We start from the raw sequence: 230,686 nt of genomic DNA on the forward strand, positions 1-230,686 counted from the left end.
GTTCACCGCTTGATAAAACAGGCCGCGTTCGACGGTGTTGTCGTTGTATTGCAAGAAGGCTTCCACCAGATCCTTGGCCTGATCAAACTTCTGCAAGGCGAGATAAATCAGCAGCCTCAGTTCCAGGATCGTCAACTTGCCCCAAGGCGTGTTGTCGTCGAACTCGATGCCGATCAACGTAGTGATGTCGGTGTAATCATCCAGCTCGCTGCTTTCCAGCCCCTGGGCCAGCGATCGCAGGCCGACTTTGCTCAGGCTGTGCAGATTCAGGATGTCGGCGCGGAACTGCAGCGCCTTGTTGGTGTTATCCCAGATCAAATCTTCGACCGGATAAATTTCCGAGTAATCCGGCACCAGAATGCGACAGGCCTTGGCGCCGATATGCTCATAGACCGCCATGTACACTTCTTTGCCCATGTCTTCGAGAATGCCAAACAGGGTCGCGGCCTCTTCGACATTGGAGTTTTCGCCTTGACCGGAGAAATCCCACTCAACGAATTCGAAGTCCGGCTTGGCACTGAAGAAGCGCCACGAGACCACACCGCTCGAGTCGATAAAGTGCTCGACGAAGTTATTCGGTTCAGTCACCGCCTGCCCTTCGAAGGTCGGCTGCGGCAAATCATTCAGGCCTTCGAAACTGCGACCCTGCAGCAGTTCCGTCAGGCTGCGTTCCAGCGCCACTTCCAGGCTTGGGTGCGCGCCGAACGAGGCAAATACGCCACCGGTACGCGGGTTCATCAAGGTGACGCACATCACCGGGAACTCCCCGCCCAGCGACGCATCCTTGACCAGCACCGGGAAGCCCTGCTCTTCCAGGGCCTGGATACCGGCCAGAATGCCCGGGTATTTCGCCAGCACTTCCTGCGGCACATCCGGCAGGGCCATTTCGCCTTCGAGGATTTCGCGCTTTACCGCGCGCTCGAAGATCTCCGACAGGCACTGCACCTGCGCTTCGGCCAGCGTGTTGCCGGCGCTCATGCCATTGCTCAGGAACAGGTTTTCGATCAGGTTGGACGGGAAGTACACCACCTCATTGTCCGACTGGCGCACAAACGGTAGCGAACAAATGCCGCGCTGGGTGTTGCCGGAGTTGGTGTCGTACAGATGAGAGCCACGCAACTCGCCATCCCGGTCGTAAACCTTCAGGCAGTATTCGTCGAGGATTTCAGTCGGCAGCTCGTCCTTCGGGCCCGGCTTGAACCAGCGCTCGTCCGGGTAATGCACAAACGCCGCATTGGCGATGTCCTCCCCCCAGAACTGATCGTTATAGAAGAAGTTGCAGTTGAGCCGCTCGATAAACTCGCCCAGCGCCGAAGCCAGCGCGCCTTCCTTGGTCGCGCCTTTCCCATTGGTAAAACACATCGGCGAGTGCGCATCGCGGATGTGCAGCGACCACACATGGGGAACGATGTTGCGCCACGAAGCGATTTCAATCTTCATGCCCAGGTCGGCCAGGATGCCCGACATGTTGGCGATGGTTTGCTCCAGCGGCAGGTCCTTGCCCGCAATGTAGGTGCCCGCTTCGGAAGTCGAATGCGGCATCAGCAGCGCCTGGGCATCGGCGTCGAGGTTTTCGACCTCTTCAATCACGAACTCAGGCCCGGTTTGCACCACCTTCTTTACCGTGCAACGGTCAATGGAGCGCAAGATCCCCTGGCGGTCCTTGGCGGAGATGTCCGCCGGTAATTCGACCTGAATCTTGAAAATCTGGTTGTAGCGGTTTTCCGGGTCAACGATGTTGTTCTGCGACAGGCGGATATTTTCGGTGGGGATATTGCGAGTCTCGCAATACAACTTCACGAAGTACGCCGCACACAACGCCGACGAAGCCAGGAAATAATCGAACGGCCCCGGCGCCGAGCCATCACCCTTGTAGCGAATGGGTTGATCGGCGATCACCGTGAAGTCGTCGAACTTGGCCTCAAGTCGAAGGTTGTCGAGAAAGTTGACCTTGATTTCCATGTGCGATTACCAGAATAACGAGCTAAACGATTTGGCCGCCATTATCCGGTTTTTCAGCGCTGACCGTTAACTTTCCACTATTTATCGATCAACGAGACACCACGCTCCTCCAGCAAGCGCACAAACATCGTGAGGCTCTGCGACACCGTCCCCCTGCGCCACACCAACCAGGTACGCAGATAGCGGAACGACTCCGACAACGGCCAGACGCTGACCGTCGTACACCCCGGCATGCTTTCGAGCATGCTGCGTGGCATCAGCGCCAGGCCGGCCCCGGCGCTGACGCAGGCCAGCATGCCGTGATAGGACTCCATTTCGAATATCTTCCCGGGCACCGCCGCGCCATTGGCAAACCAGCTTTCGAAATGATGGCGATAGGAGCAGTTGGAGCGGAAGGCATAGATGTTTTCGCCATTCACATCCTTGGCCCGATGAATCGGCTCATGATTGAGCGGTGCGATCAGGACCATCTCCTCCTCGAATGCCGGTACGCCTTCCAGCGCCGGATGCAACACCGGCCCATCGACAAATGCCGCGGCCAGCCGTCCCGACAGCACCCCGTCGATCATGGTCCCGGAGGGACCGGTGGACAGGTCCAGTTCGACCTTCGCGTGTTTCTGGTTATAGGCCGCCAATAGCTCTGGAATTCGTACCGCAGCAGTACTTTCCAGCGAACCCAGGGCGAAAGCGCCTTGCGGTTCTTCTCCCGCTACGGTGGCCCGCGCCTCCTGAACCAGGTCGAGAATACGTCGAGCGTAATCCAGGAAGCTCCAACCGGCCGGCGACAAGCGCAGGCGACTCTTCTCGCGGATAAACAGATCCACACCCAAGTCCTGCTCAAGCTGCTTGATTCGGGTGGTGAGATTCGATGGCACCCGGTGGATATGCTGGGCGGCCACGCTGATGCTGCCGTGCTCGGCGACAGCCTTGAAAATTTCGAGCTGGACCAGATCCAAGTCATTCTCCAAACGTGAACGTTATGCTCAGTATTATTCAGTTTCCATAAAACATATACCCCCATAACCTGAGCACATTCCTACCTAGCAGGACGGTGCCATGACCCACGTATCCAGCCTTACCCATGCCATTTCGATCAACCCGACCACGGGCGAGCAGATCGGCCAGTACCCTTTCGAATCCGATTCGGCATTACAGGCCGCGTTGGCGCGGGCCACTACCGGGTTTCGCACCTGGCGCGGCAAACCGGTAGAACAACGCGCGCAGCTGTTGATCAACCTCGGCCAGGCCTTGCGCAACAATGCAGAGGCCATGGCCAGCATGATCACCCTGGAAATGGGTAAGCCGATTGCTCAGGCCCGTGGCGAAATTGAAAAATGCGCGCAGCTCTGCGAGTGGTACGCCGAACAGGGTCCGGCCATGCTCAGCGCAGAACCGACCCAGGTTGAAGGCGGCAAGGCACGCATTGAATATCGCCCGCTCGGCCCGATTCTCGCCGTGATGCCGTGGAACTTCCCCATCTGGCAAGTGCTGCGCGGCGCGGTCCCTACCCTGCTCGCCGGCAACACCTACGTGCTCAAGCACGCGCCCAACGTCATGGGCAGCACCTACCTGCTGCTGGAAGCCTTCAAGCAGGCGGATTTTCCTGAAGGTGTCTTCGAGGTCATCAACGTCACCGCGGACGGTGTATCCAAGGCGATCGCCGATCCACGCATCGCGGCGGTCACCCTCACCGGCAGCGTGCGCGCGGGCATGGCCATCGGTGCCCAGGCCGGCGCCGCGCTGAAGAAATGCGTATTGGAACTGGGCGGCTCCGACCCGTTTATCGTGCTCGACGACGCGGACCTTGATGAGGCGGTCAAAGCCGCCGTGATCGGACGCTATCAAAACACCGGACAAGTCTGCGCCGCTGCCAAACGCCTGATTGTCGAGCAAGGCATTGCAGAGGAATTTACCCGCAAGTTCGTCGAGGCCACCCAACGATTGGTCGTCGGTGATCCACTCGCCACCACCACTTACATCGGCCCGATGGCGCGCTTCGATTTGCGCGACGAACTGGACCAACAGGTGCGCGACACCCTGGAAGAAGGCGCGACCTTGCTGCTGGGTGGAAAGAAGGCCGAAGGCACCGGCAACTACTACGAACCCACTGTACTGGGCGACGTGACCGATCAGATGACATCCTTCCGGCAGGAATTGTTTGGTCCTGTGGCTTCAATCATCACGGCCCGAGACGCCGCCCATGCGCTGGCTCTGGCCAATGACAGCGAGTTCGGCCTCACCGCCACTATTTACACGCGCAATGGCGAACTCGCCCGGCAGATGGCTGGCGAACTTGAAACCGGCGGCGTGTTCATCAACGGCTATAGCGCCAGCGATCCGCGTGTCAGTTTTGGTGGCGTGAAGAAGAGTGGCTTTGGCCGGGAGCTCTCGCACTTCGGAGTGCGCGAATTCTGTAATGCACAGACGGTTTGGCTGGATCGGCGTCAAGGGCAATGCAGTGCTTCGAGCTGGCAGCGCCTTGATCTGGCTCAGCCTGGGGCGCAGCGCAAGCATTCAGCCTGACATCGCGATCCTCAGCGCCACTGCTGCTTCAAGCAGCTTGTTCGCCTGGGTCGAGACAGCTGCAGCCATTTCTTCATCCCCGGCTTCTCTGAGCGTTGCAGCCAGATCGAGCAGCTTCCCCACCTCGGCCTCGATAGTGCGGACGGATTCGCCTATTTGGTACTTAAGTGAATGAGCCATCGCGATCAAACCTCGGACCAGATTAAAGACAAATCCCAACTGGGTGAATGCTCAAGTCATTCAGTGACGCTTCACCGATCGCCATTCGATTGCCCTAAAACCATTGTGGAGTACTGAGCAGAGAGTATCGAAAGTTTTGATGTCGTGTCGTACTCCAGTAGCAGTTGGCCCAACGGTTACGCCACGGCATTTCGTATTCAGATGTCACACTTTCGTCACACCTATCTAGCACAATACGGTCAGCCAAAGGGATTTGGCCCATCTACAGAAAGCCCGGCCCAGCGCCGGGCTTTTTACTTTCTGGCCCATGCCCCCCAAGCCGAACACTAATTCACAGCGCAGGGGGGTCAATTCAACCCGCTCTGATGTTGCCCGGCGAATTGTCTCCGGAACCAGTCCGAGAGCATCGCCTTCTCGGAGTAGAGCCTGTCACTTCTGTTCGCACGCCCCGGACGCTGGAGGTAGAACTGATCCATGACCCTGGCGTCGGCCTGGTTCACGATCTGGCCATTTAGCTTGAGTACGTAATGTAGATCGATGCTCGGCCAGGTAATGTCGCGCATGAAGCGCACCTCATAGGCATTTATCCTCCAGGGTTCGTAACGACCGGCCAGGTCGATGTTGCGTATTTCAATTTGCAGCTGCTGGTCGGCTGGCAGGTACCGCTCGCCAAGCTTCTGGATGTAGCTGCGCAGCTCTTTCATGACATAAGGATCGGCACCACGCTCATAGCCCGGACTGTCCAGACTGGCATCGCTGAATTTTTCGGGGTTATTGAAGACGACTTCGACCGAGGGCGCTGCGGTGGCAAGTGGCACCATGAACAGCGCCAGCAGTGCGAGCGAGGTGCAAACGGATATTGAGCGCATGGCATCACCTCCGGGTGCAACGCTTTTCAATGCATGCTGCACCCTGTTCAGTTTACGCCTGAAGTGCATGCCCGCTGCGTGTGTTTCCAGCTCCTAATGGTCGATGCGCCTGTCATAGGCCGTGCGCAGGCGATCCTGGCGCGCGCGACCTGACTCAACGGCAACACGCTCCATGACCTTGGAATGAGCTGAAGATTTCACCCGGAACGCGCCTACACTGAAGGCACAGCGATTGAGAGGACATGGAGCTCCACGCATGCGCCCTAGCGCCCTTGTGATACTCCTTATCAGCTATGCCGTGCTGATGGTGGTTTTTTTCAAGCTAAATGCTCGAAACAACCGACGCCGCAGAGAAGGTCTTTACGAAGCCTTTGAAACTGCAATGCGACAGCATGGGATCAGGACTTTCGAGATCATCAAGGAAAGTATTTATATCGGTAACAACTTTCGGCCATCAGAGCTGCACCGGATATTGTTGGACGATACAGGGCACTACTTTCTTTACATGCATGCCAGTAACGCGCAGCCAACTTTAATGCCACTGACCGAAGAGCGAGCGTTACAAGCTGCACAGGGGGAGATGGGAATCCAGGCATAGACCATTGCAACCGCCGCCACCATGGACAATGAAGGAGGGGGATTGCCCCGCCCTACTCAGCCGACTCAAGTAGAAGGGAGGGTGGTTAACACAACTCGCACCAGAACAGGACCATGCTCGTAGCCAAGCCGCTGGTAACGATCCCGATTCCAAACACGACGCCGAGAAGCAGAGTTTTTGCCCACATGGCTCGAATCTCCGGATACCGCATTCAATGAATGCTTCAGTATCAGCACCCGAGCAAAATCCAAGCCATCTGGCATGGGCAAAGCCGGGCCCAGCGATTGCACTGAAACGGTCTATTCGGGTGGTAAAAAATTCCCCATCACGGGGTTCGCTCACCCTATATTTGGGGCTGAACCACCCACATCCGATGACTCCCTTCATGCCCTCACAGCAAGTCCTTGCGACATCAAAACCTGGGATGCTACATAACTTCGCTAACAAGGCTTGAGCTACGAAACAGCCTATTGGCACCGAATTGACCTCCATCGGGCCAATAACGACTTTGGATCAAATCCGATCTGACACATTGCGGACAGTTGCCTGCCTTTCCAAAATCTGCCTTCTGTTAACCCTGGTTTCGCGATGTGAAAAAGGTCGTCACTGCCGCGAGTACCAGCAAGATAGAGCTTGCAAGAAATGTCATGCGATAACCGCTCCCGTCGAACAGCAGGCCGCCGAGGGTAGAGCCCAGCGCAATGGATAGCTGAATGACTGCCACCATCAGGCCGCCACCCGCTTCAGCATCCCCGGGCAACGCCTTGGCCAACCACGACCACCACCCCACAGGTGCCGCTGTCGCGGCCAGGCCCCACAGCCCCAGCAATACAAAAGCTGCCACGACTCCGCCGCCAAGGACAATCAAGGAAAGTGCAATGGCGGCCATCAACAGTGGAATGCAGACCAGGACGCGGTACATGCCGACTTTCAGGAAAGTGCCGATCAGAATGGTTCCGACGACACCCGCCACACCGATGACCAGCAGGATCATCGACAACATGGAGACATCTACACCGGTGACGGTCTCCAGGAACGGGCGCAGATAGGTGAACAATACAAACTGCCCCATAAAGAAAGTGCCCACACTCAACATGCCGAAACTGATCAATGGGCTCTTGAACAAACGAAAGACATTGCTCGCGCCCGCTTTGCGCGGCGCCGCCGTCATGGCTGGCAGGCTGATCCACTGCCAGATCAACGCGATGATCGCTACCGGAACAAGGCAGAAAAAAGCCCCCCGCCAACCCATGACACTCCCCAGATAACTTCCCAGTGGTGCGGCCACTACGGTTGCCAAAGCATTGCCGCCGTTGAAGATTGCCAGAGCCTTGGGCACGCTATGAGACGGTACCAAGCGCATGGCCATTGCCGCCGACATCGACCAGAATCCGCCGATCACCACGCCGATCAGCGCACGCCCCATCATGTACACCGTATAGTTTGGCGCCAGACCGACCACCAACCCCGACACACACATAATCCCGGTCAGTAGCAGCAACAGCGTCTTGCGGTCCATTGAGCCAGCAAGCCTGGAAATCGAAAGGCTTGTCAGCACCGCGAAGGCGCCGGAGATGGCGATCCCATACCCGGCCAGTCCTTCACTGATTTGCAGATCCAATGCAATCGGCGTGAGCAAACTGACAGGCATGAACTCCGAGGCTATGAGCGCGAATACGCACAGTGTCATCGCAAAGATGCCACTCCAGTAAGCCTGCAGTTCCCCAGCCCCCGGCGTGCCGAGGGCATCACCAGCCGGGGAGTCGAATACTTGAGTCGTCATTAAAAAACCTCTCATCAAATGGTGGTTGGTTGAAACACAGGTCTTTTAGCCAACCACCGTCAGATGCCGGGTAAAAAAGGCGGTGAGTCTTGTCCAGGGAATCAAGTTCACGCGGTCGTACAGATCGACATGCCCCGCGCCGGGAACCCAGGCCAGTTCCTTAGGTTCGGCGGCACGATGGTAGGCCTCCTCGCTGAACTCTCTGGAGTGCGCCTGATCGCCAGCGATGAACAGCAGCGGTCGCGGGGAAATCGTCTCGATATCGTTGAATGGATAGAAATTCACGAACCGGACTTCGCTGGTCAAGGCGCGGTTTTGGGTCAGCTCCAACGTTCTGCCATGAGGGATATGGATACCGCGTGGCGTACGGTAGAAGTCCCAGAATTCACGTGTGACCGGGTCTGCATCTTTACCAAGCTGCACTGGCAAATAGTTGAGGAAATGCATTTGCCCGGTAGAGAACTCGCCGTAGCGTTGCTCGGCGGCTTTGACGAGCATGGCCTGGCGTTGCTCGGCAGTCACTGAGGTGCCCCAGACCATGACGGGTGACAGCACCCATGTCGTACATGCTGACAGTGGCCACGGCTTTCAAACGAGAATCCATCTTGGCCGCACTGATGGCAAAGCCACCGCTGCCACAGATACCCAGTACGCCGATACGCTTGCGATCAATGAAATCCCGCGTACCCAGGTAGTCAACTGCAGCGCTGAACGCGTCGGCATACATTTCGGGGGCGACCTGGTTTCGAGGCTGGCCCTCACTCTCACCCCAGAAAGGCAAGTCAATCGCGAGCGCGACGAAGCCTTGTTCCGCCAGCTTTTGTGCATAGAGCATGGAGCTTTGCTCTTTGACTGCTCCCATGGGATGACCGACGATAATTGCAGGCGCTTTAGCGTTTGCAACCAGATTCTTGGGCGTTACAAGATTGCCCACAATTTGAAGATTGTATGAGTTCTTGAAGGTCACCTTTTGCACGGTGACCTTGTCGCTTTTGTAAAAGTTGTCGGCACCTTCCGGCGGGCTGCCTGCACTTTTTGAGTCAACTGCGAAGGCAGGGCCGACTGCGCCCGAAAGGACGCCTAGAGCCGCAATGCTGACGCCGGTGGCCTTTACGAATTCGCGCCGATCAAGCCCTCGAGGGGGCAAGGCTTCTGTAGCTTCAAGGAGGGTTACAGGTGTCTCGCTCATCATCAGCACTCCGTTCCAGATAGGTGACAGAGCTTGACGGAATCGAGATATCTTGATTAGTAAGGATAATCTTCATGTGGTTTTGAGAAAAATTCAGCAATGGCCAATACCAAAGTCAACGATCTCCAGGCTTTTCTGGCGGTGGCACGCGACCAAAGCTTTACGAAGGCCGCCGCCAAACTGGGCATTACGCCTTCTGCGCTGAGTCATACGATCCGGGCACTTGAACAAAGACTGGGGATACGGCTGCTGGCCCGCACGACGCGCAATGTGTCGCCTACAGAGGCGGGAGAAAGGCTGATGCGTTCGATCGCCCCGCTTTTTGACCAGATCACCGCCGAGCTTGAAGCGCTGGGCGAGCTGCGGGACAAGCCCAGTGGCACGATTCGTATTTCCTGTACTGACGATCAGATTGAATTGTGCATTCGGCCGATGCTTGCAAGCTTCCTGAAGAGCTACCCGGATATCACACTGGAGTTCTACGTCGACTATGGGTTCACCAACGTGGTCGAGGAGCGATTTGATGCGGGTATTCGCCTGGGCGAATCGATCAGCAAGGACATGATCGCCGTTCGCATAGGGCCGGATTGGCGGTTGGCTGTGGTGGGTTCTCCAGAATACTTCGAACGCAACCCGGCACCCACAACCCCCCATGAGTTGACCGGGCATGACTGCGTGAATATCCGACATAGACCATCAGGTGTGATCTACGCATGGGAATTTGAAAGAAATGGCCAGGCTTTTACAGTCAAGGCAGATGGACAACTTGTGTTCAACAGCATCATGCATGTTCTCAATGCCGCCGTTGATGGCGTTGGCCTGGCCTATGTACCAGAGGAATTGGTAGCACCGTATCTGGCCGACGGCCGACTCAAAGAAGTCTTGGCCGACTGGTGCCCTGAGTTTCAGGGCTACCATTTGTATTACCCCAACAGACGCCAGGCGTCTCCCGCTTTTTCTGCATTTGTGGAGGCGCTGAAATATAGAAGCTGAGCGCTCTGCATTCGACGCGCTGCTATCTGTCGCGAAGGGCTGCAGCCACCTGTGGACTCAACCGGTCGATGAAACAAGCCGGCGATTCAGATTTCAGATACACACGGGGACAATACTCGGTTTGATCTAGGCTTGATTGAGATCACCCGGGAGAAAAACACCATGTCCCTCTCTCTCAGAAATCCATTGGCCTTTGCTTTGGCGGTGTTCTTTTGCGCAGCCGCGCGCGGTGAAGGAACAGCAGACGCCTATCACCCACCGGCAATACTTCCCCTGGAATCCGAGACGGCGCCAAGACTCATTGCCGAGCCGCCGCTGGCCGAGCCCCTTGCCCGCGGAGTCGTCATTATCCAGTACCGCACAGAGCACGCGAGGATCATGCCGGTATTTGGTAAAGCGGCAGCTGATGTATCACCCCGTCTCGGGCACCTTCACGTGACCGTCGACGACTGGAAAGGTACATGGGCGCACACCAGTGAAGACCCGATTATCCTGGTCGGACTGCCCCCCGGCACTCACCAGGTTCTTCTTGAAGTGGCCGACCCGACTCACAAAATCCTTACCAGTACGACAGTGCGTTTCATCGTTCCGGAAAAGAAACCAGCTGACGCCCCTCATTAGTCGCCACTTCGCTTCGGTTGTCTGCTTGCCGCAATCCAAGAAGTTTGCCCCCAATATTGGCTGTCCCCCAGTCAATAGCGGGGGTTTGCTTCATGACCTACGCTCAGATACGGCAGTAAACCGGCTGGAGTCTCGAGGTGTTCAATCGCTGATCAAGACATCCAGGGCAAAGATGATTTGGTCAGGAGCGACAAAGGATGAAACCGGAATATTCATGCATAAAATGGATCGCCATCGCTGCCACTTCGGTGGCGCTTGTATCAGGCTGTGCCAGCAAGAACGATCCCGTGGCCCAGGCCGAAAAAGCCGATGCAGCCAAAGGCATCGCCGCGCCCAGCCTCACGGAAACGAAGGCCATCGCCGAGGAAGCCTTCATCTACGGACTGCCGATCGTAATGAACTATGCGGTGATGTATGAGTACGCCGTGGACAAAAGCGGCCCGCAGTTCAAGGCCCCCTTCAACCAGATCAAGAACGAACCCCGTGTCTTCACTTACCAGGATACGGCCATCGTCACGCCCAACAGCGATACCCCCTATTCGTTCCTCTGGCTGGATCTGCGCGCCGAGCCCATGGTGCTCACGGTACCTGCAGTGGAAAAGAATCGTTATTACTCGGTGCAACTGATCGACGGCAACACCTACAACTACGGCTACATCGGCAGCCGCACCACGGGGAACGGCCCAGGTAACTACATGGTAGTCGGGCCTGACTGGAAGGGCTCCATGCCACCCGGCATCAGCAAAGTCTTCTATTCGACAACGCCCTTCACGGTGGCAGGCTACCGAACCCAGCTGTTCAATCCCAAGGACATGCCGAATGTGGTCAAGGTGCAGTCCGGATACAAAGCCCAACCGCTATCGGCGTTTTTGAAACAACCGGCGGCGCCTGCATCGCCAGTTATCAATTTCCCTCCAACCACCACTGCGGGGATCAAGGAGCACTTCTTCGAATACCTTGATGCCGCGCTCCAGTACGTACCGCCAACACCGGAAGACCGGGAAATTCGGGCCCGAATCGCGAAAATCGGCATTGGACCAGGCAAGAGTTTCAAGCTCCAGGACCTCTCGCTCGAACACAAGGCCGCTGTCCTGCTGGGTATGAAGGAAGGTGACGAGAAGGTGGACAGGTGGTTGTCCGGCGGACTCAAGAACGTCAATGGCTGGGGCATCGGCTCGTACTTTGGCGACCGCCATTTCTACAATGGCGACTGGTTGAAGCGCGCCGCCGCGGCCAAAGGCGGAATTTACGGCAACGATGCCGTGGAAGCCACTTACCCCATCACCCGCACAACCGCAACCGGCGAGCCACTGGATGGCAGCAAGCATAACTACACACTCACCTTCCCGGCGGGACAACTGCCTCCCGTGAACGCCTTCTGGTCGGTGACGATGTACGACGGCAAAACACAGCTCCTTATCAAGAACCCGATCGACCGCTATCTACTGAACTCGCCCATGCTGCCCGGCATGAAGAAGAATGCCGACGGGTCACTGACCCTCTACATCCAACAGAAGTCGCCCGGCAAGGCACAGGAGGGCAACTGGCTGCCCGCACCCGACGGCCCGATTTATTTGGTGATGCGCCTCTATTGGCCCAAGGAGACGCCGCCTTCAGTCCTGCCGGCTGGTGAAGGAACCTGGAAGCCAGCAGGCATCGTGGTATCGAAATAGAACACGCGCCAGCTCGCGCAGATCCCCCGGCATTTGTCGGGGGGTTCACCGTTCCAATACAAGCCTGTCTTCGCTGACAGGCAACTGGTGTGGCGCATTTATCCTGCCTTCCAATCTGCTCACAAACGCCAGGGCTTCGGCATAGCTGCGAAACTTGACGCACCACGCGTTCATCCAGACATTCCAGTCTTGCGGTGTCCTCGCTTTTTCGATTTTTATCAGCATCCTGGCATCCCTCCTTTTTGCGGTTTAACTCAGTCTCGAACCTGGAAAAACCGAAATGCGGCGTGTGAACTTTCGTCTGCGTGTCCCGGTTGAAGGCGGGGGGAAAACAGTACGCAAGGTGAGGAGGAGCAGATTCTGCAGATGCGGATTTGCCGGCATTTGAAGCTTGCGTCAAAGCGAACTGCAGGACCTGCCTTTGCTTACCTTCCTCGAGGCGCATTTAAAACGGCTGAAGGGGGGATTAGAAAATCAATAATCATCAAAAATGTATCTATAGGAGCCTTGGTGGGACTTGCAGGGACAAGCTGGGGGGGATGGTGGTTAGCCTGGATGTTGACGCATCCGATCAGGCTGTTTTTTTCGCTTGGGTGTTGAGATTTTGTTGGTGTGGGCCTGACAGGCTGCCGACTCAACACTCGGCTAGGAGGACTGACAGCCGCAGATCCGCACCATCACGCAAGCGCTTATCGGAAAACAGAGCGTGGCGTTTGATCGTATCGAGCTGGATGAGTGGGCGGAGACCTACAGTACGGTCAGAGCAAGGGTCGGGTTCTTCCGTACAACGGCGATGCGTTGCACCGGATGAATGATTCGGCCTGGAAGAAAGCGCGGGTGAGAGCGGCGAATTTCTGGCGGGAGGAAAACCTTCGCCCCGCTCACCAATGAAAAAGCCCAACTGGTTAGAGTTGGGCTTTTCATTGAAAAATATGGTCGGGACGGAGTGATTCGAACACTCGACCCCTAGCACCCCATCTTCTTTTTCATACTTCTTGGAAGCTTCCAAAATTTTACTCTGGATTTTTCTAAGCTAGTATTTACTTGAGCTCCAGCGATGTTCTGCGCTACGAGAGTCCAGTAACGTCCACCAAGAGCCGACGTTTTTGTGGGGGTAAAAGTAGGGGGAGTCCGTTACATGGCCAAAATTACCATCAAAGAACTCGAGTCGCTGACCGCCAACGATGCCGGCCGCATCCTCCGGGAGGATGGCAATCTGGCCGGTCGAATCTCAGTCCGTAAGGACGGTGTGTCGGTCAGCTTTTTCTATCGGTATCGGTGGGGCGACCAGAACAAAGAGTACGCCTGCGGGTCCTGGCCGCGCAAATCCCTGACAGACATCCGCAAGGCGCGCAACCAGGCCCGGGGGCTCATCGATGAGCAGATCAATCCCAACGAGCAAAAGAAAACCGCCAAGGCACAGGCATACGCCGCGGCTAACGTAGAGGCCGAACAAGTAAAAACGGCGAAGGTGAAAACGCTGACCGTCCAGGATCTGGCCAAGGCGTGGCTGTTGGATGGCGTGGCGCGCAAAGATGGCAATGCTGAATTGCAGCGCCGTTTTAACAAGGACCTTTTTCCGGCACTCGGCAAGACCGCGGTGAGCAGCGTCTCCGAACACGATGTTCGGGCGCTGATCCGCACCGTGGTCAACCGCGGCGCTCACCGGCAAGCCATCAGTTTCTTCGCCGACCTCACTCAGATGTTCAGCTGGGCCAGAAAGCGTCAGCCCTGGCGGGCCTTATTGATCGAGGGCGATCCGACTGAGCTGGTCGACATCTCCCCATTGATCCCTGCCAACTACGAAGCGGAAAGAAGCCGCATCCTTTCCCCGGCTGAGCTGTTGGAACTGCACACCCGCTTCCAGCAAATGACCGCCGATTACAACGCCCTGCCCGCTGGGCAAAAATACGACGGCATACGGCCGTTAAAGAAGGAAACCCAACTCGCGCTCTGGATCAGTCTGGGTACCCTGTGTCGGATAGGCGAGTTGCTGCAGGCCGAATGGAAAAATGTCGATCTGGACCAGCAGACCTGGTTCCTCCCCAGTGAAAACGTCAAGGGCACACGGGGCAAGAAGCAGGACCACCATGTCTTCCTCTCCCCCTTTGCCCTGCATTTCTTTCAGGAACTGAAGACCCTAACGGGACATTCCCAATGGTGCTTCCCGAACAAGCTGGATGATGGGCATGTGGACGTAAAAGTGGTGAGTAAACAGGTCGGCGATCGCCAGGCGCGGTTCAAAAACCGCAAGGCCCTGTCAAGACGGCGTCATGACGATACGCTGGTCCTTGCCAAAGGCCAGAACGGTGACTGGACACCGCATGACCTGCGCCGTACGGGCGCGACCATGATGCAGGCCTTGGGGGTCAGCCTGGACGTCATCGATCGCTGCCAAAACCATGTGCTGGCCGGTTCTCGGGTGAGACGCCACTACCTCCATCACGACTATGCCGAAGAGAAAAAACGTGCCTGGAATCTGCTGGGCGATCGACTCGGTGCCGTTTTGTCCTCAGCCTACGAGCACACACCGACCGAGTCGATGCTGTCTTTTCCTGCGTATACCGCGACTGGCTCTTTACCGCCTTCTTAAGTCGGCGTTTTTAGTGTTGAGTCCTCATAGTTGCGCAAACATCGCCGAGCACGGCCTTCAGCATTTCGGCTTCATGACCGGCAGAAATCGGCCCAGAGTGTGTAAAAACGCTTCGCCAAAATTGAAGTGGGCGCATCTACGGTAAATCTGAAATAACGGCAGGTGAGCAGACACAGATTTTGCGTAGAAACGCGAATTTCAGTCTGGTTTCGGATGCGTGCTGCGCTGAAAAACGTTTTTACACACTCTGGGCCAGAAGCCGTCATCAACTCAGTCGCACTGTTCATCTTCCCTCGATGAAGAAAACCTCAAGCGCACCGGCTAATTCGACCGGGGCCTTCTTCAGCCATGTGATGGCCACTGTCAATGCCTGAGCCAGTTGAGGGCAATGCAGTCAAACCCCTTTGCTCTCTTTGAGTAAGCCTCGTACTCATGCGACACCTCCAACCCCAGGCTCGCAATATTGCTCGATGATTTCGAATAATCGATGACACGCTGTAGCGAGGTGAGGTTCAGGTGCCGTAGCAACCCCGAGCAACAGGCCAGGGGAATGCCCGGACGGAGTCGCGAACCACTCTGACAAAGGCGAAGGCGCCAGGCCAAAAGCCATCGCGTCCCGAACGATTTGCACGTCGGGTGCACCTTCGGGGAGTTTGAGAAGTACGGCCAAGCCTGCCTTGACCCACTGCGCATCGCGCATTCGTAACTGCTCGCATAGCCCGTCACGCTGGGCGCAATACAGTCGCTTGAGCCGACGAACACGGCGAATGTAGTGGCCATCACGCATAAATTGCGCCGTGGCCAGTTGTATGACGGGGGAAGGCGCGGGGGCAAGCGTCGCAGCCACCTCGGAGAACGCAGTTACCAGGTCGGTTGGAGCTACTACAAATCCAAGTCGCAGTCCCGGGCTTATCGTCTTGCTGAAAGAACCGATGTGGATAACCCGGTTGCTCCTGTCTAAAGACGCCAGCGCCGGGGCCGCCCGGCCCTACAGCTGCAGCTCGCTGAGGTAGTCATCTTCGATGATCCAGGCGTCGTTGGAGACTGCCCATTCGAGCAGTAGAAGCCGTCGCCTCAATGGCCAGCGATACCCGAGCACCAAATCAAAGGGTTGAGATTCGCCTCGTCCTCGAACAAGAAGAAGTTGCGTACGCATTACTTTTACTTTAGATATTCATTCATATCAGCAACAAGCTCCTCGATTGCCCCAGTGAAGTCGTCTGCGGTGATCGGAGTCTTGTTATTGTCCAAAGTCTTGCCGAGCACCTTGCGTGCGACTCTGAACATTGGCTCATTCGCGGCATTGACCAGTAAAGCCTCGACATAAAGCTCTGAATTCTGATTCCGCTGCCCGGTAGCGACATTGACACCACCAATAGCCGCGGCTACCGGAATCACCTCGTACCACCTCATCTCCTCGTTAGATGCACTGACGCCTGTGATCGCGGTGTGCAGCACCAAAAGCCTTGAGGCGAATGGAATGGGGTCCTGCGATCCAATTACTCGATATCGTTTGGACAGCACTTCATATACACGGGTATCAGCTGTTCTCCGCAACCGTTCAAAGGTTTGCATGTCGACGCGGTCGGTAGCCTTCGGCGCGGGGTACAGGATGAGGGGGTCAAAAATTACCGTGTCGTAATTTTTAGATCTGAACGCTGGCGACACCCATCGCAGGGTGGGAGCGCCACTCGGCGAAAGGGTCGATTTAAGTACGTCGTATCGATCCAGATAACCTGAATACTGTCCTTTATCAGTCGTCCTTGAGACACAACCGGATAGCAGGAGACAACTGAGAGCAATAACCATCGACAAATTAGTTGAACACGCCATATACGGTCTTCCTTATTGGGCAGCGTAGCCATCGAACTGTACGTGAGTGCTGTGCGCGAATCGACAAGGGAGCGTCATCTTTTGATTCGTTATCAGTCGGCGTGCTCGCTGCCGAACCCGCTTGGGTGGAACGACAAAACGACGATTTTTGACCCTGCCGAATAACGAGAGCCGGTGGCCGCCTGTAACTGTCCGCCGTCACGTACAAAATCATCTATGGAAGCGGCTATCAGGGTGGAGCAGAGTCTCTATGGACCATTTGAAAAAAAGCGCATCCGTGCTAAAAACAATGTATTCAACATTATATATTTTTGGATGCAATTAATGCGCACGACTCGCCTATTCGATGATTCGGCCCAAGGACTGAGGGGGCGTCGCAGCACAGCCGAGAGATGTCAGGCGATGGCTCATGGGCGCTCTGCTCTTTTGCTCGCCATGTGTTAGACGTCACCAACGTGGCCAATGTGCCCATTTCAGGAATGATAGCGAGCTTATATGCCCTCCAAAAAATCATCTTTAAGAATGAGCGGGCCTGGAGAAATTAGTACAAGCCCATTGCGTAGGTTCCCGGAAGTAGTTGACGCGATAGGGGGTTCCTCGCGAAGCGTTTTCAAAGACGCTGGTATCAGCCTTGAGCAATTTGCAAATGAAGACAACCACCTCGCCTACATTGACGTTGCACGTCTGTTCAACACGGCATTCAAACACACTCAGTGCCCCCATATTGGCCTGCTGATCGGTGAGCGCTTTTCGCTGGATAATTTGGGGCCGGTCGGTCAGCTTATGCGTCTCGCGACTACGCCAGGCGACGCATTGATCGATCTGGTCGGGCATGCCAATCTCTATGATCGTGGTGCGACCCCACTCCTTCTTCCCTTGGCGGGTCAACACAGTTTGTTGGGATATGTCATTTATCGCCACGACCTGCCCAATCAATCATTACTAGTTGACACTGCCGTCATGGTTGGCCTGCAAATGTTGCGGACATTGTTAGGCGCTAACTGGACACCCGTTCGTGTGCAGTTTTCATATCGCAAGCCATCCGATATCAACCCGTACGTCAGAAAATTTCGCTGTAACATTCAGTTCAATGCAAGCATCTCCGGGCTTGTAATAAACAATCAGCAACTCCGGAAAATTCAACGTACGGCGAATCCACGCTTACACCATCTGCTTAAACTGGCTATTTCGACCGCCACTTCACCTTTGACGATTTCAGAACAAATAAAGAGCCAGACATACGCTCTATTATTGAAAGGCCAGGCAAACTCCAAGCACATCGCCGGTCAATTCTCATTAAATGAAAGAACGCTGCGACGCCGGCTGGATGCGGAAGGTTCTCACCTTAAAGAACTGATCACCGACTCCAGAAGCAACTTCGCGCAACAGCTCTTGAAAAATACGGATTTGCCGATATCTACAATCTCTCAGACCCTTCAGTACCAGGATCCAAACGCCTTCTCCCGCGCATTCAAAACATGGACAAATACGTCACCACAGCATTGGAGAAATGGGCTGGGGTAGCCTCCGTTGGGAGTTGATTCAACAACTTCCATACCCCCCGCTATACCGCGCGCACTGTCCGAAAATGCAAGGTGCCTTTCTGATGATTGCCGTAAAGTGAAGGCCGCAACAGGCGGGTTGCAAAGCTGATCTGCGGTTTTTTGGGCTGTTCATGAGGCTCTGGCGATTAGTTGCGCCTGCGGTTGGAGTTCCGCGCAGACACTCAAGAAAGCCGCACGAGTAAAAAACGATGCCCTGGCCTTGGGGCGATCCAAGCGATATCGCAGGAGTGAACTGATTGAGAGGGATTTCATGCCATTAAATAAAAGTATGTTGTCGATTACTGTTCTTGGTGTTCTGACACTCTTTACCAGTGGCCGCAGTGTTGCCGGTGGCCTTATGTTGTACGAAATCGCCACCGACAACGTCGGACTGGCCAATGCTGGTGCAGCGGCCCGGGCACAGGGTCCTTCGACCATAGCCAGCAACCCCGCCGGCTTGAGCTATCTCAGCGGAACACAGATCTCAGCTGGCGCTCAGGTTCTTTTTGGTGACTTATCGTTCGATCGGGACAGTGCAACCAATTCGCCGGGCACTGGCAGCGGTAACGTGCTCAATCCCATACCGGGCGGCAGTTTCTTCATCAGCCATCAACTGGATGATCGGTGGTCCGTCGGCTTCGGCTCCTATGGCGATTTCGGCCTCGCTGAAAACTACGACAACGACTGGTCAGGCCGTTATTTCGTGCAAAACGCGAGCATTGCGGGACTGTCACTGGTACCCAGTGTCGCCTATCGCTTCAACGATCAATGGTCCGTCGGCGTCGGACTCAAAGCCATGTACGGGATGCTGAAGAGCGAAGCCGCCATCGATCAGGCGCCGCTCGGACTGACACAACGGGGTGACGGCCAATACAAATACCGGGACAGCACCTGGGGTTACGGCGCCAACGCAGGCGTGATTTATGCCCCAAAGCCCGGTACCCGGATTGGCCTGGCTTACACCAGTCAGGTTGACCTCGACTTCGAGGATCGCCTGGATGTGAAGAGCAGTGCTCCGTTGGTGAGTCGCCTCAACAGCCTCAACACCAAAATCGACCTGAAAGTACCGCAAACGGCGACCCTCAGCCTGTACCAGCAACTGGATACGCAATGGGCCGTTCTGGCCTCGGTCAATTGGCAGGACTGGTCGAAATTCGGTGACATCGGCATTGACGTAGACACGTCCAGAACCGGTTCCCGGGCCGCTTCAATCGATGCGCATTACAAAGACACGTATCAATTGGCGCTTGGCGCTCAATACCAGATGAACCAGGACTGGGTCTGGGATTTCGGTGTCGCCTATGACACGTCCGCCGTGTCCGACGGTAATCGTACGCTCACCGTGCCCATGGGCGCCGCCTGGCGCTTCGCCACAGGCTTTACTTATTCACTGAACAAAGAGACAGACGTGAATTTCAGTTGGGTCACGGTATGGATGGGGGACATGTCCGTCGATCAGCAGAAAACGTTGTCAGGTAATCGTGTCTCAGGCGAGTTCGACAACGCCTGGATTCAAGCCCTGACTGGCAACATGACTTGGCGCTACTGAGAAAAATCCAGGAGCGTTTCAGGTGTCATGCCTAGTATCTAACCGTGGGCATGAACGCTCACGACACCGGCTTGTACAAAACTAACGAGGTGAAAATGAACAGGAAGTCTCACAGTGGCTGGACATTGGCTGCGGCGGTCGTCGTAGGTTCAACGCTTTTCACCGGGTGCACGAGCAAGCTCGATCCGATCACACAGGCCGACAAGGCCGATGTGGCCAAGGGCGTTCCCGCGCCGAGCCTGGAGCAAACCAAGGCGATCGCCGAGGAAGGCTTTATCTACGGCTTGCCGCTGGTCATGAACTACGCCGTAATGAACGAATTCGCGGTGGACTCCAAGTCCAGCCAGTTCAAGGCCCCCTTCAACCAACTGCACCACGATCATAAGGTCGCGACCCCCGCTGACACGGCCATCATTACCCCCAACAGCGACACGCCGTACTCCTTTCTCTGGACCGACCTGCGCGCCGAGCCGTTGGTGATCACCGTGCCGGCCGTCTCCAAAAAACGCTACTACTCGGTGCAACTGATCGACGGCAACACCTATAACTACGGCTACATCGGCAGTCGGGCCACGGCTAGCGCACCCGGGAGCTATTTGATTGCAGGCCCCGACTGGAAGGGTGCGACACCTCCAGGCATCGACAAGGTGTTCAGCTCCACAACCCCTTTCGCACTGACGCTGATCCGCACCCAGCTGTTCAATCCGGCCGACATGCCGAATGTCGAGAAGGTGCAGGCGGGTTACAAGGTTCAGCCGCTGTCCGCTTTCCTCCATCAACCCGCGCCGCCCGCTGCGCCGAAGATCGCTTTCGTGCCAGCCACCACGGAGGGCATCAAGGCCAACTTTTTCGAGTACCTGTCGGCGGCGCTGCAGTATGTGCCGCCATCGGCTGAGGACAAGGCGATCCGTGCGAAGCTGGCCAGCATCGGCGTAGGCCCCGGTCGCAGCTTCGAATTCAAGGACCTCTCGCTCGAGCACAAGGCCGTGGTCCTGCTCGGGATGAAGGCCGGAGACGAACAGGTCGACAAGTTCCTCTCGACCGGCATGAAGAATATCAACGGCTGGAGCGTCGGCGCGTTCTTCGGCGACCAGGCGTTCTACAAAGGCGACTGGCTGATGCGGGCTGGCGCCGCGAAGGCGGGTCTGTACGGCAATGACGCCGCCGAGGCGATGTACCCCATTACGCGTACCGATGGCAATGGCCAGACGTTGAATACCGGCAAGCACAACTACACGCTGACCTTCCCTGCCGGAAAACTGCCTCCCGTCAATGCCTTCTGGTCGGTGACCATGTACGACGGCAAGAGCCAGTTGCTGATCAAGAATCCGATCAACCGCTACCTGATCAATTCGCCGATGCTGTCGGCCATGAAAAAGAACGTGGACGGTTCACTGACGCTGTATATCCAGAAGGATTCGCCGGGCAAAACCAAGGAGTCCAACTGGTTGCCCGCGCCTGACGACACGGCCTATCTAGTGATGCGCCTCTATTGGCCGAAGGCCACGCCGCCTTCAATTCTTCCCGCTGGCGCAGGCAGCTGGCAGCCGCCGGCAGTGGTGGCATCGAAGTAACGCGACGCTTGCGACTGCTTGCAGTTGGCAAGCAGTCGTTTGATTGCTCAGGCAGAGATCCAGCGGGCCTTATAGCCGAAAGGGCTGAGGCCACAGGGTCCGGCCTTGAATAAAAGACATTCAGGAACACATCCCTCAAGGAGTACCGCTATATGAACTTCTCGCACAAATGGATAACGGGTGCCGCACTGAGCAGCTTGTTATTGACCGGCTGCGTATCGAAAGTCACTGAAGTCGAGCAATACTCGGGCTACCTGTCCAACTACAACAACTTGCAGGAAGTCAAAACGGCAAGCGGCGGCACAACAATGCGTTGGGTCAGTCCGTCGTGGAACCCGAATGCCTATGACACCGTGGTGTTCAACAAGCTGGAGCTCTATCCCGCGCCCAAGCCCGATGAGCGGGTCAACCAGCAAACGCTGACCGACATCCAGAACTACATGACCAGTAAGGTCAAAGGCACCCTGGGTCAGAAATACCGTGTGGTTTCCAATACCAGCGCCGCGCCGGCAGGTTCCAAAACCCTGCTGATGCGTGCGGCGATCACCGGGGTGAATGCCGAAAACGAAGGGATGAAATGGTACGAAGTGGTGCCGATCGCCGCCGTGGTCGGAGCAACACAGGCCGCCACCGGCCACCGTGATCAGGACAGCACTTTGTTCATCGAGGCCGAGATTATCGATGCGGGAACCAACCAGACGGTCGCCAGGGTAGTACGCAAGGTATTTGGTACAACGCTGGAAAACGAAAGTCAGAAGATAACCGCCCAGGACTTCAAAGCGGCGATCGACAAGTTGAATGTCGATCTCTGGGCGTTCATTCGCAGTTAAACCTTGATTGAACTGCCAACAGACGTTGGCTCAATACACTACCAATAACGAGGCGCACCGCAATGAAAGTAATCCTGTCCTGGCTGTCAGTCACGTTGATGACGGTGCTGATAAGTGCCTGTTCCGCCGTCGGGTCAACCGATGGCGGCGCTGGTGAAATCGAGATTCGCTCAGGGAAGATCGAGCAGATATCGCTGACGCAGATGCAGACCAACCACGACAGTGGTGTCGGCGCCGTACTCGGTGGCCTTGGCGGTCTGGCGCTTGGCAGCTTGATCGGGGGTGGCACCGGGCGTGACGTCGCCATGGTTGCCGGCGCGCTCGCCGGTGCTGCTGGCGGTAACTACGCCGAGAAGAAAAAGTATGACCAACCGGTCGAGGCGCAACAGATCATCGTGCGGGTCAGCAGTGGCGTGCTCGTATCGGTGACCCAACCGATCAATCCGTCCCTGGCTAAGGGCTCGAAGGTGTATATCCAAGGCTCAGGCAATGATGCCCGCGTTGTGCCGCAAGGCAGTTAAGGCTGACTGTAAACGGAATTCGACATGACCAAGTACATTGAACGACTCTTGCTATCACCTTTGTTTTTAGGTATTTCCGTTTCCAGCCAGGCTGACGATCAGGCGGAACTGGCTAAGCAGTCATTAAATCCAGTCGCGGCACTGTACAGCTTGCCCATTCAATACAACTGGAATCAGAAAATGGGTCCCTCCGGTAATGGAATCCAGAGCGTAACCAATATCCAGCCGGTATTACCCTTCACACTTAATGAAGATTGGAATCTGATTTCTCGCACGATCCTCCCGATCATTGATCAGCACGGGTTGGCACCGAGGGGTATCGCCGATAAAAGCGGAGTGGGCGACACCTCGCAAAGCTTCTTTTTCTCGCCCAAAAAGCCCACCGAGGACGGCTGGATCTGGGGCGCAGGCCCCGCGTTGTTGTTACCGACCGGCAGTGATGAGCTTCTGAGTAGCGAACAATGGGGAATTGGACCGACAGCGGTGGCATTGAAGCAAGCCAACGGTTGGACGACCGGTATTCTGGCGAACCATATCTGGTCACTGGACAACGACCCGGCCGATGACAAGGAGAAGGTCAACCAGACGTATCTACAACCCTTCCTGGTTTATACGACAACGTCGTACACCAGTTTTGGAATTAATACCGAATCCACTTACGACTGGGAAGCCAGGGAGTGGAATGTGCCGATCAACTTGTTCGTGACGCAATTGTTCAAAGTCGGCAAGCAGCCCATGAGCCTTCAGGTGGGACCGCGATACTGGGCGGACAGTCCTGAAGAGGGTGCACACGGCTGGGGCTTTCGAGTGGCGTACACCCTCCTTTTTCCTAAGTGAAACTAGAATATCACCGGACCTGCAGTTAACTGGCCGACTCACTCATCCAATACGAAAAATGGAGTTTCAAGTTCATGATAACCACACTCCCGAGAACATTTGGCTGTGCGCTGGCATTGCTCGCGTCCTTTGGACTTACGCACGCCCAAGCAGCGGACATCACTGCCGCCGAAACGAAAGCCATCGCCGAGGAAGGCTACATCTACGGTCTGCCCATCGTGATGAATTATGCGACCATGTACGAGTATGCCGTGGACAAAAGTTCCAGCCAGTACAAGGCGCCGTTCAACCACATTTACAACATGCACAAAGTCTTTAGCTACAAGGACACGGCCATCGTCTCGCCGAACAGCGACACACCGTATTCCTTGATGTTCATGGACCTGCGTAGCGAGCCGATCGTGCTCTCGGTACCGACGGTGGAGAAATCGCGGTACTACTCGGTGCAGCTCATCGATAACAGCACCAACAACTTCGGTTACATCGGCAGCCGTACCACTGGCAACGAAGCCGGCGATTACATGCTGGTCGGCCCAGACTGGAAGGGCGTGACCCCGCAAGGCATCAAGAAGGTGTTTCGTTCTAGCACACAACTGCCCTTCGTGATCTTTCGCACCCAGCTCTACAACCCGGCGGACATCCCAAACGTCGAGAAGATCCAGTCCGGTTATGCGGCGCGGCCGTTATCGGCTTATCTCAAGCAGCCTGCGCCGCCTGCCGCGCCGGCGATCGACTTGCCGAAGATCGACAAGGACCTGGTGAAGACCGATTTCTTCAAATATGTGGGCGTTGTGATGCAGCTTGCCCCTGCTACACCGGAAGAAACGGCGATCCGCGCGAAGCTGGCCCGCCTGGGCATTGGCGCCGGCAAGGACTTCAACTTCCAGGATCTGTCCGCCGAGCAAAAGGCCGCAGTGGTTGAGGGCATGCAGGCTGGGCATGCGAAGGTCCAGGACGCGGTCAATCATCTCGGCACGCAGGTCAATGGCTGGAACATCGTGAGTTCCGGCGGTGATGCGGCGTTCTACAAGGATGATTGGCTAAAGCGTGCCGCCATCGCGCAAGCGGGTATCTACGCCAACGACGCCGAAGAGGCCACGTATCCGATGGCCAAGGTCCTGTCCGATGGTACGCCGCTTGACGGCAGCAAGCACAACTACACCATCACCTTTCCTGCCGGACAGCTTCCGCCGGTCAATGCCTTCTGGTCGGTGACCATGTACGACGGCAAGTCGCAACTGCTGATTAAAAACCCGATCAATCGCTACCTCATCAACTCGCCGATGCTACCCGACATGAAGAAGAACGCAGACGGCTCGCTGACGCTCTACGTCCAGAAGGACTCGCCCGGCGCGGACAAGGAAAGCAACTGGCTGCCCGCACCGAATGATCTGATCTACATGGTGATGCGCCTGTATTGGCCGAAGACGGAAAACCCTTCCGTCCTGCCGCCTGGCAAAGGCACGTGGAGTCCACCCGCGATCGTTAAAATCAATTGAGCATCTGACGACCGGTTGCAGCGGACGGCCCAGGCGTGGCGCCGCTGAACCGGGGCGTCAGGGTTTCGCAGAGACCCTGACGTACGCTTTGATTAGCCAAAGGCCGGCGGTGGCCGCAAACCGTAGATGTTGTTGTTTTGGCGTTATTTGCACGGCACTGCGCATGCCGCGATTCGCCATTGGATGGATCCCCCTCCTCAAGAGGGGGGCGGTGTGAGCACGGTCTGTTCACGATGCTCTTGACGCACCGTGTATATCCTTTCACCGTCCAACAGAGAACAACAAGCATGTTTTATGAAAACATCGACACCTCCTCCATCAACGACGAGGACCTGCCGTGGGTTCCGTTCGCACCTTACAGCGATGAAATTTTCATCAAATACATCAAATGCGACCCGGTTCGCGGGGAAACCATCACCCTGCTCAAGGCCCCGGCCGGGTCTTCTCTGCCCAAGCACCATCACTCCGGCACGGTCATCGTTTACACCATCAAGGGTGGCTGGAAATACCTGGAGCACGACTGGATCTCAAAACCGGGCGGCGTGGTGTTCGAAACCGCAGGTTCCAGCCATACGCCGATCGTGCTGAGTAAATATGGCGATGAACTGATCACCTTGAATATCACCCAGGGCGACCTGCTGTATTACGACGATAACAACAACGTCGTGGCCATCGAGAATTGGAAATCCAGCGTGGATCGTTACCTGGCGTTCTGCCAAGCCAATGATATCGAGCCCAAAGACATCACCAGCTTTGCGGTCTGACCCGCGCTCCAATCTCTCGGCCGTCCGGTGTTCGACCGGGCGGCTGCGCCGTTGCAATGAATAAAAAACGGAGACACCCATGTCCCAGAAGCTGCAACCCGCCGGACGTTTCACCCTGAAACTCTGCGCACTGTTGGCCAGCTCGGTCGCATCCGCACAAGACTCGCTGCCCTTCCCGCCGACGCCTTCGGCCAGTGACGCCAAACCGACGCTGCAAGAATCGAAACACCAGAAACGTCAGCAGCAATCTCATCTTCCTGCCGAGGCCCCCAATATTCTGGTGATCATGCTCGATGACGCCGGCTTCGCGCAGTCAGATACCGTCGGCGGCGCAGTCCATACGCCGACCCTGAGTCGAGTCGCCGACAGCGGTGTGCGCTACAACGCTTTTCATACCGCGGCCATCAGCTCCGCAACTCGCGCCGCATTGCTAACCGGACGCAACCATCACCGGGTTGGCAACGGCGTCATCGCAGAGCTGGCCACCGATTGGGAAGGCTACACCGGCAAGATCCCCAAAAGCTCGGCGACCATGGCCGAGGTGCTCAAGCAATATGGCTACAGCACCGCCGCGTTCGGCAAATGGCATAACACCCCCCCTCTGGACACCACGGCGGCCGGTCCTTTCGATACATGGCCGACGGCCTACGGTTTTGAATATTTCTACGGTTTCCTGGCCGGCGAAACCTCCCAGTACGAACCGCGTCTGTACCGCAACACAACGCCAATCGAACCGGCGCGAGATCCGAAATATCACCTCAGCGAAGATCTCGCCAATCAGGCCGTAAACTGGCTGCAAGACCATCAGACCTACGCGCCGGCAAAACCATTTTTCATGTATTGGACACCGGGTGCCGTGCATGGCCCGCACCAAGTGAATGCGCAATGGGCCGATAAATACAAAGGCAAGTTCGACGGTGGTTGGGACGCCTATCGTGAGCAGACGTTTGCTCGCCAGAAAGCGCTGGGCTTTATCCCGCATGACGCCGTCCTCACGCCGCGCCCGGCGGAACTCCCAGCCTGGGACAGCTTGTCTTCCGAACAGAAACAGTATCAGGCACGGTTGATGGAGGTGTATGCCGGCTTCCTGGAACATGCCGACACGCAGGCCGGCAAGATCCTCGACGAACTGGAGCGTGAAGGTAAGCGCGACAACACGCTGATCTTTTATGTCTTCAGCGACAACGGCGCTTCTTCCGAGGGGATGGAAGGCACGATTAATGAGTTGCTGGCCCAAAACGGGATTCCAGTTCCCAAAGAGCAGCAGTTGAAAGTCCTCGACGAGATGTATGGCGGCTTGTCCGCGCTCGGCGGTCCTAAACTTGAAAGCATGTACAACGCCGCGTGGGCCTGGGCAGGTTCAGGGCCATTCGTAGGCACTAAACTGGTCGCCGGCTACTTCGGCGGGACGCGCACGCCGCTGGCCGTTTCCTGGCCGAAACAGATCAAGGCCGACGCCAGAGTTCGCGCACAATTCCACCATGTCAACGACATTGCCCCGACGGTCTACGACGTGCTGTCGATCACGCCACCCATAGAGGTCAACGGTATCGCTCAGGACCCAATGGATGGCGTCAGCCTGCGCTACACCTTCAACGACGCTCAGGTGAAGTCGAAAAAACCGGCGCAATACTTCGAAGTCTTCGGCAGTCGCGGCGTCTACAAGGATGGCTGGATGGCCTCGGTTTTTGGCCCGCGCAAACCCTGGGTGCAAGGCTTCGCGCAGTTCATGGGCTGGAATCCGGTGAACGATCAATGGTCGCTCTACAACCTGCAAGACGACTACTCCCAGGCCAAGGATGTCGCCGCGAGCAACCCGCAAAAGCTTGCAGAGCTGAAGGCCGAGTTTGACGTGCAGGCCAAGGCTAACCATGTCTATCCGATTGGCGCCGGTCTCTACCCCTTCCTCGATCCGACTGCACGAATCTCCAGCAGCCAACGCGAATGGCATTTCAGTGATCGTGTCCAGCGCTTTCCGGAGTTTGCGGCCCCGAACCTGCGCAATCAGAACAGCAAAGTTGTCGTCGACGCCGACGTTCCGGCTAACGCCACCGGCGTGTTGTATGCCTTGGGCGGTATCGGTGGCGGGGTCAGCCTGTACATGGATGACGGTTTCCTGAACTACGAGTACAACGCGCTGGCTATCTCTCGAGTCAAACTGCGTTCGGCCGAACGAGTACCCGCAGGCAAAGTCAGTATCGAAGTGCTGACGACCCTGTCGTCAGCCAAGCCCGGAGCGCCGGCCAATCTGAGCCTGCGACTTGACGGACAGGAAGCCGCCAAAGGGGTGACACCGTTCACTCCGGCACTGACGTTCACCGCCAGCGAAACCTTCGACGTCGCTCAAGACCTCGGTTCCCCCGTCACCCTGGACTATTTCGAGCGTGCGCCCTTCGCATTCAATGGCAAGGTCAAGGATGTACACGTGACGTATTTGCCTTGACCCTCAATGCCGCCCGGATAACCGGGCGGCAGTCTGACGACTCCCGGACCCTGCCCCCATGCCTACCCACGAAACCCCGCCCCAGGGCTTGCATCTGATGGCCAAACCCGTCGGGCCGATCTGCAACCTCGATTGCAGTTACTGTTTCTATCTCGAAAAAGAACAGCTTTACCCTCCTCGGCAACGCTTCAGCATGACCGACGAGGTGCTGCGTCTGTATGTGCAGCGCTACATCGAGGCCCAGCCCACGCCTGAGGTCGAATTTACCTGGCAAGGCGGCGAACCGACGTTACTGGGGTTGGATTTTTTTCAACGCGCGGTCCTGTATCAACGCCAGTTCGCAGGGAACAAAGTCATTCGCAACACGCTGCAGACCAATGGCACGTTACTCAATGACGACTGGTGCGCGTTCCTCGCCCGTGAACGCTTCATAGTGGGGATCAGTCTCGATGGCCCGCGATACGTTCACGACCTCTATCGCCCCGACAAGCGCGGACGCTCCAGTTTCGATGACGTGATGCATGGTCTCGAACTGCTCAAGCAGCATGGCGTCGACTTCAATGTGTTGGTTACCGTGGCGCGCGATGTCGCCAGATTCCCCTTGGAAATCTATCGATTCCTCAAGTCTGAGGGCGTTCGTCATATTCAGTTCAACCCCGTGGTGGAACGTGTGCCAAGCGCCTCACAGGTCAGTCTGGGTCTACATTTCGCTATCCCGCCGGAATTGCGCCTGCACGTGGTGCCGGAGCCCGCGATGGTGACGGAACAAACGGTTGCCCCTGAGGCCTATGGCGATTTTCTCATCACGATTTTCGACGAGTGGGTGCGCCAGGATGTCGGGGAGATTCATGTCATGAACTTCGAATGGGCACTGGCCTCATGGTGCCAGCTGCCGGCCTCGGTGTGCCTGTTCAGCCCGCGCTGCGGCAAAGCGGCGATCGTGGAGCACGACGGCAACGTCTACTCCTGCGATCACTACATGTATCCCGAGTATTTGCTGGGCAACTTGAAGACCGATGATCCTGCCGTTCTACTCGCCTCTGCTGCGCAACAAGCCTTTGGCGCCGCCAAGGAAGAGACACTGCCGACGTATTGCCAGCAGTGCGATTACCGCTTCGCCTGCCATGGCGAATGCCCGAAAAACCGCTTCATGAACGCGCCCAACGGCGAGCCGGGTCTGAATTACCTGTGTCCGAGCTACAAGAAATACTTTCGTCACCTGACGCCCTACATGAACGCCATGGCCCAACTGATCAGCCACAGCCAACCCGTGGCGTTGATCATGCAGGCCTTCGCCGGCCCGCTGATCGTGCCCCTGGATAAATAGCCTTTCAGGTCTGAAATCTGAAGTCGCGAAACTGTTCGCGAAGCTTCATCTTTTGCAATTTGCCGGTGGCGGTATGCGGCAGCGCTTCGACGAAGGCCACATCGTCCGGCAGCCACCATTTCGCCACGCGGCTTTGCAGCACCGTCAGCAGATCGTCTTTGCTCGCGGTTCTACCAGGTTTGAGCACCACCACCAACAACGGCCGTTCCTGCCATTTGGGATGAGCGATGCCAATCACCGCCGCTTCGGCGACGGCCGGATGACTGACGGCAGCATTTTCCAGATCAATCGAAGAAATCCACTCGCCACCCGACTTGATAACGTCCTTGGCGCGGTCGGTGATCTGCATGTAGCCGTCAGTGTCGATCGTTGCGATGTCACCGGTATCGAGCCAGCCCTCGCTATCAAGAATCTGCCCTCCCTCGCCGCCGTAATACTGGCTGGCGATCCACGGTCCCTTGACCAGTAGAAGACCGCTTGCCTTGCCGTCTCGCGGTAATTCAGCGCCTTGCTCATCGACAATCTTCATCGACACCCCAAACAACGCCCGCCCTTGTTTGGCCTGCAAGTCGAGCACTGCTTCCAGCGGAGCATCACGGTGTTTGGGCAGCGGATTGCAGATGGTGCCCAGCGGGGACATCTCGGTCATCCCCCAGGCATGCAAAACACGCGCATTGAAACGGGTTTCAAACGTATCGACCTGGATACGCGGCGCGGCGGCTCCGCCGATCACCACCCGGTTCAGGCACAGCTCTGTCGCCGGTTGCAAAGCCTGTGTCTCGACATGCTGTTGCAACATCATCCACACCGTCGGCACACCCAGCGCCAGGGTCACCTGTTCATCCCGCATCAGCGTGTAGAGGCTCTCACCATCAAGTGCGGCGCCCGGCAACACCAATTTGGCACCACACATTGCGGCGGCATACGGCATACCCCAGGCATTGACGTGGAACATCGGCACGACCAACAACGCTGAATCCGCTGCCGATAGACCGAAGCCATCGGAGGTACACAGTGCCAGCGAATGCAGGATCGAAGAACGGTGCGAATACAGCACACCCTTGGGATTGCCAGTGGTGCCCGAGGTGTAGCACATGGACGACGCCGTTCGCTCATCGAACTCAGGCCAGATGAAGTCATTGCTGTGCCCGGCGATCAGGTCTTCGTAGCACATCAAGCCAGGCACATCGATTGCCGGCATTTGCTCCCGCTCACACAGAGCGATAAACGCTTTGACTGACTTCAGGCGCGGCGCGATCTGCTCGACCAGCTCAGCGAACGACAGGTCGAAAAGCAGGTACTGATCCTCGGCGTGGTTGGCGATGAATTCGATCTGCTCGGGGAACAGCCGCGGGTTGATCGTATGCAGTACCGCGCCCATGCCCGACACACCGAAATACAATTCCATGTGCCGGTAACCGTTCCAGGCCAGGGTGCCGATTCGCTCGCCAGGTTGTACACCCAACGCAACCAGCGCATTGGCCACTTGTTTAGCGCGTTCGCCGATGTCGGCGTAAGTACAGTGATGCACCGATCCATCTGCCATGCGTGAGGCAATTTCGGTGTGCGGATGCGCCTTCAGCGCATGTTCCAGAACGGAAGAAATCAACAGTGGTTGATCTTGCATCAAGCCCAGCATGGTTTTGTGTTCCTTTTATTCTTGTTTGATGTCGATGTTTCAGAAATGGCAGAGACTCACAGGTAGCCGTTTCAAGGGGCACGACGGAGCAAGAAATGCGACAGCGCCGGGATCAGCACCAAGGCGCCGACCATGTTCCAGATGAACATGAAGGTGAGCAGGATGCCCATGTCGGCCTGGAACTTGATCGGCGACCAAGCCCAGGTGATGACGCCCGCCGCCAGGGTGATGCCGACCAGCGCCACCACTTTGCCGGTGAACGCAACGGAGTTTTTGTAGGCTTCGGTCAACGACAGACCGGCACGCTGCTGAGCCAACTGAACACTGAGCAGGTACAGCGCGTAATCGACACCGATGCCGACACCCAAGGCAATCACCGGCAAGGTCGCGACCTTCACGCCCATGCCCAGCCAGACCATCAACGCCTCGCAGAGAATCGACGTCAGCATCAACGGCACGACCGCCACCACCACCGCTCGCCAGCTGCGGAAGGTGATGAAGCACAGCACAATCACCGCGCCATACACGTAGAACAACATGGTGCGATTGGCGTCGCGCACGACAATATTGGTCGCCGCTTCGATCCCGGCGCTACCGGCGGCGAGCATGAACTGCCGATCGTCATTGCTGTGTTCACGGGCGAACTGATCGGCCACTTTCACCACGTGATCGAGGGTTTCGGCCTTGTGGTCGGAGAGATAAGCGATCACCGGCATCATCGAACAGTCACTGTCGAACAGTTCCGGGTTGTTCACCGAGGCCTGCTGCGCGCCGTAGTTGAGCACGTTCTGGTTGCGCGCGACGGTCAGCATTTTCGGGTTGCCTTCATAGGAACCGGCCGTGATCTGGCGCACAGCGTTGACCAGCGACACGGTAGTCTGCACGCCCGGTTGCTGTTGCAGCAGCCAGCCGAGACGATCGGCTTCCACCAGGGTTTCGTACTTCAGGCAACCTTCGCTGGCGGTTTTGACCATGACCGCAAACTGGTCGCTGGACAGCGAATAGTTGGCAGTGATGTAGGCGTTGTCGCGGTTGTAACGTGAGTCGGCGCGCAGCTCGGGTGCACCCGGATCGAGATCACCAATCTTCAACTGCGTACTGACCATGAAGCCACCTGCCGCCAGCAACCCGGCCACCACCACCGCCACCGTCGCCCAGCGACGCTCGGTAAAGCGGTCAAGCAGGCTCCACAAATTACCCAGCCCTTTTCCATTCACCTCCTGCCTTTCCTGACGCAGGCTGCGCGCCGCCGCCTTGGGACTGACACCCCAATAAGACAGCAGCACTGGCAGCAGCACCAGGTTGGTGAAGATCAGCACCGCCACGCCAATGCTGGCGGTGACGGCCAGGTCCTGGATTACCGGAATGTCGATCAGCATCAGTACCGCAAAACCCACGGCATCGGCCAGCAATGCGGTCAGTCCGGCCAGGAACAGACGGCGGAAGGTGTAACGCGCGGCGACCAACTGATGGGTACCGCGTCCGACGTCCTGCATGATCCCGTTCATTTTCTGCGCACCGTGGGATACCCCGATGGCGAATACCAGAAACGGCACCAGAATCGAAAACGGGTCGAGTGCATAACCGAACAAGGTGATCAGGCCCAGTTGCCACACCACCGCAACCACCGAGCAAAGAATCACCAGCGCGGTGCTGCGCACGCAACGGGTAAAGCCAAAGATGATGGCAGTAGCGATCAGCGCTGCAGCGCCGAAGTACATCATGATCAGCATCAGGCCATCGATCAGATCGCCCACCAGTTTGGCGAAACCGATCACGCGAATCTTGATCGGGCCTTTGCCCTCTTCACCGGCAACGTGTACCGCGTTGCTGCCGGCAAACTCAAACTTGTTGCGTAGCTGCTCTTCAAGCATCCGCGAAAAATGGTGATAGTCGATGGCGGCGCCCGTGACCGGATCCTTCTCCAGCAGCGGCACCACAATCATGCTCGATTTGAAATTATTGCCGACAAGACTGCCGATGATGCCGGAACGGGCGATGTTCAAGCGCAGTTGCTCGACCCCACTGGCCGAGCCGTCGTAGGAGTCCGGCATGACCGGGCCACCACGGAAGCCCTCCTCCGTCACCTCGGTCCAGCGTACGGCAGGCGTCCACAATGACTTTATCCAGGCCCGGTCCACGCCCGGGGTCAGGAACAAGGTGTCATTAACCTGCTTGAGCACCTCCAGGTATTTCGGGTCGTAGATATCACCGTCGGTGTTTTCCACCACCACCCGAACCGTATTGCCCAGCCCGCGCAACGCCTGACGATTCTCAAGGTAATTTTTGATGTACGGCTGACTCTGCGGAATCATCTTTTCGAAGCTGGCATTGAGCGTCAGCCCAGTGGCCGCGAAATAGCTCAGCAATACCGTGACGATCAGGCAGGTCAGCACCACCAGCAGGCGGTTGTTGAAAATCAGGCGTTCAAGGACATTGCCGGAGCGTGCATCGAAGCCCTTCAGCTCTCGGATCACCGGCATCGTATCGAGGTTGTAGTTACCCATGAAGTGGCTCGTCTCTTTTTATTATGTGGGATGTGGGCTCATTCGAAGGGCAACTGGCGCAAGCCCCGTGCGCCCGCGACCACCACGACGTCTGATGCGATGGCCTGCGCCGCAGCGGCGGGCCCCAGGCGGTCTTGTGGCTTTAGCGTGAAACTGGCGCCGTCGTCGGTGCTGACAAGCACATGCCCGGCCTGGCTGACCAGGATGATTCGGCCGTCGGCGGTGATCGTGCTCGCGGTGATGCTTGAGGACAGCCCCAGTTCAACCTTGTCCCAGTTCACGCCATGATCGACGCTGCGATAAACATTGCCCCGCAGGCCATAAACGAGCACCGAGCCCGGCTTGCCGGTGATGCCGAAATAGCTGCCGCTGTAGGGCGTCGGGATGTTGATGAAGCGTTGCGTTGCCGGGTCCAGTTTCAATACCAGGCCTTGCTCGCCGACAATGAACAGGTCATCGCCGATTGCTCGTATCCCGTAGAAATTCAGTGCGCCCGGATTGTCGGTGCGATCCATCAACGGAACCCAGTTCCGGCCGCCGTCTTCAGTGCGGAAAATCAGATTGAACGCGCCGACGATATAGCCGGTTTTATCATTGGCGAACCAAACGTCCAGAAAAGGTTTGTCAGCCCCTTCATCGACCATTCGTTGAGCCTCAGCCAATAACGCATCATCGGGCTGTTGCCCTTCTTGCCTCTGAAAATGTTCGAGCATGATCTGCCCCACCTGACGGCCATCGAGCTGACGCGTCCAGGTTTCACCCCTGTTGTCGCTGTGCAACACAATGCCGTCGTGCCCGACCGCCCACCCCTGCGTCGGGCTCGGAAAATGCACGGCCACCAGATCGGAACTCACCGGCACTTCTGCCTGGTGCCAGCGGACGCCGTTGTCATCGGAATAAAAAATATGGCCGCGTTGGCCCACGGCGACCAGGCGCTGACCTGCACGGGTCAACCCGGTGAACACCCCGCCAATCGCCTTGTCACTCTGAATCGCGGGGCTCGACAGTACGTCGACAAAGTCAGCGGCGACGACGGATCTGGTGAATGGGGCAGCCAACGCCAAAATTAGCGCAGTGAGCGCAATCCATCTGAATGTATTCATAAGGTCTACTCGGCAAAAAAAGCCGCCGAACAGTGCGGTACACACTGTCGGCGACAAAAAACACCTGCGTTATGGCTCAGCGAATACCCGTGCCGGCCAATGACTCAGGTGCCCACTGCGCTTTCGAAAGCGGGTCGATGTACTTGACGCCGCCGTACGGCCCGTAGATGCCGGTGATGTTGTAGCTGCCAGAGACCAGGTCATAAATCATGTGGTTATCGGAATTCGGCGCCTGCACGTCGTAGCTGTATGCCATGTGTGCAAAGGACCCGCGGTACAGCTTGCCGCTGGCGTCATATTCATCCGAAGCCAGGGCGATCCAGCTGTCTTCGTCGAGGTAGAAGGTGCGCTTGCTGTAGATGTGGCGTTTGCCCGGTTTCAGCGTGGCTTCGACCACCCACACGCGGTGCAACTCCCAGCGCATCAGGTCCGGATTGACGTGATGCGGCGTGGTGATATCCGCAGCGACCTTGTGATAGTTCAACTTGTACGTGTTGTAAGGAACGATCATTTCCTTCTTGCCGACGAGTTTGAAGTCGTAACGGTCCATTGCGCCGTTGAATACCCAGGCATCGTCATAGGTCGAAGCACCGGCCGAGCCAGGGTTTGGCGTGTCGTAGGCGATATCCGGTGCGAGTTTCACGCGGCGCTGACCCGGCAGGTATTGCCAGCCACGACGCTCCATTTTCAGAGGGTTGACGGCATCCTGCACCAGGATGGCTTCGCCTGCGCGACGGGCCGGGGCCTGGTAGTAGAGTTTGGTCTTGAAGAACAGATCCGTCTCTTTCGCCGGTTCCATACGCTTGGGATCGTACAGCGGGTATTCCAGATAGGCATTACCGGATGTGGCCAGAATTGCCCTCCCGGAACTGTCGACGTTCCAGGAGTCATATTTCAAATTGGTGGCGTAACCCTGATAACGCAGCAAGTGGTTCCACATGGCCTCATAGCCATCTTTCGGGATCGGGAACGGAACGCCCGGCAACGCGTTTTCCAGTGCTACCCCGCCTTCGAGTGTTTTGGTGCCGACGGCGTTTTTTGCGGTGTTATCCAGCAACCGTTGAGGCAGCGCAACGCTGCGATGAGTCGGAAACACATCGACCCGGAACGTCGGGTAACGCTTGAGCAGTTCTTGCGTGGTTGCGGTCAGTTTGTCGGTGTATTGACTGACGTTTTTGCCATCGACGACAACGCGTGGCTTGTCGGCCTCATAAGGGTCTGGACGGAACGAACTACCCGGTTGAAAACTGGCCGGCGCCGTGGTGAGACCGCCGGTGTAGGGCGGAATGGTGTTGTCGGCATTGCCGGTCTTTTCAGCGCCGACGCCTGTCAGGCTGTTGCCGAGTCTGGCTGCTTCATCGGGGGACACGGCTGCGTGTCCCGCACCCGCGATGGCAACGGTCAAGGCAGTGAACAAAAGCGTATTGACGAACTTCATGGGGTGACTCCTGCTATCAAGCAAAGACTTCGATCAAATGGTCGTTTTGAAGGTAAAAGTGACCATGCCCCGATCCTTGAGCTGAGGCTGAGTACCGCCGAAAGCAGTGGTCTGCCCCGGTACGCAGTTGTATTGGCCGTTGGCCCCTGGTGCGGCACCCTCGCCCTGTGCACCTGCACCACCGGCTGAGCCGCAGGTGTCGAACGGACCAAAGTTGTCCACGTACTTCAGGTCAAACCGGTACTGGTTGTGCACGTCCATGCCAACGCCCACCGAGTAACTGCCGGAGTCCTTGTTACCCCCGAGCTGAACCGACGAGTTACCCGCAAGGCCGACGCTGTAGTTGGCCGGCAGGTACATATCGATGCCGGGAAACACCTGATACCAGGTCGGGTTGAAGTTGACGCCCAGGACGTAGTTGTCCTTGGTGACCTTGTCGACACCGCGATACCAGTCTTCGCCTTTGAACAGCTGCTCGTTCTCGGTGACGTCCAGCCAGCGGCTGTAGGCGAGTTCAACCAGCAAGGTCGAACTGTCCCAGACCGGTGTCGCACCGAACGTGGTCAAGCCGTTGAGCACCGCGTGCACGGTGTTGCCTCGGGCCACGCCGTTATCACCATCAAAGCTGCTGATGAAGCCAGGCAAACCGGCAGCACCGGCTACCGGATTGACCGTTGCCGGCACGCTGGCCAGCGGCATGTTGTGACGATAGTTCAGGTCGAGACCGACGCTGACACCTTCGATGCTTTTCGACAGGCTGATGCCGTAGATATCGATGTCGTCGACATAGAACTGGTTGTAGCTGCCGGCATTGCCGGAGATCAGTTGCGCAGGGCCGACCGCCGTTGGCTGCAACACCAGGTTGGGCAGAATGTCGGAGGTTTTGCGGTAGTAGAAACCCAGCGTACCCTGCAGCCATTCCGGGCTCCACTTGGCCATCAGACCAAAGTCACCCTGGTTGTCCGGAGTAAACGTATGCCCGTTGGACAGCCGTAAAAACTGGTTGGCACCCAGTGGGCCAGGTGTGCCGAACAGCGGGTTTCGGCCGCCGATCAACGACAGGTTGTGCCCGCCATTTTGAATGCCGTCGTTGAACCCCAGATAAGTACCCGACTCCGGCAACCGCGCGGCGTCCCAGTCCAGGAAGTACTGCGCGGCGAGGGTCAGTTCCGGGTTGACCGTGAGGCTGGTGGACAACTGATTACGCGGAATGAACAGTTCTTTGGCTTCTGTTCCCGGGACCGCCAGCGACTTGGAAATATCCAGGCCGGACTGGCCATAACTGTTGCCATGGGCAAAGGCGAGGATGCTTTCGCCCCAGTAAACGGTGTGCTTGCCGAGCTTGCCGCTGAGCAGCGATTCATCGCCGACTTCAGTGCTGCCAAACACGAAGGCATCAAGGATTTCCGAAGAAGGACCGTTGTAATAGCGATCGGCGTAACCGCTTTGATGACGAGAGTCCGGCTTACCGTTGTTGAGCTGATTGGTCGAGGCGTTATCGCTGCCAATATCGTCGTAGGCGTGGTCGTACCAAGTGTTGGCGCTGACACGGAAACCGACTTTTTCTTTGTAAACCACGTCCAGTTCGGTCAGCACATCCAGTCGTTGAGAAACGGGACTGCCGGAGGAGAAGTTGCGAGCCCCGTCATTGTTGTTCCACGAATTGGCCAACTTGCTGTTGGGGGCTTCCACGCGCTGGGCGTAGTTGAACTTCAGCGTGTTGTCGAAGCGAACCGCAAAGTCTTCATTCCCCGTGTTGATCTCCACAGCCCCTACGGGCGCGATGCCCAGGCCGGTGAGAATGGCGGAGGCCAACAACCCTCTGCGAAGGTTTGCATGGCAGATCTTATTATTTTTGTTCATCTAGCTTGCCACCTGCTCTATGGTTTACGAAAAGTCATGGGTTGAATCACGGCGTAATGAGCCTCCTCTCAGGTGCGCTGCAAAAGGGTGACCGACACCGCCCTGCCCAGGGCGTTGCTATGTTGTAAAGCCGTGCGGGCACCAGCAATTTGCCTGCCGTCGGCCACGCCGCGCAGTTGCCAGACCAACTCGACCAGTTGCGCCAACCCGGTGGCACCCGGGGCGTGACCACGTCCCAGCAAGCCACCCGATGGGCACACCGCATTCATCTGTCCTTTCAGGCGATGTCCTTGCTGCACGAATCGATCGATCTCGTCCTCCCGGCAAAAGCCCAGCGCGGCGCTATTGACCATGAAGTCGCCGACGCTTTGGTCGTGCAGTTCAACCACGTCGATGTCTTCCGCACCGAGGCCCGCCTGCTGATAGGCCAACTGCGTGACTCGTCGGGTAGTCGCCTGTCCGAGAACATCCAGCACGCAACCCGATTCCTGCTCTGAAGCGCTGTCACTTCCCCTGACACTGGCCAGCACGGTGACGTCCGCCCGAGCGCCGAAGCGCAGGGCGAAGGCCGGGGTACAGAGCAGGATGGCCGCAGCACCGCAGGCGGGCGGGCACAGATAAGGCGGGAGCCAGGCGTTGCGATCCGGCAAGCGGTTCAACACGGCGTAGGGATTGCGCCCGGCCTGGGCCCGTGCCCGCTCAAGCACTTGATCGAAGCTGCTTTGAGCAATGCCCATGCGTGTCAATAACCAGCTGGTTTGGGCCGCAAACAGCAGCGCCGGTTGTTGTCGACGCTCGATAAAGCCGATGGGGTTCTCATCCTGCCTGACCGTTGCCGACTCATCGTGGACGAGATCTTTCAAACCGAAAAACTCACGATTGGAAATGCGTGCCGGCATGCACTCGACACCCACCAACAGGACACATTCAGCCTGGCCGCACAGCAGGCTATTGCGGGCCAGATGGAAAGCACTACTGGCCGATGCACAGCCATCGCCGAGGCTGAAAATCGGCACGCCCGAGTAGCCAATCTGCGACAACATCTGCTCGGCGATACCGACTTCACCGTGTACGCAGGAAGTAAACACTTGGTCGACCAGGTCAAAGTCGATCCGTGCGTCGGTCAGCGCCGCACGAATGGCTTGCCCCGCCAATGCCGCATGACTGTCAGAGCCACCCAGCGGTAGAAACGGCACCATTGCTGCACCGGCGATCAGCACTTTTACAGACATAAACCTGCTCCCACTCGCCAATACGTTGGCGCTTTTGTGGGGTCAGACTATTGCGAAGTCGAAAAGCGTACCCCCCCATTGACTGGGGGGGCGATTGGAAATCGGATATGAGGGGGAGTTGAAGGATGATCCGAACGGATCATCTCGGGTGGTGGCTTGGCATTAGCCCCCAGTCTCGAGAATTCCCAGCATGTATGCACGCGCGACTACATGCTGTCTGGTGCCGGCCTGGAATTTTCCAAACAGGTTTTTCAAGTGCCACTTCACGGTTTCCTCGCCGACATTCAGCGCCAAAGCGATTTGCTTGTTGGACAGGTTGCGAGCCAATAGCTGCAACACCTCGCGTTCCTTGGGCGTCAAGAGACGACTTGGGGACACGCTCGATGGGGTGGATTCCGGTCGCGGAACAGGTGCGGGCGTGGAGGTCGTCGCAAGCAATGGGACCGTTTCACCCTGGAGCATCCGCTCCCATTTGATCAGGTCCGGATGGGTGTCCTGCACCACGCGTAACATACCGTTTTCTTGCGCGAGGCTGACAGCCTCCAGCAAATGGTCAGTGCCGCCCTGTCCGGTCGCCCTGAGCGCCAGTGCCCTGAGCAGCTTGATCTGTACGATGTCTCGCCCACGACGCAGGTATTCGGCTGTTTCACTGACCTTGTCCAGCACCGCCAGCATCGCCTCCCAATCACGTTGGGCCAGTAAGGCATAAGCGTTGGCTACCCCGGCCAGCAAGTCCAGCTCCGGACCCAGCAACCCTGCTCGCTCATGGGTAATAACTGGCGTGAAACAGTCCAGCCGTCGCCATAATGCCTGGCAGGTATCACTGCGTCCCTGCAAGGCATGCAGGCGTATTTGTTCTCCCAGGGAGGCAATGCAGAATCGTGGAATATTTCGCTCTTCTCCAAGGGCGAATAACGCCTCGAGCAGATCCTGCCCGCGATGCCCCTGCCCCTGGATTGAAGCCAGTCGAGCAGCGGCGAGAAAACCCTGCACAATGGCATCGGGGGACGCCAATCGCTCAACGATATCCAGCCTGTTCGCCAGTACCGTAGCGGACTCCTGAATTTCCCCCTGTTCCAGCAACACCGTCGCCAGAGCGCTCGCTAACATGACCGCCACCGGACTGCGCCGACCGATGTCCCGTTCGGCATGCAACAGGCTGTCGTGCAACGCAGTGCGCGCCGACACCATTCGACCTTCGTATAAATAAGCAAGACCGACCACCCACTCGCCGTATCCGCGTATGGCATCAAGGCCAGGACTACCCGCGTAAATCGCTGCTCGCTGAAAGATTCTCCGGGCTTTCTCCGGTTGTCCCTGCAACAGCGTCAGCCGGGCGATCTGGGTCGCGACAATGGCTTGCACCTTGATTGAGAATGAAGGCAATCGATCGACCCAAGGAGTGATGAGTTCATGCGATTGATCCGGATGGTCCGCAAAGTAGGCGGCGGCGGCGGCGATGGCGGCCGCTTCACAACGTGTCGCCTCGTCGGCGGACGGATGCTGTTCAATAGCCGCAATCAATCGCGCCGCTTCTGCCTGACGCTCTCCCATTGCCAATGTCCAGGCCGCCGCCAGGCAGATGCGCGGATGCGACAACACGTCAGCGGGGCCAAGCTCCTCGACCCACTCCAGCACCCGGCTGAACTGCCCTTGCAACATGACTTCGTACAGGCATTCACCGATCAAAGCATAGGCCGGTTGGGGCATGCCGGCCAACAGATATTGCCGGGCGGCCTGCTCCAGGAATCCGTGTTGTTCCAGCCACACGGCGCCGCGCCGGTGATAACCCTGACGTTCCTCCAACGGCAAGTCGGCAAAACGGCCGAGCAGAAATTCCCGCGCCAATGGATGGATGCGCACCCAGTCACTGTCGATACTTTCAACAAAAATCGGAGTCGAGGCACACAACTCCTGCAGCAATTCACCCGAGCGAGCGTTGCCCGTCAGCGCCTCGCATAACAAGGGCTGGACCATTTCCAACAAGGCAATGCCGGTCAGAAAGCGAACCTGCTCCTCCCGAAGATGTGCGAGCAAACTGTCGACGAAATAACGCTCGATATCACCCAGACAAGTCGACAGCTCTTCGACTGCCGCACTTCGATTCGAGCTCTTCTCCAACGCCGAAATCGCTAATTGCAGGCCGAGCGGCCAGCCTTCGGTTATCTCGTGCAGCCGCACGCAGAGGTCGGCATCAACCCTTGTGCCGAAACGGTCATTGAGGATGGCGATCGCCTCTTCCACATTCAGTCGTAAAGCCGCAGTCATGATCGTCGTGAAAAGCCCTCTTGCCGCGAGGTCCGTCACTTGCAGATTCAACCGTGTGCGAGAGGCCATGATGATGCGCAAATTGGCTGGCGCGTTGTGCAACAGGTACGTCAGGGAGTAACGGATCGTCAGCTCGGGCAGGGTATCCACTTCATCCAGAATCAATACGGTTTCGCTACCCAGATCGGCCACTTCCGCCAACCATTGCGTCAGCCCTTCCTGTTCGTCTCGCCCCAGTCCCGCAATAGGCTCAAATACGCGGGCAAACGACGGCCGACCGCTGCCAACGGCCATGGCAACTCCCAGCCCCTGGACAAAACGCGCACCATCATCCTGTGCATCCAGCGTCATCCAGGCCACCACGGCGCCGTGAGACAAACATTCACGGCGCCATTGGGTCAGCAGAAAGGTTTTGCCGAAGCCTGCCGGCGCTTGAACGGCGATCACCACCTTGTCTGTCAGTTCCTGGGTATGAATACCCAGGCGGCTTCGCATCCGTGCTGATTTCTGACTACGCGGCGGCGTCGTTTTGAGGATCAGTTGGGGCTCTATGCAGTCCATTGTTTCAGACCTGAGTGGTTGAGAGACGCTTACCCAAGGAGCGTCTGAAGGTCCCTGGATACAGTTCCAAACGGTCGAACACTACCATGGAATAGCCCGAGGGCTTGAACCCCGGTGCAATCCAACGCAAGCCGCTTGCGTACTTTCGGTGCAGTGACCCGCTCGCAACGCAAAAGAATCCGCTACCTTCCAGCCAGGGCTCTGTATTCAGCCGGTGTACTGGCGTGCGCAGCCTTGAACGCTGCAGTCAGGTGGCTCTGAGAGCTGAAACCACACTCCAGTGCCACATGCAAAATAGGTAGATCGGTCTGCATGAGCAGATCACGCGCATGTTCCAGTCGTACATTCATTACATAGCGATGGGGCGGCATACCCATGGCGCGCTGAAACAGCCGTCGAAAATGAGCCGGGCTGACACCCGCCTGGCCAGCCAGCGTGCTGATCGACAGTTCCTGCCCCAGATGCTCGCGAATGTAGACCAGTACGGTATGCAGGCGCGCCAGATGAATATGCGGCGGATAAATACCTCGGCTCACGTCAACTCGCAGCGCACGATACACCTGCTCAAGCATGACCATGGCCAATCTTGCCATGAACCCCTGATCAGCCCCTTTCCCAAGGCTTAGCTCATCCATCAATTGCCGGGCCGCTGCACTCACCAAACCATCACTGACGGGCAATGGCGCCTGCGCGCCAGCACATAGCTCACGCAATTGTCGAAACACGCCATCCGTGCGCTCGGGCAGATAAAAAACCGCGAAATCAATGCTGCCGGAATAGTGCCATTGAGTGGCACAACCGGCAGGCAGCAGCATTGACAAGCGGGGCATCGAGGTTGAGCGCAACTCGCCCCCTGCCCCCTCATCCGCCCGCGAGCCACCGAACTGGGTCAGCAGGGCCATGAAGTCAACGGGCGGAACGGATAGATCCGTCGTATGCAGGAAGTAGCGCTCCGCATACAAGGGGATTTCCCTGCACACCAAGCCGCCCAGCAAGGGCAATCCCAGTGTTTCATGGACCTGTTGCTGCGGATTCATGGGCATCTCGGGATGAGCATATTTTGACAAATATGACCGCTTTTCAGGTGAGTTGTCGATCTCGGGAAGAACAATAATCGGCCAAATATTCCGCGACTCGCCTTAATGCGAGGCAGGCACAACCGCTCGCCCGCATGACTGATATCAGCCAGGAGAACAGCATGAGCAAGAAGACCGTCACTGTATTCGGCGCCACCGGGACCGCCGGCGTCGCTTGCGTCAATGAGTTCATTCGCCAGGGCCTGGTCAATATCAATGTGCTGGCGCGCCGCTCCGGCCAGGTGGAACGCTCATCGTCGGGCATCAGCAAGAGCGAGGCGCAAAAACAGCTGCAGTACGACGAATGGGCACGCCAGGGCGTGACCATCAAAGAGGTCGACGTCACCATTGCCGAAGCGCTGGTCCCGGCGCTGCGCGGCACCGACTACCTGGTGTCCTGCGTCCCCCTCTACGCTACCGAATCGCAGATGCCGCTGATCTTTGCCGCCAAGGAAGCCGGAGTCGAACGCTTCGTGCCATCCGAGTTCGGCGCGATCTATGAATTCGAACAGTTCTGGCAGACCGACACCACGCACCGCTTGATGGCCCGGCAGAAGGCGTTCATCCGACGCATGATCGAACTGGCCGGCATGGACTACACCATCATTCCGGCCGGTGCCTGGATCGAGTACTACATGCTCGAGCCGGTGATGGTGATGGGCGATCCCGACGCCAGGCTGGCCTGGTCGACCGGCGCGGATGTCGGCCGCATCATCCCGCATGTGCTGGCCCACCCGGCCTCGCGCAATGCGATCTGTCCAGTCGCGGCCACGGTCTGGTGTTCGTGGAACGAGCTGCTGGCTGCGCGCGAACAGGCCGTGGGTCGCCCGATCGAGCGTAACGAGTTGACGCCCGAGCAGTGGCGCGCTGCCTACTCGGCTTCCCGTCCCGGTGCCATCCAGACCCTGCTGGCGATCGGCGTCGCCATGGTCGATACCCCAGCGGGCATGTCGCTGTGCGGCCACTGGAACAAGACCTTCCTCCCCGAGTTCAAGGGGACGCCGCTGCAAGAGCTGTTTGTCGACACCGTAGAGCCTTTCGTCGAGGCCACGCGCGCCACGCTGATCACCGCCGGCGAACTGCCGGCCGACGCCTGACGTGTCTCGACGCCTAGAGTGCAGGCCATAAGAAAAACCGAGTGATATGACGAGGCCCATCATGAAACTAAGTAACCGGATCAACCTGCCTGACATTTCAATAACCGGCTTTGAAACACCCCTGAACGAGGTCGAGCGCGGCATCCAGGACAGCGTGCATCGCTTTGCCAAGGATTTCATGCGCCCCCTGGGTCAGGAACTCGACAAGATGACCGCAGAGCAGGTGGTCGCCCCCGGCTCGCCGTACTACAGCGTGTTCAGCGAAGCCGCCAAGCTGGGCCTGGATTCCGATCTGCTGGCCGAACTGCCACCGGAAACGGCTGTACGCGTCGAGTCTATGATCGGCGAGGAAATGGGCTGGGGCGATGCCGGTCTGGCGGTTTCCCTGGGCGTCAGCACCTTCCCGAACGAGATGGCCAAAGCCGTAGGGAACCAGGAGTTGATCGATCTGAGTGCCGGGAAAATCGGCTGCTGGATGATTACCCATCCGGACAAGGGCACTGATGTCAGCGCCTTCGACTTGCAGCGAGACTGGGTGCCGGGGCAGTTGGGCAACAAGGGTAATCTCTTCGCCAAGGTCGGCGAGCACGAGATCGTCATTAACGGCCAGTGCTCGGCCTGGGTGTCCAACGGCGCGGTGGCCCAGGTGGCTCTGGCCTACATGACCGCCGACTATGGCAACGGCTTCTACGATGCCAATGGCTTGCCCTATGGCATATCCGTAATCGTGCCCCTGGACTTGCCCGGTGTCAGCAGGGGCAAGCCGCTGGAGAAGATCGGTCAGCGCGCCCTGCCGCAGGGCGAGGTGTATTTCGACAACGTGCGGATTCCCAAGCGCTTCGCCGTGGCCCTGCAGGACGAGTACTACGGCAACGTCGTTTCGACCTGGTCGTTCGCTGGCACCCACATGGCGCAATGGTTCACTGGCGTGGCACGTTCCGCCTTCGAACTGGCCCTGGCCTACTGTCATGAACGCAAGCAGGGTGGCCAACTGCTGATCAACCACCAGCTTACCCGCTACCGCATCGGCGACATGATGCGTCGTGTCGAGCTTTGCCGGGCTGTCGCCCGCCGCTCCCTGGCCTATGCGCGCCTATCCCCGCAGGGGCACCCCTGTGCCACGGCTTCCAGCAAGGTCACCGTGACCGAAGAGGCCATGCGTGTAGTCAGCGATGCCTTGCAGCTGTTTGGTGGCAACGGCCTGACCCGCGAGTACCCCATGGAGAAGTTGTTCCGCGATGCCCGCGCCGCGCTGATCGAGGACGGCGAAAACATGATGCTCACCACCCGCCTTGGGTTCCTTGTCCAGGAGCTCTACGAAGACGGCTGGCCCCAGTACTGATCCAAGACCCGACTAACAATAAACTTTGGAGACAATAGAAATGGCTAAGTATCCCGTAGTTGTCTATGGCGCCAGTGGCTACACCGGCATGCTGACCATGGACTGGCTGATCGACCAGAACATCCCCTTCACCGCTGTGGCGCGCAATGCCAAGCGCGCGCAGGAAATGATGGCGCAACGTGTGGTACGCCTGGAGTCCGCGACCTATGAAATCATCGAGGCCGAGCACAACGTCGAATCGCTGAGCGCCGCCTTCAAGGGGGCCAAAGTGGTCTGCAACACCGTTGGCCCCTTCGTCAATTTCGGTCTGACCACCGTCGAGGCCGCGCTCAAGGCTGGCTGCCACCACATAGATACCACCGGCGAGCAAAGCTACGTCCGTCAGGTTCGCGAGCAATTTGGCGAGCTCTATCGTCAGGCTGGCCTGCTGGTTTCGCCATCGCTGTCCTACATGTTCAGCTTCTCCGAGATCGCCGCCGAACTGGCGCTGGAAACCCCCGGGATCGACGTGCTGGAAACCGCCGCCCTGTGCCGCGGCCCGCGTGATGTCGCCGGGGTCAGCCTGGGCTCGGCGGCCTCGATTTTCGAATTGTTCCACCGGGAGCAGTTCTACCTGTGGGAAAACAAGCTGGTGCAACACCCCGCCACCGCTTCGTTCAACATTGTCGACCCCAACTTCATGCAGCCGGTTTTCTGCCTGCCTTGGGGGGGAACCTCGCTGCCGATTTACTTCGAGCATGATCCGCGCGTGCGCGCCTGCACCTCCGCGGTCGGTTTCTACGACAACAATGTGATGCCGATGGTGCATGGCCTGAGCCAGAAGTGGGAAGCGGAATACAAGCACCTGTCCAAGGAGCAGCAGGACGCGGTGGTGAAGAGCCTGGTAGAGGCCACCACGCCGAGCATGCCGCCCCGCGAACGCACCACCTTGCAACGCAGCGTCGACATCGCTATCGGCCGCGGTCACCTGGCCGCCGTGCGCGCTACCGTGCATGGCGTCACACCCTATATTTCCACCGGTGCCCTACAGGCCGCTGCGGCGATCAGGCTGCTCGACGACGACACCAACAAGGTCGGCTTCGCTTCTGGCTCCAAGGCTTTTGGACACCGCTATCTGCTCGGCTTCCTGGAAGAACGCGGCCTGGCCCGTGCCACCGTTACCAAACTCTGATTACCGGCACAGGAACCACTTATGGCCATCATCGACTTTTACGATCGCGGCTGGGGCATCAACCCTGCCGGGGTCGCCTACATCCAGGGCGAGCGCTCTTACACCTTCAACGAAATCGGCGAGCTCTCGTGTCGCATCGCCAACAAGCTGCTCGCACTGGGCTTGCCGAAGGAAACCAAGGGTGCCGTCTGGTCAGGTAACGACGTCACCGCCTGGGCCTGCACACTGGGTCTATGGCGCGCCAACATGACCTGGATTCCAGTCAATGCGCGCAACTCGAGCGAAGAGAATCACTACATCCTCGACGCATTCGACTGCGAGGTGATGTTCTACCAGAACGATTTCGCGCAAATCATCGCCGAGCTACGGTCCAGGCTGCCTAAGATCAAACACTGGATCTGTATCGATGCCGATGCTGTCGATGCACCTTCGTTGGAACTATGGAGTGCCGGCCAGCCGGCGAGCCGTCCCGAAGTCGCTTATGACATGGACGACGTGGTGGCGGTCTCACCCACTGGTGGCACTACGGGCACGCCAAAGGGCGTGATGAACACCCACCGCAGCGTGCAGACGTTCATCGCCCACTTCATGCTGACCTGTGCTTATCGCAATGGTGAAAAGCCGGTGAATATGGCCGCCGCACCGATGACCCACACTGCCGGCCTGTTGTCCGTACCCTGCACGGCGCAAGGTGGCACTGTAGTGGTCATTACCAAACCCGATCCGGCATTGATGTTGAACGCCATTGCACAGCGCAGGGTCAGCGAGCTCTTTCTGCCGCCAACGGTGATCTACAGGCTGTTGGAAATTCCCGGTATCGAGAAGCTGGACTTCTCCTCGGTGAAGTACCTGATGTACGGCGCGGCTCCCATGTCGGTAGACAAGCTGAAGAAAGCTATCGAGATTTTCGGCCCGGTCATGACCGGCGGCTATGGTCAGACCGAAGCACCGGCCAGCATCGCCAACTTTCGTCCTGACGAGCATCTGGTGGGTGACCAATTCGCCGACGACGAACGCCTGTCCTCGGTCGGCCGCCCTAACCCGCTGGTCCGCGTCGAAGTGATGAGCGACACCCACCAGATCCTGCCGCGCGGTGAAACCGGTGAAATATGCGTGCGCGGCGACCTGATCATGAAGGGTTACTACAAGCAGCCGGAGAAGACCGCCGAGACCATCGTCGACGGTTGGCTGCATACCGGCGACATCGGCCATATCGATGCCGAAGGCTATCTGCACCTCACCGATCGCAAAAAGGACATGATCATTTCCGGCGGCTTCAACGTCTATCCCAGCCAGGTCGAGCAAGTGCTGTGGGGACATCCGGCCGTTCAGGACTGCGCCGTGATTGGCGTGCCCGATGAGAAATGGGGTGAGGCCGTCAAGGCCGTGGTCGAGCTCAACCCAGGCCAGGAAACCACCGAGCAGGAGCTTATCGAGCTGTGCAAGGCCAGGCTGGGCAGCGTGATGGCACCGAAGTCGGTCGACTTCACTACCAGCCTGCCACGTAGTCCGGTGGGCAAGGTGCTGAAGAAAGATCTGCGCCAGCCTTATTGGGAAAAATCAGCTCGGAAGATCTGACGGGAAAAATCGAGGTCGATCTCAACCTCGGTCTGCACGTGGCCGAGATACGCCTGCCTGAACCTGGTAACGACTAGCAACTTCAGTAAGCCGCTGCCCAGGCGCACCCAACGTCAACCACGCCGTGGGGTGCGAACTGGACACTGACCCACTGAATATAAGGAATTTTCAATGAGCAATATCTATATCGCCGGCATCGCCATGACCGTCTTCGGTCGCCACATCGAACGCAGTCTCGACGACTTGGCACGTGAGGCTTTCCAGGGCGCATTGAAGGACGCCCACTGCACTGCCGCCGATCTCGATATCGCGTTTTATGCCGGCATGACCAATGGCCCATTGCAAGGTCAGCTCTCGATCCCAGGTCAGGTCGTGTTCAGCAAGATCGGTATTGAAGGCATTCCTATCTATAACATCGAGAACGCCTGCGCTTCGGGTAGCTCAGCCTTCAATTTGGCCGTGCAAAGCCTCAAGGCCGGTACAGCCAGTATCGCGCTGGCGTTGGGTGCGGAAAAGATGAACATCCCGGATAAACTGAAGGCCCTCTCGCTGTTCGAGGCTGGTTGGGACGTGTCTCGCGCCGAAGAGAATTATCAGACGCTGGTAAAAATGGGCGAAGGTGTAGTGCCGCCCGCCGGGTCGGAATCGGACAAGCCTTACAGTAAGTTCATGGCCATCTATGCCGCATTGTGCCGCCAGCATATGAAAACCTACGGCACCACGCAGCGGCAGATCGCAGCGGTGTCGGCAAAAAACCACACTCACTCGGTCCATAACCCCTACTCGCAATTTCGCAAAGCCTTCGGTATCGACGAAATCCTTGCCGCCCCTCCGATCACCTACCCGCTCACCCTGCCAATGTGCGCGCCGCTGTCGGACGGCGCAGCAGCAGCCATCCTGTGCACCGAGGAAGGACTCACACGCATCGGTGCCGACAAGAGCCGCTGCATCAAGGTAGCGGCCAGTGTGATCCGTAGCTTTAGCCATCGACGGCTCGATCAGCCTGAACTGAACGTCGGTCACCTGGCAGCTAACCAGGCCTATGAACAGGCGGGCCTGGGGCCGCAAGACATGCATGTCGCCGAAGTCCATGACGCCTCGGCGATGGGCGAAATCATTCAGGTCGAAAACCTGGGCCTGGTCCCGTTCGGTCAGGGCGGACCTGCGGCTGAACGTGGCGAATTCACGCTGGGCGGGCGCATCCCGGTCAATACCTCAGGTGGCCTGGAATCGAAAGGCCATCCACTCGGCGCTACCGGGATCGGACAACTCTACGAACTTGTGACGCAACTGCGCGGAGAGGCTGGCGCACGCCAGGTATATGGCGCACGCCATGCAATCCAGGAGAACGGCGGCGGTTTGCAGGGTATTGAGGAGGCAGCCGTCGCGATCCACATTCTCAGCAAATAGTTCTTGTCAGAAAAATTTGTAGTGGCCAAACCAATCAAAACAAGAAGGATAAAAAACATGTTCCAAAACAAAGTAGTCGTCATCACCGGCGCAGGATCAGGCATTGGTCGAGAGTTGGCTATCCAGATGGTGGAAGCTGGCGCGCACGTCGCGCTGTCGGACATCAACCAGGTTGGTCTCGACAAAACCATGAAGCTATTGCCTGACGCCAGCAAAGCGAAAGGTTATCTCCTGGACGTATCGTCCTGGGACGCCTTCCAGGCCCATGCCGACGAGGTAAAGCGAGATTTTGGCACGGCGCACTTCGTCATCAATAACGCAGGTGCCGCAGTCATCGGGACAGTTGCCAACACCTCCATCGATGAGTACGAGTGGCAACTCGGTATCAACCTGTGGGGCGTGCTGTACGGCACCAAAGCGTTCCTGCCGATGATGCAGGCCCAGCGGGAAGGCTGCATCGTCAACATTTCCAGCGTATTTGGCCTGGTAGGTTTCCCGATGCAAAGCGCTTACAACATGTCGAAGTTCGCCGTACGTGGTCTGACCGAAGCACTATGGTCGGAACTTGAGGGCAGCGGCGTGCGCGCCGTGTGTGTGCACCCTGGCGGAATCAAAACCAATATTGAAAAGGCCGGACGACGCTGTAAAGCCGCCGGTAGTACAGAAGAAAGGTTCAAAGCGCTTGCCGACAAGATGCTACTGACGCCAGCGGCAGATTGTGCCGGCGACATCATCAAGGGGCTGCGCAAAGGTACCAAACGCATCATCACAGGGAACAAGTCGAGCACCTTGTTCTGGATAAGCAGGCTGTTCCCCAATAGCTATCCGGCATTACTCAAGATACTTGGCTGAGACCTAAAAGTTACAAGATGTCTCTGCATGGTGCGAGGCGTCAACACCTCTCAGGAATAACTCCATGACCGACAGTTATACACGCAAGCTGTTTATTTCTGCCGCCTGCTTCAACGTATTCGCAGGTCTTCCATTACTCGTAGCCCTACAACCCGTAGCTGCACTGTTGGGGCTGCAAATTACCCCTACCTCAACCCTCTTCATTCAACTCACTACGTGCCTGGTTATCATATTCGGCTGGGCCTATTGGATGATCGCTCGCGATCCGCTGCAGTATCGACCCTATATCCTGCTCGGGATAATCCTGAAAGTACTGTTTGTTGTGGTGGTTTATGGTCACTGGCTGGCGGGCAGCATCCCCTGGCCATTGCCAGTAGCGGCATCGGGTGACATCGTCTATGTATTACTGTTCTGGCGTTATTACTTATGCGTCCGGCCATCATGCCTTGCGTAACTAAACCGGTTACCACTGATGCGGCAGTAACTGATCGATTTCACTCGCCCGCTGCGTTGGTAGGTGTGTGAGAACATCCTTCAGAGGCATACGGATCATGACCATTCAGCCGCGCAGACTGGATCATATTTATGATCAGGGCCGCGCGTTTACCGCTGCAAAACGAAGCTGCGAAGAGCCAGTTTTATGTCCAAGAACCCAAGGGCGGATCTGGTTCTTGGCCCAATTGTTGTCAATTGGGCCGGCCCCGCCATTGAGGTAGTGTGACAGCGCTGCCCACCGTTTCAGGCTGTAATTGAGCGCCTTATTGATGGCCGCGCCTCCGGGCGTCAGATGACGCTGAGCGATCATCCATGCATGCAGCATATCCATCGCCGGTACGGCTAAATAGCGTAAATTTTCTCCAGCCTTGTTCATGAGACGACTGCCAGATAAGGCATCAATTCACGCGAACGCAGTGAGGATTCCACTGAAAGCCAGTCGTTTTGTAGGGGTAAAAACGCCGTAAAATAAAAAGGGGTCGCGAGATAAAATCTCGCAACCCCTTGAATTATATGGTCGGGACGGAGTGGTTCGAACACTCGACCCCTAGCACCCCATCTCCTTTTTCATACTTCTTGAAAGCTTCCAAAATTTTACTCTGGATTTTTCCAAGCTAGTATTTACTTGAGCTCCAGCGGTGTTCTGCGCTACGAGAGTCCAGTAACGTCCATCAAGAGCCGACGTTTTTGTGGGGGTAAAAGTAGGGGGAGTCCGTTTCATGGCCAAAATCACCATCAAAGAACTCGAGTCGCTGACCGCTGAAGATGCCGGCCGCATCCTCCGGGAGGACGGCAATCTCGCCGGTCGGATCTCAGTCCGTAAGGACGGCGTGTCAGTCAGCTTTTTCTATCGGTATCGCTGGGGCGACCAGAACAAAGAGTACGCCTGCGGAACCTGGCCGCGCAAATCCCTGACGGACATCCGCAAGGCGCGTAATCAGGCCAGGGCGCTCATTGATGAGCAGATCAATCCCAACGAGCAAAAGAAAACCGCCAAGGCACAGGCATACGCCGCGGCTAACGTAGAGGCCGAACAAGTAAAAACGGCGAAGGTGAAAACGCTGACCGTCCAGGATCTGGCCAAGGCGTGGCTGTTGGATGGCGTGGCGCGCAAAGATGGCAATGCTGAATTGCAGCGCCGTTTTAACAAGGACCTTTTTCCGGCACTCGGCAAGACCGCGGTGAGCAGCGTCTCCGAACACGATGTTCGGGCGCTGATCCGGGCCGTGATCAACCGCGGCGCTCACCGGCAAGCCATCAGTTTCTTCGCCGACCTCACTCAGATGTTCAGCTGGGCCAGAAAGCGGCAGCCCTGGCGGGCCTTACTGCTCGAGGGCGACCCGACGGAACTGGTCGACATCTCCCCTCTGATCCCCGCCGACTACGAGGCCGAAAGAAGCCGCATCCTTTCCCCGGCGGAGCTGTTGGAATTGCACACCCGCTTCCAGCAAATGACCGCCGATTACGACGCCCTCCCCGCCGGGCAAAAGTACGAGGGCATTCGTCCATTAAAGAAGGAGACTCAACTCGCGCTCTGGATCAGCCTGGGCACCTTGTGCCGGATCGGCGAGTTGCTGCAGACCGAATGGAAGAGTGTCGATCTGGACCAACACACCTGGTATATCCCGAGCGAAAACGTCAAAGGCACTCGCGGCAAGAAGCAGGACCATCATGTCTTCCTCTCCCCCCTTCGCGCTGCATTTCTTTCAGGAACTCAAGACCCTGACGGGACATTCCCAATGGTGCTTTCCGAACAAGCAGGATGATGGGCATGTGGATGTGAAAGTGGTGAGCAAACAGGTGGGTGATCGCCAGGCCCGGTTCAAAAACCGTAAGGCCCTGTCAAGACGGCGTCACGACGACACGCTGGTGCTTGCCGACGGCCAGAACGGTGACTGGACGCCGCATGACCTGCGCCGTACGGGCGCGACCATGATGCAGGCCTTGGGGGTCAGCCTGGACGTCATTGATCGCTGCCAAAATCATGTGTTGGCTGGCTCCCGAGTGAGGCGCCACTACCTGCATCACGACTATGCCGAAGAGAAGAAACGCGCCTGGAACCTGTTGGGCGATCGACTCAGTGCCGTGCTGTCCTCAACCTATGAGCACACGCCAAACGAGTCGATGTTATCTTTTCCAGTGTACGCGGAGACAGAGACGTGGACACCCTCATAGGGCTGTTGCACCCAGAGCTCTCCGGAATTTAACATCCGCGACACCCCGTGTTGTGACCTTAAATTCGCGATGAGCAAAGGTGACAGACTGCATGTAAACATTCGTGAGCTTCACCGTTGCGGAACTGTTCGAAAAAGTATGGCAAACGCCCATGATCAAATTGGCCCACGACATTGGTGTTTCCGATGTCGCCGTCACCAAAGCTTGCCGCAAAGCCGGCATCCCTCTCCCTGGCCGTGGCCACTGGGCCAAATCGGAAAAGTAGCGACAACGCAAACCCAAGCCTCCTCAGGTCGAAGGCATGGTCCGATTCCAGGTTCTCGAGCGTGACATCCCGCCCGGCAAGACTGGCACTGATTCGAACTCACCAATAGCCCAGCGAACGATTGAAGCCCCCTCTCAATTGACTGATCCCCACGCACTAGTGAGCCAATGGCTAATGAAGAGAAGCCGATTAACGGCCAGTGAATTGCGGCGCCCGCTTGTCGATAAAGGATTGCACCCCCTCGGCTGCATCAGCGCTTTGCGCGCACGCCAGTAACGCGGCAGCTTCGAGGTCCAGGTGGGTGACAACGTCATGCGCTGTCGCGCCATCGCACAGGCGTTTGATCCGCCCCAATGCTTTGCTGGCACCGCCGGCGAGGCGTTGTGCCAGACGCTCGGCCGCCGCCGACAATTCGTCCGGTGGGTGCAGTTCATCGAACAGCCCCAAGGCCTGGCACGCCTGTGCGGGCACACTCTCGTTGAGCATCAGGATTCGCTTGGCTGCGGCCGCGCTCGCCCGCCTGCTCAAGTAATAGGATGCGCCAAGGTCCGGGGTCAGGCCGATGGCCGAATAGCCGCCACGCAGCTTGGCCCTGTCACTGGCAAGGACAAAATCGGCACAACAGGCAAAGGCGATTCCGGCGCCACCCAGATTTCCGTGCACCACGCTGATCAAGGGTGCCGAGAGGTTTACCAGGCGATTCATGGCTGGGTTGAGCATGCCCAGTATGGCGCCGATGTGCTCGACAAGCCGGCCACGGTTCTCGACGAATTCGGCAATGTCGCCGCCGGTGCAGAACAACGGCCCGCGCGCATCTAGCACGACCACTCGCGGTTGCGCCAAAGCGATCTGCTCGACCGCGTGTTGCCACGCCTCGCTGAGCGCGAGGTTGACCGCATTACCCTGCTCGGGACGATTGAGTGTAAGGCGGCCAATGCCGCCCTCGACACGATAGAGAACCAACGACTCAGGGTGCATCTTGCGAACTCCAATATGATGTTATGAGTAAAGTGCGGACGCGTTTCAATCCACGCGCTGGTATGCCGGCAAGCTGGCGTGCTAATGCGAACGGGTGATGATTTCTTTCATGATCCCGCTGGTACCAGCGTAAATGCGTTGCACTTGAGCGTCGGCATAACAGCTGGCCGACACCCGTTGGTCGATGTCGCGGAACCAGGCCAACTCACTGCCACCATAAAAGCCCCTGCCCTCGCCGGCTAATACCGACGAACACTCGCGACAGTTCTTCGTGCAAGCCGGCGTTGATGGCGTTCATCACCTCGAGGCGACTCAAGCGCAATTTCAGCACACCGCGATTTAGGTCGAAAATGTGTGTCTGGCCAGACGAAGTCGGCCATATCGAAAAGGCTACGGCAACGGTGAGAACAGCTCCCCCACTCCCGGGGAGTGGTTGTTGAGGGGGCACAGCGACAGGTATTCATGAGGTCTGGCATACGCAGCATGGCGCCCCGCTTGCGTTGATGCCAATTCCCAGCGCACACCCCACTCCCTTCCCACTCCCCAGGGGCGGGTCCGCCCCTGGCACGCGATACGTATCTTGGCCACGTGAGCCGGCCCTGCCGCCTTTGCCCCGCCCACCCCTTGCGCGAGGCAATAACCACCCCGTATGGAGAAGACGATGTCGCAGAAAGTGTATGTAGCCGGCGTAGGCATGATCCCGTTCCTGAAACCAGGCGCCAGCGGTACCTATATCGAGATGGGCGCTCAAGCTACGCGTCTGGCCCTGAAAGATGCCGGTCTGGACTACAAGTTGGTGCAGCAGGCGTATGTCGGTTACGTCTATGGCGATTCTACTTCTGGCCAATCGGCCCTCTATGAAGTCGGCCTGAGCGGTATTCCAGTGGTCAACGTCAATAACAACTGCTCGACCGGTTCCAGCGCCCTGTACCTGGCGCGCCAGGCGGTGGAAAGTGGCGCTGTCGAGTGCGCGCTGGCCTTGGGCTTCGAGCAAATGCAGCCAGGCGCCCTGAAAAATCACTGGGATGACCGTCCCGCTGCAATGAGCAAGTCATCTGAAGTCGTTGCCAAGCTGGCCGCCGATGCCGAAGGCGTTCCCATGGCTCTGCAGATGTTTGGCGGCGCTGGCCGTGAGCACATGCAGAAATACGGCACCCAAATGAGCACCTTTGCCACGATCCGCGCCAAGGCCAGCCGTCACGCCTCCAACAACCCGCTGGCGCTGTTCCGCAAGATCGTCACCACCGAAGACGTGATGAACGACCAGGTGGTCTGGCCAGGCGTAATGACGCGCCTGATGGCCTGCCCACCGACCTGCGGCGCCGCCGCAGCGATCATCTGCAGCGAAGCCTTTGCGAAAAAGCATGGCTTGCGTACCGACGTGGTGATCCTCGCCCAGTCGATGACCACCGACACACCGATCGCCTACGATCCACCGTCGATGATTCAGTTGGTCGGCCGCGACATGGCCGAGCGCGCGTCTCGCGAAGTCTACGAGAAAGCCGGCATCGGCCCACAGGACATCCGCGTCGCCGAAATGCACGACTGCTTCGCTCACAACGAACTGCTGACTTATGAAGCCTTGGGTTTCTGCCCAATCGGCGGTGCCGAGCGCTTCGTCCTCGATGGCGACAACACCTACGGCGGCCAAGTGGTCACCAACCCGTCGGGCGGCCTGCTCTCCAAGGGCCACCCGCTGGGCGCCACGGGCCTGGCCCAGTGTTATGAGCTGACCCACCAGCTTCGCGGCAGCGCCGAGGCACGCCAGGTCGAAGGCGTCAGCCATGCCCTGCAACACAACCTTGGTCTGGGCGGCGCCTGCGTCGTGACCTTATACGGCCGCGGTTGAACCAAGTTGCCTGTGCGCCGGCCCGGGTTCACAGGCCATATCCAGGAGTTAACTGAAATGGCAGACAAGAGTCTGATTGGTCGTTCCCTCGGCGTCACTCACGCCGATGTCGAAAAGGGCCGCCTGCGTTTCTTCGCCAAGGCCTCCGGCGAAACCGACCCAGTCTACACCGATGAAGCGGCGGCAAAGGCTGCCGGCTACAAATCGCTACCAGTGCCACCGACGTTCCTCATGTGCCTGCAAGGCGAAGGACGCGATCTGACCGAACAACTAAATGTTTATGGCTTCGATCTGGGCCGCGTTCTGCACGCCGAGCAAGAGTTCGTTTACCACAAGCCAGCGGTTGCCGGCGACGTGTTGACCTTCGACACGCGCATCGCCGATGTCTACGACAAAAAAGGTGGTGCCCTGCAGTTTGTGGTCAATGAAACCCGCGTGACCAATCAAGACGGCGAACATGTAGCCGACATCCGCAGCACCCTGGTACAGCGTTGAGGAGCATTCGATGAACATTTCTCAGTACAACGATATCCAGATCGGCGATCAAGTGCCGCTGCTGACATTGCCCGCAGTCAACCGCACCACCCTGGCCCTCTACTGCGGCGCCTCGGGGGACCACAACCCGATCCACGTGGACATCGACTTCGCCCGCAAGGCACGCATGCCCGATGTGTTCGCCCACGGCATGCTGTCGGCCGCCTATCTGGGCCGGCTGCTGACCAACTGGGTGCCACAGCAACAGATACGTTCATTTTCCATGCGCTTCACCGGCATTACCCAGCTTGGCCACATCCCGACCTGCACCGGCACCGTTGCCGAGAAGTTCGAAGCCGACGGTGAAAAGCGCGTGCGCATTGAAATCAAGTGCAGCAACCAGTACGGCGAAGAAAAGCTCGCAGGTGTTGCCGTGGTGGCCCTGGCCTGAAGCGTACGTGAACACACACATTCAAATAAGAAACGAGAACACAGTAATGAAAAAGCTTGAAGGTAAAGTGGCCCTGGTGACCGGTTCCGGTCGTGGTATCGGCCGTAGCGTCGCCCTGCAACTGGCCGGCTATGGCGCCAAGGTCGTGGTCAACGACCTGGACGCGAGCCCGGCCGAAGACGTGGTTGCCGAAATCCGCGCCGCCGGTGGCGACGCCGTGGCTTGCGTGGGCAGCGTCACCGCCGCCGACTTCGCAGACCGCTTCGTCAAAACCGCCGTGGACAGCTTTGGTGGCATCGACATCATCATCAACAACGCCGGTTACACCTGGGACAACGTGATCCAGAAAATGACCGACGAGCAGTGGTACGCGATCATCGATTGCCACCTGACCGCACCGTTCCGCATTCTGCGTGCCGCACAATCGGTGATCAGCGCCCAGGCCAAGAAGGAAGCCGCCGAAGGCCGTGAAGTGTTCCGCAAGGTGGTCAACATTTCTTCCATCGCCGCTGGCGGCAATGCCGGGCAAGCCAACTACTCCGCAGGCAAGGCCGGCATCCTGGGCATGACCAAGACCCTCGCCAAGGAGTGGGGGCGCATGAAGGTGTGTGTCAACGCCGTGGCTTTCGGCTTAATCGACACCCGCCTGACCCAGGCACTGGCCGGCGACGAGAGCAAGACCGTCACCATCGAGGGTCGCGAGATCAAGGTCGGCGTGCAGAAGGCCATGATCGACGGCGCGAGCCAGGTGATTCCGCTGGGCCGCCCGGGCACCCCGGATGAAGCCGCCGGTTCTGTGGTGATGCTGTGCCTGCCGGAAGCGAACTACGTCTCCGGTCAGACCCTGGTCTGCGGTGGCGGCCACGGCGCCCTCTAAGCCCGCTTGTCCCGTCGCCCGGATTCGCTATTGCTCACAGTGCAGTGGCGTATCCGGGATTCAACACTCAGAAGAATTCGAGGTATTTGCGATGCTGGATAATTACCGTTCGCCCTGGATGGACGACGACGTCATTCCATTCGCTGACAGCGTTCGCCGCTTTGTCACCCAGTCCCTGGCGCCGCTGGAAGAGAAATGGCGCGAACAGCATCAAGTTGACCGTGCCTCCTGGCTGGCCGTTGGCGAAATGGGCATGATCCTGCCCGACGTACCCGTCGTGTACGGCGGTTCGGGGGGGACTCCGGCACACGTCGCAGCCGTGATCAATGAAATGACCTATGCCGGTGTCACCAGCCTGGGCCTGGGCATCAGTCATATCGTGGGGCACTACATTCTGGCCGATGGCACCGAAGCACAGAAGCAGCACTGGCTGCCGAAGATCGCCTCGGGCGAAGTCATCTGTTCGGTGGCCATGACCGAGCCCGACACAGGCTCCGACCTGCAAGCCATCCGTACCCGTGCGGTGAAACAGGGCGACAAGTACGTCATCAATGGCGCCAAGACCTTCATCACCAATGGCCAGATCTGTGACATGGTCGCAGTGGTGGCCAAGACCGATCCAAACGGCGGCGCAAAAGGTATCTCGATCTTCCTGGTCGACACCCGTTTGCCGGGTTTTCGCCGTGGCAAGACCCTCGACAAGCTCGGCTGGGAGGCCCAGGACACCGCGGAGATGTTCTTCGACGACTGCGAAGTCCCGGCCGACTGCCTGGTCGGCGGCGTCGAAGGCAAAGGCTTTTTCACCCTGATGAATCAGCTGCCGTATGAGCGCATGCAGATAGCCATGAACGCGACGGCCAGCATGGAGCGCGCCCTGGCGCTGACCCTCGAATACACCAAGGAACGCAAGGTGTTCGGCCAGCGCGTCCTGGATTTCCAGAACACCCGCTTCACCCTGGCCGACATCAAGGCCACCACCCTGGCCTCGCGGGCGTTCTGCGACCACCTGATCCAGCAATGGATCGACGGCAAGCTCGATTCGACCCAGGCCTCCATGGGCAAGTTCTGGCTGACCGATCGTTCGAGCGAAGTGATCGATCGCTGCCTGCAGTTTTTCGGTGGCTACGGTTACATGAAAGAGTACCCGATCGGCCGCATGTGGACCGAAGCGCGGGTGACGCGCATCTATGGCGGTGCCAACGAGATCCAGCGCGAACTGGTCGGTCGTTCGCTCTAAGTACCCAGCCGCTCGTGGCTTTGCTACAGCCCTCGGCAGGCCCGCCTGCCGAGGTTGCTGTTTAAACTTGTTTCATGACAGACCCTGGGTCATCACCTGCCATGCCTATGACCCGGATGGCGAAGCGGTACGCAGCCGTTGGCCCCTGTCGACCGCCAAAACCGAGTAACGCACACGCCAATCACGTGGCACACCACAAAGTATCTCCGTCACCCCCAGAACAACAAGAGTATGGAGTTATCGATGTACATTACCCAAGGGTTACACCGCCACCTGCAGCGCAGCCCCAACGCCATTGCCATTCAAACCGAATATGGCAGCGTTACCTATGCCGAATTCGGTGATCGCGTCGCCCGCCTTGCCAGCGCACTGAAGACCTTGGGCATCGCCAGCGGCGATCGGGTGGCCATGCTATCGTTGAATTCGCAGCGCTATATCGAGTACTACCAGGCGGTGCCCTGGGCCGATGCAGTGCTCAATCCAGTCAACATACGTTGGAGCGTGGCCGAGATCGTCTATTCGCTGGATGACTCGCAAACCGGCGTGTTGATTGTCGACGACAACTTCGTCGCCTTGGCCGGCAAGATCATCGAGACAGCCAAGACACTGCACACGGTGATCTATGCCGGCGACGGTGAAACCCCGACCGGCATGCTCAATTTTGAAGCACTGATTGCAGCAAGTGCCCCGGTGCAAGATGCGCGGCGCCAGGGTGATGCGCTGCTGGGCATCTTCTATACCGGCGGCACCACGGGTTTCCCCAAGGGCGTGATGCTCAGCCATACCAATATCTGTGCTTCTTCGATGGCCTTGGTCGCGTCGGGCTCGTGTCGCCCGCAGGAACGCTACCTGCATGTGATGCCAATGTTCCACCTGGCCGACTTTGCGGCGATGACTGCACTGTTCATCAGTGGCGGCACGCACCTGATCCTGCCGTCGTTCACCCCCCAGAAGGTGCTGGAAACCATCGCTGAGCAACGTGTCAGCGAAATACTGTTGGCACCCACCATGATCCAGATGCTGCTGGACTGGCGCAGTAGCCACCCGCAAGCCAGCGAGTTCGACCTGTCCTCACTGCAAACCATCAACTATGGCGCATCCCCTATCACGCCCGCATTGCTCGAACGCACGCGCGAGGCCTTCCCTGGCGCAGGTCTGCGCCAGGGTTATGGCATGACCGAGCTGGCGCCGATAGCGACACTCCTGCTCCCGGAGTATCACAGCGAGCAACACCACCACAGTGGCAAGATGTACTCCGCCGGGTTGCCAGCGTTCTGTGTGGAAGTGCGCATTGTCGATGCCGAGGATCGCGAAGTGCCGCGCGGCAGCATTGGCGAAATAATCGTGCGCGGCCCAAATGTCATGCTGGGCTACTGGAACAAGCCACAAGCCACCGCCGAAGCGATTCGTGACGGCTGGATGCACACCGGCGACGGCGGTTTCATGGATAAAGACGGTTTCGTACATGTCTGCGACCGTCTCAAGGACATGATCGTCAGTGGTGGTGAGAACATCTATAGTGCCGAAGTGGAAACCGCCATCGCCAGCCACCCGGCGGTGGCCCAGGTCGCGGTGATCGGCATCCCCTGCGACAAATGGGGCGAGACCGTGCACGCAGTGATCATCCGCAATCCGGAAAGGCGTGTGACCGACGAGGAGATCGTCAACCACTGCCGCGAACGTATCGCCGGCTACAAATGCCCGCGCAGTGTCGAGTTTCGTGACAGCCTGCCATTATCCAGCGTCGGCAAGGTGCTCAAGACTGACCTGCGTGCGCCGTTCTGGGAAGGCCGCAAGCGCGGCGTGGCCTGAGTGTCGGCCTCACCCACCACGCGGCTACGCGGTGGGTAGGCCAGCTGCATTGAAGTGCGCATGCTTTCGACCGAAAGCCGTTGTGCGTCTGTCATGTATGGACATGCCATTGGGGGATACCTCATAGTCTCCGGACACAAATTAGCGCAACGCCGATCAGACGCATTCCCCTCCAGTGGAGTGGGGAAAGCCTGTCATTTGGCCAGCCAATAAAAACGTAAGCCTCATGAAATCGACTTCCCTGCTTGTCTCCACCAAATTTGCCCCTCCTCGCATATCTGGCCAGGCAGTGCTGCGCGAAGTGTTAATGGCCCGCCTGCACGATGCACGCCGCCACCGACTCGTGCTGATTACCGCCAGCGCGGGTTTCGGCAAAACCACGTTGATGACGCAATGGCGGCTGGAGTTACTCAAGGCTGGCGAGGTGGTGTCGTGGCTGTCGCTGAACGCCGAGGACGATGCACCCGAAACCTTCTGTGCAGGGCTGATTACAGCGCTGCAGAAAATGGGGCTGGCGCTCGAGGACGATTTGCTGCTGCTCGACCCTGGCGACAATGACTGGCTTCAAGCGATCTGTGCGGCACTGATCAACTCGCTCGACCGCAACGGTGCCGAGCAATACCTGATGATCGATGACTTTCATCACATCAACAGCCCGACCATCCTCGCCCTGGTTCAGGCTTTGGTTGACAATGCGCCGGCGAATTTTCATCTGGTACTGGCCTCGCGGCTAGCCTCACCACTGTTGCTCGGCAGGCTGCGGGCGATAGGCGAATTGTGCGAGATCGAGAGCAGTGAGCTGACGTTCGCATTCTGTGAGTCTTACCACTTTCTCAAGAGCCATCTGGATGCTGCTATCGACCTCAATGCTGCCCATGTCATTCATGAACTGACCAACGGCTGGCCGATAGGCCTGCAACTGCTGTCCATCTCCATGAAGGTCAAGCCAGGCAAGCAACCCCGTCAGCAATTGCTCAGCAGTGCAAACCTCGGCGCCTACTTGTCCGAAGATGTTATCGGCGACCTCCCCGACGCGTTGTTCGAGTTCATGCAAAAGCTCTCGATCCTGCGCCGCTTCAATACGGAACTGGCCGCCCACGTCTGCGAAATCGATAACGCAGCAAAGCTGATCGCCACCCTTGAGGCACGCAATCTGTTCCTGTTTGCGGACGACCTGCAAGAACGCTACCAGTGGTACCGCTGGCACCCGATGTTCGCCGAGTTTCTTGGCCAGCGCCTGGCCGAAAGTCAGATCGACGTGAGCCGACTGCACCTGCGTGCGGCAGAGTGGTTTAACCACAAAAAACTGTACCCGGAGGCCATCCGCCACGCGCTGGTGAGCGAAGACTTCAATAGCGTGGTGCAAATCATCCAGAGCGCCGTGCCCACCGCCAGCAGCCTCAGCCATCTGGGTTTGTTTATGCGCTGGATCGACCAGGTACCGGCGGATTTGCTCGAGCGCCACCCACAGTTGGTGTTGATGAGTGCCTGGTTTGCCGCAATTACGGGGCATCTGGAGCGCGCCCGACAGCTCGTCAGTACGCTCAGCCCAGACCAGATGTCGCCTCTGCAGATGCGCTACATCGCATTACTCCACGCAGTTATCGCGGTTTTCCACGAGGACGTCGAAACGGTGCTGGCCCTGGTTCGGACCGTCGGCGACGGACCATTGCGCCACCCGTTCTTCGATTGTTTCCGTGTCGGCATAACAGTAGGTGCGCTAGCCTTTCTGGGACGCAGTAGCGAAGCACGAAGCGAATTCAATGCGCCGGGTGCCCGCTTCGTGCAAACCCACGACTCCGAAATGGCATTGCTCAATCGCGCCGGCATCGTTAATGTCGCCTGGCTTGAAGGCAATATGCTGGAAGCCGAACGTAGCTGTGCGAGTATTCTTGCCACGGCTGAAGCCGGCTACGGCCGTCGCTCGCTCAGCGCGAGTACGATGGCCACTATCATGGGCTCCGTGCTGTATGAGATTGACCGCATCGACGACGCCCGCGAAACTCTCGCCAACCGCCTGAACGTGCTGCACTTTTCCCTGCCCGAATACATGTACTGCGCCACGCTGACCCATGCACGGCTAGAGTGCCTGCAGGATAGCGCGCAGGCCGCCCTGGACTATCTGGTTACGCAGGAGGCGCACTTCCGAAACATGGGACGGGACCATGGCATCGCCCTGATGCTCGCCGAACAGGTCAGGGTCACATTGATGACCGGCGACTGGCGCCATGCTCACTCCCTGCAGACGACCCTTGATGACCTGGCGCGCACCCCTCAGAGCTCTGAGTCGCGCCAATTGATCATCCAGAGTACGGCCGCGCTATCACGTGCCCGCCTGTCTCTTGCCCGGCAGCAAGCTGAACAGGCCTTGGCAGACCTCGAGCCAGCGCATGCCATCGGTCAGCAATTAAACCGCGGCGCACTCCTGGTCAAGGCCGACATACTCAAGGCGTTCGCGCTCGATGAACTTGGCCGTGACGATGAAGCCAGCTGCAGCCTCGGCACTGCGATCGCCTCCGGGTACCGCCTGGGTCTGATGCGCACTTTCCTCGACGAAGGAGAGGCGCTGCACGAACTGCTGCTCAAACTCGAAAAACAGACCAACAAGGAGGTAGAACAGTACCGGCAAAAACTGCTGTCCCACTTGACCAAAGCCATGACAACGACCAACGCCAAGTCCTCTGAGAACAACACTGCTCATACACAAACCCTGACGCTGACCAAACGCGAGCAAGAAATCCTCGCGCTGGTCGAACAGTCGATGTCGAACAAACGCATCGCGTTGGCACTGAACATCAGCGTGCAGACGGTCAAGTGGAACCTCAAGAACATCTTCATCAAGCTCAGCGTATCGAGCCGATACGAGGCTATCATCGCTGCCCGCAAGATCATGTCATAACTTCGATCAAGTTTGAGTGGTCTGACGTAGCGTAGCTATCTGATGGCCGCTTTGGTTGACACGTCGCGCAGCAGAAAATGTGAAAGCGCCGGAATCAACACCAATGCCCCGACCATGTTCCAGACAAACATGAATGTCAGCAAAATCCCCATGTCGGCCTGGAACTTGATCGGTGACCAGGCCCAGGTGATGACGCCCGCCGCCAGCGTTATGCCCACCAGTGCGACCACCTTGCCAGTGAAGGCCACCGAGTTCTTATAAGCCTCGGTCAACGACAGGCCGGCGCGCTGCTGTGCGATCTGCACGCTGAGCAGGTACAACGCGTAGTCCACACCAATGCCCACGCCCAAAGCAATCACTGGCAGCGTGGCCACCTTCACGCCCATGCCCAACCAGACCATCAGGGCCTCGCAGAGAATCGATGTGAGCATCAGCGGCACCACTGCCACCACCACCGCTCGCCAGCTGCGAAAGGTAATGAAGCACAGCATGATCACCGCACCGTACACATAAAGCAGCATGGTCCGGTTGGCCTCGCGTACAACGATATTGGTTGCCGCTTCGATCCCGGCACTGCCGGCGGCGAGCATGAACTGGCGCTCATCATTGCTGTGTTCACGGGCGAAGGTCTCGGCGACTTGCACCACATGGTCCAGTGTCTCTGCCTTGTGGTCCGAGAGATAGGCCACGATGGGCATCATCGAACAATCGTTGTTGAACAGTTCTGGATTGTTTACCGAGGCCTGTTGCGCGCCGTAGTTCAATACATCCTGATTGCGCGCGATGGTCAGCATCTTCGGGTTGCCCTCATAGGAACCCGCCGTGATTTGTCGCACCGCATTGGCCAGCGACACTGTGGTCTGCACGCCCGGTTGCTGCTGCAGCAACCAACCCAGGCGATCGGCTTCCACCAGCGTTTCGTACTTCAGGCACCCTTCGCTGGGGGTCTTGAGCATGACCGCAAATTGATCGCTGGACAGCGAATAGTTTGCAGTGATGTAGGCGTTGTCGCGGTTGTAGCGTGAGTCAGCACGTAGTTCTGGCGCCCCAGGATCGAGGTCGCCGATCTTCAAATGGGTGCTGATCATGAAACCACCTACCGCCAGCAGACAGGCGATGGTGACCGCCACGGTGGCCCAGCTACGCTCGGTGAAGCGGTCGAGCAAGCTCCAGAGGTTGCCCAGGCCTTTGCCATGCAGTTCCTTGTCTTCCTGGCGCAAACTGCGGGCGGCGGCCTTACGACTCACGCCCCAGTAGGACAGCAGCACCGGCAATAGCACCAGGTTGGTAATGATCAATACGGCTACGCCGATACTGGCGGTAACCGCCAGGTCCTGGATCACCGGAATGTCGATCAGCATCAGCACGGCAAAGCCGACGGCATCGGCCAGCAACGCCGTGAGGCCGGCGAGGAACAGGCGGCGAAAGGTGTAGCGCGCAGCGATCAGCTTGTGGGTGCCGCGCCCGACATCCTGCATGATCCCGTTCATCTTCTGCGCACCATGGGACACGCCGATGGCAAACACCAGGAACGGCACGAGGATCGAGAACGGATCGAGCGCGTAGCCCAGCAATGTGACGAGCCCGAGCTGCCAGGCCACGGCGATCACCGAACACAGGATCACCAATGTCGTGCTGCGCACGCAGCGGGTGAAGAAGAAAATTATGGCTGTGGCGATCAGCGCGGCGGCGCCGAAGAACATCATGAACTGCGCCAGGCCATCGATCAGCTCGCCAACCAGCTTGGCAAAGCCAATCACATGGATCTTGATCGGGCCCTTGCCCTCCTCGTCCTGCCCATGTGCATTGGTTTCGCCTGCGAACTCGTACTTGTGGCGCAGCTGTTCTTCGAGCATGGTCGAAAAGGCGTGGTAATCGATGGCTTTGCCTGTGACCGGGTTTTTCTCCAGCAATGGCACGAAGATCATGCTCGACTTGAAGTTGTTACCCACCAGGCTGCCGACGATCCCCGAGCGAGCGATGTTCAACCGCAATTGCTCGACGCCCTTGGGCGAGCCGTCATAGGCGTCCGGCATTACCGGACCACCCTGGAAACCCTCCTCGGTCACTTCGGTCCAGCGCACTGCAGGCGTCCACAACGACTTCATCCAGGCCCGGTCCACGCCCGGGGTGATGAGCAGGGTGTCGTTGACCTGTTTGAGCACCTCGAGGTAGTGCGGATCAAAGATGTCGCCTTCGCTGTTTTCCACCACCACCCGCACCGCGTTGCCCAGCCCACGCAGGGACTGGCGGTTCTCCAGGTAGTTCCGGATGAACGGTTGGCTTTGCGGCAGCATCTTCTCGAAGCTGGCGGTGAGCGTCAGCCGAGTCGCCGCGAAATAGCCCAGCAAGAGGGTCACGGTCAGGCAGGTCAGCACTACCAGCAGGCGGTTGTTGAAGATCAGGCGTTCAAGCAAGTTGCCGGAGCGTGCATCGAAGCCCCTGAGCTCCTTGACCATCGGCATCGTATTGCGTTCGTAGTGACCCATATCGTTTCTTGTCTCTTTTGTTATACGCAAGTGGGTTTACTCGAGGGGCAACTGACGCAGGCCGCGTGCGCCGGCCAGCACCAGCGAACCCACCGCCGATATCTGCGCGGCAGCGACCGGCGCCAGGCCATTTTGTGGTTGCAGTTTGAAGCTGGCCCCGTCGTCGTTGCTGACCAGCACATGGCCGGCCTGGCTGAGCAGGATGATCCGCCCGTCCGCTGTAACTGTGCTCGCGGCAATGCTCAAGGGCAGGCCGAGTTCGACCTTGCTCCAGTTGGCACCCGCATCGACGCTGCGATAGACCGTGCCGCGCAGGCCGAACACCAGCACCGCTCCGGGTTTGCCGGTGATGCCGAAGAAGGTGCCCTTGTAGGGCAAAGGGGTTGCGTCGAAGCGTTGCGTCGCCGGGTCGAGCTTGAGCACCAGGCCTTGTTCGCCAACGATGAACAAATCGTTGCCGACCGGGCGCAATGCATAGAGGTTCAGTGCACTCGGGTTGTCCGTGCGGTCCAGCCAGGGAATCCAGCTTTGGCCACCGTCTTCGGTGCGGAAAATCAGGTTAAAGGCCCCGACGATGTAACCTACCCGATCGTTCTCGAACCACACATCGAGGAATGGTTTGTCTGCACCCTCCTCGCTCATGCGCTGGGCTTCAGCAATCCGCGCTTGCAAGTTGGTGTCCTCGGGCTGCGCGGCAGCCGGTCGCTGGTAGTGCGCGAGCATGCTCGGACCGACCTGGCGGCCATCGAACTGACGACTCCAGGATTGGCCAGCATCGCTGCTGTGCAATACCACGCCATCGTGGCCAACGGCCCAGCCCTGGCGGTGGCTCGGAAAGTACACGGCAACCAGATCGGAGCTGACCGGCACACGGGCTTGCTGCCAATGCTCGCCCGCATCGTCAGAGTAAAAAATGTGGCCACGCTGGCCAACCGCAACCAGGCGCGGACCGGCAGTCGCCAACCCGGTGAAAATCCCCTGCACTGCTTTTTCGGCCTGGATCGCGGGTTGATCGAGGGTATCGGCAAATTCCGCCGCTACGACGGCTCTGGTAAAGGGCAGCACCAATGCCGCGACGAGTGCCGTGAGCACTATCCACCTAAACATAGTCATATGTGTTTCCCGGAAAAAGGCCACCGGGAGGCGTACCGCCCTCCCGATGGCTAACACCGCTTTGGAGTTCGGTCAGCGGATGCCCGCGCCGGCCAGCGACTCCGGCACCCACTGGGCCTTGGAAAGAGGCTCGATGTATTTGAGGCCGCCATAAGGGCCATAGACGCCGTTGATGTTGTAAACGCCGGAGACAAAGTCATAGAGCATGTGGTTGAAGGAGTCCGGCGCCTGCACGTCATAGCTTTGGGTCAGGTGGGCAAAGCCCCCGCGGTAAAGCTGACCACGGGCGTCGTACTCGTCGGAGGCCACGGCGATCCAACTGTCTTCATCGAGGTAAAAGTTGCGCTTGCTATAGATATGGCGCTTACCGGGTTTGAGCGTGGCCTCGACGACCCAGACACGGTGCAGTTCCCAGCGCATCAGATCGGGGTTGACGTGGTGCGGTGTGGTCACGTCGGCTGTTTTCTCGTGGTAGCTCAGCTTGTAGGTGTTGTACGGGACGTACATCTCCTTCTTGCCGACCAGCTTGAAGTCGTAGCGGTCCAACGCGCCATTGAACAGGAAAGCATCGTCGTAGGTAGCCGCCCCCATCGTGCCCGGGTTGGGCGTATCGTAGGCCAGGTCCGGCGCCAACTTGACCCGGCGTTGCCCCGGTAAGTACTGCCAGGCGCGGCGCGGTTGTTTCATCGGGTTGACCGCATCCATGGCCAACACGGCTTCACCCGCGCGGCGGGCGGGACCGGTGTACTGCAGCTTGATCTTGTAGAAAATTTCGTCAGCGGCGACCGTACCGACCGGACGATTCGGCGCGTACAACGGGTATTCCACATTGACGTTGCCAGTGCTACTCAGCGCAGCGACGCCGGAGGAGTCGACGTTCCAGGAGTCATACTTGGTATTGAAACCGACGCCCTGATAACGCAAAAGATGGTTCCACATCGCTTCATTGCCATCGACCGGGATCGGAAATGGCACGCCCGGCAAGGTATTTTCCAGTGCAAGACCGCCCTCGGAGGTCTTTGCGTTTACTGCGTTTTTCGCGGTGTTTTCCAGCACCTGCTGTGACATCGCCACGGTACGGTGGGTTGGGTAGACATCGACGCGATAAGACGGGTAACGCTTGAGCAATTCCTGGGTCGAAGCCGTCAACTTGCCGGCGTACTGGGCGGCATTTTTGCCATCGATTACCAACGTCGGTTTTTCCCCATCGAAGGGGTCTGGACGAAAGGAGCTGCCTTTCTGGAAGCTGACCGGCGCCGTGGTGAGACCGCCGGTGTAGGCCGGGATGGTGCCGTCGGCATTGCCGGCTTTTTCGGCGCCGACTGGCGTCAGGGTGGTACCGAGCTTGGCAGCCTGGTCCGGGGATACGGCCGCATGGGCGGCACTTGCGACGGCCAGCGCAAGAGTGGTGGCCAGTAAGGTTTTGACAAATTTCATGGGTGTCTCCTGTTGCTGGGCAACGGTTCGATCAGATAGTCGTTTTGAAGGTAAAGGTGACCATGCCGCGATCTTTGAGCTGGGACGGAGGGCCGCCAAAGGCGGTAGCTTGCCCTGGGGTGCAGTTGTATTGCCCATTGGCACCCGGTGTTGCGCCGTCGCCTGGGTTACCAGCGCTGCCTGCCGAGTTGCAGGTATCGAACGGACCGAAGTTGTCCACGTACTTCAGGTCGAAGCGGTACTGGTTGCGGACATCCATGCCAATGCCGACCGAATAGCTGCCGGCGTTCTCGTTGCCGCCCAGCTGCACGGCAGAGTTACCGTTGAGGCCGACGTTATAGGTGGCCGGCATCGACATATCGATACCGGGAAAGACCTGGTACCAGGTCGGGTTGAAGTTGACGCCCAGGATGTAGTTGTCCTTGGTGACCTTGTCGACGCCGTGGTAGAAGTCCCCGCCCTTGAACAACTGCTTGTTGTCGGTCACGTCCAGCCAGCGGCTGTAACCGAGTTCAACCAACAGCGACGCGCTGTCCCAGACCGGCGTGTCGGCGAAGGTGGTCAGACCGTTGAGCACTGCGTGCACGGTATTGCCGCGAGCTACGCCGTTATCGCCATTGAAGCTCCTGATGAAGCCTGGCAAGCCGGCGGCCGCAGCTACTGGGCTGACGGTGCCCGCGACGCTGGCCAAAGGCATGTTCTCGCGGTAGTTCAGGTCGAAACCGACGCTGACACCGGCAATGTTCTTGGACAGGCTGATACCGTAGATATCGATGTCGTCGACGTAGAACTGGTTGTAGCTGCCGATGTTGCCGGAGACCAGCTGTGCCGGGCCGATAGCGGTCGGTTGCAGGACCACGTTCGGCAAGATGTCGGAGGTGTTGCGGTAGTAGAAGCCGAGGGTGCCATCCAGCCATTCCGGGCTCCACTTGGCCATCAGGCCGAAGTCGCCATGCTTATCCGGGGTGAAGGTATGGCCATTGGTCAGGCGCAGGTACTGGTTGGCACCGATCGGTCCCGGGCGCCCGAAGAACGGGTTGAGGCCGCCGATCAGCGACAGGTTGTGCCCGCCGTTCTGGATGCCGTCGTTGAAGCCCAGGTAGGTGCCGGACTCGGGCAGGCGCGAGGCGTCCCAATCGAGGAAATACTGTGCACCCAGGGTCAGTTGCGGGTTGACCGTCAAGCTGGTGGACAGCTGGTTGCGCGGGATGAACAGCTCCTTGGCTTCGGTGCCTGGCACTGCCAGCGCCTTGGTGAGGTTCAAGCCCGACTGTCCGTAGCTGTTTCCATGGGCGAAGGCCAGGATGCTTTCGCCCCAGTACTGGGTGTGCTTGCCGAGCTTGGCGCTGAGCATCGACTCTTCACCGATTTCCGTACCGCCGAAGACGAAGGCATCGAGGATCTCGGCCGACGGGCCGTTGTAATAGCGTTCGACGTAACCACTCACGTGGCGGGAGTCCGGTACTCCATTGTTGAGCTGGTTGGTCGCCGCATTGTCGCTGCCGACATTGTCATAGGCATGGTCGTACCAGCTGTTGGCACTGACCCGAAATCCGTATTTCTGCTTGTAGACCCAATCCAGTTCGGAGAGCACATCCAGGCGCTGGGCCACCGCACTGCCCGAAGAGAAGTTGCGGTCGCCATCATTGTTGTTCCAGGCATTGGTCAACTTGGAGTTGGCGCTCTCCACCCTCTGCGCATAGTTGAACTTGAAGGTGTTGTCGAAACGGACCGTCAGGTCCTCGTTACCCGTGTCGAACTCGAAGGCTTGCACAGGTGTCATTCCCAGCCCGGCCAGAATCGCTGATGCCAGGAGCCCTCGACGCAGATGGGGTGGGCAGATCTTATTATTGTTATTCATCAAACGTACTTGCCTCTCGGTGGTTTCACGAATGCGACCTGCAGATGAGGTGGCGCATACCGGATCGGTCGAGAGTGTTGTATCGCGGGCAGGAACCGGGTGCCGGTCAATAGCGCCAAATCACCGGTCAACACAATGCAGCGTTCCCTGTAGCAGCTGCCGCAGGCTGCGTCTGCACGCGTTAGTGGGCGCAGAATCTCAAGAACGCCAGGGAGCCCCTGCGGGATTCCAACGCAGCCTGACGGCAGCGGCTACAGGTGCGCGCCGCTATTTCTAGGCCTGCTGGCGAAAGTCCGTCGGCGAAAGCCCCGTCCAGCGCTTGAACGCCCGAGTGAAGTTGCTGGTATCGCTGAAACCAAGCAAAAAGGTGACCTCGGTCACCGGCCGCGAAGCCTGGCGCAGGTAACTACAGGCCAGCTCCTTGCGTGTGTCGTCGAGCAGTTGTTGGAAGTGGGTGCCGCGTTGCGACAGTTTGAGCTGCAGCTTGGTCGGGCTCATGCATAACGCGCTCGCCACCCGGTCGCGGGTGCAATCGCCATTGGGCAAGAATTCGATGATCTTCTGGGTCACGCCGGTGATCACATCGCTTTTGTCCAGCTTCGCCAGATAACCGATGATGATGTTGTCGTTGACCTGCGCCAGTTCCGGACAATCGCCAGTGAGCAATTGGGTCATGTCCCGCTTGGCGAAGACCACCAGGCCATTGGCTTGGGAAAAAATCACGGGGATACGAAACAACGCTTCATAAGGCATGCCTCCCTCATGAGGCATGGCCCGATGAAGCTCCAGGCGCAAGGGGTTGAATTCAGGCTTGTACAGCAGGCGCATGCTATACAGCAGAAACCCGAAAAAGGCATCTTCAGTCTCGCCACTGATATCAGCCAGGTAGTCTACGCGCAGCAGGACCTTGTCATCCTCCTCCAGGACGCTGACCTTGGCCACTTGCGAGACCAGCCGGAAATAACGCTCCAGACGCCGGCAATAATCCATCAACGTACTGCTGGCAACCAGTGCATAGCCCAGTGCGTGGAGGTGGGAAAGGTGGATGTATTTGGAGACGAGCAGGCCGAAATACGGGTTATTCGTCTCGTCCACACACGCTCGGTACAACCGGGTCATGGTGGTAGTTGGCAGGCGCGCCAACGGATCGCTGGACGTGACCTTCGGGATGCCAAAAGCTCGAAAAATCCGCGAACTGTCGACGCCGCTGGCCTCCAGCGCCCTGGCAATCGCCACGGTGTAGCTGCTGATGGTCGTGGGTTCCAGCGCATCGTCACGCCTTGACGATTCGGCACCGAAGGACGTATCCACTTTCAATCCTGACCTCCCTCTACTAAGTGCGAGTTCAAATACTCCCCCCGTCGATCTGTCCGGTCAATGACTGCGACGGGGGTTACCCGGCCGATCCCCATTGCGGATCGGCCCTCCGTGCTGCAGCGACCTGCGATTTGATTCATTTGACCGGTGCTGCCCGACGCTTGTCCTGACAATGGGAGCGACGCCCACCTCGAAGGTCAACCATGAAACCATCGCGCTTGATTACCTCGCGTAACTTACTTGTTCTTGCCGTCATCACCGAATTCGCGACTGGGCTTGCGCTTTTATTCGACCCAGGGCTGCTCGGTGCCTGGTTACTTGTTATCGACACCAGTGAGCTGACCTACCTGTTTGCACGGTGTTTCGGCCTGGCCCTGCTTGCGCTCGCGTTGGCGTGCTGGCCAGGCCAAGGCAACACCGGCGCGGTCCGGGGCATGCTGTTCTACAACGCTGCCATCGCATTCTATCTGGTCTATCTCGGACTGTTCGTAAGCCACAGTCTGCTGTTGTGGCCGGCGGTGGCATTTCACCTGTTGATGAGCGTTTTGTTGGGCCATTCATATCATTCGAAGGAGCAATAGCATGGGAGTTCTTGACGGCATTCGTATCGTCGAAATCGCCGGGATCGGGCCGGGGCCGTTCTGCGGCATGTTGCTGGCCGACATGGGCGCCGAAGTGATTCTGGTGGAGCGTGCCGCCGGCAAAGGTGCCGACATGCTCAATCTGGGCAAGCACAGCATCGTCAATCGCGGCAAACAATCGATTGCCCTGGACCTCAAAGACCCGGCGGCAATTGAAGCGGTGCTGCGCCTGATCGAGGGCGCCGATGCACTGATCGAAGGCATGCGTCCAGGTGTCATGGAGCGTCTGGGGCTGGGTCCCGAGGTCTGCCTGGCGCGCAATCCGCGCCTGGTCTACGGACGCATGACCGGCTGGGGGCAGCAAGGACCATTGGCCCATGCCGCCGGCCATGACCTGAACTACATCGCCCTGTCCGGAGCCTTATGGTTCAGCGGCGAAGCGGGCGAGCCTCCGATGGCCCCGCCGACCCTGGTGGGCGACCTGGGGGGTGGTGCACTGTATCTAGCGATGGGTATTCTGGCCGGGATTATTAACTGCAGCACCAGTGGCGTGGGCCAGGTGGTGGATGCCGCCATCGTCGATGGCAGCGCCAACCTGATGAACCTGTTGCTGTCTGCACACGCCGCCGGTCAGCAACCCCTGCAACGCGGTCGCGGGTTACTGGACGGCGCCCACTGGGCGCGCACCTATGCCTGTGCCGATGGTCTTTTTGTCAGCGTGCAAGCGCTCGAACCGCAGTTCAACACCTTGCTGTTCAACAAACTAGGCCTGGGCGACGACCAGGATTTCAAGAAGCCCTATGACGCTCGCCTATGGGGCGCGTTGCGCGAGCGACTGGCGGCCGTGTTTGCCAGCCAGCCACGCCAGCACTGGGTGGATTTGCTCGAAGGCAGCGATGCCTGTTTCGCCCCGGTATTGACGCCAGCCGAAGCGCTCACTCACCCGCATATGGCCGCTCGCAATGTGTATTCTCGACGTGATGGCGTGTTGCAGGCGGCCCCGGCGCCGCGCTTCTCAGCCACCCCATCAGGCATTGGCACTGTCCCCACGCGCGGCGAACACAGTGCTCAGGTGTTGCGTGAAGCAGGCTTGAGCGAGGATCAGATTCAACAATTGATATAGAAAGCCGAACCGACAGGCCAACCCGGCCTGTCGGTTATTTTTTCAGCAGCACTGCGAGAAGACTCTCGTCAATCATGTTCAAGCGCCTGATCACGAAGCACGCTCGCTGCGACGGCGACGCCATACCACCAAGGCGCCGGCCAGCAGAAGCAACCCCGCCAGAGCTGGCGGCCATGCTGCCTTGAGTTTGGGAATCAACACATGCTTGAGTGCGTACAGTTGCCCCTGGCGCTTGTAGTCATAACCAACGGGCATCGGTAGAACGTTGTTGGCCCGGGCATATTCGGCGTAATCGACCTGCATGCTGACGAAACGCTCCGGCATCTGCTGCTGCAAATCGAATACTTCGCCGGGGTCGGTCTTGAGGTTGTACAGGTGCCACTGGCCATCCCCTACAGGCTCGATGTTTTTCACCAGCTTGTAATCGCCCTTGAACAGGGCGGCGCTGCCGGACAGTTCATAACCGATCGCCTTCTGCGGTGAATGCACCAACTCGCTCTTGCCTTGCAGCACCGGCACCAGGCTGCTGCCGATCAGCGGTTCAACGGCTTTGCCCCGGTAAAGCCCTTCGTGGGCCTTGACTCCGGCCGCCTCGAGCAGGGTCGGGACGATGTCGGTGACATGGGTAAAGGCCCTGGTTATCTGGTTGGCCTGAATGCCGGGTACGCCGGATATGATCAGCGGTGTACGCAGCCCCCCCTCGCCAGCGAAGAATTTATAACCGCTTAGAGGCGCTGCCGCCGCACTGGCCCAGCTCGGACCGATGCTGGAGAACGCGCCCTTGCCGCCCAGACGGTCGATGTCGCGGGAATAGTTGAACTGCAGCCACAGCTTGATGGCGGTAATATCGTAGGGATCGGTGGGCTCACTGCCATTGTCGGAGAGGAACACGAACAGGGTGTTGTCATATTCGCCCGTCGCCTTCAAGTGGGCGATAAGCCGGCCGACTTCCCGGTCCATGGTTTCGGCCATGCCGGCATACACTTCCATGCGCCGCGCTTCGTAGCGCTTCTGTTCATCTCTCAAGGCGTTCCAATCGCCGGTACTGGCCATTGTGACCATGCCGGACCCCTCGGGAATCAGGCCCAGCTCGATCGCACGGGCATGGCGCGCTTTGCGCAATGCGTCCCAGCCATCTTTATAAATGCCCTGATACTTGTCTACAACCTCCCTGGGGGCCTGGATCGGCACGTGATTGGCTTGAAACCCGAGGTAGGCAAAGAAGGGTTGCTGATCATGGCTGTCCGCCGCAATGTAATCGATGGCCCGATCAACGATAAAGGTTGATGAGTAGTAATCCTGGGGTAGATGCGCCGGTTGGCCGTTCTCGAACCAGGCGGCCTTGTCGTAAAGCGGTGCATAGGGCCGTTCCTGCCAGTTGTCCGAACCGCTGTCAGCCTGAATGAAAGAACGCTCGAAACCACGGTTGTTCGGCAAGGTGCCTGCGGTTTTGCCCAGATGCCATTTGCCGGTGATGTAGGTGTGATAACCACTGTCTTTGAGCAGGCTCGCCACGGTAATAACACGGTCATTGAGCACGCCGTCATAGCCGGGCTTGCCCAAGTGCTCTGCCGGCATTGTTTCCGGCATATTGCCGACGCCATTGCGATGATTGTCGACGCCAGTCAGCAGCATCGAGCGGGTCGGTGAACAGGAGGCCGCGGCATGAAAATCGGCGAAGCGCACGCCTTCCTTCGCCAAGGAGTCGATATTCGGCGTAGCGATTTCACTGCCGAACGAGCCGACATCGCTATAACCCCAATCGTCGGCCACTAACACGATGATGTTCGGCCGCTTTTGCGCCACTGCAGCCAGGCTCGTCGTACTTAAGGTTGCGCAAAGGCTGACGACGAAAAGATGACTCAATCGATTCATGCTCGGCTCCGTTGCTGCTTTTTTGCTGGTGCTTTCAGGAGGGCACCCATCACCCGCCGCAATAGACTCCCGTACGGAGGCCGCAGCAGGCCCATGACGTCGAACCACGCCGGCTTAAACACCGATCGCTGCAGGCTGAAGGCCTTGAAGCCTTCACCTCCTCGATAACGGCCGAAGCCGGAATTGCCGCAGCCGCCAAACGGCAAGTCGCTCTGGAAAATATGCTGCATGACTTCATTGATACAGACCCCACCCGACCAGGTATGTCGCAGTACTTTTCTGGCTTCTACGCGATCGTCACCGAAGTAATACAACGCCAGGGGTCTGGGCCGCGCATTGATATAGGCAATGGCCTCATCGATGGTTCGATAGCTACAGATCGGTAGCAGCGGCCCGAAGAGCTCCTCCTGCATCACCAATGCCTGCTCGGGCGGATCTACCAGCAGGGTCGGGGCAATCTTGCGAACTGCACCGAGGTCTTCGTGGGCGGGATTGACCTCGATACGTCGAACCCCAAGCGCTTCGGCATCCTGCAGATAGCGTTGCAAACGGTCATATTGCCGTTGGGAGGCAATGGCGGTGTAGTCAAGATTGCAGCGCAAGGTCGGGAACATACGTTGCAGCTCGGTTTGCATGCTGGTCAGCAAGTGCTCGCGGTCGTCCTCATGCACCAGCACGTAGTCGGGCGCAATGCACGCCTGCCCGCTGTTGACAACCTTCCCGCCCCAAATTCGCCGTGCGGCGTTGTCCAGGTCGGCACCACGGCCAATGATGGTCGGGGACTTGCCGCCCAGTTCCAGGGTTAGTGGGGTCAGGTTCTCGGCCGCTGCCGCCATCACCAGTTTGCCTACCCGCGGGCTGCCGGTGAAGACGATGTGGTCCAGCGGCAAACCAGAGAACGCTGCGCCGACCTTCGCACCACCGACGAAAGCTGCCACTTCGGTCTCGTCAAAGACCCCTGCCAGCAACTCGATCAGCAAGGCCGCGGTCGCTGGGGTGAACTCCGACAACATGATCATCGCCCGATTGCCTGCCGCCAAGGCTTCTGCCAGTGGCCCGAGGGCGATGGCCACCGGGAAATTCCACGGCACCATGATGCCGATGCTGCCCAGCGGCTGAAAATAAATCTCAGCCTTGGCCCCCAGAAGCCCTGCGCCCATTTCCGGGCTACGCCGCTGGGGCTTCATCCACTTGCGCAGGTGCTTGCGAGCGTATTTGAACCCGGCGACCGACAGCAGCACGTCGCTCATCAGCGATTGATCATGGGAGCGCCAGGAAAAGTCGCTGGCCAAAGCCCTGCACAACCGCTGCTGGTTCTCTAACAGCAACTGAATGACCCGGTCGATGCGGTCGATACGCAATGCGGTCGAAGGCGGCCCTTCTGTCATAGAAGCCACTTGTTGTCGCTTCAGGACATCGCGCATGCGCGCAATGGTCACGTCTTCATCGAGTGGTTGGTTGCTGGTCATCGCGTTCCTTGGGTGCTGACTGTTGGGGGAAATACGCCTTGCGATGGTGCGGATGAACAGCAAATAGCGCCGGTCATCTCAACCCTTTCATCGGTCTGCAGAGCAGACCTCGAATTGACCCTGACGTTTCTGCCAACGCAAAACCCATTGCGCGGATCAACGCTTTGGTGGCAATGACCTGCTGGCTCAACAGTGCATTCCTACTATCTGCGTCATCAACGGCGAACCCCACGGCCCGCTGTGCCGCCAACAACAAAAGAGGGCTGCCATGAGCGAAGATACTTTGCTGAAATCGATGGCCCCAAGGACCCATATTCGTCAGGGCGTCGAACTGGGTTTCGCCGTCGGCCTGCGCCTGATGCGCACCTTGTGCGGCCCGAAGTGGGCGCCGAACGTCTTGCTGATCCAGACTACACCCGCCTCACCCCTCAGCACCTACAAGAAGTTGCCGGGCGTGCTGCCCAGATTCAACGCCGCCGAAAACACCATCGTCTTCGCTGCGGACTGGCTGACACGGCCCGTGTCGGATAGCGATCCCGAGCTGCGTCGACTGATGCAGCAACAGCTGCAAAGCCTGGACAATGTGTACCGCGACGAGATTCCCGATTGGGTCACGCAACTGATACGCGGCCTGCTGGCCCAGGGCGACGCCACTCTCTACATCATTGCCTCGCACCTGGGGTTGGGCGCGCGTACCCTGCAACAGGCTTTGCAATAACGAAGGGACCAGTTTCCAGGCGCTGCTCGACGCGGCGCGCCGCCAACAGACCGAGCATTATCTGCGTGAGTCGGACCGGCAAATGTCCCAAATGGCCGCCCTACTGGGCTATGTCGAGCTCAGTTCATTCTCGCGTGCCTTCAGCCGCTGGTTCGGCTGCAGTCCACGGCAGTGGCTGAGCGCGCAGGGCCCGACCCCGCGCCGCTGGCGTATGCGTGGACGCGGATAACGCAGAGATTCGAATTCTGGTACCTGTTGCAATCCGAAGTTTTCCAGATCATCCGTACCAGCAAATCTATGCAGGTATTAAAAGCGCCATCGGCGGCAACCGAACATCGGGATTACTCGAGTGGTCCGCGCGCGGCGTGCAGCCAATCCAGGCTGTATAGCTCGCTCTTGGCATCCCCTAAGCGGGGTCAGCTGCTGGGGCCACCGTAGACCGTCGCGGGACCGATTTTTTCGGGTATTCGATTTCGTCGCGGTGGCCTTGTTCCTGAGGCGCAACTGAGCGTCCAGGGTATCGGCGCGGACTTGTTGCATTGCCGCCACCAGCTGCGCCTGGCTCAACTCGTCCTGCTTGACCTCCAGACGACGCTGTAGCTGCTCAAGCTGTAGCATCATTGCTTTCAGCTGGCGTGCACCCGCCTTGGTCTCTTCCCGGACGCGATCCACCTCGCGATGCGCGCGGTCTTTGACGGCGCGCTGGTAGATGTCGGCTGCTTCACGCTCCTGCTGCGTTTTCACCGTCAACGCTTGCATCTGTGTCTGCAGCGCTTGCTGTTGCGCCTGCGCGCGTTCGACCGCTAGCCCTCACGTTGACGCTGGACATCCTCCAGTTGCGCCGTCGCTATCGCACTGGCCAACAAAACGGCACGCATGGCTTGAGCGATGCTGCGCGACGGCACTGATTACCAACTGGGTCGGGCAGCGGTCTGACCCATTCATCCCGGGATGAAGATTGGGAGCTGACGCGCGAATCTCTATCATGGCCCTGCACTAAAACGATGCCGCAGTAAAAGGCCGAATATACGTGTGCAGTCGGCACGGGCGCCAAAGCAAAGGAGGCTTGCAACAAGGAGGAGTCTATATACGGACATTCTCCGGTCTACTCCGCCCTTCAAATACGGTCAAGCTCTTCAGGCGTTGCTATAAATAGCAAGGTCCTGGCTACGGCATGGGCACCACGGTGTAATAAACACCGTTGGCGCCATAGGCGGGTCGCACCCAAGAGTTGCCGCATTGGTAATACGTGCCATGCGAGACGGCTCTCAAACCACATCCTGAAGGAAGGGTGACAAATGTCGCTCCCATAGGCATTGTCGGTGGGGCGTAAGCCACCATGCCCGCGTTATAGCCTGCTCCGTAAGCGTTATTGTTGGCACTCTGGTTTGCCGCAGTCGCGACAGCGGCCCCCACCACCACACCTGCTGTAGCCGCGGCTGCCGGATTAACCCCGTCGTTATAACCACAGTTGTAGCAACCACTACTGGCAATGACAGTGGTGGGCGGATGATAGTAGGCAGTCCCGTACGGGACCGGATGATAAACATTTGCACCATAGACAGGCGGACGGTAAATGGTCGTGCCATAACCATCCGCGTGATAGCCGCTGGCTGTAGCGCCATATTCCCCCTCGGCATGCCAGGCACCTTCTCCACCCGAAGCCGTTCCACCTTCCGCGCCAGTACCGTGCCAGGATCCCTCGCCACCAGAGGCTGTCCCGCCACTCTCGGTCTGACCGCTCCAGCTGCCTTCGCCACCGGACGCCGAGCCACCGCGATAGCCTGATCCGCTCCAGCTACCCTCACCACCCGAAGCCGAACCGCCGCGATTACTTTCGCCACTCCAACTGCCATCGCCGCCCGAAGCCGAGCCAAATTCACCAGAATGACTCCATGCGCCCCCCCTCCGGAAGTGCGCCCAAAGCCGGAAGCGTGCGACCAAGCCGCCGCCTCGTTACAGGTGAGTACCGCGACAAACAGGCCAGCGAATTTCAAGGTAGATCTGTTCATGCTTCAGTCTCCTTGTTCAGGGTTTTGCCCCTTGCGGAGCACGAAGATCGGGCGGCGGGGCAAACTGAATGCGGTGTGCCGTTTTGATATGGTCGGGCTTGAAGAAATCCGCAGACATCGCCGATTCAAGTTTCCAGTCACTGAAATCGACCTGATGCCGGGATCGAGTCGGATCATCGAGATATACGGCGCGCAAACGGCGTGGCAGCTTGTCCTGCGCACCGATCCACGCCTGGACGAACACGCTGTCGCTGGTGTAAGCGATCACATCAGTGGTGGTATCACCGACCACCGTGCTTTGGCCGATGTAAAACGCCACACGCATATCCCGAGACAAATCCTGGTAGGGGTTGGTGACGATTACGTCAGTAAACGGAAAGTAGATCGCCGCCCGCCGGTACGCGGCCTCAAGGGTCGCATCAATGGTAGGTGGCGCATCGGCCTGCGCTAGCAGGTTATTTTTGCGCTCAAAGGCATAAGCTTTCTTACCGTCGTAGTAAAACTCGGTGGCCGAACCATCGCCCGACGTCAACACGCGAAGGTGATCTGGCCGTTGCACGTTGACCAGGTCCACCGTGCCATAGGCCAGGGGAGGTCCTAGCCGACTGGGCTTTTCGTAGGTTGTGACGGCCTTGAAACTCATGCCCTGCGTGGACGCTAACCTGGCGCTCATGGCCTTGAGGATTTCCATCGCCTTGGGCTCTAACTGCGCCGGTGGACCATCTGCGGCATACAACGGGGTGGTGAATACGCCCAGGACTAAACCGAGAGAGAACAACCGCACATGCTGTTGGAAGGCTCGCATCGTTTTGTCTCCGCGGAGTCAGGTCGAGTCTTAGAGCTTAGCTATGGATCAGAGACGTGACTATTTTCGACGCCCTACTGTCGTGGATGTTTCGTGCAAGCTCATCGGAAAACAACAGCGTAAACACCGCACGAAATCTCCAGCCACGTGCACTGTCCTCGGGATCGTCAGCCCATTAACGACGCCCAACCTGAACAATTAGCGGCAGGACTGCCAAATTGAGCTGCTGAGTCAACGTGACGCTGCCGGGTAAACGCCTCTGTGGTTTCAGCATCAGCAAAGTGTAATTTCATAATCACTGCCAACAAATAGAAAAATAAAACTCAAGTTTTGAATAAATGCAGCATCTTTTCAGATGATTATTTCTGGATAGTTCACAGTTTGTACCTACGCTCTTCGTGGGGATCCAATTTTCAAGAGCGGCCGGGGGGGCTTCTCTCTAGTGAGTTAACACATGTAGATAGGATCTCGACATGAACCGGACAACCTTATCCACGATGTTCGCGGTACCTCTGTTGTTATCTGCAATGGCGTTACCCGCCCTGACCCTGGCCGCCGACAAGGCCCCCAACATCCTGGTGATCATGGGCGATGATATCGGCTGGTCGAATATCGGCGTCTACAACCAGGGCATGATGGCTGGCAGAACCCCCAACCTCGACCAACTGGCGAATGAAGGCATGCGTTTCACCGACTATTACGCCGAAGCCAGTTGCACCGCCGGACGCGCCAATTTCATCACCGGCGAACTGCCGATTCGCACGGGCATGACCACCGTCGGCCAGGCCGGCTCGCCCGTAGGCATTCCCGCCGAAGCCGTCACCATCGCGACCGCACTCAAGGCCATGGGTTATGCCACCGGCCAGTTTGGCAAGAACCACTTGGGCGACCTCAACCAGTTCCTGCCCACCGTCCACGGTTTCGACGAATTCTTCGGCTACCTCTATCACCTCGATGCCATGGAAGACCCGGCACACCCCAATTATCCGAAGGAGCTGCTGGACAGCGTCGGCCCACGCAACATGGTCCACAGCTGGGCCTCCTCCACCGATGACACGACCGTGATGCCGCGCTGGGGCAAGGTGGGCAAGCAGAAAATCGAAGACGCCGGCACGCTCTATCCGGAGCGAATGAAAACCGTCGACGAGGAGATTCGCGACAAGGCCTTCTCGTTCATCGACAAGGCCAAGCAGGACAACAAACCGTTCTTCGTCTGGCTCAACCCGACCCGCATGCACATCGTCACGCACCTATCCGACAAGTACCAGGCCATGCGCAACTCGCAGAATGGCTGGTCGGAACAGGAAGCCGGCATGGCGCAGCTCGATGACATCGTCGGCGATGTCCTGGCGAAGCTGAAGAAAGACGGCATGGACGACAACACCATCGTCATTTTCACCACCGACAATGGAGCGGAAAACTTCACCTGGCCCGATGGCGGCACCACCCCGTTCGCCATGGGCAAGGGCACGGTCATGGAAGGTGGCTTTCGCGTGCCGGCAATCATTCGCTGGCCGGGCAAGGTGCCGGCCAACCAGGTCGCCAACGGCATCATGTCCGGCATGGACTGGTTCCCGACTCTGGTCGCGGCGGCGGGCAACCCGAACATCACCGCCGAACTGCTCAAAGGCAAACAATTGGGTGACACCACCTACAAAGTTCATCTGGACGGCTATGATCAAACTCCAATGATCACCGGAAAAGGTCCGTCGAACCGGCATGAAGTCTTCTACTTTGGAGAAAGCGCCTTGGGTGCAGTGCGCATAGACGACTACAAATATCGCTTCATTGACCAACCGGGGGGCTGGTTGGGGGCTAAAGTTGCTGTGGACGTGCCGATCCTGACCAATCTTCGACTCGACCCGTTCGAGCGCATGGGCTGGCCGGAAAATCAGGCCGCGCAGGGTTCGCAACAGTACTTCGACTGGTTCAAGTTCCAATTCTGGCGTTTCGTATTCGTCCAGCAACAGGTGGCCAAACTGGCAGAAACAGCGATCGAGTTCCCGCCGATGCAAAAAGGCGCGAGTTTCAACCTCGACTCGGTTAAAGCCAAGATCGCCGCGGCTCGGGCAGAGATGGCCAAGTAACAGCCGAATCCACGGGTGGCTGGTGCAGTCCACCCGTATTCGAAATGGACAATTGCTGAGGGATTTCAATGCCGACAAAAACCGCTACCCTGCCCGCCTCTGCGCTACTTGCCCTGTGCTGCCAGCAAGCCTGGGCCGGCGGCATCATGCTCTATGAAATCGGCACCGATAACGCCGGCCTGGCCAACGCCGGCGCCGCCGCCCGTGCCCAAGGCCCCTCGACTATCGCCAGCACAGGATCGAGGCCAGCAATGGGAACCGCAGCCTGTACCTGTGTCATGATTCGATCACCGTTGGTGTGACGTCTCAGACCGCGCTTGAGAAGCCGCAGCGGTTTTGGCAAATCAGCAAACGGCGCGCCATTGCTCAATGCCCCTGATTTGCGCTCGATCAGTGGGATGTAGTGTTGCCAGCCATAACTGACCAGATCTCGATCAAAGAGACGCTCATGGCTGGCAATCGTCGTTTCATCGGCAATGGCAACCACCCGAGGCTCATCTACGCGGAGTCACGATTCCACCCAGAGCCAGTGGTTTTGTGGGGGTAAAAACGCTTAAAAACAAAAAAGGGTCGCGAGATAAAATCTCGCAACCCTTTGAATTATATGGTCGGGACGGAGTGATTCGAACACTCGACCCCTAGCACCCCATACTGGGGACTAAATCGACCTAACTTATTGTTTTAAAATGAATATAGCCTCCAATTGCAGCTGCAAAAAATCCGTTTTTTTGTTATTTCGCAAACGATAATCCGCGGCTTCCAGCGGAGGTTTTGCGCACAACCATTCCTTCGCTTTACCGACTGCGGCCCCTCTCCCTACCCATACCAATCATCACCGACTGCTACGCTGAAATCTCCACGGAGGAATCGCGATGCCAAACTCAGACCTACTCCCTTCCCTGCTCTTCAAAATTAACGAAAACCAGCTCGCCCTAGAAGCCGCCATCCAGGAGCTTTCGAACTGGGTCGAGCAGCGCGGCTCGGCCGACGTTGCCGACAACGTCCGCGGCGCGTTGGAAGCCATCGACAAGAATGAAGAGTTCATAAAGATGACGCTCGCGGTGATGATGGCGCCGGAGTGACGTCAATCGGCTTAGCGGTCATTGCTGGGCGCACAATTACATTCCCGGACAATTCAATGCATTTATAAGGTGCGCCCATATAAAGCTCTGCCAAATTGTCCAAATCTCCGCCAGAGACTGCGCACGCAGCCCACCTCACGGAAGGGCGATACATGCGCATTTGAGATGGTCTGCATCCCTAGGGAATTCAGCTGGACTCACATTCTCGGATTAGTTTCTTGTTGATCTTTCCAACGCTGGTTTTTGGAATATCTGCAACAAACTTGAACTGTCTGGGAATTGCCCATTTGTTGATACGGCCGGACGCTACATACTGCTGTAAATGGGCTTCGAGCTGCGCCTGATCGAGGTGTCTGCCAGGTACGCAGACCACCAAAGCCATGGGCCGCTCGCCCCATTGCTCATCGGCGATGCCGACTACAGCAACAGCACTGACTGACGTGTGCTCGCTGATCAGGCTTTCCAGCTCAAGAGAACTGATCCACTCCCCTCCCGTTTTGATCACATCCTTGATTCGATCCTTGATTTCCACCACTCCTCGGGGATCGATCGAGGCCATATCACCGGTGTGCAGCCATCCATTTCGCCACAGCTCTGCACCCATTTCCTGATCTTTAAAATAACCTTGGGTCAACCATGGCGTGCGCACCACAATTTCGCCCAGCGATTCACCATCATGAGGAACGGCCTTGCCACCCGCATCGATAATTTTCAGATCGACCATCGGTATTGGCGTTCCCGTCTTGATGCGACTGGCAAGCTGGGTTTGCGCCGGCTGCTCAAGATCCTGGGCATGCAGGTAAGTGGTACAGAGTAATGGGCAGGTTTCAGACATCCCATATGCGCTGTGCACGTGAATGCCACGGCTGGTCGCCTGCTGTGCGACTCCCATGGTCATGGAGCTACCACCCAGCAGCATTTTCCAGCCAGTGAAGTCGGTCTGGGCCGCCTCCTCGCATCCAAGGATCATTTGCAAAATCGTAGGTACACAGTGAGAAAACGTGACCTTTTCTTCACGGAAAAGTCTTGCCAGGCGATTGGGTTCGTAGCGACCGGGGTAAACCTGTTTGACCCCCATCAGAGTGGCAACATAAGGCACGCCCCAGGCATGTACATGGAACATGGGGGTAATGGGCATGTAGACGTCATCGGAACGCAGTAGCGGTTGGCCTTGAAAGGCACTCAAAGTGCCGACGGCATTCAAGGTGTGCAGCACCAATTGGCGATGCGAGAAATACACCCCTTTGGGATTGCCGGTGGTGCCTGTCGTGTAAAAAAGCGTCGCCACCGAGTTTTCATCAAAATCAGGAAAATCGTAATGTTCATTGGCCGTGGCCAGCAAACGCTCATACTCTCCCAGCACCGGCAAGTCGGTAGTGGTTGCATCGTCGTCAGTCAGTTGAATGTAACCTTTGACAGTCGACAACCCCTCGTGAATCTGCTCGATCAGAGGCAGAAAATCGTCATGGACCAGCACCAGATCGTCTTCGGCGTGATTCATGGTGTAGCGCACCTGGTCTGCGGAAAGGCGAATGTTCACAGTGTGTAAAACCGCGCCGATCATCGGTACAGCAAAAAAACACTCCAGGTAACGATGACTGTCCCAGTCGAGCAGCGCTACGGTATCGCCTGCCTTGACGCCCGCCGCCGTTAAGGCGTTGGCCAAACGGTGTATCCGCTCATTAAGCGTCCGATAGCTGTAACGCAATTTGTCGGCATAGACAATCTCTTGCTCTGGCTCGTACCGGGCTCCTGACAGCAGCAAGCGCTTGATCAATAATGGGTAGGCATAAGCGTCTGGCGCGGGCTTGATTATTTTTGTTTTCAGCATGGTGTTACTTCTCACTCCTGTCTTTCAGGCATTGGCCCAGCTTCCTCCCGCCGATAAACAGCCAGTATGGAAGCTGCATACACTTCGAACCGTGGTGAGGCACGGTAGGTTTTGCCTGATCGATACGCTGTACATTTCGTGTCAGGGGCTAGCCTTTTGATGACAGAAATCAACGAGTTCTTCGTCCCGAATCGAGACAGGACAGGTTTGTAAAATCACTTGGATGGAATACTGCCAAGATGGTTTTCATTTCGTACCCAACCCTCTATAAAGGGTTCGATGCTGCATACTCGCTTGCCATTCACGACAACAACTATTGCCCATGCATTGCGCAGTAGAGGCAAGTGAAAAAAACAATAATGAGGCAACCTTAATGGCCCTGATGGCTCGTACCGCTGCCCTGACGAATTACCTGGAACTGTGTACGCAGTTGGGTGTTAACCCCCAACAGTTGCTCTCTGAGTTCGGGCTCAGCACGCCGATGTTGAAGAGCCCGGAACTACGTATCCCCATGACAGTGGTGGCAATGCTGCTGGAGGCAACCGCAAAAGCCAGTGGTTGCGAAACATTCGGCTTACGCATGGCCGAGTCACGACAGCTTTCCAACTTTGGTGCAATCAGCCTGCTGCTTACCCACCAGCCAACCTTGCGGGATGCCTTGAACACCATTGGGCAATATCGACATCTGCTCAATGAGTCACTGGCAATGGATATCACTGAGACGGACAAGATAGTGATCATTCGCGAGGAAATCATCGTCGACCCGTCTACGCCAAAGCGGCAGAGCATCGAATTGGCCATTGGCGTGCTGCATCGGCTATGTGGTGCACTTCTAGGTAAGAGCTGGCGCCCGCTGAGCGTCAGTTTCACTCACGCCGCGCCGAAAGATTTAAATGTTCACCGTCGAGTTTTCGGCTGCAATGTTGAATTCAACGATCAGTTCAACGGCATTGTCTGTCTTGTGTCGGATCTTAATGCCACCAATCCAACCGCAGACCCGGTGATGGCGAGTTATGCCCGAAGTTTTTTCGAAGCGCAGCCTGGCGCAAACAAGGGTTCGACACTTAACGAAGTGCGTCAGGCCATTTACCTATTGCTGCCCATGGATCGCGCCACGATCAGGCAGGTAGCCCAATCCCTCGGCATGAATGTGCGCACCTTGCAACGAAGGCTGGAAGAAAGCGGCGTTAGCTTTTCCGAACTGCATGAGCAGGTACGGCAGGACCTGTTGCTGCGTTATATGGAGAATCCACGCTACTCTTTGGGCCAGGTCGCAGGGCTACTGGGCTACTCATCGCCCAGCTCGTTCACCCGCTGGTTTACGGCCCAGTTCGGCATGGCGCCGGCGACTTGGCGGCGCCAGCGCCTAAACAACGACGAGTAATGGAAGTCACTGCTGACCCAGGGATCAGCAGTTCGGGCTCCGACCTTCAGACAGTCAGTTCGTTGCGATCCCGGAAGTATTCCAAGGCCTCGGGATTGGCCAGTGCCTCGACGTTCTTCACCGACTCACCATGCACGACGTTACGAACCGCCAGCTCGACAATCTTGCCGCTCTTGGTCCGGGGTATATCCACGACTTGCAGGACCTTCGCAGGAACGTGGCGTGGCGTGGTGTTGTTGCGGACCTGCTGTTTAACCCGCGCCACCAGGTCATCGTCGAGCTGCTGGCCATCACGCAGTTTCACGAACAGTACAACGCGGGTATCGCCTGCCCATTCCTGCCCGATCACCAACGACTCGACAATCTCCGGCAACAGTTCAACCTGGCGATAAATCTCCGCAGTGCCTATGCGCACACCTCCGGGATTCAAGGTGGCGTCGGAGCGTCCATAGATAGCAAAACCACCTCGACTGTTGATCTCGGCGAAATCGCCATGGCACCAGATATTGGGAAAACGTGCGAAGTACGCCGCGTGATAGCGCGAGCCGTCAGTGTCATTCCAGAAACCTACCGGCATGCATGGAAATGGCTGGGTGCACACCAGCTCGCCTTTGACTTCGCGGACGGACTCACCCTGCTCATTGAAAACTGCCACCGCCATGCCCAAACCAGCACGCTGGATTTCACCGCGATACACAGGCTGTATAGGTACGCCGACCACGAAGCCCGACAGAATGTCGGTCCCACCGGCGACCGAGGCCAAGTGTAAGTCGCTCTTGATTTCGCGATAGACGTAATCGAACCCCTCTGGAGCCAGCGGGCTGCCGGTCGACAGAAAAGCCCGCAAGGCCGTCAACGAATGGCTGTGACGTGGGGAAAGCGCCTGCTTGAGCAAGGCATCGATAAACTTGGCCGACGTGCCGAAATGAGTCATGCCTTCGTCGTCGGCGTAATCGAAAAGAATACTGCCAGGACGTCCGTCACGGCCTGCCATAAACGGTGATCCATCGTAGAGCAGCACCGTCGCCCCGGATGCCAGGCCGGACACCAGCCAGTTCCACATCATCCAGCTGCAAGTGCTGAAGTAGAACAAGCGATCGTCGGGATGCACATCGGTGTGTAGTTGGTGTTCCTTGAGATGTTGCAGCAACGAGCCACCGTGTCCATGAACGATGCATTTGGGAACACCGGTCGTTCCGGAGGAAAACAGGATGAACAACGGATGATCAAAGGGCACTTGAGTGAATGCGATGTCGGTTGCCGCGTAGGGCTCGATAAAGTCGGGGAAACGGACACCACCGACAATGTTGGCGACATCCGGTACATCCTCCACATACGGCACGACTACGGTACTCAGGAGGCTCGGCAGTCGAGCCGCTACTTCGGCATTTTTCTCCAGGCAATCGACGCGTTTGCCGTTGTACCAATAGCCGTCAACGCACAGCAGCAGCTTGGGTTCGATTTGCCCGAATCGGTCGAGCACTCCTTGAACACCGAAGTCTGGCGAGGCCGACGACCAGACTGCACCCAGCGAAGTAGTGGCTAACATGGCCACGAGGGTTTCTGGCATGTTCGGCATGACGGCGGCAACGCAATCACCCTTGCCGATCCCCAACGCCTCCAGGCCTTGGCGAAAGCGAGAAACCTGGGCATAGAGTTCACCTCGGGACAAGCGTCTGCGAACCTTGTCTTCGCCCCAAAATACCAATGCATCACCGTCGTCGCGGCGAGCCAGCAGCGATTGTGCATAGTTCAATTGCGCATTCGGGAACCAGCGTGCTCCGGGCATCTGCCCACTGTTTTCCAGCACTACATCACCCAGTTCGCCGACTCCGCCACAGAACTCCCAGACCAGTGGCCAAAACTGCTCAATCTCCTCGACAGACCAACGCCATAGCGCGTCGTAGTCGGTGAAATTACGCCCGGTACGCGATTGCACAAATTGCATGAAAGCCATCAGGCGTGTGTTGGCGATGCGCTCGGCGCTGGGCTGAAAAATGGGTTTCTCGTTCATATCAGTCTCTCTCGGTACAGGCAGACGGCCAGAGCGAAGCGGCCGAAATAAAAGGTGCTCCGGTGAAGGCCCGGATGCAGCAACATTAACGGTTGAATCTCATGACGCCGCGCCCTCCGCCGGGGCGGAGCCAGGTGATCTCAACTTTCCGATATCACGGTGGTAGTGATGCTTGCCATACCAAAACACCAGGGCAGATGCGACGGCCATCAGCGGGATGATCTGGAAGGCGTGGTCCAGGCTGACCGCATCGGCCAGCATGCCGGTGACCAGTGGGCCAGGCGCCAGACCCAAAATATTGTTAGCCAACGCCAGCACCGCGAATGCTGTGGCGTGCACCGAAGGATGGGTCAGATTAGCCACCATGGCACCGGCCGGCCCGCAGGTGCCACTGGCGACCAGCATCCCCATGCTGATCAAGGTGAGTTGCAAGGCGCCTGGCGGCAAATGGAAAGCCACTGCCAGTAACAAACCGCTGATCAGGCAATAGGCAATGGCCAAGGTGATTTTGCGGTCTGGTGCTTTGCGGCACAGGCGATCACTCAACATGCCACACAGGATCATGCCGCCACCGCCGATCAGGACGATCAACGCCGAAAGCATGCCGGCCTTGTCGGTGTTCATGTGGTAGTAGCGATTCAAATAGCTCGGAAACCAGGCGAGTACCGAGCCAACGACAAACAGCTGGAGGCCATTGCCAATGTAGGCGCAGATCACCGAGCGACTGGCAAACAGTGTGGCCAGTGGGCGTTTAATAGTCTCTGCTGCGGCCTGGCCCTGCGAACTGCATGGGCGTTGCGCGGTAATGCGTCGCTCACGCACAACAATCAGGTAAACCACCGCCAGGCACATTCCGAACAGTGCCATGCTGGTGAACGCGACGCGCCAACCCAGGTGTGCGGCGATAACCCCGCCCAACGCCATGCCCAGCACCGAGCCGAACATGCTGCCGGCCATGAACGCACCCGACAGGGAAGCGCGCATATGTTTGGGGAAAACGGATAACACCACGGCAATACCGACACTGCCATAGGCCGCCTCACCGGCGCCGACCAGAAAGCGCGCGACAAACATCTGATTGAAGTTTTCCGCAATTGCGCACCCCAGTGTCGCCAGGCTCCAGAACATGGCCATCAGCACCAGGCTTTTGACGCGTCCCCAACGGTCTGCAAGCAACGACAATGGAATGGTCAGTAAACCGACCATGACCGAGACGATACTGCTGAGCATCCCCAACTGCGCGTCACTCAGAGCCCATTCGGCCTTCAGTAGCGGGAAAACCGCGTTGAGCACCTGGCGTGACATGTAATCGGAAATCAGCAGGCCAAAGGTCAGTGCGAACACAACCCAGGCAAACCTACGGGGAACGCTGACGGCGACGTCCGCGCAATCACCGACGGTGGCGTGATGGAAAGCCATGGCAGTTCCTTGAGTCGATGTGTCTTGTTGTTATTAGGTTCAGCGGCAGGGAACGTTCAACGCCCCCTGCCTTGGCCAGTCTGGCTGGCTATCGATAGCACAGGTCTTGGGTGAAGGTAGATCCGTTAGTGACGCGGCTTGCGATTCGGTGCGAAACCATTCGCGGCCAGCGTTTCGTCCGCGTCCTTGTAGAACGTACCGATCTTGTAGATTTCGCGGGCCTCTTTGCCATTGGCAACCGGTCGTGCGCATTCATTGGCGATGCGCACCAGTTGCTCAATTTGCTCCACGCTGCTCATTTTGCGCGAACGATCAGGTGTCCAGATCGTATCTTCGATACCACAGCGCACATGCAGCCCCATTGCAATGGCCATCATGTTGAGCGGCAGCACGTTGTTCATCTGGCCCTCGAATGTCAGCACTGCGCCATCCGGTACTGCCCGCATGAAGTTGGTCATGTTGTAGGGCGTCATCGAGTCTGCGCCACCACCGATGGGAATCCAGGTCAGAATCAAAGGCACGTTGCAAACACCACGGCGCATCATGCGTTCGACGGTTTCCAGCGAGTTGATGTTACCCATCTGGAACTGTACCTGGATGCCGTTCGCGCTCAGGCGTTTGACGTGCTCTTCCACCCACCCGGGGCCGGCCGGAATGGTCATTTCGCGGTAGGCGATCTGTTTCACCGGATCAGCGAACGAGGTGCCGGCAAGATCGGCGTCGGACAGCGCCTCGATGATGTTGAACTGGTTCGAATTGATGGCCAGGGTTACCTGATCCGGCTTCGGTGTCAGCTCGGCCAACATGTGGCGTGTGTCGTCGGATAGCCATTTGGCGACCTCGCCTTCCGACTCCGGCGCAAATGAAATCGAGCCGCCCACCTGAATGATCATATCCGGTACGGCCTCACGTACTCCGGCGATCAGCTCGTTGAACTTGGACAAGCGTTTTGAGCCTTTGCCGTCAAGTTCGCGCACATGCAGGTGCAGCACTGTGGCACCGGCTTCATAGCAGTCGACAGCCTTCTGTACTTGTTCGTCCATGGTGACCGGAATGTCTTCCGGGAAGTCACCGACCTCGAACTGAGGGCCATAGGGAGCAACAGTGATGACCAGTTTTTCCTGATTTTCGGGGTATAGCGAACCGTCAATGAAATTCATCGGTATCTCCGAGGACGAATTGTTTTATTAAGAGTTTTTTCAGTCGACAGAAGGAAAATCTAATAGGGCTTACTGCCTATGATTACGGTGCGATCCATCTTTCGATGGCACGCTGGATAATCCATTACGGCATAGTGCTGCGTTGCGCTGTTGTCCCAGATTGCGACACTGTTGGGTTCCCAGCGCCAACGCAGCTGATATTCCGGGATATAGGCCTGACTGATCAGATAGCGCAGCAATTCTCCACCACCGGGGTTCGCGTCCTGCCCATAGCGGACATGTTCGCTGGTGTGGAAATTGGTGAAGTGCGTGGTAAAGACATTCACGTACAACACCTTCTCGCCGGTTTCCGGATGCGTTCGCACAACTGGATGCTCCGCATCCGGGTATTGGGCTTTGAGTGCCAGGCGTTTTTCCATCGGCATCGTTGCACCAAAAGTGGCCTCGATACTGTGGCGAGCCCTTAAGTTGGCAATCTTTTCCTTGATGTAGGCAGGTAGATTTTCATAAGCCAGCGCCATGTTTGCCCACATCGTATCTCCCCCAACCGGAGGGCATTCAACACATCTCAACACTGCACCCAATGGTGGGGCTTCCCGCCAGGTGGAATCGGAATGCCATGCATTTTCGTAACGGCCGGGTCCTTGATCCGGTGTCTTGTAGATACGGACCAGGCCAGGATGCTCCGGATCACTGCCCACGGCCGGGTGATCTTCCAGATCGCCGAATCGTCGCGCAAATGCAACGTGTTCCGCGCTGCTGATGTTCTGATCCCGTAGAAACAGAACACGATACTTGAGCATTGCTGCGCGGATTTCGGCGAACAGATCGTTATCGTGAATTGCATCCACTAGCTTAACGCCCACCAGTTCGGCGCCCAACGCACAGGTTTGTTGTTTTATGTGCATAACGCAAAGTTTCCTAAGTCACTTTTATTATTCGGCGATGAATGCTCCGTCGCGCCGCCAGAGTTCGAACGATTGCGTCCTTGTGCGGTAACGAAGAAGAAAACAGCTTTCGTTTCAATTACGCGTGCATGATCTAAGTGCGAGGGCTTCAGTTCGCACGCCGGCTCCACTGCGACGTCACGGAACCAGCACAGTCGCCCCGATCGTCTTTCGCGACTCCAGCATGCGATGCGCTTCGGCGGCCTCTGCGAGCGCGAAGACCTGTTTCGGCTCGCTCGAAATCTTCCCGGCAAGCACCAGATCGAACAGTTCCTTGGCCATGGAGAGCATGTGCGAGCGAGGCTTGATGTAATGCGCCATCGCCGGACGCGTGAACCAAATTGACCCCTTCAGGGCAAGCGTCAGCGCATCGATATTGACGGGGCCGGAACTCGTCCCATTGCTGACGAGGGTGCCACGCACTTGCAGACTGTCCAGCGACGCCTGCAGGGTATCCTTGCCAACAGAGTCATAGACGACCGGTACACCCTGTCCGTCTGTCAGTTCGCGCACACGCTCTGCGATGTTCTCGCGAGAGGTAACGATCGTATGCGTGCAACCGTTAGCCTTGGCGATTTCAGCCTTTTCGTCACTGCTGACGGTGCCGATCATCGTTACCCCAAGCGCCCGCGCCCACTGGCAAGCGATCAGGCCCACCCCGCCCGCAGCCGCGTGGTACAGAATCGTCTCGCCACCCTTTAACGGATAAACCTGACGGAAAAGGTATTGAGCCGTCAGGCCCTTCATGATGAGCGTCGATGCTGTGCGATCCGAGATCCCGTCAGGCAGCGGAATCAGCACCTCGGCAGGAATCACACGCACGTCGGAATAGGCGCCTTGCGGTCCCATCAAATAACCGACCCGATCTCCGACTCTGATATCGGTCACACCCGGCCCCACCGCTTCCACGACGCCGACAGCGTCCGTACCCAGGCCGCCCGGCAGTTGTGCAGGGTAATAGCCGGTGCGGTGGTAGATGTCGATGAAATTGACGGCGATGTAGCTATGTCGAACGCGAGCCTGCCCCGGCCCCGGTTCACCGACCTCGACGTCTTCATAACGAAGCACTTCGGGTCCACCGGTTTCGTAAAAGCGAACAGCTTTGGCCATCTCGTTTCTCCAGTCTGAATTTTCTTGTCGGGCTACGGCCCTCTGGACTGGAATATACGAATGTTCGAACGTGGGTTATGTACATCTCGCGACGGAGACTATCCAGTTCATGACAAACCGTTTCGCAAACCAAGGAAGATGTTGGCTCGCCGAGACTGATTGGGGGGCAATATCGAAGAGGCAATGAATGGCTGCCATGGGTCGAAACTCGCACGTCAAAACAGTCCTCCCAATGCCTCTGGCTCCCAGTTCATAATCACCAGTTCGCCACTGACCTCGGCCTTGCCCTGCCGTTGGTTGGTCGTGGTGTAGCGGATGTCCAGCCTCTCAAAGTGAAAGCCTTCGAACACCCGGCGGATGTCCGGGTGGTCGTTGATACTGACCATCACCCGGCCCTTGCAGCGGCGCATGAAATCGGCCATGCGTTCGTAGTTCTCAAACGGAAAATCCACCCCGTAACCGGCGGTCTGCCAGTACGGCGGGTCCATGTAGTGGAAGGTGTGCGCCCGATCGTAGCGTTCGACGCATTCCAGCCAAGGCAGATTTTCGACGTAGGTGCCGGACAGGCGTTGCCAGGCGGCCGAAAGGTTTTCCTCGATCCGCAGCAGGTTAATCGATGGGGTGGTGGTCGCGGTCCCGAAGGTCTGCCCAGAGACTTTGCCGGCGAAGGCATGGTGCTGCAGGTAGAAAAATCGGGCGGCGCGCTGGATATCGGTGAGAGTCTCGACGCGGGTCATCTTCTGCCACTCGAACACCTGCCGCGAGCTGAGCGCCCATTTGAATTGGCGCACAAACTCTTCAAGGTGGTTCTGTACCACGCGGTACAAGGTCACCAGATCACCATTGATGTCATTGAGCACTTCAACCGGCGCGGCCTGGGGGCGCATAAAGTACAGCGCGGCGCCGCCGGCAAAGACTTCGACGTAGCATTCGTGGGGTGGAAAAAGCGGGATAAGACGATCGGCCAGGCGGCGTTTGCCGCCCATCCAAGGGATGATGGGGGAAGACATGGATAGCAAGACCTTTACTGTATAAATAAACAGGTGCTAGGCTCGCTCTGCTTTGTGCACAGAGCAGGAGCCTTGGCGGGACTTGCAGGGACAATCTGCGGGGACGGTGGCCAGGCTGGATGTTGACGCATCCAGACTGGCCGCTCCTTTTAATTCGAGATTAAAACTTCTTTAGCCGGGCACAGCTCACGCAGCTACACAATTAAACCGGCACTTCGAGCACGACTTTTTGCGGTTTCCCTGAGGCCTTGGCCTTGCCCTCCTTACCGCCATTACACTCCACCGACACCGTCCACCCGGACGGGGTGAAGGTGTGATCCACCGATTCCACCAGGTATTCACCATCGAGTCCGCGCTTGAAGCCTTGCGCCTCAATTATGATTTCGGCAAACAGGTCGGTCCGGCCGGGCAGGTCCAGACGCACCGAGGCAGTCGAACGATTGAACGCCGCCAGACGCGCTTTCGCTGCTTCATCGGCCGCCGTGCGGTCCGGATAGAGGTGTCGATCGGTATGCACCGGCGGCAGGCCCTCGGGCACATTGGGATTGTCCAGGTGCGAGATCAGCAGCTCACCGCTGGCCGGGTCCTGGTACTGGGTGCTGACCCCTTGATGGGCACTGCGGTCGCTCAAGCGAAACTGCCAGCGGGTCACATCACTGCGCTGCAGGGCGATCACCGCCAAGGCCTTGCCACTGGCGCTCTGTCCGCCCTGTCGCGGCAAGACCAGCAGCTTGCCGTCGGCCACCTTGGCGGTGCAGTCGTGCTTCTTGGCCAACCGGGTGATGAAATTGAAGTCCGACTCATTGAGCTGATCCATGCGTGGCACCCGGGTATCGACCGGGCACGACGGCTGCCAGCCATTGCGCGCTGCAACGTCACCGACGATCTGCGCCAGGCTGACATTCTCCCAACTGCCACTGCGGGTGGTTTTGCCGCTGCCGCGCATGTCGCTGGCCTTGCCGCTGATCACCAGCGTGTCCGGTGGGCCGGAGACGGCCACCTCGTCCACGGTGTAGCGGCCCATGCGCGTCAGGTCGGCGCCGGCATACCCCAAATAGACTTCGATACTCGCACCACGCACGGGCAGCGACACCGCGCCGTCACGGTCATCGATGCGCAGTTCGAATGAATCCGAGGCCATCCCGGGCCGGTCGGAAAGCTGCAGCGACACCAGACGATCATTGATCAGGCTGGTGATGTCGGCACCGTCGGCCACGATGCGGAAAAGTGGTTGCATGTCGGTACCTCAGACAAAAAAGGCCCGCACTCGGCGGGCTGGGTAACGGGATCAATCCCACAACGAAATGACGCTGTCCGGCTCCACCACCAGGTCCGGCAGCGTGATCAGCACGCCGGCCCGGAACGGCTGCGGCTCATCGGCCAGGCCCTGATTGGCCGCCAGTACCGCCTCGACGCTGCGGTTCAGGTGGCCGTAATAGTGGTGGCACAGGGTATCAAGCAGATCCCCGTCAGCCGTTCTGCAAGTCATCGCCATAACGGACAAACTCCAATGAAAAGCCCTGCTTGCGTGGGATCGCCCCGGGCAGTAAGGCGCTTTGCTCTTCTTCAATATTGGTCAAACACCAGTTGCCCAACACCTCGCCATAACCGGTAGTCAGGTTGAGTGGCAGTAACTTGGCGCCGATGCTGCGCAGCGTATCCAACTGCTTCAGTCCGCCTTTGAAGCTCGGGTAAATCGCGCCCTTGATGGTGATTTTTTCCTCACCCAGGCCCACCGCCTGCTGCGCCGGACGCCGCGTCAGGCGCTCCTGCGCGGCCCAGCGAAACGACGTCTGCCGCCGGAGTTCGTCAAACGCGGCGGTGTCCAGGTTGAAGTAATACGGACGTTCATTGGCCTTGAGCGGGTAGAGAATCAGCAGGTGTGGGAACGGCTTCACCGCGTCGGCTATCGGCGTCATGTCGCCGGCAAACCATTCCGTGGGCAGAATGTTGCCCAACGCAGCATTGGCCTTACCGGCCACCTTGCTGAACGCCGCGCCAAACCGGCCGATCTGTTCGGTCAGCGCGGAAAAGTGCTCATCAAACTGGGCCAGCGCGCGCTGGGTCTGGTTGTAGTAACTGGCGACCTTGCCAATCTTGGCCTGCGCCGAGTTGATCGCATCTTGCAGACGTCGGGTCTTGTCGCTCAGGTCCTCGCTGATAAAGGGCAGACCTTCCAGCGCATCGGCCGCCCCGCTGATTTCATTCAGCGCGCCATTCATTGGTCCGGTCATGGACTCTAGGTCAGTGCGCCCGGCCTCCCCGGCGTCGACCATGTACTTCAGCCCGCCCTGCAGGTGCTGCAGGTAAGTTTTTTCATCCGCCATTTCACGTCCTCAACCCACGTGGGGTGCATCAAACAACTGCCGGGCGCGCGCCTCCCGGGCGAAGTCTTCAAACTGACGACGCAGATACGGCATCAATTCCTGGACCAACTGTGCCGGGTCTTTCACATCACCGTGCACCTGAAAAACCGGGGCTGGGGCGAAGGTGAACTGCTGATCGACCTTCGGCCATTCGGGTGTCTTTATTGCGATGGTCGACATCAATGCCGCCGCCGTGACCGGCGCGGCGGGGGCGTTTTCCATCGAGCGCACGACCGCGCCCACCCCTTGGCCGGCAGCCATGGGCAAGATGCCGATCGGTGCTTTGGGTATGACCGGCGTGTCCGGCCCGCCAAACAAGGCCTTGCCCATGGTTGCGCCCACGTCACCGCCGCCCCACGCGCCGAGCGCGCCACCGATCATTCCGCCAATCGCGGTTCCGAGCAGCGGAATGAACGAACCGATGGCCGCGCCGGCCGCTGCACCCGCCAGGCCACCGGCCAGCCCACCCGCCGCCTCACCGTAGCCTTCGGCTTTTTCATCACGGGTGGTCGCGTTCTGGTAGGTGTCCAACACCTGAACGCCGGCACCGACTGCCGCCAGCGCCCCGCCCACCTTCATAAAGCGCGTGCCCTTGGACGCCCGACGTCTCACGCCTTTGCCCTTCCCGTCTTTTCCGTGATCCAGCCCGTCGTCATCGCCGTCATTCACGTTGGTCACGAACACCCGCTGCACGATGTTGGACCGGTCACCGGCCGAACCACGGGCGATGTTCACCAGCCCCCGACCGATTTTCAGCGCGGCCCAGGCCTTGCCCGCCAGCAAGGCTCCGGCACTCAGCGCAGCCAGGCCCAGCACCACCTTGGGCGTCTCCTCCGACAAGGCAGTCAAGCCACGGGCCGTCGCACCGATACCGGTGGCCAGAGCATCCGTCGCCGGCCGCAGGGCATCACCGATCGCGCGCAGCGAATCGTTGAACGCCTGACCGGTTTCGGCCCAACGTTGCGATGAGCTCTCGCGCCGTTCGCTCAGGTTTTTGTCGAGAATGTCCTTGCGCGGGCCGTCGGGGTTCGAGGCGCCTTTTTTCAGCTCCGCGTAGAATTTTTTGTTCTGGGTGTACGCCATCAGGGCCGTCTTGACCTGCATGTCGGCAAACACATCGCCGGTACGCAAGGTCGCGGCCAAGGCATCGGCCATCGCTTGCGCCTTGGCCGGGTCCGTCTCTTGGCTAATCTGGGTCAGGCCCTGATCCAACTGTTTGGCCTTTTTCGAGTCGGTCTTTTCCACGTACCGGCGGGCCAGTTCAAAACTGGCTTCGAACGTCGACAGCCCCTTGGCAATGGCGGCGTTCATCGAGCCCTGATAGTCGATCCCGGCATCGGCATAACCCTTGACGGTTTCCCCTGAACCGATTTTCGCGATCCAGTTTTTCAGGTTGTTCGCCGCCTCATCGGCACTGCCGGCGCTCTTGATCTGCACCTGCAACATGGCGCCCAGCTGGGTCACCGCCTCCTGACCGGTGATACCGCTGCTGGCCATCTGCGCCAACAGTTCCGGAAACCACTTGGCCATGTCAGCCGCCTCGAAGCTGCCTTGTTGGCCCAGCAACGCGACCGACGCCAAGGCCTGCTCCATTTTTTTCGGGTCGGTGATCTTGGCGTTGTTCTGCATCGCCAGAATCATCTTCGCCGTGTCGGTGCCCGACGCGCCCTGCCCGACTGCAAACTTGGCCGCCACCGGGGCGTACTTCAGCGCTTCAGTCAGATCCATGCCGCCACCGACCAACTGATTCACCAGGTCAGCCACCTGGGTGTTGGCCATGCCGGTGTCTTTTGAGGTCTGGACGATGTCGCGGGCGGTGTCCATTTCCTGTTGGGTGTTGGCGGTACCGGACTTGATTGCGATGTCGCGAATGATCGCCTGAAAATCTGCGCTGACCTTGGTCGGCACCGCAGCCAGCGTGGTACCGGCCACTGCCGTACCAAATCCGCTGCGCAGGCTCTCCCGCCCCTCTTCGACCTGCCCCATACCCTTGGCTTTGAACTCGGCACTGCGCACCACCTTGCCCAGCGCCAGGTACTCCTGACGTAGGCGACCGACTTCGACACCCTGCTTACGCAAGCTGTTGGTGTTGGTTTCCAGTTTGCGCAGCAAGGCGTCGGCATTGGCCGCCCCGCTGTCGTGGGCTTTTTTCCACTCATCGCGCAGACGCATGGTCTCGCCGATGACTTTCTGCAAGCCCTTGGCGCGGGTGGATTGCGCTTCAAGCTTTTTCATTTCGCCGCTGACGTTCTTGAAGGCGGCGCCCAGGGATGAATCGACGGCACCGCCAATCACCAGCCCGAGCGAGAGTTTGTTCGCCATGCAGGTTACCTGTGTGCGACGGGATTAGGCTCAGTCCGTGAGCCACCAGACCATCTCGGAAAACGACAGCCTCTGAATCTCGGCCGCCGAAAAATTCAGCTCGACGGCCAAGCGTTTGGCCAAGGCCTTTTGCAGCCGGGGGTTAAACCCCGTCGTCTGCTCCCAGACGAAAATAGGCGGTCTGCAAACGACGGTAATCGCGCATCAGCAGCCCCTCCAGATCCGCACGGCCGATGCTCGCCAAGCTGCAGAACAAGACCATCTCCTGCTCTTCTTCGTTGCTGCCGCCCTGCAAGGTGGCAGCGCGCATCTCGCGCACCGTCGGTTCGCGCAGGGTCAGTTTGTCGACCTGAATGCCGTTGGCCTGACTCGGCCGAGACAGGGCCACGGTGGCAATGCCATCGCCCAGTTGCAGCCACTTGGGCAGGACGTTGTCTTTTGCGTTGCTCATGGTGTTGCTCCTTACATGCCCAGGGCAGACCGCACAGCGGCCAATTGGTCGACGCCGTCAATGACGCGGATTGAGTTGAGGGGATCGATTTCAAACATCACACTGCCGTCGATTTCCAGCTTGTAATAGGTCACCGCGACGGCGTACTTGAACTCGCCTTTTTCACCCGGTTTCCAATCCCCCGGATCGACTTCCTTGAGGCTGCCGCGCAGGGTGGCGACCACCGCCTTGACTGAGCCTTTCTGGCCCTTGAAGGCGCCACGGAACGAGGCGTTAAATGCCGTCAGGTCGGCTTGGCCAAAAAACTTCAGCACCTCGCGGCGCACGCCATTGGTAATGAAGCTGGCTTCGAGCTTTTCGGTGCCCATGTCGATCTCGACCGGCGCGTCCATGCCGCCGGCGCGGTACTCGTCGGTCTTGAGGGTCAACTTGGGCAGGGTCAAGCTCGGCACGTCGCCTTGCAGGCTGATGCCGTCCACGAACAGGTTGGTGTTGTAGAGCACTTCCGGAATCATAAAGCGGCCTCCCTAGGCAGCGGTGTCCAGCACTTCAGTGATCCACTGATCGGTCACCTCCACGCGAAAGTTCGGGTTTTCGGCCGGCGGTACGTCGGTGAACCGAATGTTCCAGTACACCTTGCCGTCGCTGAGTTCGCTGGAGGTGTTCAGCTCTTCGTCGGCATACACCTCGAAGTTGATAATCGCGCCTTGGTTCTTCAGGTCGCGCATGAACGCCTGCAGGCCTTCGGTCACGTCCTTGACGTAGGTCGCGGTGATCGAGCGGTCCACGGCCCACTTGTGGGCGTAGAGAATGGCGTCCATGACAATGTCTAGCGTGCGCACACGGGTGACGAACTTCCATTTCGGGTCGCTGGACAGCGTGCGGTTGCCCCACAAGCGATAGCCGTCGTCACGAATGATCGTGGTGATGTTGGCGTTGTTCAGCAGGTTGGCCCGGCAGGAGGCATCACCGTCGAGAAACTCGATCGGGCGCGTGGTGCCGGTGATGCCAACAAACTCCTTGTTCGACGGCGAAGCCCAGAAGCCGTAGGTGGCATCGGTCCAAGCAAACAGGCCGGCGGTCCAGGCTGAAGCCGGTGCATTGACCGTGGCACTGGTCCCGGTGTCCCAGAATTGCACGCCAGGGTCGACCATGTAGGCGTGTTTGCTGCCGAAATTTTCGGCATAGGCGATCGCGGCTTCGTCGGTGGTGTTCGGCCCGTCGAGGATGGCCATCGCCCGCATTTTGTCGCCCAGCGCGACCAGCTCGGTGGCGACCGCCAGCGTCGCCGAGTACCCCGGAGTCACCAACAACCGGGGCTGCGCGTTGAACTTGCTTTTACCGTTGAGCAACGCCTGCATACCGGTACGCGTGCCGTCGGCCCAAACCCCGCCGATGATCGCGGACAGCTGCTCGGCCGGGTCTTCCAGCAGCGGCACGCCGACGGCGACAATCACCGCCTTGGACCGTTTGAAAATGGCTTTGCAGTCCTGGGTGATCGCGGCGTCCGGCCCCCAAGCGGCGACCGCTTCGCTTTCGCGGGTGATCAGCAGCAATTCGTTGGCCGCCGCGGTCGCCGGCGGCGCCACGGTAAAGGTGTTGCACAGGCCGATGATCGACGCGGACGGGGTGGCGATATGCCGGGCGCCGGTGTCCACCAAGGTCACGGTGACGCCGTGAAAAAAACTCATAGAGTGATGCTCCAGAAACGAAAAAGCCCCGCATAAGCGAGGCCGTGGGGATGTGCGGTGACGTGCAGCATGGAAAAGAAAACGCCCCGGCAATGCGGGGCGTCAGGACGCGGTGTTGGTCGATCCGTCCGGCTTTAGCGGCCGTTTATCAATGGCCGGAAAGTCTGGCGAAGTTGGCCAGGCCCGCAGTTCATTGCGGTAGGTGCGCCAGGCGAGCTCCGTATTGCGCGCGGCCGGGTCAGCATCCAGATGCTTGTCGATCTCTCTGCCCGCCCAATGCAGTTCATTTTCGATCCACGATCGTTCTCGCCGGCTCTGTAGCGCCAGATCGAGCGCGGCATCTAATACCCAGTCGAGACCATCCCAGAGATAGGCCGAACTCGGTCGCGGCAAAGCTGTCAGCTCGGCCGGCAACTCGCCCGGCATCGAGTGCGTCACCTCGGCACCGTCAGTGGTGCGGAAAGCCACGCCCCGGAAGTCGGGCACGACACCCCATGCATCCTGCTGCCTAACGACCACCTGTTGTTCCGAAGCTTGTGGTGGTTCATCCAGCGTTGCGCCAGCCGGTAGACCGCAGCCACGGCTCACATAGATTTCGTTCTTTCCGAGGTATTCACCAGAGGTTTCACTGAACGTGTAAACCTCGACCCAACCGCTCTCATCAAAAAAACCATTCACTAAAGTAGTCATCAATACATCCTGCAGATGTAGTTGTAAGCCACGTTACGCATGCGGGTTTCTGGACTCACACGGGCGACGGCTGAAGGATTGAAAGTTACCGACATGTTGCCCGTTGTACTGACTCGTGGTGCAGCGGGTATATCACTCGTCATGTAACCCGTAGCCGTAAATACGCCGGTCGCGGTATTCACCAGCAACATCGAATCATCGTCCTGTAGCCTGAGTTCACCCGTCATGTTTTGTAGCGTGTCGAGTTGAAGGCTCAACACGGCGCGCCCAGAGTCGGGGTCGATTCCACGCCCGCCATCCAGACCACGAATCGACTCGGCGCGCATGTCTGGCAGGAAGCCGCTGGGATACACGGCGGCCAATGCCGGGTACCACTCGACATTGAACGGCTGCCCCCCCATCAAAACGCATTTGTCGGGTGGTGTAGTGGTCGGCCATGGAAACGGCACGCCGACAGGGACGGCAAATATGGAAGCAGGATCAAAATTGGACTGGGTCCAGATATGCCCGAAATCCTGCACATCAACCTGTACTTTTATTTGACCCGAGGCGTTGTGATAGCCGATGTAGATTTTATTGGCGTCTTGACCCGCCCCCCCGCCTTGCTGCACGGGAGTGAAACCCAGTGCCGCCTGGTACGCAGCAGGGTCAAAGTTGCTAGTGTTCCAACCCGTTACCCACTCACTGAATTCATATCCCTCTGGGGTCTGAACTGCGCCTCGGGTATAGGTTGTACCGGAGTTATAGCTGGTGATTTGTTGCCAGAGGGTGTCTTGACTGACTGCAACCAGCATGGGGGAGAATTGACCGCCGGCAGGCATGTTCAGGCTGGTGTTCACCCGGTAAATGCCCACAGTGGTGATGGTGTTTAGATCAGTGCCGTCGGGAAGGACAATCCCCCCGTGACCGATACCATAAGCACCCGTGAGCAATACATGACCTGGGGTGTCATCTTGGGGAGAGGTTTGTTTAACCAGATTGGTTGAGTCCCAGATGCTTTCCCATTGGCCCCAAACACCGGCAGTCAAGGCCCGGCGGTGTAGGGTGTGGTCGGCATTCCCATAAATCTCCTGGAAGGCGTATTGACCTGGTGTAATCGCCGAGACGCGAACCCAACCCTCATAGATCCCGCCACCTGGCCCTCCTATGCCATTGCTGACGAAATAGAGGGCCGTCTCCGCGTTCAGGCCACCGATGTCAACATCACTGACCGCATAGGCAGGCCCGCCCCAGCCGAACGCTCCGACCTTCATCAGCGCATCAGGCGTTTCATCGTGCAGATGGACCTGCACAGCAGCGGTCGCAGCGGTGCCCAGCCCGAGGTTATTCCGAGCCTCGACCACATCCGCAACATCGCCCAAGTTTTCGGTCACTGCCAGGGCATCGGTGATGCCGTAGCCGTCCAGGGTGGTCGGGTTGGTACCGGCAACCACACGCCCGAGGGCATCGACAGTGACACTGCGAAACGTGCCCACACCGACCCCGCTGCCGCCCGCGATCATTTCGAACTGCAAACCGGTGGTGCCCAGATCAATCGGCGCATCGGTAACCAGTTGCCAGAGGCTGTCGCCGTTGGCTGTGCCCTCTTCCACATGGATAAACAGCCCCGGGGTTACTTCCAGACTGTAGTCGGCATCGGCGGAACGCGTCCAGCCTTCGGCGCTGACAACATACAGGCCATTGTTTTGGGCTTCTGCCTGTGCGGTCACCAGCACGCGGTCACCGACGACCACGGCCACGTCATCGATGGTCTGCACATTGCTCAGGGCAATGCCGGCGGTCGCTGCCACCCGCGCTGACTGCTTGTGATCCAGCTTGGCCAGCGCTTCACTGATCGCCAGGTCGACGTATTCACGGGTGGCCAAGACCACGGCCGGGTCGATCTTCAGCACGATGTTTGCCGAGCTGCTGACGATGAAATTCATCCGCACGACCTGGGTCTTGCCACTGCCCTGGTCCAGCAACGGTTTGTAGCTCGGCGCGCAGTTGGCCACCGCCACCAGATCACCGTCGACATCGTACAGGCCGATCTCGCGAATCCACTCACCACCCACTTCCGGCGGAATGATCTGCTCGGTGATCACCGTGTTGGGGTTGACCGAATCGACCCGGATCTGGTTGATCGGCGCCCGGCGCCATTCATTGATCAACTGGGTTTGCAGGCGATCGGGAATCGGGTCGGTGCCGTTGGCATCGCCCAGGCCCATCTCGGTAAACATCCAGTCCAGGCCCATGGCGATGGCATTGGCATGCTTGGCTTCACCGACCGCCGTGAGAATGGCAAAAAACTGACTGGTCTTATCAATCATAGGGATAAACGTCCAAAGTATCGGTTTCATCGACGCAGAGCGCCGGGCCAAAAGTGCCGGTCACGTCAATGTCTTTCGGGGCCGGTGGGTACACGTCGATCTCTTCGCCTTCTTGCACGCACACGGCAATGCCCAGCACACCCCCGGTCTGCAGACTGAGCGCCAGGTTGGTCATGTGCCGGCTGACCGGGCGGGCGTCGTCGATCAACCATGCCAGCTCCTCGTACAGCTCCTCGGTGATGCCGGCGTCATTCAGCCCGACCTCCAGAGCGAACGTACCGGGCTCACCTTCCGGCACGGTGTCGAACCATTCCACGACGTCGATCAGGTAGCCCAAAGGTTCGACCACCCGGCGCAGCGCGCCGATGGTGCCTTTACGCGCATGCACGTCGTACGCCGAACGGATTGCCGTGCGCTTGGCCTCCTGGGTCCAGTTGTTGTTCCAGCGGTCCACCGACCAGGCCGACGCCAGATACGGCAATAGGTGTTCGGGACAGGTGTCAGCGTTGTACAAACTGCGCAGCGGAATCAGCGTGTTCTCGTAATTGGCCGCTTCCACGGCCAGCTCCAGCGGCGTGCTGTTGAGCGGTAACTGAGTGCTCATGTCAGGCCCCCAGCGTCACGCTGTAGCCGGTGCAATACGCCGCCTCGGCCTTGGTCGGTTTGATATCGGTCCAACCCAGCAACTCAACCCGGGCGATGCCGGGAACGTGCAATTGCGCATCGATCCCCGAGCGCGCCACTTCCAGACCGAGGCGGCGGCGTGGGTTGATCCACTCGCTCAGGCGTTTCTGGCTTTCGGCCAGATAGGCTTCGTTCTCCGGCCCCGGCGCTTGCGGGTACAGCACCGCTTCAATGTGGTAATTGATAACCACGGCGCTCTGCACCGTGAGCCGATCGGCCACCGGCCTCACGTCCTCGTCATTCAGGTGCAGCCGGACCTGCTCCAGCAATTCCGGCGAGGCAGCGCCACTGCCATCCAGGCTGAGCACTGTGACCACCACAACGGCCGGTGACGGACTTTCCGCCGTGGCATCGGCCACCAGGCCCGAGGCGTTGCGCGCATGCAGGATGTAGCTGTTACGCGGCCCCGCCGTGGTCAACCCCTCATACGACAGCTGCACCCGCTCGCGCAGGGCATCGTCCTCTTCGAGCACCTGCGGTGTCGGCGGCACCGTGCTCGGATCTCCCGCCTGAATCACCAGGCGTTGCAGGTTGACGTTGGCGGCCAGGTGATCGAGGTCGGCCCGCTCGGCATGGGCCAACAGCAAAGCCTTGCCCGCGTCGTTGACTCGCGCCCGGTTCTGTAAGGCGCCATACGCGGCCTGCTCGATCAGCTTGAGTACCGGGTCGCTTTCCAGCTCCGCGCTCCAGTTATCGCCCATGCTCAGGCGGAAGGCTTCGAGTTTCTCCTGGTAGACCTCCTCAAAGTCGAGGTCTTCGAGCACTTGCGGCGGCGGCAGGGCCGCCAGTTCCATGGTCATGCGGACACCTCCAAAGTGACGTCACTGCCCAGGTACTGCCCGGTCAGCTCAAAGGTGATACGCCCGTCGAGGATGGCCACGGCGCGCACCCGCCCTAGTTTCAGGCGAGGTTCCCAACGCCCGAGCGTGCTGGCCACTTCCGCTTGCACGGCACTTTTCCAGCCGTCATTGACCGGCAGGTCGACAAAGCGCCGCAGTTTGCTGCCGTACTCCGGCCGCATGCGCCGGCTGCCCAAGGGCGTGGACAAGATGTCCTCGATGGACTGGCGCAGGTGATCGAGGCCGGAAATGAGTTGGCCGGTGCGGCGGTCCAGTCCGATCATCCCGATCATGGGATCAGCCCTCGACCGCGACAAAATCCTTGCGACCCTGCAAATACTCGAGCGCGACCGTGTCCTCCGACGCCACCGCAACCTGGCCCTTGTCCACTTTCAAGGTGCGCCCGGCCTCCAGCAGGACCAGCACCCGCGAGGTGTACAGGGTGTCGCGGAAGGTACAGAGCGCGGCCGGCGTGGCCGGGATCGGCTCATCGCTGGCTACCGATACGTCCTTGGTTTTACTCGTCATGGTTGTCTCCAGGCATGAAAAAGCCCGCGCGCGGCGGGCTGAAGGTGAATGTTCACTCAATGCGAGTGGTTGCTGCTGTTGCCCCCGGCGTCCATGATCGTGCCGGCGCCGATGATGTCGCCGGACACCCTCAGCGCACCGTCGATGCTCACCTCACCCACCAGGGTGATCTGGCTGGCCGTCACCCGGACTTGATCCGGTGTCACTTCAAACTGCGAGCCACCGACCGTGATCGTCGCGCGGCTGCCATTGGGCAGGTCAATGCGGTAACTGCCGACCTGCCAGTCGTAGACCAGCGAGCCGCCATCGTCGAAGTACCAGGCCTCGACGTGATCGCGGTTGTCCGGCGGGGCCCCGGCATTGCCATACAGTCCCGGGATAAAGGTGCCCATGGCCGGATCACCGCTCGGGCTGAACAGCGCGCCCTGCTCATTCAGGCTCGGCGCGCGCCAATGACGGGCCTTGCCCGCCGCCAGGCTGTGCCAACGCACCCAGGCACTGACCCAGGTACCGGCCTTGACCCGCACCCGGCCGGCCATCAGATCGACGCCGACCACCACGCAGGGCATCAGCATCGCGGCAATCATCCGGTCGTGTTCGGCGCTGGCGTATCCCATGCCAGATCCTCCGGCTGAAAGTAGTGGTCTTCATTGCCGGTACCGGTGCAGCCATCGACATTCAGGTACAGGGTGCCCGGGGGCTCGACAGGCCACAGCCACTCAACCTCACCGAGGTAGATCTGCTGGGTCCACTCCACCGTCCACACGGTGTAGCCATCCAGTTCCGGTTTGGTCCAATCCTGACGCGACGCCACAAACTGCGCCTGTTCGACGTTGTCCAGTCCCCAGGTTTGTGCCCGCAACACAATGGCAAGTTGTGCGGCCAACTGGGCACCGAGTTGCTGATGACGGGCCAACTCGGGCGCGACAATGACCCGCGCTTCAAAGCGCTGGACCAGCACCGTTTCACCGGTGCCGATGTCCGGCCCGGGTTCAAACTCAACCGGCTCGAGAAATACCGCCGGCAACGCTATCCGGTCCTGAATGTCCGGACAGGTCGCCACAAACCGCACCGAGGGCAGTGCCTGGCGGATGTGGCCCTCGATGGCGGCGTACAACGCATCCAGCGAAAAGGCAGGATCAGACACGAGCGCTCCCCTTCAGGTATTTATGCAGTTCAAAGTTCATCTCTTGTCTGAACACGACCAGTAGACGCTCGTCGGCCTTGTTGGCCCAGGTGTAAAACGGACCTTCAACGTCTTCGAGCGAGACCTTGGCCTTGGCCAGTGGAAAGCGATTGTCGTTTTCCGCGATCCAGCCCGAACTTGTGCCGCCACCCGCGGACGCGCTGCTGCCGGGATAGTCATCCGGGTTGAAATGTTTGCTGGAGGTGCGGATCCAGATATCCGCCTTGTTGCCATAGACGCGTTTATAAAACGCACCCTGATAACGCCGCCCCGCCACCGAGACACCGGCCTTGCCCTGCCGGGGATTACCAATCCGGCTGGCCTCCATCGGGTTGGTGCCGAACCAGAGTTTGCCCAACTGCCCCTGGCCTTTGATGGGATAGCTGCGCAAGCGCTGGCGCACCGCGCGGACGGCAATCCGCTCCTGTTTGCTGACATCGCGTGCCATGTGTGTGGCCAGCCAGCCCAACGTCTTGTTGATTGCCCGCCGTTGCGCCGCGGCAGCGGCCTTGGGCATCACTTTGGCCAGCTGTTTAAAAGCCTGCATATCGTCTGCGGAAAACTGCAGAGAAACTGGCACGGCACTCATGCTTTTAACCTCAACGACAAAGCCACCAGACCATCACCTGCAGGCTCCAGATGAATCAGGGTGTACTCGCCACCACCGTCCAGCACGGGCAACTCGATCTGTACCGTCTGCGTTTTTTCAACGCCCGCGGCGTCGGCCACCCGAATGTGAAAACACGGTTCGCGCAAGCCGGTGTTCAAGCGTCCGATTTTGGGCTGCAACCAAGGCGCCGAGAACATGCCCAGCACGCGCCGACCTTCAATGAAACCAACATCGGCCAGGGTGTCGAACACCACGCTGTCAATCTCCGCGACCAGGTCTCGAAAGGCCATGGTCAGAGCGTCAGCAGGATCTGTGCCCGTGGACGCGTGCACAGGTGCAATGGGTTGGATTGGGCTTCACCGGCCATGCCCTTGTTGAACGGCAGTGGTTCCAGCTTGCTGTAATACGGCAGGCCTTGGGTGTTGGCGGTTTCCATGTAGTCCGCTGGGGCAAAGCAGGAGATGTACAGTTCCGGCACGCCTTCGGGAATCAACAGGGCTGTATCGTCATGAATAAAGGACACGCCAGCGATGCGCCCGCGGTAGCGCTCCCAGACGATGCCGCCCAGCTCGAAGCTGTCCCGCGCATCACCACGCAATTCGGCTGCCTGAATCGTATTGAGGTAGGTTTCCTCAACCGATTTGTGCGTGATCAGCTTGTTCCAGAAATTCTTGCCACAGAAGGCCCGCGCGCCCGAGCTGGTGACGCTACCCAGTTCATCGTCCTGCATGTCCAGCGCTTCGGCGCACTTGACCCGGATCTTCGTCGCCGAGTCGTTCAGGCCCATGGACAAGCTTTGTTGCTCCACACCGAACGCCTGATAGATGTTCAGCAGGACCGTCGAGCCGTCCGCATCCAGCACCAGGCCGTTCAGTGCGCCCATGCGTTGAAATTCATGGGTGGCATCGAGCTGACGCTTGGCCTTGCTCAGACGAGTGTTCACTACGCCCTGCACGGCCTGCAACTCGGTGGTCGTACCAAAGGCACGAATGCCCTGGATCTCGTCGGCCTTGATGGTGAAACGCTGCGGCAGGTGCACGGTGTTGAACGGGATCATCTGACGCTTGCTTGCACCCACGACCAGACCCGAGGTGCCGCGCTCACCCGCCGGCACCAGGGCCAGGGTGTTGCCGTCCTTTTCGATCTGCACGGTCAGGGTACTGATGCCTTCCTCACGAAACAGGCCCAGGCTGCTGATGCGGCCCGGCAAGTATTCTTGCTCATTGATCGCCGCGGTCAGCGAAGACACGGAAAAAACATCGTCGGTAAAAATGCCAATGTCGGCCATGAAGGGACTCTCCAGAAAAGCAAAACCCCGCACAAGGCGGGGTTGGGGTAAGGGGGGCTGACTTAGCGGGCTATCACAAATTGAGCCGCTAAGGCGGCTTCAGCGTCAGCGTCGAAACCGGTCAAATGCACCACGCTGACCTCGGCCAGCCGCACCACAGCACTGGCGCGACGCTCCTCGGTCGACTCGCCCAGCGGCCCGTAGAGGATGCAGGCCGCCACTTCGGAGCCGTCGGTGGCGGCGGGATCGTATGGGGCAAACTCATTGGTCACCGTGACCAGCCCCAGCACCTGGCCAGCATTCAAAGCAGCACCTGCAGCCACCAGAATGGATTCACGAGAGATCTTCCCGGCCCCTTCGGAGAGCAGAAACTCGCCAGCGTGTAGCGTTTCGTACTTTACGGTCATGCTCGTGCTCCTTTTGCACTGTTGGATTGCCCCGCATGGACGGCCTGACGGGCTGCCCAGATCGAAGACGGATTCGGTTGTTTCGCCTGTACCTTCGGTGCTGGGTCCTCGTCGAGGGGCACGCTGTTGTCGATTTCGAAACCGTTGCCGCTACTGACGATCTTGTCGAACAGCCGCGCGCGTACCGCCGGCTCATCCAGCCCCGCGGCCACATACTCGAGGCTGAGTTCTGGCAGTCGTGCCGCGACACACAGGTCATGCACCGCCTTGGCCCGGGTCAGTCCCGCCAGGACAATCTCTTCGCTTTCAAGTTGGGTCGAACTGAGCAACGGCGCGACCAGGTTGCTGATCCCCGCCTCCGCGCAACGTTGAGTTATCAGTAGCGCCAGCTTGGCCGAGTCGACCACGTGTGCGGGTGGATCGTTTGGCGCCGGCTCCGACTTCGGATCTGGGTCAGGCAACTCATCGAGCTGGGCCAGCAATTCAGCTGGGGTGTGCTGGTAACGCTGCATTACCCCGCCCTGCCCCAGACAGGCTTTGACCTGTACCCCATCGCCCACCTCATCGGCCAGCCCCAGAGCCACTGCCTCACTGGCGGTCAACCAGGTCTCGGCGGCCACCAAACCTCGTAACTCCGCCTCATCGATGTCCGGTGCCTTGGCCTTGTAGGCCGCGATGATCGCCTCCATGGTTTGGTCGAGGACATCGGCCACCTTGCGAAAGCTGTCGGCATCGCCGGCCGCATAGGTCCATGGGTTGTGGATCATCAGCATGGCATTCGACGCGATCACCACCTTGTGCGCACCGCACACCGCGACACTGGCCGCGCTCGCGGCCAAGGCATCGATGCGTGCCGTGCAACGCTCGCCCAGCCGTGACAACGTGTTGTGCATAGCCAACCCGTCGAACAGGTCGCCGCCGATGCTGTTGAACGCCGCGATCACCGGTGACACGCCGTCATCGATGGCGCGCAGATCCTGCATAAACTGACTGGCGGTAATGCCCCAGGTGCCGATCTCGCCATACACAAAGACTTCGATCACGCGCTCGGTGGCTTCGCCACTGGCGTGCACGGCGTACCAACTTTTGTCCTGCACCGGCACTTGCTGGCCGGCCTTGTTGTAAATACGCGGAGGCGTTTTCTTACTCATGCTTGCTCCTTATCGTCGAACGCCTGAAGCAGTTCGACGAGCGTGCTGTAATTCAGACCTTTGCCCCGAGCCCGTTCGGCGTCGGCAGCGTTTTCTTCGTCCACCGTTTCGGCGTCGTAGCCGGTGCGCAGGACCATCTCGCTGCGCGAGGCAAAGCCCGCGTTAACTTCCATCGTGCGCGACTGAACATCCTGAACTGGATGGATATAAGCCCAGCCCTGTGGCACCCAACGCGTACGCAGGTACTCACGGCGGCGCTGGGCGTAGTCCGGCAACAACACGGCACCGCTGAGCACTGCCATGTCCATCCACGCGGCCCGCACCGGGCGACACAATTGGTGCACATACACACCAAATTGCAGCTGCTCCAGACGACGCCGGAACTCAGTAAGCACCACCCGCAGCGCTCGGTCGTTCACTTCGCGCATGTCGCCGGTGAGGATTTCGTATGGCATCCCGGCGCCGGCCGCCGCTGCCATCAACTGTTGGCGCATGAAGTCGGGATAGTTGTTGCCGGCATCCGGCGGAGTGGAAAACTCGACCTCCTCCCCTGGCAACAACTCCTGCATGGTTCCGGGCTCCAACGCCACCATGGGCGTGAAACCATCCGAGGCGAGGTTCAGCGGCGCACCGGTCACCGGGTCTACCGGGGTCTGAATGTCATCCGGTGAAGGCTTCTTGATGAAGCCGGCGAACAGGTTGGCCACCTCTTGGCGGAACAACACCGCGTCGTCGTAGTTGTCCAGGCTGCGCAGGCGCTTGAGCACCGGCGACAAACGCGGCAGACCGCGCAACTGACCTGGTTCGACCGGCTCAAAAATGTGCAACACCTGGCTGGCCGGTACGCGCACCAGTTGGTTGTAGCCACTGTTCAACGACGAGGCATCACCGGGATGCGAGCGGTACATCCAATACGCGACCCGGCGACTGTCCGGACTGAACTCAATGCCGGCGCGAATGATGTTGCCGTTACGCGCCATCTCGAACTTGTCGTGCGGGACAAACTCCGGCGCCAGCACCTGAAGCTGCAACGGCACCACCAGACCCTCATCGACGCTGCGCGGACGCAGGCGGACAAAACATTCGCCAGCCGTTTCCACCGTGCGGGCGATCAGTGCTTGCTGGCCGTAGAAGTCGGTCAGGCCATCGGCGTCGGACTCTTCAGTCCAGTCGGCCCAGAGCTCCTGCAACAGATGTCGAAGGTCATCGTCCTGGGTTTTCGGCCGCGGCGTGATGCCCGTGCCGATCAGGTTGCTGACCCGTTTGTCGATGATGTTGAAGGCGTAGGGGTCGTTGCGCACTGCCGCCCGTGAACGTGAGCGCAGGTTGCGTAACGCCGGAATGGCAATGCTGTTGAAACCGGCGTCGGGCGCATCCCAACTGGCAGAGCGACGCCCTTCGGCAGCCCCTTCATAGCTGGCCTTGATGTTCGACGGGATCAGGAATCCGCTGCGGCCCAAGGTGGGGAAGTGACGAGCCATTACAGTCCCTTGCCTCCATGGTAAAGCCGCACGATGCGCGATCGCGGACCGGCCGCTGCGATCAGCGAGCTACGAATTTCGTCGCGAGCCCTGAGCAATTCATCGATGTCGCGGTACTCGACGTTGCGATCGGCGTAGCGCACGATTTTTTCGCCGCGCGCAATTGCCTTCTCGACTGCATCGAGTTGCTGCTGGGTAAAGGCCATGGGGGTCGCTCTAAAGTAAAAAACAACGTGGTGTGCAATTGCGTGCTTTCACTCAGCGTCGTTTTTTGAGGTAGCCGCTGCTGGAGCTTCGACGCTGTGGAGGCCGTGCAATCGGCAGCGGTGCTGCTGCCGGCGTGGCCGGTGGTGGTACGGGATCAGCCGGTTGCTGCCGGGGTGTCGCGGGGCTGCTGATACGCTCAGCTGACACGGCTTTATCGCCCGGTGGCGCCGCCTGGAACAGAGCATTTCTCACCCTTTCCCAGTCGTGTTCCTTGTAGCGATTCAGCCCCAGGTAATGCGCCATCGCCAGGCTGTACACCATCAAGTCGAGGGCTTCGTTGCGCTCAGCCTTGCCCTTGACCCACTCGATTTTCTTGTAGCCTTTGACGTAGCGAGTCACCTTGCGCTCGGCGACGCACTGGGCAAAAAAATCATCTGGCAGGTCATTGGCAAAGTGCAATGCACCGGGACCGTCCTCCACCGGATAGCGGTTGTAGATCCAGTCCTTGGCGGTGTCGGTGCCGACGAACCACAACTCCACGCCCTTGCGCTCGGTCAGGCCTTTCCAGGTGACATCCATCATTGATGGCCGCTGCGCAATCACCGGACGACCTGGCTTGCTCGCACCCTTGACCGCGAAAATGTTGCGCCAGCGCCGCAGCCGGCAGAACTGGTACACCTCGTCGGTGTGGTTACCGCCGGAGTCGATGCCAGCGGCCCGGATCGTCAGCTCCGCGCCACACGGATGCGGGTAACGTGCCTTGAGTTTGTCATCGAGCACCGACCAGGTGCGGTCGTCGGCGGGATCGCCCCAGATCACCTGGTAGTCGATGATCCAGCGCTCCATGCCGGCGCCCCACCCGACCACCATAAACTCCAGCCGGTTGGCCTGAACGTCGACCGAGGCCGTGAGCATCAACACGGCGAACGGCATCGAACCCAGCCCGTAAGTTTCCAAGCGTGCCCGAGCCATCAGGACATCCGCTTTCGTTTGCTCTTGGGCGCTGTCCCAAACCTTGGCCAGACGGGTGTTGTAGAACACCTGCATAGGCTCAAGATCGCCGCGGGACATGGCTGTCTTGGCCTTCTCGAACTGTTTAGCCAGCGCGGCCCACCCCGTCCAGCCGGGCGGCGAGTACAACGCATTGAGGTTGAAACCGACGGTTTCGCCATCGCCCTGGGCATGGGCGCGCCACTCACCCTTGGCCAACATTTCGCCCTTGTGATGTTCTTCGATCAGCACATCACAGTCAGGCCCGGCGCACTCGTAGTGCGCCAGTTGGCAATCCGCCGAGTAATGCAGGCGTTCCCATTCCAGGACTTGCATGTGCCCGCAATTCGGACAGGGCACATAATAAAAACGCTGGTCGCTGGTCTCGAACAGATCGGCAATGCGCGAGGCACCCCTGATCGTTGGCGAACTGGAAAAGTAGAACTTAGCGTTACGGCCAAACGTACTGCCGCGGGTTTCCGCCAGCTCAATCGGGTCGCCCTCCTCGCCAACGTCCACCACCCAGCGATCCACTTCATCGCCATAGATGTAGCGGGCCGACAACTCCGACAGGTTCGCCGCCGAGCCGGCGGTGGTGACGTACAACGAACCACCTTCAAACTCTTTGGTGTCCATGGTGTTGCGCGCATCCCGCGAACGGTTCGCGGCCACTCGTTCGCGCAGAACCGGGGTGGCCTTGATGGTCTTGCCGATGCGCGACGAGACTCGTTTGGCCAACCCCAGGCTGGGCAGCAGCGTGAGAATGTTGGACGGCGCCATATGGATCAGGCCGCCAATCCAGTTCAAAGCGATCTGGGTTTTCATCAACTGCGAGGCCACCATGGTGACCACGCGCTTGCACGGATGGGCCGGTGACAAACAACGCATGGGCTCGCGGGCATACGGTGTACGCGCCGTGCGGTACTGCCCGGGTTCGGCGGCCCCTGCATCCCGCGGGATGCGCATGAACTCGTCAGCCCACTGATCGATCCAGACATCCGGCTCTGGCCGCAGCCCGCGGAAATAAGCCTCCCGGTACACCGCTGCACCGTCGGGCATTTCCGCTGACATGGATTAGCTCGCTGCAGTCAAAGAATGGATGAGGTCTGTCGAGGACATCCGTTCGGCATCGTCCAACACCCGGCGCAATGCGGCAGTGAGGTGCTTCTCGATTTGCCAGTGATCACTCATGGCGGCCAATTCGGGGGCCAACTGTGGCGGCATACCCAGCAACAGATCCCGCAACATCCGCCCGGTCGTGTACGCCGCCGTTTTAACGGCCTCCAACTCGACGTGGGCGCCGCGATTTTTGTGAAATTCGCTCTCGGTCAGGCGTGACTCATAAAACTCGCGGTAGGCACGAGACTCCTGAAAGTCTGGAATACCCTCGACAGTCATTGGCGCCTGCTGCGAAAAAACGGTTGATGGCTCGTATTCGATCTGGGGCCCCGGGGTATTGCCTTCCGGCCTGCGCTGTATCCGTTCACGCTCATGTCGCGCCGCCACATTGGCTTTGCTCGGATCCGCGGTGCTGAACAGCAATCGGTCCGTGGCCTCGACATCCACCATGCCGTCCGCCATCAGAACCAGACGACCGCTCTTGGCCAACTTCGACACATAGGGTTTCGACCAGCCTTGGCGAGCGGCGAACTCCGCTTTGGTGAGTGCTGTCATGTCCATGCCTTACGGTGAACCCGGCTGGGCCGAGAGTTAACCGAGTAAAATAGTCGGTTAACTCCTAGGTTAACCACCTCAAGACCACGGCCCGCCTGGCTTTCAGCCAAATCCATAGCCTTTCAGTCATTTGCTTAGTTAACTCTTGGTTAACTGCCTTAGTTAACCAAGCTGAAAGCCACGGCCCGACTGACTTTCAGTCGACGTGACAGTTGGCTGAGTTAACCAGGTTAATTCGTTAGTTAACCGCCCTGTAAGCCACAGTCCATAAGGCTTTCAGCCCAGTTAACCAAGGGAGTTAACCAGTTAACTAACTTTGGAGGGGTGCCGCTAACGCGTTTGCGCGAGTCTTATGCCCCGTGTTCTTTGGAAGTTGCCAGGGTCCCCGGTGGGTTTGGAGACCCTCATCCTGCGCTGATTGGAGATCGCGTTTAAAACGGAGGCAGTCGAGTTTGTGGATATGATGCTCATGCCGGAAGCGCTGCAATCTGGCGGGCAATCTCGTCATGAATCAGTTTGGCTGACCAGGTATGCGCGACGAGGTCTGTGCCGGCTTCCAGCAGTGCGGCATCACCCTCGGCTGGAATGACTGGCTGGTCGGTCAGGTCGTTGTAGCTGCCCGAGAAGTCGGAAGTCCCACTGCCGATAGCAACACGAGCAGCAGCGGCGTCGACACTCACCAGCACAGCCTTGCCGACATCCGAGGCGTCCGAGATGTTTTCCGAGGTGATGTCGCCTGGCGTACCGACTGCATTGTTCGTTCCCTTCACCACAGCCTGAAGCACTTGAAAGCCTTCAGTGATGGAGACAGGGCCACCGTATGGTTGCCAGCCTTCGGCAATAGCCTGAGCCAGCTTGGCCGTCAACTCCTCGGGAGTGTTGGCGACGACGGTTTCGTATTGGGTGTAGGCCATTCTCTAAATCTCACGATTGAGTGATTGAGCGGCGAGCGGCTGGCAGGCCGGCGAATCACCACAGTGGATGTGGCCTGTCATGACGTAGGCCAGCAGGAGCACAAAAGGCAGCAGCCAAGGGCAGCGTTTCATGGCGCCGAATCCGATTTGGGAAACTTGAAGTCGGCGAACCGATCAGCCAGATCGGCGATCTTCTTTACGCCAAGAAATCCGATGAACACACCCGCAGCCGTGGCGAAGTTCTGCGGTAAACCGAAGTACTCCAGTAACGGAATCAAGCCAATGGTGATCAGCGTGCACAGAGAAGCTTCAAGCAACGCCTGTCGCCGCGTGCCACCGCCGTAAATGATCCGCAAGGCACCGACCACGAATGACAATGCTCCGGCGTAAATCGTCGGCGCATGCTGCCCAAGCCACGCGAGAACGAGCAGCCATGTGTCTGGTTTATCGGGCATGTTGGTCATCCGGGTTTCTCCCTTTCGGGAAAGCGCAATAGATTGGTTCCAGCAGCACTTCTCAGCTCGGAGCGAAGGGCGTGGCGGAACCAAAAATAAAAAAGCCCTGCTCGCTGGCAGGGCTCATAAATGGGCACAAAAAACCCGACTCGATGGTCGGGTTCTTAAAAGGCGTCTCGCTGCGTTGACAGCAACACACGCTGCTATAAAAGCAAATCCATCCCGCGCGGAAAAGGATTTTCCGAAATAAAAGCGAAATTTTACCCAACTTCGATGCAGCCCTTCGAGGCAGACAGGAATCGGCCAGAAAGGGTCATTCGCGAAGGTCACATCAAAATCACTCATTCCTAAGGCAATCTGGCACTTTTTTGAGTTTGACGGGCTCTAAAGGTTGCATTCGTCGATAAACGCTCCTTGAAGATGACATTTTTATTACAATTTAATGGCATGCCTTCCGGGTCAGAAGATGAAAGTCAGAGCTACAGTCATATGCGAGAGAGATCGGCAAATCTTGCTCGTTCGCAAACCGAGGTCAAAATGGGCTCTGCCTGGTGGCAAGGTGGAAACTGGCGAAGCTATCGCTGGAGCTGCTGCTCGAGAACTCCAAGAAGAAACCGGGCTAAACGTTGATCAGCTCCTGTACATTTTTGAGTTCGATGCAGGCAACACGCGCCACCATGTTTTTGAAGCCTCTGTTCCAGAGGCCGAAAACGCCACACCTCAGAACGAGATCTTCGAGTGCATTTGGCATTCTTTGAACGCGTTTCATGATCTGGACACAAGCGATGCTACGAAATCAATCATCAGGACATTTCTACGCCGCCTTTAACCTCCCTTGATCCTTCTGGCTCGCGCACGGTTAATCGTCTCGTCGCATCATTCCAAGTGTCCGCAATGAGTCGGATACAGTCCTTGGTGACAGGCAGAAATCGGCCGATTCTGTTGAAAAAGTCGGCCACGGTTTCCGCAGCTGAAAGGTACGCGTCCGAGATTGAAATCTTTATTTTCGGCAGAGGTTTGCAGACGCAGATTTCACGCAGCAGCGTGCAAAAAAGGCGTTTTCACCGATCAATGATCAGGCAGTTTTGGATGACCGACTTTTTCAACAGAATCGGCCAAAAGCGGTCGGTGGACAGATGAGTCCAGCTTCCCGACCCCGCGCCACAATAACGGGAGGGCTCCGGTTTTTGTGAACGACTGGGATTGATTGCTTATCTGAAGGATGTTCTCACGCGCCTGCCGACGCAGCGGGCGAGTGAAATCGACCAGTTACTGCGGCATAAGTGGCAACCGGTTTAGTTACGCAAGGCGTGATGGCCGGACGCATACCGTGGTAATACGTTGCGGTGCGCGAAAACTGGAGAGTTTTCTTTATATCCATAATTGGACTATAAGATAAAGGTGGTGTCGCGCCCTGCGCGGGCGTGCGGATTGAAACTTCCCAGGGCACTACTGTATGCCCAAACTGTTATGTCACTCCTCACGCGGGCGTGTAGATTGAAGGTTCCTGTGGCATGAGGAAGACGACCATCCGATGGATATCGCACCCGACATGTTTGCGCGAATTGAACACCTACCGCACCTCGTTTGAAGCAGTTTCGGCCCCGTTTGACCATCGGAGTGCGGCCGAGCTGCGTATCTAGGTAACGCTTAAGTTCGCCTTCAACCAAAATCATCAGGCACGCGATCAAAGTCTATTCTTCCCTGAAACAGCGTTGAAATTCCGCTAGGACAACCTGCAATTACCTATTGGCGACTATACCTTCTGGGGGGAGACGCCTAATCCAAACTTAATCAGTAGCGAACGGTAGTTTTGGTAAGCAGAGGTCGCGGTCTCGCTGGCGTGGAAAGCAAACTGAGTAGGAGGGTCAGATGGCCTACGGAGTTCGATTGCTGATCTGGGGAGAACGCGCTTGTTTTACCCGGCCAGAAATGAAGGTTGAGCGTCTCTCTTATGACGTTATCACTCCCTCTGCGGCGCGCGGTATTCTTGAAGCCATACATTGGAAACCAGCAATTCGCTGGTCGGTGGATAGAATTAAAGTCCTCAAACCGATTCGCTTCGAGTCACTGCGGCGTAACGAGGTGGGCGGAAAACTATCCACAGACAGTGTTGGTAAGGCCATGAAGGCCAACCGCACAGACGGTCTGATTACCCTTATCAGTGAACACCGCCAGCAGCGTTCGGCCACCGTCCTGAGGGATGTCGCCTATGTCATCGATGCACACTTCGTCCTGACCGAAAAGGCCGATGACAGCGACTCTATAGGAAAACACCTGGATATTTTCAATCGTCGCGCTCGCAAGGGGCAGTACTTCCATTCACCCTGTTTGGGAGTGCGCGAGTTTCCCGCCAATTTCCAGTTGCTTGAGCCCGGCATGGGCGAGCCGATTGCCGATGCAGCGTTGATCGGGGCTCGTGATCTGGGCTGGATGCTTCATGACATCGATTTTGCTGATGACATAACCCCACATTTTTTCCGGGCGCAGATGCTCGATGGCCTTATCGAAGTGCCGCCCTTTATCGCGGCGAAGGCATGATCCTCGCTGCGCTCAATGACTATTACCTGCACTTGGCCGGGCAAGACAAGGTGCCTGTGTTTGGCTATAGCGAGGAGTACATCAGCTATGCGCTAGTACTGTCGGCCAAGGGCGATCTGGTTGATGTGCTGGATGTGCGCGACGCCTCCGGCAAGAAACCGAAGCCCAAGCGCCTAACTGTTCCTCAATCAGAAAAACGAACGCTCGGAATAAAGCCCAATTTTCTCTGGGACAAATCCAGTTATGTATTGGGCGTCAGTACTAAGGCAATTGGGCGCACCAACCAAGAACACCAGGCTTTCAAGACCCTACATCAGCAATGCCTGATTGATGAGTTTGATCCCTCCCTTCAAGCACTTTTGGCTTTTCTTGATAGCTGGTCTCCTGATCGATTTCAAGCGCCATTGTTCAGTGAAGAAATGCTCGATGCCAACTTTGTGTTCCGCCTCGAAGGTGAGCAATGCTACCTGCATGAGCAACCTGCCGCGCGACTTCTCAGAGCCAAGCTGCTGACGAGTTCTAAAAGTCGTGAGGGTTTATGCCTAGTGACGGGCCAGTGTCTGCCATTGGCGCGTCTTCACCCTGCTATAAAGGGGGTCAATGGTGCCCAAAGTTCCGGTGCTTCCATCGTCGCGTTCAACCTGGAATCCTTTTGCTCATACGATAAAAGCCAGGGCGAAAACGCCCCCATCTCCGAGGCCGTGGCTTTCGCCTACACGATGGCGCTTAACCATCTGTTGCGACGAGATGAACATAACCGCCAGCGCGTGCAAATTGGTGATGCCAGCGTCGTGTTCTGGGCCATAGCCGAGACTTCAGAGGAGGCTAGTAATGCCGAACGGGTGTTTGCTGACCTGCTCAGTCCACCCAGCGACGATGTCCGGGAAGCCGCCAAGTTACGTTGCATACTGGATGCTGTAGGTAAGCGCAGCTCCTTACGTGATCTGGGGTTACAACTGGAGGAGAGCACGCAGTTGTTCGTGCTGGGTCTGGTACCGAATGCTGCTCGCCTGTCAGTCCGTTTCTGGCAGACAGGCAGCTTGATTTTTTTTGCGCAACGATTGGCCGAGCATTACCAGGATCTACATATCGAGCCGGCGCCTTGGAAAAACGAGCCCGCGATCTGGCGCTTACTCAACGCTACGGCCCCCAGCCGAAATGGCAAAGCTAAGGTCGAAGATATTACGCCACAACTGGCCGGTGAAATTACCCGCGCCGTTTTGACTGGCAACCGCTACCCGCGAAGCCTGCTGACCAACGTGATCATGCGTATGCGCGCCGATGGAGATGTCTCCGGTTTGCGGGTAGCGATGTGTAAGGCAGTCTTGGTGCGCGACCTGCGACTTGGTGTCAAGGGAGTCAACGAGGAAGTGCCTGCGAGCCTCGATAGGGAAGCCAGCAACACCGGTTATCGCTTGGGGCGGCTGTTCGCCGCATTGGAAAGCGCCCAGTTCTGTGCCTTAGGCGCTATCAATACCAGTATCCGTGATCGCTATTACGGCGTGGCGTCAGCAACCCCCAGCACGATTTTTCCGATGCTGTTGCGCAATGCGCATAACCATCTGGCCAAGCTGCGTAAGGAAAAACCGAGGTTGGCCCATCACCTGGAGCGCGAGATAGGCGAAATCATAGATGGCTCCGGTACCAAATTCCCACGCGGATTGAAACTTGAGGATCAGGGGCGCTTCGCCATCGGCTATTACCAACAATCCCAGGCGCACTTTAGCCCTAACAGCGAAGCCAGCACCAATAAGTCGCCCGACAAAGTGCAAGGAACAGAACAATGAGTATCATCGCCAACCGTTACGAGTTTGTCTTTTTGTTCGATGTCATTAATGGCAATCCGAATGGCGATCCGGATGCTGGCAACCTTCCGCGCCTCGACCCTGAGACCAGCCAGGGGTTAGTCTCCGATGTTTGCCTCAAACGCAAGATCCGCAACTACGTCAGTTTGGAGAAAGAGAACGGTGCGGGTTACGCCATTTATATGCAGGAGAAATCCGTACTGAATAGTCAGCACGAATTGGCATGGAAAGCCTTGGATATCGCAGCTGATGTCAAGGATGGCTACAAAAAACTACCCAAAGACTTGGCGAAGGCCAAGGAGCTGACCGACTGGATGTGCGCCAACTTCTTCGACGTGCGTACATTTGGCGCGGTGATGAGCACAGGCGTTAACTGCGGTCAGGTGCGAGGCCCGATTCAAATGGCCTTTGCCACCTCCATCGATCCGGTGGTGCCCATTGAAATCGCCATCACCCGCATGGCCGTGACCACGATGAAAGAAGCCGAGGAGCAAGGCGGCGACAACCGTACAATGGGCCGTAAACACATCATTCCCTACGGACTGTACCGCGCCCACGGTTTTGTCTCAGCCAAGTTGGCTGAGCGGACTGGTTTCTCTGAAGACGATCTCGAACTGCTCTGGCGCAGCCTGATCAACATGTTCGAACATGACCGATCCTCTACCCGTGGTGAAATGGCGGCACGCAAGCTGATCATATTCAAACACGAACATCCAATGGGTAATGCGCCGGCCCATGTGCTGTTCGATACAGTGAAGGTCGCTCGGGTGCATGGTGAGACCGATACACCCGCCCGCAGCTTCGGTGACTACCAGGTAACTATCAACAGAGAGTCCCTGCCAAAAGGTGTCAGCGTACGTGAGCTGATCTGAAGGGGACGGTCATGGAAGATACCGATCTGATTTCACTGTTCGCTTTAGTAGCATTATCTCGACTGTTCCCGGCGGTGCGCCCTAGTACATGCCGAGCAGTTGTAGGCAGAGAATCTGCCATACGACCGAAGGGCGCTTGCTGCATGAATATACCGACCAGCCGCCAATCGAACAACGGCATATAGAGCGCAATGCATCAACAGCGCTCCATAAACCCTGCCTACGTAAGAGGTTCGTTGGCGCATGGCGATCCGCTTGTGGGGCTAAAAATGGTGTCCACTTAAATAGGTGGACACCATCGTCCTAAGCGATGGCTTCAGGAAGGCGTGTTTGCCGGACGCTTACGACTGCTCTAGCCGCCCTTCATGACAGGCAGCAATGGGTCCAGAGTGTGTAAAAACGCTTCACCAAAATTGAAGTATGCGCATCTACGTTAAATCTGAAATTTATCGGCACGTCAGGCATATGTGGATTTCGCGTAGAAACGCGATTTCCAGTCCGATTTTGAGTACCTGTCGCGCTCAAAAACGTTTTTACACAGTCTCGGTCGATTGCTGTCTTTCGCAATAGACAGCAATCGACTGGTAGATTAGGCCGCTTGCCGCATTGAATTGACAGCACAATCGATCCATGCCGCCCCTGCTCTCGCCAGCTCCCGCGCTTTCCCTTCGCTTATACCGTAATGCTTGCCAACCCGTACCATTGGCCATTTAGCACCGTAGTAGAGCCAAATAATGTCGCCCATTTGTCGATCACGGTGTGAGAGGCGCGCAACTGCGTTATCAATAGCGCCGGCCCATTCATCTGTAATGCAATAGCTTTTGCTCGCAGACACCTGCGGCATCGCCTGGCGCATTAGCGCAAATGTCGGTGAGATGTAGTTGGGAACGCCTGCCCCATCCATCCGCCACCATCCCCACTGTTCCAGCAGGTATTCGGTATCGCCCAATGGTCGGCCGGCTGGCTTTCGAATCATCATATTCTCAATCCCCTGTGTAATTTGATCCGCCGGCGCCGCGACGGTTGTTCTGTTGGTAGTACTCGGCCGGGCCAGGTATCGACGAGCCATGCTGGAGGGCTTCAATCTCTCGCTGAGCCTGCTGCAATTTGAAGCTCAATTGAGTCACCAACTCGTCCGAAGAAAGTACCAACCTGCTACCCCGAATAACCCAACCTGAGCCATTGCAAGCAGTACAAATCAACTCATAAAACAGCCCTTTCACTACGGCTTTGCCCTTGCAGGCCGGGCAAGGCTCTAGCTCTATCCGCAGCCTCTTAAAGCCAAGCTCCTGCCCGTTCTGCATGTTTTAAATCCTCGCCTATGGTTGATTCTTGAGTGGCCTTGCAGCCCATGCCACGTGTGGCTTCCAGCGCATTTCCGGAATCTCCGAATCTAACGCCTGTCTGCCCGTGAATACCCTTGAAGCCGCGACTGTCTAACATGTGGTGCCATCTCGTTAAGGCATCACGCTTGCGACTCATCACGTCAGACTGGATGTAAACCTTCACGTTGTGCCCCATCGCGTGGTTGATGAGTAGTTCACCAATCAAGTGGTCAATACCAATATCTGCCCAACCGGTGCGGGCCAACTTGCGCAAGTCGTGGCTGGTCCACGCGCCTTGACCCAGACGTGTGAACACCGCGCTGGCCTGACCTTCGCTCAGCGCTTTGCCGTTGCGCGCCGGGAATAGGTATTGGCCGTCATAACTGCGGGCGGTCTGGGTTTCGCGGTACAGGATCAACAGGGCGCGCGTTTGATCCGTTAGCGGGAGGTGATGCTCGACACCGGTTTTTGTGTGTTCGGCGGGAATGAACCACTCACCTTCCGCCAGACAAATGTGCGACCAACGCGCCTGTCGGGTTTCCCCGATTCGCGTGCCGTGGCAAAGCATCATCAGTGCGAGCATGGCATCAAGTGGCGCCGTTACCATGACGCCAGCGAGTTGCACCAGCAGCCCTTGCAGCTGCACGCCGCGCAAGCGGGACGGTTTGATGCCGACCTTGGCCTTGGAGAAGTCGTTGAACTTGATGCTCGCCATTGGGTTGGACGAAATCAGGCCCAACTTGAACGCCTGACGGAAAGCCAGGGCCAGCAGCTGGAACACCGAACGCACGTAATCGATGGAAATGCTTTCCTGCAAAGGCCACATGAGCTGGCTATCGAGGGCTGCCTTGTCGATACCGGTCAACGGTAGATCGCCGAGACGCGGCATCAGATGGCATTTGATCATAGAGGCACCGGTTTTCTTGCGCTTCCCGGACAAGTTGCGATCACGCGCCATGCGCTCGGCGTACCACTCAATCAGTTCACCGGTCATGACCCACTTGGAAACGGTCGAACCTTCTTCGGCAGCAACACGCAGGCGGACAGTAGGCAGCGCCGCAACCACCTGCTTGGTGCTCAGATCCGGGAATCCACCAATACGATGCCAGGAGCGCTTGCTGAGCAAGTACCAAGAGCCACGAGAACGATTCTTTGCGAAGCGAAAATGCAACGCCGGATGACTCGCATCACGCAGATCGCGGACATGCAATTTTTTGGCGTTTCGCTCGATCTCGGCGTCCGACAGCTTCACCGTCAGGGTTTTCACCACGGCCGTTCGATTGCCCATTAGCCCCCCTTCAGCAGAGATTGCAGGAGCTTGAATTTGTCGAGTGCTTCAGCATTGACCTCGCGTTCTGCCTCAACGGACAACGCCACTTCCTCGATACGCGCGGCGAGCTGTTTCATGCGCTGCCCCACCTCTTCGGCAAAGCTGATGACCTCGCCGGACAGCACCGCCAATGTATCCAGAGCGCTACCCTCAGGTTTCTTGGTAGTAGCCATGGCCGGCTTGGTTTCTTTCGACATGCTCACTTCTCTCTGGGGCGTGATGGTGATGGTGGTGCGCTGGAAGTGTCCGTTAACGGGTTCGCGAATGAGACCTGCGTCCTTCAACTCGCCCAGGCCACGACGTACGGCCGGAAACTGGGCACCCGTGGTTTCGGCAACCATCAACGAATTGAAAATATCGTGAGCACTCCAGCGCTCCTGGATTGGCACGACTTGAAAAACTTTGCGGGCGAGCGACGATTGCCCGGCGAGCATGTTTTGTTGCTTGGCGGCGTTCATCAGAAGCCCTCCTTACCGCGTTGAGATTCCCACTCGAATGCCACACCAATGCAGCCGTTTTCGCGGATGCGGTCGACACAGCGCGCACCAATGGCGTCGTTCAATTCGGCGGGAGACAGGTTGCTGACGATGATCGTCGGACGGCATTGTTCGTAACGACCGTTGATAATGCTGAACAGGGTGGCCAGCTCGAACTCGCTCTGCTTGGTCGCGCCGACTTCATCGAGCACCAGCAGGTCCGCTCCGATCACCTCACGCAAGATGTGCGCCTCGGACTCGCCTGAGCGCTCATTGAACGTCGCCCGGATCTCGCCGATGAGCGTGCCCACCGTGCGGTAGATCGCCTTGACCATGCATTCGTTGATCAGGTGACTGGCCGAGGCAATGGCCAGGTGGGTTTTGCCGGTGCCGACCTTCCCCAGCAGCAACATGCAGCGACCTTCCCGGCGATGCTTCGAAAAGTTGTCGACGTAGTCGGTACATGCATCCAAGGCAATCTGCTGGGCCGGATTCGACACAACGAAATCGGCAAATGTCTTTTCCGCGAAACGCTTCGGAATCCGGGCGCTTGATTGCTGAACTATCCGAAACTGACAGCGCTTGCGCTCGAGCTCCTGCATGTCGCGCTTGTTGCTCGCGCAGATAGGACAGCCAGACAGGTTGCCACCCTTGAGGATGACCGCCGAATATTCGCCATGATCGAAGCAGCTCGCTGGCTGACGGCCGATGACGCCGAATTTGCGGTCCATGTGAGCGCCGAAGTTAGAGACGGAAGGTGCCATTGGCGTTCTCCTGGGTGCCGGCCTTGTAATCCCGAGTGTCAAAGCCGGAATGGCGACTGGTCGGAAGTGGTGCGGGGATGATTGCTTTGTCGGGGAAAATCCCCGTCCATCCGTTGCTGATCGAAAGGGCCAGAACGGAATCGGGGGCTGGATGGTTCGCCAAGGCCTTGGCCTGTTGTTCGCAGCTCTTGGCGGTGAGGGGTTTGTGGATTTCCTTGCGATGCTGGCACCAGTCGGACCAAACCTCGACGCCGACGTTTTCCGGTTTAGCCAACAACGGGTCAAACTTTGGCGATTTGCGTGGCGCGTTTGCGCCCTGTTTCTCCTGATTATTGGTTACCTGATTGGTACCCTGATTACTGGTATCCTGATTTGTCGGAGATTTTTCCGACCCTCCTCGGATATTTTTCCGACCCTGTTCGGATTTTTTTCCGACCTTGCTCGGAGATTTTTCCGAGGTAGATCGGATTTTTTTCCGCCCCTCAAACACATCAGTGGTCGGATATTTTTCCGACCCGTCCAGCTTGCGATTCCACTCTTTGGCCTTCTCGGTCAAGCGAAACAACGAGACGTTTGCAGTGCTGGATAACTCCACCAGACCTGCCCTTTCGAGCCCTTTGAGAAGTCGATACGCGGTATCTGGCTTGTCGGTAAGCAGGGGCAATTCCTCAATGATCTTTGCCTTGGTCAAGACAAAGAAAATCCCGTTATCGGTCTTGATTGGTTTGGCCCAGCTAGGACATTCGTAGACAAAGGAAAACAGCAGCGCCTGTTGGGAGTTCAACCCCCACTCCAGCGCTTTCACTTGGTTGATCGCGATCGTGAACTGCATGTCAGCCCTTCCCGCTTGGCGTTCGGGCTGGGCGTTTCGACTTGTGCAACTCAATCAGTGCGGTCACCTCCTCGTGCCGGGCGGCCAAGTGTTTCGCGTGCAAGGCCAGAATCTCTGCGGCTTCCGCTGCAGTGATTTCTCCGTCCTCCAGCGCCAGGGCAAGAAACTGGTCAACGCGGCCGCGCTTCACAGAAGTACGTAACGAGCGCTGGTGCATGTCTACGTTGTCCAGCTCACCAACCTCAGGCAAGCGAACAAATACGCCGCCGTACATTGCACAGATGTAGTCCGGCAAGAATGTGGTTCTGGCTTCAGTCTCAAGCGTGCAGACCTCGTCGTCGGTTAGAGGCTTGACCCCTGCCGACTCGTAAATCCGGTTCTTGAAGCGCTTGAGATTCTCTTCGCCAAGAAAGTCAGAAGCGTATGCAAGTCCGCCAGGGAATGCATTGGCAGACGCAATGACTGCTTTGCGACGGGTGTCTAGCACTGGCGATTTCATCGTCTAGTTTTCTCTCGGCGCCGTTGCGCTAAAAATGGCTTCAGTTAGTCGCTGTGATGTCCGTTAGGTACTCAGCTCGGCCCAAGGAAATGAAGGACAAAGGGTTTCTTTCTTGAATACACCGTTGGTCAAGGCTTCAGCCCGTTTGGCAACCACCGGAGACATCCCGTGCTTTTCACGAACCCAACCGGAAACGGTGCTTTGATCCACCTTGAGCTTTTCTGCGGTGGCCTCTTGCGTCCCAAAGAAAGCAACAAGGTCTTTAAAGATGGTGTTCATATTGCCCCTGATTATGTGAATACCCATATCGTAGATCATAGGCATACCACTTTGCAACGATATGGGTTCGCCAGTAATAATCGGAAGATGGAATATAAAGAACGAATCAAGGCCGCTCGGCGACACGCCGGATTTACTCAGGCCCAACTAGCGAAGCTTGTTGGCATCGATCAAGCGTCTATTTCTGACCTTGAGAGAGGCAGATCACAGCGCTCCTCCTATAACGCCTCCATTGCGAAAGCGTGCGGAGTTTCGGCCATATGGATTGAGAGTGGGTCTGGCCCGATGGTTTCAGAAACCACCGAACAGTCCAACGTAAAGGATGTTGTCCAGCCTCAGATGCTTTATCGATATCCAGTGATCAGCTGGGTATCAGCGGGTTCCTGGGAGGAAGCTGTTCAGCCTTACCCGGATGGTTTTTCTGACAGGTATGAAATATCTGACTACGACTCCAAAGGACCTGCGTTTTGGCTTGAGGTTAAAGGTGATTCGATGACCGCACCTGCAGGCGTAAGCGTCCCTGAAGGGATGATGATCCTGGTAGACACCGAGGCAGATGTGAAACCCGGCAAATTGGTTATTGCCAAACTGCCCGCGAGCAACGAGGCGACTTTTAAGAAGCTGGTGGAGGATGGCGGTGTACGTTATCTGAAGCCGCTGAACCCAGCTTATAAAATGGTCGAGTGTGATGAAAATTGCCGCATCATTGGCGTAGCAGTACGTATGACCGGAAAGCTTTAGAGCGACACTCATGCACCGCCATTCATGTGATAAACAAGCCCGCACTAAGCGGGCTTTTTTTTGCTTCGACTCAAAAGAGTACAAGCGTGCTCTTTCCGGATTGTTGCTTTCCCTTCAACAAAATACTGTCTATCCACACAGAAAAAAACAAAGGAAGACAGATGAGCAATGGCAGCAACTCCCTCACGTTGAACACCTATGAACAAGTCGGCCGACGCATTCAACGCATGGTGTCCGATCCAAACGTGCAAAAGGTTCAGACAATTACGATCGCCAGGCGTGATGACGAGTCACCCGATGCATGGGAACGCGTCATCCAAGAGTTTGAGGAGACAGGTGGGATAACTGTCGAGCGGTTAGAAGACGACAGCGTGAGAATTAGCTGGCAGACATACGTCGACCTATAAGCGAAGCCCGCGATTTGCGGGCTTTTTATCGCCGACTATAAATTTTATGGGTTTACCCATTGACACAAATTATGTGTACACCTATATTTTATCCATATCGACACATAATCGACTCAGCAGCGAAAGCCGCGCCGCTCTTTAACAGTCAGCGCAACAAACAACAGTCCGCATTGCCTCTACCGACGACCGGCGAGCAGACAGGCCCGAAAGTCTGACAACGACAGGAACAACCTGTGCGGCTGCTCGATTGTGAAACGCCAGAACCGTGGAATGACCTGGCAAGCAATGTGCCCCGTTCCTCCGGCGGCAATAGGACGGACAGCATCACTGCTGCACCTTGGCGACAGGGTGCATCGGGATGTAATCCCACCAGAGGAAATACCATGTTCGGAATGAAAAAACTCTTCGGAAAACAAGTCGGCAACGCCCAGGCCGAAATGAAGAAGGTCGTTAACCGCGACTTGATGCAGGCCATTGTCGGTGGGGGCCTATTGGTCGCTGCGGCTGATGGTGAGATTGAAGCCAGCGAGGTTTCCAAGCTGGATGAGTTGATTCGCTCCAACCCGAATTTGACGCACTTCGGCAGCGAGATCACCGAAACCATCAATCGTTTTACAGGCCAGTTGAACGCCAACTTTCAAGTAGGTCGATTGGCGATCAAGCGGGAACTGGCCGACATCAAAAACGTTCCGGCCGACGCGGAGGAAGCCTTCGTCAACATTCTTGCTGTTGCCCAGGCTGATGGTCAGATCGAGCCAGCAGAGCTGGTGGTGCTGAAGGAAATAGGCATGCACTTCGGTCTGCGCCTGGCTGACTACGGTATCGAGGCGTGAAGTACGCGACAAAGGTTCTGCTGATCCTGCTGGCACTGATCGTCGGCTGCATGTTGCTGAGCAACGCAGCCTCACGGGCCACTTGCTTCTACTACGGCTTCCAGACTGACCGAGAGACCCGCTACGCCGCCTTTGTTGGCTGCATGGTTCTGGTTGACGGGGCGTGGTTCCCACGCAATGAAGTCCGCGTAATGCAGTGATGTTTCACTGATGCCGCTTCTTGCAAGGCGGCATTGGGAAACCCACTCACGCAAGGAAATGGACAATGCTGATTTTGACTCGCAAAGCAGGCGAAAGCATCAACATAGGCAACAACATCACGATCACAGTACTGGGTGTGAGCGGCAAACAGGTACGTATCGGAACTAGCGCCCCCAAGGATGTCCAGGTGCACCGAGAAGAAATCACGCAGCGCATTCAGGCGTGTTTGTCGAAGCCCGCGATGGCACCACCAGCGATCACTTAAGCAGGCCCTCGTGACACAAACAATGGCCCGGTTCCGATCGGGCTTTTTTACGCCTGCCTTTTATCAATCAGCCCCCTTCCCTGCCCAATGGCCACCAGCAGGTGGTCGGAGTGCTAATGAATACACCTAACCTACTCCGAGGGATCAACCATGCATCCATCATTTCAAGAGCGCATCGATGAAGTCGGTGAGCTGCTGCAACGAACAAAGGCCGCCCGCTCCGGGTTCTACAGTCGTATTGATCGACGAGCCCCGGCCAAACCGGTGCGCTACCAAGTCGTCGGCGGAAGCTTCGGCATGTATCAGATTAAAGACCTCACCACCGGCAAGACTCGCGCCTTCCGTAACGACTACAAGGCCGCTCACGACCTTGCCATGCAGTTTGAAGCCAAGGCCAATCGCCAGATTACGGTGGCGCTATGAAAAAGCGAAAGCCCAACAATATGCGTACCCGGATAGAGCGAGCGAGCCGGGCACTGCTCAATGCCAATCACGTCGCGGTGGTCCACATCGACCCCAGCGGACGCCAAGGGATGATCAACAGGAAGAGCTGCACGAGCATCCCGCCAGGACAACGCATGGCCGAAGCAGTCTGCGACGTTGCCCATCGCTGGACGATCTATGTCAGCGTCCAGTGTCGCGATCAACGCGGGCACCGCTACACCAAATCGGTAGAGGTCGCCCCTCAAGGCAACTATCTGGCCGCGCACCTCGAAGACGTGATCGAGGACACTTACAAAACCCTGGTCGCCGAGAGCAATCCGAATCATCGGGTCGCGTCGGGCTGGATCGCCATTCCCGCCGAAATATCGCTGACTGAAGAGCAAGCCGCCCAGGTGTTCGATGCTGTGGGTGTCTGGGATCAGCAGAGGGCTGCATGAGACTGATAAGCAAACTGGTCAGCGCACGGCGTCGGCCAACCTGGTTGGACATACCTGCGAGTGGAATCGAAGAGGCAGGCCATGGCAACGACCGTATTGGAGCGGAAGCAGGACGAGCGGAAACGCAACAAAATGTCCGAAGAGGAGCGACTTGCACGCATCCGGTCACAGAGGGCGGCGCCTAGCCGACCGAATCGAAGCGCACAACAGTTCACCTACGTGGCAATGAAATCGCCAAGTAGAAATGAACTTACTGTAAAACCGAACACTTCAAAGAGGTATACCACGCTTTACTGCAAACTTCATTGCAGGGCTAAGCAAAATGTCGTCAAGGACTTTTATATTACATTTAAGAAAATCAGCCGACACTTTGCTAAACTTCAGATACTCACTTCTAGCCTCGTGAATACTATCAAGAATAAATGATTTCCCATCAAACTCCGCCAGGAAATATCTATTAACTTTAGTTCCATTAGCCAACAACAAATCAAAAACAACAGAACCCTTTACAGATTGCCGATCCAACTCTTCCGATATCTCATCCAAGCACTCGAAAGGGTTATGAAAATTTGCTGCTAATACAAAAGCTGACACCCCCAGTCCGTCGGGAACTTGCGTCCTTACCAAATAGTCAGTTTTCATTTTGCCAACCTCTTACATGAAGCCTCAATGAGCTCAAAGACGGCGCTTACGATTTCCTTCGCACCAACAAAGTCCAATATTCGACTGGTAGTGCTAGGAGCATCCATATGGAATGACCTGTGGCGTTGCGCACTGTAGTACGCATAACAATCATTGATAATATCCGTTAGTTTCTCACCAACATGAGCCGCCTGATCAGGACCTAATTTGCCATCTCTGAAATAGTCACTAAAGGTTGACCGTGCAGCCGGCCGAAAATTCCCTAGTATCAAGAGATCTTTGATGAACCCCTCTAATCCGCGTAGCGCAGGAAACGCCACACAGGAGTAATCCTCGACAGGCAAATCAATTTTTGTCAACGTGAAAGCAGAGCTTAGCTGAATTCGCACAGCATCACTTATACTTGTGTGTGCAACAGGTAAAACTGCTTGCAACCCATCCTTAACTTGCTCAACAGTTAAATCAACACCATATATCTTTGCTTGACTCTTAATTACATCTTCCAGCGAAAGCACCGAACCGAGATAATCTGTTATCAAGGATGCAAGATTTCGATACTTACCCTGAAACTGTACTGTTCCGATTTTAAAATGCTTTATTACTAAACTATCACCAAGACTTCCAACGACGCGATACATTCTGCACGTTGTACCACCATCAACCTCACTTACTTCAGCCCCTGCCTCAGACAAAAAATCTAATATAGCCGCCACGTGTTCAGCAGGAAATTTCGGCAGAGAAACATTCAAATTTGCAGGTGTAGGGATAACGCACTCAGCAAGCATTTTATCTGCGTAAAAAGCGAAAGTATCAGGACAGTGACCAGCAGCCTTACCGAGTGAAAATACTCCGCCTGATACTGGAAAAATCTTCATAAGAAATACATTATCTTTCACATTAAAGCGGAGATGATGCTCTTTTTCATTCTTCTTTTCGAGAACTGCATTGGACCCGCCATGCCGCTCGATACATGGAGTAATACTTTCAAAATTAAGATTTAGGTCTTTATATTTCTTAGCTTCAGACTTACTCATTTATAAAATATTCCATCCATAGGAGCGCAGATACTACTCGATTCTGATGATGGCGAAAAGCCTCTGTCATTCCCACTACGATCCACTCGTCAGAATCTCTCCAGATACTGATAGTTCACTTTTGCCTTTTTGTAAAAAAACGAGCCGGCCATCTCCCGTGGAACGGATGCAGCAACCAAAACTTACCCACACACTCCCCCCCTCAAAGTCAGCCGCTATAGCGGCAAAGGACAGGTTTTGCCCAATGAAAAAAGAACTGATCAAGATCAGCGAGTTTCAGCGCCGGCGCTGGGGCGAGAACGGGACCCCGCAATGCCCCCAAGCGATTCGCAACCATATCCGTAACGGCATAGTCCCCGGCGAGCAGATCGGCAAACTCTGGTACGTTGACTGGGCCGCATTCAGCCGGTCGAACGGCAACGACCTGGTGGCAATGGTATTGAAAGGAGCAGCATGATGGCCCCTCGGCCGCGCAATACTGCGAACAAGAACCTCCCGCAGAACCTCTACTTCGATGCGCGGCGCTCGACATTTCGCTACCGTCGGCCTACCGACGGGAAGTGGTTCCAGTTCGGAACTGATCGTATCAAAGCGATCGACGCAGCGAAGCAGTTGAACCTAGAGTTTATGCGTGGCGCTGACCTGGTCGGCGCCGTGCTGAGCACATCAACCGAATCGTTTGCTGGATTCCTCGATACCTACGAGTGCAACGTCCTGCCACCACGCGAGCTCGCTAAGGGCACGCTGGGCCTATACGCGGTGCACTTCAGGCGTTTCCGCAAGCAATTCGAGGGCAAGGCGGTCGACCAGATCACGATCCGCATGATCGCGGAGATGTTGGACACCCTCACCCCGCGCACAGCCAACCAGTGCAGAGCCCTGCTGATCGACATCTTCAACCACGCCGCGGCCAAGGGCTTATGCCCGGACAACCCTGCGGCCAGCACGATCAACCGCATCGAGAAGAAGCAACGCAAACGCCACACCGTGGACGGCCTGAAGGCCATCAGGGAGAAAGCGCCTGTCTGGCTACAGAACGCCATCGACTTGGCCTTGATCACCGCCCAGCGCCGCACCGACATCCTCGACATGCGCTTCGACGGCATTCGGGAGGGATACCTGTATGTGGTCCAAAAGAAGACGGCGAAGGCCAGCGATGCGGCGTGGATTCGCTTTCGGGTAACCGCCGAACTGCAGTCCGTTATCAGTCGATGCCGTGACGACACTGCTTCGCCGTACCTGGTGCATCGAAAGCCTGATCGCCTGAAACAGAAGCAGGCGCAGACCAAGGACCACTGGACGAAGGTTGAGGAGCGGTATTTGACGCGAGCATTCAAGGAGGCCAGGGGGGCGGCGAACTGTTACCCAGGATGGAAGGAAGAAGAGATGCCGGGCTTCCACGAAGTGCGAGCACTGTCGCTGCACCTGTACAAAAAAGCCGGAAAGGATGGGCAGAAAATCGCTGGCCATGCGAGTGAAGGCATGACCAAAAACTACCAGCGGGACCACCAGGAAATCATTTGGTCAGAGGCAATTCCGGACCTAAATATCAGCGAAATCACCGGGTAGTTTTGCGCCAGTTTTGCGCGGGTTTTGCGCAGGCACAAAAAAGCCGATCTATCTGATCGGCTTAAGTGTCTGATTTTACTCAGGAATAATGGTCGGGACGGAGTGATTCGAACACTCTACCCCTAGCACCCCATAAAGGTGATTTTCAATCCAAAGCATTCCAGGCCAATCCAAACAACCGAGCTACAAACCCCATAGTTACTGGGATTATTTGGTTTTTTTGTCCGATAGCATCCGATAGAATCTCGTTACAGCCAATCTCAATTGGCAACCAATTGGCAACGGGATAGACGGGTAGACAATGGCGAAGATCACCGACAGGCAAATGACGGCCAAACCTGTTAGCAGCGATAAATGGCTGAGCGACGTTGCCATCTGGGGACATGGCAGCTTGGTCGCACGCATCACGCCCAGCGGTGAGCGTCTTTTCTATTTCCGCTACTCAAATAGCAACGGCGAGCGTGTCACCTACCCAATTGGTACCTATAGCCGCGATGGACTGGAAGGCACTATGACGCTTGCTGAGGCAGGCCAGCGAGCCAAAGAGCTTGCTGGCCTGCATAAGGCTGGCACCCGTGATATTCGGGAACATTTGGCAGCCGAGGAAGCGTCCCGCATTGCAGCGCGCGATGCCGAGATAGCCCGCTTAGCTTCAGAAAAGGTCGCTATAGAAGCCGAACAGGCTCGGCAGGTCGCGAGAAAAAGCGTTAGAGAGCTATTCGAGCATTGGGCCAAGGTTGACCTGATTAACCGCAAAGATAAGGGCGCAGAGGTACGTCGTATGTTTGAAAAAGACGTCCTGCCTTTCTTGGGTAATTTAGCTGTCGCAGACGTAAAAAAGGGTCATATCACAGAGGTAACTGACTCCATGCTTGCCCGGGGAGTAAACCGCGCGGCCAAAATAGCCTTTTCACTTATGCGCCAGATGTTCCGCTTTGCAGTGGATCGCGACCTGATCGAGTACGACCCTAGCGCCAGCATTCGAAAAGCCAAGATCGGCGGCAAGGATGTCGAACGCGACAGAGTGTTGAGTGATGAGGAAATTCGAACTCTGGCCAAACTGACCCCCGACGCCGGCCTGCTACCATCTACTGAAGCAGCAATCTGGATTGCACTATCAACCTGTTGCCGCATAGGAGAACTGCTCGGCGCACGCTGGGAACATCTTAATCTAAAGCAAAGCACCTGGCTCATTCCTGCCGAAAACAGCAAGAACGGCAAACCGCACAACATCATGCTCTCGTCGTTTTCCGTTCAACAGTTCGAGCGCGTACAACGTCTTAATCGAACATCCGCTTGGTGCTACCCCAACACTGACGACAGCGGGCCGGTCTGCTCCAAAACCGTCACCAAACAACTAGGTGATAGGCAGCGCCAACCCGGCCAAGGTGTCATGACCAACCGGAGTGCCAAAGCAAAAGCCCTACTCCTTACTGGCGGAAAATGGACCCCGCACGACTTGAGGCGAACAGGCGCCACTATCATGACCGCCCTAGGCGTACTACCAGAAGTAGCTGAGCGATGCCTAAATCACACTGAAGAGAACAAGGTTAAACGCATCTACCAGCGCCATAGCTATACGAAAGAAATGGCAGATGCCTGGTATCGTCTTGGAGATCATTTAGGCCAATTAACGTCCGTCAACACAGAACCACAGTCAATGTAGTCGAACCCTCCGCATGAAGCCGCTGTGCGGTCCAACGGAAGCACTTGCAGCCGCTTCGCTCTTGGGGCGGTACGACCATCCGAATTGGCTGCGGATTCACCCGACGAACGCAGCACACTAAGACTTTGGGTAGCCAGGAGGAGTGTTGCAGATGGAGCAGACCCTTGGCCAGCAGAAGGCGCTGATGTGTAATATGAATAGCCTGAGGCTATTCATTTCGTATATTTGCCCTGATCAGAAAAAGATCAAGCCACAAGCGTCATGTCGACCCAACAGCCCCAAAGTAAGGAATTGATCCAAATGACTGACACTCCAGATCTCGAGCTAGAAAACCTTCGCCAACCCCAGCAAGAGACTGCTTTTTATTTCGTAGAGAATTTAAGTCTTGACTGCACCATCAACAACCTACTGTTTAGAATACAAGACATTGAAAAGCACGTATTCAATGAAGTAAGCACAGAGGAAAGTTTAGAGACAACAATCAGTAAAATAAAAAACCTAGAAATAGACCACTCAACAATTGAAAACCTGAAATATGATTTTTTAAAAGTTAGCACAAAAAATAAAAGAGCAAAAACATCAACCTTTCACTCCCTCATACACATTTCTCTCGCAAAAATAGCACAAGCGAACAATCAAGAAGTCATGGCTTGGCGCGCCGTATCCAAGGCCGAATACTACCTAGGCCTAGCAGAAGGATTGACTGACCCCTACGCTGAAATGTGCAAAAAACGCTCCCAATCAGGCGGAAAACAAAAAGCGAAGAACGCAAAAGATAAAAAGATCTTAAAAAACAACCTTCACAACAGAATCATTGCAGCTCTTGCTGAGGTACGCTCCGACCGTGGCCACCTCCCCCCTCGAACTGTTTCAGATCTAGTAGCTACCAGACTCATTGCGGAAAGACAAGTGGGGGAAATTTCATTTTCTATGAATGAGGATGATTTGAGATCAGATATATTTAACTTAATTATAGAAAGTGCTTCCTCTCTGAAGTGACAGCCGCCATCAGCGCCTGCTAATAACAAAACCCCGAGAACATCATTGGGAATAGATCAACTTGCATTGTCTTTCCACATTGAGAAAGGGATACCTCCCCCTGCCTACGCAGAACTTCTAACGCACGATTCAGCCGTTCTCGCCCTCTAAGTTTATTTGGCCCATGTTGAAGAACGTAGTTTTTCGGCACATATCTTTGATTACTACTCCTATAGCGCTGCAGCCAAGAATTCAACTCAAGCGCATCGACTTCCTCCTGTGGAGGAGGCATAAATATTCTCAAGAATTCGTCTGAGCACCACCCACACACGCTAATCGCAGCCTCAAGAGTTCCCAAGGAAATTTCGCCATCACCAAATTCAAAATACTGAAACAATGCAGCAACCCTAGCAATGTTCTCCGCAAGTTTTGACGCATGATCTCCCGCCCCTGCAAAATGACCTTGAGCTCGATTTTCAGACTCAATTGAATTAAACAACTGCAACCATCGCTCGCACGCCTCTCGCGAAAAGCATATTATTTTCTTCTCTTTTTTAGAGCCACTTTGTGACTCGACATTTTCATTCAGAAGCTCGGTCAATCTAGCCGCGAACCGATCCCGATATTCCCAGGAAACAGTGCAATTTCGGAGGAAGCGACTACCTTGCGTCGAAACCGGACGACAAACTAAAAAGCGTGCCCACAACCCAGAACCACGACTCATCTCACCTCGGCGCTCCATATAGACCTTAAATGCACTTTCTTGCACCATCATTCATACGGTCAGGCGTGCACCGGAGAGCTCGTAGCTTTCCTTCGACACTCGATCAACAGTGATAGAGTCACCACTCCAAATAGCATTCTGCTTTGACAAGTCATTAAATGCCCGCCCAGTTAAAACCCCACCCCCTTCGCTAGAAATCAAGCCTGCTGTTGGAAAATCTTGGTGCATCCCCCGAAACAATGCTTCCGAGCTTGAGTCGTCATAAAGCAATTTTAACTTCTTCGGCTTGACCGGCGCAGCACTGTCCACTTTAAGTAAATCGGCTTCCACCTTCGCTGAGCACTCCCCTTTGGTCACTTTTTTCTTAATACACCTCATGATACTCTTACGCTTAATATCAGAAATTTCCTGCGATACTCCCCACAACCTTAAACATTCCTCATGAGCTTTAATCTGATCTCTCTGAAACTTTCGTATTGGTTCTAAAAAAACGTTCTCCGACGTCGTTTTTCGCTCCCCCGAATTAGCAATAGAAAGTAACATCAACGATGTTGGCACACATTGTCCGTTAGGTTTGCGAACATCAATTAGTCCCTGCGCAACAACAGCGATGGCTGTCATTGCACCGAAAAGCACTAGCGCTCTGGGGGCTTGTACGTTGTTCTGGGCCTCGCTAACTGCAGCCTCCAACAAAGGGAGCGGCATTGGCATTGACACTGGGAGTCCACTTCCCGGCAGTGGCGGATGGAAAAAGCCTGAGCTCAATACGTTCATCACTTGGAGCGCCCCCTTTCAGCAGTGAAATTGCCACTGTCTGGGTTGAGCGAACAACCATCTACCCCTCCTCTGGTAGCAGCCACCCGTAAATCAATCCAGTGGCATATGTCAGACTCGAGCCACCCTACTGCTGAGCAGCCCAAGCTGATTGGCCTAGGAAATGAGCTGTCATACCTTGGTGACTTGGGATTCATCCGGTCATAGATGGTTGACCGTCCCAGCCCCAAGCGGTCCGTGACTTGCCGCAGACGCAGCACTCGTACGACTGCTTGACCTCTTTGTTCTCCTGTCATTGCCCGATTCTCCTCGGTGTTTTGCTCGACAGGGCGACTCTAAGTGGCGAACACAGAGGAGTCTTGTGCGCTGCTTAAAGTATTTTTTTTCATTTCGGATTTTCGTGTGTAACCCATAAACTGAGGGATTGAATCAAAGCCCGAATTACCGTGAAGACAGGAGCGCATCAATGATTGAGCAATCCCTAGCGGTAGGCGGACGATTGCACCGCTGATCCGTCATGGGAGCTCCGCATTGACTGACATATTTGACGTACCCGGCTGGATCATATTGTCCTCACGCCTAGATACTGGCATCCGCACCATCGAGGCTGAGTACGCCCCGCCACTTCAGGAGTGCACCAAGTGCGGTGTATTGGGCCGGCTGTATCGCCACGGCACCAAAGTCGTTAGGTATCGAGACAGCCCCATTCAGGATGTTCACGTACAACTCGCAGCTACGGTTCAGCGGTATAGGTGCCGAGAGTGTGGTGGCACCTCACTGCAAGCCTTGGCAGGCGTAGATACCGCCAGGCGAATGACTCAACGGTGCATCAGGTACATCAAGGCCCACTGCCTGCGAGACTCTTTCTCCAGGCTGTCCGAGAAAATCGGCTGCGACGAGAAGACCATCCGTAATATTGCAGGACATTACGTCACCGAGCTGGCCGGCAGCTTCCAGGTGTACCTCCCAAACTGGCTCGGCATCGACGAGGTTTATATTGCCGGCGCGTGGCGCTGCGTGCTGATAGACATCGGCCGCAACATTCCAATCGACGTTCTACCTGACCGAGGCGAGCACACACTTGCCGATTGGTTGCATCGCTTCGACGATCGCAGCACTACACACGGCGTGGTCACTAACATGCAGGCCCCCTACTCTCAAATGGCTAACGCTCTGTTACCGGCGGCTCCAGTAGTAATCGACAAAAGCCACGTCTTCCAGATGCTCAACTACAGCGTGGACAAAGCCCCCACCCGGCTCGGTGAGGAAGCACTCCGTTTCAGACAGGAGTTTTATGCGTTGTACGATCGCTCCAAGATGGAAGTCATCCCGGCATTAGAAGCTTGGGAGGAAGCGGTAACCAGCAGCCCACTGCAACGCTACTTCCGGGAGCTGCTCTCTGCGCTGAAGGTCTGGCACGAACAGATCCTCGCCTACTTCGACCACCCGATCACACACGGCTATACCGAAGTCTTAAACAGCATGGCCAAAGAGCTGAATCGGGCTGGTCGAGGATATTCCTTCGACGTCCAACGCGCTCGCCTCCTGTTTTCAAGGAGCGCCCACACTTCCAGTCCGACGGGAAATTCTGATCTTGCTCTGGGCTGTTCTAAACCGACGAATTAGGTGACCCACTGGGTGAGAACTACTGGGGCTGCGGGGAGTGCGCTCAGCGAATCGAGGACAAGACCCACACACTCGACGCCACCAATAAGGGAGTACTTTCCAGTCAGCGTCGACAAGAAACTACTGCTATTCCTGCTACGAATAGCAGGAATAGCTAGGAGCACTGGCACATTCCAATAGATCTCAGATCTATATAACTGCAATGGTCATACCCACCATGGAGCGCTAAGCCATGTCATTGCAATGTCCTCTCTGTTGTTCCCCGAAAATCGCTTCCAGCCAAACCTCCCTGAGAATCAATGCCTCCGCAGGACTGCTCGGTGGCGCCGTACACGTTATTAGCCAAGCTCTGACCCGAAACCAAATCGGCTTGATCGCTGGTGCTTTAGGCGGGGCTCTCGGCATTGTGCTCGGCGCAGCGGCTGGTTCAGTTTTCGGCAACCAGCTAGGCAATCTCCTAGATCACTGTGTACTCGCCAACAACCTCTGCCTCGACTGCGGTTGTCGTTTCAACCTGTGCTACAGCCCAGCCTAAAACACCGCCCCTCTCGCCCCTCGCACAAGCAACCTTTGCCGCTGCTACCGCGCAGTGTCTCTGCCCGTTCATTCGAAAAGGAATATCACTTCATGGCACATCAAATCGAACAAATGGCCTATGTTGGCGCCACTCCCTGGCATGGTCTCGGCAGTCGCCTCACTGAAAAACAGCCCATCGAGGTCTGGCAACGTGAGGCTGGCATGGATTGGAAAATCCAGGAAAGCCCAGTCCACTTCAAGTCGGACGCGGTCGGCCACCTAGGCGCCATTCACTCCTTCCCCGAACAGAAGGTGCTCTTCCGCTCAGACACCAAGGCGCCGCTGTCGGTGGTATCCAACCGTTACCACACCGTGCAACCCCGCGAGGTGCTGGAGTTTTACCGGGATCTGACCGAGGTCTCCGGTTATGAGCTGGAAACGGCCGGTGTGCTCAAGGGTGGGCGTAAGTTCTGGGCACTGGCGCGTACGGGTCAAGGTGCAGCCCTGAAGGGTAACGACCAGGTCAACGGCTACCTGCTGCTGGCCACCTCCTGCGACGGTACCTTGGCAACCACCGCCACACCAACCACCGTACGCGTGGTGTGCAACAACACCCTGACCATTGCCCTGGACGGCATGAGCCAGGCGATCAAGGTACCGCACAACACCCACTTCAATCCTCAGGCGGTGAAGAAACAATTGGGCATCGCCGTCTCACAATGGGATGACTTCATGTATCGCATGCGCACATTGTCCGAGCGCAAGGTGCAGTGGCATGAGGCACTGGGTTTCTTCATGAGCGTGCTGTGCGAAACCAGCCCCACCGCACAGATACCCGACGTGCTGCCCAACGAACGTGCGCTGCGCAAGGTCCAGGAGCTCTATGAAGGTAAGGGACGGGGCAGCCAGTTGGGTTCTGCACGTGGAACCGCTTGGGGCCTGCTCAACGCCGTGACCGAGTATGTCGATCACGAGCGCCGCGCTCGCAGCAACGAATACCGCATGGACTCAGCCTGGTTCGGTCAGGGCGCGCAGATTAAACAACGTGCCCTGGACACCGCCCTGAGACTGGTCGCCTGAGCCTTATCTCCTCCCCCCATAACGCCCGATTAGCCTCGTTGCTAATCGGGCGTTTTTTATGCCGCAAGGTGAGCACGATGAAAACAACGTCAAGGAGTAGCCCCAGCCAAAGACGCATCCGACGCGGCATCTGAGCAAGCGCTCGGCGACTCAGCAAGCGCTCACGGTTATTCCACCAATACGGAGAAAAATCACATGACTACCCTACGGCTTCTGACATCGATATTCGTCTTCTCGGGGGTGCTGGCAGGCTGCTTCGCCGTCTTCTTATTGCTGGCATTGATGTGGCGCTTCCCCCCGCTACTGCTGGTGCTACTCGTCGCCTGCTGGCTCTTCAGCCTTTTACTCGAATACGGCGAATCCTGAGTGGGATGCTCCAGCGGCGTTGAACATCTGACCCAATCAAAACGCCGTTTGCGCACTGCCGCATTCAACCCCTTGTGCACGCCCACATCCCGTTACCTCAATTCGATCTGGAGTAAAGAAAATGATGAGACGTTGTTTGATCTGTGAATCGCGCGCCATCCTCACCCAGGAGGCCGCCATCGGTATCGTCATGCTGGTGGGTCTGGCCGAGGGATGGCTACGAGCTTCCCACTCAACCCGAAAGCCTACCCCGAGCCAGCCCCCTCGCCGCTCGCTCCCTGGTACAGCCTGCTTCTGAGCGGACTCGCCTCGGTGGTCCCGAGCTATCGATCCGCTTTGCAGGTCGCGGCGGATATCACCCGCTACCAGTTCGGTGGTTTCAACTACCAGTGCTTACGTTGCGGCGCCACCTTCGAGGCGGCACAGGAACAGGTTTGAAACTCACGCCCCCGTTAAAACACTTCACTGACGACTGAGACGTCTCACCAGACGTTCAACCACGGTCATCACCAGTTGACGATCTGCGGTGTCCAACAGCGATAAGAGCTCATAAAGCCGTCGTGCCTGGTCATCCGAGCGCGGGCTGACTTCAGTCAACAATTCTGCAGTTCCACATTCAAAGATCGCCGCAAACTCAAGCAGCCGGGCAATGTTAGGGATCACGACGCCCCGCTCAATGCGGGACACCGCCTCATTGCCTATTCCCAACCGTTCGGCCACTTGCTCCTGCGTCAGCCCTGTGCGCATTCGCTGTTTGGCAATGACCTGGCCAACCACTTCAACCAGACCCGCAAAATGAGCATGATGCGCACCGTTTGGCTAGCCGCACGACTGGATCGGGCACGACTCCTCTCTTCCACCCTCAATGAGTTGTTCGGTCAGTCAGCAGCAGGAAACCACTGTGCGTGAGCGTGGCCCTGTTCGAAATGGCAACGAACCAACAGAAATTCGTTGCGCAGATGCTTGATGCCCTAATCGCTCAGGCCATGACGAAGGTGAGCAGCGAAGAATGAGAGGTAATACTCGTGAGAAATGCGATGATCCCTTCAAGTCTTGGGGTTATTACGAGGGCAATTTTTGCTATGGCGATGAATCACTCAGCGATGTAATCAGATTAAACCCAGCTCTGCATAAGTAATTCCAAGAATTATACCTACAACATTCAACAAATACTCCGATGGAATGCTGTAGGCGCTACTCGGTTTATCTTTTAGTCTCGGCTACAGCCGAAGGAATGCTGGCCATCACCGTATACTTTGGTAGCCGCCTTACAGAGATAACTTGTGCGATGAAAGAACACAGCCTGCCCAGCTAGGTCGTCACGATGTAAGTGATAGTAATGATTGCTCGGGATCTCGACCAAACCGCTGGCAGCCTCTATAGATAAACCCAAGGCGCTGGCCCATGCCGCCACCAGACGATTGAAGATGTTATCCCTACCGAGCGCGAACTTACCCAGCGAGGCGAAGGCATCGTAGTTCAACAGGATAGCCAGATGGTGGTGGGGCTTGCCATGCTGCCCCAACTCCCTCGCCCAAACGTATCGGACCTTGCTATCGTGGGCATAGGGATTGGATTGGCGAGCCATGTTGCGATTGTGTTTAATCTTGGCTTTAAAGGATTCGATAAAGCGCTCAATGACCTGATTCGTGTATGCGTATTCAGGTAGCTGAGTTCCCACCGGCAGTCGGAGATCGACTCGGAAGGCAAACACTCGCGGGTATTGAGCAAGCGCACACTGCATCGTCTGTTGGAGACGATTCAGGTACTGCTGAATGAACGGACCTTTGTCCTCTTGAACAGGCCAGTTCTGAAAGCTGCTGTCGCTGTGAAGGATTAGGTTGGTGTTGTCAGGGTGACGGATCATGTAGGTACTCCAGTGCTTAGGTTCATACCTTCAGCATGGGTAGTACTTATTTACCGACGGTCCTGCGCTGCTTCCTTACAATCAGGCCTCAATGGGCCTGATTCATTATCTAGACTTACTGCATGGATCTTTGATCCTTGGTAGATGAGATAGCTATAGAGGCATATTACCAATACCGAAAATCCATCTCCTGTTTCACAGAGATAAATCCCCGAGAATAGCTACTTACAATAGTTAGAACCAAGGGATTTATTACTCTGGTAAAAAATCATTATAACCAAAGGAGATCGTCGCTTTTTTTGATTAATTCAATCAATACAGCTTCCCCATAACCTCGTTCAGTCGTACGCCCCAAGCTCAACGCGAGTTTATGACACTGCAGAGTTGCACCCGCGGGGGGCTTTCTCGACTAATGAGCAATCCATGGTGCCCCTACGCTCGGAAACAGTTTGAGAAGTTCAATATCACGAAACCGACTATGGCTCAGTGTAAGGTATAATTTCGCCAAATTCATATCTAAGACACCTCATGGGCCTGTTCCGAGAGACAGCGCAGCAGAGTCTCAAGACCAGGCTCCAAGTAGTTCTCGATCAAAGGGCCATGTGCCAACTGCTGCACGGCAAAGCCACGGTATTCGTTGCTGTAGTGCAGCTTGAGATTAGTATTGCTGGGATGACGCTTCGGTTGATGATGGAACATAATCAGTTTCCTGTCGGCCGTGTATGGAGGGCTCACCGGCAGGCACACGAAGCCAGGTGCATTCAGACACCTTGCTTCGGCTTACACGCTTCCTACATAATCTCAACGCTTTGACTTGTAGTCAACGCTGTACGTTACTGTTGTGTTTATGGCCGATCTGTCTTGTAGATCTTTATAAGTACGATAGCACTCTATTGGAGAGTGCTATCGATCACCCCACAACCTATAATAATTTTGATGATTATCAGCTACAGCAAGAGCATCTTTTAGATACATACTACTTTAACCGTAACAACAGCAATGCCGTACCTGCAAAAATCCCCGAGAAATAGTTTTTGTGAAAACTTAACCCCCAGAATCACAGTAAGAAAATTTACTTATTCAATTCTAAAAAGATTCCATTTTTATTCGGAATAAAAACGTATCAGCCGACTGATGTGTGCCTGCCAGCGACTTTCAGTCATATAGACATTTCATACCGCAGACCTGTAATAACTTACAGCGCTGCCGTACTCATGTCGTTGAGAGCTCCAAAAGGCTGGTTTTTCACGGCTTTGCCGTAGCGCAGTGAGCCGATATGAGTTCAATCAAAAAAATCTCAGACCTATATCACTCCGATGAATGCCCCACGGTATCGAATGCTGTCGGGGATACGCCTGCTTTCGGGCAAACAAGCTCATCACTTGAGAGGATCTGAACATGTATACCCCTTGCCCAAGCTGTAACTCTGGACGCGTCGTCACGAAAAATATTGGCAAACAAGCAGGTGGATTGATTGGTGCTGCGGGCGGTGCGGCCACTGGTGCCGCCGGAGCCCTGTCGGGCGCAGAAGTTGGAGCGGTGCTGGGTGTGGTCGGCGGTCCGGTCGGGATCGCCATTGGCAGTATTGCTGGTGCACTTCTCGGGGGACTGTTTGGCGGAGTGGCTGGCGGGATAGCCGGGTCCACGCTGGGCGCACAAATGGATGACAAGGTGCTGAACAACTACCATTGCCTGCAGTGTGGTTACAGCTTCAGCGTCCACCGTTAAGCCGTTGTGAACAGGCGTCGCTTGTTGATGAAACGACGCTCTTTTCCATTCATTCGCAAGGAATCATTCCCATGGCTCACCTCATCGAACAAATGGCTTACGTTGGCGCAACACCCTGGCATGGCCTGGGCAGTCGCCTGTCGCCCCAACAACCGCTCGAAGTCTGGCAACGCGAAGCAGGAATGGACTGGAAGATCCAAGACAGCCCGGTGCACTTCAAGGCGGATGCCATCGGGCAACTGGGAAGTATTCAGACCTTCCCTGAACAGAAGGTACTCTACCGTTCCGATACCAAGGCACCACTCTCGGTCGTATCCAACCGCTACCAAATCGTACAACCGCGTGAAGTCCTGGAGTTCTATCGCGACCTGACTGAGGTCTCCGGCTACGAGCTGGAAACAGCTGGGATATTGAAAGGTGGTCGTAAGTTCTGGGCACTGGCCCGTACTGGCCAATCCACTGCTTTGAAAGGCAACGATCAGGTCAATGGTTACCTGCTGCTGGCCACTTCCTGTGACGGTACTCTGGCCACTACCGCTACGCCAACTACCGTTCGGGTGGTCTGCAATAACACCTTGACCATCGCTCTTGATGGAGCGACCCGGGCGATCAAAGTGCCGCACAACACCCGCTTCGATCCGCAAATGGTGAAGAAGCAATTGGGTATCGCCGTCTCCCAGTGGGATTCCTTCATGTACAGCATGCGCGCCTTGTCTGAACGCAAGGTTCAATGGCATGAGGCTTTGGGGTTTTTCATGAACGTATTGTGTGATGCCAGTCCGAACAGCCCACTACCAGCAGTACTTCCTAACGAGCGGGCGCTGCGCAAGGTGCAGAGCCTGTATGAAGGTCAGGGGCGTGGCGCCACACTGGTGTCGGCTCAAGGAACCGCTTGGGGCTTGCTCAATGCTGTGACCGAGTACGTTGATCACGAACGGCGCGCCCGTAGTACCGAATACCGCATGGACTCGGCTTGGTTTGGCCAAGGAGCCGTCATCAAACAACGCGCCCTGCAAGCCGCATTGCAACTCGCCGCCTAGCTCCACTCACCAACTCAACCATTAAAACGCCTGGTCAGCTTCTGCTGGCCGGGCGTTTTTTATGCATCAGGAAAACATCATGGACATGCAAACTCTGCAACACCCCAGCAGCAAACCCCGTCCTGCGTTACGTCTGGTGGGTACCAAACAACTGCCTCGCGAGGACTGGTTGGCCGTGCGTAAACAAGGTATCGGCAGCTCGGATGCCGCCGCTGCCGTGGGTCTTAACCCTTACAAATCCCAGCTGGAGCTGTGGCTGGAGAAAACCGGGCGTGACATCTCACTACCCAAGATCGATCCACAAGATGAGGAGAGCCCGGCTTACTGGGGCAACATCCTAGAGCCGATTGTCGCAACACATTACACCCGGCGCAGTGGTCACCGGGTGCGGCGGGTCAATGCGGTACTGCAGCATCCTGATCCCAACCTGACCTGGATGCTGGCCAACATTGACCGTGAGGTGATCGGCGCGTCAGAAGTGCAGATTCTCGAATGCAAAACCGCCGGCATAAACGGCGCACGCCTCTGGAAGGAGGGTGTGCCCGAGTATGTGCAGTTGCAAGTCATGCACCAGCTTGCCGTCACCGGCAAGCTGGCCGCTGATGTTGCGGTATTGCTCGGCGGTCAGCACTTGGAAATACATCGTATCGAACGCGACGAATCACTGATTGCTCGGTTGATCGACTTGGAGCGGCTGTTCTGGGATTACGTCGTCAGTGATACCCCGCCGCCGGCAGACGGATCTGCCTCAGCGGAGCAGGCGTTGCGGTGTCTGTATCCACAGGACAGTGGGCAGAGCGTGGACTTCAGCCAGGATATGCTGCTCTGTACGACCTTTACCGCACTGCAGAGCGTGCGCGATTCAATTGCTCTGCAGGAAAAGCAGGAAGCCCAACTCAAGCAAACGTTACAACAGGCCATGGGCAATGCCAGTCGGGCGACCTTCGCCACCGGTTGCATTACTTGGAAGAAAGCCAAAGACAGCGTGAGCCTGGATATCCCGCGTCTGCTGAAAGAAAAGCCCTATCTGCAAGTGCGCTACTCGACCACCAAAACCGGCAGTCGGCGTTTCCTGCTGACCTGAACACTTGTTCGCTCTTCCCTTATTCCCTTGCCCTTTCACTCCAACGCCACCTTGGCCGTTTGCGCGGTCTCGGTGGCATTTTATTTCAGTTACAGGAGAACACCCATGCTCAAAGGTCTGGCTATCACCCCGCCCGTGCTCGGGCGCATTTCCATTGGCAAGGTCGTCGAGAAAAACGGCAAACGTCTGCCGGAGAAAGACGATCAATTCACCCTGACCTCCCAAGTACAGAGCCGTGACGGCTGGTTACTGCATCCCCTTAACGAAGAACTGCGCAATGGCAAGGACAGCAAGTTGCGCAGTATTCCGATCCGGCTGCTGTTCAACGAGCCGGATCTGAATTTTCGCGCTGACTACAGCTTGTTCGACCGAAACACTGGCAGGCCTTTGTGCGTAGGCAATGGTGAGACCTGCAAGCGTCTGACCAAGGACGGCATCCAATCGTTGCCCTGTCCTTCACCGGATGGCTGTTCACTGGCTCAAGGCAATGCCTGCAAGCCTTACGGCCGGCTGAACGTGGTGATTGGCGATGACGATCCGTTGGGCAGCTTTGTCTTCCGTACCACGGGCTACAACAGCATCCGTACCTTGGCAGCGCGTCTGCATTACCTGCAAGCCATCTCCGGCAATCGTCTGGCCTGTCTACCACTGGAGCTGCGTCTGCGTGGCAAATCCACTCGCCAGAGCCATGGCACGCCGATCTTCTACGTGGACATCACAGTGCGCAGCGGGCTGAGCCTAGAAGACGGCTTGCTAGAAGCCAAGCAATTAGACGAAGCCAGGCAAGCCTCCGGTTTTGACCAGAGCGCCTTGGATCATGCTGCCCAGCAGGGCTTTAACAATGGAGCCTTTGAGGACAGCGAGGAGGACACCGGCGCCATCGTCGAGGAGTTCTTTCCCGCCCTGGAAGATCAGTCCAGGCCTGTAGAGCCCAAAGCCCAACTGGCAGCGCCTGCGAAACCCTCACTCGCTCAAAAGCTGGAGTCGCAAGCCACGCAGCACAACAGCAGACACTTGGCCCAGTAACGCCCTTCTCAACCTCCCCTGCGTGCCCCCTCATTCGTACAGGAATACCGTCATGAAATATCACAAACTCCGGGCTGGAGAAGAATCCGGCACCTATGTCATGGAGTCACCGGTTACTGAGGCCGACATACTGCAGATGGCTCAACAGCTAGCAATGAGTCGTCTGTCTAAAGGCCGGGCACTGACTGAGCCGAAGCAGGTTTTCAGCCACCTGCAAACTCTGCTGCAATACCACGAGTACGAAGTCTTTGCTCTGCTGCTGCTCGACAGCAAGCATCGAGTTATTGCCTTCAGAGAGATATTTATAGGCACGCTAGATGCAGCCAGCGTTTACCCACGCGAAGTAATCAAGATTGCGTTGGAGCACAATGCTGCAGCCGCGATTCTGGTACATAACCACCCCTCTGGCGACCCGGAGCCCAGCGAATCTGATCGCATCCTGACCACTACCCTCAAGAACGCCCTCAACATGGTTGGTACCCGGATATTGGATCACGTGGTAGTGGGTCGTGAAGGCAGCGTGTCGTTGGCCGAAATGGGTTATCTCTAATCTTACACCGTCCGATAGACTACCTCGGCTCAAGCCGGGGTGGTCATCAACAATGTGAGCTCGCCCTTATTTTTTTATGATCCGCGCTTGTACTCAGCTCGTAAAACTGGCGAACGCAAGTGTTGGTGAGCTGATGCTAGGGCTATGGAATCGGGCGCCCACAGCGTCAGAAGTACTTTTACGATGCATGTTTTTAACCAAGGGGGAGTAGATGTCTGAAATAGATATTGCCGGTGACGAGCCGTTGCTTGCACTGCTGCTGGCAGCCGAACCGGATGACGTTTGTTTATTGGTGGATTACATCACGGACTCAGGGAAAGGCCGGATCTCGCTTGCTGGTACGGTAAAGGAATTTCTGCACCAGGCTCGTGAAGACAAGACCTTTGACAAAGATGTGCTGGCATTGCTGGTGCACGAGCTCCGCATGTTTGGCGGTAACAGTATTACCAATCTGTTCCGTAGTGGCGGCGTGACGTACAAAGAGATCGCCACCGACGTGCTTTCCCATGTCGGCGGAAAGAGTACGGACTCAGACGACCTCGGCACGATTGAGCTCAAAGTATTGCAACGCCTATTGGACAAGGCATGGGACAAGATGTCCAAGGAAGCTCGTGCGCAATTTGCAGAGAAGTTTGGCGAGTCTGATGCCGCCAATCCTTTCTCATTCACCCACTTCTTGAACCGTATGGGCTTTGGGCATGCGGCAACACTGGATGTGACCTCATTTATTTCCGCCTCCCTGGGAGCCAACCTTCTCGGTGCAAGTGCTGTGTTGGGAGCGGAGATGCTCATGGGCAGGTTGGCAGGCTTGGCCCTGGGTCCAATCGGAGTCGCTCTGGGCGCAGGTCTGGCAGGCTATTCTCTGGCGTCCCCTGCATTTCGGATCACCTTGCCTTGCGTGGTTCAAATCGCCTACATCCGACAGAAAGGCATGCAACCTCGTTTACCTGGAGGTAAACCATGACTGGTGAAATTACTCGCATCAAAGGGCTCGCCAAACGGAACGATGGTGAGCAATGGCTGGTTGGCTCGAGCGAAAAAGCTCCTGTGCTCTCGGTAAAGGCACTCTCGCTGCCAACTGCATCTGATCACGGTGACAGCAACCAGGTAGCGCAACTGGGTTTGAGCCGACTATCGCCCCTTCTTCAGTCCATACCCAACTTGATCACTACGGGCGTTGCAAACTCGAATCAGTATTTTCGAGTGGAGATCAATGGCCCATTGGCAGCGGCGATGGATGGCAACGGTCTGCGTGCCTTCTCCAGATCTGCCGACGGCAAATTTACTGAACACGCCAGACTGTTTCAGGACAATAACCTGACAAGCCTGGTCAATTCGGCTGCGTTATTTCAGATTGCCTCCGCCGTCGTCGCCCAACAGCACCTGGCAGACATCAGCGCCAAGTTGAGTGACATCCTCGCTGGGGTAGAGCGCATTGAGCAGTTTCAGCAAAACAAGCGAGAAGGTCAGATCACCGGCAGCATTGATTACCTGCGTCAAATCGCACCCGCGCTTTTGAACGGGAAACTTAATGACTCAGTCCCTGCTCAGCTTGAAGCTCAGGAAGTGCAACTTGGGCAAATCCAGAAGCATCTGGAACTCGAACTCGACGACATCACCAACAGTATTCGCACACTGAATGTTTCCACCACCTTCGGCACCAGCAAGTTGAAAGCGGCGCTGGAAAAAGAGCTGGAAAGGTTCAGTCATTCGCTCGAACAATCACAGCTCTGCCTGGCTGCCCGAATGGTCGCGTGCCGCTTGCTCGATGCCTTTCCGGGGCAAATGGAGTGGGTGCAAGTGCGCCTTGACGCCCTCACCAGCGTCGCCGAAAGGTTCGAGGGTAAACACGGCGCCGTCGAAAAATTTCGCGATGCTTACAAAGAAAGAGCCAACAAGTTGTCCGCCCTTACCGAGTCCAGCGCGGAGCTCAATGCGCGACGGCAGTCCTTGTTGAAGGCCCAAGACAAACGCCTGCTGAAACTCACGACAGACAGCACCGGACGCTTGCGTGAAATCAGCCAGGCAGTGCTGGATACGCGCAAGGTCATCCTTGAACTGAAAGTGCAGGGTAATGAATGCGTGGGGGTCGCCAGATTGGCGAATTGAGCGTTCGCATCCCGATTGCCGACACCCCAAACAGCAGGCTGTCGGCAACCATTCTGTTCACGAGGCACGTTACCTGCGTGACGTGCCCGTCAAGACAAAGATCAGCGCCCGTCGAGCGAGCGATCCTCCTGAGACACCACCAACTGAACTTCAACGCGCCGATTTTCTGCGCTTGCCGGGTTCAGGCCGGGTTTTGGTCTGGAATCACCGTAACCCGCCACAATCACTCGCAGTGATTGCTGCCCATCCAGGGCCAAAACCAACAACTTGCGTGCCTCCCGTGCCCGAGCAGCGGAGAGCGTGTAGTTATCGTCATAGACCGTGCAGTACCGCGCATAATCAGTGACCGGTCGGCTTACCGGCACATTGTCGGTATGCCCCTCGACCAATACCTGGCCCTGGCCGTAATCGTGGATGAAGGTAGCGACGCGAACGCTCAACTGCGTCAGTGCCCGCTTGGCCTCATCGGTAATACAGGCGCTGCCGCGGCCGAAGGCGTTATCAGGCAACGTCAGGCGCCGGTTCTTGATATCGACATCGATCAGCCCCCCTTCACCGCCGTGTGCCAGATCCGCCTGCATCGCCTCAAGCAAAGCACTCAGACGTGTTTGTTGTGTTGCCGCGCCTTGGGCTTTTTCTGCCTGACGCGCCGCATCCAACTGTTGCTTCTCTACTTGCATTGCCGCTTCGGCCGCTTTGTTCTGCAGCACCGAAACTACAAGCATGAGCATCACGACCGCCATGACCCCAGCCATGAGGTCTGAGATGGAAATCCATTCGCTGGGTTTTTCTTTCATGGTCGATTACGCCAGCTGAGCTTTATCGGTCTGCAAACCACTCGCAGGCGCAGGTTCATAGTCCGCCGTGAGTCGGCCAAGCAATGTCACTGTCGACTGTGCAGCGTCGCTGAGCACCTGGAGGCGATTGGCAAACTGCTTGTCGATATTGGCCGCCAGCTTTTCAGGCAAAGCGCTCATGGCATGTTGGCCTTGACGATGCGAGTCCGCAAGCGCCTTCACGTCCTGGACAACCGAAGGCAACTGTTGCGCCGAATCACATAATTGCTCAAGCAGTTTGACGCTGGCTCCCAGAGGGGCCAACCTGGCCGGCAGCGCTTCCAGAGATTCCTGGGTTTTAGCGCCCTGGTCTGTCATTGTTTTGAACTGCGTATTGAAGGTTGTGAACTGCTCGGCGAGCTGCGGGAAGTTCATCAGTTTGATCGCCACCGCATCCATCTTCTGTCCGGCCTTGGAAGCCTCCTTCAGTCCCTCCGAAATGCTCTTGCCGAGTTCATCCATGTTGGAACTCATAGTTGCAATCGCGACGTTAAGCGTGTTGCTTGTGTGCGCGAATTGAGTGGTGGTTTTCTTCTGCATTTCCTTGGCGCTTTCAGTGGTCACCTGGACTTCCTTGACCACAGTGCCAACATGCTCTGACAACTGATCGACCGCATTGGAAATATTGTCGGTCGCACCTTTCAGGTTGGCGGCCATGTCCTGGGTATTCTGGGTAAAGTCCCGGCTCATCGTGGTAATGGTGCCGGTCAGGCTCCCTTCGATAGTCTCCATGACGGTGCCCAGCCTGGTGATGTTGCCATCCATGCTCGCCTTCATTTCTACCAAATGCCCAGCGAAATCCTCATTGAGCGAGTGAATCGCGCCGCTGAGTTTTTCCTGCATGACCTGCACGCTGCCTTTAAGCAGACCAGCCGAATCAGCTAGTAAGGTGGCAGACTCGCCCATCAACTGTACCGCGGCCTCCTGACGAAGTAAGTTGTCGGTTTTGGCCTCCACGTAACCTTGCAGACTTTCGCGCGACGCCCTGGTGCTGTCCGCCACTTCACTCAATTGCGTCTCGAGCGTCTGCAGGCCCTTGAGGCTCTCTTCGACATTAACCAAACGGCTGAGCTGTGTACTCATCTCGGCGATTTGTGGAAGGTTTTCACTGAGTCTGGCGATCTCGCCGAGCTGTTGGTGATGGTTAGCAAGTCGGGTATCCAGCGCATTGAAATGGTTCTCGGCCTGTTTACCGTTCTGGAATTCAACCGCCTTGAGTTGTTTGAGCTCGGTCGACAACTGCAGACCCTGGGCGTTGAATGCTTCAATCAGCAGAGCGCCGACATTTTCCAGTGCAGTCCGGTTTGCTTGCTCACTTTCCGTGCGCAGCGCCAGCGCGGCTTTACGACCGAGATCAATTTCGACTGCCAGACTGGCAAGCCTTTCATCCAGCGCAGTGAGCTGGCTTTCCGATTGTTTACCGTTCTGGAACTCGACAGCCTTTATCTGCTTGAGCTCGGAGGCCACCAGCAGGCCTAGGGAATTGAACGCCTCTACCAGCCGCGTACCGACAGTCTCAAGGGCAGTAAGGTTCACCTGATCACGTTCGGCATGCAGTGCAAGTGCGGCTTTGCGGCTCAGATCAATCTCAGCCTTCATGTGCTCCAGGCACCAGTCGGTGCGCTTGCTTTCCGCTGACCACGGCGCGGCTTCCCACAGCTTGATCACAATGAAGGCAATGATCCCCCAGGTGGAGGTTTTGAACTTTGTGCCCAAGTCTTTCATCATGCCGGTAAGCTGAGTCAGAGAACCACTCATGGCATTGAGTGAATCGTCATGTCCCTGGAGAATGGTTGATGCCTTGTCCAAAGCCAGGCCCAGCCCCAGAAACGTGCCCAGAAGCCCGATGATCAGCAGCAACCCCGGCATACTGGCAGCAAAACGCTCCCAACCTGAGGCGACAGCGTGGCTCAACTCACCAATGGACCCGTGCTCAATGTCCAGCGCATTGATGCGAGCCCCACCGCGCCAGTTTTTTTCCCACTTCGCCGGTTGGCCGAAAACCTGTGACGTAATCAGCGACAGCAGCAGACCGAACAGTATGATGCCGAAAAAAAACACTTCCAGTGGATTGCTCAGCGAAGGGGTCAAGAACTGCAGGATTTCGCCAATCATGCCGTAACCTCAACCACTTTGAAGGCATCAGTACGCTTCTTGCAGTCGGCCTCGAAAATATTGGCGAAGCTGACAATCAGCGACTGTTCTTCCGCTTTCAGGCTTTCCCATTTTTCGCCGTTTTGAGCACAACGCACAAGAATCTCGCCAACCCTGCCACCATGGTCGATCAAATATTCCTGATCGTCAGCCACGAGTTGCTCCTCGCTTTTCTCAAGCAGTTGCAGAAAACCTTCCGCGGCGAACACATAGTTACGCTTGGCGCGCGTCTCGTTACCCAGCGCTTCAAGTTGAGCTTCGTCACGCGGCAACAGTATGCGCAGATCGTCGAGCATCCGCGCCTCTTCCGGTTCCAGTGGTTCTAGTTCCGCCTCCAGTTCCAGGCGGCCCTTGAGCACTCGATCCTTAACCACTCGTTTATTCAGCTCTTCCCAGGCTGTTTGAGCGTTTTGCAAACCCAGGCCCCAGACCAGGATCATTTCCTCGAACACGAACGGAATCACGGCTTTGCCGAAGTGCTTGACGGTCAGATCGTCAAGGCGTTGTACGTCAGCATCGTCCAATTCCGCCCGAGCTTCGATCAGTTGGCTAGCGACGTCGATAATGAACAGCGGCTCCTGGCCCAGGGACACGACGTCTTCCAGCTGAGTCATTTGTTCTTCGTAAACTTGCAGCAACTTCTGCACGGCGCGAACACGCAGGTAGTGGTCGAAATCCACGAACGCTTCCGTTTCGATCAGGCGATTGGTCAATGCCTTGACCAAGTGGTAGCGGTTGGTCAGGGCGATAGCCTGGAGTGCTTCGCGCTCTGCACCCTGGGTTTTGGCCATGGCAGCATTCAGATCTCGCTCACGCGCCTGCGCTTCGGCGATTTCCTGTTCATCCAGCAATTTTTGCTGCCATTCACGGGCACGGGAAATCACCCAATCGATGGCCTTCTGCACCTTGGCCGCCAGCGGGTGGGTGTCCAGGTGTTCCAGCACGGCCAACGCACGCTCCAGTCCAAGACTCAAGGCCTTGACCCATGGCCATGGCACATGGCTTGCCAAGGTTCGCAGCCCTACGCGCATACTGGAAATATAAGGCTTGGCTGCCTGGTAAAGCCGTTTGACTTCTCCGACAAAGGTTTCGGCTTCGTCGGCGAGCCATTTGACGGCCTTGCCGACTACTTGTTTGACGGCGCGGAACGCCGAAGACACAACGTTTGAAACCGTGCTGACGAGAGAATCAAACCAACCCATTTAACTATCGCTCCTTTGATGAATACCCAATGCTTTACGGTTCGCCGCGACGGTGCCGAGATCAACCTCGGGCCGCGAAGCGTGAATGTCTTGACGCGCAGCCAGCAGCTGAGCGAGTGCCTCCTGAAGATGAGCCTGCTGCAGCACACCAGCGCCTTGGGCGAGCAGGGGCTTGGGCAAAGCCAGTCTCAAACAGGTGCGTATTTCACGACCCGAAAGTCCCTCGGACGCGGCGGCGAGGACGTCAAGCACCCCTTCCCGCTCCTCTGCCAGAGGAATACCCGGTACCAGCATGCGTGCCCATAGCGCTCGACGCTCACTTTCGCTAGGCAGCTCGAAACGGATGTGCTGAGAAATGCGGCTGACAAAGGCACTGTCATAGTTGCGCGCAAAGTTGGTCGCAAAAATCACTACACCCGTGTGCTTCTCCAACTCGATAAGCAGCGTGGAGCGCATGGCATTGACCTCGTTATCAATGCCCTGGGTGACGGAAGACAAACGTTTACCCAGCAACGTGTCGGCTTCGTCCAGAAACAATACGGCGTCTTCGGCACGCGCCAACTCGAACAACTGCGCAATATTCTTTGACGTATCGCCCATGAACTTGCTTTCAAGGTCGGCAATGCTGGCGCTAATAAGCCGTTTGCCAATACTCCCGGAAAATGCCTCGGCGGTAAGGGTCTTTCCCGTACCCGGCGCGCCATGAAAGTTCAGGATCGTGCCGCTGCCACAAGGGTCGACCTCAGCGAAACCCCAGGTGACGTAGATGGTGTGATGGTGATGAATTTTCACCAAGGCCTCATCGAGCTGTTGCTTGACCTGCGGCGAAAGCACTACGTCCCGCTCCAGTGTGAAGCGAGGCAATGTGCTTCGCGATGCGGGCGCAGTCTTGGCGGGAGGTTCTTCGGTGGCGGCCAACAGCTCAGGCCGTAACTTCTGATAGAGATAGTCTCTGGAGGACACTTTAATCACCAGTCCATTGATTTGAGCTCTTGGGCTTTGCAGCCTTGCAAGAGAAGCTTGCGGAAGTCCGAAGGTAGTGTCTTGATTGAGCCGCTGGAAACCCATCGGCGCATCAGAAAGCTATCGGACAGCAGACGTCGAACTTGAAGTTTTTTTGGATCAATTAAAAAGCCAGGCAAATAGCGCATCACTCCCCGCTGGAGGCCGACTTGCGCCAGGTATCATTCTCTCGCTCCATCTGTTTGTACTTCAGATACAGATCAAAGCTCGCTTTGAGCACCACGGCCAAACCGACGGTAGCCAGCACGTTTTTCAACATTTCGCATCCCTCTCTTGTGGTCTGCCTGCAGCTTACGAACCGGTCGCGACAGATTGTGTCGGGGCTGAACAGCAGATTCAAAAGGCACGAAGAATACTCAGTCGTCGTCCCAGACATCCCCTTCCCGCCCCATCAATACGTGCTCCAGCCTGTCTGCCTGAGAGGCGACCTGATGAGCAATGTGCATCAACTCTTCATCATTCAGATGCTGCACCGGATGACACGCCCGCACGCTCAGCTCCTCGTCCTGGTCGACATGGAAGTCCACCAGATCGAATCGGCAATTGCGTCCAAGCGTGTGCTCCACCAGCGGCGACTGGCTGAACTGTTTGAACATCGCCAGTTTTCTGGTCCATTTACGGTCGACAACCTTGGAAGTGAACACCACGTATTGGCCCTTGAACCCCCACCGCACCAACTGGTATCGCCCCTCCAGTTTGAAATGGAACTCAAGCCGCCACGTCGATAGCCGCCTGATGCTCATGCGTTCAGTGTCGAGTACAAGTCTGTCTACCATGCCGTGGATGCGCGCGACCGATTCCTCGGTGCGTTTGCTGGATGTAGAACTCGAACCTGAGACACGCCGATAGACGTCGAGCACTTCGTCACCGACAAGAACACCATCGCTGCCCGCGTAATTTTCGGCGTTGTTCTGCATAGCGAACCGCTTGGGTTTTTCGGCCGTCGGCGCCAGCAACACCCGCCTGAACGGGTCGGTTTGTAGAGTCTTGAGGAAGCGAACGCGGCCGATGGGACTGTGGATGTCGCCTGGCTCGTCGATATCGCAGGGTATCGTTGCTGCTACCAGCAACTCAGCCATGCCAACGGCGCTGCGCACGGTAACGCTCGGCGTGTCGAATTCCGCCGTCGACAGATGCCAGCCGTTACCGGCGTCCCTCACGAAAGCCTGCGGATCGCCAGTCAGATCTCTAAGCGTGGTCCCCAATTGGGTTTTGACATGAGCCAGACGCCGCGTCATGACACTGGCCTGATTGCTTATCGCCTCACTGCGGTCATCGCCCTGAAGGTCTTCGTCAGTGATTTCATAATGGCTGGTGAGAAAATCGAGGATCTGCGGCTTTACGGGCGCCTGGTCCACCAACTCCTCATGCAGTTCCACTTCGCGCTTGAACCGGGGTCCCTGGTGGCCCACGGCATGCAACGTTTGAATGAATGCGTTCATGTTGGCCGCAGCCTGGCGTACCTGATAGAACTCCATGCTTTGACGGATGTGCGGAAAGCCCACTTGAATGAAGTGCTCGGCATAACGGTTACCGGCCGCGAGCATGCGCCGATGTGCCAATGAACCGACCCGGTCAACACGACCGACCTTTTGTTCCAGAGCGATGGGGCTGGAGGAGATACCGTAATGCACGACGCTGTCGCAGAAGGTGTGCAAGTCTTCCCCTTCTTGAAAGACATCGGTGGATATCAGCACCCGTGGATAGCCTGGCATGCGGAACAGCGTGGCAATCGCTGTCCGGCTGGCGCTGTTCTCACCGGTCGCTCCGCGAATGGGTGAAGTGGAACGGACCTGGGTGGCCAGGTACTTGGTCAGGCCGCTGACCGACCTGGAGTAAATCTCCGGAAAGTTGAGTTTGATCAACAAATCCAGGTTCACGACGGTATCACGCAATATCTGATAGCTGCTGAACGGGGTGTGGTTCGCACGCTGAACGCCCAACAGCTCGACGAGTGCATCTATGAACAGGCCGTCCGCGTCACCGTCCTTTTCCCTGCGAACGCTCCTGAGCGAATACAGATCAATGAAAGGATGATCCACACGGCACAGCGCGCCCAGCAGTTCCTGATGAGTACTCAGTCTGCGTAATAGCCGATCAACCGCACCATTGTTCAAAGTGGCAAGTTGAGTGAATACCTCTGGGCTCCATTGGGGGGCCAGTGCGGCAAGTTCGCCATGGCGCCGCAAGCTATCCCAGAGCGTTGAACGCTCCAGCTCACGGGCAAGAACTGAATGGTCAGCCAAGTCACACGTGGCCTGAAACCCTTCGAACAACACATTCAGCACTCGCTTGGCGACTATCGCGGCTGCATCGTCACGCGTTGCGACGGCCCGCAGATACGCATATTGAGCCAATCGATAACGTTGACCGGGACTGGCGACAGACTCGCTCTTGCCGATCACGCTCCAATCGATGTTCAACGACGTCACGGCGGGCATGCCCGGCAAAGATAACCAGTTAGCCTCGAACAATCGGCTCTGCAACAGCGTGCTACGGAAGTTGTGGGGCAACTGCCCCAGGCCCTTGATGCTGGCCAGCTCCGGATTCTGGCCACGATAGAACCAGGTAAAGAAATTGTCGCTGCTTGCCGATGCCTCGAACACGTCGGAGACATCGCTTTCGATGAGGGAGTGGCTACGTTCGACCGTGCGCGTTCGGTATAGCTGGTAACTCCTGGCAACAGCACTGTCGCCGACGATGTAGTCACCAATCCAATCGTCGTAGGCTTCTTCCAGCTTGAACTTCAGCTCGGAAACGCTGCGCACACGGCGGACGAAAATCAACTGTTTCTTGCCTTCGACAAATGCCAGGTGATGCGTCTGTTGACTCACGCTGTCCATTTTCGGATGCGGTGGTCTGCGTTTGAAGGCACTCTCGTAATCGTCCACCAGATATTCAACGACGCTGCGGTCTGCCGCATCCCGCAACGAGTCGCCGTCGTCCGCTGCTTCATGACCATCGAACTCTACCGGCCGGTTTTTTTCGCCAGGCAGATAACTCTCGAACGACGCCAGCATCCCCAGTTCAAAACGATTGGAGCAGTTCTCCTGCAAGTGCTCGCTCACCTTCTTTTGCAGCAGAGCGGCGAACAATTTTTGTGCTACGGTCATCTTCACTTCCGCAGCCTCACCGCTGCGATGCTCACGACGATACATGTTGCGGGTGTGAGCCACCTGATCAAGCGTGAGCGTGTTCAGGCGTCGTACGAACAAGCGACTGAGTGCCGCGTGCATGGCGGGGTCGGCCGGATCGCCGCCCTCCGGTAGTGCCGCATGTCCCTGGAAGCCGAACAACGCGAGTTGGTTACGCAACTGTCCAAGATGGCGGTCATAGGGTGTTGCCGACAGCAGCAACAAGCGTTTGATACGCTTGTTGTCGCCCAACAAGGTCGCCAACAAGCGGTTGCGGTCACTGCTTTCACGGCCAGCACGCAGGTTGTGCGCTTCGTCCACTACTACCATGTCGAAGCGAGGCAACATCTCGCCCAACGCCTTCACCCAGACATCTTTGACCTGCCGCTTGAGTCCCCCGGGATTGCTTCTGCCGTCCATAGCGTTCAACTGCTTGACGATCTTTTCCAGTAACTTGCGATGTTGCGGCATCAACTCCTCAAAGCGCTGGGTCCAACGCAGCATGTCCGCAACGGTATTACCCATGGCAAAGCTGAAGGCTGATGTGCAGATAAAAAGATCGCGCTCGTTGCCACTTGCCACTGTCTGAACCACCTCAGACAAATTGTGACAGGCTCTGAACGGCGTGACCGGCTCGCCCCCCAGTCCTTTGACCGCCATGTCCTCAAGCCGATAGTTGCTATGAACAAACGCCCGATAGTCCTTGATCCACTTGTCCCGAACGTTGTTTTTCGGCAACAGGTACAGGACGCGCAAACCGGGGTTGAAATGCCGAATCAATGCAGCGACACCAAGGCTGATGTAAGTCTTACCCATCCCCACTTCATCGGCGAGGTACGCCACCTGATGATCCGCGAGTTTGTTGTACAGGGCGACCGTGCCCAACAGTTGCTGCTCAGCCAAGCCCTTGAGTTCAGGGTTGCCGCCGGAAAAATCGATAACGGCCTCGGCCGTGGCCTTATTGATCCGCTGCATGGGGGGCATCCTTCTTCCGTGAATTTGCAGCGGTCAAGGGACGCTGAAATTGAGTCCTGAACCAGTCGAGGAAGCGCGCACCTTCGGCCTCGTCGAGATGACGCAACAGCTCGTCATTTTCCAGTTCGGTAATGAGCGCCTGTACGCGCCTCGTCAGGGTCGCGCAGCTGTGCTGTGGATATCGGGTCAACAAGCCATGCATGCTGACTAGCGTTAAATAGCGCACAACCACCGTTTCCTCATCACCGCCCCCTTTCTCCACGCTTTCAAGCAAGGCCTTCAAGGAGTCGGGCTGACAGCCCGCGAGGTAATACGCGAGTTTTTTTGCGTTGTTCTCGTCTGCCGCCAACGCAAGGCTGCGTTCCAATTGCCAGAACGCGCCATTGACCTGCGAGAACTCCGCAAAGAAGCTCTTGGCCTCTCCCGCGTCCACCATTTCCGGCAGTTGTTCATCCGCTGTACCAGGCGCGGTGCGCATGTTCAGCATCAGTTGAGCCAGTTCGCCGAACTGGCTGATTTTTTTGCTCAACCGCATCTCAATGAATAAACGCAGGAGGCTTTGCAAGTCCATGGCTGGCAGTTGGCTGGGACGGGAGTAAATGTTGCGCTGCGACACCATCAGGTAACGCTCCACGCACTCGACACCTGACTGCCAGCGCACCCTGACCAGAGAAGAGCGTTCCAGATGGTCGCGCAGTGCAGGCAGCAACGCAGTGCCCGAAGTTGTCTGTGCGAAAACTATCGAGCCAAGGCTTGGCGTCGAGTTGTCCAGCAATATCAGCTCACCACTGATCGAATCCTGTGCTGTCACTTCCAGCCATTGACTGTCCCAGTCGTATGCCAGGCGCAAGACCGGCATTGCCAGTCCTTCCGAAGCTTCAGCGCTATGCAAATCCGAGTCCGGGGCAAACCCCGCAGGCAGGGCCGTCAAAGGCTCCAGCAACGACGGGAAATCGCCTCCTTGCAGAAGAAAACCAGCCTCGACATTTTCCCGGAATGCCTTGTGGCTGAAATTCACTGACCCCACAAACTGCCACGACCGCTTGCCGCGCCCCTGGAATATCTTTGCATGTACCCGGCGAAAGGGGACTCCGATGACCTGGTGGCTATCGTTCCAGGCAGAGGCCCAGCCGCACCATTGATCGGTATTAAACGCGTCAAATACCCCAGGATCGACAAGTGCCCGCTCCTCCTCATCCCGAGGCAGCAGCAAACGGACTGTCGAGAACAGGCTCATCAGTTTCTGAGTATCGCCACTGTCCGGTTTCTCGCCGAAGAAAGGACTGACGATTTCCAACGTGGCTGCATCCTTGGCAGCGGGCAACGTATGTGGGCGCTGGCCAATGAAGTCGAGGAAAGCCAAACGGTTAGAAGCAGCCCCGGAGAAATAGAAGCTGCAATCGGGATCATCGGCGCTCGCCAACCAGCCGGCCTGCACATTCACGATTTCATCCAGGACAGGGGTGGGCGCGGCTGCCTGAAAAAATCGCAGTGCACGGCGCATGGGTTCAAGAATATTGGCAGGCGCACGAGTCGCCTGCAGCTCGACAAAATGTCCAACCTCGATGTTGTCCCACCACCCCGCCTTGGTCAGGTTGAATGACCCTGCCACCAGTAGAATCGTCGGTATCTGATCGCCCTTTTCCTGCAAAACCAACATTGCCATCTTGGCGTGTTGACACCCCCCGCCGATCCGCACGGGCAAATAATCGACTTCGAGGCGACTGCCTGCCGTGGGGTTGAATACATCCACGTCATGCACCACGGCAAAGCGCCTGCCCTTGTCCTGCATCAATGCCTGCAGCTGGACCGAGCGAATATCGCTCTGGCTTGAAAGTGCCTGATCGCCCAGTAGCAGCGGGATGACCTCAAGCTCGAAGAAGTCTGGCTCGAAGCTGTAGGTTGTGAAAAAAGCCGAGGTCACTTCGCGCTCACCAATACAGGCCCGGAACGCATCACTGATGGTGTGTGCTTTCATTACTGGCCTGCCTTGGCAATGGTCAGGAAGGAATGAAGAAAAAAGCTGTAATCCCAGGTTTTTCCACAATGACCGCAAAGATCCTCAGGCAACCAGGCGCGATCCACGGGAACCCGAACCCTGAGTTTGTCTGCCTCCCAGTGAAGCCACGCGGCTCCACCTCTCTGGCCCATCACTACGCTGTTCTGGATGACGATCTGCTCGATTACCGAAGCGGCATCGCCGCCGTTGGCAGCCTCCACGAGGCTCTGCAGGAACGATAAATGCGGCAACCCCGGCCTGCTCAAGCCCAACGGTAGAAATGGCGCCGTGAGCCGTGTACTCAAGTCGTCGATCAAATCGCTGCGGCTGCGGCCTTTCTGGCTTTGCAACCAGGCAACAAGCGTATTGGCAAACACCAGCACTGGTTGCAGCAGCAAAATTTGCTTTAGAACATCCTGCAATTGGGGGTCGACGCTCTGCTCGGTCAGTGCCCACTGAATGAAATCGCGCACTGAAGATTTATCGCCAGGCAACAGGAGCCACACGTTAACCGCCTTGAACAACGCGACTTGCAGGGCGCCAGCCCCTTGGTAATTCAGCAGCGCCAGGACGATGTGCTTGCGTACGCTTTTGTCATTGAGCAGCGCGGCAAAGTCGGGCGCCAACAGGGACAGTTGCGCCCGGGTCACATTATTCCGGCCGGCTAAATCCTCGAAGCGTTGCCACCGAGAGTCACCAAACACCTGCAACATAAGATCCGTGAGCGCCACGCCTCGGTCAGTCAGTCGTCTTTCACTGCCTTTGATAAGACCCGCTGCCTGTAGTGCGGAGGAATACAGCCCCCACAGCCCATAGCTGAGTTGATTGCTGAGGATTTGCGCCTTCTTGTGTATGCCCAATTCCATCGAGTCGCGCTTGAGATTGGCGATAGCAAGCTGGCTTCCCAGTGGCCCTGCTTTAACAGAGTCATGAAGTCGCAGGTAAGCCGACAGTTGCTCGGCGCGTGCGTACCGCTGCTGGACATCCTCAAGGGGACGAGATTTCGTGCCTGTATGGGCATATCGGCAGGCCAGCAACGCGACCATGAAATGGCTCATGCGGCTGGTGACCGTTGTCAGGTTACCCACCGCCTTTCGCCCCACCGAGCTCCAGATGGACTCGATGGCCAAGGGATCTCGTGATCCTTTAGGACGAAGCCTGTTATCCAGCAGAGATAGAACGGTAAGCATGAAAACTCGATCCTTGAGAAGGCTGACGCCGGACTGAACAAGGTGTTCAAACCAGCAATATCACCAGGCACCGACAAGATGTGTCGTCTGCAGTGATCTGGCATCCAGTGGGTCGCCGAGAGCGGCAGGCAATATGACATCACTCAATACGCACGACAACCACGACACATCCTGACCACTACTCGTCCTACCCTGCCGCCTCCACAGCATCAGGAGATCTAGCATGGGAACCCGATTAAACCCTTTCGCACACGGCAGCCGCCGCGCCGTTGACACCTGTGCGCTATCGCTGAAGTGGAGTTTCCAATTGCTGCTGGATCTGGGGGGACATCGCACCTTTATCAGCCGACACGGCCTCAATGATGAGGATCTGGCGCATGAACTGGGTCTGGCCAAATGGATAGACGGCGACAATTACAGTCCCGCACTTGCCTTGGCGACACTGCGCAAAGGCGCTCGTAGCTTCAACACCGATCCCCTGTATGCGCCCTACCCGGACAGCCTGGCGACCAATCTTGAGGCATTGGGAGAATTGTTGGGTTTGGCCGACGCAGAGCTCCAGGTGCTCGGTTTTTGCGTGCTGATGCACACCGATCCGACACTCAGTGATGCTACAGATCAGCTGGGAATGCTCGGACTCAACCGTGCAATAAAAGTGCTGTCCGTACTATTGGGCCTGCCGCTGCCGGAGGTCGAGGCCTGCCTGGCGCATAACAGCCCACTGATGCGCACCGGGCTGCTGGAAATAAGCAATAACCATCGTTCCGTCATGGCGTTGAGTTCGATGTTGTCGGTTAGCAACCCGGATCTGCCTGGCCTCTTGCGCTTCAGCAAAGGCACGCCACTGGAGCTGTTCGCCTATGCGTTCCGTTTGAGTCCACCCGGCAGCTTGAACTGGGAGCATTACAGTCATGTCAGACAGCCGCTGATGATCGCCGAACGCTACCTGAGCAAATCCTTGGCCCAAGGGCGTCAAGGTGTGAACATTTTGCTGTATGGCCCGCCTGGTACTGGCAAGACTCAACTCAGTCGTCTGATCGCTCACAGCCTGGGCAGCGCTCTTTATGAAGTCGCCTGCACTGACAGCCAAGGCGACCCGGTGTCCGCCAAGCAACGTCTGTGCTCCCTGCGCGCGGCCAATAGTGTGCTGCATTCTCAACGCGCCTTGCTCGTACTTGACGAGATCGAAGACATCTTCCAGACCGCCAGCACAGACGCCAATAGTCGCTCGCAGAAAGGCTGGATCAACCGCATGCTGGAAGAAAATACGCTGCCGTGTTTCTGGCTGAGCAACAGCATAGAGGCTATCGACGCCGCCCATATACGACGCTTCGATATGGTGATCGAGGTGCCCAACCCGCCGCTGGCACAACGCAAGCGGATGCTGCGCGAGTGTGGCGGTGGCAAATTGAGCGATCAGTTGATCGAACACCTCAGTGCGCACGAGCGAATGACGCCTGCCGTGCTGGAGCGAGCAGTGCGCGTAGGACGCAGCGTGTCGCAGCGCGCCAGCAAGGCGCTGGATAACACTATTCGTTGCATTGTCGACGGCACGCTGAAAGCTCAAGGGTTCGAAAAACTTCAGCACACCGACAGCGCTTTGCCAGCGCTTTATTCTCCGGAGTGGATCAACGCCGACCTCCCACTGGACGGACTGGTTGACGGTTTGCGCTCTCATCCACAAGCACGGTTGTGTTTCTACGGGCCACCCGGCACTGGCAAAACCGCATTTGGCCACTGGCTGGCGCAGGAGCTGGGCAAGCCGCTGATGGTCAAGCGAGTCTCCGACCTCGTATCCCCTTACGTAGGAATGACTGAGCAGAATCTGGCGGCTGCCTTCGAGCTCGCGCAACGCGAAGACGCCGTACTCCTGCTGGATGAGGTCGACAGTTTTTTGCAGGACCGGCGCAAGGCGCGGCAAAGCTGGGAGGTCACTGCGGTCAATGAAATGCTCACGCAAATGGAGACCTACCGAGGGCTGTTCATTGCCTCCACAAACCTGATCCTCGATCTGGATCAAGCCTCTCTGCGGCGCTTCGACCTTAAGGTGCATTTCGGCTACCTGGCAACCGCTCAGGCTCAGGCATTGTTTGCCGCACATCTGAAGGCTCTGGCGCTCAAGGACCCACAAAACAGTGCTGCGACTCGCTTGCGCGGCGAGGCATACCTGACTCCCGGTGACTTCGCGGCGGTCGCGCGCCGGGGGCGCTTCAAGCCATTCGCCAGCGCGGATGAATTGGCAGGAGCACTGCTTGCCGAGTGTCAATTGAAGTCCACTGGGCAGCAGCGCCCTATCGGTTTCATACATTAAACGGACTAAAGGTTGCCGGACTGTCGCCGATAGGCAGACAACCGGCTTATTCGCCAGCCAAAGGCCAGCTTCAACACTACAAGGATGATTCTCTTGCCTTCAGCCAAGACCCATAGCGCTTTGAGTCGTCAATGGGAGCTGTTGCAACAGCTGCCCAAACGCTCACCCGGTATCACAGTGAGTGAATTGCTGACTCGCCTGACGGCCACTGGCTACTCCATCAGCCGCCGCAGCATCGAGCGCGACCTGCGTGACCTGTCCCTGGTGTTTCCATTGCAGTGCAACGATGGTGGTACGCCCTTCGGTTGGTACTGGAAACCGGGCGTGAGCGTCGAGTTGCAGGGCATTACTCTGACTGAAGCCGTAAGTCTTGCGTTGGTCGAAGATGCAATCCGTCCACTGCTCCCGGGCAGCATGTTGAGCGTGCTGGAACCGCGCTTCGAGCATGCCCGGCAAAAACTCAAAGGCCTCGAAGACGGCAACCCCGCCGCGCGCTGGCCCGACAAAGTTGCGAGCGTTCGGCCGGATTTCAATCTTCGAGCTCCGGAAATCCAGGCAGAAACGTTGGAGGCACTGCAGCATGCCCTGATTAGCGAACAGCAAGTTCATTGTCAGTACTACTCGGCACACACCGACAAACTCAGTGTACTGACTCTCAACCCCCTGGCGATTGTCCAGCGGGGACTGATCACCTATCTGATCGCCACTGCCGCGCCGTATACCGATGTCCGTCAGTTCGCGGTGCATCGCTTTCGTGCGGTAACGGTGCTCGACACGCCATGCCAGGGGCTGGAGTCATTCGAGCTGCAAACCTACCTTGCCACCGACGCCCTGCAGTTCGGCAAACCCGAGAAAATCCGCTTCAAGGCTTGGGTGAGTGAACATCAGGCGCGGTTGATTCGAGAGACGCCACTGAGTAAAGACATGGCGCTCGAAGCACTGTCGGAGGGTTACCAGGTGCAGGCTACGGTCAACAACACGTGGCAACTGCACTGGTGGATTTTGTCGTTGGGCGATTCTTTGGTCGTTCAGGAGCCGGCAGCACTACGCCAACAGGTAGGCGACACATTGCGCCGTGCCGCTGCGGCGTATGAGCCTGAAAACAGTTCGCTGTAAGCAGCCGACACGACGGACCAAAGCATTGGTCGAACACTCAAAAAGGGAGGCGTATATGCTCACACCATCGACCCTGACCGGCATCGCCAGCAATCTCCGGAAGCTAGCCGAAGTCGTCGAAGGCACAGCCATTGATAGCCACCATGACGCATGCATTCCATTCAGCGAGATCCGCGAGGACTACCCCGCACAAACGCTGGAATCCCTGACATCATGGTCCAACACTGATGCACGTTACATCTACCAGTTTTCAGTTGAAAGCAATGTGTATGAAGAGCTCCACGGCGCTTTTAAAGAGGCCAAGTTGAGTCGGAAAAATGATCGAGCGTACTGCCGCCTCAATCCTGCCTCAGCGTTGCTGTATGTCGGGAGTTCCTGCGACCTGGGCGCGCGGATCAAACAACACCTTGGCTTCGGAAATAAAGGTACCTACGCCATGCAACTCCGCTATTGGTTGCCAGAACGCGAGGGAGTGCTGCATATTCAAGCCTGGCGTTTCAGTAACGAGATCGACGGCGCCGTCGTCCAGGCGATAGAAGACGGCTTGTGGGCCTCGAACAAACCCATGTTCGGCAGACAGGGCGCGCGTTAAGCCACTCGCTGACCGCTAGAGGCGTCCGCTATTCCTTTGCCTGAGCAAGCAACCGCGGCAGTATTTCTGCCGCTTTGCCGACGAGACTGAACTCCCTTTCTCCCTGGACCGATTCTCGCTGCAGGTTGACATGCACGACTACAGCGCCATGCTCCCTGGCGATCCGGGGAATTTCCGCCGCTGGCTGCACCAGCCCCGAAGTCCCCACCGAAATCAGCAGATCGCAATCTTTGACGGCCGCCAGCGCATCACGCCATACCTGCTCCGGTAGCGACTCACCGAACCAGACCACGCCCGGCCGGACCTTGCCGTTGCAATGTCGGCAGCGTGGCGGATCGATTCTGCGTCCGTCTTCAGGTTCATTCAGCTGATCTGTGGTGCCCTCATACGGCCGGGCACACGCAAAGCAGCGCGGTGAGTGGAGGCTGCCGTGCAAATGAACCACTCCATGACAACCCGCACGCTCGTGTAAATCGTCGACATTCTGAGTTATGACCGTAAGCCTGGCGACTAGCCGAGCGAGTTCGGCAATAGCCAAATGGGCGGGGTTCGGTTTGGCGGTACGTACCTTTGAGCGTCGCCATTCATACCATCCCCACACCAGCGCCGAGTCGTTGCGAAATGCATCGGCAGTGGCCAACGCAGCTGGATCGAAACGCTCCCACAAACCGGTCAAGGCGTCGCGAAATGTCGGAATGCCGCTCTCGGCAGAAACGCCTGCGCCAGTAAATACGACCACATGAAAAGCATCACGTAAACGTTGCCCATGGAACTCGATCATGACTCCCCCTATCTACGTAACTGGGCAAACCATTCAGCCAACGTACGATCAATCAAATTGGCCGGTTGCCGGGTCAACGCTTCGTTTCCACATTTCTCACATCGATCGCACCAATCCCCCGGTCCAAGGGCATCGCTAAGTGGCACGACCGTTTTCTTCCAGCCACATTTGCCACAGACAAATGTGAAGGGTCTTGGTCTTATGGGCATGTCATTACTCCTCTGTCATGCTCGCTTTACGCCACAGGCAGCAAGGCTTGCAGAATTTCCACCTTGCGCTGTAGCTGTTCCACATGAGCCTTTTCCGCTCTCAGCGCCGATCTGAGCTCGCGATTTTCCTCGGCATGCCAATTCGAGCGCGTTTGACGCTCCTGCGTAGTGACATGCCAATAGCTGAGTAAACGCCAGGTTTTGCCGCATCGCGTGTACAGCGCAACCAGCACTGAAAGGATCAGCCCCAGCATCGCCATCGATACCCAACTCTCAAAACCCATAGCATTTTTCTCCTGACGCAAACGCAGCTCCGGCAGCCAACCGGTACCAGTGCGTAGCCTTGGCAAAGTCTGGCGCCTGCCCATCCATTCCTTTTTCATGCAAACGCCCTAACGCCTGCGCCGCACACGTGACGCCGCGTTCATAGGCCTGCTCGTAGTAACTGGCCGCAAGGTCCTGGTTAACGCACATGCCTCGGCCGTACCAGGCTTGCTCGCCAAGATTGAATGCCGCCTCACCCGATCCCAACACATACGCGAGTTTGAACAACCGCCGAGCGAGGACGCTATCGAAAGGGACGCGACGACCGTTGATCCATAGCCAGCCAAGATCATTGAGCGCATCCGGGTCTGAGGCGAGCGCGTCATCGCGTAGCGAACGATAAAGAATGCGCAGCAACGCGGGATCGACCATGGTGACCAGGGGGCTCGCGGCCTTGATCGTGAGGTAGGCAAGATTGCCGTCGACAGGCGCTTTCAACACCCTCAAGGACGGCATGCCAATGTCTGCATCCGCAACGCATGGCGACCGCGACTCGACAAACCGCATGCTCTCGGCATCGGGTAACAGGGCATCCAGAAACTGGAATACTTTTTCATCAGGGCTCATTCGGACAGCCTTCCGGTTGATCATTCGATAGGGCTCATTATCGAAATGACAACGACATTTTGTGTCGTACACGCATCTCGACACATCCTGTCGCGCTGATCACAACAATGAAGGCTCATCAATACAACCCAGAGCCAGCACTCATGAAAACCTACAGCGTCTTCATGCAACGCTCCATCGCCACTGCCGGCCCGCAAGCCAATTTCACCATCACCGTACAAGCAGTGAGCTCGGCCATGGCCAAGGTCACTGCCGAAGCCCAGTATCCCGGTTACAAGTGTTTCAACGCTCCCACTCAGGTTCGCTGACGTTTCTCCACCTGTGGATCCCTCCCCTCAACAAGTGATAGCTTATCGCCACACTGCGCGAGAATGCACTGAACTGAGTATCCCCGAATGCTCAAGCCTGAGCCTAATCCGTCGATACAGCCTCGATAACCAAGGCCAAGCGGACATCCTCTGCCCCAAGGAAACTCCTGGAATGGATTACCAGTCGCTCAAGACTCGCCACCACAACGAACGCAACGCCCACCACCCCAACATCGCCTTACGTGTTCATCGAGCCCTGAGTTGGCTCAATCCTGGATAAGTCGCAAATATGGCGAGAACAGCGCCTTCGCTGACAAACGTGTCGACCACGACGCAATCCGTCGCACCTCGTTCGTACGGTAGCCGCCAGCCGCTAAATGTGTTTCGTATTTAGGTCGTTACAACAACTCACCGATAGCGGTGTGTTGAACCCTCAACGTTCACAAGGAGCGTCAACGTGTCTGAAATGCTCATCACGTTCGGAATGCAACTCGATGGTCAACGGGCAACCCGGGCGAGCAATCAGCTGGGCGCTTTGACGGTCGGGCCACAGGGGTTTCTGGATATTCTGGAAACGCAACTGGGCCTGACAGCACACCAGCCTTGCACGGCGCAGCGTACAGCGGCGTATCGGGATTGCCTGGCACACTGCAACAACGCACAGCGTTTCTACACCTCCAGTTTTTCCGCTGATGAACTGGGTGTGTCCGCTGCATTGCTGGCTTGGCGAGATGACTTGTATCTGTACGGCTGGGATGGGCGCGTGGAGGCAGATGCCAGCCAGCGCCTGAAGGACCTTACCGAGGTAGAGATGAAAGCCCGCGAGGTAGTCGCGCCTTCGATTGGGCAACGTCTGCACAATGTTGCCGCGGCCCTGGCTATGCGGCGACCACCGATCAAGAATGTGCTACTGGCTGACGATTGGGAGGTGTATCCACTTGGTTGGCAAGCGGTGCTGCATCACCTCCCACACGAGCGCCTCGAGGTGCCCGTGGGCACGGCGCAAGGCTTCCTAGGCCAGTTGCAGACGCAACTGCGCAAGAGCATTGCCGGTGAGCGCCTGACACCGATACCGTGGCAAGAGGACGGCACGGTAAAGGTAGTTCAGGCACAGACGCGAGTGTTGGCGGCGAGTTGGTTGAGCCGCTCGCTGGATGAAAGCGTACAGACCTTGCTGGTGGCCGGTGCCGAAGGCGGCTGCCTTGATGGTCATTTAGTCGGTGCAAACCAAGCTCGCCATGGCCTGAATGGCAGCAGCGATTTGCGGCCGGCCCTGCAGGTATTTCCTTTGGCAATGGAGTTGCTTTGGGCGCCACTGAATTACCCGGCGCTATTACAGTTTCTGACCCATCCGATATGCCCGATTCGGCTGTTTGCCCGTCGTCAGTTGGCGACCAAGGTATCGAGTATGCCGGGTATTGTCGGAGCCGAATGGGACGCAGTCCTGGAGCGCATCGCAGAACACTACGGTGCCGAAGCGCCTCGTGTTCGGACATCCATTGGCGACTGGCTCGAAGCTCCCACGTTCAGTGTTGATGAAGGCGCGCCGCTGAGCGAAGTGCTGATGCGTGTCCAGCGCTTGCTCGCGTTCTTTCAACCGCGCCTGGGCCACGAAGAACCCGCACACAGCCTAGCTGCTCGGGCGGGTTATGCGCAGTGCGAAGCTGCTTTGGAAACACTAGAGACGCTTCAACTTCAAGGCGTCGAGCGGTTGCGTCCGCGGCAGTTGCAGCAGGTGATCGAACAGGCCACTGCGAGTGGCACGGATAATCCGTTACTGGCCGCCCAGGTCGGCGCTCATTCGACCGTTTCCCGCCCGGGGGCCGCCATTGAGAGCTCGGACACGGTGGTGTGGTGGAATCTGGCCATGCCGGCACTGCCAGCCATTTCGCCGTGGTCCAAGGCGGAACTGCTGCAACTCGAAAATGCAGGAGTGGCGCTGCCCGACGGCGGAATGCTGCTGGCTCAAGCGGCCCAAGACTGGCTACGGCCTTTGCTGGTCGCGAACCGCAATCTAACGCTGGTGCTGGCGCCACCGCACGAGGAAAGTCACCCACTTTGGCAGATGATCGAAGCGGTTGTTCAGCACCCAAAAGTACATGCGCTGGAGGACCTTTTGCTTGCGCCCGGCCTCCTATTTCAGCCACAACCGTCGACCCCCCTACCAGTGCGCCAACGCTGGTGGAAGCTGCCGGCAGACATGCCGCTGGCTTTACCGGAAAAAGCCTCTTTCTCAAGCCTCAACCTGCTGCTGTTCAACCCTTACCAATGGTTGCTGCAATACGGAGCCAAGATTCAGGCATCCAAGAGTCTCAGCCTGAGCGACAGTTTTCTTCTGAACGGTTCGCTTGCTCACCGTTTAGCTGAACACTTTTTCAGCCGAGCCGACGCTTTGACCATGGACACGGCAGCCTTCGCCGCATGGTTCTCGATTCATTTCCCGCGCGTGGTGCGTGAAGAAGGGGCAGTGCTGCTGATGGAGGGACGCGGTGCCGATCTGTCGACCCTGCGTCACCGAGTGTTGCGTGCAATGACCCAGCTGCGAGCGCATTTTGCCAATGCCAATGTCCATGCCGTAACCGCAGAGCAGGCGTTGGATGGACAATTCGCTGGAGGCGCTCTAGCGGGCTCTGCCGACCTGGTGCTGACCACAGAAGACGGGCATCGAGCCATCGTCGACATGAAGTGGGCCGGTGGCAAAAAATACCCCGAACAACTCAAGGCGAACCGCCATTTGCAACTGGCGATTTATGCCGAATTGCTGCGCCAGGAGACCGGCTCGTTGCCGTCCGTGGCGTATTTCATTCTGGAGTCCGCCCGCCTGCTGACACCGGATGACCACGTATTTGCCGATTCGGAGCGGGTGCCCGCCAATCCACCAAGCACCACGCCCGAACTCTGGCAGAGCTTTACCGAGGCCTGGAAATGGCGTCAGGCGCAAATCACTGCGGGCCTCTTTGAAGTGGCACTGGAAAGCATTGAAGAGGACGAGGCTTCGACACCGCCCGAGAAAGCGATGCCAATGGAATACCTCAAGGAAGCCTACAACGACTACCTGGCCCTGGCCGGATGGGAGCAATGACAATGCCTAAGAACGCGCACATCACTTTTATCAGCGCAGGCGCCGGCAGCGGAAAAACTCACCGGCTCACAGAGATTCTGCACCAGGAATTGCTCAGTCAGCAGGTCCAACCTGCAGGCGTTATTGCCACCACCTTCACACGAAAAGCGGCGGCCGAACTTCGTGAGCGAGTACGCAGCCATCTGCTTAAAAAAGGTGAGATTGGCTTGGCGACCTCTATGGGGCAGGCCCGAATAGGCACCGTCAACAGCGTTTGCGGCCAATTGCTTGAGCGCTTCGCATTTGAAGCAGGCATGCCACCACAACAGCGAGTCCTGGAAGAGAGTCAGGCGAAAGTGCTGCTCAATCAGGCAGTAGATCGGGTCCTGCATGGTGAAAGCATGGACACCTTCCTTGCCGTCGCACGCCGTCTTGGCCTGGAAGTCACCCATCAACAGGGCGACTATGCGAGCAATAACTGGCTCGATGAACTTCGCCGACTATTAGATCAGCTACGCACCAACGACATCGACCTCGATCTGGCCCGTGGTTTTGCAGTCCGCAATGCCGAGGATATGCTTGAGCATTTCCCCTCTGCGACCAAAGCCGACTTGAGCGGTGAGCTCCTGCGCATCATTCCTGATGTACTTGCTGAACTGCTCGCTGCCAACAGCGACAAGAGCAACACCAGGACGTATGTATCATTGCTCACTGATTTTCAGCGCGAACTGCCCCAAGGCAACGCCCGCTGGAGTGACTGGGCAAAGCTGGCCAAATCGGCCCCGGAAGCCAAGCTGAAGCCTTTGGTTGAAAGCCTGACCGAAACGGTCGAGCGCTACGCCGAACACCCAGACTTGCATCGTGATATCACGGTGTATCTAAAACAGGTGTTCACCTTGGCCACCGACGCATTGCATGTATACAGCCAGAGCAAACTTGAGCTCGGCGTGCTGGACTTTGCCGACCAGGAACACGCATTGCTGAAGCTTCTAGACAACCCCGCCGTGATTCAGATGCTGGAGCAAGAACTTGATCTGGTCATGGTTGACGAGTTCCAGGACACCAGCCCGATGCAGTTGGCGGTCTTCCTGAAGCTTTCTCGCTTTGCCAAACGGGTTTACTGGGTAGGCGATATCAAGCAAGCCATCTATGGCTTCCGTGGCAGCGACTGTGCATTGATGCAGGCCATCCTGAACGCCTTGCCCGAACTGGGTGGTGAGAAACAGGTGTTGCTCAACTCGTGGCGCTCACGATCGGAGTTGGTCGAACTGGCCAACGAAGTATTCAGTCAGGCGTTCGCCAACAGCTTGCCGCCCGATGAAGTCCGGCTGTTACCCACCCGCGAGGATCAATTGCCCGGGCCCGCCTTCGCCAACTGGCTACTCGATGGTAGCAACGCCGAGCAGCAGGTGAGTGCGTTGGCTGAAGGGATTGGCCAACTGGTGAACAGTCGGCATCAGATATTCGATAAAGCCACCAAAGAAATCCGTGACGTCCGGCTGGGCGATATCACCGTACTTTGCTACTCCCACAGCAACGTCGCCAAAGTGACCGCCGCCCTCGCTGCAGCGGGAATGCCCTGCTCCACTGCGCAGCCCGGCTTGCTGGCTACCGCAGAAGCAACCCTGGCGCTGGCGTGCTTGCGTCGCTTGAATGATCCCTTCGATACCCTGGCTACCGCGCAGATTGTTTCGCTGGCTGAGGCAGAAGAGCCGGAGAGCTGGGTTGCGGAGCGCCTGCGTTATTTGCATGCGGGTCATCCAAAAGCGCTGTGGCGCGAGCAAGACGTCGACGATTATCGGGCACACCCCTTGGTTGCGGCAGTGGCGCGGCTGCGCGCGGACCTTCCATTGCTGACGCCTGTGGAAGCGTTGCAGCGCTTAATCGCTGAGTGTGACTTACCCTCGCGCGTCACGAGTTGGTCGACCTCGCCGGCACAGGCTCAAAAGCGCATAGCCAACCTCGACGCAATAATCGACTTGGCACAGCAATATGAGGACCTATGCCGAAATGGGCTAGGGGCTGCATCTATCTCCGGGCTGGTGCTCTGGTTGGGCGAAACGGCCAGCGCCAACAATGATGCATTGGCCACACCGGCGTTGGACGCCGTTCAGGTGATGACCCATCATGCCAGCAAAGGTCTGGAATGGCCGGTTGTCATCCTGATGGATTTGGCTCGCGATATTGGCGACCGTCTATGGTCCGTTTCTTCGCGCTCCAATAGCGCGTTCGATCCGCACAAACCATTGCACGACCGCTTCATCCGCTACTGGCCTTGGCCTCTAGGCAAACAGCAGAAGGTCCCGCTGGCCGAGAAGTTCGAGCAGACCAGCATGGCCCAAACGTGCCGAGAGGAAGCTGTTGAAGAAGCAAAACGCCTGCTCTACGTGAGCATGACCCGCGCCCGCGATCTGCTGGTGATTGCACGTTCCGGCAGAAAAACAACCGGGCAGTGGCTCGACTGTGTTCAAGCGCCGTGGTTGATGACAGCCCCAGGCGAGCAGGTTCTAAGTTTACCTGGCGGAAAAACGTTGCCGGCTGACTGTCGAACACTTACCGCCGGCAATACGCCAGAACCTATCGCAGTTGCCGTGCAAAATCTGCATTGGTTTGCCCCACTGCTAGTTACCAAGCCCCGTATGCAATTGAGCTTTCAACCGTCCAGTAGCGGCACCCGCTCGGTGACAGGCGCCGGCGAAAAATGCCAAATCGGCACCCGCATTGCCTTGCAGGGCAGCCCGGAAATTAGTGCATTGGGGACCGCGATTCACGCCTGCTTGTGCCTTTCGTTTACAGATCCTAACCGTCCCGTCGTCCTGGACGAAGTGCAGCGCCTGCTGCTGAGCCATGAGGTACATGAGCATGTGAGCGCCAGCCAGGTCATCAATCAGCTATTTGCCTTGAATGCCTGGATCGAGTTCCGGTGGCCGCAGGCTAAAGCCATGGCCGAGTACCCGGTGCAACAGTTGCTCACCTCGGGGCAGGTACTGAATGGACGGATTGACCTGTTGTTGGACACGAAGGATGGCTGGGTGCTGATTGACCACAAATCCAATCCTTCTCCCGAGGCGCAGTGGGAGCGGCTGGCTCAAGAACATGCTGGCCAACTTGACGCGTATGCCCAAGCGATTGAGGCGGCATCCGGCAAACCAGTTACAGAGGCATGGCTCTTCCTGCCTACGGCGGCCGGTGCCGTTCGCGTTTTTTAACAATGGGCGTGTTTCACTCGCGCATTAACGATCATTCCAGACGGTCAGGATTCCTTCTGACCGCCTGACTCTAAGGAAAAAAGCATGACGTTGTATGAATCAATTCTGCTGGAAACACGTAATGGCGCACTGAGCAACCCTTTTGAGGTTCAGGAACTGACCTCGGAGCAACGCCGGGTGATGCGCCCCGAGGGTAAGGCGCTGGTTGAAAAATATCGGATTGGTTTCGAGTTTTTCAAGAAGTCGGCGATTGGAACCACCATCGCCAACAATGCACAAGATGGAAAGACCGGTGCGGATGGATTCAGTGTTGGCAAAGGTGCCAAAGTCCAGTACATGCGGGTAAAGCCCGGTGTATACACCGTAATGGGCATCGAAGAATAAAGACTTGGCAGGCTTTTAGTTATCTGAATCACTGCCACTTTCCAGACCACCTCCCTACTCTTAGGCAGTCCAAACGAGCCCTACCTATGACGATCAAACAAGCAAACGAAATAGATTCCGCTTACGAAAAACAATACGACGAGTTCAACAAGCAGCACGATTTCCTGAAAACGGTATTCGGCCGTACTCCACTGGGAGACGACCTGGATACGCTGATGGATAAAGTCAGTGATGCACGATGGTTGAACGTCAAAGCCGGATGGTTATCGGACACCACCGATAAATTCGATCGCCTCGATTACTTCGTTGCCCGACTCAAGCAGGATTACCGCGGGAGTTTCATAAAAAGCCTGGCCGATGTACCCGATGACTTGAGAGAGGAATTCCCCGACGACGAAGCCGAGTTCCAGGCGTTCATGGCCGAGGAGCGCGAGACCTGTTACAGCGCCTACGATGAAATGACTTGCTTGCGATCGGATGCAGAGGAGGAACTGGTCGCTAACGATTACTTCGACACGATTGGCTCACAGCCGAGTGACTTCGAGTTCAGCCCCTACGAAGAAAAATGCTTGCTGCCGCTGGTAGAAAATCTTGAAAGACTTTGGAACAAGCATAAGGCCGTGGGGTTTGGCTTGATGTGTATGGCTAGCCATTTGGGTGATACGGATTATGATCTTAGTATGACGCGCGCATTGATGTTCGATTGAACCGGTGCCTCAGGAGGCATGAGCCAAAGCACTCGAGTTCGTAACTGGTCAGGACTGTGGGCGCTGATTGAAAACTGCCCCACCCTGCCAATTGAAAATTGACCCAGGGCGGATTGCTGATTTTTGCATCTGCAATTGTGGATAAGCCTAGCAGCACTGTCCTGCGCCATCAGCACTAAGCCCCACCGCATGCAGGCATGCCGCAGAGTATTCCCGGGGCAGGTCAAAACGGTTTATCGTCCTCTGTACCGTCACTGTCCTTGCGCTTTCGCTCACGTGACTTGATCTTTGTCTGGGCGACCAAGTTGCTGTGTTGCAGGCGGTAGGACTCGTTACCTGTTTCGACGATATGGCAGTGGTGTGTCAGCCGATCAAGCAATGCCGTGGTCATCTTGGCGTCACCGAACACACTCGACCATTCCGAGAAGCTGAGGTGGGTCGTGATGACCACGCTGGTGTGCTCGTACAGCTTGGACAGCCTTCAACAAACTCAGTCAATTTCACGAGACGCTGGAACAGGCGCTCAAGGCCGATTCCTTCCGGGCAAAGCACAATCGTAGGAGCGCCAAGCGCTATTCGAACAGATCAAGGCCGAGGGTTACGGCGGCGGCGAGGCCTTTCAGTTCGACTGGAGCGAAGAAGGACTGCCGATCGGCGGCCTGTTTCGACGCATCCAGGTATCCCACATGAAGCTGTGCGCCAGTCGCGCATTTTGGTTGGTCGCGTATCCCAGCCAAGGCCACGAGATGCTGTTCGATGTCCATACCCGCTCGTTTGCCGCGTTAGGTGAAAGCCTAGACCAATCCAGTGAACTACACACTTCGCATAGCTCTACTTTTTTACACGAGAGTGGTTATACCTCCGGCCCTTTATAAATACATCCACTTGTACATGTCTCGTGAATACGTACTGCGGATAGTTCGGGAAGCAATGGCTTTAGCTCCTGCCAAACCCAAACGGCTAAAACCTCGCTCGTCGGATTCTCCAGCCCGGGAATTTCATTAAGGTAATTGTGATCTAAACGTTCATACAGAGGCGCGAAAATTTCCTTTATCTCGGAAAAATCCCTGACCCAACCCGACGTCCTATCGACAGGGCCATCAATATAAATTGCAATACGAAAAGAATGACCATGCAGACGCCCACATTTGTGCCCATCTGGAACATTGGGTAGTCGATGAGCGGCCTCAAAAACGAACTCTTTAAAAATCTCCACTGACTCCTCCCATATCTCACGCAACAAAAAACAAAACAGTTAGATTAAATCTTCCAAGACTCAAGGTCGACGCATAACGTTTCAAACAAAAACTCTACAACTTTGGTTCGCCCCTCACCCAGCGCTGATGCAATGGTAATCACGGAAATCAAAATTGAGTTAACAGTGTGCAAGTCGGTTACATCACTCAGAAAATTCAATATTTCTTCGAATTTCCCCAGCAAATCGGCTTGGGAAAAATTTAATGCCTGCACCACATGGGTAGATGGCGTCAGGTAGAGAATATTCGCACGCGTCCGCAAACCGTAGGCTTCAGTCAGCATGCCATACCCTTCCGAAGGGAAAGCTTCGTCCTGCCCTGCAAGCCTTCTCAATGCCTCCTGAAAAGCCATGGACAGGTGAAGAATAACTTCTGAGAACTCTTTTACACTGGCGTCACTGGCCAGGGCTGGAGACAGATCCGAGGAAACCAAAGTAGTCATAATGCCTCCTAAATATTAGTAATGAGTACCAGTTAGTTAGGTACGAGTTCCGAACTTCGAACCACCCTGGTCAAATGATCAGTCAACAGATGAATATCACCATGTAAATTCTGAACTCCATTCCATGGCCGGTTGCCTGTTTTAAAGGACCACTCTCCCGAATCGAGCGTCCAAGCTGTATATCCTTGTAGCTTTCTAAGGCCTAACTTGAATACTGGGGCCAGTGGCGCTCCTGTAGCACACAACTGCTCCATGACGAACCCCATGGAAATAATCCCCGCGCTATGGACGAGACGAGAGCTTTTAGGGGTGTGACCATGCCAAGCATTTCCAAACACCTCTTGGACCGCCTGGAAAAACTCACTGATGGCCAAGAAACACCGATCCTCACCTCCCGACAACTCAATCACCTCCCGACAGTAACCGTCAGATAGGGAATTCATTACCAGTTTCTGGAGCGACGTATCACCGATGACCCCTGAGGGGTTGGTATGCTGCTTAATCTGTCCTTGCAAAGAAGATCGATCGTCATAATTCAGCATTTCCACGATGCGGGCTGCGCGGGCGCGGGAAGTCATTCTGAATGGAAGGCCGCTGACAGACGGGAGCAGTTCATATACCAGCGACTTCGGTAATGGACTGGTGTTGTTGACGAGAATGAATTGCCGGCGAAGCTCTTCCTGATTTTCACACACAAGAGCAGACACCAATAGCTGGAACGAACTCCCCTCGAGCCCAGCTAACGCAGATAGGCGCTGCTGACCATCCACAACGAACCCAGGAGGGCCGGATGAAATATCCACCTCAATTTCTGCATAGGCGCCATTTCCTTCCACCACCCGGACTCCACTGGTAAACGCTAACACCACAGCATTGGGCATTACCGCATCGGGACGGGAGAGGTAGTCGCGGATCTCTCGTATGTGCTTGGACACCTGTGGCCGCTGAAAGCCATGAAGGGCACCACGATCATCACGCTTAACTCGATCGATGCTAGCGATCGCCAAAACCTGCTCAACGGTAGCCGCAAACGACACCACTTGGTGGTTTGGGCTCTGTAACGCCTTGATTGCGCTGAACTTAAGCAATAAATCACTTCCTTCATTGAACGGCAGCCCCCGAAGGAGGAGCAGCAGCAGTTTTCACGTTCTTATACCAATCCATCCGCATAAAAACTAGCCATAGCGCATTGGCTGATACAGTTATTAAGTGGTAAATTATCACCCTCAGATAAATGCAGCACTCGTCAAAACAGGTTTACAGTTTTCCCATGAGAACCGTCATCATCACCAATTGCACCAATCGAAAACGTCTCGACGGCCTGCCACCGGTGGTGCTGAACGACGAGTGTTATTCATCGATTGCTGCCATGGCAAAGGCTTGGAAGGGGCAAATAGACGAACGCCCCACCACATTGATGGCATCTTCACTTTACGTGGGCAGAAGCGTTTCTGATGCAAGGCGCGTAGCAAAAAAATTGGACGCGAAGCTAATGTTTGCATCGACCGGCTTAGGGTTGATTGAAGGTGATCACAGATGCCCTCCGTACAACCTGACGGTGGCTCAGGATCCGAATTCTATCATCCCACGCCTTGAAAAATTGGGCGCTCGCGCATCAGATTGGTGGGAAGCCGTGAATGTCACCCAATCCAAGGGAAGCGCCCTAGCCGACCTCGTCAGCCAACCCGACATCGACTTAGTGCTCATTGCCCTTTCTTCAAACTATGTCCAGTTGATAGGCGAAGACCTTGGAAAAGTCAGGGACACGCAGATCGATAAGCTCAGAATATTCACCTCGCGCCCAGGCATCGAGATGCTTCCCAGCCATTTACGACGCATAGCGATGCCCTATGACGAGCGCCTTGAAACCTCAATATTACCAGGCACTCGCAACGATTTCCCTCAGAGAGCCCTGCGTCATTTCATTGAGATTCTTGATCTGTCGCGTGCTTCTGTTGAGATCGCCCGAAAGAGCGTCAGCGCGGCCATGGAGATTTTATCCCTCGCCAAAACGACCATCCGGAGGCGCGCATCGGACAGTGAAATTGCCTTCTTGCTGGAGTGTGTGTGGGCTGACTACCAAGGCAGTTCCACTCGATTGTTACGCTACTTAAGAGACGAGGCCCTAGTGTCTTGCGAGCAATCGCGCTTTCGCAGAATCTGGCAGGACATCAAAGGTCAGGACAGCATAGAGAATGAAGCATGACGGCTGAAGATGCGATTGTGGTGCGCGCACTACGCACCACGCAAGGCGACAACCTTGATGTGTATGCATTATTCATCAGGGGATCTGATTTGGTCCGAATTGCTGATATCAGCCGCCTGTCGCGTGAAGACAGCAGCCCCCTCAAGGGTTTTCAGCGCCCCGAGATTAAGAGCCATGTCAAAGGGATCACCGAGTACCTGAATCAGGGAAATGTACTTTTTCCCAATGCCATTATCTTAGCGCTGTCTCCTGACCTGCGTTTTGTTGCAGCACGCGGAAGCAAACCGACAGGTGATGCCGGGCTTTCGCAAGCGGGGACTCTGACGATCCCTATCAGGGAGGAAGGAATGAGATCTGCCTGGATCGTAGACGGGCAACAGCGTTCATTGGCGTTGGCAAAAGCGGCTAATTCGGATCTTCCCGTACCAGTGATCGGCTTTGTGTCCGACAGCCTGACCACCCAGCGCGAGCAATTCATTTTGGTCAACAAGGCCAAACCCTTGCCCACTCGACTGATCAACGAACTACTGCCGGAAACCGGCAGCATCCTTTTGCCCCGGGAACTGAGCGCTCGCAAGGCACCAGCTGAGTTGTGCGGGCTTCTTAGCCGTGACCCCAACTCCCCTTTCCACAAACTCATAAAGCGGTCGTCCGAGCAAAATAGCAAAGCAGTGATTACTGACACCGCCGTAATAACGATGATCCGCAACAGCATCGGTAATCCGTTGGGTGCGCTGGCCCCCTATACTTCCAGCACCGACGGAGCGGCGAACGTTGAGTTAATGTACAACCTACTGACAACCTACTGGCGGGCAGTGCGTGATACGTTCCCAGAGGCCTGGGCACTTGAATCCAAGAGCAGTCGACTCATGCACTCAGCGGGGATCATCGCCATGGGAGTGCTTATGGATCGGATCTACGCCAAAATCGGTGGTCAGCGCGAAACCTACGAAGCAGTGTTACAAGAACTGGCAAGAGTAGCCCCTTACTGCGCATGGACAACTGGTCAGTGGCCGATGATTAATGTCCAGTGGAATGAAATCCAAAGCACCCCTCAAGATATCAAGGCGTTGCAAGAAACCTTGATCCGCCTCTATATGACCAGCGCTCACCAATGAAATTTTTATACGCCGACACTCAAGACTACGTAGACCCGGACTACGATTTCATCAACGATCGAAATGCTCCGGGCCGGAAGAGATACTGGGATGACCAGTATGCACACGAAATAATGACCCCCGCCCCTTATGATGGGCTCTTGGTCTCGATGAGCGCAGTGCGACCTGCAAATGGCGTCGCTAATTCAAAGGTTCGGTACTCGACTTCCGAGCAACAGCGTTTTCTGAGAGAGGGCGCGCGCAAGTTTCTACGACTTGATGGCATTGAGTTCAAAGATACGATGGTCCTAGGTGACTGCGGGGCTTTCGCCTATGTAGAACACCCTACTCCTGCGTATAGCCCAAGCGAAGTAGTAGAGTTCTACTCGGATGCAGGGTTCACCCATGGCTGCTCGCCGGACCACATCATATTCAACTGCGACTCAAGCAATCCTCCAGCATTGAGCCAATCGGAAGATGTGCTGTTTCGGTACGAAATCACACTTAAAAATGCACAAGAGTTTCTGCGTTTAGTGAAGGAGGCGGAATGGCCTTTCGAACCTCTTGGAGCAGTACAGGGTTGGTCCCCCCAAAGCATGGCGAGTGCTGCAAAACAACTCGAAGACATGGGGTACCGATACTTGGCGATCGGAGGCCTTGTACCTTTGAAAGTGGACCAAATACATGAAGTTCTGAAAGAGCTTCGAGCGATTATTAAGCCCGAGACAAATATTCACCTACTAGGTTTTGCCAAAGCTGAGAACATCCATGAGTTCACTGGATATGGCATTACCAGCTTTGACTCAACCTCCCCCCTTATACGCGCATTCAAAGATGCGAAATGTAATTATTACATGGGCAACAGCACAAAAAAACTGGACTATTACACTGCCATCCGCATTCCTCAGGCGATTGAAAATCCACGCCTGATGCAAGGAATAAAAAAAGGGACGCTGAGCGCGGAAGAGTTACAAATCAAAGAAAAGGCTGCACTTTTAGCAATCCGTGATTACGACAAAAACCTACTTGACTTTGATTCAACCTTAGCCGTGCTAATAGACTATCTCCGATTGACTCTTTCCGGATCGATATCATCATCAATAGAAATGGAGAAAGAAATCGCCAAGCATGTCCGACTAATCTCACCTACACTGAGAGATAAACCTTGGCAAAAATGTCAATGTTCGATTTGTCAGTCAGCAGGTATCGAAACCATTATTTTTCGGGCGAGCAATCGAAACAAAAGACGTGGATTTCACAATTTAGGTGTGTACCACCGCCACCTTCAGAAAACTCTGGAACATTCGAAACAATGATCTATCGATTTAAGGGTGTGCGCGCCCAACAAGCCTCCGGGCATGATGTATTTTCGTTTGCGGCCACTCCAAAGGACATTTTGGAGTTTTCTGAGATTGAGAGAGTTGGTCGCGATGAAGCAGGTCACCTCAAAGGCTTTCAGCGCCATCAAGTCGCCTCGCACATCAGAGATATTCGTGACTATCTTCAGCGCGAAGATGCATTGCTCCCTAACGCAATTATCTTGGCCTTCCTAGACGGGGTAACGATTAAAGACCTCGGCGAGGGTATTGTAGAAATCGTTATTGATACTGCCGAATCCAAACCAGGCTTCGTGGTCGATGGACAACAACGACTCAGCGCCCTTGCCACGATGGAGAAGCCTGGGTTTCAGGTATTCGTATCTGCATTGATTTGTAAAGACTACAACGAACTGCGGCAGCAGTTCGTACTCGTTAATAATACGCGACCGCTACCAAAATCGCTGATCTATGAACTTTTACCGACTGTTGACGGCCTGCCCGAACGCTTCACCAGTCGTAAGTTTGCTGCTCGCATTATTGATTTGTTGAATTTTATGCCTAACTCCTCTCTATTTGGCGAGATCAAGCAACATACGAATCCTAAAGGAGTACTAAGCGACATGGCGATGCAGAAGTTCGTGATGAACTCTGCGAATGATGGCGCGATTCGTAGCTTCATGAAGTTTGATGACTTTGAGGGTCGCAGCATCGAACTAATCAACAACTTCTTCCATGCAGTACGCGTAGTTTTCAGATCTGAATGGGAAGGACTAGCGCCCAGGAATTCGCGCTTGAAGCATGGAGCGGGCCTGGTTTCTTTGAGCTTCGTTATGGAGTTGCTTTACTCCGATCAAGGTACAACCAGCAAGGAAGGCTTTATCAAAGGTCTAACACTTTTGAAACCTCATACGGCCTGGACAAGTGGCGATTGGCACATTTCTGAAACCGACCGCCGCCCCTGGAATGGTATCCAGAACACGCCCACTGATATCGGATTGCTCACCAAATATCTGACCGAAAAACTCAAGCACGAACTAAAACGGCGCTAAATCTGACTCAGTTCCGAGGAGAGCAGTATGCACAGCAAAGCCTTAGTTTTATTCTCAGGCGGACAGGACTCAACCACCTGCCTTGCTTGGGCGCTGGAACGGTACGAGCACGTCGAGACCATAGGCTTTGATTATGGTCAGAGACATCTAATCGAACTCGAATGTCGACTGAACATCTTGCAGGCGGTACGTAACAGATTTCCGAACTGGGCCAAGCGACTCGGTGAAGATCACGTGCTTGACCTCAAATTACTCGGCCAGATCAGCGATACGGCGATGACCGCTGAGAAAACTATAGAGTTTGAAAAGAATGGACTTCCCAATACATTTGTACCCGGGAGGAATCTGCTGTTTTTGACGTTCGCAGCCACAATTGCCTACCGACGTGACCTCACAGTGTTGGTCGGAGGAATGTGTGAAACGGACTACTCAGGCTATCCAGACTGCCGGGACAACACCCTCAAGGCCACCCAGGTGGCCTTGAGCCTTGGGATGGATGCTCCAGTGATCATAGAAACGCCCTTAATGTGGCTCAACAAGGCTCAGACTTGGCGTTTGGCCGAAGAATTAGGTGATCTAGATTTTGTAAGCCTGATTCAAGAAGAATCTCACACCTGCTACCTCGGGACCCGACAGCAGAAACATGAATGGGGCTACGGATGTGGAACGTGCCCAGCATGTGAACTGCGTAAAACTGGATATGAGCAGTACATTCAAATACGAGATTGACGATGGTTCAGCGGTGGCGGGTCAGAGCACCCGTCACGAATATGAATCAGATGAGTAAACTAAATGACTTACAGCATCAAAGAAATGTTTTACACCCTTCAAGGGGAAGGCAACCAAGCGGGTCGACCCGCAGTATTCTGCCGATTCTCTGGATGTAACCTCTGGTCAGGACGAGAGCAGGACAGGGCCAACGCGATTTGCACGTTCTGCGACACTGACTTCGTGGGATCTGACGGTGAGGGTGGGAACAAATTCAAAACCGCTGAAGATCTAGCCTACGCTATTGAATTACTTTGGCCTATCTCCCACCAAAGGTATAAATATGTCGTACTGACTGGAGGCGAACCATTACTTCAAGTCGATGACGCCTTAATAACAGCGTTACACAACCTCGAATTCACTATTGCAGTAGAGACCAACGGTACTATCTCTCCGCCCCCAGGCATCGATTGGATCTGCGTGAGTCCAAAATCAACTGCACAACTGAAGATTACTAAAGGTGACGAATTAAAACTCGTATTCCCGCAGCCTGATTCGATGCCGAACCAATTTGAGCATCTAGATTTCAAAAATTTCTACCTCCAACCTATGGATGGCCAAAATGTCAAAAAAAATACTGAGGCCACGATTAAATACTGCAAGAACAACCCCAAATGGAGACTAGGTTTACAACAGCACAAAATCTTACAAATACCTTAACTTTGCAGTATTTGGCCACTAAAACGCGGCCCAACCTTATGCTCGACCAGTTTGAGTCGCAACTTAGAAAGCGAAAGATGATTATGCCGCGATAGATCCCCCCCCCCGACTGTGACTAACTACTCGCTCGATAATCCGCGTCGTACCTGTTCCCTCCACATATAGCAACTCCGAATTAGACCTCAATGCATTTTTTATGCAATAGAAGGCCTGGTGACTGGCCACGCCAGACACAAATACGACCCAATCAGCTTGTCGAACACCCAGACTCAATGCTTTTGTACAATCATCGTCTGCATTGGTACTGATCTTCGCTAGCGGAAAGAGCCTGCCCAACACTTCGGCTGCTCGCTCTACGGCACGACTATCTAGGCTATAAAGCAGAATGCGGACTGTAACCGAGGCCGGAGCTAAACTTGCGCTGCCCTCTTCCGTAATATCGAATTCAGGTAAGGTAACACCCGACTCATCTGCCAGAAAATGGAGTAGCGACCGCTCTCCTGCGGACAAACGCGTGTAGTAATTAATGCCGACTCCGGTGATTTGCGTAACCCAGCGCAGGTGCGCTTCGGGATCCCGAGCAGGATGAACAGCTAATAAATCGGCGAGATCAAGGGCCCAAGCCATGGTCCCCGGCGCCTTGACCTCATCGAAAATATCGCAAATCCGCCCGATTAGATCCCCATAATCCTGGGCATTCAACCCCGCTAGTAGGCAATGGCGGATTGCCATTTTAATCAACTCAAGTTCAGAATCGCCATACCGATCCCATACGTGAAGAGCTTCGATCAAGCTTCGATAAACAGATATTAAAGAAGCGCGCGGCTCCGCTCTTTGAATCAGCCACTCGAACCACACGGGATAGAGTGATTCGAATAACCCCTCGTCAGACACTGCATATTCTTCAATAGTTGACACAAGCTGGTCAGCGAAGGTGCGATCTGAAAGAAGTTGCTCAGCCATATCCGAACGAGCCAACTCCCGCCAATAGTCGACAACGCTTGTATCAGTGACCGTCAGAGCAACAGGAGCAGATTTTCTAATTCCAGGACCAGAAATCGACTCTACAGCTAATTTTTCAACATCCCCAATCAGACGGGCACGTGTACTCAGCAACTCATCGGCGAGTTGAGAATCGGTTAAAACCACGCGATCTAGAGTTTGTCGCGCATGCACTGGGTCGCCTATTTCCTTTGCACAGCGTAACAATGCCTGCAAAACCTCTAGGCTATCGGGCAGCGGTAACAACAGCAAAAAAGCTTGCTCATACCGCTCCAACTCCATTTCCAGTCGAGCGTTATTGAAACCAGTGGCGGGTTGAAGCGCCGTTATGTGCTGACGGATATTGGCCGAGGCTGTACCGAATGCATCATTACTCAACTTATCAAGAAGTGACTGACAGAGTTGCGCCGAGGGCGTTTCTTGTCCAAGTTCGTGCAAGATAAAGCCCTTGAGCGCTGCCGGGCGGAGGCTACCACCTCGGTACCGCAACAAAGGGGAAGCTGTGACTCTTACAAACTCGGCAAAACGGGTAATCAGATTCTGTGCACTTCCTGTATGCTCTACTTGGCTGAGATGTGTCTCGTAGAGTGCCTGCCAGATATCGCCGTAGGTCTCCGGAGGCAGGCGGATCTTGATTATGTCTGTAAACAATGTGTGGTTTAAAATATTCGCCCAACGACCAAGTGCTGCGTTGAGTCGAATTTCCAAAAACGCCCGATTCTGCCCACCTAATCCATGCTGCTCACACAATGCTACAATGATTGAGCGAGCATCCTTCTCGTTATGTGCGATAAGAGCACAATCAAACTCAGCTCTAAGTTGGCCAAAACTGCGCCACGCCTGACGGACTCGAATTGGCTGCTGCGCAAGCAATCTCCAGTAAAGGCCCCAACGTTCGGCAACCCGTGCGTTCAGCTTTTCTGTGCTCGCACGAAACGTCAAGATACTTAGTCCAGCCTGCATCAAGGCCTGCCGCACTTGCTCGAGGCCGCCTGCGAGTGGCGTTCCGATAATGTCAAATTCAGCATAACTGGGACCAATGAACGCTTGTAGTTCGTTGCTCAGAGCATGTACACCCGTTTCGCTGAACACACAGGCAAACCAATACACCCGATTATCGGGCAATTGGCTGAATGGCAACAGGATCGGTCGATCAGTGTAACCACGTAAATATCGTTCCAACGCAGGGTATAGGCTCTCAGGAACAGCGTTTTCACTAGTACCATCTGTTGTAGAGTTAGTTACTTTTAGGGGGAAATTGAAACGATTCGTTTTTCCGAAGAACTGCTCAAGTAGGGTCTGCGCCGCAACCGCTTGTTGATTGTTACTCATGGACATAGCTACTAAATTCGATACGCAGGCCTGCCACCTTTTCAGGATCAAAATCGACTATAAGCGATTCAGCATTCACGTCTATGCCATTATTCGTGAAATTCATCGACCCGCCGATCCAGACACGATCAGTAAGAAGCCCTTTTGTATGAAAATCAGGTACTTCCGCCCAATCCAGAAGATCGAGCAATCCAGCATCTAGCAACTTAATACTTAGTCGCGATTTAAATTTCTCGTTTTGCGGCGTATTTGGTCGAACCCGTATAACCAGTCGAGTGTTATTGGCGACAATACTACTCAGCACCTCGATTAATCGAATCTCTTTATGACCCCACTCCGGATTAAGTCCGTCGAAATTACCGACCGAGTTTTCAAAAATCACTATGTCACTAATCCAGGGTGCAGCCAGGAAAACCGTCCTGCTTGGGATCAGCAACTCCTCTGCCAGTACCATTGACAGGATTTTTTGTGCCTCACGGGGTGCTGTTGTGGCCGATTTTAAGATGTGACGTAGCGTCATGCGAAATCCGGGATCGAGAAGTTCCATTCAATCATGTCACCGTTCCGCTTGATGCCAGATAACTCGGGGAACACGTTGAGATAGTCGAACTGCACCGGTTCCGTAGCCATCGAGGCAACCACTTTGGGAAGCCAGATCGCCGCTTCTGCGGCGGGCGCAGTTACAGTTGATTCATTGCAATTGATCAGTTGCTCGCGCACTAACGCTTCCCAACCAGGTTGATGCGGATCGACCGCTGGCGGACGGACCGTAAGCCAGTTTTCCAGCAGCAGTCTCTCAGTGTCAATAGCATAAGGTGAGAAACGATTCGACCAAGGTAACCCGACGGCACGCAGTGCATGACCCTGCGGCCAAAGCAGACCGAGCATGACACCGAAACGCCAGGCACGCCTATCGCCGCTGGGTAGCACCATCCCCAACATCCCCAGCGCCTGATCGAGCTCCCCAGTTTCGCAGAACAAAGCACACAAGACACGCACATCAACCTCAACACCGTGGTTTGACTCGATATCGTCCCATCGGGAGTGAATCTCAGCTAGTAGTTGATCGAGTTCACCTGGGCTATTGGGGCGTAACAAGCGCATGCTTAGTGCAACACTGTACCCATGGAATACCGCCTGCCCGCGCGCAGTTAACAAACAACGCAATTGCGCAAATGCTTCGCTCGCTTCGGCAGACGAGGTCGCCCGGCGCACGGCTGTCACAGCATCTGTTACTTCGGAATCAGGCAAAGGCCCGCCAAGCCACTGGACGACTGCCCTTAGTTGAGTGTTGGTATACTCAAAATCACGAGGACTTAGCGCCGCCTCAATATGACGATATAAATTATCCGGTCGGATGCTAAGGAGGTTGGCAACATCCTCTATTAGCCCATTACCTCCAGGGCTAGTCTCTGAAATCCAGATTTCAGCGGTTGCAGGACACGTGCCGTCGTCTCGTTTGATATCGATGTCGACAATCAAAGCGTCAGTATCCACTTGAGGACAGGCCTGCTGAATCGCTTCAAGACAAGCTGCACCGAGCGTCGCGCGAATTGTAGTGGCCAACCACTCGTCCCAACTGGCGTCGATTGCATTGACGAGTACGTTTGCTGCTTCACGAACTGCAGCGCGCACCTTCCCTGACGACAGCGCCTCAAGCAGTGCCTGCCGTAGCCTATCGCTGCCCTCCTCCCCTTGTTTGGCAATTGGCAATTGGAATACCGTTTCTAGAACCTCTTTTAGGATTCCCAAACTCACATCAGCCTCAACCTTATCGAGCGCATCTGCAAGGGAGCATCCATCTGCGACCGCCACCTGCAAAGCACCGATCTGGAAGATTTGTGCTATCCAACCTCGTAAAAAGGGATTCTGTACTTCGGTACAGAGCTTTAGGTTTTGTCGAGCTTCCCAGTTGTAACGCGATGCGCGTGCCGCGCGGAGTCGCGCGGGGTTGCTCCAATCGATGGTGTTGTGCAAAGTCCCTGGCAAATTGAGAACCAGGATCAATGCATCTACCTCAATATCAAAACCAACAGCTGCTGGCTGCCCGTGCTGCATGAAACGCCAGTCGACAGTTACTCGGTCACTTTTATTACCCTTGAGTACACGCAAGTCGGCATTTGAACTTATGGCATAACGGCGGACCAATACGGGACATTGGGCGGCATGGGTGTGCACGAGTATGTGCTTGATCAGGGTGCTGATGCCGAGATGCGGAGGCGGAATCATCTTAGCGCCCTGCTGGGGAGTTAGCATGAACGACTCCCACTTCAGCAACGCATTCGACGTATCGGCTACGCCCATTCCGTTGGACTTCTTCTCCGGAGGTTTTCCCAGTTTTACGCCGTGCGGAAGAAAGGCGTTGTATTTCGTCCTAGTCCCGTTGCTGGAAACGACAAAGGGGCGTTGTGGTTCCAGCACATACCAGGACTCGATGTCGACATCATCCTCCACGTGTCCGCCTGCAGCGACGTATCCGTCCAACCGGGGCACATCCAAGCCCAGCCACGAAGCGTCCTCATATCGGCGCGAGACCCGCCCAGGAGCAAACTCAGCTAGACCCTGCTGTACAGGCAAGTAGTAATGGACTGCCCTCTTGCCGTTTTCCGGTAGAATCATCTTCATTTCCGGAAGGCTTAAATCACTGAACAGACTCCCGGGGATATAGTCGGGCAATGGATGATTGGCCGTCAGGTCTTCTCCCGGCCTACCTTGAGAACGCCAGCCCGACGACAACCTGCGAACCAACGTCGGAATGGCCCCCACCATTACGGGACGTGGCTGGCTCCACATCAATACATTCATTTCGTCTGTCGTCAATGCCAAACGACTAGCGAGGCAGGCTGCCAAGTTCTCCGCTTTGTCTGTCGACTGGAGTACTTCGCTCAACACGCGCAGCCCACGCTGTCGCCGAAGCCTTGCTTCAAGCCAATAAATGCCTAGTTTGCCGTTAGAGTTGGGCGGTGCTAACGCTAATACCTGATTCTTCAACTCCTGCCATTCTGTCCAACTAATAGCCGGTTCCTTCACGCTCTCTGCCAGTTTTTGTAACTTTCGAAACCCATCCCCCCACCTTCTGACGTGTTCGTCGTTGATGGGTTTTGACAGATCGCGCCAGACTGAGAGCGCCGGAAATCTGCGGCAAGTCCAGTCGCTGAGTTGATCCAACAACGCGTAAACCGCTTGCATGCGTTGCACATACCGGTTTGCAAGAGGCAGTTGTCTCGGTGGAAGATCCGGATCGAATAGTTGGTCATAAGCCTGATAGGTCAGTCGGTCACGACCATAATCGCTCAACGTGACGATTGTCCAAGGTCGGGTGTGACGGGTTCGACCAGCCCGCCCCTTACGCTGCAGAAAGGAGGCTATATCACGAGGTGCTTTATGTTGCACAACCACCCCGACGGCCGGGTCATCAAAGCCCACTTCCAGCGCAGCGGTTGCAACTACGATTTCACTCCGATTGCTCACCCCTGAGTCAAGCGACGTAGTACGTGCGACCTCGAGTCGATTGTTGAGTTGGTGACCAATCTCTTCAGCCACTCGCCAGTCCTGCCCTGCGAAGTAGCGGTCAGGCTCTTGAGTTTTGCGCGTTCTGAGCTCAGCCAGTGGAGCACGGTTCGCAATAGGATTTCCACTCGGATAATACCGCGCCTCAGCATCTAACAAATCTTTGAACAGGCGATTAGCAGCGTCGAGTTGATCAGTAAATGCAAAGGCCCGCCAGCCAAAGAAGGGGTTGTCTTTACGATCGAAAGTTTGAGGGGTATCAAGTAGTCGTGCACCCAGCATCAACGTTTGAATCGTCGTCGACAATAGGGCTGTCTGTGACACCGGATCACCCCGTAAGGCGAGCATATACTCAGCCCCTTCTGAGACCATATCTTGGTCGTGGGGGACTATCTCCTCGACCGCCGAGTCGGCAAGACCGGTCAAACTGGCAAAAAAAGCGCGGCCATCGGCAATAGTTGCAGATAGCCCGACAAAACTTGAACGCCGCTGCGAGGCTGCCCACCAACGTCGTAGCAGATAGGCCACTTGAGCACCGTAGGTACCGGCGTATAGATGAACCTCATCTAGCAACATCAGGTCGGGAGCACGCTCAGCATTCGGACCTACACCAAAGACATGGCGCAAATCGTTGTTGGAAAGGTGCCGATTTAACATCTCTACCGTGGTAAAGAGGATATCCGGTGGGTCCTTGCTTATGGTCTGGCGTGTAAAAGCGAGTGTGTGGCTATCCACAACCATGCCACACTCATTGCAAACTAGTCGCTCTAACCCCTTTGCGACATCCGCTCTCCTAAGCACCATTTCTCCATGCAGTGGATCGACTGGACACTTAAAGAACGACGTTCGTTTGCTATTCACGCCGTCCGGCAAAAAGCCCGAGAGGGCTTGCGGTGTTTCTCCGTACAACACCCCTATACGTAGTGGGCGCCCACCTTGTTTCGCCAGCCACGCGTCGAACTTGCGGCACTGGTCCCATACCTCGGCCAACTGATCCTTAAGAAGTTCGTTTCGAGGGTAGAGAGCCAGCACCCGGACACCTTTGGCGGAGGGCGACTGCACACGTTGAGAAGCAAGCCAAGCGAGTGCCGGTAGATAGAAGGCAAGAGTTTTACCGCTTCCTGTCCCAGCCGAAACCAACGTCCCAGAAGTCTTTCCTGCCTCAAGGCATCCAAAAATGCGCTCAGTAGAACGCACCTGGAACTCGGCGAGGGACTGAGACTTCATATCGTTCAGCCAGACATTGAGGGCCGAACGTAATTGAGGCGTATCAATGGTTTGGCTGAGGCGGTCGTATACCGCGAGAGCCCCCTGATCGCGGTTAGGATAACGCCGTGATCTACGCACAAATCGATAATCCGCCACCAGTGTGGGAGCCCGAGCCCATTCGCCCGGGTCTGCGTGCTTGGGAAAGAGTTGGCGTAACTGAGCAATTAGCCGAACCCCCTCAGCCATACGTGTACGCCATAACCGCTCGCCAGCCAAACCATGCACTTCGAACAGCATCTTAAGCGCGACTAGTTTGCCCTTCAGGTCAAGCCTCGTTCTAATATTGCAGTCGGAATGACCTAAAATCGTCAGTGACTTTTCTAGTCGTAAGACCCGTTGCAGCGCCTCATCCACTTCTGAATCGCTTAATGAATTTTCGACAAGTCCCCACACAAGACAGCGTGCTTCCAACTGCTCAAGTTCATCAAGTGCGTATTCCGCCAACTGGAGATCAGGTGTCAGCGCCATGTGTTCGCCACCTTCAATCTCACAACAAACCGATTTTGATCATCATTCTCGGCGAGCCACTTGATCACTTCGGGTGTCACCAACTCGAGCGCAGCCCCATCAGACTCAACAGCCTTGAGGAAACGACGTACGGAATCTGGGGCTGATGTATCCATCTGGCTGTGAATCTTTCGCAGGGCCTCGACATGATCGAAGACAACGCGGCGGCTATCCTCGTTAACTGGTAACTCGTGCCGGATGACCGTCTGATAGGATATATGCGCAGCCCTATACTGAATCAGCAACTGTTCATTTGTCGGAGTCTTGAGGATACGATTCTCAAGGGTATTGGGCGATTCCACTCTCCCCAGGGTGTCGATATACGCTTTCCAAATCTTACGCACATGATCGATCACAACAGAATTGGCTGCGTCAGTCGCTGAACGCAGACGCGCCCAAAGGTTCTCAACGGACAAGGACTCAACATCGCCACCGGCCTCGAGACGCGCCCGAGCTTCCTTCGTCAGCGCCTTAGCCGCCGCGCTCGTTTCGACGATCTGAAGCTCTCCGCGTATCGTCGGATCGACGAATCTCATTTTTTCTATCAGTCCCTGACGAGAACTGATGAGTTGTTCCCACTCTCGCAAGCGTTCTTGAAAAGCGGAAATCTCGTGCCGGGTCTGGTTCGCCAAATGCGCTTGTTCGAGTCCACCACGAAGCGCGCGACATTGCTCAATCAAAGTCGCCATTATTCCTCCCATACCAAACGCTCAACGAGTTGCTTACGCACTTCGAGAGCCTGATTACTCTCGAACGTGCCCGTTTGCGCATTGATCAGTTTACCTAGGGTAGTGAATAGATCGACTAATACGACAACATCGCTATAAAGTTGGGTTAACCGCGGTAAAGGCACTTGGCTTACACTCCAAAGGCGAGCAAGATCATCGCTTTCGTCGCTCGGAACTCGTATTTTTCTCAACCGGCGAATCGTTGAGTCATTCTCTTCTTGGGAAAGACGGTCGATGGTTTCGTTGATTTTCTGTGGCCGCACATTTTCTGGCCAAATGGATAACTGAACAGCATCCTTAACTAGGAGCCGCATCTCGTCACGCCACGCAACCCGCGCATGCGACTCATCAAACGCCTCGCTTGCCTGCGGCAACATCAACTCCAGCGCTGCCTGCATATCTTCCACCAAAGCAGGCAAGCCGTTGGGACTTACCCGTTCCAAAACGTCCTTGACTTCCTCTATCAGGTTAGCTCTATGGAGAATGGGTAACCAAACCGGGGGCAACTGCGCAGACCAGGCCGCATTCAGGCGATCCATGTTGAATGCGAGCACCTTTTGGCCCGTGCCTTGGTAGCACGAGATCAACCGTTTGAACCAAGCCTGGAATTCAGATCGACCCGCAAGCACTTGGCCTCGAACTGAAAGCGCCCGAGTTACCTTTTTGTGTACGCTCTCTTCTGCGATCCTAGGCTCCTCTGGGCGGGCGGCTAATAGGTATTTAAGATTTGGCTTTTCTGGTCGAACGCTGAGACTCTGAGCTAACAAGACGTTCTGCGTGTGCAAGACCTGCATAACCATTCCGCACTCGGTCTCTGCTTGCTTGAGCACTAAGCTCAGTGCGCAATCTTCGAGGGGTTCAAGCAAGGCATTGGCAGCTGCATAGTCCATTTCGCCGTTGGCGTAATCCCAGGAGAATTTATTTTGCTCCCAGCGAGCTAGAGCTTTCAAACCTGCTTTCACCTGCGCAGGGATAGGCTGACCCTCTTCTGCTATACGAATTACAAACGAGTCATTCGAATTCCCAATAGAACTCGCAGGAGGAAGCCAAATCCATCCCGGCAGGACTTTAACCCCTTCCAAGCAGAGATCGCCCATTTCCAGTCGGTCATTCATTGCGCGACAGATTAAGGTACGTACTCGCCGAGGAAAGTCTCCTACCAATCGAGTATTCGGATCCCAAACTTCAAGCGCGGTGGCAAATTTTGAAATATCAGGAGAGGCAGAAAGGGGCGATGTGGGACTTTCCACTGGGTCTATACCGCCAGACAGCACTTTCCTCTCAGGAACGGAATCGACAATCGCCTCTAGTAACGCGGGCTTTGGACGCTCTTGGCTATTGCTCGGCATCGAACCAGATACGAATGGCCAAGACAGGTTGAACGCGCTAAAGACCTGCTTCAACTCGGACGATGCAGATATAAGACTGCTCGGATTATTCCCCCAGAAGTAAAGAGAGACCTCCAATCGTTGGCGTTCCTCAACCGAAAAGCCTCGTAGTTGCAACTCAGCCCGCAATTCAGAAATCAACTGCGCCGCAGGAAAGCCTGGCGGCGGAAACCGACGCTCTACGAACGCGTCACGATCAATCAATGTGCGCCGTAGCACCTCATTAATAAATGCCCGAGGGTTATAACGCCAAACACCGCCGGCCTGCATAGTCGAAGCAGCAAGCATCCTTATAGCCGCGCGATTGAATGGAAAAAGGGAATAGCCCTTTGTGCTTCGGCCAAATGCCTCGAGTAGATCAGCCCCCTCGGCGTGCAGTGTCAACTCGAACTTAGGTACCCAGGAATACAAATCCCGACTACTGTGCTCGTCTTTGGTAAATTCGTGCCGCAAATGCTCAAGCCCCCAACGGGCAGCGTTTACGTACCGGCCTGTCATATCGATCAACCTGTTCACGATATGATCTTCCGACAACCCCTCACTAGGCACCACCCACTGTTCGCGCGCACGAGTTAACACGGTCTGACGGCCAGCAAGAAAACCATCCGTGACCGCAACTGCTGTACGGATTGGTGCTCGCACCTGTTTGCCGTGTTCATCAGACTCAGCGATCATTATGTCCAGTAAAGGTTGCTGAATGCCGGAGAGCGCTGCTAAATCTTCAATTAGCAAAACTAGTTCTTTACCGTCCTCAAGGAGTTGCCGGCGAATGTCCTCGACAAATTCTTGCACCGGCTTCTGCTGGAGAGCCTGGTTGAGTTGGAAAACCGTCCGTAGAGCCCCATCGAGCACTTCCTGTAAGACTTCCACCGCAAGACTTCGGTAGCGACCGTTAGCGCTTGCTAGAAAGTTAAGTGCGTTCTGCGCCCCCCGAGGCAAGTCTAAGCCGCCGGCACCCTCTGGCGGCACCAAGTCCTGCTCGCAAAACTGTCGCTTAGCCGGATCAAATGTCCCGCCTAGGCTGGTATTAACGATCCGTAGCAACGTGTCTCGAAACCAGGCGTCACGCACTTCACTTGTGAGCACTAATTGACGCACATGTTGTGCAACGCCGATTTTAGGCGCCTGGATCTGGCTATCCACTGACGCCGTCCTGACTTGTGCCGCCATGCGTTCGGTGTATTCGCGCAACTCTTCGCCAAGTGCTGCGGCGAGTAATTCTGTTGCCGTGCCTTGGCTCAACGCTTGAGTAGCGTTTTCCAGTTGTTGCTTTAATACCTGATACTCTGGACTATTTAGTGGCTCCAGTATGAGTTCGACTACCCGCCTTAGGCTCGCGGTTTTAGGAATCGATATGATCACAAGTTCTTGCCGCCGAGGATGCCGCTTCAATTGCGCATGCAGCCAACGCACCATGTGTGACTTGCCGACCCCAGACGCACCAGTGATAGCAATCACAACCGCACTGCCATCACCAACCGGACGCATCAACGATTCAAGAAGATCAGATTCTGTTGCAAGGATTTCACTGCCAGTCTGTGCGGCTCGGCGCACCAGTGACATCGGTTCGTGGACCGCAAGTAGCAGAGCTTCATCAACCGTTTCCGCCTCGGTACGCAGGCAGGCGCTAACGTGCTCGCCTGTTGGCCAGTATTGCTCAAGCCCGGTCATACTTTCTCTCCTTTCCCAGGCCGAGCAACCCATTGAAATGCAAGATCGGAACGCACTCCCCCCGCCCCTGTAAGTACGAGTGAACTTCCAAAGTCAGCTTTTGGTTGCAGTAACAACTCCCCCGTTTGGCGCAGATTGAGAAGTGCGCGTGAGAGTGCCGTCGAGATTTGTCCAACTGGACGCCGCGGCAAGTAAGCCTGATCAACAAATGAAAGTACCTCTTCTTGCCACCTTCCGCCATCCAGTACTGGAAGCACTTCACTTAAACGATCCAAAAACTGTGTCGCTGGCATCTCTTCGCCTGATTCTAGGATTTCAGGCAAGGCGTCCCGAACAGCTACTGTCGGATCAATACATGCGAAGGGTTCTCGACTGAAACCCAAGAACCGAGCCCAGTACTGCAGCCCTGTTTTACGCGTTGGGTTACGCATTAGTTGCCGATCGGAGTCAACAATTTGCAATGGCTCCATCGTCTCAAGCTCACTGAATACCGTGCGGTATGCATCCTGGGCCAACATCCAGGCAAGAGATCGGGTCAAATCCGACGCTTGGGCGCTCTTAGCAGCCCACAAATTTGTATTATTCTCTTCACTAAACGCCAGTCGGCAAACACTGCGACGCGTAAAAGCAAGTAACTCCAGTGCGCTCGCTCGCCTTGCTGGAAACGGGGCTCTCGCGCTAACCAGTTCATTTTCATTAATGAACAGGCCTAATTCTATCCAGCGGTTAAGGGTATTTCGGGCATGCCCATCATCATCAACGAATTCTGCAGGGGCAACGTGCTCCAGAAGTTCCGCTACCGGGACAGGCTTGTTGGCGCGCAGCACAGTCGCATGTAACTGCACGAGGATGTTCGGCAATCCGTCGCTGGTGATGTTCAAAAGACTCACAACATAATCCTTCTCAAAGCAGTCTCCTCATCCACGTGCAAGACGATATCGCTCCACGGACGGTCAGGCCGATAGGGGTCAGCCAACGATGGGTGAAAAAAGACGACAGTCAATCCACTTGTTGCTGCCCGCAAAACAGCAACTACGTCACTAGAAATAGTGCTCTCAGTCCAAATGATGAAACGCACTTCGTCGGTTCCTCCATACAACGCACTGGGGACGCGCGGATTGAAGCGATCTAGGAAAGTGTCGGAGCGCGAAGCCGCAATGCGGTCTTGCAAACCTCTCTCATAAATTTCAGCCGCCGATAGCGAAAGCAGCACGGTGTGTGGGCGAACCACGTCAACGAGGACCTCCAATATCGATCGCGGAGTAGCACAAGCGTGAAGTAAATCGTGCACCGTGATGAATACTAGGTGTGGGGATTCGTACGGGAGATTTGCCAAGGCCAGTAGAGATTGTCCGCGAGGAGAAAAGCGGTCGATACGGCCGACAAAACTTTGGCTGTTTATGGCAAGGGCTCTGAATGGTCCCCAGTGGAATGCACAGCCACCGCAGCGTTGCGTCACCGGTCCCCAGTGATTTGGTAGCGAGAGTGCATACAACTTCGTGAGCGCATCGGATATCTCAATTTCACCCGTTGCGGTCTGATACATCAAACGGAAAGCTTTAGCAGACGCGTCCTGCATTTTTTGACGCGCCTCATTCATTCTCGTCGCAAAAAACTCCAGTTGACGGTGTTGAGGGCAAAGGAATCCAACCTCTGCATACGATACTTGGGTCTCGTCGTATTCCATATCTACTTCATCAGCCACTCCTGGTGGCCGAGCACTGAAGGCGGTAACTTCAATTAGTCCAGCTGCCGCCATAAGATTGAGTGCGCGCAAGTTCCAACCGCGATTGCCCTTACCCCGCGTGTTCAAAAAGGGACGCAAACGGTTGAGATCGAGCCAAGCCCCCCCATGACTACTGTTAGCTCGAATAGGTTTATCCAGCATCGCAACCCAGCGCTCATAACCTTTTTTGTTACCAATTAGGGTCGGAAAAGCCATGTCCCTCGCCTGAGGAATGTCCTCGGGCGCAAATATCAATACGCTGGCACTTGCCTTGCCATCTCGGCCGCCACGACCCACTTCCTGATAAAAGCGATCAAGAGATTCAGGGAGTGTGGCATGGATGACGCAACGGACATCATTCTTATCCACGCCCAAGCCAAAAGCTGAAGTGGCCACCATGCCATCCAGTTGATCGACAGACCATTGACTCATCAAGCGCTGGCGATCCTGTGGCGAGGTCTCACCCGTAAAAGCCGCCACCCGTTTGAAGCCCTCCTGACGCAACAGCAATAGCCAGTCCTCTGCTTCTTCAGGTCGAGTGACATACAGAATGTAAGGCCGAGGTGCCTTCTTCACAGCTTCTAAGACAAGACGTGTTTTCTCACTCGACGAATGGCAGTATCGAACCGCATAACGCGGTTCAGGACGCAATTGGATATCGGACACTATGCTTACTGTTGCCCCGAGGGGGACAAACTGTGCTTGCAATGAAGTGACTGTGTGCGCGGTCAGGGTGGCAGACGCCAGGACAACACGAATAGGCTGTGGGGTCTCCCCACCATGCGCCGCACGCAGGCTCGAGATCAGTGCGGGTAAAAGTTGGAATGCAGGCCGAAAGCCGCTTCCCCAAGTGACAACAAGATGCGCTTCATCAATCACGACGTGAGTAACACGTCCCAGCCGCGCGCAATCAATCAAAGTGCGACGCAGCGTGCCTGTGGCTGCCTCTGGCGAAGTGAACAGAACCCGCTGCTCTCCTTCACGCAACCCTTGGAAAACCATCTTTCGCTCATCACTAGACAGACCACTATGATACGCAAGTGGGCGCTCAAGCCAGCGAAAGTCCTGCTCTCGTAACAACTCGGCCATCCGACGCCCCTGGTCGATAGCCAAAGCAACGGTAGGAACAATTACGAGAGTGAGCGTTCCCCCTGAACTCGCCAACGCTGGCAGTTGTGCAAGTAGGGATTTACCGCTGCCTGTCGGAAGATTCGCGATCAACGTCACGTCGGAGGGCAGGTGCAGCAATGCTCTTATTGCTTCCCGCTGACCATGTCCGGTATACGAGGTCACACCACACTTACTGCGTACGAAAGGATCAGCCGGAATCTGTGAAAGCGTCCGCGCTTCTTCGACTTCAAAAACATCATCAAACAGATCGCTCTGCTCATTGAGCCAAGTCAATCGAGGTTGGTTCGGACATATTTCAATAGAGTTCGGGAGTGATGCCACCTCAAAATCTTGCTGCCGCCAAAAATCGCTAGAAGGCCAAAGCGCCTGCCTAGGCACCGAGATCCAAGGCGCATCGCTACGCCTAATATTTCGGAGCAACCATTGCCTCAGTAACGCCGCTAGATCCACGAAAGGCGAGGACTCTGGGTGCTCCCTCACTGCTAGCAAGGTTTGCCGGATTCGTTCAAGAAACGGAGTTGACCCTTCCAGCATGGCCATATCCTCACACTTGTGAGGCCATGATGCGAGAGTGGATCTAAGATCCGCGTCGGAAAAAGAATGTTTTGTCATGCTTCAAAAGGGGAGGATGATGATAAGAAAACTGCGCCAACTACATCAAGATCTACCCGTGGTCGCTCGATCGCAGCTTCCAATGCTCGATACATTTCAACAGCCATGTGCAATTCCCTCAACTCTTGCTCTCTCGCCGCTCCGTTCAGTCGACCAGCACGCACCTCTCCTTGTGAATTGCACAATTTACGCTCCTGAGCACAGGCTCGAGCACCTGCAGCTATATGTTGGGTAACCGCGTCGGAGGTGCGAACAGCGGCTTCAGCCTTCATGCGCATTCCCGTACACAGACCAGACCAATCTCGCATCCAGGTAGCGCGAACACTACTGGGGATTTTGCTCCAACGGCTAGCATTCAAATTGAAGTCACTTCGCCCCCCTTGCGGACGATCGATGTACTCCCCCGCCAGCAGTTCGGAAGGCTCAATTTCAAGTCCACCGCTGCCGTGCATCCAAATTCGAATGGATAATGGTGGCAAGAACATACCGCCTTTGCGCAGAAGTGCATTACGGCTAGGCGAACCGTCTCCTTCCTCCGCAAACGCCTCACCCGCATCAAATGCGGGGCGCACTACAAAATCAAACCGGAAATACAAATCAGCACCGCATGGATCGCTGACCAAGTACTCTCGATCGGCCCTCCAGACAGCAAAGGCACGCCCCCGATCGTCAGACTCACAAACGCGCTCCAGAGCAGTAACCAAAGGGTCACCTACACGTAGCAAGCGGACCTCGTGAGCAAGAGATTTGCGATTGGTGGCTGTTTTTCGCTTAAAAGCATAGCGATAGCTTAACGGTAACCGAGCGCCCCCTCCGACAGCGGTAGGATCCACAGTAATCAGGAAATTCTTCATAAAACCTGACAACGGTAACAACGTCTCACGATCGACATCGCGATAGGCATACCCAATTCGAAACGGCGCTTCTTCCGCCTTAGTTTGGCCTAACAACGTCTCTGAGCGCAGAACAAAACCAAGCGCATGACCTGCAAATTGACGGAATGCAGACTGCCACACGGCATAGTCGCCATCTTGGTCTTCGAGGGCCTCCATCCCGGGGATCTCGCGATTAGCAAGCGAATCAATCGCATCTTGATGATTCAGTTGGCTTATTTCCCGCTGCACCAACCCCTCTGGTCCACTCAAGTGTATGGTTAGTTCGGTTAATGCAGAAACCCCATGATTCACCCACTCCAGTGCCAGAGAGTCGGAAACCGACTCAATTAAATACTGCAAACTGGCGACGGATTGCTGAAAAACTCCCCAGCCCAGATCCAGCACTTCCGTCCAGGCCAATTCGTCTCCATTCGCGTCGTCGATTAGAGCGTAGGAAGGAATCGGACTCCCGGAACCGTAGCGATCAAGGCGACCGAGTCGTTGTTCCAGACGATTTGGTGAAGACGGCAAATCGAAGTGAACAGCAACCTTACGCCCACCATGTAAATTGACCCCTTCTTCTGCCCGAGCATCGCATACCAGTACACGCACCAGGTCAGGCGCTGTCAGGAAACTTTCCCAGTCGGCTTCCGATGAGTCGTCGTACTCATCGACAGCGATTGGAGAATGCCGCACAACGCTATCGCCGAAAATAATGCGAAGCGCCGATGCAACCTGGTCTGCGTGATATATTTGATCGCAAAATAAGACCACTTGTACACCTGGGCATTGCAACAACTCACCGATGAGGCGCGAAGTTCGCTCAATTCGCTCTCTCCCCTCGTGCATGCGCTGAGCAGCGTGATCGGTAGAAATGGCCAACTGCAATATATCCTGGTCAGACACCCCTGCCGCACGCAAGGCCTCGCTCAATGACGTTACGCCCAACGGATGCACCGCTGCTGCCAGCATTATCTGAGCTACCGCACTTTCCGTATCTCCGCTATTTACCAGAGAAATACGCAACGATTCGAGGCGCTCGCGCCAAACTGAACCTCTGCTGCTTGTGTATGTCACACGATGCAATTTAGCCCTGCGCGGAGTAGCCCATGTCACTGCTGCCCGTCGGTTTCGCAAGAGCCTGCGATGAAGTCGGTAGCTCTCAATCAAATGAGATTTCAGGTCTTCAAGTGCAGAGAGGAAAGCTGGATCCTCTTCGCTCGGGTAGGTTTCGAGTACCGATCTGAGCGATGCCACCTTCTCAACGATAAAGGGGTCATCACCATAGGCTCCAATCAGTCGATCCAGTTCAAGCACTAACGTCCAGACGTTTTCCGGTTGGAGCATTGAGACGACTTCTGCCACCATCTGGCGGGTTTCAATACGGCGTTTGAACCCTTCAATATCTGATAGCGGGAATACGACAGGATCGAGAAGATGGAGAACACGAAGGAAGCCTTCCGTGTTTCCCAAAACTGGTGTCGCTGAGAGCAAGAGCAGACGTGAAACTCGCTGCGCATGGTAACTGAGCAAATCGTAAAGAGCCTGCTGGCTAGGCGATGATTGACGAGAGAGATGATGAGCCTCATCGATAACCAGCATCCCGGCTTTTGAAATCACCTCATCCAAACTTTCAAGATCGTCATGGGCAATTACATGAAGGGTGATATCAAGTTCCGTAGCGAGACCGAATCGTCGGGTAAGCTCACGCCGCCACTGGTAAAGCAGGGGTTCAGGCACCACGATGACACACTGAGCGCTCGCGTCATCAATGAAGTACTGTCGAATTATAATGCCGGCCTCGATAGTCTTCCCGAGGCCCACCTCGTCGGCGAGAAGATATCGTTGCACCGGATCCGTAAGTACACGCCGCACAACATCAAATTGGTAGTCGACAAGTTCGACTGACGAAGCCAACACCGCAGTCACTCCTGCGGCGGCAATATGTTGGGCGGTGACAGCACGTACAAACTCAGAGCGGGCGTCGGCCAGGAATGGAGTTTCGGTTGCTTCTACAGCCAAAAACTTGAGGGGGTCGGTCAGAGGACGATCCCAACGAACCTGCAGCAACTCCACATCAATATTGGCTGTATCACGGTTAGGGAACTGGATCAGCGCCTCCTCACCGTCGTCATCAAGAATACGGCCGATTAGCCAACGCCCATTGACTCCTCGGTGATACACCCGGGTCTGCTTGGAAAGACGTTCTTTCTTGACTAGTGACACAGCCACTTCGACAACCGCCCCCGGACCACCGCTGGGAGCATCAAAGTACTCGACGCGAGCAACTACATCAGTAATTGAGGTGAGCTTACCTACTCCCCATGCCGAATAGGGCTCGCTGACAACCCGAACGAAGCTGCCTATTCCAAGACTTTTTTTTGTTGTCATGCGCCCACTTCCTCAGGTCAAATCCCTTGCCACATCCACAATAAAATCTGCGGAATTGATTTGGGCTCGGGGCGTCGACAGCCCTCCTCACAACAGCCGGTGCTCTGTTTGAGAAAATAAAGAAAGATAGCAACATGCCATCCACGAACCTATTGGGCTAGTGAATCTCATTTGGCAACCAATTGGCAACCAAAATAGACAAATTATAAAAATGAAAAAGCCCTACCTTTCCAGGCAGGGCTAAGTCATTGAAAAATATGGTCGGGACGGAGTGATTCGAACACTCGACCCCTAGCACCCCATGCTAGTGCGCTACCGGACTGCGCTACGCCCCGACTAGGCGTGTTACCTGTTCCTCACCTCGAGGAACGCTCAAGAATATATCGCAAGCTTTTGAAAACTGGAAGTATTTAAAAGCAGGAATTTATTTCTTGAGTACTACCAGAACATCTTCGAGCTCGGCGATCATCTGGCGGATCATTTGCTTGTATTGGGTGGTGTCGTCTTTGGCTTCATCACCGGACAAGCGCAGGCGCGCGCCGCCGATGGTGAACCCCTGATCATAAAGAAGCGCGCGGATCTGCCGGATCATCAGCACGTCCTGGCGCTGATAATACCGGCGGTTTCCGCGGCGTTTGACCGGGTTGAGCTGAGGAAACTCCTGCTCCCAGTAGCGCAGCACGTGTGGTTTTACCGCACACAGCTCGCTGACTTCACCAATGGTGAAGTAGCGTTTGCCCGGGATGACGGGGAGCTCGTCGTTATGACTTGGTTCCAGCATAAGCCTCAACTCGGGCCTTCAACTTCTGCCCTGGACGAAAGGTGACCACACGGCGAGCCGTGATCGGGATTTCTTCCCCCGTTTTCGGATTGCGGCCAGGCCGCTGGCGTTTGTCCCGAAGGTCGAAATTGCCGAAACCGGACAATTTGACTTGTTCGTTGTCTTCGAGAGCGTGCCTGATTTCTTCAAAAAACAGTTCGACCAATTCCTTGGCCTCCCGTTTATTCAGGCCCAGCTCTTCATACAGACGTTCCGCCATCTCAGCTTTCGTCAGAGCCCCCATACGTCACTTCCTTAACGTGGCGTTCAACCTTTGTTCGAGCGAGGTGAGGATGTTTTGCGTTGCGGTATTCACCTCATCGTCATTAAGAGTGCGCGATGGATGCTGCCAGGTCAAGCCGACTGCAAGGCTTTTTCTATCAGGATCAATGCCTTTACCCTGATACACGTCAAATAGCCTGAGGTCTGTCAGCCATTCGCCTGCATTTTCACGGATTACGTCCAGTACAGCCGTGGCTGCAACATCTTTGTGCGCAATCAGTGCAAGGTCACGACGCACTTCAGGAAAGCGCGATAACTCGTGGAATTTAGGCATTTTGCCCGACGCGACTTCCGCCAGAACCAACTCGAAGACGAAGACCGGACGGTCGAGACCGAGGGTTTTCGACAATTCGGGGTGGATCGCGCCAATGAAGCCGACCAGACGACCATCGCGTTCGATGCGTGCGGTTTGGCCCGGGTGCAATGCCGGGTGCTTGCCTGGCACGAAAGTGAACGCATCCAGGGCACCGGCGAAGCCCAGTACCGCTTCCACGTCAGCCTTGACGTCAAAGAAGTCGACGGTATCGCGACCCTGCGCCCAGCCTTCCGGCAAGCGACTGCCGCAAACCACACCGGCGAGCATCGGCTCTTGCTTCAAACCTTCGAGCTGACCGACAAAACGCAGGCCGCTTTCGAACAGGCGTACGCGATCCTGCTGACGGTTCAGGTTGTGCTGAAGCGCCTTGACCAGACCCGGCCACAACGACGAACGCATGGCGGCCATGTCATTGGAGATCGGATTGGCGAGCAGCAACGGCTCAACACCCGGATTAAACAGTTCGAACTGTTTCGGATCGATGAAGCTGTAGGTAATTGCTTCCTGATATCCACGGGCAACCAGCAGGCGGCGCAGTTCAGGCAGGTCGCTACGGGCTTCTGCCTTGGCTTGCGGCGCCAGACGCGCTTGTGGATAACGAACCGGCAGACGGTTGTAGCCGTACAGGCGTGCCAGTTCTTCGATCAGGTCGACTTCCAGACTGATATCGAAGCGATGGCTTGGCACTTCTACGCGCCACTGCCCTGCCCCGTCGGCAGTAATGGCCAAGCCCAAGGCATTGAGCAGACGCTCCACTTCAGCCGAATCCATTTCCATACCCAGCATCTGGGTAATGCGCTGGGCACGCAGGGTGACCGGAGCAATTTTCGGCAGATGCTGTTCGCTGACGGTCTCGATGATCGGACCCGCTTCACCGCCGGTGATTTCCAGCAGCAAGCCAGTCGCGCGCTCCATGGCCTCGCGGGCCAGTTGCCAGTCCACGCCACGCTCATAGCGATGGGATGCATCGGTATGCAGGCCATAGGAACGGGCCTTGCCTGCTACGGCGATCTGGTCGAAGAAGGCGCTTTCCAGGAACACATCACGCGTGGTCGCGGACACACCGCTGTGCTCGCCACCCATGACGCCGGCGATTGCCAGTGCACGGGAGTGGTCGGCAATCACCAGCGTATCGCTACGCAGGCTGACTTCCTGACCATCGAGCAGCACCAGCTTCTCGCCGTCTTCGGCCATGCGTACACGAATGCCGCCGTTGATTTCGGCGAGATCGAAGGCGTGCAGCGGCTGACCCAGCTCCAGCATCACGTAGTTGGTGATGTCGACGGCAGCATCGATGCTGCGCACGTCGGCACGACGCAGGCGCTCTACCATCCACAGCGGCGTAGGCCTGGACAGGTCGACGTTACGGATTACACGACCCAGATAACGCGGGCACGCGGCTGGCGCCAACACTTCTACCGAACGCACTTCGTCATGCGCGGCAGGCACCGAAGCCACTACCGGACGGCTGACCGGAGCGGCGTACAAAGCACCCACCTCACGGGCCAGGCCGGCCAGGGACAGGCAGTCGCCACGGTTCGGGGTCAGGTCGACCTCGATGCTGGCGTCTTCCAGGTCCAGGTAAACACGGAAATCCTTGCCCACCGGCGCATCGGCCGGCAGTTCCATCAGACCGTCGTTACCTTCACCCACCTGCAGCTCGGATTGCGAGCACAGCATGCCGTTGGATTCAACGCCACGCAGCTTGGCCTTCTTGATCTTGAAGTCACCTGGCAACTCGGCGCCGATCATGGCGAAAGGAATCTTCAGGCCCGGGCGCACGTTGGGCGCACCGCAAACCACCTGGAAGGTTTCCGAACCGTTGCTGACCTGGCACACGCGCAGCTTGTCGGCGTCCGGGTGCTGCTCGGTGCTCAGCACCTCGCCAACCACCACGCCACTGAAAACACCGGCGGCCGGCGTAACGCTATCGACCTCAAGACCGGCCATCGACAGACGAGCAACCAGCTCGTCGCGACTTACCTGCGGGCTAACCCAGCCACGCAGCCATTGTTCACTGAATTTCATCCTGCTCTCCTAAGAATTCGTTACGACTAGCGAAATTGCGCGAGGAACCGCAAGTCGTTGTCGAAGAACAGACGCAAGTCGTTCACGCCGTAACGCAGCATGGCCAGACGCTCAACGCCCATGCCGAAGGCAAAGCCCGAGAACTCTTCCGGGTCGATACCGGACATGCGCAGCACGTTCGGGTGAACCATGCCGCAGCCCATCACTTCCAGCCAGCCGGTCTGCTTACAGACGCGGCAGCCTTTACCGCTGCACATCACGCATTCCATGTCGACTTCAGCGGATGGCTCGGTGAACGGGAAGTACGAAGGACGGAAACGCACCGCCAGTTCCTTTTCGAAGAACACCCGCAGGAACTCTTCGATGGTGCCTTTGAGGTCGGCGAAATTGATGTCGCGATCGATCAGCAGGCCTTCGACCTGGTGGAACATCGGCGAGTGGGTGATATCGGAGTCGCTGCGGTATACGCGGCCCGGGCAGACGATGCGGATCGGCGGCTGCTTGGACTCCATGGTGCGGACCTGTACCGGCGAGGTATGGGTGCGCAACAGCATGTTCGCATTGAAATAGAAGGTGTCATGCATCGACCGGGCCGGGTGATGGCCTGGGATGTTGAGCGCTTCGAAGTTGTGATAGTCGTCTTCGACCTCAGGGCCTTCGGCGATGCCGTAGCCGATACGGGTGAAGAACTGTTCGACGCGTTCCAGAGTGCGGGTAACCGGATGCAGACCACCGGAGGTCTGACCACGGCCAGGCAGGGTCACGTCAATGGACTCGGCGGAGAGTTTGGCAGCCAGATCGGCTTCTTCAAACAATGCCTTGCGCGCATTAAGGACCTCTGTGACACGCTCCTTGGCAACGTTGATCAGCGCACCGACCTGCGGACGCTCTTCTGCCGGCAAATTCCCCAGGGTCTTCATCACCTGAGTCAATTCACCCTTCTTGCCAAGGTAGTGAACCCGGATTTGCTCCAGGGCATTGATATCTTCAGCGCTTTGCACAGCCTCTAGTGCTTGAGAGACGAGCGCATCCAGGTTTTCCATGTACAGACTCCAGATACAAAATAGGGGAAGAGCTTGAAGGCTCTTCCCCTATTTATGACGTTTAACACCTGGCCCCACAGATGCGAGGCCGGGTGACTGTCGGGGGTACTTAAGCCAAGGTGGCTTTAGCTTTCTCGACAATCGCAGCAAACGCCGCTTTTTCGTTCACTGCCAGATCAGCCAGAACCTTACGGTCGATCTCGATGGACGCTTTTTTCAGGCCGGCGATGAAACGGCTGTAGGACAGACCGTTGATACGAGCACCAGCGTTGATACGAGCGATCCACAGAGCGCGGAACTGACGTTTTTTCTGACGACGGTCACGGTAGGCGTATTGGCCTGCCTTGATTACCGCTTGCTTGGCAACACGGAATACGCGGGAGCGTGCGCCGTAGTAGCCTTTAGCAAGTTTCAGAATTTTTTTGTGACGCTTACGGGCAATGACGCCACGCTTTACACGAGCCATGAGTTACTTCCTCTATTCTTGACTAAAATTAACGAAGGCGCAGCATGCGCTCGACTTTTGCCACGTCAGACGGATGCAGCAAGCTGCTACCGCGCAGTTGACGCTTACGCTTGGTCGACATTTTGGTCAGGATGTGGCTCTTGAAAGCGTGCTTGTGCTTGATACCGTTAGCAGTTTTCAGAAACCGCTTAGCAGCACCACTTTTGGTCTTCATTTTTGGCATGTTCGGATACTCCGCATTCAGTTGATAAACATAATCAGAAGGCCTGCCGTGCCCTGTTGATTACTTCTTCTTTTTCGGGGCGATGACCATGATCAGCTGGCGTCCTTCCATCTTAGGATGCTGTTCGACCGAACCGTACTCGAGCAAGTCACCTTCAACTCGCTTGAGGAGTTCCATCCCCAGCTCCTGGTGGGCCATCTCACGGCCGCGGAATCGCAAGGATACCTTGGCCCTGTCCCCGTCACTCAGGAAACGTACCAGGTTGCGCAGTTTTACCTGGTAATCCCCTTCCTCCGTCCCTGGACGAAACTTGATTTCTTTAACCTGAATCTGCTTCTGGTTTTTCTTGGCCGCAGCAATCTGCTTCTTCTTTTCGAAGATCGATTTGCCGTAGTCCATCAGTTTGCAAACAGGTGGTACTGCATCGGCGGAAATCTCCACCAGATCCAGCTTGGCCTCTTCAGCCTTAAGAAGCGCGTCTTCGATTGACACAATCCCGAGCTGTTCACCTTCAGCCCCAATTAACCGAACCTCGCGTGCCGAGATATTCTCGTTGATCGGGGCTTTCGGTGCAGTTCGTTTATCTTGTCTCATTTCACGCTTAATAATAATTACTCCGAATCTTGGCGACCACGCCGGGAAACCGCTTGGGCGAGGAACTCAGCGAACTGGGCGACGGGCATCGAGCCCAGGTCAGCACCTTCACGAGTACGCACAGCGACAGTCTGCATCTCGACCTCCCGATCTCCGATAACCAAGAGATAAGGAACCTTGAGCAAAGTATGCTCGCGGATTTTAAAGCCGATCTTTTCATTTCTCAAGTCAGACTTGGCACGAAACCCGCTTTCGTTGAGAGTTTTTTCCACTTCGGCGGCAAAATCAGCCTGTTTATCAGTGATATTCATCACCACTGCCTGGGTCGGAGCCAGCCACGCAGGGAAAGCACCCTCGTAGTGCTCGATCAGGATTCCGACGAACCGTTCGAAGGACCCCAGGATCGCCCGGTGCAACATCACCGGGTGCTTGCGGCTGTTGTCTTCGGAGACGTATTCGGCTCCCAGACGCACAGGCAGGTTAAAATCGAGCTGCAGGGTACCACATTGCCAGACGCGACCGAGGCAATCTTTCAGCGAGAACTCGATCTTCGGACCGTAGAACGCACCCTCGCCCGGCTGCAGATCGTACGGCAGGCCCGCGCTGTCAAGGGCTGCGGCCAGTGCAGCTTCGGCGCGATCCCAAAGCTCGTCGGAACCGACGCGTTTTTCCGGACGAGTGGACAGCTTCATCTCGACATCTTTAAAGCCGAAATCGGCGTAGACGTCCATGGTCAACTTGATGAACGCGGCGGACTCGGCCTGCATCTGCTCTTCGGTGCAGAAGATGTGGGCGTCGTCCTGGGTGAATGCGCGCACACGCATGATGCCGTGCAAGGCACCCGATGGCTCGTTACGGTGGCATGCACCGAACTCGGCCAGGCGCATCGGCAGCTCGCGGTAGCTCTTCAGGCCCTGGTTGAACACCTGCACGTGGCAAGGGCAGTTCATTGGCTTGATCGCGTAGTCGCGGTTTTCCGACTGGGTGGTGAACATGTTGTCGGCATAGTTGGCCCAGTGCCCGGATTTCTCCCACAGGCTGCGGTCAACCACTTGCGGCGTCTTGATTTCAAGATAGCCGTTGTCGCGCTGAACCTTGCGCATGTATTGCTCGAGCACCTGGTACAAAGTCCAGCCGTTCGGGTGCCAGAACACCATGCCCGGCGACTCTTCCTGGGTGTGGAACAGGCCCAGGCGCTTGCCGATCTTGCGGTGGTCGCGCTTTTCGGCTTCTTCGATGCGCTGGATGTAAGCCGCCAGTTGCTTCTTGTCCGCCCATGCGGTGCCGTAGACGCGCTGCAATTGCTCGTTCTTGGCATCGCCACGCCAGTAGGCGCCGGACAGCTTGGTCAGCTTGAAGGATTTCAGGAAGCGCGTGTTCGGCACGTGCGGACCGCGGCACATGTCGACATATTCTTCGTGATAGTACAGGCCCATGGCCTGTTCGTTCGGCATGTCCTCGACCAGGCGCAACTTGTAGTCTTCGCCACGGGCCTTGAACACTTCGATCACTTCGGCGCGCGGAGTGACTTTCTTGATCACGTCGTAATCTTTCTCGATCAGCTGCTGCATGCGCTGTTCGATGGCCGCCAGGTCGTCCGGAGTGAAAGGACGCTCGAAGGCGATGTCGTAATAGAAGCCTTCGTCGATGACCGGACCGATGACCATTCTGGCGGTCGGGTACAACTGCTTGACCGCGTGGCCAACCAGGTGGGCGCAAGAGTGGCGAATGATCTCCAGCCCCTCTTCATCCTTTGGCGTGATGATTTGCAGCGACGCGTCGCTGTCGATGATGTCGCTGGCGTCAACCAGCTTGCCATTGACCTTGCCGGCAACAGTGGCCTTGGCCAGGCCTGCACCGATGGATGCGGCGACCTCGGCTACGGAAACCGGGTGATCGAATGAACGTTGACTGCCGTCGGGAAGAGTAATAGTTGGCATGGCGCCTCCTCTCCTAGTGGTGACCCCTACCAAAGGTCACGTGGGTTGGGATGAGCCAGTACAAGATCCGGTCCAGGCCATTCAATGACGAACGCCTGCCTTACAGCGGCAGGAGCCTTGCGGCCAACCGGAAAACCGAACCAGAGTGACTGGGATTCAAATCAGGGTTAATCGTGCATCTGCCGCTACCGGGACTGAAGGTCCGTCGGAGCCTGCAAACGCCCGAGCGAGGCATGCTAGCACAGATGAACGGTTATCGGCCTGCACGCAATCAGACGGTGAAAATTTCCTCCCTTTTATGGCGCAGAGTGAACTTGAGATATACGAGATGCCTCAAACTGACTGAGAATCGCCACAGATATCGACCCCAAGGAGTTCCTGTCATGCGCCTTATCCGTCTTTTTGCCTTTGCCGCCCCGCTGGCCCTGTTGCTGCCCCTGAGCGCACACGCGGCCTGGCCAAACGGTGTGAAAGCCCAGTACATGAGCGATTGCACAAAAGCTGCCAGCCAAACTGTCAACCCGGCCGAAGCGAAGAAGCACTGCTCATGCGGCGCCGACGTTCTCGAGAAGAAATTCACCACCCAGGAGATCGCGCAGTTGATGGATAAAAACAATCCAGCTGGCCCTGAATTGAGCCAGCGCGCACTGAAAGAAATCTCGGTGTGCAGAGTCCAGAAATAGCGCTGCACAGGACGTTTTTTGAGTGATCCGGGGCCCTAAAACAGCCAAATATCGGCTGATTCACATAATTTACGCAGCTTTTACGGGTTTTTTTAGTCCCCTGTTTTGCAGCGCAAACCCCCTGAAACCGGGGCTCACAGCCATTTCTGGCGGTGAAAGACGTGCAATATGAAAGCAAACAGCGCGTCTGGGGGGGTCCCAAACCGAACATTTCGACTATGATACTCGGGTGTGCCCAGTTGGCCTGAGCAGCACAGTACTACTGAAAATATATGTTTCTTGGAGATACACCATGTCTAATCGCCAAACCGGCACCGTTAAATGGTTCAACGATGAAAAAGGCTTCGGCTTCATCACTCCTCAAGGTGGCGGTGACGACCTGTTCGTACACTTCAAAGCTATCGAAAGCGACGGTTTCAAAAGCCTGAAAGAAGGCCAGACTGTTTCCTTCGTGGCTGAGAAAGGCCAAAAGGGTATGCAAGCTGCTCAAGTTCGCCCAGAGTAATTTCCAGGCGCACTAAAAAAACCCCGTCCATGTGACGGGGTTTTTTATGGGTGAAACAAAAGCCTGGGGATCAGCCGCAGTTGACCCGGGTGACCACCCTGCCGGCATCGGTGTTCAGGTTCAGGCGATCGGAACGGTACTCCAGCGTCACCATATCGGTTGGCAGCAGGAACCGCGCGCTTTGCGCCCCTGCGCGGGTACGTGCCTGCTCAAGCAGCTGCGGCGATGCCTGTTTACCGATGGTGAACTCGGCAGCCTTCGCTTCACAGCGGCTGTGACCCGTGTCAGTCGTCGCAACATCCGCGTTTGCCGACTCCGTAGAGGCAGTGCTGCAACCGGCCAGCGTGGCAACGGCCAGCAAAGTACCCAATGACGCGAGCTTCCAAGGCATGAAGCCTCCTTATTCAATGATTAAGCTGAAATCGTGCGACAACCAGACTGGCGTTTGGTTTCACAGGCGAGCAGTGCCAGCACCCTGCCCGCAATCCGGACGAGCCGCGATTCTGCCTGAGCGCCGCCCTCACCTTAATTACTGAATCGTGACCGAATATGAACGACGCTCAATAGACGTCGATATAGTCGTAAGGCGGATTGGGCCAGTTCTCTTTCAAGGCATTGAAGATTTGCATGACCCAGACTTCATCGCTGGCCGCGACCCGTCCGACATAACCGGAGCCCTTGGCCCAGGTTTCGAGCCGGAACAACAACCCGTCGATATCGGTACCGCCCACGACACCCGAGGAGATGTACGCAATACCTCCCTTGGTGACCCGCAACTGGGTGTGCTCATCGTCACTGGCGCCGGCCAGCAACTGACGCACCGCCTCGAGGGTCAGGCCATCCGGGGAGTTCAAATCGATCTGCACAGCGCGCTCCTTGAAAATTCGACAGAGACCAAGTGTCGCATAGCCCTTCTTTCATGCCTAAGTCGACGTGTCAAAAGCCCCGCAAAATGGTTAACTCGGCACTCAGACTTCCCCCCGACTTCACGAGTGCCATCATGACCACCGTAAGCATCGACGCCGACATCAAGGCCAAGTGGCAGGACGGCCACAGCTCCTACAGTCCAAGCAGCACGGAAGAGCTTGCCATTATCGGTATCGACCTGCTGGTCAGGGACCTGGGAACCGAAGCCGCCCAATCGTTCATCGAACAGATTTTCGAGAAGCATCTGTCGGACCAGAAGTCCGAAACGGTCAGCGGGCGGGAGTGATCCCGCAGGCAGGCACCTGCGGGCCATGACACTTACTTCAGACGGGCCAGACGCTCGGTCAGCAGATCGAAGAAGCCCTGGGCATCGCCGCTTTCAACCCAGAACGCATTCTTCGGCGCTTTCAAGCCGTCATACCAGTCAACGATGGTTTGCCCGAACGTCGGTCCCTCGCGACTGTCGACCAACACGTTGACCGAGCGACCGCTGAACAATTGCGGCTTGAGCAGGTAGGCGACCACCGTGGCGTCATGCACCGGGCCACCCGCCATGCCGTAGTGCTCCATGTCGCCTTTGATGTATTCATTGAGAATGTCGCCCACCAAACGGCTGGCATTGTTGTTCAGTGCCGCAATCTGTTGCAGACGCGCTTCGCTGGTCAGGATCTTGTGGGTCACATCCAGCGGCAGGTAAGTCAGCTTCACGCCACTCTTGAGCACCACTTCGGCGGCTTGCGGATCGGCGAACAGGTTGAATTCGGCCACCGGCGTGATGTTGCCGCCGTTGAAGTGCGCACCACCCATGACCACGACCTCCTTGATGCCCTGGACGATACCCGGCGCCTGGATCAGCGCCAGGGCCAGGTTGGTCTGCGGGCCAAGCATGGCGATGGTAATGCTGTGGGGCTCGGCAGACATCAGGGTGTCGATCAGATAAGCGATGGCACTGCCCTTGGCCAGGCCTTGCTTGGGCTCATGCACAGCAATGCCGGACAACCCTTCCGTGCCATGAATGTCCTCGGCATAGATGGGTGTGCGCATCAGGGGCTTCGGCGCGCCCGCATAGACCGGCACTTCCTCACGCCCCGCCCACTCCCGGGCCAGTCGCGCATTGCGCGAGGTCTTGTCCAGGCGGACGTTGCCCGCAACGGTGGTCAGCGCCCGAACATTCAGCTCGTCCGGCGACGCCAGGGCGAACAACAGGGCAACAACATCGTCAGCCCCCGGATCGGTGTCGATGATCAAGTCGATTTTTTGTGCCGCCTGGGCGTTTGTTGCGGTAATCAGGGACAAAAGCAGCAGACTCCGGAGCAGTGGGTGCAGTTTCTGAGCATAGCGATACGTGGCGCGCTCCTTGCGCCGGGGAAATCAAAGCACGGACAGCCAGTTAAAACGTTACGCCAGCGACCAGCACAATATTGCAGTACGGTTGGCACTCGCCTGTACGAACAATCGCCCTCGCCTGCCGGCTCAGGACCTTGAATTGTTCATGGGTGAGCACCTCACGCCGCCCCAGTGCGCCTTCGCCGCTCAGTTCATCCAACACGATCAGGGCCGACGGTTTTTTATCGAAAATCTCCTGAGCCAGCACATGGCTTTCGACCTGCATCTCACTGAGCACCACCTTCAAGGTGCTGACAAAATCCGGAATGCCCTGGGTCAAGGCCAGGTCGATCAATTCAACGCCCGGTGGAACCGGCAAACCGGCGTCGCCGATGACGACCATGTCGCCATGCCCCAATGAGGCGATCAGCCGCGACAAAGCGATGTTGAGCAGGGGTGTCTTTTTCATGGAGTTTTAAACGCCTGCACATCGCTCAAGGCGGGAATCGAAGGTTGCGCGCCGGCACGGGTGACCGACAGCGCCGCAGCCACCTGCCCGAAGCGGATCGCCTGCCCCTCATCCTGACCCGCAGCCAACGCCGCAGCGAAACCACCGACGAACGTATCGCCCGCCGCCGTGGTGTCGACAGCCTTTACGACCGGCGCGGGGAAATGCTCGAAGCGCTGGCCATCGGCAAACAGCGAACCTTGCGCACCGAGGGTGATGATCACCTTGCCGGCGCCCAGGGCAATCAGCCGGGTCGCCGCGGCTTGCGCGGTCTCCAGGGAGTCCACAGACACTCCGCTCAAGGCCGACGCTTCGCTCTCGTTGGGAATCAGGTAATCGATAGACCCGTACCAGTGCGATGGCAACGGACGGCTGGCCGGCGCCGGGTTGAGAATGACCGTCTTGCCCAGCTCGCGGCCGCGTTTGAGCGCATGACCAACGGAGGCATCGGGCACTTCCAGCTGACAGATGAGCACGTCCGCCGCTTGTATCACCGAATCAAAACGGTCAATGGCTTCAGCGGTCAATGCACCGTTGGCACCGGGAACGATCACGATGGCGTTCTGACTGCTGTCGTCGACCACGATCAACGCCACACCACTGGAACCGTCAATGGTGCTCACCGCCTGGCAATCGATCTGCTCGGCCAACAGCGCCCCGCGCAGTGCCTCACCATAGGCGTCATTGCCCACACAACCGATCATCGACACCTGGGCTCCGAGCCGCGCCGCAGCCACGGCCTGATTGGCGCCCTTGCCGCCGGAGACGGTGGCAAACGACTGACCAATCAGCGTTTCACCGCCCTTGGGCAAACGCGGCGCCCGGGTCACCAGGTCCATGTTCAAACTGCCTATTACCACTACTTTTGCTGGCATACATTGCTACTCATCGATTCTGTTTCGGCGGCGCTGTCGGTTCAGCGGCTTTCTGTTTTCAACGGCTCGCTATTTTCAACGGCTCTCTGTTTTCAACGGCTTTCTGTTTCAACGGAACTGGGCAAACACGCCGGCCAACGGCGCCGTCGATTCACGGATGACAATACTCGGCGTCACGATCCGCTGATCGGTCGCCAGGCCCGGCGTGGCGATTCGCCGTAACAGCACTTCGGCAGCCATTTCACCGAGTTGCAGGATCGATTGCCCCACCGTGGTCAACGACGGGTAGACATACCGACTCATCTGGATATCGTCGAAGCCGATCACCGACAACTCGCTCGGTACGCGAATATTGCGCTCGGCGGCGGCCCGCAGCACACCGATGCCGATCATGTCGTTGGCAGCAAAAATGGCGGTAGGCGGATGGCTTTCCAGCAAAATCGCGGCAGCGCTGTAACCGCCGGTGCTGGTGAAATCGCTTGCCAGCATGCGCTCGGGAGAGACTTCGACGCCCGCCTCTTTCAAGGCCCTGCGATAACCCGCCAGACGCATCTGCGCCACACTGGTGTTTTCCGGCCCGCTGATCGTGGCGATGTCCCGGTGACCCAACTCCAACAGGTGCCGGGTCGCCAGGTACGCGCCGTATTCATGGTCGATGCGCACCAGGTCGGCATCGACACCGTCCAGTCCGCGGTCGACGATCACCATGGGCGTGCGCACGCCTTTCAGGCCTTGTACCAGGCCACTGTCGCCGCCGGCTGAGGCGACGATCAGGCCGTCGATGCGCTTTTCCAGCAGCACACGCAGGTAGCTGCGCTGCTTGTCCGGGTTGTCGTCGGAGTTGCACAGGATCACGCAGTAACCGTTTCGCTCACAGTAATCCTCGATCCCCCTGGCCAGCTCGGCGAAGTACGGGTTGAGACTGTTGGGGACCAACAGGCCGATGGTCGCCGTGGTCTTGGCCTTGAGTGAACGGGCCACGGCGCTGGGGACGTAGTCGAGGGTCTGGATCGCGGCCTCGACCTTGATCCGGACTTCTTCACTGACTGGGCGGGTCTTGTTCACCACATGGGAAACCGTGGTGTAGGAAATGCCGGCAAGGGCTGCCACATCTTTGATAGTCGCCATGACTCAGGTCCGCCGGCTTGCGCGTTGACTGCGATAAGTGTCCAGCACCACCGCCACCACGATCACCGCGCCGGTAATGATGCGTTTGGTCGGCTCGGTTGCCCCGATCTGCGCCAGCCCCGCGGCCAGCACGGAAATGATCAGGACGCCAAAAAACGTGCTGATCACCGAGCCGCGCCCGCCCATCAGGCTGGTCCCGCCGATCACCACGGCGGCGATCACCTGCAACTCAAGACCGGAGCCGGCATTCGGGTCGGCGGCTTCCAGGCGAGAAATCTGGAACAGCGCGGCAATGCCGGCCAGCAACCCCATCAGGCTGAAAACCAGGATTTTGTAGGGCTTCGGATTGATCCCCGCCAGCCGCACGGCCTCTTCGTTGGTGCCGATACCAATCAGGTAGCGACCGAACACTGTGCGGGTCAACACGGCCTGGGCGATGAATATGATCAGCAACGCAATGATGAACGAGGGTGAAATGCCGAAGGCGATCGGATTGGACAACCAGGCGAACGCATCGCCGATGTAGGCCGTACGCGACCCGGTCATCTGGTACGCCACTCCACGCGCCATTTCCAGCACGCCCAGGGACACGATGAACGACGGTATCCGCCACGCCACCGTGATCGAGCCGGTGAGGGTGCCTGCGAGCGCCGCGACGGCCATGCCGAGCAACGCTGCGGGCAGAACGCTCCAGCCCCAGCCCAGTATCGCCACACTGACGGTCGAGGCCGCCAGTGCCAGCACCGAACCCACCGACAGGTCGATGCCCCCGATGATCAACACAAAGGTCATGCCGACCGCCAGCACCATCAGGTCCGGAATCTGGTTGGCCAGGGTGCTGAACGTATCGTAGGACAGGAAGTGACTGCTCAGCACCGAGAACAGCACGATCATCGCCAACAAGGCACCCGCCAGGCCCAGATAGGTGCCCAGGCCATAGAAGTTGCCACTGCGTGTGCCGGCGATAGAAGCGGTTTTCATGGAAGATCCCTAGGCGCGGCATCGAAGCGCTGCGCATCACGTTTTTGGTAGCCGGCAAAAGCAGCGGCAAGCAACTCATCCTGGGTCCAGCTGTCGCGCTCGAACGTATCGATCAGGCTTCCTGCCGACAGCACACCAATCCGGTCGCAGATCAGCATCAGCTCGCGCAAGTCGCTGGAAACCACCACCAGCGCCTTGCCCTTGCGGGTCAATTCACCGAGCAGGTTGTAGATATCGAACTTGGCACCGACGTCGATGCCCCGGGTCGGCTCGTCGAACAGCAGCACCGAGCAATCGCGCTCCAGCCAACGGCCGATGACGACTTTCTGCTGGTTACCGCCGGACAGCTCGGACACCAACTGTGCCGGACCGGAGCTGCGAATGCGCATGGCGTCGATCTGCCGCTGGGCCAGGGCGTTTTCGCCATCGTTGTCGACAAAGCCGGCGCTGGAGATGTCGGGCATGTTGCCCAAGGCGATATTGGCACCGATCGACTGCGTCAACAAAAGGCCTTCGCCCTTGCGATCTTCAGTGATCAGCGCAATGCCATGCCCGACCGCATCCACGGGCGAACGCACCGTGATGACCTGCGCCGGCGAGCCCAGGGCAATCGTGCCGCTGTCGGCGATATCGGCACCGAAGATCAGGCGCAGCAACTCGGTGCGCCCCGCGCCGATCAAACCGGAAATGCCGAAAATCTCTCCGGCACGCACTTCGAACGACACGTCGCGAACCTTGTCGGATCGGGTCAGGCCCTTGACCGTCAACACCGGGGCGCCGATCTTGCGCGCGCCCATATCGATGTGCTCGCCGAGCTCGCGACCGACCATCAGGGTGACCAGTTGCTCGCTGTTGTAGTTGGCCATCGGCGCGACACAGACCAGATTACCGTCGCGCAGCACGGCAATGCGCTGCGCGACCCGCGCCAGCTCTTCGAGGCGATGAGAGATATAGATGATCGATACGCCGCGAGCCTGCAGGCGGGTGATCTGCTCGAACAGCATTTCGACTTCACGTGCAGTGAGCATCGCGGTGGGCTCATCGAGAATCAGCACATGGCAATCGCCAATCAGGTTGCGGGCGATCTCTACCATTTGCTGATGACCGATGCCCAGTTCGCCGACCAGGGTATCCGGGTCAATGGCGTCGAGCCCGACCTGAGCCATGGCCTCGAGGGCAGCCTTGCGCAACTGCTTGCGACTGATCCAGCCGCCGCTGTTGGGCAGATTGTGAAGAAACAGGTTTTCCGCCACCGACAGGGTCGGCAGCAGATTGAGTTCCTGCATGACCATGCGGATGCCGAGGTCTTCTGCCTGGCTCCGGCTGCCCGGACAATAGGCCTGCCCCTGAAACTGCATCTGGCCGGTGGTCGGCGCGACCAGCCCGCCAATGATTTTCGACAGCGTGCTTTTGCCTGCGCCGTTCTCGCCGGTCAGCGCCAGCACCTCACCGCGCATGAGCGTCAGGTCGATGCCGGCCAGAACCGGTTGTGCGTAGGTCTTGCCGATACCGCTGACCGAGAGGACAGCGTTCGTAGCGCAAGCGGACATAAAAACTCTCCACGCGCCCGTCCGGCTGGACGAGCGCCGTTGCGTCGCCAGAAGGTTACTTGGTGACCAGTTCTACCGGCGTTTCGATCACGCCATTGGCGCCGCCGTCGACCTTCTCGCCCTTGAGAATCTTCAATGCCGTCTCGATGCCGAACACCGCCTGCCTGGCTGCAAACTGGTCGGCAGTGGCGAGCACCCGACCATCCTTGAGCATCGGCTGGATGGCGTTGATATTGTCGTAACCGACCACTTGCACCTTGCCGGCCTTGCCCGCGGCGCGCACGGCGGATACCGCGCCGACCGCCATGCTGTCGTTGCCAGCCAACAGGGCCTTGGTTTGCGGGTATTCGCTTAGAATCGATGCAGCTACCTTGTTACCTTTGTCGATCTCCCAGTCACCGGATTGCAGAGACACGACCTTGATCTGCGCCGCCTCCATCGCATCCTTGAAACCTGCCGTGCGCTGCTGGGCATTGGTGGTGGTGGACACACCTTCGATGATGCCGACTTCGTCACCGGCCTTCAGTTGCTTGGCCAGGTAATCGCCGACCAGGCGTGCGCCCTTGCGGTTGTCCGGGCCTACGAACGGAACACTGATGTTTTTGCTTTTGACGACGGCGGGATCCAGCTGGTTGTCGATGTTGATCACGGTGATACCGGCATCGATGGCTTTCTTGATCACCGGCACCATGGCCTTGGAATCTGCCGGCGCGATCACCAGCGCGTTGACCTTGGCCAGGATCATCTGCTCGACGATGCGCGTCTGGCCGGCGGTGTCGGTTTCATCCTTGATGCCGTTGGAGATCAGGTCGAATTCGCCGGAGTGATCCTTCTGATAGGCCTTGGCGCCGTCTTCCATGGTCAGGAAAAACTCATTGGCCAGGGACTTCATGACCAGTGCGACTTTCGGTTTTTCTGTGGTTTCAGCGAAGGCAGAGGAGACAGGCAGTGCAGCGGATGCGGCAGCCAGCACAGCGACAGCGAGAAGACGTCCAGCAAATGGCAGCTTCATGGGTTCACTCCGATCTTATGATTATTGTGAGCAACGCTTGCGCCGGCGTAAGCTTCACGACCCACTGTGATGGAAAGCCATTACAGGGGCCGCGCAAACGTTTGCGTGACCCAGACTATGCGAATCCTGCCGGTGTTTGTCAACGACCTGAAAAGTGCTTTCAGAGCGGATTGGCGAAAAACGGCATTCCGTTCATGCCGTGGTGTTGACCACCGATCCCGTGCCGGAACCCTTGGTCAACTCTTTGATCAGACTCGCACTCACCTGCAGGATGGCGCCGGTGGTTTCGGCAACCTGCGCCTGAATGGCCGCTACCGCGGTGGTCTTGGCTTCCGGGGTCGGATAGGACGCCGCCTGGGCCCGGGCCAATTGTTGCTGTTGCTCACGCAATTGCTGCTGCAACTCCTTCAGGCGCTTGAGCAGGACCTTCACCGCAACACTCATGTTATCGCTGGTTTCCGATTCGGCCTGTGCGCCGGCACTTTGTCCCAGACCTGCCGGACCGGTTTTAACCCGGGTGCCGTCGCCTTCCTTTACACCCGGCGCTTTGGCACCCGCATCCTCTGTTGCATCGCCCAAGGCAGGAATGGTCGCCGCAGGCTTCCCCCCGATGGTGATGCCTGCGGCCTTCGGGAAGCCAATCGATAACGACATGTGAACTCCTGCAGAAATAGATCCCTTGAAGGAGCATCGACCGACACGCGTTTTTCTTTAGTCGTTAACGTCGATTTGACGCCCTTAAATTTTAAACAGAAATCTTAAACAGGACTGCCATCCGTTTCGGAGAGCCGAACGCAAAAGTTAAACATGTTCGGCAATCCGGACGCCCGCCCCCGGAACCGCCTCCGGACACAAACTGCAATACCGTTACAAATCATTAAGTTATGCGTGTTTTTCGATTCAGGGTGTTACTGGTACAGATCCTGCTCTTCTCCACGCACCTCCGGCGTTCAGATTCACCCGGGGCGTATCTAGATGAACCTGCATCTGCACCGTCTCACAACTAGAAGAGAAAAATAATGACATCTGCACTCAAGACCTTTGTTCCGGGCGCCTTGGCCCTGCTGCTGCTTTTGCCGACCGCCCTTCAGGCCAAAGAAGCCGAAACCCAACAGAAACTGGCCAACGTGGTGATCCTGGCCACCGGTGGCACCATTGCCGGCGCCGGCGCCAGCGCTGCCAACAGCGCGACCTATCAAGCGGCGAAAGTCGGCATTGAACAACTGATCGCCGGCGTTCCAGAACTGAGCCAGTTGGCCAACGTTCGTGGCGAACAGGTCATGCAAATCGCTTCCGAAAGCATCACCAACGAAAACCTGCTGCAACTGGGCCGCCGCGTAGCCGAGCTGGCCGACAGCAAAGACGTCGATGGCATCGTGATCACCCACGGCACCGACACCCTGGAAGAAACCGCGTACTTCCTGAACCTGGTGGAAAAAACCGACAAGCCGATCATTGTCGTGGGTTCCATGCGCCCAGGCACCGCGATGTCCGCCGATGGCATGCTCAACCTGTACAACGCAGTGGCCGTGGCCAGCAGCAAGGATGCACGAGGCAAAGGCGTACTGGTGACCATGAACGATGAAATCCAGTCGGGTCGCGACGTCAGCAAAATGATCAACATCAAGACCGAAGCGTTCAAAAGCCCCTGGGGTCCGCTGGGCATGGTGGTAGAAGGCAAATCCTACTGGTTCCGTTTGCCAGCCAAGCGCCACACCATGGATTCCGAATTCGACATCAAGACCATCAAGAGCCTGCCTGACGTCGAGATCGCCTATTCCTACGGCAATGTCAGCGACACCGCCTACAAGGCCCTCGCTCAATCAGGCGCCAAAGCCATCATCCACGCCGGCACCGGCAATGGCTCGGTATCGTCGCGGGTCGTCCCTGCCCTGCAAGCCCTGCGCAAGGATGGCGTGCAGATCATTCGCTCCTCCCATGTCAACGCCGGTGGCTTCGTATTGCGCAACGCCGAACAGCCTGACGACAAATACGATTGGGTCGTGGCCCACGACCTGAACCCGCAAAAGGCCCGGATCCTGGCGATGGTCGCGCTGACCAAGACCAATGACAGCAAAGAGCTGCAGCGGATGTTCTGGGAATACTGATTCGCCCTCGCCCGACCGATCCGGTCGGGCACCCTGTGCGCCATTTTCCAGTCCTGGGGATTGGCGCCACTCGTTCTGACAAAAAAACTCCCTGCGCCTTACACCAAATGGAACAAACCGCTGTCAGAGGATTTTCTTGATTTTTAAGCAGTTGCGAAATTGCCTACAGTTAAATACTGTATGCACGTACAGCCTAATAAGGATAATCCCGTGGACACTACCTCTGCCTCTCCTGACACCTATGTACGCATGGGCCTGCGCGTTCAGAAAATCATCAACTCCCCCACCGCACAAAAGGCCAGGGCAGCACTGATCTTCCGCCTGCCTGACGAGCCGGTGGATGAATGGGAACGCTTGCTGGAAGAAATCGACGAGAACGACAACGTCACCCTCGCCTATCGCGACGATGGCGGCGTGCAGATTTTCTGGGTTGTGCCGAAGGAAGATTGAGTCGATGAGTGTCCGCTGGTTTGCTTTGTTTTTTGTGTTTTTTGCCATGGCTGCGCAAGCCGACGCTCCGCGCACCTTCACCGAAGCGAAAAAGGTCGCCTGGAAGCTCTACGCTCCCCAATCCACCGAGTTTTACTGTGGCTGCAAGTACACCGGCAACCGGGTGGACCTTGCCGCCTGCGGTTATGTGCCGCGTAAAAATGCCAAGCGCGCATCCCGCATCGAGTGGGAGCATATCGTTCCGGCCTGGCAGATCGGTCATCAACGCCAGTGCTGGCAAGAAGGCGGTCGCAAGAACTGCACCCGCTACGATCCGGTTTACCAGAAGGCCGAAGCTGACTTGCACAACCTGGTGCCCAGCATTGGCGAGGTCAATGGCGATCGCAGCAACTTCAGTTTCGGTTGGCTGCCCGAACAGTCGGGACAGTATGGTTCGTGCCTGACCCAGATCGACTTCAAGGCCAAGAAAGTCATGCCCCGCCCTTCCATTCGCGGCATGATCGCCCGGACCTACTTCTACATGAGCAAGCAGTATGGCTTGCGCCTGTCGAAACAGGATCGGCAATTGTACGAAGCCTGGGACAAAACCTACCCCGTACAGGCCTGGGAGCGCCAACGCAACCAAAGCGTGGGGTGCGTCATGGGACGCGGCAACGAGTTCGTCGGCCCGGTGGACATGAAGGCCTGCGGCTGAATCCAGGCGACACCTGAAACAAAAAAGGCCTCGAGGCTAAACCCCGAGGCCTTTTTTGTTTACCCAACCTCTTCGCTGCCGAATGTTATTGAGCGGCTGGACGCTCAAGCACCAGCAATTCGATGTTCTGCTTCTTCGAGCGAGTGAGCGCCGCACGGACTTCATCCTGCTTGGCTTCAGCCTCGGCTTTCGAATTGAACGGCCCCATCAGGATTCGCGTATTGCCATTTTCCTTGACGATGCTGGACATGAAGCTGTGCTCGATCAGCCAGCCACTCAAATCACTGACCGCCTGAGGGGTCTCACCTCGCACTTCAAGATCCCATTGCGGGCCGGACACTGCCGCGGGTACGGCAGCCATGGCCGGTTTTGGCTTCGGCGCTTCCACACTGCCGCCCTCTCCACATCCCGCCAGTGCCAACATCGCGAGTACCAAGACCATTTTGCGCACGGCGTTTCCCTCTAAATGCTTAAAGCGGGGATTTTAACATCCATGAATACTTCACGAGTGCCGTAAAATGGGCTCAAAACAACGAGAATCATGGTGGCGGCCTCTGTATAGTTACGCCTTGGGAATTAATGCCACATCTGCGCGTCAGAAAGAGGCACCCAAACTGTGAGACTTCGCACTAATCTATACATACCACCGACCTCTGCACTGTCCGAATCAGGTGCCCCACAAAGCAATCAAGGAGAAGACCATGCTGATACTCACCCGCAAAGTCGGTGAAAGCATTAATATCGGTGATGACATTACGATCACCATCCTGGGCGTAAGCGGCCAGCAAGTCAGGATCGGCATCAACGCCCCGAAGGACGTTGCAGTGCACCGTGAAGAAATTTATCAGCGCATTCAGGCCGGCCTGACCGCCCCGGAAAAGCCGCAGTCCTGAATTCTGTTGCAGTCAGTAGCCAGCCCGTTCAGTGCGCAACCACGGCTGGCTAAAGATTCAGCATCGCATCGCATCCGCATGCTTTCCCACGCAAGCTTTCGATACTAGCGACAAGTTCAAGGCCCTGGCTGTCAGACTTTTCTTGTTTATCCTGGGGAAGGACGCGTTCGCTGCGTGATCAACCAAACACCACCCCGCGCGCCATGCCTGTCGCCGCCACCACCATCAACAGCACCAGCAGTGCCTCGACATGACTGATCCGTGCAAACAGCTTCGCACGGCCGGTATCGAAGGCGACTTTACGGCCCAGCGCTATCCGCCATTTGATCAACGTCACCATGGGCGCAATTTCCAGCAGCAAGATCAGCACGAACAGCGTCATCTTCAGATGAAACAGCGGCTGATGCAGGTAATAGTCCGTGCCTTTCTCGTACCCGCCAAAGGCTCGCATCCCCCCGCTGATCAGTAACACGACAGCCGAAATACCCCAGATATTGTCTGCTATCAGGACACTGCGCACCTCTCCTGCCCCGTCGGCCAGACGCCGAAAAGCCGTGCCTCGAGTCAGCACCGCCCAGAATCCCAAGGCAACCGCCAAAAGATGAACCGCCGCCAGAAACCAATGAGTCAGCATCGAGAAACTCCTGCCAGGTCGAAGTTGTATGAGCCTGACAGTAGTAGCCCATGAAATGGCTGCGTGCACGGCATCCGCGGGCCAGGCCCGAACACAATATGGCAGACCAACTAGACTCCACTGCGCTGGCATTGAGCTACCGTGGCAGTCCCAGCCCCAACAGCAACTCACTCTCACCGCATTGAACTGAGTAAACAAAATCATGTGTGAATCATGTGATTCAAGCTCTGCTTCAAACACACCAGGCCGTCGTCGTTTTCTTCAATTTGCCGGATTGAGCGCAGGCGCCCTGCTGCTGACCGGCACACTGCCCGGCAGGATCATCCAGGCAGCCGAAAAAACGTCAGCCCCACCCAAACCACAAAACGTGATCAGTCCCGACATGGCGCTGAAAAGACTGATGGAGGGCAATGAACGATATGTAAGCGGTACGTCCACGACTCATGATTTCAAGGCTGAGCGAGAGGCCCTGGTGTCGGGTCAAAATCCGTTCGTGGCCGTGCTGAGCTGCTCTGACTCGCGCATTGCCCCGGAGTATGCGTTTGACACTGCGCGCGGCGATCTTTTCTCCATCCGCGTCGCGGGCAATTTTGTCACCCCGGAAGGCCTGGCCAGTCTTGAATACGGGGTTGCCGTGCTGGGCGCCCCGCTGATTCTGGTACTCGGCCACGAGAGCTGCGGCGCCATCGAGGCCGGTATCAAGGCGGTCAAGGATCAGACGGTTTTCCCCGGCCATATCCCGAAACTGACCGACGCACTCAAGTCGGCCATCGAGGCCGTGCTCAAGCAACCCGGGAGCCTGATGGAAAACGCCACCGCGCAGAACGTCAAAAACTCGGTCAACAGCCTGAAACAGGCCTCGCCCTTGCTGACCGATGCGCAAAGCAAAGGCATGCTGAAGATCGTGGGAGGTGTCTATCGCCTGGCGAGCGGCAAGGTTGAGCTGATCGCCTGACCCACAACGCGTACATCGCCAGCATCGGCGCATAGCCCCGCATACAAAGAGCGCCGCATGCAAAGAGCCCAGCGCGATGGCTGGGCTCTGGTCACTTCCGGTTTTCCATCATTTTATCGGCCAGGGTTCTGGCCCTCTCGATCAACAGGTTCTGCCTGTCTTCGTGCGTAGCCCCGCCCACAACCGGGGCTGTCAGATTGCTTTCGGCAATCAACGCAGCGCAGAAGTATTGATCCCAAACGGCTTTGTCTACGGGTGCCTGTTTGCTGATTTGATCGACGTTCATGGGCGGCTCCTTTCAATGAGGCAGCCCCACTAGTTTACGCCTGAATGGCAAAGAATCCGGACCAACATCCACCATTGCCCGCCATTCGTCGCCTGCGAAACACGACGATGAGTTCAACCGCATCCGTGGCTTGAGGATTGCACAGATCGCGCGTAGCAGCGCGGGAACGACATAATTCTGACGCAGCAGCCATTCAATCAATGCTTAAGGACTCCAGCGATACGCTTGGTCAGTCACCGGGAGATGTAACGTGTCAACGCTCAACGAAATCGCAATGAACCACGCGAGAATGGCTAAGGAAAAGGCAGCAGAGTCGACCGAATTGAGCGAGCGACACCTCCAGATTGTAGGGAGCTTCGAGGTACCGTCCATTGATGTACAACAGAACGTCCCAATGCACCTGATCGCTGGAGCGCAGGAGGCGCATCTGGTTCATGCGACGGGTTTCGCGCTCTGAGCTTTCATGAGGCAAGCGACACACTGATTGATTTACCCGGCAACAGGCCGCGATACCTGGAGCCGTCGCCTGCTACGGTGTTGCCCAGGTCTGCCCTACCCTCGTATTTGATCTGGGCCGAAGTTGGCCCCCAAATTTCCCGCACGTAGTTCAGTTGTCCAGACTCATGGCCGATCTGCGCAACGAACGCGGCAACACGTTTTGCGCCGAGCTCCTGCGCGGTGATGCCCATGGCTTTCTCCAGGCGAAATAAAACCGCTCGATGGCGGGAAAGGTTTGTGGTGCTGGTATGCTGCTCGGCGCCCAAGTATGGCGTTCAATTAAATCGGATCTACAAAAATAATGACCTCCTTATCTGAATCGCCGCAATCAGCGGTCGATAAGCACCTGAGTCACCCTAAATATCGGCCAGATATTGATGGGCTGCGCGCTATCGCCGTCCTGTCTGTCGTCGCGTTCCATGCCTTTCCATCCCTGATTCCGGGTGGGTTCGTTGGTGTTGATGTCTTTTTCGTTATTTCCGGCTTCCTGATTTCCAGCATTATTTTCGGAAGCCTCGAGAAAAACAGTTTTAGTTTCGTGGAATTCTACAGCCGTCGGGTAAGTCGGATTTTCCCCGCGCTCTTGCTCATGCTTGCCGCCACTTGGGCATTCGGCTGGTTCGTTCTCCTTGCTGATGAATATATGCAACTTGGAAAACACATTGCCGGAGGCTCTGCTTTCATATCAAATTTCGTGCTACGTGCAGAATCTGGTTACTTCGACAATAGCGCAGACACAAAACCGCTCTTACATTTATGGTCCCTAGGTATTGAAGAGCAATTTTATCTGGTTTGGCCATTGATACTCTGGGCCGCATTTAAAATAAGACTGAACGCTCTGATACTACTCGCCTTGATTGGCGGCACATCGTTCGCCTTAAACTTAATGAGCGTGCAGCCAGATCCAGTTGGCACTTTCTACTCACCACAAACCAGATTTTGGGAGCTTCTAATTGGATCATATCTGGCCTATGTGACCCTGTATAAAAGCCAGACATTCCCGAAATGGAGAGGGGTCGGCGGCCCAGTTATTCGAAACACACAATCCTTTGTTGGGCTTACATGCCTTGCAGTGGCGCTTTCGCTAACTACCAAGAACAACCAGTTTCCCGGCTGGTGGGCACTATTGCCAACTGTGGGTGCATCTCTCATTATCGCGGGAGGTCCACATGCATGGTTCAACAGAACAATACTATCCAATCGAATATTCGTTTGGTTCGGACTTATCAGTTTCCCATTGTATCTTTGGCATTGGCCTCTTTTATCATTCGCTCATATCCTGGAAGGGAGCACAGCCTCACCAACAACATTGAGCCTGGCTGTTGTGACTTCCGTACTCCTGTCTTGGCTGACATACAAATTTGTCGAGCGGCCATTGCGCCTTAGCGGTTACAACAAAACAAAAACAACAGCACTGATCGTTCTTATGTTATTTTTCGGGATAACTGGATACGCTACATACGCGAATGGCGGCTTCAAATCTCGTTTAAAAGACAGAGAGGAATTCGCGGAGTATTTTGAAAACTCTTTACCAGAGCGAAAATACTTTGCAAAACTTGAGCTATTCAAGAATTATCGTGGCGAGTGCAATTTTCAAAATACAGCCCAGTACGTCAAAGGAAACTCCACAAATGTACCGGTCGCCGAAATAGACAGCAGTTGTTACACAAAGCAATTCCCAGAAGGCAAGACACTATTTATTTGGGGAGATTCTCACGCTCAACAACTTTTCTCGGGGTTAAGAAAAGAAATGCCTGAAAACTGGGACATCCTACAAGTCGCCAGTTCAGGATGCGTGGCGTCTCCCGACGTCAAGGACCCTTCAACCACAGATTTCTGTACGCAGTCGAACTGGTTTGCTCTCAAGCAAATAAAGCAAGTAGTTCCAGACGTAGTAATTGTTGGCCAAAATGAAAACCACGACCCGGCGGCTCTTCGCCGTATTTTCCTGGCATTGAAAGATGCTGGCGTTAAGCGCGTTATTTTTACAGGACCCACACCACACTGGACAGTTGAACTTCCTAAAACGATCATGAAAACCCTGTGGATTAACACGCCAAGGCGCACTC

Annotated in this window: 201 protein-coding genes, 1 tRNA gene and 11 pseudogenes (2 of these 213 cut by a window edge); 91 read left to right on the forward strand and 122 right to left on the reverse strand. The window is 56.6% G+C overall.

What is annotated here, in order from left to right:
• Both CD175_RS14715 and ptrR read right to left on the reverse strand, forming a co-directional pair.
• Positions 1-1,962: the 5' portion of an OsmC domain/YcaO domain-containing protein gene (locus CD175_RS14715; protein ID WP_104449451.1), read on the reverse strand. 243 nt of this gene lie to the left of the window's left edge; the window shows 1,962 of its 2,205 coding nt (coding positions 1-1,962); its start codon is at positions 1,960-1,962; its stop codon lies off the left edge, out of view.
• A gap of 77 nt (positions 1,963-2,039) precedes the next feature.
• On the reverse strand, positions 2,040-2,918 hold the full coding sequence (gene ptrR / locus CD175_RS14720) for a putrescine utilization regulator PtrR (RefSeq protein ID WP_104449452.1): 879 nt from the start codon (positions 2,916-2,918) through the stop codon (positions 2,040-2,042).
• Positions 2,919-3,018: 100 nt separating this feature from the next.
• Between ptrR and CD175_RS14725 the strand changes: the two are divergent.
• Positions 3,019-4,407, forward strand: a pseudogene (locus CD175_RS14725) (aldehyde dehydrogenase family protein); the annotation flags it as partial.
• A 69-nt stretch (positions 4,408-4,476) separates the two neighbouring features.
• Here CD175_RS14725 and CD175_RS14730 read toward each other — a convergent pair.
• Positions 4,477-4,665: a hypothetical protein gene (locus CD175_RS14730; RefSeq protein ID WP_015095786.1), complete on the reverse strand. Its 189-nt coding sequence runs from the start codon at positions 4,663-4,665 to the stop codon at positions 4,477-4,479.
• Between the two features lie 347 nt (positions 4,666-5,012).
• A complete protein-coding gene (locus tag CD175_RS14735; protein WP_104449453.1) occupies positions 5,013-5,534 on the reverse strand; it encodes a DUF3016 domain-containing protein in 522 nt (173 codons plus the stop codon).
• Between the two features lie 256 nt (positions 5,535-5,790).
• On the opposite strand from CD175_RS14735, the gene CD175_RS14740 reads away from it, so the two are divergent.
• Entirely contained in the window at positions 5,791-6,132 is a 342-nt protein-coding gene (locus tag CD175_RS14740; protein ID WP_104449454.1) for a hypothetical protein, read from the forward strand.
• A 571-nt stretch (positions 6,133-6,703) separates the two neighbouring features.
• Here CD175_RS14740 and CD175_RS14745 read toward each other — a convergent pair.
• Both CD175_RS14745 and CD175_RS14750 read right to left on the reverse strand, forming a co-directional pair.
• Positions 6,704-7,915, reverse strand: a complete 1,212-nt coding sequence (locus CD175_RS14745; protein WP_104449455.1) for an MFS transporter — start codon at positions 7,913-7,915, stop codon at positions 6,704-6,706.
• A gap of 45 nt (positions 7,916-7,960) precedes the next feature.
• A pseudogene (locus CD175_RS14750) lies at positions 7,961-9,107 on the reverse strand (alpha/beta hydrolase).
• 96 nt (positions 9,108-9,203) lie between these two features.
• Between CD175_RS14750 and CD175_RS14755 the strand changes: the two are divergent.
• From CD175_RS14755 to CD175_RS14765, 3 genes are all read left to right on the forward strand, one after another.
• Positions 9,204-10,097, forward strand: coding sequence for a LysR family transcriptional regulator (locus CD175_RS14755; protein ID WP_104449456.1), 894 nt, complete (start codon positions 9,204-9,206; stop codon positions 10,095-10,097).
• Positions 10,098-10,259: 162 nt separating this feature from the next.
• Positions 10,260-10,718 (forward strand): DUF6130 family protein, encoded by a 459-nt coding sequence (locus CD175_RS14760; protein WP_104449457.1) that lies wholly within the window; start codon positions 10,260-10,262, stop codon positions 10,716-10,718.
• 197 nt (positions 10,719-10,915) lie between these two features.
• Positions 10,916-12,391 carry a DUF1254 domain-containing protein gene (locus CD175_RS14765; RefSeq protein WP_104449458.1) on the forward strand — a complete coding sequence of 492 codons (1,476 nt, stop codon included), beginning with the start codon at positions 10,916-10,918 and terminating at the stop codon, positions 12,389-12,391.
• Positions 12,392-12,436: 45 nt separating this feature from the next.
• On the opposite strand, the gene CD175_RS14770 is transcribed toward CD175_RS14765, so the two are convergent.
• Positions 12,437-12,616, reverse strand: coding sequence for a hypothetical protein (locus CD175_RS14770; protein ID WP_104449459.1), 180 nt, complete (start codon positions 12,614-12,616; stop codon positions 12,437-12,439).
• 525 nt (positions 12,617-13,141) lie between these two features.
• Here CD175_RS14770 and CD175_RS31740 point away from each other — a divergent pair.
• A pseudogene (locus CD175_RS31740) lies at positions 13,142-13,276 on the forward strand (tyrosine-type recombinase/integrase); the annotation flags it as partial.
• Positions 13,277-13,529: 253 nt separating this feature from the next.
• Positions 13,530-14,984, forward strand: a complete 1,455-nt coding sequence (locus tag CD175_RS14780) for a tyrosine-type recombinase/integrase (RefSeq protein ID WP_104449460.1) — start codon at positions 13,530-13,532, stop codon at positions 14,982-14,984.
• Between the two features lie 430 nt (positions 14,985-15,414).
• Here CD175_RS14780 and CD175_RS14785 read toward each other — a convergent pair whose 3' ends face one another.
• Complete coding sequence (locus CD175_RS14785; RefSeq protein ID WP_223509499.1) at positions 15,415-15,954, reverse strand: aminotransferase class I/II-fold pyridoxal phosphate-dependent enzyme; 540 nt, start codon at positions 15,952-15,954, stop codon at positions 15,415-15,417.
• 191 nt (positions 15,955-16,145) lie between these two features.
• Complete coding sequence (locus tag CD175_RS14790) at positions 16,146-16,817, reverse strand: DUF3313 domain-containing protein (RefSeq protein WP_104449461.1); 672 nt, start codon at positions 16,815-16,817, stop codon at positions 16,146-16,148.
• 495 nt (positions 16,818-17,312) lie between these two features.
• Here CD175_RS14790 and CD175_RS14795 point away from each other — a divergent pair, with 495 nt between their 5' ends.
• From CD175_RS14795 to CD175_RS14840, 10 genes are all read left to right on the forward strand, one after another.
• Entirely contained in the window at positions 17,313-18,341 is a 1,029-nt protein-coding gene (locus tag CD175_RS14795) for an AraC family transcriptional regulator (RefSeq protein ID WP_104449462.1), read from the forward strand.
• 309 nt (positions 18,342-18,650) lie between these two features.
• Positions 18,651-19,910 (forward strand): OmpP1/FadL family transporter, encoded by a 1,260-nt coding sequence (locus tag CD175_RS14800; protein ID WP_104449463.1) that lies wholly within the window; start codon positions 18,651-18,653, stop codon positions 19,908-19,910.
• Between the two features lie 95 nt (positions 19,911-20,005).
• Positions 20,006-21,484 carry a DUF1254 domain-containing protein gene (locus CD175_RS14805; RefSeq protein WP_104449953.1) on the forward strand — a complete coding sequence of 493 codons (1,479 nt, stop codon included), beginning with the start codon at positions 20,006-20,008 and terminating at the stop codon, positions 21,482-21,484.
• 152 nt (positions 21,485-21,636) lie between these two features.
• On the forward strand, positions 21,637-22,314 hold the full coding sequence (locus tag CD175_RS14810) for a DUF3313 domain-containing protein (protein ID WP_104449464.1): 678 nt from the start codon (positions 21,637-21,639) through the stop codon (positions 22,312-22,314).
• A 62-nt stretch (positions 22,315-22,376) separates the two neighbouring features.
• On the forward strand, positions 22,377-22,835 hold the full coding sequence (locus CD175_RS14815) for a glycine zipper 2TM domain-containing protein (RefSeq protein ID WP_104449465.1): 459 nt from the start codon (positions 22,377-22,379) through the stop codon (positions 22,833-22,835).
• A gap of 24 nt (positions 22,836-22,859) precedes the next feature.
• Positions 22,860-23,672 (forward strand): hypothetical protein, encoded by an 813-nt coding sequence (locus tag CD175_RS14820; RefSeq protein ID WP_077182758.1) that lies wholly within the window; start codon positions 22,860-22,862, stop codon positions 23,670-23,672.
• A gap of 74 nt (positions 23,673-23,746) precedes the next feature.
• Positions 23,747-25,171, forward strand: a complete 1,425-nt coding sequence (locus CD175_RS14825; RefSeq protein WP_104449466.1) for a DUF1254 domain-containing protein — start codon at positions 23,747-23,749, stop codon at positions 25,169-25,171.
• Positions 25,172-25,458: 287 nt separating this feature from the next.
• Positions 25,459-25,935: a 2,4'-dihydroxyacetophenone dioxygenase family protein gene (locus tag CD175_RS14830; RefSeq protein WP_104449467.1), complete on the forward strand. Its 477-nt coding sequence runs from the start codon at positions 25,459-25,461 to the stop codon at positions 25,933-25,935.
• 79 nt (positions 25,936-26,014) lie between these two features.
• A complete protein-coding gene (locus CD175_RS14835; protein ID WP_104449468.1) occupies positions 26,015-28,378 on the forward strand; it encodes an arylsulfatase in 2,364 nt (787 codons plus the stop codon).
• Between the two features lie 58 nt (positions 28,379-28,436).
• On the forward strand, positions 28,437-29,705 hold the full coding sequence (locus CD175_RS14840) for an anaerobic sulfatase maturase (RefSeq protein WP_104449469.1): 1,269 nt from the start codon (positions 28,437-28,439) through the stop codon (positions 29,703-29,705).
• A gap of 4 nt (positions 29,706-29,709) precedes the next feature.
• Here the strand turns inward: CD175_RS14840 and CD175_RS14845 are convergent, their stop codons facing one another.
• The 8 genes from CD175_RS14845 to CD175_RS14880 all read right to left on the reverse strand — a co-directional run bounded on the left by CD175_RS14845 (position 29,710) and on the right by CD175_RS14880 (position 43,353).
• Positions 29,710-31,344, reverse strand: coding sequence for a 3-(methylthio)propionyl-CoA ligase (locus tag CD175_RS14845; RefSeq protein WP_104449470.1), 1,635 nt, complete (start codon positions 31,342-31,344; stop codon positions 29,710-29,712).
• A gap of 71 nt (positions 31,345-31,415) precedes the next feature.
• On the reverse strand, positions 31,416-33,851 hold the full coding sequence (locus CD175_RS14850; protein WP_104449471.1) for an efflux RND transporter permease subunit: 2,436 nt from the start codon (positions 33,849-33,851) through the stop codon (positions 31,416-31,418).
• Positions 33,852-33,889: 38 nt separating this feature from the next.
• A complete protein-coding gene (locus CD175_RS14855) occupies positions 33,890-34,954 on the reverse strand; it encodes a WD40/YVTN/BNR-like repeat-containing protein (RefSeq protein WP_104449472.1) in 1,065 nt (354 codons plus the stop codon).
• Positions 34,955-35,030: 76 nt separating this feature from the next.
• The gene (locus CD175_RS14860) at positions 35,031-36,392 is read right to left on the reverse strand and encodes a DUF1329 domain-containing protein (protein WP_104449473.1); all 1,362 of its coding nucleotides are present in this window, start codon (positions 36,390-36,392) and stop codon (positions 35,031-35,033) included.
• A 33-nt stretch (positions 36,393-36,425) separates the two neighbouring features.
• Complete coding sequence (locus tag CD175_RS14865) at positions 36,426-38,255, reverse strand: DUF1302 domain-containing protein (protein WP_104449474.1); 1,830 nt, start codon at positions 38,253-38,255, stop codon at positions 36,426-36,428.
• A 68-nt stretch (positions 38,256-38,323) separates the two neighbouring features.
• On the reverse strand, positions 38,324-39,487 hold the full coding sequence (locus CD175_RS14870) for a thiolase C-terminal domain-containing protein (RefSeq protein ID WP_104449475.1): 1,164 nt from the start codon (positions 39,485-39,487) through the stop codon (positions 38,324-38,326).
• Positions 39,488-39,649: 162 nt separating this feature from the next.
• Positions 39,650-42,316: a winged helix-turn-helix domain-containing protein gene (locus CD175_RS14875; RefSeq protein ID WP_104449476.1), complete on the reverse strand. Its 2,667-nt coding sequence runs from the start codon at positions 42,314-42,316 to the stop codon at positions 39,650-39,652.
• A gap of 182 nt (positions 42,317-42,498) precedes the next feature.
• Entirely contained in the window at positions 42,499-43,353 is an 855-nt protein-coding gene (locus tag CD175_RS14880) for a helix-turn-helix domain-containing protein (protein ID WP_104449477.1), read from the reverse strand.
• A gap of 161 nt (positions 43,354-43,514) precedes the next feature.
• On the opposite strand from CD175_RS14880, the gene CD175_RS14885 reads away from it, so the two are divergent.
• The 7 genes from CD175_RS14885 to CD175_RS14915 all read left to right on the forward strand — a co-directional run bounded on the left by CD175_RS14885 (position 43,515) and on the right by CD175_RS14915 (position 51,296).
• Entirely contained in the window at positions 43,515-44,489 is a 975-nt protein-coding gene (locus CD175_RS14885) for an NmrA family NAD(P)-binding protein (protein ID WP_104449478.1), read from the forward strand.
• A gap of 61 nt (positions 44,490-44,550) precedes the next feature.
• Entirely contained in the window at positions 44,551-45,831 is a 1,281-nt protein-coding gene (locus CD175_RS14890) for an acyl-CoA dehydrogenase family protein (RefSeq protein WP_104449479.1), read from the forward strand.
• Positions 45,832-45,871: 40 nt separating this feature from the next.
• Positions 45,872-47,002 (forward strand): saccharopine dehydrogenase family protein, encoded by a 1,131-nt coding sequence (locus CD175_RS14895; protein WP_093414216.1) that lies wholly within the window; start codon positions 45,872-45,874, stop codon positions 47,000-47,002.
• 21 nt (positions 47,003-47,023) lie between these two features.
• A complete protein-coding gene (locus CD175_RS14900) occupies positions 47,024-48,580 on the forward strand; it encodes an AMP-binding protein (RefSeq protein WP_104449480.1) in 1,557 nt (518 codons plus the stop codon).
• Positions 48,581-48,751: 171 nt separating this feature from the next.
• The gene (locus CD175_RS14905; RefSeq protein WP_104449481.1) at positions 48,752-49,990 is read left to right on the forward strand and encodes a thiolase family protein; all 1,239 of its coding nucleotides are present in this window, start codon (positions 48,752-48,754) and stop codon (positions 49,988-49,990) included.
• Between the two features lie 57 nt (positions 49,991-50,047).
• Entirely contained in the window at positions 50,048-50,842 is a 795-nt protein-coding gene (locus CD175_RS14910; protein ID WP_104449482.1) for an SDR family NAD(P)-dependent oxidoreductase, read from the forward strand.
• Positions 50,843-50,906: 64 nt separating this feature from the next.
• Entirely contained in the window at positions 50,907-51,296 is a 390-nt protein-coding gene (locus tag CD175_RS14915) for a hypothetical protein (protein WP_104449483.1), read from the forward strand.
• A 9-nt stretch (positions 51,297-51,305) separates the two neighbouring features.
• On the opposite strand, the pseudogene CD175_RS14920 reads toward CD175_RS14915, so the two are convergent.
• Positions 51,306-51,680: pseudogene (locus tag CD175_RS14920) on the reverse strand (IS66 family transposase); the annotation flags it as partial.
• Between the two features lie 376 nt (positions 51,681-52,056).
• Between CD175_RS14920 and CD175_RS14925 the strand changes: the two are divergent.
• Positions 52,057-53,512, forward strand: a pseudogene (locus tag CD175_RS14925) (tyrosine-type recombinase/integrase).
• 454 nt (positions 53,513-53,966) lie between these two features.
• Here the strand turns inward: CD175_RS14925 and CD175_RS14935 are convergent.
• Positions 53,967-54,755, reverse strand: a complete 789-nt coding sequence (locus CD175_RS14935; RefSeq protein ID WP_104449484.1) for an enoyl-CoA hydratase/isomerase family protein — start codon at positions 54,753-54,755, stop codon at positions 53,967-53,969.
• Positions 54,756-55,416: 661 nt separating this feature from the next.
• On the opposite strand from CD175_RS14935, the gene CD175_RS14940 reads away from it, so the two are divergent.
• From CD175_RS14940 to CD175_RS14970, 7 genes are all read left to right on the forward strand, one after another.
• Positions 55,417-56,604, forward strand: coding sequence for a lipid-transfer protein (locus tag CD175_RS14940; protein WP_104449485.1), 1,188 nt, complete (start codon positions 55,417-55,419; stop codon positions 56,602-56,604).
• 57 nt (positions 56,605-56,661) lie between these two features.
• Entirely contained in the window at positions 56,662-57,099 is a 438-nt protein-coding gene (locus tag CD175_RS14945) for a MaoC family dehydratase N-terminal domain-containing protein (RefSeq protein WP_104449486.1), read from the forward strand.
• Between the two features lie 10 nt (positions 57,100-57,109).
• On the forward strand, positions 57,110-57,529 hold the full coding sequence (locus CD175_RS14950; protein WP_104449487.1) for a MaoC family dehydratase: 420 nt from the start codon (positions 57,110-57,112) through the stop codon (positions 57,527-57,529).
• Between the two features lie 46 nt (positions 57,530-57,575).
• Positions 57,576-58,406, forward strand: a complete 831-nt coding sequence (locus tag CD175_RS14955) for an SDR family NAD(P)-dependent oxidoreductase (RefSeq protein WP_104449488.1) — start codon at positions 57,576-57,578, stop codon at positions 58,404-58,406.
• Between the two features lie 91 nt (positions 58,407-58,497).
• Complete coding sequence (locus CD175_RS14960; RefSeq protein ID WP_104449489.1) at positions 58,498-59,643, forward strand: acyl-CoA dehydrogenase family protein; 1,146 nt, start codon at positions 58,498-58,500, stop codon at positions 59,641-59,643.
• A gap of 243 nt (positions 59,644-59,886) precedes the next feature.
• Positions 59,887-61,455, forward strand: coding sequence for a long-chain-fatty-acid--CoA ligase (locus tag CD175_RS14965; RefSeq protein WP_104449490.1), 1,569 nt, complete (start codon positions 59,887-59,889; stop codon positions 61,453-61,455).
• A 226-nt stretch (positions 61,456-61,681) separates the two neighbouring features.
• The gene (locus CD175_RS14970) at positions 61,682-64,354 is read left to right on the forward strand and encodes a winged helix-turn-helix domain-containing protein (RefSeq protein WP_104449491.1); all 2,673 of its coding nucleotides are present in this window, start codon (positions 61,682-61,684) and stop codon (positions 64,352-64,354) included.
• 35 nt (positions 64,355-64,389) lie between these two features.
• Here the strand turns inward: CD175_RS14970 and CD175_RS14975 are convergent, their stop codons facing one another.
• The 5 genes from CD175_RS14975 to CD175_RS14995 form a co-directional block, all read right to left on the reverse strand.
• Positions 64,390-66,843, reverse strand: coding sequence for an efflux RND transporter permease subunit (locus CD175_RS14975; RefSeq protein WP_104449492.1), 2,454 nt, complete (start codon positions 66,841-66,843; stop codon positions 64,390-64,392).
• Between the two features lie 36 nt (positions 66,844-66,879).
• The gene (locus tag CD175_RS14980; protein ID WP_104449493.1) at positions 66,880-67,956 is read right to left on the reverse strand and encodes a WD40/YVTN/BNR-like repeat-containing protein; all 1,077 of its coding nucleotides are present in this window, start codon (positions 67,954-67,956) and stop codon (positions 66,880-66,882) included.
• A gap of 72 nt (positions 67,957-68,028) precedes the next feature.
• Positions 68,029-69,393: a DUF1329 domain-containing protein gene (locus CD175_RS14985; RefSeq protein ID WP_104449494.1), complete on the reverse strand. Its 1,365-nt coding sequence runs from the start codon at positions 69,391-69,393 to the stop codon at positions 68,029-68,031.
• A gap of 31 nt (positions 69,394-69,424) precedes the next feature.
• Positions 69,425-71,254, reverse strand: coding sequence for a DUF1302 domain-containing protein (locus tag CD175_RS14990; protein WP_104449495.1), 1,830 nt, complete (start codon positions 71,252-71,254; stop codon positions 69,425-69,427).
• A gap of 273 nt (positions 71,255-71,527) precedes the next feature.
• Positions 71,528-72,565 carry an AraC family transcriptional regulator gene (locus CD175_RS14995; protein ID WP_104449955.1) on the reverse strand — a complete coding sequence of 346 codons (1,038 nt, stop codon included), beginning with the start codon at positions 72,563-72,565 and terminating at the stop codon, positions 71,528-71,530.
• Between the two features lie 209 nt (positions 72,566-72,774).
• Between CD175_RS14995 and CD175_RS15000 the strand changes: the two genes are divergently transcribed.
• Together CD175_RS15000 and CD175_RS15005 are read left to right on the forward strand one after the other, a co-directional pair.
• On the forward strand, positions 72,775-73,152 hold the full coding sequence (locus CD175_RS15000) for a hypothetical protein (RefSeq protein ID WP_104449496.1): 378 nt from the start codon (positions 72,775-72,777) through the stop codon (positions 73,150-73,152).
• 1 nt (position 73,153) lies between these two features.
• A complete protein-coding gene (locus CD175_RS15005) occupies positions 73,154-74,275 on the forward strand; it encodes a CaiB/BaiF CoA transferase family protein (protein ID WP_104449497.1) in 1,122 nt (373 codons plus the stop codon).
• Positions 74,276-74,365: 90 nt separating this feature from the next.
• Here CD175_RS15005 and CD175_RS15010 read toward each other — a convergent pair whose 3' ends face one another.
• Together CD175_RS15010 and CD175_RS15015 are read right to left on the reverse strand one after the other, a co-directional pair.
• Positions 74,366-76,150 (reverse strand): arylsulfatase, encoded by a 1,785-nt coding sequence (locus CD175_RS15010; protein ID WP_104449498.1) that lies wholly within the window; start codon positions 76,148-76,150, stop codon positions 74,366-74,368.
• Complete coding sequence (locus CD175_RS15015; protein ID WP_104449499.1) at positions 76,147-77,619, reverse strand: coniferyl aldehyde dehydrogenase; 1,473 nt, start codon at positions 77,617-77,619, stop codon at positions 76,147-76,149. Before CD175_RS15015 ends, CD175_RS15010 begins: the two co-directional genes overlap by 4 nt.
• 238 nt (positions 77,620-77,857) lie before the next feature.
• Here CD175_RS15015 and CD175_RS15020 point away from each other — a divergent pair, with 238 nt between their 5' ends.
• A complete protein-coding gene (locus CD175_RS15020; RefSeq protein WP_276309771.1) occupies positions 77,858-78,337 on the forward strand; it encodes an AraC family transcriptional regulator ligand-binding domain-containing protein in 480 nt (159 codons plus the stop codon).
• Positions 78,285-78,566, forward strand: coding sequence for a helix-turn-helix domain-containing protein (locus CD175_RS32140; protein WP_104449501.1), 282 nt, complete (start codon positions 78,285-78,287; stop codon positions 78,564-78,566). Before CD175_RS15020 ends, CD175_RS32140 begins: the two co-directional genes overlap by 53 nt.
• A gap of 77 nt (positions 78,567-78,643) precedes the next feature.
• On the opposite strand, the gene CD175_RS15030 is transcribed toward CD175_RS32140, so the two are convergent.
• Together CD175_RS15030 and CD175_RS15040 are read right to left on the reverse strand one after the other, a co-directional pair.
• Positions 78,644-79,096, reverse strand: a complete 453-nt coding sequence (locus CD175_RS15030; protein WP_104449502.1) for a hypothetical protein — start codon at positions 79,094-79,096, stop codon at positions 78,644-78,646.
• A gap of 1,269 nt (positions 79,097-80,365) precedes the next feature.
• Entirely contained in the window at positions 80,366-81,154 is a 789-nt protein-coding gene (locus CD175_RS15040) for a DUF2092 domain-containing protein (protein WP_104449503.1), read from the reverse strand.
• Positions 81,155-81,627: 473 nt separating this feature from the next.
• On the opposite strand from CD175_RS15040, the gene CD175_RS15045 reads away from it, so the two are divergent.
• Together CD175_RS15045 and CD175_RS31745 are read left to right on the forward strand one after the other, a co-directional pair.
• Entirely contained in the window at positions 81,628-83,241 is a 1,614-nt protein-coding gene (locus CD175_RS15045; protein WP_104449504.1) for an arylsulfatase, read from the forward strand.
• A gap of 68 nt (positions 83,242-83,309) precedes the next feature.
• Positions 83,310-83,474: pseudogene (locus tag CD175_RS31745) on the forward strand (transporter); the annotation flags it as partial.
• Here the strand turns inward: CD175_RS31745 and CD175_RS15055 are convergent.
• Positions 83,459-83,731 (reverse strand): annotated as a pseudogene (locus CD175_RS15055) (IS21 family transposase); the annotation flags it as partial. The pseudogenes CD175_RS31745 and CD175_RS15055 sit on opposite strands and share 16 nt — an antisense overlap.
• 382 nt (positions 83,732-84,113) lie before the next feature.
• Between CD175_RS15055 and CD175_RS15060 the strand changes: the two are divergent.
• Positions 84,114-84,323, forward strand: a complete 210-nt coding sequence (locus CD175_RS15060) for a hypothetical protein (protein ID WP_104449505.1) — start codon at positions 84,114-84,116, stop codon at positions 84,321-84,323.
• Positions 84,324-84,510: 187 nt separating this feature from the next.
• Here the strand turns inward: CD175_RS15060 and CD175_RS15065 are convergent, their stop codons facing one another.
• On the reverse strand, positions 84,511-86,154 hold the full coding sequence (locus CD175_RS15065) for a fatty acid--CoA ligase (RefSeq protein ID WP_104449506.1): 1,644 nt from the start codon (positions 86,152-86,154) through the stop codon (positions 84,511-84,513).
• 382 nt (positions 86,155-86,536) lie between these two features.
• Between CD175_RS15065 and CD175_RS15070 the strand changes: the two genes are divergently transcribed.
• Positions 86,537-87,538: an AraC family transcriptional regulator gene (locus tag CD175_RS15070; protein ID WP_104449956.1), complete on the forward strand. Its 1,002-nt coding sequence runs from the start codon at positions 86,537-86,539 to the stop codon at positions 87,536-87,538.
• A 46-nt stretch (positions 87,539-87,584) separates the two neighbouring features.
• On the opposite strand, the gene CD175_RS15075 is transcribed toward CD175_RS15070, so the two are convergent.
• The 32 genes from CD175_RS15075 to CD175_RS15230 all read right to left on the reverse strand — a co-directional run bounded on the left by CD175_RS15075 (position 87,585) and on the right by CD175_RS15230 (position 117,450).
• Positions 87,585-89,552, reverse strand: a complete 1,968-nt coding sequence (locus tag CD175_RS15075; RefSeq protein WP_104449507.1) for an acetoacetate--CoA ligase — start codon at positions 89,550-89,552, stop codon at positions 87,585-87,587.
• Positions 89,553-89,651: 99 nt separating this feature from the next.
• A complete protein-coding gene (locus CD175_RS15080; protein ID WP_104449508.1) occupies positions 89,652-90,971 on the reverse strand; it encodes an MFS transporter in 1,320 nt (439 codons plus the stop codon).
• 125 nt (positions 90,972-91,096) lie between these two features.
• Positions 91,097-92,131 carry a beta-keto acid cleavage family enzyme gene (locus CD175_RS15085; protein ID WP_104449509.1) on the reverse strand — a complete coding sequence of 345 codons (1,035 nt, stop codon included), beginning with the start codon at positions 92,129-92,131 and terminating at the stop codon, positions 91,097-91,099.
• 59 nt (positions 92,132-92,190) lie between these two features.
• The gene (locus tag CD175_RS15090; protein WP_104449510.1) at positions 92,191-93,039 is read right to left on the reverse strand and encodes a TauD/TfdA dioxygenase family protein; all 849 of its coding nucleotides are present in this window, start codon (positions 93,037-93,039) and stop codon (positions 92,191-92,193) included.
• Positions 93,040-93,216: 177 nt separating this feature from the next.
• Positions 93,217-94,188 (reverse strand): quinone oxidoreductase family protein, encoded by a 972-nt coding sequence (locus tag CD175_RS15095; RefSeq protein WP_104449511.1) that lies wholly within the window; start codon positions 94,186-94,188, stop codon positions 93,217-93,219.
• Between the two features lie 215 nt (positions 94,189-94,403).
• On the reverse strand, positions 94,404-95,198 hold the full coding sequence (locus CD175_RS15100) for a DNA adenine methylase (RefSeq protein ID WP_104449512.1): 795 nt from the start codon (positions 95,196-95,198) through the stop codon (positions 94,404-94,406).
• A 202-nt stretch (positions 95,199-95,400) separates the two neighbouring features.
• The gene (locus tag CD175_RS15105; RefSeq protein WP_104449513.1) at positions 95,401-96,435 is read right to left on the reverse strand and encodes a phage late control D family protein; all 1,035 of its coding nucleotides are present in this window, start codon (positions 96,433-96,435) and stop codon (positions 95,401-95,403) included.
• Between the two features lie 51 nt (positions 96,436-96,486).
• Positions 96,487-96,693: a tail protein X gene (locus CD175_RS15110; protein WP_104449514.1), complete on the reverse strand. Its 207-nt coding sequence runs from the start codon at positions 96,691-96,693 to the stop codon at positions 96,487-96,489.
• Positions 96,668-97,525, reverse strand: coding sequence for a phage tail protein (locus CD175_RS15115; RefSeq protein ID WP_104449515.1), 858 nt, complete (start codon positions 97,523-97,525; stop codon positions 96,668-96,670). The genes CD175_RS15110 and CD175_RS15115 overlap by 26 nt, the downstream gene beginning before the upstream one ends.
• Before the next feature lie 9 nt (positions 97,526-97,534).
• A complete protein-coding gene (locus tag CD175_RS15120; protein ID WP_104449516.1) occupies positions 97,535-99,886 on the reverse strand; it encodes a phage tail tape measure protein in 2,352 nt (783 codons plus the stop codon).
• A gap of 142 nt (positions 99,887-100,028) precedes the next feature.
• Positions 100,029-100,337 carry a phage tail assembly protein gene (locus tag CD175_RS15125; RefSeq protein ID WP_104449517.1) on the reverse strand — a complete coding sequence of 103 codons (309 nt, stop codon included), beginning with the start codon at positions 100,335-100,337 and terminating at the stop codon, positions 100,029-100,031.
• An 11-nt stretch (positions 100,338-100,348) separates the two neighbouring features.
• The gene (locus CD175_RS15130; RefSeq protein WP_104449518.1) at positions 100,349-100,852 is read right to left on the reverse strand and encodes a phage major tail tube protein; all 504 of its coding nucleotides are present in this window, start codon (positions 100,850-100,852) and stop codon (positions 100,349-100,351) included.
• 12 nt (positions 100,853-100,864) lie between these two features.
• Positions 100,865-102,028: a phage tail sheath subtilisin-like domain-containing protein gene (locus tag CD175_RS15135; protein WP_104449519.1), complete on the reverse strand. Its 1,164-nt coding sequence runs from the start codon at positions 102,026-102,028 to the stop codon at positions 100,865-100,867.
• Between the two features lie 102 nt (positions 102,029-102,130).
• Positions 102,131-102,718, reverse strand: a complete 588-nt coding sequence (locus tag CD175_RS15140; protein ID WP_104449520.1) for a hypothetical protein — start codon at positions 102,716-102,718, stop codon at positions 102,131-102,133.
• Complete coding sequence (locus tag CD175_RS31975) at positions 102,718-105,027, reverse strand: phage tail-collar fiber domain-containing protein (RefSeq protein ID WP_338066215.1); 2,310 nt, start codon at positions 105,025-105,027, stop codon at positions 102,718-102,720. Before CD175_RS31975 ends, CD175_RS15140 begins: the two co-directional genes overlap by 1 nt.
• A complete protein-coding gene (locus CD175_RS15150; protein ID WP_104449521.1) occupies positions 105,020-105,631 on the reverse strand; it encodes a phage tail protein I in 612 nt (203 codons plus the stop codon). Before CD175_RS15150 ends, CD175_RS31975 begins: the two co-directional genes overlap by 8 nt.
• Position 105,632: 1 nt before the next feature.
• The gene (locus CD175_RS15155) at positions 105,633-106,511 is read right to left on the reverse strand and encodes a baseplate assembly protein (RefSeq protein ID WP_104449522.1); all 879 of its coding nucleotides are present in this window, start codon (positions 106,509-106,511) and stop codon (positions 105,633-105,635) included.
• Positions 106,508-106,834 (reverse strand): GPW/gp25 family protein, encoded by a 327-nt coding sequence (locus CD175_RS15160; RefSeq protein WP_043302559.1) that lies wholly within the window; start codon positions 106,832-106,834, stop codon positions 106,508-106,510. The genes CD175_RS15155 and CD175_RS15160 overlap by 4 nt, the downstream gene beginning before the upstream one ends.
• A gap of 13 nt (positions 106,835-106,847) precedes the next feature.
• On the reverse strand, positions 106,848-107,078 hold the full coding sequence (locus CD175_RS15165) for a hypothetical protein (RefSeq protein ID WP_219735594.1): 231 nt from the start codon (positions 107,076-107,078) through the stop codon (positions 106,848-106,850).
• Between the two features lie 56 nt (positions 107,079-107,134).
• Positions 107,135-107,695 carry a phage baseplate assembly protein V gene (locus CD175_RS15170; protein ID WP_104449523.1) on the reverse strand — a complete coding sequence of 187 codons (561 nt, stop codon included), beginning with the start codon at positions 107,693-107,695 and terminating at the stop codon, positions 107,135-107,137.
• The gene (locus CD175_RS15175; protein ID WP_104449524.1) at positions 107,662-108,225 is read right to left on the reverse strand and encodes a hypothetical protein; all 564 of its coding nucleotides are present in this window, start codon (positions 108,223-108,225) and stop codon (positions 107,662-107,664) included. The genes CD175_RS15170 and CD175_RS15175 overlap by 34 nt, the downstream gene beginning before the upstream one ends.
• The gene (locus tag CD175_RS15180; protein ID WP_104449525.1) at positions 108,218-108,853 is read right to left on the reverse strand and encodes a hypothetical protein; all 636 of its coding nucleotides are present in this window, start codon (positions 108,851-108,853) and stop codon (positions 108,218-108,220) included. Before CD175_RS15180 ends, CD175_RS15175 begins: the two co-directional genes overlap by 8 nt.
• On the reverse strand, positions 108,850-109,164 hold the full coding sequence (locus tag CD175_RS15185) for a head-tail joining protein (protein WP_104449526.1): 315 nt from the start codon (positions 109,162-109,164) through the stop codon (positions 108,850-108,852). Before CD175_RS15185 ends, CD175_RS15180 begins: the two co-directional genes overlap by 4 nt.
• A 2-nt stretch (positions 109,165-109,166) precedes the next feature.
• Positions 109,167-110,162, reverse strand: coding sequence for a major capsid protein (locus CD175_RS15190; protein WP_104449527.1), 996 nt, complete (start codon positions 110,160-110,162; stop codon positions 109,167-109,169).
• A 62-nt stretch (positions 110,163-110,224) separates the two neighbouring features.
• Positions 110,225-110,569, reverse strand: a complete 345-nt coding sequence (locus tag CD175_RS15195) for a head decoration protein (protein ID WP_104449528.1) — start codon at positions 110,567-110,569, stop codon at positions 110,225-110,227.
• Positions 110,566-111,720, reverse strand: a complete 1,155-nt coding sequence (locus tag CD175_RS15200; RefSeq protein ID WP_104449529.1) for a head maturation protease, ClpP-related — start codon at positions 111,718-111,720, stop codon at positions 110,566-110,568. Before CD175_RS15200 ends, CD175_RS15195 begins: the two co-directional genes overlap by 4 nt.
• The gene (locus tag CD175_RS15205; protein ID WP_104449530.1) at positions 111,717-113,201 is read right to left on the reverse strand and encodes a phage portal protein; all 1,485 of its coding nucleotides are present in this window, start codon (positions 113,199-113,201) and stop codon (positions 111,717-111,719) included. The genes CD175_RS15200 and CD175_RS15205 overlap by 4 nt, the downstream gene beginning before the upstream one ends.
• A complete protein-coding gene (locus CD175_RS15210; protein WP_027923826.1) occupies positions 113,201-113,407 on the reverse strand; it encodes a phage head-tail joining protein in 207 nt (68 codons plus the stop codon). Before CD175_RS15210 ends, CD175_RS15205 begins: the two co-directional genes overlap by 1 nt.
• Positions 113,408-113,459: 52 nt before the next feature.
• On the reverse strand, positions 113,460-115,469 hold the full coding sequence (locus CD175_RS15215) for a phage terminase large subunit family protein (protein ID WP_104449531.1): 2,010 nt from the start codon (positions 115,467-115,469) through the stop codon (positions 113,460-113,462).
• Between the two features lie 3 nt (positions 115,470-115,472).
• Positions 115,473-116,072 (reverse strand): terminase small subunit, encoded by a 600-nt coding sequence (locus CD175_RS15220; protein WP_104449532.1) that lies wholly within the window; start codon positions 116,070-116,072, stop codon positions 115,473-115,475.
• A 467-nt stretch (positions 116,073-116,539) separates the two neighbouring features.
• Positions 116,540-116,986 (reverse strand): DUF1737 domain-containing protein, encoded by a 447-nt coding sequence (locus CD175_RS15225; RefSeq protein WP_104449533.1) that lies wholly within the window; start codon positions 116,984-116,986, stop codon positions 116,540-116,542.
• A gap of 128 nt (positions 116,987-117,114) precedes the next feature.
• Entirely contained in the window at positions 117,115-117,450 is a 336-nt protein-coding gene (locus CD175_RS15230) for a phage holin, lambda family (protein ID WP_104449534.1), read from the reverse strand.
• 457 nt (positions 117,451-117,907) lie between these two features.
• On the opposite strand from CD175_RS15230, the gene CD175_RS15235 reads away from it, so the two are divergent.
• From CD175_RS15235 to cas7c, 4 genes are all read left to right on the forward strand, one after another.
• Positions 117,908-118,270 (forward strand): NUDIX hydrolase, encoded by a 363-nt coding sequence (locus tag CD175_RS15235; RefSeq protein WP_104449957.1) that lies wholly within the window; start codon positions 117,908-117,910, stop codon positions 118,268-118,270.
• A gap of 1,043 nt (positions 118,271-119,313) precedes the next feature.
• Entirely contained in the window at positions 119,314-119,982 is a 669-nt protein-coding gene (gene cas5c, locus CD175_RS15245; RefSeq protein ID WP_104449535.1) for a type I-C CRISPR-associated protein Cas5c, read from the forward strand.
• Entirely contained in the window at positions 119,979-121,769 is a 1,791-nt protein-coding gene (cas8c, locus tag CD175_RS15250) for a type I-C CRISPR-associated protein Cas8c/Csd1 (RefSeq protein ID WP_104449536.1), read from the forward strand. Before cas5c ends, cas8c begins: the two co-directional genes overlap by 4 nt.
• On the forward strand, positions 121,766-122,659 hold the full coding sequence (cas7c, locus tag CD175_RS15255) for a type I-C CRISPR-associated protein Cas7/Csd2 (RefSeq protein WP_104449537.1): 894 nt from the start codon (positions 121,766-121,768) through the stop codon (positions 122,657-122,659). The genes cas8c and cas7c overlap by 4 nt, the downstream gene beginning before the upstream one ends.
• A gap of 589 nt (positions 122,660-123,248) precedes the next feature.
• Here cas7c and CD175_RS15260 read toward each other — a convergent pair.
• The 7 genes from CD175_RS15260 to CD175_RS15290 are packed head-to-tail and all read right to left on the reverse strand — an operon-like array spanning position 123,249 to position 127,885.
• Positions 123,249-123,638 (reverse strand): antiterminator Q family protein, encoded by a 390-nt coding sequence (locus tag CD175_RS15260; protein WP_205886339.1) that lies wholly within the window; start codon positions 123,636-123,638, stop codon positions 123,249-123,251.
• 4 nt (positions 123,639-123,642) lie between these two features.
• Complete coding sequence (locus tag CD175_RS15265; RefSeq protein WP_104449539.1) at positions 123,643-123,963, reverse strand: hypothetical protein; 321 nt, start codon at positions 123,961-123,963, stop codon at positions 123,643-123,645.
• Positions 123,935-125,272, reverse strand: coding sequence for a tyrosine-type recombinase/integrase (locus CD175_RS15270; protein WP_104449540.1), 1,338 nt, complete (start codon positions 125,270-125,272; stop codon positions 123,935-123,937). Before CD175_RS15270 ends, CD175_RS15265 begins: the two co-directional genes overlap by 29 nt.
• Entirely contained in the window at positions 125,272-125,772 is a 501-nt protein-coding gene (locus CD175_RS15275; protein ID WP_104449541.1) for a hypothetical protein, read from the reverse strand. The genes CD175_RS15270 and CD175_RS15275 overlap by 1 nt, the downstream gene beginning before the upstream one ends.
• A complete protein-coding gene (locus CD175_RS15280) occupies positions 125,772-126,554 on the reverse strand; it encodes an ATP-binding protein (RefSeq protein ID WP_104449542.1) in 783 nt (260 codons plus the stop codon). The genes CD175_RS15275 and CD175_RS15280 overlap by 1 nt, the downstream gene beginning before the upstream one ends.
• Entirely contained in the window at positions 126,535-127,386 is an 852-nt protein-coding gene (locus CD175_RS31750; protein WP_240628989.1) for a phage replication initiator YdaU family protein, read from the reverse strand. The genes CD175_RS15280 and CD175_RS31750 overlap by 20 nt, the downstream gene beginning before the upstream one ends.
• 1 nt (position 127,387) lies before the next feature.
• Complete coding sequence (locus tag CD175_RS15290; RefSeq protein ID WP_104449543.1) at positions 127,388-127,885, reverse strand: YmfL family putative regulatory protein; 498 nt, start codon at positions 127,883-127,885, stop codon at positions 127,388-127,390.
• A 168-nt stretch (positions 127,886-128,053) separates the two neighbouring features.
• Between CD175_RS15290 and CD175_RS15300 the strand changes: the two genes are divergently transcribed.
• The 7 genes from CD175_RS15300 to CD175_RS15330 all read left to right on the forward strand — a co-directional run bounded on the left by CD175_RS15300 (position 128,054) and on the right by CD175_RS15330 (position 131,492).
• A complete protein-coding gene (locus CD175_RS15300; RefSeq protein WP_240628991.1) occupies positions 128,054-128,905 on the forward strand; it encodes a LexA family protein in 852 nt (283 codons plus the stop codon).
• A 161-nt stretch (positions 128,906-129,066) separates the two neighbouring features.
• The gene (locus CD175_RS15305) at positions 129,067-129,312 is read left to right on the forward strand and encodes a DUF1654 domain-containing protein (RefSeq protein WP_104449545.1); all 246 of its coding nucleotides are present in this window, start codon (positions 129,067-129,069) and stop codon (positions 129,310-129,312) included.
• Positions 129,313-129,695: 383 nt separating this feature from the next.
• Positions 129,696-130,145, forward strand: coding sequence for a tellurite resistance TerB family protein (locus CD175_RS15310; RefSeq protein ID WP_060540004.1), 450 nt, complete (start codon positions 129,696-129,698; stop codon positions 130,143-130,145).
• Positions 130,142-130,345, forward strand: coding sequence for a hypothetical protein (locus tag CD175_RS15315; RefSeq protein ID WP_104449546.1), 204 nt, complete (start codon positions 130,142-130,144; stop codon positions 130,343-130,345). Before CD175_RS15310 ends, CD175_RS15315 begins: the two co-directional genes overlap by 4 nt.
• Before the next feature lie 65 nt (positions 130,346-130,410).
• Positions 130,411-130,611, forward strand: a complete 201-nt coding sequence (gene csrA, locus CD175_RS15320) for a carbon storage regulator CsrA (RefSeq protein ID WP_104449547.1) — start codon at positions 130,411-130,413, stop codon at positions 130,609-130,611.
• Between the two features lie 150 nt (positions 130,612-130,761).
• Positions 130,762-131,034: a hypothetical protein gene (locus CD175_RS15325; protein WP_104449548.1), complete on the forward strand. Its 273-nt coding sequence runs from the start codon at positions 130,762-130,764 to the stop codon at positions 131,032-131,034.
• Positions 131,031-131,492: a hypothetical protein gene (locus tag CD175_RS15330; RefSeq protein ID WP_104449549.1), complete on the forward strand. Its 462-nt coding sequence runs from the start codon at positions 131,031-131,033 to the stop codon at positions 131,490-131,492. The genes CD175_RS15325 and CD175_RS15330 overlap by 4 nt, the downstream gene beginning before the upstream one ends.
• A 270-nt stretch (positions 131,493-131,762) precedes the next feature.
• Here the strand turns inward: CD175_RS15330 and CD175_RS15335 are convergent, their stop codons facing one another.
• Positions 131,763-132,134: a type II toxin-antitoxin system RnlB family antitoxin gene (locus CD175_RS15335; protein WP_104449550.1), complete on the reverse strand. Its 372-nt coding sequence runs from the start codon at positions 132,132-132,134 to the stop codon at positions 131,763-131,765.
• Positions 132,131-133,168 (reverse strand): type II toxin-antitoxin system RnlA family toxin, encoded by a 1,038-nt coding sequence (locus tag CD175_RS15340; RefSeq protein ID WP_104449551.1) that lies wholly within the window; start codon positions 133,166-133,168, stop codon positions 132,131-132,133. Before CD175_RS15340 ends, CD175_RS15335 begins: the two co-directional genes overlap by 4 nt.
• Positions 133,169-133,412: 244 nt before the next feature.
• Between CD175_RS15340 and CD175_RS15345 the strand changes: the two genes are divergently transcribed.
• The 4 genes from CD175_RS15345 to CD175_RS15360 all read left to right on the forward strand — a co-directional run bounded on the left by CD175_RS15345 (position 133,413) and on the right by CD175_RS15360 (position 137,402).
• The gene (locus CD175_RS15345) at positions 133,413-133,625 is read left to right on the forward strand and encodes a hypothetical protein (RefSeq protein ID WP_104449552.1); all 213 of its coding nucleotides are present in this window, start codon (positions 133,413-133,415) and stop codon (positions 133,623-133,625) included.
• A complete protein-coding gene (locus CD175_RS15350) occupies positions 133,625-134,737 on the forward strand; it encodes a phage integrase Arm DNA-binding domain-containing protein (RefSeq protein WP_104449553.1) in 1,113 nt (370 codons plus the stop codon). The genes CD175_RS15345 and CD175_RS15350 overlap by 1 nt, the downstream gene beginning before the upstream one ends.
• A gap of 301 nt (positions 134,738-135,038) precedes the next feature.
• On the forward strand, positions 135,039-136,403 hold the full coding sequence (locus CD175_RS15355; protein WP_104449554.1) for a site-specific integrase: 1,365 nt from the start codon (positions 135,039-135,041) through the stop codon (positions 136,401-136,403).
• A 300-nt stretch (positions 136,404-136,703) separates the two neighbouring features.
• Entirely contained in the window at positions 136,704-137,402 is a 699-nt protein-coding gene (locus CD175_RS15360) for a hypothetical protein (protein WP_104449555.1), read from the forward strand.
• Positions 137,403-137,421: 19 nt separating this feature from the next.
• Here the strand turns inward: CD175_RS15360 and CD175_RS31755 are convergent.
• Positions 137,422-138,879 (reverse strand): annotated as a pseudogene (locus CD175_RS31755) (YfjI family protein).
• Complete coding sequence (locus CD175_RS15375; protein ID WP_104449558.1) at positions 138,879-139,175, reverse strand: helix-turn-helix transcriptional regulator; 297 nt, start codon at positions 139,173-139,175, stop codon at positions 138,879-138,881. The pseudogene CD175_RS31755 and the gene CD175_RS15375 overlap by 1 nt, the downstream one beginning before the upstream one ends.
• Before the next feature lie 235 nt (positions 139,176-139,410).
• Between CD175_RS15375 and CD175_RS15380 the strand changes: the two genes are divergently transcribed.
• The 4 genes from CD175_RS15380 to CD175_RS15395 all read left to right on the forward strand — a co-directional run bounded on the left by CD175_RS15380 (position 139,411) and on the right by CD175_RS15395 (position 142,905).
• Positions 139,411-140,505, forward strand: coding sequence for a transposase (locus CD175_RS15380; RefSeq protein ID WP_104449559.1), 1,095 nt, complete (start codon positions 139,411-139,413; stop codon positions 140,503-140,505).
• A gap of 627 nt (positions 140,506-141,132) precedes the next feature.
• Positions 141,133-142,101, forward strand: a complete 969-nt coding sequence (locus CD175_RS15390; protein ID WP_104449561.1) for a DUF932 domain-containing protein — start codon at positions 141,133-141,135, stop codon at positions 142,099-142,101.
• 195 nt (positions 142,102-142,296) lie between these two features.
• The gene (locus tag CD175_RS31350) at positions 142,297-142,467 is read left to right on the forward strand and encodes a hypothetical protein (protein ID WP_167399529.1); all 171 of its coding nucleotides are present in this window, start codon (positions 142,297-142,299) and stop codon (positions 142,465-142,467) included.
• Between the two features lie 213 nt (positions 142,468-142,680).
• The gene (locus tag CD175_RS15395) at positions 142,681-142,905 is read left to right on the forward strand and encodes a hypothetical protein (RefSeq protein WP_240628992.1); all 225 of its coding nucleotides are present in this window, start codon (positions 142,681-142,683) and stop codon (positions 142,903-142,905) included.
• Positions 142,906-142,929: 24 nt separating this feature from the next.
• Here the strand turns inward: CD175_RS15395 and CD175_RS15400 are convergent, their stop codons facing one another.
• The 3 genes from CD175_RS15400 to CD175_RS15410 all read right to left on the reverse strand — a co-directional run bounded on the left by CD175_RS15400 (position 142,930) and on the right by CD175_RS15410 (position 145,033).
• Positions 142,930-143,253, reverse strand: a complete 324-nt coding sequence (locus CD175_RS15400; RefSeq protein WP_240629006.1) for a helix-turn-helix domain-containing protein — start codon at positions 143,251-143,253, stop codon at positions 142,930-142,932.
• A 424-nt stretch (positions 143,254-143,677) separates the two neighbouring features.
• Entirely contained in the window at positions 143,678-144,334 is a 657-nt protein-coding gene (locus tag CD175_RS15405; protein WP_104449563.1) for an inovirus Gp2 family protein, read from the reverse strand.
• A 516-nt stretch (positions 144,335-144,850) separates the two neighbouring features.
• Positions 144,851-145,033, reverse strand: coding sequence for a hypothetical protein (locus tag CD175_RS15410; RefSeq protein ID WP_104449564.1), 183 nt, complete (start codon positions 145,031-145,033; stop codon positions 144,851-144,853).
• A 699-nt stretch (positions 145,034-145,732) separates the two neighbouring features.
• On the opposite strand from CD175_RS15410, the gene CD175_RS15415 reads away from it, so the two are divergent.
• From CD175_RS15415 to CD175_RS15445, 7 genes are all read left to right on the forward strand, one after another.
• Positions 145,733-146,062: a hypothetical protein gene (locus CD175_RS15415; RefSeq protein WP_104449565.1), complete on the forward strand. Its 330-nt coding sequence runs from the start codon at positions 145,733-145,735 to the stop codon at positions 146,060-146,062.
• 71 nt (positions 146,063-146,133) lie between these two features.
• Positions 146,134-147,102, forward strand: coding sequence for a DUF932 domain-containing protein (locus CD175_RS15420; protein WP_104449566.1), 969 nt, complete (start codon positions 146,134-146,136; stop codon positions 147,100-147,102).
• Positions 147,103-147,181: 79 nt separating this feature from the next.
• The gene (locus CD175_RS15425) at positions 147,182-148,186 is read left to right on the forward strand and encodes a YqaJ viral recombinase family nuclease (protein ID WP_104449567.1); all 1,005 of its coding nucleotides are present in this window, start codon (positions 147,182-147,184) and stop codon (positions 148,184-148,186) included.
• Positions 148,187-148,291: 105 nt separating this feature from the next.
• Positions 148,292-149,212 (forward strand): recombination directionality factor, encoded by a 921-nt coding sequence (locus CD175_RS15430; protein WP_104449568.1) that lies wholly within the window; start codon positions 148,292-148,294, stop codon positions 149,210-149,212.
• Positions 149,213-149,264: 52 nt separating this feature from the next.
• A complete protein-coding gene (radC, locus tag CD175_RS15435; RefSeq protein ID WP_104449569.1) occupies positions 149,265-149,762 on the forward strand; it encodes a RadC family protein in 498 nt (165 codons plus the stop codon).
• A gap of 211 nt (positions 149,763-149,973) precedes the next feature.
• Positions 149,974-150,726, forward strand: a complete 753-nt coding sequence (locus tag CD175_RS15440; RefSeq protein WP_104449570.1) for a YaaW family protein — start codon at positions 149,974-149,976, stop codon at positions 150,724-150,726.
• A complete protein-coding gene (locus tag CD175_RS15445) occupies positions 150,723-151,871 on the forward strand; it encodes a hypothetical protein (protein ID WP_146094580.1) in 1,149 nt (382 codons plus the stop codon). The genes CD175_RS15440 and CD175_RS15445 overlap by 4 nt, the downstream gene beginning before the upstream one ends.
• Before the next feature lie 101 nt (positions 151,872-151,972).
• On the opposite strand, the gene CD175_RS15450 is transcribed toward CD175_RS15445, so the two are convergent.
• The 8 genes from CD175_RS15450 to CD175_RS15480 form a co-directional block, all read right to left on the reverse strand.
• The gene (locus tag CD175_RS15450) at positions 151,973-152,668 is read right to left on the reverse strand and encodes an OmpA/MotB family protein (RefSeq protein WP_104449572.1); all 696 of its coding nucleotides are present in this window, start codon (positions 152,666-152,668) and stop codon (positions 151,973-151,975) included.
• A gap of 6 nt (positions 152,669-152,674) precedes the next feature.
• Positions 152,675-154,822, reverse strand: a complete 2,148-nt coding sequence (locus CD175_RS15455) for a methyl-accepting chemotaxis protein (RefSeq protein ID WP_104449573.1) — start codon at positions 154,820-154,822, stop codon at positions 152,675-152,677.
• Complete coding sequence (locus CD175_RS15460) at positions 154,819-156,063, reverse strand: hypothetical protein (protein ID WP_104449574.1); 1,245 nt, start codon at positions 156,061-156,063, stop codon at positions 154,819-154,821. Before CD175_RS15460 ends, CD175_RS15455 begins: the two co-directional genes overlap by 4 nt.
• The gene (locus CD175_RS15465) at positions 156,064-157,131 is read right to left on the reverse strand and encodes an ATP-binding protein (protein WP_240628994.1); all 1,068 of its coding nucleotides are present in this window, start codon (positions 157,129-157,131) and stop codon (positions 156,064-156,066) included.
• Between the two features lie 82 nt (positions 157,132-157,213).
• The gene (locus CD175_RS31910; RefSeq protein ID WP_276309762.1) at positions 157,214-157,345 is read right to left on the reverse strand and encodes a hypothetical protein; all 132 of its coding nucleotides are present in this window, start codon (positions 157,343-157,345) and stop codon (positions 157,214-157,216) included.
• Positions 157,346-157,442: 97 nt separating this feature from the next.
• The gene (locus CD175_RS15470) at positions 157,443-161,195 is read right to left on the reverse strand and encodes a DEAD/DEAH box helicase family protein (RefSeq protein WP_104449575.1); all 3,753 of its coding nucleotides are present in this window, start codon (positions 161,193-161,195) and stop codon (positions 157,443-157,445) included.
• Positions 161,179-163,173, reverse strand: a complete 1,995-nt coding sequence (locus CD175_RS15475) for a phospholipase D-like domain-containing protein (RefSeq protein WP_104449576.1) — start codon at positions 163,171-163,173, stop codon at positions 161,179-161,181. The genes CD175_RS15470 and CD175_RS15475 overlap by 17 nt, the downstream gene beginning before the upstream one ends.
• Positions 163,173-164,384, reverse strand: a complete 1,212-nt coding sequence (locus CD175_RS15480; protein WP_104449577.1) for a hypothetical protein — start codon at positions 164,382-164,384, stop codon at positions 163,173-163,175. Before CD175_RS15480 ends, CD175_RS15475 begins: the two co-directional genes overlap by 1 nt.
• A gap of 223 nt (positions 164,385-164,607) precedes the next feature.
• On the opposite strand from CD175_RS15480, the gene CD175_RS15485 reads away from it, so the two are divergent.
• The 3 genes from CD175_RS15485 (at position 164,608) to CD175_RS15495 (ending at position 168,403) form a co-directional block, all read left to right on the forward strand.
• A complete protein-coding gene (locus tag CD175_RS15485) occupies positions 164,608-166,695 on the forward strand; it encodes an AAA family ATPase (protein WP_104449578.1) in 2,088 nt (695 codons plus the stop codon).
• A 93-nt stretch (positions 166,696-166,788) separates the two neighbouring features.
• On the forward strand, positions 166,789-167,811 hold the full coding sequence (locus CD175_RS15490) for a helix-turn-helix transcriptional regulator (protein ID WP_167399530.1): 1,023 nt from the start codon (positions 166,789-166,791) through the stop codon (positions 167,809-167,811).
• A gap of 55 nt (positions 167,812-167,866) precedes the next feature.
• Entirely contained in the window at positions 167,867-168,403 is a 537-nt protein-coding gene (locus tag CD175_RS15495) for a hypothetical protein (RefSeq protein ID WP_104449580.1), read from the forward strand.
• Between the two features lie 28 nt (positions 168,404-168,431).
• Here the strand turns inward: CD175_RS15495 and CD175_RS15500 are convergent, their stop codons facing one another.
• The 3 genes from CD175_RS15500 to CD175_RS15515 all read right to left on the reverse strand — a co-directional run bounded on the left by CD175_RS15500 (position 168,432) and on the right by CD175_RS15515 (position 170,284).
• On the reverse strand, positions 168,432-169,184 hold the full coding sequence (locus CD175_RS15500; RefSeq protein WP_104449581.1) for an SIR2 family NAD-dependent protein deacylase: 753 nt from the start codon (positions 169,182-169,184) through the stop codon (positions 168,432-168,434).
• A 235-nt stretch (positions 169,185-169,419) separates the two neighbouring features.
• Positions 169,420-169,677 carry a hypothetical protein gene (locus CD175_RS15510; protein WP_104449583.1) on the reverse strand — a complete coding sequence of 86 codons (258 nt, stop codon included), beginning with the start codon at positions 169,675-169,677 and terminating at the stop codon, positions 169,420-169,422.
• The gene (locus CD175_RS15515) at positions 169,667-170,284 is read right to left on the reverse strand and encodes a tetratricopeptide repeat protein (RefSeq protein ID WP_146094581.1); all 618 of its coding nucleotides are present in this window, start codon (positions 170,282-170,284) and stop codon (positions 169,667-169,669) included. Before CD175_RS15515 ends, CD175_RS15510 begins: the two co-directional genes overlap by 11 nt.
• A gap of 143 nt (positions 170,285-170,427) precedes the next feature.
• Here CD175_RS15515 and CD175_RS31355 point away from each other — a divergent pair, with 143 nt between their 5' ends.
• The 5 genes from CD175_RS31355 (at position 170,428) to CD175_RS15535 (ending at position 177,953) form a co-directional block, all read left to right on the forward strand.
• Positions 170,428-170,592: a hypothetical protein gene (locus CD175_RS31355; protein WP_167399531.1), complete on the forward strand. Its 165-nt coding sequence runs from the start codon at positions 170,428-170,430 to the stop codon at positions 170,590-170,592.
• Positions 170,593-171,058: 466 nt separating this feature from the next.
• Positions 171,059-173,674 carry a PD-(D/E)XK nuclease family protein gene (locus CD175_RS15520; protein ID WP_240629007.1) on the forward strand — a complete coding sequence of 872 codons (2,616 nt, stop codon included), beginning with the start codon at positions 171,059-171,061 and terminating at the stop codon, positions 173,672-173,674.
• A 2-nt stretch (positions 173,675-173,676) separates the two neighbouring features.
• Positions 173,677-176,862 (forward strand): UvrD-helicase domain-containing protein, encoded by a 3,186-nt coding sequence (locus CD175_RS15525; RefSeq protein ID WP_104449586.1) that lies wholly within the window; start codon positions 173,677-173,679, stop codon positions 176,860-176,862.
• 84 nt (positions 176,863-176,946) lie between these two features.
• Positions 176,947-177,246 carry a hypothetical protein gene (locus tag CD175_RS15530; RefSeq protein WP_104449587.1) on the forward strand — a complete coding sequence of 100 codons (300 nt, stop codon included), beginning with the start codon at positions 176,947-176,949 and terminating at the stop codon, positions 177,244-177,246.
• 86 nt (positions 177,247-177,332) lie between these two features.
• A complete protein-coding gene (locus tag CD175_RS15535) occupies positions 177,333-177,953 on the forward strand; it encodes a hypothetical protein (RefSeq protein ID WP_104449588.1) in 621 nt (206 codons plus the stop codon).
• 223 nt (positions 177,954-178,176) lie between these two features.
• Here CD175_RS15535 and CD175_RS15540 read toward each other — a convergent pair.
• A pseudogene (locus tag CD175_RS15540) lies at positions 178,177-178,431 on the reverse strand (ATP-binding protein); the annotation flags it as partial.
• Positions 178,432-178,436: 5 nt separating this feature from the next.
• On the opposite strand from CD175_RS15540, the pseudogene CD175_RS15545 reads away from it, so the two are divergent.
• Positions 178,437-178,741, forward strand: a pseudogene (locus tag CD175_RS15545) (IS21 family transposase); the annotation flags it as partial.
• Between the two features lie 65 nt (positions 178,742-178,806).
• On the opposite strand, the gene queD reads toward CD175_RS15545, so the two are convergent.
• The 3 genes from queD to dbpB (CD175_RS15560) are packed head-to-tail and all read right to left on the reverse strand — an operon-like array spanning position 178,807 to position 180,739.
• Complete coding sequence (gene queD / locus CD175_RS15550) at positions 178,807-179,169, reverse strand: 6-carboxytetrahydropterin synthase QueD (RefSeq protein ID WP_104449961.1); 363 nt, start codon at positions 179,167-179,169, stop codon at positions 178,807-178,809.
• Positions 179,170-179,213: 44 nt separating this feature from the next.
• Positions 179,214-179,651: a hypothetical protein gene (locus CD175_RS15555; protein WP_104449589.1), complete on the reverse strand. Its 438-nt coding sequence runs from the start codon at positions 179,649-179,651 to the stop codon at positions 179,214-179,216.
• A 32-nt stretch (positions 179,652-179,683) separates the two neighbouring features.
• The gene (gene dbpB, locus CD175_RS15560) at positions 179,684-180,739 is read right to left on the reverse strand and encodes a DGQHR domain-containing protein DpdB (RefSeq protein ID WP_240628996.1); all 1,056 of its coding nucleotides are present in this window, start codon (positions 180,737-180,739) and stop codon (positions 179,684-179,686) included.
• Positions 180,740-180,921: 182 nt separating this feature from the next.
• Here dbpB (CD175_RS15560) and CD175_RS15565 point away from each other — a divergent pair, with 182 nt between their 5' ends.
• From CD175_RS15565 to queE, 6 genes are all read left to right on the forward strand, one after another.
• The gene (locus CD175_RS15565) at positions 180,922-181,857 is read left to right on the forward strand and encodes a hypothetical protein (RefSeq protein WP_146094582.1); all 936 of its coding nucleotides are present in this window, start codon (positions 180,922-180,924) and stop codon (positions 181,855-181,857) included.
• The gene (dbpB, locus tag CD175_RS15570; protein WP_104449592.1) at positions 181,854-182,975 is read left to right on the forward strand and encodes a DGQHR domain-containing protein DpdB; all 1,122 of its coding nucleotides are present in this window, start codon (positions 181,854-181,856) and stop codon (positions 182,973-182,975) included. Before CD175_RS15565 ends, dbpB (CD175_RS15570) begins: the two co-directional genes overlap by 4 nt.
• Positions 182,972-184,270, forward strand: coding sequence for a tRNA-guanine transglycosylase DpdA (gene dpdA / locus CD175_RS15575; protein ID WP_104449593.1), 1,299 nt, complete (start codon positions 182,972-182,974; stop codon positions 184,268-184,270). Before dbpB (CD175_RS15570) ends, dpdA begins: the two co-directional genes overlap by 4 nt.
• A complete protein-coding gene (gene dbpB / locus CD175_RS15580) occupies positions 184,267-185,322 on the forward strand; it encodes a DGQHR domain-containing protein DpdB (RefSeq protein ID WP_104449594.1) in 1,056 nt (351 codons plus the stop codon). Before dpdA ends, dbpB (CD175_RS15580) begins: the two co-directional genes overlap by 4 nt.
• Before the next feature lie 27 nt (positions 185,323-185,349).
• Positions 185,350-186,051, forward strand: a complete 702-nt coding sequence (queC, locus tag CD175_RS15585; RefSeq protein WP_104449595.1) for a 7-cyano-7-deazaguanine synthase QueC — start codon at positions 185,350-185,352, stop codon at positions 186,049-186,051.
• A gap of 63 nt (positions 186,052-186,114) precedes the next feature.
• Positions 186,115-186,750 (forward strand): 7-carboxy-7-deazaguanine synthase, encoded by a 636-nt coding sequence (queE, locus tag CD175_RS15590; protein ID WP_104449596.1) that lies wholly within the window; start codon positions 186,115-186,117, stop codon positions 186,748-186,750.
• A gap of 81 nt (positions 186,751-186,831) precedes the next feature.
• On the opposite strand, the gene dpdD is transcribed toward queE, so the two are convergent.
• The 17 genes from dpdD to thrS all read right to left on the reverse strand — a co-directional run bounded on the left by dpdD (position 186,832) and on the right by thrS (position 212,604).
• Positions 186,832-189,084, reverse strand: coding sequence for a protein DpdD (dpdD, locus tag CD175_RS15595; RefSeq protein ID WP_146094583.1), 2,253 nt, complete (start codon positions 189,082-189,084; stop codon positions 186,832-186,834).
• Positions 189,077-189,631 (reverse strand): phospholipase D-like domain-containing protein DpdK, encoded by a 555-nt coding sequence (dpdK, locus tag CD175_RS15600; RefSeq protein WP_104449598.1) that lies wholly within the window; start codon positions 189,629-189,631, stop codon positions 189,077-189,079. The genes dpdD and dpdK overlap by 8 nt, the downstream gene beginning before the upstream one ends.
• Positions 189,601-194,331, reverse strand: coding sequence for a protein DpdJ (gene dpdJ, locus CD175_RS15605; protein WP_104449599.1), 4,731 nt, complete (start codon positions 194,329-194,331; stop codon positions 189,601-189,603). The genes dpdK and dpdJ overlap by 31 nt, the downstream gene beginning before the upstream one ends.
• On the reverse strand, positions 194,322-195,059 hold the full coding sequence (locus CD175_RS15610) for a hypothetical protein (protein WP_104449600.1): 738 nt from the start codon (positions 195,057-195,059) through the stop codon (positions 194,322-194,324). The genes dpdJ and CD175_RS15610 overlap by 10 nt, the downstream gene beginning before the upstream one ends.
• Positions 195,059-198,157: a protein DpdH gene (gene dpdH, locus CD175_RS15615; RefSeq protein ID WP_104449601.1), complete on the reverse strand. Its 3,099-nt coding sequence runs from the start codon at positions 198,155-198,157 to the stop codon at positions 195,059-195,061. Before dpdH ends, CD175_RS15610 begins: the two co-directional genes overlap by 1 nt.
• Complete coding sequence (gene dpdG, locus CD175_RS15620) at positions 198,154-199,047, reverse strand: protein DpdG (RefSeq protein WP_104449602.1); 894 nt, start codon at positions 199,045-199,047, stop codon at positions 198,154-198,156. The genes dpdH and dpdG overlap by 4 nt, the downstream gene beginning before the upstream one ends.
• Entirely contained in the window at positions 199,044-201,626 is a 2,583-nt protein-coding gene (gene dpdF / locus CD175_RS15625) for a protein DpdF (RefSeq protein ID WP_104449603.1), read from the reverse strand. Before dpdF ends, dpdG begins: the two co-directional genes overlap by 4 nt.
• On the reverse strand, positions 201,623-204,892 hold the full coding sequence (gene dpdE / locus CD175_RS15630; protein WP_104449604.1) for a protein DpdE: 3,270 nt from the start codon (positions 204,890-204,892) through the stop codon (positions 201,623-201,625). Before dpdE ends, dpdF begins: the two co-directional genes overlap by 4 nt.
• Before the next feature lie 258 nt (positions 204,893-205,150).
• Positions 205,151-205,227: transfer RNA gene (locus CD175_RS15635), tRNA-Pro, on the reverse strand.
• Positions 205,228-205,316: 89 nt separating this feature from the next.
• The gene (locus tag CD175_RS15640) at positions 205,317-205,673 is read right to left on the reverse strand and encodes a MerR family transcriptional regulator (RefSeq protein ID WP_003179985.1); all 357 of its coding nucleotides are present in this window, start codon (positions 205,671-205,673) and stop codon (positions 205,317-205,319) included.
• Entirely contained in the window at positions 205,654-205,956 is a 303-nt protein-coding gene (ihfA, locus tag CD175_RS15645) for an integration host factor subunit alpha (protein ID WP_002553164.1), read from the reverse strand. Before ihfA ends, CD175_RS15640 begins: the two co-directional genes overlap by 20 nt.
• Positions 205,957-205,959: 3 nt before the next feature.
• On the reverse strand, positions 205,960-208,338 hold the full coding sequence (gene pheT / locus CD175_RS15650) for a phenylalanine--tRNA ligase subunit beta (protein WP_104449605.1): 2,379 nt from the start codon (positions 208,336-208,338) through the stop codon (positions 205,960-205,962).
• Between the two features lie 26 nt (positions 208,339-208,364).
• Positions 208,365-209,381, reverse strand: a complete 1,017-nt coding sequence (gene pheS / locus CD175_RS15655) for a phenylalanine--tRNA ligase subunit alpha (RefSeq protein ID WP_007975711.1) — start codon at positions 209,379-209,381, stop codon at positions 208,365-208,367.
• A gap of 109 nt (positions 209,382-209,490) precedes the next feature.
• Complete coding sequence (gene rplT, locus CD175_RS15660; RefSeq protein WP_007905879.1) at positions 209,491-209,847, reverse strand: 50S ribosomal protein L20; 357 nt, start codon at positions 209,845-209,847, stop codon at positions 209,491-209,493.
• Positions 209,848-209,875: 28 nt separating this feature from the next.
• Complete coding sequence (rpmI, locus tag CD175_RS15665) at positions 209,876-210,070, reverse strand: 50S ribosomal protein L35 (protein WP_002553160.1); 195 nt, start codon at positions 210,068-210,070, stop codon at positions 209,876-209,878.
• A 60-nt stretch (positions 210,071-210,130) separates the two neighbouring features.
• A complete protein-coding gene (gene infC / locus CD175_RS15670) occupies positions 210,131-210,682 on the reverse strand; it encodes a translation initiation factor IF-3 (RefSeq protein WP_172435703.1) in 552 nt (183 codons plus the stop codon).
• Complete coding sequence (gene thrS / locus CD175_RS15675) at positions 210,682-212,604, reverse strand: threonine--tRNA ligase (RefSeq protein WP_104449606.1); 1,923 nt, start codon at positions 212,602-212,604, stop codon at positions 210,682-210,684. The genes infC and thrS overlap by 1 nt, the downstream gene beginning before the upstream one ends.
• A gap of 383 nt (positions 212,605-212,987) precedes the next feature.
• On the opposite strand from thrS, the gene CD175_RS15680 reads away from it, so the two are divergent.
• Positions 212,988-213,287, forward strand: coding sequence for a hypothetical protein (locus tag CD175_RS15680; protein ID WP_007975709.1), 300 nt, complete (start codon positions 212,988-212,990; stop codon positions 213,285-213,287).
• A 292-nt stretch (positions 213,288-213,579) separates the two neighbouring features.
• The gene (locus tag CD175_RS15685) at positions 213,580-213,792 is read left to right on the forward strand and encodes a cold-shock protein (RefSeq protein WP_003179963.1); all 213 of its coding nucleotides are present in this window, start codon (positions 213,580-213,582) and stop codon (positions 213,790-213,792) included.
• 70 nt (positions 213,793-213,862) lie between these two features.
• Here the strand turns inward: CD175_RS15685 and CD175_RS15690 are convergent, their stop codons facing one another.
• On the reverse strand, positions 213,863-214,183 hold the full coding sequence (locus CD175_RS15690; RefSeq protein WP_104449607.1) for an I78 family peptidase inhibitor: 321 nt from the start codon (positions 214,181-214,183) through the stop codon (positions 213,863-213,865).
• Between the two features lie 169 nt (positions 214,184-214,352).
• Complete coding sequence (locus CD175_RS15695; RefSeq protein ID WP_007975706.1) at positions 214,353-214,658, reverse strand: hypothetical protein; 306 nt, start codon at positions 214,656-214,658, stop codon at positions 214,353-214,355.
• Between the two features lie 134 nt (positions 214,659-214,792).
• On the opposite strand from CD175_RS15695, the gene CD175_RS15700 reads away from it, so the two are divergent.
• Positions 214,793-215,005, forward strand: a complete 213-nt coding sequence (locus CD175_RS15700) for a hypothetical protein (RefSeq protein WP_102699306.1) — start codon at positions 214,793-214,795, stop codon at positions 215,003-215,005.
• Between the two features lie 32 nt (positions 215,006-215,037).
• Here CD175_RS15700 and CD175_RS15705 read toward each other — a convergent pair whose 3' ends face one another.
• The 8 genes from CD175_RS15705 to CD175_RS15740 form a co-directional block, all read right to left on the reverse strand.
• Positions 215,038-216,015: a nucleoside hydrolase gene (locus tag CD175_RS15705; RefSeq protein ID WP_240628997.1), complete on the reverse strand. Its 978-nt coding sequence runs from the start codon at positions 216,013-216,015 to the stop codon at positions 215,038-215,040.
• Positions 216,016-216,109: 94 nt separating this feature from the next.
• On the reverse strand, positions 216,110-216,514 hold the full coding sequence (rbsD, locus tag CD175_RS15710) for a D-ribose pyranase (RefSeq protein WP_104449609.1): 405 nt from the start codon (positions 216,512-216,514) through the stop codon (positions 216,110-216,112).
• Positions 216,511-217,428, reverse strand: coding sequence for a ribokinase (gene rbsK, locus CD175_RS15715; protein WP_104449610.1), 918 nt, complete (start codon positions 217,426-217,428; stop codon positions 216,511-216,513). The genes rbsD and rbsK overlap by 4 nt, the downstream gene beginning before the upstream one ends.
• 108 nt (positions 217,429-217,536) lie before the next feature.
• Positions 217,537-218,556, reverse strand: coding sequence for a LacI family DNA-binding transcriptional regulator (locus CD175_RS15720; RefSeq protein ID WP_104449611.1), 1,020 nt, complete (start codon positions 218,554-218,556; stop codon positions 217,537-217,539).
• Positions 218,557-218,559: 3 nt separating this feature from the next.
• Positions 218,560-219,537 (reverse strand): ABC transporter permease, encoded by a 978-nt coding sequence (locus CD175_RS15725; protein WP_007975700.1) that lies wholly within the window; start codon positions 219,535-219,537, stop codon positions 218,560-218,562.
• Positions 219,534-221,087 (reverse strand): sugar ABC transporter ATP-binding protein, encoded by a 1,554-nt coding sequence (locus CD175_RS15730; RefSeq protein ID WP_104449612.1) that lies wholly within the window; start codon positions 221,085-221,087, stop codon positions 219,534-219,536. The genes CD175_RS15725 and CD175_RS15730 overlap by 4 nt, the downstream gene beginning before the upstream one ends.
• Before the next feature lie 55 nt (positions 221,088-221,142).
• On the reverse strand, positions 221,143-222,099 hold the full coding sequence (locus tag CD175_RS15735; protein ID WP_104449613.1) for a sugar ABC transporter substrate-binding protein: 957 nt from the start codon (positions 222,097-222,099) through the stop codon (positions 221,143-221,145).
• A gap of 192 nt (positions 222,100-222,291) precedes the next feature.
• Positions 222,292-222,753: a hypothetical protein gene (locus CD175_RS15740; protein ID WP_104449614.1), complete on the reverse strand. Its 462-nt coding sequence runs from the start codon at positions 222,751-222,753 to the stop codon at positions 222,292-222,294.
• 365 nt (positions 222,754-223,118) lie between these two features.
• On the opposite strand from CD175_RS15740, the gene CD175_RS15745 reads away from it, so the two are divergent.
• The 3 genes from CD175_RS15745 to CD175_RS15755 all read left to right on the forward strand — a co-directional run bounded on the left by CD175_RS15745 (position 223,119) and on the right by CD175_RS15755 (position 225,351).
• Positions 223,119-224,207, forward strand: a complete 1,089-nt coding sequence (locus CD175_RS15745) for an asparaginase (RefSeq protein WP_104449615.1) — start codon at positions 223,119-223,121, stop codon at positions 224,205-224,207.
• Between the two features lie 180 nt (positions 224,208-224,387).
• Positions 224,388-224,657 (forward strand): DUF1654 domain-containing protein, encoded by a 270-nt coding sequence (locus CD175_RS15750; RefSeq protein WP_167399532.1) that lies wholly within the window; start codon positions 224,388-224,390, stop codon positions 224,655-224,657.
• A gap of 4 nt (positions 224,658-224,661) precedes the next feature.
• On the forward strand, positions 224,662-225,351 hold the full coding sequence (locus CD175_RS15755; protein ID WP_104449617.1) for an endonuclease: 690 nt from the start codon (positions 224,662-224,664) through the stop codon (positions 225,349-225,351).
• Positions 225,352-225,436: 85 nt separating this feature from the next.
• On the opposite strand, the gene CD175_RS15760 is transcribed toward CD175_RS15755, so the two are convergent.
• Positions 225,437-225,802 carry a penicillin-binding protein activator LpoB gene (locus CD175_RS15760; RefSeq protein ID WP_104449618.1) on the reverse strand — a complete coding sequence of 122 codons (366 nt, stop codon included), beginning with the start codon at positions 225,800-225,802 and terminating at the stop codon, positions 225,437-225,439.
• 250 nt (positions 225,803-226,052) lie between these two features.
• Here CD175_RS15760 and csrA (CD175_RS15765) point away from each other — a divergent pair, with 250 nt between their 5' ends.
• On the forward strand, positions 226,053-226,244 hold the full coding sequence (csrA, locus tag CD175_RS15765; RefSeq protein WP_007975691.1) for a carbon storage regulator CsrA: 192 nt from the start codon (positions 226,053-226,055) through the stop codon (positions 226,242-226,244).
• A gap of 178 nt (positions 226,245-226,422) precedes the next feature.
• Here csrA (CD175_RS15765) and CD175_RS15770 read toward each other — a convergent pair whose 3' ends face one another.
• On the reverse strand, positions 226,423-226,878 hold the full coding sequence (locus tag CD175_RS15770; RefSeq protein ID WP_104449619.1) for a DUF2214 family protein: 456 nt from the start codon (positions 226,876-226,878) through the stop codon (positions 226,423-226,425).
• A 202-nt stretch (positions 226,879-227,080) separates the two neighbouring features.
• Between CD175_RS15770 and CD175_RS15775 the strand changes: the two genes are divergently transcribed.
• Positions 227,081-227,833, forward strand: a complete 753-nt coding sequence (locus CD175_RS15775; protein WP_104449620.1) for a carbonic anhydrase — start codon at positions 227,081-227,083, stop codon at positions 227,831-227,833.
• A gap of 91 nt (positions 227,834-227,924) precedes the next feature.
• Here CD175_RS15775 and CD175_RS15780 read toward each other — a convergent pair whose 3' ends face one another.
• Positions 227,925-228,119: a hypothetical protein gene (locus CD175_RS15780; RefSeq protein ID WP_104449621.1), complete on the reverse strand. Its 195-nt coding sequence runs from the start codon at positions 228,117-228,119 to the stop codon at positions 227,925-227,927.
• 250 nt (positions 228,120-228,369) lie between these two features.
• On the opposite strand from CD175_RS15780, the gene CD175_RS15785 reads away from it, so the two are divergent.
• Positions 228,370-228,576, forward strand: a complete 207-nt coding sequence (locus CD175_RS15785; protein WP_104449622.1) for a hypothetical protein — start codon at positions 228,370-228,372, stop codon at positions 228,574-228,576.
• A 46-nt stretch (positions 228,577-228,622) separates the two neighbouring features.
• Here CD175_RS15785 and CD175_RS32145 read toward each other — a convergent pair.
• Positions 228,623-228,883, reverse strand: a pseudogene (locus CD175_RS32145) (glycoside hydrolase family 19 protein); the annotation flags it as partial.
• A gap of 35 nt (positions 228,884-228,918) precedes the next feature.
• Here CD175_RS32145 and CD175_RS15795 point away from each other — a divergent pair.
• A protein-coding gene (locus CD175_RS15795) for an acyltransferase family protein (protein ID WP_104449623.1) crosses the window boundary here: on the forward strand, positions 228,919-230,686 show its 5' portion. Its footprint extends 260 nt past the window's final position; 1,768 of the gene's 2,028 nt are visible here — the first part of the coding sequence; the start codon lies at positions 228,919-228,921; the stop codon falls past the right edge of the window.

Origin of the sequence: Pseudomonas laurylsulfatiphila, from assembly GCF_002934665.1 — a bacterium.
Taxonomy (GTDB): domain Bacteria; phylum Pseudomonadota; class Gammaproteobacteria; order Pseudomonadales; family Pseudomonadaceae; genus Aquipseudomonas; species Aquipseudomonas laurylsulfatiphila.

Bases quoted from the DNA above. Each gene is read 5' to 3' on its own strand.
- CD175_RS14730 (WP_015095786.1), bottom strand. From the start codon at position 4,665: ATGGCTCATTCACTTAAGTACCAAATAGGCGAATCCGTCCGCACTATC.
- CD175_RS14735 (WP_104449453.1), bottom strand. From the start codon at position 5,534: ATGCGCTCAATATCCGTTTGCACCTCGCTCGCACTGCTGGCGCTGTTC.
- CD175_RS14740 (WP_104449454.1), top strand. From the start codon at position 5,791: ATGCGCCCTAGCGCCCTTGTGATACTCCTTATCAGCTATGCCGTGCTG.
- CD175_RS14745 (WP_104449455.1), bottom strand. From the start codon at position 7,915: ATGACGACTCAAGTATTCGACTCCCCGGCTGGTGATGCCCTCGGCACG.
- CD175_RS14755 (WP_104449456.1), top strand. From the start codon at position 9,204: ATGGCCAATACCAAAGTCAACGATCTCCAGGCTTTTCTGGCGGTGGCA.
- CD175_RS14760 (WP_104449457.1), top strand. From the start codon at position 10,260: ATGTCCCTCTCTCTCAGAAATCCATTGGCCTTTGCTTTGGCGGTGTTC.
- CD175_RS14765 (WP_104449458.1), top strand. From the start codon at position 10,916: ATGAAACCGGAATATTCATGCATAAAATGGATCGCCATCGCTGCCACT.
- CD175_RS14770 (WP_104449459.1), bottom strand. From the start codon at position 12,616: ATGCTGATAAAAATCGAAAAAGCGAGGACACCGCAAGACTGGAATGTC.
- CD175_RS14780 (WP_104449460.1), top strand. From the start codon at position 13,530: ATGGCCAAAATTACCATCAAAGAACTCGAGTCGCTGACCGCCAACGAT.
- CD175_RS14790 (WP_104449461.1), bottom strand. From the start codon at position 16,817: ATGGCGTGTTCAACTAATTTGTCGATGGTTATTGCTCTCAGTTGTCTC.
- CD175_RS14795 (WP_104449462.1), top strand. From the start codon at position 17,313: ATGCCCTCCAAAAAATCATCTTTAAGAATGAGCGGGCCTGGAGAAATT.
- CD175_RS14800 (WP_104449463.1), top strand. From the start codon at position 18,651: ATGTTGTCGATTACTGTTCTTGGTGTTCTGACACTCTTTACCAGTGGC.
- CD175_RS14805 (WP_104449953.1), top strand. From the start codon at position 20,006: ATGAACAGGAAGTCTCACAGTGGCTGGACATTGGCTGCGGCGGTCGTC.
- CD175_RS14810 (WP_104449464.1), top strand. From the start codon at position 21,637: ATGAACTTCTCGCACAAATGGATAACGGGTGCCGCACTGAGCAGCTTG.
- CD175_RS14815 (WP_104449465.1), top strand. From the start codon at position 22,377: ATGAAAGTAATCCTGTCCTGGCTGTCAGTCACGTTGATGACGGTGCTG.
- CD175_RS14820 (WP_077182758.1), top strand. From the start codon at position 22,860: ATGACCAAGTACATTGAACGACTCTTGCTATCACCTTTGTTTTTAGGT.
- CD175_RS14825 (WP_104449466.1), top strand. From the start codon at position 23,747: ATGATAACCACACTCCCGAGAACATTTGGCTGTGCGCTGGCATTGCTC.
- CD175_RS14830 (WP_104449467.1), top strand. From the start codon at position 25,459: ATGTTTTATGAAAACATCGACACCTCCTCCATCAACGACGAGGACCTG.
- CD175_RS14835 (WP_104449468.1), top strand. From the start codon at position 26,015: ATGTCCCAGAAGCTGCAACCCGCCGGACGTTTCACCCTGAAACTCTGC.
- CD175_RS14840 (WP_104449469.1), top strand. From the start codon at position 28,437: ATGCCTACCCACGAAACCCCGCCCCAGGGCTTGCATCTGATGGCCAAA.
- CD175_RS14845 (WP_104449470.1), bottom strand. From the start codon at position 31,344: ATGCTGGGCTTGATGCAAGATCAACCACTGTTGATTTCTTCCGTTCTG.
- CD175_RS14850 (WP_104449471.1), bottom strand. From the start codon at position 33,851: ATGGGTAACTACAACCTCGATACGATGCCGGTGATCCGAGAGCTGAAG.
- CD175_RS14855 (WP_104449472.1), bottom strand. From the start codon at position 34,954: ATGAATACATTCAGATGGATTGCGCTCACTGCGCTAATTTTGGCGTTG.
- CD175_RS14860 (WP_104449473.1), bottom strand. From the start codon at position 36,392: ATGAAGTTCGTCAATACGCTTTTGTTCACTGCCTTGACCGTTGCCATC.
- CD175_RS14865 (WP_104449474.1), bottom strand. From the start codon at position 38,255: ATGAACAAAAATAATAAGATCTGCCATGCAAACCTTCGCAGAGGGTTG.
- CD175_RS14870 (WP_104449475.1), bottom strand. From the start codon at position 39,487: ATGTCTGTAAAAGTGCTGATCGCCGGTGCAGCAATGGTGCCGTTTCTA.
- CD175_RS14875 (WP_104449476.1), bottom strand. From the start codon at position 42,316: ATGGACTGCATAGAGCCCCAACTGATCCTCAAAACGACGCCGCCGCGT.
- CD175_RS14880 (WP_104449477.1), bottom strand. From the start codon at position 43,353: ATGAATCCGCAGCAACAGGTCCATGAAACACTGGGATTGCCCTTGCTG.
- CD175_RS14885 (WP_104449478.1), top strand. From the start codon at position 43,515: ATGAGCAAGAAGACCGTCACTGTATTCGGCGCCACCGGGACCGCCGGC.
- CD175_RS14890 (WP_104449479.1), top strand. From the start codon at position 44,551: ATGAAACTAAGTAACCGGATCAACCTGCCTGACATTTCAATAACCGGC.
- CD175_RS14895 (WP_093414216.1), top strand. From the start codon at position 45,872: ATGGCTAAGTATCCCGTAGTTGTCTATGGCGCCAGTGGCTACACCGGC.
- CD175_RS14900 (WP_104449480.1), top strand. From the start codon at position 47,024: ATGGCCATCATCGACTTTTACGATCGCGGCTGGGGCATCAACCCTGCC.
- CD175_RS14905 (WP_104449481.1), top strand. From the start codon at position 48,752: ATGAGCAATATCTATATCGCCGGCATCGCCATGACCGTCTTCGGTCGC.
- CD175_RS14910 (WP_104449482.1), top strand. From the start codon at position 50,048: ATGTTCCAAAACAAAGTAGTCGTCATCACCGGCGCAGGATCAGGCATT.
- CD175_RS14915 (WP_104449483.1), top strand. From the start codon at position 50,907: ATGACCGACAGTTATACACGCAAGCTGTTTATTTCTGCCGCCTGCTTC.
- CD175_RS14935 (WP_104449484.1), bottom strand. From the start codon at position 54,755: ATGCACCCTGAGTCGTTGGTTCTCTATCGTGTCGAGGGCGGCATTGGC.
- CD175_RS14940 (WP_104449485.1), top strand. From the start codon at position 55,417: ATGTCGCAGAAAGTGTATGTAGCCGGCGTAGGCATGATCCCGTTCCTG.
- CD175_RS14945 (WP_104449486.1), top strand. From the start codon at position 56,662: ATGGCAGACAAGAGTCTGATTGGTCGTTCCCTCGGCGTCACTCACGCC.
- CD175_RS14950 (WP_104449487.1), top strand. From the start codon at position 57,110: ATGAACATTTCTCAGTACAACGATATCCAGATCGGCGATCAAGTGCCG.
- CD175_RS14955 (WP_104449488.1), top strand. From the start codon at position 57,576: ATGAAAAAGCTTGAAGGTAAAGTGGCCCTGGTGACCGGTTCCGGTCGT.
- CD175_RS14960 (WP_104449489.1), top strand. From the start codon at position 58,498: ATGCTGGATAATTACCGTTCGCCCTGGATGGACGACGACGTCATTCCA.
- CD175_RS14965 (WP_104449490.1), top strand. From the start codon at position 59,887: ATGTACATTACCCAAGGGTTACACCGCCACCTGCAGCGCAGCCCCAAC.
- CD175_RS14970 (WP_104449491.1), top strand. From the start codon at position 61,682: ATGAAATCGACTTCCCTGCTTGTCTCCACCAAATTTGCCCCTCCTCGC.
- CD175_RS14975 (WP_104449492.1), bottom strand. From the start codon at position 66,843: ATGGGTCACTACGAACGCAATACGATGCCGATGGTCAAGGAGCTCAGG.
- CD175_RS14980 (WP_104449493.1), bottom strand. From the start codon at position 67,956: ATGACTATGTTTAGGTGGATAGTGCTCACGGCACTCGTCGCGGCATTG.
- CD175_RS14985 (WP_104449494.1), bottom strand. From the start codon at position 69,393: ATGAAATTTGTCAAAACCTTACTGGCCACCACTCTTGCGCTGGCCGTC.
- CD175_RS14990 (WP_104449495.1), bottom strand. From the start codon at position 71,254: ATGAATAACAATAATAAGATCTGCCCACCCCATCTGCGTCGAGGGCTC.
- CD175_RS15000 (WP_104449496.1), top strand. From the start codon at position 72,775: ATGAAACCATCGCGCTTGATTACCTCGCGTAACTTACTTGTTCTTGCC.
- CD175_RS15005 (WP_104449497.1), top strand. From the start codon at position 73,154: ATGGGAGTTCTTGACGGCATTCGTATCGTCGAAATCGCCGGGATCGGG.
- CD175_RS15010 (WP_104449498.1), bottom strand. From the start codon at position 76,150: ATGAATCGATTGAGTCATCTTTTCGTCGTCAGCCTTTGCGCAACCTTA.
- CD175_RS15015 (WP_104449499.1), bottom strand. From the start codon at position 77,619: ATGACCAGCAACCAACCACTCGATGAAGACGTGACCATTGCGCGCATG.
- CD175_RS15030 (WP_104449502.1), bottom strand. From the start codon at position 79,096: ATGCAAGCGTTGACGGTGAAAACGCAGCAGGAGCGTGAAGCAGCCGAC.
- CD175_RS15040 (WP_104449503.1), bottom strand. From the start codon at position 81,154: ATGCGAGCCTTCCAACAGCATGTGCGGTTGTTCTCTCTCGGTTTAGTC.
- CD175_RS15045 (WP_104449504.1), top strand. From the start codon at position 81,628: ATGAACCGGACAACCTTATCCACGATGTTCGCGGTACCTCTGTTGTTA.
- CD175_RS15060 (WP_104449505.1), top strand. From the start codon at position 84,114: ATGCCAAACTCAGACCTACTCCCTTCCCTGCTCTTCAAAATTAACGAA.
- CD175_RS15065 (WP_104449506.1), bottom strand. From the start codon at position 86,154: ATGCTGAAAACAAAAATAATCAAGCCCGCGCCAGACGCTTATGCCTAC.
- CD175_RS15070 (WP_104449956.1), top strand. From the start codon at position 86,537: ATGGCTCGTACCGCTGCCCTGACGAATTACCTGGAACTGTGTACGCAG.
- CD175_RS15075 (WP_104449507.1), bottom strand. From the start codon at position 89,552: ATGAACGAGAAACCCATTTTTCAGCCCAGCGCCGAGCGCATCGCCAAC.
- CD175_RS15080 (WP_104449508.1), bottom strand. From the start codon at position 90,971: ATGGCTTTCCATCACGCCACCGTCGGTGATTGCGCGGACGTCGCCGTC.
- CD175_RS15085 (WP_104449509.1), bottom strand. From the start codon at position 92,131: ATGAATTTCATTGACGGTTCGCTATACCCCGAAAATCAGGAAAAACTG.
- CD175_RS15090 (WP_104449510.1), bottom strand. From the start codon at position 93,039: ATGCACATAAAACAACAAACCTGTGCGTTGGGCGCCGAACTGGTGGGC.
- CD175_RS15095 (WP_104449511.1), bottom strand. From the start codon at position 94,188: ATGGCCAAAGCTGTTCGCTTTTACGAAACCGGTGGACCCGAAGTGCTT.
- CD175_RS15100 (WP_104449512.1), bottom strand. From the start codon at position 95,198: ATGTCTTCCCCCATCATCCCTTGGATGGGCGGCAAACGCCGCCTGGCC.
- CD175_RS15105 (WP_104449513.1), bottom strand. From the start codon at position 96,435: ATGCAACCACTTTTCCGCATCGTGGCCGACGGTGCCGACATCACCAGC.
- CD175_RS15110 (WP_104449514.1), bottom strand. From the start codon at position 96,693: ATGGCGATGACTTGCAGAACGGCTGACGGGGATCTGCTTGATACCCTG.
- CD175_RS15115 (WP_104449515.1), bottom strand. From the start codon at position 97,525: ATGGCGGATGAAAAAACTTACCTGCAGCACCTGCAGGGCGGGCTGAAG.
- CD175_RS15120 (WP_104449516.1), bottom strand. From the start codon at position 99,886: ATGGCGAACAAACTCTCGCTCGGGCTGGTGATTGGCGGTGCCGTCGAT.
- CD175_RS15125 (WP_104449517.1), bottom strand. From the start codon at position 100,337: ATGAGCAACGCAAAAGACAACGTCCTGCCCAAGTGGCTGCAACTGGGC.
- CD175_RS15130 (WP_104449518.1), bottom strand. From the start codon at position 100,852: ATGATTCCGGAAGTGCTCTACAACACCAACCTGTTCGTGGACGGCATC.
- CD175_RS15135 (WP_104449519.1), bottom strand. From the start codon at position 102,028: ATGAGTTTTTTTCACGGCGTCACCGTGACCTTGGTGGACACCGGCGCC.
- CD175_RS15140 (WP_104449520.1), bottom strand. From the start codon at position 102,718: ATGACTACTTTAGTGAATGGTTTTTTTGATGAGAGCGGTTGGGTCGAG.
- CD175_RS31975 (WP_338066215.1), bottom strand. From the start codon at position 105,027: ATGATTGATAAGACCAGTCAGTTTTTTGCCATTCTCACGGCGGTCGGT.
- CD175_RS15150 (WP_104449521.1), bottom strand. From the start codon at position 105,631: ATGAGCACTCAGTTACCGCTCAACAGCACGCCGCTGGAGCTGGCCGTG.
- CD175_RS15155 (WP_104449522.1), bottom strand. From the start codon at position 106,511: ATGACCATGGAACTGGCGGCCCTGCCGCCGCCGCAAGTGCTCGAAGAC.
- CD175_RS15160 (WP_043302559.1), bottom strand. From the start codon at position 106,834: ATGATCGGACTGGACCGCCGCACCGGCCAACTCATTTCCGGCCTCGAT.
- CD175_RS15165 (WP_219735594.1), bottom strand. From the start codon at position 107,078: ATGACGAGTAAAACCAAGGACGTATCGGTAGCCAGCGATGAGCCGATC.
- CD175_RS15170 (WP_104449523.1), bottom strand. From the start codon at position 107,695: ATGGGATACGCCAGCGCCGAACACGACCGGATGATTGCCGCGATGCTG.
- CD175_RS15180 (WP_104449525.1), bottom strand. From the start codon at position 108,853: ATGAGTGCCGTGCCAGTTTCTCTGCAGTTTTCCGCAGACGATATGCAG.
- CD175_RS15185 (WP_104449526.1), bottom strand. From the start codon at position 109,164: ATGGCCTTTCGAGACCTGGTCGCGGAGATTGACAGCGTGGTGTTCGAC.
- CD175_RS15190 (WP_104449527.1), bottom strand. From the start codon at position 110,162: ATGGCCGACATTGGCATTTTTACCGACGATGTTTTTTCCGTGTCTTCG.
- CD175_RS15195 (WP_104449528.1), bottom strand. From the start codon at position 110,569: ATGACCGTAAAGTACGAAACGCTACACGCTGGCGAGTTTCTGCTCTCC.
- CD175_RS15200 (WP_104449529.1), bottom strand. From the start codon at position 111,720: ATGAGTAAGAAAACGCCTCCGCGTATTTACAACAAGGCCGGCCAGCAA.
- CD175_RS15205 (WP_104449530.1), bottom strand. From the start codon at position 113,201: ATGGCTCGTCACTTCCCCACCTTGGGCCGCAGCGGATTCCTGATCCCG.
- CD175_RS15210 (WP_027923826.1), bottom strand. From the start codon at position 113,407: ATGGCCTTTACCCAGCAGCAACTCGATGCAGTCGAGAAGGCAATTGCG.
- CD175_RS15215 (WP_104449531.1), bottom strand. From the start codon at position 115,469: ATGTCAGCGGAAATGCCCGACGGTGCAGCGGTGTACCGGGAGGCTTAT.
- CD175_RS15220 (WP_104449532.1), bottom strand. From the start codon at position 116,072: ATGACAGCACTCACCAAAGCGGAGTTCGCCGCTCGCCAAGGCTGGTCG.
- CD175_RS15225 (WP_104449533.1), bottom strand. From the start codon at position 116,986: ATGGCCTACACCCAATACGAAACCGTCGTCGCCAACACTCCCGAGGAG.
- CD175_RS15230 (WP_104449534.1), bottom strand. From the start codon at position 117,450: ATGACCAACATGCCCGATAAACCAGACACATGGCTGCTCGTTCTCGCG.
- CD175_RS15235 (WP_104449957.1), top strand. From the start codon at position 117,908: ATGAAAGTCAGAGCTACAGTCATATGCGAGAGAGATCGGCAAATCTTG.
- cas5c (WP_104449535.1), top strand. From the start codon at position 119,314: ATGGCCTACGGAGTTCGATTGCTGATCTGGGGAGAACGCGCTTGTTTT.
- cas8c (WP_104449536.1), top strand. From the start codon at position 119,979: ATGATCCTCGCTGCGCTCAATGACTATTACCTGCACTTGGCCGGGCAA.
- cas7c (WP_104449537.1), top strand. From the start codon at position 121,766: ATGAGTATCATCGCCAACCGTTACGAGTTTGTCTTTTTGTTCGATGTC.
- CD175_RS15260 (WP_205886339.1), bottom strand. From the start codon at position 123,638: ATGATGATTCGAAAGCCAGCCGGCCGACCATTGGGCGATACCGAATAC.
- CD175_RS15265 (WP_104449539.1), bottom strand. From the start codon at position 123,963: ATGCAGAACGGGCAGGAGCTTGGCTTTAAGAGGCTGCGGATAGAGCTA.
- CD175_RS15270 (WP_104449540.1), bottom strand. From the start codon at position 125,272: ATGGGCAATCGAACGGCCGTGGTGAAAACCCTGACGGTGAAGCTGTCG.
- CD175_RS15275 (WP_104449541.1), bottom strand. From the start codon at position 125,772: ATGAACGCCGCCAAGCAACAAAACATGCTCGCCGGGCAATCGTCGCTC.
- CD175_RS15280 (WP_104449542.1), bottom strand. From the start codon at position 126,554: ATGGCACCTTCCGTCTCTAACTTCGGCGCTCACATGGACCGCAAATTC.
- CD175_RS31750 (WP_240628989.1), bottom strand. From the start codon at position 127,386: ATGCAGTTCACGATCGCGATCAACCAAGTGAAAGCGCTGGAGTGGGGG.
- CD175_RS15290 (WP_104449543.1), bottom strand. From the start codon at position 127,885: ATGAAATCGCCAGTGCTAGACACCCGTCGCAAAGCAGTCATTGCGTCT.
- CD175_RS15305 (WP_104449545.1), top strand. From the start codon at position 129,067: ATGAGCAATGGCAGCAACTCCCTCACGTTGAACACCTATGAACAAGTC.
- CD175_RS15310 (WP_060540004.1), top strand. From the start codon at position 129,696: ATGTTCGGAATGAAAAAACTCTTCGGAAAACAAGTCGGCAACGCCCAG.
- csrA (WP_104449547.1), top strand. From the start codon at position 130,411: ATGCTGATTTTGACTCGCAAAGCAGGCGAAAGCATCAACATAGGCAAC.
- CD175_RS15325 (WP_104449548.1), top strand. From the start codon at position 130,762: ATGCATCCATCATTTCAAGAGCGCATCGATGAAGTCGGTGAGCTGCTG.
- CD175_RS15330 (WP_104449549.1), top strand. From the start codon at position 131,031: ATGAAAAAGCGAAAGCCCAACAATATGCGTACCCGGATAGAGCGAGCG.
- CD175_RS15335 (WP_104449550.1), bottom strand. From the start codon at position 132,134: ATGAAAACTGACTATTTGGTAAGGACGCAAGTTCCCGACGGACTGGGG.
- CD175_RS15340 (WP_104449551.1), bottom strand. From the start codon at position 133,168: ATGAGTAAGTCTGAAGCTAAGAAATATAAAGACCTAAATCTTAATTTT.
- CD175_RS15345 (WP_104449552.1), top strand. From the start codon at position 133,413: ATGAAAAAAGAACTGATCAAGATCAGCGAGTTTCAGCGCCGGCGCTGG.
- CD175_RS15350 (WP_104449553.1), top strand. From the start codon at position 133,625: ATGGCCCCTCGGCCGCGCAATACTGCGAACAAGAACCTCCCGCAGAAC.
- CD175_RS15355 (WP_104449554.1), top strand. From the start codon at position 135,039: ATGGCGAAGATCACCGACAGGCAAATGACGGCCAAACCTGTTAGCAGC.
- CD175_RS15360 (WP_104449555.1), top strand. From the start codon at position 136,704: ATGACTGACACTCCAGATCTCGAGCTAGAAAACCTTCGCCAACCCCAG.
- CD175_RS15375 (WP_104449558.1), bottom strand. From the start codon at position 139,175: ATGACAGGAGAACAAAGAGGTCAAGCAGTCGTACGAGTGCTGCGTCTG.
- CD175_RS15390 (WP_104449561.1), top strand. From the start codon at position 141,133: ATGGCACATCAAATCGAACAAATGGCCTATGTTGGCGCCACTCCCTGG.
- CD175_RS31350 (WP_167399529.1), top strand. From the start codon at position 142,297: ATGACTACCCTACGGCTTCTGACATCGATATTCGTCTTCTCGGGGGTG.
- CD175_RS15395 (WP_240628992.1), top strand. From the start codon at position 142,681: ATGGCTACGAGCTTCCCACTCAACCCGAAAGCCTACCCCGAGCCAGCC.
- CD175_RS15405 (WP_104449563.1), bottom strand. From the start codon at position 144,334: ATGATCCGTCACCCTGACAACACCAACCTAATCCTTCACAGCGACAGC.
- CD175_RS15410 (WP_104449564.1), bottom strand. From the start codon at position 145,033: ATGTTCCATCATCAACCGAAGCGTCATCCCAGCAATACTAATCTCAAG.
- CD175_RS15415 (WP_104449565.1), top strand. From the start codon at position 145,733: ATGTATACCCCTTGCCCAAGCTGTAACTCTGGACGCGTCGTCACGAAA.
- CD175_RS15420 (WP_104449566.1), top strand. From the start codon at position 146,134: ATGGCTCACCTCATCGAACAAATGGCTTACGTTGGCGCAACACCCTGG.
- CD175_RS15425 (WP_104449567.1), top strand. From the start codon at position 147,182: ATGGACATGCAAACTCTGCAACACCCCAGCAGCAAACCCCGTCCTGCG.
- CD175_RS15430 (WP_104449568.1), top strand. From the start codon at position 148,292: ATGCTCAAAGGTCTGGCTATCACCCCGCCCGTGCTCGGGCGCATTTCC.
- radC (WP_104449569.1), top strand. From the start codon at position 149,265: ATGAAATATCACAAACTCCGGGCTGGAGAAGAATCCGGCACCTATGTC.
- CD175_RS15440 (WP_104449570.1), top strand. From the start codon at position 149,974: ATGTCTGAAATAGATATTGCCGGTGACGAGCCGTTGCTTGCACTGCTG.
- CD175_RS15445 (WP_146094580.1), top strand. From the start codon at position 150,723: ATGACTGGTGAAATTACTCGCATCAAAGGGCTCGCCAAACGGAACGAT.
- CD175_RS15450 (WP_104449572.1), bottom strand. From the start codon at position 152,668: ATGAAAGAAAAACCCAGCGAATGGATTTCCATCTCAGACCTCATGGCT.
- CD175_RS15455 (WP_104449573.1), bottom strand. From the start codon at position 154,822: ATGATTGGCGAAATCCTGCAGTTCTTGACCCCTTCGCTGAGCAATCCA.
- CD175_RS15460 (WP_104449574.1), bottom strand. From the start codon at position 156,063: ATGGGTTGGTTTGATTCTCTCGTCAGCACGGTTTCAAACGTTGTGTCT.
- CD175_RS15465 (WP_240628994.1), bottom strand. From the start codon at position 157,131: ATGGGTTTCCAGCGGCTCAATCAAGACACTACCTTCGGACTTCCGCAA.
- CD175_RS31910 (WP_276309762.1), bottom strand. From the start codon at position 157,345: ATGTTGAAAAACGTGCTGGCTACCGTCGGTTTGGCCGTGGTGCTCAAA.
- CD175_RS15470 (WP_104449575.1), bottom strand. From the start codon at position 161,195: ATGCAGCGGATCAATAAGGCCACGGCCGAGGCCGTTATCGATTTTTCC.
- CD175_RS15475 (WP_104449576.1), bottom strand. From the start codon at position 163,173: ATGAAAGCACACACCATCAGTGATGCGTTCCGGGCCTGTATTGGTGAG.
- CD175_RS15480 (WP_104449577.1), bottom strand. From the start codon at position 164,384: ATGCTTACCGTTCTATCTCTGCTGGATAACAGGCTTCGTCCTAAAGGA.
- CD175_RS15485 (WP_104449578.1), top strand. From the start codon at position 164,608: ATGGGAACCCGATTAAACCCTTTCGCACACGGCAGCCGCCGCGCCGTT.
- CD175_RS15495 (WP_104449580.1), top strand. From the start codon at position 167,867: ATGCTCACACCATCGACCCTGACCGGCATCGCCAGCAATCTCCGGAAG.
- CD175_RS15500 (WP_104449581.1), bottom strand. From the start codon at position 169,184: ATGATCGAGTTCCATGGGCAACGTTTACGTGATGCTTTTCATGTGGTC.
- CD175_RS15510 (WP_104449583.1), bottom strand. From the start codon at position 169,677: ATGGGTTTTGAGAGTTGGGTATCGATGGCGATGCTGGGGCTGATCCTT.
- CD175_RS15515 (WP_146094581.1), bottom strand. From the start codon at position 170,284: ATGAGCCCTGATGAAAAAGTATTCCAGTTTCTGGATGCCCTGTTACCC.
- CD175_RS31355 (WP_167399531.1), top strand. From the start codon at position 170,428: ATGAAAACCTACAGCGTCTTCATGCAACGCTCCATCGCCACTGCCGGC.
- CD175_RS15520 (WP_240629007.1), top strand. From the start codon at position 171,059: ATGCTCATCACGTTCGGAATGCAACTCGATGGTCAACGGGCAACCCGG.
- CD175_RS15525 (WP_104449586.1), top strand. From the start codon at position 173,677: ATGCCTAAGAACGCGCACATCACTTTTATCAGCGCAGGCGCCGGCAGC.
- CD175_RS15530 (WP_104449587.1), top strand. From the start codon at position 176,947: ATGACGTTGTATGAATCAATTCTGCTGGAAACACGTAATGGCGCACTG.
- CD175_RS15535 (WP_104449588.1), top strand. From the start codon at position 177,333: ATGACGATCAAACAAGCAAACGAAATAGATTCCGCTTACGAAAAACAA.
- CD175_RS15555 (WP_104449589.1), bottom strand. From the start codon at position 179,651: ATGACTACTTTGGTTTCCTCGGATCTGTCTCCAGCCCTGGCCAGTGAC.
- CD175_RS15565 (WP_146094582.1), top strand. From the start codon at position 180,922: ATGAGAACCGTCATCATCACCAATTGCACCAATCGAAAACGTCTCGAC.
- dbpB (WP_104449592.1), top strand. From the start codon at position 181,854: ATGACGGCTGAAGATGCGATTGTGGTGCGCGCACTACGCACCACGCAA.
- dpdA (WP_104449593.1), top strand. From the start codon at position 182,972: ATGAAATTTTTATACGCCGACACTCAAGACTACGTAGACCCGGACTAC.
- dbpB (WP_104449594.1), top strand. From the start codon at position 184,267: ATGATCTATCGATTTAAGGGTGTGCGCGCCCAACAAGCCTCCGGGCAT.
- queC (WP_104449595.1), top strand. From the start codon at position 185,350: ATGCACAGCAAAGCCTTAGTTTTATTCTCAGGCGGACAGGACTCAACC.
- queE (WP_104449596.1), top strand. From the start codon at position 186,115: ATGACTTACAGCATCAAAGAAATGTTTTACACCCTTCAAGGGGAAGGC.
- dpdD (WP_146094583.1), bottom strand. From the start codon at position 189,084: ATGAGTAACAATCAACAAGCGGTTGCGGCGCAGACCCTACTTGAGCAG.
- dpdK (WP_104449598.1), bottom strand. From the start codon at position 189,631: ATGGAACTTCTCGATCCCGGATTTCGCATGACGCTACGTCACATCTTA.
- dpdJ (WP_104449599.1), bottom strand. From the start codon at position 194,331: ATGGCGCTGACACCTGATCTCCAGTTGGCGGAATACGCACTTGATGAA.
- CD175_RS15610 (WP_104449600.1), bottom strand. From the start codon at position 195,059: ATGGCGACTTTGATTGAGCAATGTCGCGCGCTTCGTGGTGGACTCGAA.
- dpdH (WP_104449601.1), bottom strand. From the start codon at position 198,157: ATGACCGGGCTTGAGCAATACTGGCCAACAGGCGAGCACGTTAGCGCC.
- dpdF (WP_104449603.1), bottom strand. From the start codon at position 201,626: ATGACAAAACATTCTTTTTCCGACGCGGATCTTAGATCCACTCTCGCA.
- dpdE (WP_104449604.1), bottom strand. From the start codon at position 204,892: ATGACAACAAAAAAAAGTCTTGGAATAGGCAGCTTCGTTCGGGTTGTC.
- CD175_RS15640 (WP_003179985.1), bottom strand. From the start codon at position 205,673: ATGCTGGAACCAAGTCATAACGACGAGCTCCCCGTCATCCCGGGCAAA.
- ihfA (WP_002553164.1), bottom strand. From the start codon at position 205,956: ATGGGGGCTCTGACGAAAGCTGAGATGGCGGAACGTCTGTATGAAGAG.
- pheT (WP_104449605.1), bottom strand. From the start codon at position 208,338: ATGAAATTCAGTGAACAATGGCTGCGTGGCTGGGTTAGCCCGCAGGTA.
- pheS (WP_007975711.1), bottom strand. From the start codon at position 209,381: ATGGAAAACCTGGATGCGCTCGTCTCTCAAGCACTAGAGGCTGTGCAA.
- rplT (WP_007905879.1), bottom strand. From the start codon at position 209,847: ATGGCTCGTGTAAAGCGTGGCGTCATTGCCCGTAAGCGTCACAAAAAA.
- rpmI (WP_002553160.1), bottom strand. From the start codon at position 210,070: ATGCCAAAAATGAAGACCAAAAGTGGTGCTGCTAAGCGGTTTCTGAAA.
- thrS (WP_104449606.1), bottom strand. From the start codon at position 212,604: ATGCCAACTATTACTCTTCCCGACGGCAGTCAACGTTCATTCGATCAC.
- CD175_RS15680 (WP_007975709.1), top strand. From the start codon at position 212,988: ATGCGCCTTATCCGTCTTTTTGCCTTTGCCGCCCCGCTGGCCCTGTTG.
- CD175_RS15685 (WP_003179963.1), top strand. From the start codon at position 213,580: ATGTCTAATCGCCAAACCGGCACCGTTAAATGGTTCAACGATGAAAAA.
- CD175_RS15690 (WP_104449607.1), bottom strand. From the start codon at position 214,183: ATGCCTTGGAAGCTCGCGTCATTGGGTACTTTGCTGGCCGTTGCCACG.
- CD175_RS15700 (WP_102699306.1), top strand. From the start codon at position 214,793: ATGACCACCGTAAGCATCGACGCCGACATCAAGGCCAAGTGGCAGGAC.
- rbsD (WP_104449609.1), bottom strand. From the start codon at position 216,514: ATGAAAAAGACACCCCTGCTCAACATCGCTTTGTCGCGGCTGATCGCC.
- rbsK (WP_104449610.1), bottom strand. From the start codon at position 217,428: ATGCCAGCAAAAGTAGTGGTAATAGGCAGTTTGAACATGGACCTGGTG.
- CD175_RS15720 (WP_104449611.1), bottom strand. From the start codon at position 218,556: ATGGCGACTATCAAAGATGTGGCAGCCCTTGCCGGCATTTCCTACACC.
- CD175_RS15725 (WP_007975700.1), bottom strand. From the start codon at position 219,537: ATGAAAACCGCTTCTATCGCCGGCACACGCAGTGGCAACTTCTATGGC.
- CD175_RS15730 (WP_104449612.1), bottom strand. From the start codon at position 221,087: ATGTCCGCTTGCGCTACGAACGCTGTCCTCTCGGTCAGCGGTATCGGC.
- CD175_RS15735 (WP_104449613.1), bottom strand. From the start codon at position 222,099: ATGAAGCTGCCATTTGCTGGACGTCTTCTCGCTGTCGCTGTGCTGGCT.
- CD175_RS15740 (WP_104449614.1), bottom strand. From the start codon at position 222,753: ATGTCGTTATCGATTGGCTTCCCGAAGGCCGCAGGCATCACCATCGGG.
- CD175_RS15745 (WP_104449615.1), top strand. From the start codon at position 223,119: ATGACATCTGCACTCAAGACCTTTGTTCCGGGCGCCTTGGCCCTGCTG.
- CD175_RS15750 (WP_167399532.1), top strand. From the start codon at position 224,388: ATGCACGTACAGCCTAATAAGGATAATCCCGTGGACACTACCTCTGCC.
- CD175_RS15755 (WP_104449617.1), top strand. From the start codon at position 224,662: ATGAGTGTCCGCTGGTTTGCTTTGTTTTTTGTGTTTTTTGCCATGGCT.
- csrA (WP_007975691.1), top strand. From the start codon at position 226,053: ATGCTGATACTCACCCGCAAAGTCGGTGAAAGCATTAATATCGGTGAT.
- CD175_RS15770 (WP_104449619.1), bottom strand. From the start codon at position 226,878: ATGCTGACTCATTGGTTTCTGGCGGCGGTTCATCTTTTGGCGGTTGCC.
- CD175_RS15775 (WP_104449620.1), top strand. From the start codon at position 227,081: ATGTGTGAATCATGTGATTCAAGCTCTGCTTCAAACACACCAGGCCGT.
- CD175_RS15780 (WP_104449621.1), bottom strand. From the start codon at position 228,119: ATGAACGTCGATCAAATCAGCAAACAGGCACCCGTAGACAAAGCCGTT.